Raw genomic sequence first — 208717 nt, forward strand, 5'->3', positions numbered from 1 at the left:
AAAACTAAAAAACATACGAAAAGCAATTGTTCTAATCAAATAAACAGAACTTCGAATGCTGTGAAATGTCTCCTCAAAAATTGTGATGTAGGACACATGGATAAAAAATATTGATTCTATTTGAGTTCATTTCTTTTGCACTAACTAAGTGTAGAAATGTAAAGTTGAAAAGAAAGTAAGATCTTATAGTCCCATGAAGAGAAACACGTGAAATGACGAGCAACAAGAATTGATTAAGAGAAATCAATGCGTAATCAGACTTGTGATGGTCAATAATCTCTGTTTTCTAAGGCACTGAACATATCAGTGAGAAGATGTACTATTGGAATGACGCCTTGCTTTCATCCAAGTACGCAATTCTTCAATAAGGATGGCAATAACACCGAGAGTGATAAAACTATCTGCAAGGTTGAAAATAGCAAAATAAAAAATATCATCAATATGAAAAAGTATATAATCAGTGACATGATGAAAGCGAATACGATCAATGAGATTGCCGATGGCTCCCCCAATAATAAGAATAAGGCCAAAGCGCATTAAAGACTTATTATATTCAGTATTTTTCCATAACCATAGAAGAAAGATAATCACAATGATCGTGATGGCGATGATTCCCCACTGAGAAAAGGAAGAAAAAAACGAAAATGCAATGCCAGAATTGCGCACATGATAAAGGGAAAGAAAAGGAATAAGCGAAATTTCTGTTCCTAAAGGCATATTGTGCATAACCCAGTATTTGACAGCTTGATCAAGTACTACTGTAAAAGCCAAGCCCAAGAGAAGAAAAGGGAGTGATTTACGAATCATGTTTTTCCTCACATGGTTCAAGTATTAAATAGGGGCGACGGATTTCATAAAGCATAACAGCTGTTGCTACAGCTAGATTAAGCGAGTCTGCTCGTCCGCTTTGTGGAATACGCGTAAGTTTATCACACCGATTCGTAAGAAGATCTGATAATCCCTGTTTTTCATTCCCCATTAAAAGGATAATAGGGCCATTTTTGAAGTCAAGTGTGCGATAATCCAGAGAACCTTTGAGGTGTGTTCCAACAATCATACCTTTAAAGTGAGAAGACCAGTTTAAAAAGCCGTTTTCATCAAAACGATAAAGTGGTACAGAGAAAATAGATCCCATGGTTGCGCGGACTGTTTCAGGCGAGAAAGGGTCTGTTGTCTCGCCAATTAAAATAACACCTTTAGCACCTACAGCATCAGCGGTTCGAATAATGGTACCAAGGTTTCCAGGATCACGTACACGATCAAGCGCGATGTAAACATCTTTAATCTGCCCTTTTATCATTTCAAAAGAGTGCCATTTTTGCTTGAAAATACCAATAACTGTTTGTGGATTATCGCGTCGGGTAAGTGATTCCATAACCTTTTGTGAGGCTTTAATAACAAAACCACCGTTGGCTACAGCACGTGCGGCAGTATTTTCGATAGTAGCATTACCGATTTCACTTTTAGAAAAAATAAGCGTCTGTATTGTCCAGCCAAGATTGAGAGCATCAATGACCAATTTCAATCCTTCTGCCATGAAAAGACCTTCTCTATTACGGTTTTTCTTTTGGCTAAGTGCTTTAAGATTTTTTATGATGGGGTTGCTAAGAGAGGTAATTTCTTTCACTCTACCAGTTTTGGGTCTACACATATTCAAGCAATCCAACGGCTAAAAAGAGAAGTAGAAAGAGCACGTCCTGCAACTTCTTCACGCAAAATGAGTTCTCCTGATTCGACCGTACCACCAAGATTTACAAATGCATCACGCATTAAAGCATGAAGTGCAAAGAAGGAAGCACGAATAGAATAAGCTGTAAGGACAACAGAGAGCGGTTTATCAGAGAGAAGTTTACGACAATTTGTGATCATGGCGGGTAAATGATCAAACAGTTGCCAAATTTCACCATGGGGTCCACGCCCATAAGCAGGGGGATCAAGAAGAATCATATCATAGCTTTTTTTACGACGCAGTTCACGCTCGACAAATTTCATAGCATCATCGCAAATCCAGCGAATAGAATGATCTGGTAATCCTGCTCTTTCTTGATTAGCTTTTGCCCACGCAATGGCTTTTTTAGAAGCATCAACATGGGTAACATTCGCACCCGCTCGTGCTCCAATCAAAGAGGCAATACCTGTATAGCCAAAAAGATTCAACAATTTTATAGGGCGTTCGGCTTTAACAATTTGTTCTTCCATAGAGCGCCAATGGGCATCTTGTTCAGGAAAAACCCCCACATGACGAAAGGAAGTAAAACGGCCTAGAAAAGACAATCCATTCCAAGCAAGAACCCATGTTTCATCAAGTGGCTTTTTAGGAAAATGCCAACGCCCAACCCCTTCTTCATCAAGGTTTCCTGTGAAAATAGCATCAACATCAGCCCATTGTTTTTGTGGTAAAGCGGGTTTCCATAGTGCTTGACCTTCTGGTCGAATAATGCGGTAAGCTCCATAACGTTCTAATTTTTGTCCATGACCAGAATCAATGAGAGCATAGTTTTCGCTTATACCCGTTTCTAAAATAAGGGGCAGCTTTTCCTGCGGATATCTATTGTTATGGGAGAATTGAAAGCATTGTGCAGGCATGTTTTGTATCACGGTATATGAGGTATAAAAATATATTATAAAGCTCTTAAATGTTTCGTAAAAGTGCAAAAAAGCTAAAGTCAATTAAAACAATGTATAAAAAAAAAGAAAAAGAGCACTTTTAACTCTGTACTGAATATAGAATACAGAGAGAAAAGATTTCATTTAAATACCATTACACCAAATTTGTGATAGATGTTTTCAATTTTTCAATCTCGGCTTTACTTTTTTTGAGAGCTTTTTTGTATTTGTGATAGGAAAACCAACTGATCAGATTTCCTAATAAAATACCAAAACCAAAGAAGATAAAGAGCCATATAAAGAGGGGAGCATGATAAGTAAAACTTTCAGGATTTGCTCGAAAAGGATCAAGGGTTAACGGAACCATTTGACGATTAGCCACGATAAAAACAATCAAAACCGCTGCGAGAATCACACCGATACTTGTTAGAAGAATACGTTTAATTATCATAAGTTTCTCACTGATTAAGACGGTCGCGTAAATCCTTGCCAGTTTTAAAAAAAGGAATCCACTTTTCTTCAACAGAAACGGCTTCACCTGTTCGTGGATTACGTCCATTACGGGCTGAACGGCTTTTTACAGAAAAAGCTCCAAATCCACGAAGTTCAACGCGATTGCCATTTGCAAGTGCTGTTGCAATTTCCTCAAAAATAGCGTTTACAATATTCTCCACATCCCGTTGAAAAAGATGCGGGTTATGACGAGCGATAATTTGCACAAGCTCTGATTTTACCACAATAGCCTCACTTTCACACAAAAAAATTTTGTAATTGTGCACTCCATGCATATTACAATATATAAACGGATAAAAGCAAAATAAAATCAAGAAAAAACAAATTGCAAGAAACAAAATTTGAAAATACCTTCTATAAAGGGTATACAGATTAAAAATGCGGAGGATTTAAGAGATCAGGAGAGTATGTCCGTACACAATCATTATAAAGCCTTTTCAACGCAATCATCTTTTGGAGATGTTTTAAAAAAAGCATCCCGTCATTCGCGTCGCATTAGCATATTAAAAATTTTTTTACCTATCTTAGCGTTGATTTCAGCGCTGGTTTTTTGCTGGTTTACGTTTTTCTTGGTTCCCGTTACTTCTGATTCTATGCCTTTGAATAATGGAGAAAGTGGCGTGATGAATTTGACGATGCTCAATCCAAAATTAGAAGGGTATACGCGTGCTCATGAACCTTATTGGCTTAAAGCAGAAAAGGCATTTCAAGATCATACCCACGCTGGAATGATTGGGTTGCAAAACATTACAGCTAGAGCATTTATGGGCCAACAAAGACAGATTTTTCTCGCAGCACAAGGGGGGGTTTACGATAACATTAATGGTTTTTTACAGTTGGACAAGCCATTCACCATTATGACGAATGATGGGATGATGGTACAATTTATGTCAGCTAGTATTAACTTATCCGAGGGACAGTTAAAAACAGATCAACGTGTTAATATTCAGCAAGCCGGTTTTCATCTTGCCGCAAACGCCTTACAAATTCGAGAAAAAGGAAAAAACATGTATTTCCATGGTGGTGTGCATTTAGTGCTTCAAAAGCAATAACGCAATATCAATACAAATCTTTAAAGGATATTTATAAAGAGAAGTATGTGTATATACAAACAAAAGAATTGAAATAATGAAATCGTACAAAAGATGGATAGGTGTGATGTTGGCTTTTAGCATGGGAATGTTAGGAGAAGGAGCAGTTTTAGGATATGCTGAAGTGGCCCATTTTGGAATAAGTCTATCAAGCGATAAAGAACCGGTAGAACTTCATGCAGATTCTTTGGAAATACGTGATAAAGAAGGGATAGCGCTTTTTAAGGGTGATGTTTCAGTGGTACAAGGTGAACGTCTTTTAAAAACGGCAGAATTAGTTGTTTACTACGATAAAGCATATAAAGAAATTGATAAAAACAAGGAAGATACAAAGGCATCATCTGTTTCTTTATTTGGTTCGTCGAGTATACAAAAAATGGAAGCTTTGGGAAAAGTTTATATAAAAATTGCTACTCAAGTTGCTACGGGTGATAAAGGCGTTTTTGATGGAAAGTCAAAAATGATGAGTTTGACAGGGAATCATGTTGTGTTAACTGATGGTGACAATGTGGCAACGGGGTGCAAACTAACGGCAAATATGGAAAGCGGAAAGGCTTTTTTAGAAGGTTGTGAGACGCCTAAGAAAAAAGGTCGTGTTTCTATTATTTTAAAACAAAATCAAAAGAATGGCCATTAAGATTTCATGTTTGGAATCAAAAGAAAAAAACAGACCGATAGGTATAATCTTGAAAGTGAAGCTTCAAAAAATCCCTTAAAAGGGACCTTGATTGCCAGTAATTTGATTAAAGTTTATCGAGGAAGACGAACTGTTAATGGTGTTTCTTTTGGCATTCGTACGGGAGAAGCCGTTGGCATTTTAGGGCCCAATGGGGCAGGTAAAACAACTTGTTTTTATATGGTGACAGGGCTTATAAAATCTGATGGAGGATCCATTAAAATTGATGGATTTGATATTACGCATCTTCCGATGTATCGACGTGCGCGTTTAGGTATTGGATATCTTCCACAGGAAGCGTCTATTTTTCGTGGTCTTTCAGTAGAAAATAACATTAAAGCTGTTTTAGAGGTCGTTGAAAAAGATCGCCTTAAACAACGTGAAGAGTTAGATAGCCTTTTACATGAATTTAAAATTGATCATTTACGTAAAATGTCTGCACTTTCGTTATCTGGAGGTGAACGTCGGCGACTTGAAATTGCGCGCGCTTTAGCTTCTCGTCCCCATTTTATGTTACTTGATGAACCATTTGCAGGAATTGATCCTATCGCTATTTTCGATATTCAACAACTTATTCGTCATTTAACGAGGCGTGGCATTGGTGTTTTAATAACGGATCATAATGTGCGTGAGACATTAGGGCTTGTCGATCGCGCTTATATTATTCATACAGGGCGGGTGTTAGTTCACGGTTGTCCTAACGATATTATCAACAACGTTGATGTACGCAGAATTTATTTGGGAAATCAGTTTTCTCTTTGATTTTACAGCTTTCACGAGTTTCCATTTAAGTTTAACCAAACATTATTACTGAAAATTTCCTTATTTATGCCAAAACTTCTTTTATGACTATAACCTTAATGTTGTTATTGAGTGGTGAAAAAGGCTTCATCATTAGAGGTTAGTTTGTTGTTTTATAAGTTTAGCTTACTCATAATTGTATCATAGATAAAGATATCACTAGATTAACGTGATAATGAGTGATAAACGAAGCTCTCAATAAATGCGTGTGTTATTGAAAGGTAAGAGATATTTATCATATTTTTCTCTGTCGAATCAAAAAATATATCGATGATGCTGTTTTAGGTATTTTAATGGGAGCACCGGTTTATATATTGCGGTTATTCAATAGGAGTTGTCGTATTTTATTGGTTTATATCGCCTATTTGAAAATAGGAGCTTGGCTACAGATATCAGGCTAAATCTATAAATCTTTTAAAATAATCATTAAATTTCTAAAAATCTTTATATTCTTGTTATAAGTCGATGTTCAAGCTATACAGTAATTTTCAAAGTAAAGGTCCATTTTGCTCAGTATGCTTTTCATCTTAATTTAAGGGCTCATTTTTAAAGAAAGAAAAACTTTGATGGCGGATTATACATCAAACTCTTATGACAAGTTTAATAAATTTATGAATAATGGCCTTTTCTAGAGTCGTAAGGAAATTAACTTTATGAACAACTTCATTTCCTTGGTTTCTCATGCCGTTAATGATGATCCGAATACTATTTATTATTGTTTTAGAAGTGATATGAGATGTATTGAGCCATCACCTATTATAAATTGAAAAGTAAAAACACATGCGATGTTGCGAAAAGTGAAAGAACATTAAGTATCTATAGCGTTTATAGGTTTATTGATGAGCATTTTAGCGTGTAAGAGGAAAATTAAAGTATGAATTTGAGTGAGTTAATAGCACCGGAAGCGATCATTCCGGCTCTTAAGGCTAATTCGAAAAAACAGGTTCTGCAAATTTTAGCCGAAAAAGCTTCCAAGCTAACAGGTCTTAGTGAGCATGTGATTTTTGATGTTGTTTTACAACGCGAGAAGCTTGGTTCAACGGGTTTGGGTGGAGGTATTGCGATTCCTCATGGAAAATTACCTGATATTAATCGGATCATTGGTATATTTGCACGTCTTGAAAGTCCTGTTGATTTTGAAGCTCTTGACGACGAACCTATAGATCTCGTTTTTCTCCTTTTAGCACCTGAAAATGCTGGTGCAGATCACTTAAAAGCTTTATCACAGATCGCACGTGTTTTGCGTCACACTGATGTTGTACAAAAGTTGCGCAGTACGCATAATGCCAATGCGCTTTATGCTTTATTGATTCAAACTTCAGAATCAAATGCAGCTTAAAAGTTATTATGAGCGTATAAATTGCGAGGTATGCACTACAGAGCGTAGGAAATAATATAATTTGCATCTTAAGACTAATAACAAAAGGTTATGTCATGAGATTTAAGAAAATTACTTCTAATTGAACCTTCTTTTTAAAGAGCAACCAACAAAAACGAAGGGCTTTTCCTTTCTTGTTCTCGTATATTAAAGCATCTAATTATTATGTTCGTGGATTCTTTTATCCTGTTATACTGTAAAAACACTATCATTTGAGATATGGTGAGATAAATTCTGTAAGTCTTCTTAATATATTAAGTGCTTTTAGAGTGCGTGGTAAATATTTTTAAACAGGACTTGTCTGTAGAGCCTTTAGTTAAGTGAATCACATGAGTGGGAAGAAAAGAGGAGATTGCTCGACAAGAATCCAAACTTTTTCAGTCCAGATTGGATTAAGAATCTTCGTCCTTTGAAAGCGGGAAAGAAATCAACAGAAAAGTTTATTTGTGCATTGAATTTTTTTGTAAGTTGAGTTTGAGTGTTTAGGGATAATATTTTAATGCTCAAGAAGAAATAAGAGATATATTGTATCTTCAGTATAGCAAGATATTGATTTTAAATATAATTCACTATTTCGCATGTTAGATGAGAGATCCGAATATTGTAAAATTCTCTCATTCCAAACTTGCTTATGTTGAATCAATCAAAACCATTTCCTTGCACGTTGTAAACGGAATTAGCGTGTGGATAAAAACTGTACAAGAAAGGGGTAAAAATGCTTCCTATGAATCGTCTCAAGTATCGAGAGTTGTAGCAAAACATTGGGAGCTGGAAAATAGTGTTATGGTGCCAGCTTTCTTCTTCACAAGTGGAGAGATCAACTATTTTATAGATATGATTTAGATGTCTGCTGTTGTATAGAGCTCATGCTAAAGAACAATTTTGTACGGTAAGAATGAAAATTATACCTTTAGGTTGGGTGAAAGAGTTTTTATGCATAGGAAGATTTATTTAAGTGTCTTTAATTGATTAAAATATTTCTTAAAAAACGGTAATGTTAGAACTGCTATAGAAAAAAGTTTTATATTTCTTTTTATAAATTACTTAGAAATAAGATAAGGAGACTTTCCCAAAGAATTCTTAAGAAGTTTTTTATAACAGAAAGAAAAATATCGTCTAATACATTAAAATAATACGATTAAGCTATTATAAGCTACTAAAATCATTTTAGAAATTAATAATTGGAGATGAAATATATAGGGAAATAAGATCAAAAGAAACAAAATTGTATGTGATTATTGAGATAGAATCTAAATTCTTTATGTTTTATTATTAATATCTTGATAATATTTTATTATTTTTACAAGGTCTTTTGAAGATTGAGAAAAAGTGTTATCGGGACGATATTGAATACGAAATATGAATGCACTATAATGAGTAAAAGATGGAGTATTCTGCGAACATAAATGTATTGAATGCATAAAGTCGAGAAGTGATATTCGTAAGGCGATTAAGCTTTTTTGCGGGGAGTCTGGGGTGTATTTTCAAAATTTTGCATCAGATTGCTTGTGATATAAAGAGTATGGTTTATTTCTTAACAGAGTGATGGTATATTTTCATCTCGTTTTGAAGTTCTATAGCTTAAAGAAATCGTTTTTTATACAAAAACGAAATAAGTAGCGCAAAATGAAGATATTATTTTTTAATGTGGTTATTGAATAAGAAGTTTATGTTTTGGTAACGATTAAAAGGTCACAATGAAACGTAGAAATCTATTTTGATTAGTGTGAAAATATTTCGCTTATTGAAGGAATTAGGACAATAACACATGAATATCGAGGAGTTTTTGTTGAATTTTTCCAATGAAGAAAATCTTGTTAGAGACTAAAGAAGTGAGCTAAATGAAGATGTTTGAAAAGACTGTTATTGCTGCATCTGTAATGGTTCTTGTTACAGCGGGAGTGGCATATGCACAAACGCCAAGCCGTTTAAATCAATTTGAAGCGTGGGGAGCCTATTCTTATAAATCGCCCAAAAATACGATTTGCTATGTGTTATCGGTACCTTTGAAGGCTCTTCCAACGACAGTTAATCATGGTGATAACTTTTTCTTGGTTACCAAGCGTTCTCATTCACCTATTTCGTTTGAACCGCAGTTTATGGCTGGTTATACCCTTCAAGAAGGGTCGAGAGTGACAGTGACCATTGGAGGTAAGGACTTTGATTTTTTCACGAAAGATTCCTCAGCTTGGCTGGCGTCATCAGAGCTAGAAAAGCAGCTTGTTTCTGCTATGCGTGCTGGAAGCAATATGACAGTGCAAGCGATATCAAAACGAGGAACGCATACCACTTATACTTATTCCTTAAAAGGGGTCACTGCTGCATTAAATGCAGCTCAAAAGTGCCATTAAGGTTTCGATAACTCTAAAATAGTGATGTGAATTGGAAAGCAATGGCCATTTCCTATGACCTTAGACCAGTTAGTTCATGTTTTGCACGAAAAACAGATAATGTGGTCGTGAAGGAGAGTTCTAAGCTCTCTTTAATTGGTTTGTCGCAAGATGAAATGATGCAAGCTTTAAAGACAGTTGGTGTACCAGAGCATCAAACGCGTATGCGTGTGCGTCAGCTTTGGCATTGGCTTTATGTGCGTGGTGTTTCAAATTTTGATGAGATGCTGAATATTTCTAAAGCAATGCAAGAAACACTTAAGTGTCATTTCTCCATTGCGCGCCCAGAAATTGTTGGAGAACAAATATCAAAAGATGGTACGCGTAAATGGCTCTTACGTTTTCCTGCACGTGGAGCTGGAAGGCCTGTTGAAATTGAAACGGTTTATATCCCTGAAGAAGGACGTGGTACTTTATGTCTTTCATCGCAAGTAGGGTGTACGTTAACCTGCTCTTTTTGTCATACGGGAACGCAGATACTTGTTCGTAATCTGACCGCAGAAGAAATTTTGGCACAATTATTGGTTGCACGTGATTGTTTGGGTGATTTTCCTGATAAGAATACCCCTGATGGAGCAATTGTTCCCATTGAAGGACGAAAAATTACCAATATTGTTATGATGGGAATGGGAGAACCTCTTTATAATTTTGAAGCTGTTAAAAAAGCTTTATTGATTGCCTCTGATGGCGATGGACTTTCTTTATCAAAACGTCGAATTACGCTTTCAACTAGTGGAGTTGTTCCTGGAATTATCCGAACTGGAGAAGAAATTGGTGTTATGTTAGCAATTTCACTCCACGCAGTACACGATACACTAAGGGATATGCTTGTTCCCATTAATAAAAAATATCCGCTTGCTTTACTAATAGAGGCTTGCCGTAATTATCCTGGTCTTTCCAATGCAAAACGAATCACATTTGAATATGTTATGCTGAAAGATATCAATGATAGTTTAGATGATGCTAAGCGATTGATTCAGTTATTGAAAGGGATTCCTGCTAAGATTAATTTAATCCCTTTTAATCCGTGGCTAGGGAGTAATTATCAATGTTCTGATTGGGAGCAAATCGAGCGTTTTGCTGATGTCGTTAATCAAGCGGGCTATGCTTCTCCTATTCGGATACCGCGTGGACGCGATATTTTAGCTGCATGTGGACAGCTTAAATCAGCTTCAGAGCGCTTACGTAAATCTGAACGTTTACGACTTGAAAATGCCATTGGTCATTAGGTAACGCAATTTTCAGCGATATCGAGGCCTATACTTTTTTGTTTGTAATTTAATATCCAAACTTCATGCGATGGCATATGTGAGACAGAGATTAAGATGGATAAGTGCTAGACGAACAGTTTCAGCGTTTATATGCTAAATGGGGTAAGAGATTGTCTATAGTCTGTTTACATAATCTCTGAAATAAGAAGGAAACCTAATTTAGAGGGAATATGAGGTCTTAAGGATTATAACTAATTTCTACCTTATTATCATACTCGTTAATTCGGTTTTATGTCTTTTAAAAGCATCTACGGTAATATCTTTTAAAAAGTGGAGATTGTGCAGTGCCTCATGCTTTTGTTTATTATTTTCTTAAATAAGATCACGCTTCACAAGCAAAACAGAGGATCTAAAATATAAATACCATTGAGTTATCCATTGATATGTTTTTTAAGTATCCCTTAGTGCACTCTTCATATCACGATAATGCTTGAGGAGTATAACAAAAAGCTTCTGTAAATGTATTGTACTCCTACACCTTTATGTTTAATAAAGGTGTAAATTGGTACCACCATTCTATTTTTCAGCTCCCAATGTTGTAACAGCTTTTAGTACTTGAGATGGTTTATAAGAGGTGTTTTTATTCTTTTCTTAGATAGTTTTTATCCATACGAAAACTCCAGCTTCTCTTGTGATGTACAAAGTAAAGGTATTGTTTTATTCAAAATAAACAGGTTTGAAATGAAAAAATCTTATAATATTTGTTTTGTTATTTAAATTAAAAGCGATACATTACACTTATAAATCAATGTTTTGTAATGATAAGGAGATGGAGGGCAAAGCTGGTAAAAGTACCAGCAATAAGCCAGTCGAGAAAGCGAATATAAAGAGGGTTCTTTTTGAGAGTTTTGGTAAGTTTATGCGCTGTAAAAACGATTGCAATTGTAATGGGGAAAGAAATAGGGATATAAGAGAGTCCTAAAAAGAGCAATTTTTGTGTTGCCATAGGATCATTCGCATTGATAAATTGTGGTAAGAATGTCGCGTTAAAGAGTATAACTTTAGGATTGAGAAGATTAATCCCAATACCAGCAAGATAGTTACGTTTAGCGCTTTGAGATTTAGAAGATGTCTGTTCAAAGGAAAAAGTGGGGTTTCTCCGTAAAGCTTGAAAGGAAAACCATAAAAGATAAAAGGCGCCAACAATTTTCAGAAGAACAAAAGTATGTGGTGCAGCAAAAATAAGCGCTGATAAGCCAAGTGCTACAGCGGTAACCTGAATGGCAAACCCTGTTGCACTACCCAAGGCGCACATAATTCCAGCTTTTTTGCTTTGTGTAATGGTTCGTCCTACAGAAAGCATCATATCTGGTCCTGGAATAAGTGCTAAAATCAACGATGCTAAAGCAAATTGTACAACAATAGACCACTCCGGTAGAAATGACACGTAAATCTCCTTTTATTTTTAAGCAGTGTTCACTATTTATACTTTGAGGCACCTTTATTTACGCTTTTTGCGTCTTTTTAATGTTGCTTAAAAAGAATTTATTTTTATATTTCTTGCATCGTTTTGATTTTTGGGTAGAAATAAAAAAGTAGCTCATATAGAACGTTAAAATGAAAAAGTGGCAAAATATTAGAAAAGTTGTTTTGGCTTATTCAGGTGGATTGGATACGTCAATTATTCTTAAATGGTTGCAAAGTGCGCTAGGTGTTGAAGTTGTAACTTTTACAGCAGATTTGGGGCAGGGGGAAGAGCTAGAACTTGCTCGTCGTAAAGCTGAAATGCTAGGTGTTAAAGAGATCTACATTGAAGATTTGCGCGAAGAATTTGTGCGTGATTTTGTGTTTCCGATGTTTCGAGCCAATACCGTTTATGAGGGGACTTATCTTTTAGGAACATCAATTGCACGTCCACTTATTTCAAAACGCCTTATTGAAATTGCTGAGGAAACAGGGGCAGATGCCATTGCTCATGGAGCAACAGGAAAAGGCAATGATCAGGTACGCTTTGAGCTTTCCGCTTATGCGCTTAATCCTGATATAAAGATTATTGCTCCATGGCGTGATTGGGATTTTAAGAGTCGGACAGATCTCTTTGAATTTGCTCGTATTCATCAAATTCCTGTAGAAAAGGATAAGCAAGGTGAAGCGCCTTTTTCAGTGGATGCAAATTTATTGCATTCTTCATCAGAAGGAAAGATTTTAGAAGATCCAGCACTTCCTGCTCCTGAATATGTCCATATGCGTACTCTTTCGCCGGAAGATGCTCCAGATCAAGCAACCAGAATTACTCTTGGCTTTAAAAAAGGCGATGCTGTTTCAATCAATGGAAAAAATTTATCACCTGCAACTTTACTTGCAGAGTTAAATCATTATGGGCGCGATAATGGTATTGGTCGGTTAGATTTGGTAGAAAATCGCTTTGTGGGTATGAAATCACGGGGTATTTATGAAACACCAGGTGGAACCATTCTTTTGACGGCTCACAGAGCTATAGAATCTTTAACGTTAGATCGTGGCGCAGCTCATTTAAAAGATGAATTGATGCCACGTTATGCAGAACTCATTTATTATGGATTTTGGTTTTCGCCGGAACGTAAGATGTTGCAGGCAGCTATTGATTTATCTCAAGAACATGTTGAAGGTGAAGTCACGTTAAAGCTTTATAAGGGGAATGTAATTATTGAAGGGCGCCAAAGTAAAAAATCACTTTATTCCAGTGAGTTAGTAACTTTCGAGGATGATCAAGGTGTTTATGATCAAAGAGATGCAACTGGTTTTATTAAATTAAATGCTCTACGTTTGCGTACATTAGCAATGCGTCATCAAGGTGATAAAGAAAAGAAATAGAAAATTACGGTGACAAGTGTAATATGGATTAGTGCTTTTGTATGAAATGCCTAGTTTAAGCATTTTTCTGTTGGTTTTTACCGTTCTTTCGTTCAATACTAGAAGCTTATCTTCTGCGCTAATAAATATAATAAGCAAAACCCATGATAATAATAGCAATGAAGGCTTCGATAATCAAAACAGGTCAATTTTGCTTTATAATATTGAATGTTTTTGATTTTTATCAGAACAAAATATATTTATAACGAGGGCGGTTTTTGTATAGTGACTTAAGAGTATAAAGAAATTTTCATCTTTTTGCTTGCTATTATTGACGAATAAATTCAAGAACCATACACCCTATTTTGAAAGAGTGTAATTTTTAGGATAAATAATGATGCGTGATCAGTGTGATACCCTCAACCTTACGCCTGAATTAAAAGATGCAGCTTCTCAATCGAGAACTTGGCCATTTGAAGAAGCACGTAAGATTATCAAACGGTATGAAAAAACGGGTTATCCAGACAGTGTGATATTTGAAACAGGTTATGGCCCTTCTGGTTTACCGCATATTGGAACTTTTGGGGAAGTTGCACGTACAACCATGGTGCGTCATGCATTTCATATTCTCACGGAGAATAAAGTAAAAACAAAATTACTTTGTTTTTCTGATGATATGGATGGTTTGCGCAAGGTTCCTGAGAATGTGCCTGATCGCGAGAGGATGGAACATTATCTTGGTCAACCGTTGAGCCGTGTACCCGACCCTTTTGGAGATGATTATCCTTCTTTTGGAGCGGCAAATAATGCGCGGTTACGGGCTTTCCTTGATCGTTTTGGTTTTGATTATGAATTTGCAAGTGCTACGGATTATTACAATTCCGGTCGTTTTGATGAAACACTTTTGAAAATCCTTGCCTGTTATGACAAGGTTATGGCAATTATTTTACCAACATTAGGTGAAGAACGGCAAGCGACCTATTCACTCTTTCTACCGATTTCTCCCTTTTCTGGAAAAGTATTACAGGTACCGATGATTGCGCGTAATGTTGAAAAAGGGACTGTCACTTATATTGAACCTGAAACAGGAGAAACCATAGAAACAGAGGTTACGGGGGGCAAAGTTAAGTGTCAGTGGAAGGTAGATTGGGCAATGCGTTGGACAGCACTTAGCATTGATTATGAAATGGCCGGAAAAGACCTTATCGATTCCACAAATCTTTCTTCTAAAATTTGTAAAGTATTAGGTGGAACCCCCCCAGAAGGATTCAACTATGAGCTCTTTTTAGATGAGAAAGGGCAGAAAATTTCCAAATCCAAGGGAAATGGCTTAACCATTGATGAATGGCTTACTTATGCCCCAACAGAGAGTTTAGGGCTTTATATGTTTTCAAAACCTAAAACAGCAAAAAGGCTTTATTTTGATGTTATTCCTAAAGCTGTAGATGAATATTATGCTCATCTTTCTGCTTATGGTCGTCAAAAATGGCAAGAACGGCTCAGTAATCCTGTATGGCATATTCATAATGGTTGTCCACCGCAGGTTGATTTGCCTGTATCCTTTGCGATGCTTTTAAATTTGGTAAGTGCTTCAAATGCAGAGAATGCAGAAGTTCTTTGGGGTTTTATTTCTCGTTACGCTAAAGAAGCAAATGCACAAACTTATCCAGAACTTGATCAATTGGTGAAGTTTGCCATTAAATATTTTGATGTTTTTGTTAAACCAAACAAGAAATTTCGTATACCAGATGATAGCGAACGAGCAACATTAGCACAAATTGATGAAAAATTAGCTCATTTACCTGAAACTGTTGATGGCAACATATTACAAAATATGCTTCTTGATGTTGCAAGGTTAACGGAACGCTATCAAGATCATAGCAAAAAAAGCCCTGAAGGTGGGCCTGGTGTTTCTAATGTTTTTTTTCAAATGTTGTATGAAGTCCTTCTTGGACAAGAGCGAGGTCCACGATGGGGATCATTTATAGCGCTTTATGGGATTAATGAAATGCGTGCACTGATTGCTGAAACACTTGCACGTCCTGTGGAGGAATAATGGAACGAAGAGTGCAGGAAGTAAAGCGACGCCGTACATTTGCAATTATTGCTCACCCAGATGCGGGGAAAACAACATTAACAGAAAAGCTTTTATTGTTTGGTGGTGCTATTCAACTTGCAGGAGAAGTAAAAGCCAAAAAAGATCGTATTCAAACCCGTTCTGATTGGATGAATATTGAGCGTGATCGTGGTATTTCCGTTGTGACTTCGGTGATGACGTTTGAATATGAAAATCATATTTTTAATCTCCTAGATACTCCAGGACATGAGGACTTTGCGGATGATACGTATCGCACTCTCACAGCTGTTGATAGTGCTATCATGGTATTGGATGGGGCACGCGGAATTGAGCCAAGAACACTGAAATTGTTTGAAGTATGTCGGATGCGGGATATTCCTATTGTTACTTTTATCAATAAAATGGATCGTGAGGCACGTGATCCTATAGAGCTTTTAGATGAAATTGAAGAAAAGCTTGCTCTTGATACCGCCCCCATAACATGGCCCATTGGGTCGGGTAAAGATTTTGTCGGGACCTATGACCTTCATCATAACCGTTTTCGCCAAAAAGATGATGAGATAACACAGCGGATCGTTTCAAATCCCAGTGAGGTTGTCCATTTACTTCCCCAATATCAACGTTCCACTTTTCTTGAAGGAGTAGAACTCGCTCAAAGTGTTTGCAAGAATTTTGATCTTCAAGCTTTCCGTGAAGGTCATATGACACCGGTTTATTTTGGTTCAGCTTTGCGAAATTTTGGTGTTCGTGATTTGATCAATGCGCTTATAGATTTTGGTCAAAGTCCTCGTGATCAAAGTGCAGATCAGCGCAATGTCATAGCAACTGAACCTAAAATGACGGGATTTGTTTTTAAAATTCAAGCGAATATGGACCCTAATCATCGTGATCGTATTGCATTTTTTCGGGTATGTTCTGGAACACTTGAACGTGGTATGAAAACAAAGTTGGTTCGAACAGGAAAACCGATGACACTTTCGGCTCCACAATTTTTCTTTGCGCGTTCGCGCCAAATTGCTGATCAAGCCTATGCTGGTGATATCGTAGGGATCCCTAATCATGGAACATTGCGTATCGGCGATACTTTGACTGAAGGAGAAGATATCCTCTTTAAGGGAGTACCAAATTTTGCACCAGAGATTTTGCGTCGTGTTTGTTTAGGCGATCCAATGAAAGCAAAAAAGCTCAAAGAAGCTTTGCAACAAATGGCTGAAGAAGGGGTTGTACAATTGTTTATTCCTGATGATGGGTCGCCTTCTCTCATTGGTGTTATTGGTGCTTTGCAAATTGATGTCTTAAAAGAACGATTAAAAATAGAATATTCTTTGCCAGTGAATTTTGAGTCTGCGCGCTTTAATTTATGCCGTTGGATTTCAGCGCAGAGCAAAGATGAGTTGCAAAAGTTTCTCAGCAATCACCGCTCTGCTATTGCGTATGATTTAGAAGGTGATCCAGTTTTTTTAGCGGAGAACCATTTTTCATTGAATTATGAGGCAGAAAGAGCGCCTAAAATAAAATTTTCTGCTTTTAAAGATTATCAAGTACGCTCTTAAAATAAAGAAAAATCTTTTCTACAATAATTTGATTTATAATGATAATTTATCGTTTTTTATATGGGAACAATCAAAATCATTTGTTTAAAAATCATAAGTAGGATTGGTGTTTGCGTAAAACACTTGAAGCAAGAAATACAATACCTCTTATAGATCTTCTCTATAGCCAAGAGCTTTCAAAATATTGGGTGAGGGTAAAAATGATGATGGTGGTTATAGCGTTATGATGTAATGATGGTGGTGTGTGATGTATCTCATCCCATTCACGGAAGTTTACGTTATACTATTCATTTATATTATTTACGGGATGACATGACGAGGTAAGATCAAGTACAATGAAAAATGTCCCTTTAAAAACAAACATATAAAATTGCAACATAATGATATTTTTGGGCATTCTATTTTGCATAAGGGATGTAATTCTAGCAAGATAGAGGCTTGCACGATAAACTTTCGCAAAACTCTCTCCCTCAAAGTAATCTGTTTGCGCTGTGAAATGTGGAAATATTTTTTTTCCAAGCTTTTTATGGGATTCTAAAATATTATTTATGAAACTGATTTTTTAAGTTTTGCAATATCATGATATCTATTTTTTTCTGAAAGTGATGGAGTATGTAAAGGATATTTTTAGATTGAACTGTATAAAAAATACGGTAAATTTATTTATTATTAAAAGAGTTACAGCGCACTGGTACCTCTAGAACCTTTTAAAACTTTAATATTTATTTTTATATTACCTATTTGAGTTAGAGAATAAACTGTAGCCAATTCTACGTTGAAAAATATCAGAAAAATTTTATATATTTTTTCGCGATGACTTAAGACATATGATTTATTTTGATATTTTTTAAATCTAAACTAAAAAATCTGCTTTATAAACATAGCTTTTCAGTTTTTCCTTGTATAAATATTGTATACAGTCAAAATAATACAAATAATCAATAAGCTGAAATTTGTTATCCCAAATATGAGATCATATGACCTATAAACCGCATGTCTTTTCTATTTCTCCGGGAACTGCTTTTTTGCCTCACTTTGTTGATGCACTACTTTCTGGTAGCCTTATTGATAATTTCGCTCCCAATGGAGATATTCAAACAGCCCTTGCCGATAGCCTTATTTATGTTCCGACACGTCGTGCTGCTCGCGCTTTGCGTTTAGCCTTTGTTGAAAGAAGTGATACACAATCAACATTTTTGCCAACCATTCGTGCTCTAGGAGATGTCGATGAAGACAGTTTTCTTTTTGTTGAAAATCATACCAGCGCTCTCGATCCACCTATTGGAGAAAGCGAACGTCTTTTACTTTTAGCGCGCCTTATCCGTCCATGGCGTGAAAATTTGCCTGCGCATCTGCGTGCCATGTTTGGTACAGAAGATGTACTTATTCCGGCTCATAGTGCTGATGCGATTTGGCTTGCGCAAGATTTAGCACATTTGATGGATGAAATTGAAGCAGAAGGAGCAGATTGGTCAGAACTTAAAAATATTGCACCTGATATGGTCGCTGAATGGTGGCAAATAACGCTCGATTTCTTGACTATTGTTACGCAAAATTGGCCAAAAATCTTGAAAGAAAGACAACGAAGTAATCCCGCTGAATGGCGTAATCAAGCACTCACAATGCATGCAGAGACTTTGCGATGCATGCAGCCTGATAAACCGATCATTGCTGCTGGTGTATCAGGTTCTATGCCCGCAGTTTCTCATCTTTTAAAGGTTATATCTTCTCTGCCCAAAGGAGCTGTTGTTCTTCCTGGTCTTGATCTTCATATGGATGAAGAACAATGGAATGCACTAAGTACAAGCAATAAAGAAAAAACAGCTTGTGATTTTTTTGATCCTGCAGAAAATGTTTTTAGCCATCCTCAATATCATTTAAAAAAACTTCTAACTCTCATGGAGTGTCAACGTCATCATGTTTGCGAAATTGGCCAACAGAGTAGCACAAAGAAAAAACGAATGGCTCTTTTATCAGAAGCACTCCGACCTGCTTCTACAACAGACAAATGGGTACAAATTGTCCGTGATGATTATGAAAATCTTTGTGCAGATTGGTCATTTATTGAAGCTATAAATGAACGTGAAGAAGCTCTTGCGATAGCTGTTACCTTACGCAAAGCTATTGAAGAACCTCAAAAAACTGCAGCCCTTATTACAAATGACCGTAATTTAGCACGCCGTGTTGCTGTGGAATTACAGCGATTTGGAATTGAAGCAAATGATTCAGGCGGAATACCACTTGCACAAACATTGCCTGTAACTCTCTTACGACTTATTTTAGAAAATGTATTGCAAGATGATGATCCCATAGCTTTTCTTTCTCTTCTTAAACATCCCCTTACAACACTCCAACAAAACCGTCATCGTTTACGGGAAATGGCAGAAAATTTTGAACTTTTTGTTCTTCGAGGGAATACAGGGCGCATCAATCTTTGCGAGTGTGATCAATTTCTTGAAAAATGGATTGATACATCCTTTCATAATAGTTCTGAAATCAACACCCTTGATCAGCAGAAATGTGAAGAAGCACGTCTCCTTTGTCATCTTTTGAAAAAAGCTGTTGAACCTTTAACATCTCTTATGAAACAAGAGAAAGAATGCACCATCAATGAGGCTGCAATAGCAACTGTTGAGGTTTTTGAAAATTTTGGTCGCAATGAGGATAATTCTCTTGCACATCTTTATCAACACGAAGCAGGACAAGCCCTATCAAATTTTTTGCGTGAATTGGTCAGTGATCAATCGGGATTAACATTTCATCTTTGTGAATGGCCCGCTATGTTTTCTGCCATAATAGCAACCCGTTCCGTCGCACCTTCGCCTGGAGGACATCCACGTTTATTCATCTGGGGTACTTTGGAATCGCGTTTGCAAACGGTTGATACAGTGGTCATCGGCGGTCTTAATGAAGGGTCATGGCCGATATCAACCCGAAATGATGCTTTTTTATCGCGACCGATGAAAATGATGTTAACTCTGGAACCACCAGAGCAGCGTATTGGTATTTCTGCGCATGATTTTCAATGGGCGATGGGAATGGAAAAAGTGGTGATGAGTCGCGCATTGCGCGTTAATCATACGCCTTCCATTCCTTCACGCTGGCTACAACGCATGGAAACAGTTGTAGGAAAACAGGTTTGGGAACAAATCCGTGAACGAGGTGAAATACTACGCCATTGGGCAAAGATGCTTGATCATACAAGCATAACTTCTGAGGTGGAACGACCTTGCCCTGCTCCGCCTCTTGATATACGCCCGCGTCATTTTTCAGTTACTGAAATAGAAACATTGCGATATGATCCCTATGCTATTTATGCTAAAAAAATCTTAAGGCTCAAACCACTTAAAGAACTTATTCATGATCCTAGCGCTTCAGAACGAGGAACACTTTATCACGCTATTCTTGCAGCTTTTTGCACACAAATGAAAAATCCAAATGCTGCAAATGCACTCAATGTACTGCTTGCTATTGGGCGTAAAGAGTTTGATAAATTCAATTTTCCACCCGATATTGAAGTAATTTGGTGGAATAGTTTTGAAAACCTTGCTCCACGCTTTATTCAATGGGAACAAAATTTAGGACTGCGAGAGCGATATTCGGAAGTGGTATCACAAAAAATTCCTATAGGAACAACAGGAGTAACCCTTTCAGGACGTGCTGATCGTCTTGATGTTTTGCCAGATAAAACGGTTGAAATTCTAGATTTCAAAACCGGAACCCATCCTTCATCAAAACAAGTTCGTGAATTATTATTTCCGCAATTGGCTTTAGAAACAGCTTTACTCATACAAGGGGGCTTCCCAGATTTTCAAGATTTTACCCCCTCAAATTTATTTTACATTCCTCTTAACAAAAAAGGTGAAATTAAATCCCAATCAATTCTTTTAAAGAAAAAAGACGGAAAAACTCATCTAAGTGCTGTTGATCTTGCTGACAATGCATGGGAAAATCTTATCGCACTCATAACTTATTATCAAAATCCACAACAAGGCTATCTCTCACATGCTGTCCCCATGTCAAAACGATATGAAGGTGACTACGACCATTTGGCTCGGTTGTGGGAATGGTCAAGTGGTTTTCATAAAGAAGAGTAATCATGACGTTTTTTTCTATTCCTGAAGCCGCTCTTGATGCACAAGCAACAGCAACACATCCCCAAAAAAACGTGTGGGTTTCTGCAAATGCTGGATCTGGAAAAACCCACGTTTTAAGCGAACGTGTTATCCGTTTGCTTTTAAACGGCACGCCTCCAGCACGTATTTTATGCCTTACTTATACAAGAGCTGCTGCTGCTGTTATGCAATCACGAATTTTTCGCACGCTTTCCAGTTGGAATGAGCTCGATGATGCACAGCTGCAAGAAACCTTAACACGGTTTGAAAAAAAGCCTGTTAATGCGCAAAAACTAACTTATGCACGACAACTCTTTGCGCGTGCCCTCGAAACGCCTGGTGGCTTAAAAATTCAAACGATTCATGCTTTTTGTGAAGCTCTCTTACATCAATTTATGTTAGAAGCCAATATTGCAGGGCATTTTGAATTTCCCGATGATATCGGTCGAAAAAAATTACAACAAGAATCCCGTCGCGAACTTTTAGCCCGTCGTGATGTACAACCTGCTTTGCAACAGTTACTTCAAGTTATTAGCGAACATACTTTTAACCAATTGCTCTATGAAGCAGTTGAAAAGCAACATAAATTGTCTGATTTTTTATCTTCTCTTTTATCTGAAAATGGAGAAGAAAAATTGCGCGCGCTTTTTAACTTAGCGCCCAATGAAACAAATCAATATCTGCTGGAACAAATTAAACAAACAGCGCGCCTTCCTCTTTATGCTCTTAAGCATTGTGAAACCAATGGTAATCAAAGCTTTAAGGATATGGTGGCAAAACTTTCCCAATTAGAAAAGGTGCATGATGAGAAAAATATTCTCAATATTATTTCTGATATTTATTTTACAATCAAAGGTGAGCCGCGTAATTTTTCAAATTTATCTCGTAAAAAATCAGACGAAATTTGGCCTTTTATTCAACAAATGCTTGAAGATAAACAAAACAAGCTTTCTGTTTTTTTAGAAAAATATCAATGCGCAAAGGTTGCCACTCTCAATATGGCTGCTTTTCAGCTCTGTGCTATTTATCTCAAAATTTATAAGAATCTAAAAAAGTCCAATGGCTTCTTAGACTTTGATGATCTTATTGAGCGTACACTTCATTTGTTACAGCGCAAAGGTGCAAGCCAATGGGTGCACTATAAACTTGATCAGGGACTTGATCATATTCTACTTGATGAAGCACAAGACACCAACCCTGAGCAATGGCAAATTATTCAACTGTTGGCACAGGAATTTTTTTCAGGGTATAGCCAACGAACAAACATACGCACTCTTTTTGCTGTTGGAGATGAAAAGCAATCTATTTATTCTTTTCAAGGCGCTGCTCCAGAAAATTTTGCTGCAAATGGACGAATTATTCAAAAAAAAGTGCAACAAACAAATCAGCAATTTGAAAAAATACAACTGCATTATTCTTTTCGCTCTACAGCAGATGTTCTTAAAAGCGTTGATCTTGTTTTTGAAACACCAGAAAACTATAAAGGCCTTTCGGCAGAAAATACAAAAACGGTGCATGAAGCTATCCGTGTTCATAGTCCGGGTGAAGTTATTATATGGGATGCCATTTCAAAAGAAACGAGTGAGTTTCCTCAAGATTGGCATGCAACTGTTAATCATTTAGATACACCTGAAGTCCGTTTAGCAGAAAAAATTGCTGAAACGATTGCCGACTGGTTACAAAAAGGCGAAATGCTTCCAGCAAAAGGACGCTTAATACGTGCAAGTGATATTATGATCTTGGTCCGTAAACGTGATCAATTTGTCTCAGCTCTTTCCCGTGCTCTTAAACACCGTAATATTCCCGTAGCAGGGGCTGATCGTTTACAGCTTACCAAACATATTAGTATCCGTGATTTAATGGCGCTTGCGCGTTTTGTTTTGCAGCCACAAGATGATCTTTCTCTTGCTTGTGTTTTAAAAAGCCCACTTTTTGCTCTTAGTGAAGAGGAACTCTATCAGCTTGCTGTACACCGCACCGGCTCTCTTTGGCAAAGTCTGTGTGCGCATACATCATCGCAGGTATCTGTTAAAGATGCTTTTGAGAAGCTAAACCATTATCGCGCTTTAGTGGATAAAATACCGGTTTTCGAGTTTTATAGCCATATTTTGAACAATGATAAGGGACGACAAAAAATTCTGTCTCGTTTAGGATCTGAAGCAAATGATGTGCTCGATGCTTTTATGGATTATACGCTCACTATTCAAAAAACAGGATTACCAGGATTACAAGCTTTTTTAGAAACATTAAGTGTCAGTGAACCAGAAATTAAACGTGAGTTTGACCAAAATCATGAAGAAATTCGCATCATGACTGTTCACGCCGCAAAAGGACTGGAGGCTGCTGTTGTATTTTTAGTTGATCCCGGTAGTGCGATTTGGCATCCCCAGCATTCACCTCACTTGCTTGAAGTTCCCTTGAACAATGCATATTTGAGTGACCAACAAGCTTTTATCTGGCGCCCTAATGCAGAATTCGATACAATGCCTTCTAAACAAGCAATTTTGCGTTTAAAAGAGCGTGCTGAAGAGGAGTATAGGCGCCTTCTTTATGTAGGAATGACACGCGCTGAAGATCGCTTGTTTGTTTGCGGGTATAAAGGTCCGAAAACGCCATCTCATACATGGTTACAACTGGTAAAGAGAGCTCTCGAACCACATGCGGTAGCTATAAAAGGTCCTGCGGAAGATATTGCAGCTTGGCGTTATTGCATTACACCGCCTTCTTCTACTTCTATAAACCAAAAAATTTCTTCCGTTGAGTGCCAAACACTTCCACCTCTACCAGACTTTTTCTCCCATAAAGTCCCAGCAGAACCGGTGCTCCCAAAACCGTTAAAACCGTCAGTGGCGAGCCTTTCCATTGAAGCTGATACAGAGCTATTCTCAAATCCAAAACAGTTTACCACTTCACCTGTTTTAGGAGCCATGAACACAAACAGAGCTTTTTCCATTGAATATGGTAATCTCGTTCACCGATTGTTACAGTATTTGCCCGATTGTCCCCCACAAAAACGTCGAGATTATGCTCGAAACTATCTCAATATCAAAGCCTCTCATTGGCATGAGAGCCAAAGAGAAGATGCTCTTTGCCATATTTGGAAAATATTAGATCATGTTTATCTCAAACCCCTTTTCTCTGAGCATTCACGTGCTGAGGTCTCCTTAATGGGTATTGTGAAAATTCGTGGAAAAGAACAAGCAATCTCTGGTCAAATTGACCGTCTCTACATCACGCAAAACAGCGTTATCTTTGCAGATTTTAAAACAGGAACCCCGCCAGAAAATGAAGCTGCTATTGCTTCCCATCATTGGTTGCAAATGGCTCTTTATCGAAAATTATTGCAAGCTATTCATCCCAATAAAGATATACAGGCTCTGCTTATCTACAGTAAAGAAGCCAAAATTTTTAAACTTCCTCCAGAAAAACTTGAGGCATTTCTTAGTGAAGTTGCCTTATAAGTTAGTCTTTTCCCTGCAAAGCATTTTTACACTTTATTTACTTTCATAAAATCGCTCAAACAAACACAACGCACAATCCCTGGTATAAAAAAGTCCTTTAATAATTTATCTTTGCAATAACTTGATATGAATTGTTATTATACCAATCTATAAAAGGTGAATATAAAGGATAAATCAATGACGTGTATAAAAGTTGATAAGGACAATTTCGAAAGTGAAGTTCTAACCTCTTCCACCCCTGTTGTGGTTGATTTTTGGGCAGAATGGTGTGGCCCTTGCAAAGTGATTGCTCCAATTTTGGATGAAATTTCAATAGAAATGCAAAATCAAGTTAAAATTGCTAAGGTAAATATTGATGAAAATCCGGAACTGGCTACCCAATACGGAGTACGTTCTATCCCTACATTACTAATGTTTAAAAATGGAAATATTTCATCGAATATGGTTGGCGCTACCTCTAAAGGACGTCTTTCTGAATGGATAAAAGATGGGCTTAGTTAATTCCACATATAATCACTATAAAGGAGAGAAATTTTGTCTCTCCTTTTGACTTTTTTAAAATATTCTTTTTTGCATTATATTATAATGAAAAGACAATAAAAATCAAAATTTTAAATGAATTTAAGAATTCGTGCTTTTATGCATGATTCAATTGACCATTTTTTATAAAAAATTGCTTTGTATGAAGAATATATGCAATTCTTTCCTTATAGGCGCGTTAAAAATATTGGGTGAATGATAATTTCATTAAAGGTATTTCTTCTTAGATAAGACTATTGAGATAGATAGTATTTTCAACACATAAAGGGAGATTTTAAGCAAAAACTTTGCAAATTACTTTTCTGAAGCTCACAATTTTTAAGCAGAAAGAGACAAGCAATTCACTACAGGTTATATAATGCTCTTATAAAGGGTTATCACTTCAATTTAAAATTCTCTTATACTATTCTCTAAAATCAAAATTGTAGGTATCAGATTCTCTAAAATAAATTGATGAATTTCTATAAATTAACGGCTGTCCTTTGCAATTTATGTCATTGTTATATAAAAGAGTCAGCATTTCGTTTCATCTTCCATGGTTGGTGCCTCCATGAAGCCTTCTTTATGTTGTCCATCATCTCAGATTTCATAGGTAGTACTGAGGTATTATCAAATTAAAAAATGATGATGTTCATGTTTTTTTAAAATGTACGAATTGTAAAAGACTGTTGCAAACATTCAATGGAATGTTGCGCTGATCTAACTGTTACATGACGCCCATGTTCTTTATAGTGTAAGGTGAGTGCAAAAGTGGCGAGTTCTAAAAGAGCTGTATTTCTTTCTGGCCATTCAACAAGTAAAATATTTTTCTCACGAGCTTCATGAAGCCCTAATTCATCAATTTCTTCTGCCATAGAAAGGCGATAAAGATCAGCATGAATAATTTCAAACTTTGGAAGTTGATAGCTTTGCACAAGAGTAAAAGTAGGGCTTGGAACATCTATAGTGTTATCGTTCGCAAGTGTTTGAATGATTGTACGTGCAATGGTTGATTTTCCAGTTCCAAGATCTCCTTGCAGCGTTACAAGATCTCCTGGCTTTAAAGAAAGAGCTAAATTTTGTGCAAAAAGCTTTGTTGCCTCTTCATTTTCAAGAAAAAAACTAAAATTCATTAAAAGTTCCATGAAATGGATGAAAAATTTTTGTTATCATAAAGGTTAAAATTAAAAAATCGTATCTCCTTTGGAGAGTGGGAAAAAACATTTAACTGTTGTTCCTTTTCCAGAACCGGTAAGAATTTCAACATGTCCACCGTGTAGTTCAACGAAACTTTTTACAAGGGAAAGGCCAAGACCCGCTCCCGCACGCCCACCATGGTGTGAATGGGAAGAAAAACGTTTAAAAATACGATCAAGAACGTCTTCTGGGATGTCAGAGCCCTGATTGTGAACGCTAAAGACAATGTTATCATCTTGTTCATCGACGCAAAATTCAATAGTACTCGCCTCCGTTGCAAAATTAATAGCATTACTCAGTACATTCACAAAAATTTGATGCAAGCGCTTTTCATCAGCAGAAATAGAATTTAAGGAAGGAGAAATTTGTTGTAAAAGCGTAATATGCCGTCCATTAAGGCGATCTTCTACACGTGCTACTGCTTGTATCATAGCATCGGCAATGTTAACCGATTTTATGTCCAACTCCATAATGCCTGCATCAAGGGTAGCAAGATCAAGAATATCGTTAACAATATTTAAAAGAGTTCCTGATTCTGAATGAATGTGTTCAAGATATTCTTGTTGACGTTCATTGATAGAGCCGAAAATTTGATCACGTAAAATATCCGAAAATCCAATAATATTGGTGAGAGGTGTGCGTAATTCATAAGAAACATGTTGGACAAATTCATTACGCAAACGATCAGCACTTTCTAATGCTTCATTTTTTTCTTGAAGAGCACGCGCAACATGGACAGTGTCCGTAACATTCACAAAAGTAAGCATCGTTTGTCCATTAGGAAGAGGGACCAGAGTATAGTCAATAATCATATCATTTTTAAGATCTATACGACCTGAAAATGTTTCACGTTTTTCAGCAAAACCGGTAATGAACTTGGTAAATTGATCCCATTCTTGCCCCAAGGTTAAGGCTGAACAATGGCTTTGTAACTGTGTAATATGGGTTCCTTCTACCAGTAAATTATAAGGAAGAGACCACAATTTCGACAAGGCAGGATTCGATAAGCGAAGGCGTCCATCAGTACCAAAAACGACCACACCTTCAGAAAGTTTATCAAGTGTTTCACCTTGTATTTTAATAAGTGTATTATAACGGCGCTCAAGATCAATTTTTTCAGTAAGGTTTTCGTAAAGCCAAGTGACACCTCCTTGTGGATGAGGGTTCGAGACAACACGCACTGTACGCCCATCTGGAAGATTCCAAATTTGTTGGTTCGATTCTGTTTGCCAATAGGCTTTTAAAAGTTCTTCTTTCCATGCGCGCCAATCAGGGTGTTCAGCAATGAGCCCCTTTTCACGTAAACGTTCAAGAAACAATGTATGGCTTGGTTCACTTTCTAAAAAAGAACTCTCCAACGGCCATAAAATTTTGAAAGCGTGATTACAGAATTTTAATTTTTGGTTTGTATCAAAAATGGCTACAGCTGTTGAAATTTGGTCAAGTGTTTCACAATGACTTTGAAGAACATATCTTAATTCATGAGCAAGATTTTCATAGGCGCTGTCATCACGTGCAAAAGCTGCCATCCCTTCAGCTGTTGTAATACGTGTGAGATGAAAACGGTGCCGTTCTCCACCAATAACCGTATGAACATGTTCTTGAAAAATTGTTTCTGTTTCATCTGTTTTGCGTTGTGTATTTTCATTGAAAAGATCCCCCACGTCATCACTGTCTTCACGAAAGTCTGTCATTTCTCTAAAGGCGCGATTGATAAAACAAACTTTTCCTTCACAATCTTTTATCCATACGGGCTCTTGAATAAGATCAAGAAGATTACGCTGCATTCTCAGTTCAGTAAGAAGGCGGGCGATATCTTTCTGTAAACGAGCATTTTCACTCTGTTGTTTTGAGATATCTTGAAAACGAGCAATGGCGACTGTTCCTGCGATGACTCCTGTAACTTGTAGCAGTACATTGTTTGTGGTGGTGATAGAAAGATCAAAAGGGTGACATTTACAACGGAGTTGAGTCAATGCATAATCAAGTTCTCGCAGAGAATTTTCTTCAACCCAGAGCTCAAAACGCTGAAAATCTTTCTGATCGATTCCTATTTTTTGCAATGCGGAAAGAGCACCAACAACATGGGGTAAGGTTGTTGGATTTTCCCAAATAAGAAGGAATTGCTCGGTTTCTTCCAGAAGCCATTCATAATATTTAAGTTTTTCAGAAAAATTTGCCTGAATTATCTTCAAAGGCTTCTGTGCAGTTTTTTTTGCACGCACGGTAACAGCTAGGCACGTGAGAAGTGAAGCACAAGAAATTCCTCCACACAGCGCTAAAAGCAGCCATGGACCATTCGGCAAAGTGAAGAAAAATGGTAAATAACCTTCCAATGACTGAGAAAAAGCGCATGTTGGAGAAAAAAAGAAAAAAAGGCAAAGTATATACGTATAGATTCGGATCTCTTTTTGAGTTTTTTCTTTGGGGTTATAGTCACCAAAGCTGAGCACGACATCTTTCCCTTTTTTAACCCAAGGAAACGTATTAGTAACGGTAATGGTTTGGTTTATAAGGTCCTTGTGGTGAGACTCCAATATAAGCGGCTTGTTCTTCTGATAAAACACTTAATTTTATTCCTAACCGATCCAGATGTAGACGTGCAACCTTTTCATCAAGATGTTTAGGCAAAACAGTGACTTCATTTGTATAGTGTTCTGTACGGGTAAAAAGTTCAATTTGCGCTAAAACTTGATTGGTAAACGAAGCTGACATGACAAAAGAAGGATGCCCCGTCGCATTGCCGAGGTTTAACAATCGTCCTTCAGAGAGCAAAATGATGCGTTTTCCATCGGGAAAGGTGATCATATCAACTTGTGGTTTAATATTCGTCCATGGCAAATTTCTAAGGGCAGCGACTTGGATTTCGTTATCAAAATGACCAATATTTCCAAGAATACACATATCCTTTACTTGTCGCATATGATCTAAACGAACAACATCTTTATTGCCTGTTGTCGTGATGATAATATCAGCACTGGAAGCAGCATCATCCAAATTAACAACTTCATAGCCATCCATAGCGGCTTGAAGAGCGCAGATAGGATCAATTTCTGTTACTTTAACACGAGCCCCAGCACCAGAAAGAGATGCTGCTGAACCTTTTCCTACATCACCATAACCACAGACAATGGCAGTTTTACCAGCGATCATCACATCTGTTCCACGTCGAATACCATCGACCAATGATTCTTTACATCCATATTTATTATCAAACTTTGATTTAGTGACGCTATCATTAACATTAATAGCAGGAAAAGGTAGAAGTCCTTCTTTTTGTAACTGATAAAGACGGTTTACACCTGTTGTGGTTTCTTCGCTTACACCTTTAATTGCTGCGCGCTGTTGTGTAAAAAAACCTGGCGTTGCATCCATACGCTTTTGTATTTGTTTGAAAAAAATTTCTTCTTCTTCTGTTTTGGGATGCGATAAAATATCTTTATTTTGTTCTGCACGACTTCCCATTAAAATATAGTTTGTGGCGTCAGCTCCATCATCTAAAATAAGATTGGAAGGATTACCATCTGGCCATTGGAAGATTGCATCTATATAAGTCCAATATTCTTCCAATGTTTCACCCTTAACGGCAAATACAGGAATGCCAGTTGCGGCGATAGCTGCTGCTGCATGGTCTTGCGTAGAAAAAATATTGCTAGAGCTCCACCGTATATCGGCGCCAATTGCTTTTAATGTTTCAATTAAAACAGCTGTTTGAATTGTCATATGCAATGAGCCAGAAATACGCGCTCCGCGCAAAGGTTGGCTGGAAGAAAACTCCTTACGACAAGCCATCAAACCAGGCATTTCAGTTTCAGCAATATCAAGTTCTTTACGACCATAAGCGGCAAGTGCAATATCTTTGACAACAAAATCTTGAGCTGCCATTCTTCATTCCTTTAAAATAATTTTTTCCAAGACGGTAGGAGAAATTAAAAAAAAATGCAAGACAAGAAGAGGACTTCTTTATGTGAAAAAGCTCTTTTAAAATCTCCATAAATTTGTGCAACAAATATGCATTTATGGATCTGAGTAGTGATGTTACTGACGGAGTAGGAGATCTTCATGATAAGTTTTATTATATAAACAAAATTCTATCCTTTTCACGTAACTTTAAAGCTTTTAAAAGTCTCCAGAGGGAATACCTTTTAAATAATAAAAATGGTGCATTGCTTTACAGTTTTTATATTGATTTTTATGGGATAATATCGAAAGTAGTATACTCGTATTCTACTCACTTATGCGGTTGTTGAAAAAGGAAGAATTACTTTAATCTCATTATTAAGCTTTTTAGCAAAATAATATAAATGCAAAGCCATAGGCTATCATGTTTATGAATAGGCAATTCAGAATCGGTTCTTTAGGATTCCAATGTTGCATCTGCTCTTGGATAAAGACAGTTTATAAGAAGTGCTTTTCTCTTGTTTTCAACGATTTTTATCAAAAGATTATAGATATACGATTAAACATTTTTTGTGATACTGAATAGAGTATTTAAAATGTAAAAACATCACTCTATTGAACACTCTGATTTTAAAACTGCTAACAACGAGCGATGAATTATAAATCAAATAATTAACTCAGTTTTAGAAGAATTTATTCTAAACGAATAGGTTTTGGGAAAATTGACCATGTGGACGAAATCGCCAAAGATAACTTGGCAAGAATGCTGCCATTGCTCTGGGGGTAATTCCCACACCTTCTAGAGTATATCCATTCTCTATAGCTTCTTTAGAAACAATGTTATCCATTTGCAAAAAACGTATCTGATTGGCTGTTACGAGTGTTGGTACAAAAGGCAATTTACCGACTGTTCCCAAAACTCCTCCAATCAATAGACCAGCAGAAAGGGGCATGGATAGGATTGTTTTTTTACGGTGAATAATTTTGAGTATATTTTCAAGAGTATTTTGGAAGGTGATAATCTGGGGACCACCAAGATCATAATTTTTTCCCCAAGCAACTTGTCCATCTAAAGCGCGCGCGATAAACTCAGCAACATCACCAACATACACGGGTTGCAATTTGCTTTTCCCACCTCCAAAAAGAGGCATAATTGGTAAAAAACGTGACAAATCTGCCAAGGTGTTAAAGAAACAGTCCTCTGGTCCAAAGATAACGGATGGACGGATAATAATTGCTTGAGGATGCTTGTTATGAATGATTTGTTCACCCATAAACTTAACACGTGCATAAAGACATGAAGCATTCTCGTTAGCCACAAGTGTTGACATATAGATTAGCGGAATACCAGTTTCTGCTGTTAATTCAGCAACATTGTAAACACCATCAATTTGTGTTTTTTTAAAATTCGATTGATTTGCTTGTTTTAAGCTACCAGGCAAAAACACTGCCGCATCAGCTCCAAGCAATGCGCGTGCAACAGAAGCACGATGCTTGATATCTGTTTTAAGCATTTGGGTTTGTCCTACTTCTCCTATTTGGAGCATGTAATAAGCTTTTTGTGGACAACGAACAGCGATACGAACGCGATATCCCCGCTTAGTCAAAGTTTCAACGACATGTCGTCCTACAAAACCGGATCCGCCAAAAACAGTAATGAGTTTAGGATGTTGATAAAGTGCACAATCAAGTTGCATGATTAAAAAGTCTATCTTTCAAAGCTTTAAAAATAGCTAATTATCTAGCACGGTGGTGTTTTATTGTCACGCAAAATATCACCCGCAAGATAAAGAGAACCACTAATAAGGACAATAGCCTCTTTATATTCCATTTTAATTTTATGCAAAGCATCTTGTAGGTGCGCTTTTGGGGCAGCAGGGATTCCTACTTTTTGGGCTGATTCAGCTAAGTCTGTTGGAGAGATACTGGCATTATTGTCAAGCAGCGGTATCGTATATACTTTATCGACAAGGTTAGCTAAAGGACGAAAATAACCGACAGCATCTTTGGTATTAAGCATGCCAGCAATCATAATAATGGGGCGATCTGTTTTTTTTCTCCATTGTGTAAGTTCTGCCGCAATAACTTTTCCTGCAGCAGGATTGTGACCACCATCTAACCATAAATCAATATCAGGAGATAGTTGATCAACCAAAAGTCCTTGGGTAAGATGCTGCATTCGTGCGGGCCAATAAATATTTTTTAAAGCGTCATTTATGGTTTGTTCTGAAAGTTGAAAACCCGCTTGATAAACTGCTTCAAGAGATGCACCAGCATTGGCAACTTGGTGGTCTCCAATAAGGTTAGGAAGGGGAAGATCCATGAGACCTTGATTGTTTTGAAAAACCATACGTCCATGTTCTTTATAACTTTGATAATCTTGATCAAAGAGAGCATAAAATGCTTTATTTTTATTAGCAAGGGGTATTAAAGTAGCAAGAGTTTCTTCATAATTTTGCTTCCCAATGACTACAGGAACGTTTGGTTTGATAATCCCTCCTTTTTGAAAAGCGATTTGAGCAATTGTATTTCCAAGAAAGCTCTCATGATCATAATCAATGGGCATAATAAGCGATACAGCTGGTTTGTTAACGACATTGGTAGCATCAAAACGTCCTCCCAATCCAACTTCTAAAATGACAACATCAGCTGGATGTATACTAAACAACATAAAGGCAGCGGCTGTAAAAATTTCAAAAATAGTAATCGGCTCTTGACGATTTACTTTTATAATTTCACGGATTGTCTCAGCCAATTGGTTTTCTGTAACAAGTTGACCACCTCCTTTTTGACCTAACCGGCAGCGTTCATTCCAGTTGACGAGATGAGGTGAGCTATAAACATGAACGCGGTATCCTGCATTTTCCAAAAGAGCACGGCAAATTGCTGAAGCAGATCCTTTGCCATTTGTTCCAGCGATGTGAATAACAGGGGCAAGTTTTAAATGTGGGTTACCAAGACGCTCTAAAAGGTGAACAATACGCTCTAAGGAAAGATCAAATTTTTTCGGATAATTTTTTAGTAAATCATCCACCACCCTTTGTATTTGACTTTGTTGCATAAACTTAAGCTGCTTTTGTCCTAGAAAGCGATGTTTGAGAGTCTGTTGGGGATGGATCGGAAGGGTTAAAAACAGCAGGGCGTTTCATCATCAAGCGTAAAATACGCGCAATTGTTGTTTTCATTTCTAAACGCGATACAACCATATCAATCATACCATGTTCAAGCAGATATTCACTACTTTGAAAACCTTCTGGTAGAGTTTCGCGTATAGTTTGTTGAATCACACGTGGACCAGCAAAACCAATCATAGCGCCAGGCTCGGCAATGTGAATATCACCAAGCATGGCGTAAGAAGCAGTAACACCACCGGTGGTTGGATTAGTCAGCACAACAATATAGGGAAGCTTTGCTTCTTTCAACATTTCAATCGCTACTGTTGTACGGGGCATTTGCATCAACGAGAGTGTTCCTTCTTGCATGCGTGCACCACCAGAAGCAGCAAAAAGAACCAGCGGACGCCTTTCAGCAATGGCAGTATCAAAAGCTTTGATAATAGCTTCTCCTGAAGCCATACCAAGTGATCCACCCATAAAGGCGAAATCTTGAACAGTTGCAATAATTGGCAAACCCTCAATCGTACCACGTGCACTTAAAATATTGTCATCAACCCCAAGTTTAGAACGATAATCTTTTAACCGGTCAATATAGCGTTTTTCGTCACGAAATTTTAAAGGATCTGTTACAACTTTTGGATTTTCAAGAGCTGTATAAACACCATCATCAAAAAAATGCATGAGACGATTTTTAGCACTGATACGCATATGATGACCAGAATTGGGAGCTACAAATTGATTAGCTTCCAGATCTTTATGGAAGACCATTTCACCACTGGTAGGATCTTTAATCCATAGATTTTCTGGAATTTCACGGCGCCCCAATATAGAGTTAATTTTAGGACGAACATAATTTGTAATCCAGTTCATCTTTATAACCTTCCTTTAAATATTGTGCATCTTTTGCATGATTTGAAAGAATATAGAACTTAAGCAGTCACATTTGCTTTACCGGTTGAACAAAGGAGTCTATTTAATACTTTTATCAGTGTACGTATAGCTTGTTTTTTAATTTTTAATTTTTCCCATATTATAACAATCATATGCATCATGAAGAGTATTCCCTATAATAAATTTCTCATAAGTTTTAAGAACTTACATGTTTGTATTTTTTACTTTGGTGTTAAAATTTACTCCTTGCGATGGTTAACAAACGCCTTATTTTTTAATAAAAATGAATATCCAATTAATCATTCGTATCAACAGTTTTGAAGAAAAGAAACCTTATAATATAAGGCGCTAACAAGGCTAAAATAATCCATTAAAGATAATGAATACAATAACGCTATATTAGCGAAACGCTAACATCAGAGCAAGATTTTTTTCAAAAGGTTTCTTTAAAGCGCACGCTTTTTACAATTAAAATAGAATACGCTCAAAATACCATTATATTACTCATTTACGTGCTTGTTTTACACAGATATCTTTCAATAATTTCCAAAACTCTCTTATGAAGAATATACACTCTCCATGAATGGTATAAAAGACATTATGCTATCCGTTTTTACTGAAATAGAAGGTACAAAGCGGCACCATCATACTCTTTTTCAGTTTTCAATACGACGATAATGTTTGCATTAAGAGGATTCATATAAAGATATTTCACGCCTTTTTGAAAGTACTTTTATCCGCACACCACCTCCGTTTATGATATATTAACAAACGATTTCAATTGATCCAATATGAATAGGATTAAAATGAGAAACCCTCATAATATTTAGGTTTTTCACTCATGTTGTGAAACGATAAGTTATCATTATAAATCAATATATTGCTTTAATAAAAGATAAAGCATAAAATTTTATATTATGCTTTCTTTGGCTGGCAAGTTTTATTAACCTTAAAGTCAAGGAACACTATTTTTGTGTAATGCGTGCTATGGTCTTTTGGGAAAGCATTTTGTGTAAATGTGTCATAAAGGCGGCGGCAAAAAGCGGTGTTGCTAGATTAATAATAGGAATCGAAACAAAAAGCGCTATCAATAATCCTGCGCCAAAAACTGTTGTGTAATGAGTATGTAAAAAAGCACGCGCATTTTGCTCTGTTCGAAAACGGTAAGCCGCAAACAAGAAATATTCATGACCGAGCAAATAACCATTAATAAGATAAAAAGCAATTAAATTAATACCTGGTATGAAGAATAAAATAAAAGCAATTCCATTACCAAGAAGGCTTAAAATAACAAATTTAAAGGAAATGATAAGAGAACGCTGAAACGGCAAGGCTTGTCCAATAGGCTCGTTTGGGTAATCCTCCTTTTCAATGATTTCAGCAGCAGAGTCAATGAAAAAACCACCAATCATAGCTGTGATGGGTGCAATCAAAAAAGCCAACAAAAGAGCCAACCCAAGATTAAAGATGATAAGCATGCTAAAACCAATCCATCCCGCCCAACTAGGGAGTCCAGGAAGAAATTGAGCAATCCAGGGCCAAAAGTAAGACACAAAAAGTTGGTGCACACATAACCATAAAATGGTGAGAATGAAAAAAGTAACCCCCAATGCTTTCAGTATCATAATACGATATTGCGAGGTCAGAAGACGTTGTAAAGCACGATAAGCAGCAGTAAAAATCATAGATTAATAAACTAAGGAAAGAAGCAAAAAAAACAAGAAATATATTTAAAGTATGTACAGTGTAATTTTTTCTTTCTTTGAATTACAAGATTTTTTTCAAGAACATTATAAAAAACGGTTAAGGTTTCTTTGTTAAAAATAAAGTTTGAATAAATAGAAATTTTGATTTTTAAAAACAAAGAAGAATTTAAAAAGTAGCTGTTGTAGAAGAAATTTTTAGTATTTTTGTACATAGTGTAGATTATTGCGTTTATATGATATATGTAAAAAATTAAGGAATAAGAACTATTTGGGAGAAAAGTTGTTTATTTCTATTTATTCAGTAGAGTTATCTAACTTCGTTTATCTAAATGTTTAATTGTTTTGCACAATTCCTAAAATTCTGTACTTTTCTACTATTTGGCGGCATGCTTTTGCCTCTCGCTTTCAAAAAAATATTGAGTTCAATGGAATAGGGGTAACGTAGTAGCTCCGTAGATATTCTAATTTTGGGCAACAGAATGATTAATATGATAGAAGTGGAAAAAATAAGCTTAGGCGATTGACTGTCAGATCCCATAGAAGAGCAGTTTTTTGAGAAGAAGCAAAGAAAGGGAGAAACCACGGATGCTTAAAAATGATGAGATTTTGAATTTTAAAAGCCATAAGTGCAATGAAGTAAGCATTCATTGAAGCACTTTTCATACAAGTGGTGCACTGTATCAAATAATTTTTAGATAATAACACCACTAATTTATCGAAGAGAATTGATCATTTTCAACTTGAATAAAATCCCAAATATAGAAATATTCTTTAATTTCAAAGACTCTATTCAACATCAAAAAATTATTTACGTACACATTATAGGCGAGACCAATGTATGGATACAAAGCTTTCGATAAAGGAATAAAAATGCTTCTCATGAAACATCACAATGTGAAGATATCATGGATAAAATTCTAGTCTTTGTGGTCTTGGTATTCTGGAGAGAGGACACAGACATTTAATCTTAAAGACCGATCACTGAGGAAAATAATAAAGGCTTCAGTTTCATAAACTTATAGACAGTGGTACAATGAATTTTGTCTACATTCTTTATGAGCGTCAGCATGAAGTATGCTTAAAATTGCATTGAGATGTTATAATATTATTGATTTATACATTATTTTTCATAGCGAATAAGAGCTCAAAATAAAGTTGTCATATTTTCTCATTAGCTGCTCTCATCATGAAACAATCAAAATCATTTATTTGCATATCATAAATATGACCAATATGTGGATAAAAACATTGAAGAAAGAAAATGCTTTTTATAAATTTTATCCATTACAAGAGCTTTGTCAAAATTGATGGTAGCCAAAGTGAATGATAGCTTGTTTTTTTATAAGCTGGCGAGACAGTGGTGCAATAGATCCTGCTTTTATGAAGGCTAGGGTGAGATAGGATTTTTTAAAAAACATTTCCCAACGCTCATCACACCCATTTCGCAACAGCGTTTGTGAATGGTATATGGGTAAAGCTCTCGTGAATAATATAAAACTTATAGGGCATCACTAACTTTACGCTTAATAAAAAGAGCACGCTGGCACCATCATCCTCAGTGTTGTCCGAGACAAGCCCTTGGTTCTTGAGACGGTCCATTATAAGCGCTTTTAGTTCTTTCTGAAACGTTTTGTATTCATACAGTTATCCTTGTTTACAACGTGCAAGAAAATGATTTTTATTGATTCAACATGAGAGAGATTAGGAATGAGAGAATCTTATGATATCTGGGATTCTAATTTAATATGAACAATGCGATATTATCATTATAAACCAGAAATATTATATACTAATTGAGATGGATAGACACATATTGTCAGTTCTATTTTATAAGGTGTTTTAATATCAACGCGTTTGAAGAGTTCTTATTTGCAAAGGGGTATATTTTCCTCATGAGGAGTAGGTGTTTGGGGGGCAAAAAATGATACAATCACGTTTGCTAATTTTTGCGCTACGTGTTGTTTACTCATATGGGGCCATTGTTCAACTTTTTTTCTACTTACGAGATAAACTTGATTTGTATCAGCACCCATGACACTTGTACCATCTAGTTGAAGAGAAATATCATTAGCAAGAATGAAATCAGCTCCTTTTTCAACACATTTTTTTTGCGCATTGGCAATGATATCACATGTTTCAGCAGCAAAACCAATGACCAATGAGGGGCGGTTTGGAGCGTGTCCAATCGTTGCTAAAATATCAGGATTTTCAACCATATGAAGGGATGGTGGTGTTTTATGAGCATCCTTTTTAATTTTGTGTAAAGATTGGGTTTGACTGCGCCAGTCACAAACAGCGGCAACAAAAATGGCACCATCAGCAGGCAATGCGGTTTGAACGGCTTGTAACATCTGTTGTGCTGTTTCAACATGAATGGTTTTTACTTCTTGTGGGTCTGCAAGATTAACAGGTCCACAAATAAGTGTTACTTTTGCACCCAAATGTGCAAGAGCGGTTGCGATGGCATGACCTTGTTTACCTGAAGACCGATTAGCAATATAACGCACTGGATCAATAGGTTCATGGGTAGGGCCAGAGGTAACGATGAAATGGCGGTCAGAGAGAGGTTTTTCATGCCCATTCAAAAGATTCTCTATGGCAGCGACAATGGTTAAAGGTTCGCTCATACGTCCATGTCCTATCTCGTCACGTTCAGCCATATTTCCGATTTCTGGTCCAATAATATGAACGCCATCTGCATGCAATTGTGCAACATTACGAATAGTTGCTGGATGCACCCACATGGCTGGATTCATGGCGGGTGCAATCAAGAGTGGGCAGCGTGCTGCTAAAAGAATGCAATCAGCCAGATCATCTCCTATGCCATTGACTATTTTTGCAATGCGGTTGGCTGTAGCAGGGGCTAAAATAATCAGGTCAGCATCACGTGCTAATCGGATATGTCCAATATCGTGTTCTTCTTCACGTGAAAATAAATCAGTATATACAGTACCACCGCTTAAAGCTTCAGCGGCTAAAGGCGTAATAAATTTTTGCGCTGCTTTTGTCATCACGACTTTTAAGTGTGCTCCACGTTCTTGTAAGCGGCGAATCAAATCAAGTGCTTTATAGGATGCAATACTTCCACCAATAATAAGAAGAAGTGATTTTGATTTCAATGATTGCGCTTCAACAGCGCTAGTATGAAGGGGTTGTGTGGTGAGAGGAGTGGGATTGCTTAAAAGGCGTCGAACTTCTTCTTCCATAGAAATACCATTTTGCGCGGCGCGTATGCGTAAAGCTTCTTTGGTTTCAGGAGACAGGTTACGAATGGTAATACTGGCCATAAAATACCTCCAAGAAATAAAATGATTGCAATGATTTCATTGTTGATATTTTTAGCATATTAAGGAGATTAGAAAAGGTGAAAAAAGTAAAAAGTAAGACAAGCGCAACAAAGTGCAATGATGAAAAGACTATAACGACCATAACGGTTTCTGTGACTTTGTTCTACAGCAAGTTGTTTGAGGGTAGCAGGAGAAAGATTAAAACCTGTTTTTCTCATTTGATTGAAATCTTCTTCTATTTGTTGGAAATTTTGAACCAATTGTGGTGTTTTGCGTGCCAGCGAAAGGAGAGCTTGTGCTCCTTCACTAAAGTCTTTTACAACGCCTACGGGTCCTAAATTTTTACTAATCCATTCTTTGACAATGGGTTCAGAAGCTTTCCACATATTAAAAGTGGGGTCTAATGTGCGGGCAACACCTTCCACGACAACCATCGTTTTTTGCAGCAATAAAAGTTCAGGTCGCGTTTGCATGTCAAATAATTCAGTGACTTCAAACAATAAAGTGAGCAATTTAGCCATGGAAATGCTTTGTGCTGATTGTCCGTGAATTGGTTCGCCAATAGCGCGGTTGGCTTGCGCAAAGCTTTCGATATTATGGTGTGAAGGAACATAGCCGGCCTCAAAATGGGCACGTGCAACTCGATGGTAATCGCGGGTAATAAAGCCGTAAAGAATTTCAGCAAGGAAATGCTTTTCTTTTTTGCCAAGCCTTCCTGTAATGCCTAGATCAACAGCAACAATACATCCTTTTTCATCTACAAATAAATTACCAGGATGCATATCGGCGTGAAAAAAACCATCACGCAGTGTATGACGAAGAAAAGATTGAATAAGCGTAATAGCAAGCGCCTTCAAATCAAATCCTGCTTCTTTGAGTTTGGAAGTTTCGGATATTCTTATACCATCAATCCATTCCATTGTAAGAACATTACGTCCTGTCCGTTCCCAGTCAATACGTGGAACCCGAAAGCCTGTATCATGTTGAATATTTTCAGCCATTTCAGATATAGCTGCTGCTTCTAAGCGTAAATCCATTTCAAGTCGTGTTGTTTGTGCTAAAGTATCCACCACACAAACAGGACGAAGCCTTCGAGAGGCAGGGATATAGCGCTCTTGTAAATGAGCAATGAGATAGAATCCTCTAAGATCTTTAGAAAAACGTGCTCTGATATTGGGACGAATAACTTTTACAGCGCATTTTTTCTTATGGCCAGTTTCATCACTGTATTCAGCTGGATGAACTTGAGCAATAGAAGCGGCGGCAATGGGGGGATAAAAATTTACGAATAAATCATCAATAGAGCGACCAAGAGAACTTTCAATTTGAGCAATAGCGGCAGTGCAAGAAAATGTTTGGACACGATCTTGTAGCTGTGACAAATCTTCCGCAATATCACGCCCAACAATATCAGGTCTTGTGGCAAGAAATTGACCAAGTTTTATGTAAGAGGGTCCAAGCTTATTAATGGCATATGAAATATTTTCAGATCGCTGTTTCTTTTTTGTTTTGCGTCGTGCTAATGCACTCGCTATACGATGACATAGCGCTGGAAATCCTTGAAGATCATCATGAGGAAGAGCACTTAAAACACCTTCACGTGTTAAAACCCATCCTGCACGCATCAATTGAAAGTAAGGGGAAATTTGCACCATTTTTAAATTTTCCAACCTGAATGCAGCGCTGCAATCGCACCGGTGAGATTGCGGTACGATACCCGCGAAAACCCCGCATGCTTGATCATATGGGAAAAATCATCTTGCTTAGGAAATTTGCGGATAGATTCAACCAAATAACGATAAGCATCGCCATCATTTGCGATAAATTGACCTAGCTTAGGGATAGCATGGAAAGACCAAAGATCATAAATTTTATCGAGCCAAGGCATCTCGACATTTGAAAATTCTAAACATAAGAAACGTCCACCGAGCTTTAAAACACGAAAAGCTTCTCTAAGAGCTTGATCAATATGAGGAACATTGCGAATTCCAAAAGCAATCGTGTAAGCGTCAAAGCTTTGATCTTCAAAAGGTAGATTTTCTGCATTGGCTTCAACAAAATCAATCAGAGGGGCAAGACCATTTTTTTGTGCGCGTTTTTTGCCAACGCTGAGCATTGAGCCATTAATATCAAGCACTGTAGCATGGGCTTTTTGGCGTGAAGCATTAAGAATACGAAAAGCAATATCACCTGTACCGCCAGCGACATCAAGAACTTTCCAATGAGAAAGTGCTGGTGGGGAAAGCCAAGCAATCATGGAATTTTTCCACACACGGTGTAGCCCTAAGGATAAGATATCATTCATCTTGTCATAATTTTCAGCAACAGAATGAAACACACCATCCACCATGGATTGTTTTTGTGTTTCATCTACTATTGTAAAACCAAAAGAGTGCTCCATGCCACCCTTGGTTCCTACACGTTCTGTTTCAATTGCCATGTATATGATCTTCCTTATTTTTCTTTTATCGTAAATGAAATAGAGAGGGAATGTTCAACTACGAAAAAACAACGTATAAAACTACGACGTTTACACAGCCAAAAACAGAAGAGTACCTTTAGATATCAAGATTGGCAACGCTTAAGGCATTGTCTTGAATAAAAATACGTCTAGGTTCAACTTCATCACCCATGAGACGAGAAAAGAGTGAATCTGCATCGGTTGCATCATTAATCTTTACTTGTAAAAGAGAACGTGCATTGGGATCAAGCGTTGTTTCCCAAAGTTGTTCAGCATTCATTTCCCCAAGACCTTTATAACGTTGAAGAGTAACACCTTTTTTACCGTTTGTAAAAATGCTCTCTAAAAGGCTCATAGGACCAAAAATACGCTCTGTTTTATCTTTGCGACGTAAAAGAACAGGAGGATGATATATGTCGATAAAATTTTGAGAAATGCGATCAATTTGGCGTGCGTCAGTTGAATTTATAAGTCCCACATCAAGCGTAACAACATCTTTAACACCACGCAAAATACGCTCAAAACATAAACTTCCATCTGCTGTATATTGTCCACTCCAACCTTGTTCCATATCATCAGCAATCAGATTAAGGCGGTGTGCTGTAGTATCTGCTATTTTTTGCGCTTTTTCTTGTGTTGCAAAGACTTCAAGATTAAAAGCGCCAGCAATTGCTGCTTGTTCAACAATATTACGGTCATAACGGGTATGAAGACCATTTAAAAGTTGACGTAATATACGAGCATCTTTAGCGAGTTGATACAAATCAGCCCCTGCACGAACTTCTCCCGTTGAAAGCTCAAGCGTTGTTTCTTCTAATCCAGTATCGATCAAGAATTCTTCAAACGCTGCTTCATTTTTAATATATTGGGAAGATTTTCCACGCGATACTTTATAAAGAGGAGGCTGAGCAATATAAAGATGTCCACGTTCAATCAACTCGGGCATTTGTCTAAAAAAGAAAGTGAGCAGCAGAGTACGAATATGGGCTCCATCAACGTCCGCATCCGTCATGATAATAATCTTATGATAACGTAATTTATCCGGCGAAAATTCATCCTTACCGATAGACGTTCCAAGAGCTGTAATAAGTGTTCCAATCATATCAGATGAGAGCATGCGGTCGAAACGTGCTCGTTCAACATTGAGGATTTTACCACGAAGGGGTAAAATTGCTTGATTTTGACGTGAGCGCCCACTTTTTGCTGAACCGCCAGCCGAATCCCCCTCGACAATAAAGATTTCTGATTTTGCGGGATCTCGTTCTTGGCAATCGGCAAGCTTTCCTGGTAGAGAAGTGATATCAAGTGCCCCTTTTCGTCTTGTAAGTTCACGTGCTTTGCGTGCTGCTTCACGTGCTGTTGCAGCTTCTACCACTTTACTAATGAGAAGTTTTGCTTCATGAGGATGTTCTTCCAGCCATATTGAAAGACCTTCATTGACCAAACTTTCAACAATAGGGCGCACTTCAGAAGAGACTAACTTATCCTTTGTTTGTGAAGAAAATTTTGGATCAGGAACTTTGACAGAAAGAATAGCTGTTAATCCTTCACGGCAGTCATCACCGGTTAAGTTCACTTTTTCTTTTTTAGCAATACCTGAAGATTCAGCATAGCCATTAATTTGGCGTGTAAGGGCACTTCTGAAACCTATCAAATGCGTTCCACCGTCACGCTGAGGGATATTATTGGTAAAACACAAGACCTTCTCATGATAGGAATCATTCCACCACAGGGCAACATCAACGCTCATACCATCCTTTTCACTTGCAATATAAATAGGAGTATCAAGCAGAGCTTTTTTTGATTGGTCAATATATTTCACAAACTCTATTAATCCACCTTCATAATGCAATTCAACGGATTTAATATCAGCATGACGCTCGTCAACAAGAAGAATATAAACCCCAGAATTTAGAAAAGCTAATTCCCGTAAACGACGCTCTAAAGTTTCAAAATCAAACTCAACCATAGTAAAGGTTTCAGAGCTTGGTAAAAATCTAATTTCTGTTCCACTTTCTTGATCGCAATCGCCAACAACTTTTAATGGAGCATCAGCTACCCCGTGGGTAAATGATATTTCATGAATTTTACCATTGCGTTTGATTTGCAATTTAAGCCAAACGGATAATGCATTCACAACAGAAACACCAACACCGTGTAATCCGCCTGAAACTTTATAAGAGTTTTGATCAAACTTTCCACCGGCATGAAGCTGTGTCATAATAACTTCAGCGGCAGAAATACCTTCTGTTGGATGGATATCTGTCGGAATTCCACGTCCATTATCACGAACAGAACAAGAACCATCAGCATGGAGTGTGACGTTTACAAGAGTTGCATGACCGGCTAAAGCTTCATCGATAGCATTGTCTACAACTTCATAGACCATATGGTGTAACCCCGATCCATCATCAGTGTCACCGATATACATACCAGGACGTTTGCGTACAGCATCAAGACCTTTGAGAACTTTGATAGAAGCGGCATCATAGTTATTGCTTTGTGCTGGTGAGGTTATTTCATCACTCATAAGTTAGTCCATTCCTGTGTTCAATTTACAATATTTTATCCGCTTTCTTTAAAGCTCAATGTTCTGATCAGTTATCTATGGAATAACCACATTAAATATTTACCGTATATCAGATCTAGATTCAATATCTGTCGATATATAATGGAGAGAATGATAAAATGATAGTGTACTGTTATGCTGTAAAACACTAGGGCGTGATATAAGGCGAATAAACACTTATGACTTATACAAAAAGCTGTTTCATAAACGATGCTATTTACTTTGTTTATTTTTGCATATGCGTAATGTTTCAGAATTAGTTATGCATTTTTGTGTTACACTAATAAAGGTCTCACTTGTTTTATCCATAAATCAATTTTTCAATTCTAATTCTACCATATATTTAAAACAAAGGTTGCGAGCTCTCTAAGCAGTTCAAACTTTTGTATGTTAGATTGAGGCGAAAATATTGTGTATATTGGTTTGTGTCATCTTTAAAATGTGAAAAAAGCTTCATTTGAGGAAAATATAAATGCGTAAATGTAAAAACACGTTTCCACGATCATCTTTTATATTCAACTTTACAATTTAAAAAAACGTCTACGGTGATATTTTTGAATAATGAGGGTAATGACGAATTATCTTACGCTTTTGTTTCTTGCATTCTCGTGAGGTTGCATCGCTCATTCAAAACAAAACGCCATTGTACTGTTTATTCACGCGCTTTTTTAAGGAGCATCTCTCAATGTTCCCAAACTCATTTTACAACGATGTTTGAATAGTATAACGCAAAATACCCTGTGAATACTACAAGATTTATGTCCCCCATCTTTCCCATCGTGACAATAAAGTGCAAATCAGAATCATCATTTTATTTTTCAGCTCTTAAATGTTGATGCAACCTTAATGTTGAGAAAACCCTCGGCATTTGAGGGGTATTTTTACTCTTTTCTTCAATAGTATCTATATGCTTCCTAGGTTGTGATACGCAAGGAAATGGTCTTAATATTTTAATATACGCAATAAAGTATATACAGCTTATTTCTTATATTAAAAAATTAAATCGCTTTTCTCTAAAATTACTTTTTATATATTCATTTTGGAAAATTAACATCAGAAATCTAAGCATTTTCAATGGTTTCAAAAATAGCAAGAATTTTATTTATTAAACGCCAGATATTTTGGTGAAGTGCGTTAGATAATAGTTAAGAAGTGTTGCATCTTAGTTTTGAAAAATGGGGGAGAGATTTTGAAAATAAAAAAATCTATATATGTGAAACATCTTCAATTGCGTTTACAGTACTTTTTATTCAATAATCCATACAATATTTTTATTCGTATTTTATTTGTAGCGGGGGGGGTTCTATTTTCCTCTTACGCAGAAGCTGAAAGGTTGCCTTCTTTTTTTGATTCGCATGAACATTTGGTACAACCTGATACAACGGATATCTTTCGTTTGCGTTTTGTAACAACTTTTGATTTTTCTCCTTTTAATTTTATTGATCAATCGGGGTATCTTGCAGGTTATAATATCGATTTATTGCGTGCTATTTGCTCAAAATTAAAATTAGAGAAGCTTTGTGAAATAGAAGTGATTCCTTGGAAAGAGCTTGTAGAACATGTTAAAAATGGTGGTGCAGAAGTCATTATTGCGGGTTTAAAAGAAACAAGTAAAACCCAGCAAGATCTTGTTTTTACAAAGTCATATTTGCGCTTTCCAGCGCGATTTGTTGCTTCTCGACGTTTAAATCTCGATGAGCCAATAAGCGATCAATTGATACATTTAACCAGTGGTGTTTTGTCTAAAAGTGTTCACGAAAAACTCTTTCAATATTATTTTCCTAAAGCCAAATGGCAAGGGTTTAAAAAGAGAGAAGAGCTCTATAAAGCATTACAAGAGCGTAAAATTGACCTTATTTTTGATGATGGATTTGCTTTATCATTATGGTTCAAAAAACAAAAATCTGTTGATTGCTGCCATTTTGTTGGGGGGGCATATATGGCGCCACAGTTATTGGGGCAAGGAATGCAGCTTGCTGTTGCAAAAAAGAATGAAAAATTGGTTGATATACTCAATTATGCGCTGAAATCTCTAGAAGAGGATGGTAAACTTACAGAACTTTATTTGCGTTATTTTCCAATAAGTTTTTTTTGATGAGTAGTTTTTTAATTAAGGGCTGTTAATCTTTCTGCGCCTAGTCGATAGGAAATAGCTTCTGCGAGATGATAGCGTGAAAGAGTATCTGATCCGTCAAGATCAGCAATTGTGCGTGCAACTTTGAGAATGCGATGATAAGCGCGTGCGGAGAGGTGCATTTTTTCACTCACATCTCGTAAGAGTATGGTCGCACTTTTATCAGGAATGGCAATCTGTTCTATAATTTTGGCAGGGCAATCGCCATTGGTACGAATATGATCAAACCCCATTGTTGAAAAACGTTTAGCTTGAATGGTACGGCACCGTGCGACGCGTTTGGCAACGTCGCAGCTTTTTTCTGATTGTTCTGGTTGCATAAGGTCCATAGCCGTCAAAGCAGGGACATCAATCCGTAAATCAATTCGGTCAAGCAGAGGACCAGAAATACGGGACTGATAATCGATTTGACAGCGTATCCCTTTAGGGCAAACATGGTCTTTTTCGCCTGCCATACCACAACGGCAAGGATTCATTGCGGCAATAAGTTGGAAGCGAGCAGGATAGCTAATATGGTGATTAGCGCGGGCAATAACTGACTCCCCACTTTCTAAAGGTTGACGAAGAGAATCAAGAACCTGTGGAGAAAATTCAGGCAATTCATCAAGGAATAACACACCATTATGAGCAAGGGAGACCTCTCCCGGTCGTCCTTTAAGCCCTCCACCAATCATTGCGGCCATGGAAGCAGAATGATGTGGGGAACGAAAGGGACAATGAAGTGAAATGGTATTATGAACCGTTTCTCCTGTAATAGAAGCAATCAGAGAGACATCTAAAAGCTCACGGCTATCAAGAGGTGGCAAAATGGAAGGTAAGCGTTGCGCTAGCATAGATTTTCCAGCACCAGGGGGACCTACAAACAAAAGGTTATGGCGTCCAGCAGCACAAACTTCTAAGGCACGTTTGGCTGTTTTTTGTCCTTTTATTTCGCAAAGATCTGGAAGTTCAGTTTCGATAGTATATTGGCGCGGTTGTGGACGTTTTTGAATTTGGGTTCCTTTGAAATGGTTGACTATAGTGAGCAGAGTTTCTGGGGCAAGAATATTTATTTCTGCATTTGCCCATGCTGCTTCAGGTCCACATTGGAAGGGACAAATCAGTCCTTTATCGAGTGATAAAGCTGTCATGGCAGCTGGTAAAACACCATTAACGGCGGTAAGTGAACCATCCAGTGATAATTCTCCTAAAATGACATAGTCTTGAGCTACTTCGGGAGGGAGGATTCCCATAGCAAGCATTAAGCCTACGGCGATTGGCAAATCATAATGCGATCCCTCTTTAGGCAAATCAGCTGGTGCAAGATTAATCGTAATTCGTTTAGTAGGCATAGAAAGTCCACAAGCGTGGAGGGCTGCTTGTACACGTTCACGGCTTTCTGCAACTGCTTTATCAGCTAATCCAACAATAGCCATTCCTATTTTACCAGACGAAATCATAACCTGTACATCGACAGGGACTGCCTCTAGACCGCGAAAAGCAACAGTTGTAATACGTGCGATCATTTATTTATTTTCCCCCTTTAGACTTGGTAGAGACAATCATATCTATTTATAAAAATCAAGAAGCATCTCTATAGCTTTTTTTATAGAGAGAACTATATACGTGGGCAGTTTTTTAGCATTCCCATGGAAAGTCATTTGTACAAATTTAACCATGATGATATGGGACGCAATAAAACATTTATAATAAGCTAAATAAATATGTTAAGAAAAAAAGAATGAGACTGTTCGTGTTATACAACAGTGCAAAATTTTATGAAAATATAAGGGGAGGATAACGTTATGTATCGCAGAGTGTTATTTGATGTGATAAAACGTGTAAAATGTGCAAAGTAATTATATTTACCTTTCTTATTTTTATATTATTTAAAGCGTAGTAGATGCAAAGTGTATTATAAGGTATCTGATTTTATGGTATACCAGACAAGAATTTTGTTAAAATCAGGGACTGTGCGCTGTGTATTTATAGGCTTGTGTTTTACTTTTTCTTTTCCACAGCCACTTGCTGCATTTGATTTTTTCGGCATCCCTCTTTTTGGTCAAAAGAAAACAAATTCTTCTTCACATTATGCCAAAAGTACAGAGAAATTTTATAAAGTTGATGTTGTTGCACCGCCAGGTGCACCATTAGAAGGTATAAAAATAGTTAAAACTGTTTCTTCTCTTGTTGCTGATAAAGAGAAAGCATCCGCCAGTTCTTCTGGTTTGCTCGCCAAGGCGCGTTCAGATTATCGAGCAATTCTTTCTGCTCTTTATGCTGATGGACGCTATGGTGGTGTTATTAGTATTAAAATTAATGGCTTAGAAGTCGCTGATTTAAGTCCGGTAACTCAACTTCCAGCACAATCGAATATCGTTATTACAATTAATGCTGGTCCACAATATGTTTTTAGTATTGCCAATATTGATAAAGTAGCTCCGTTTGAAAAACGTAAAGCGCATAAAATGCCCACAATTGAAGAATTGGGCTATAAATTTGGGGCTATTGCTAAATCTGAAACCATTTTGAAAGCAGAAAAATGGGCGATAGAAGGATGGCGGCAACAAGGTTATGCTAAAGCTAAAATTATGAAGAGTGAAGTCGTGGCTGACCATGCTGCGTTGCGTGTTGAAGGACGGATTGTTGTTGCTCCTGGACAAAAGGCTTATTATGGTCCTTTAAGTGTGCGTAATATAAGTAAGAAACCACGTGTAGATTCAGCTTATATCGCGTGGATGACCGGATTGAAACCAGGGCAGATATACGATTCTGATGCGTTAGCTAAGGCAAATGAACGTCTTGCGCGCCTTGGTGTTTTTCGTGCTATCAATATACGTGAGGCTGATACTATTAATCTAGATGGTAGTTTACCGCTTGCACTTGTTGTACAAGAACGTAAACCGCGTCGTTTTGGTGTAGGCGGTAGCTATTCAACTTTAGACGGTGCTGGTTTTGAGACTTATTGGATGCATAACAATCTTTTGGGTCATGCAGAGACTCTTAAAATTGAAACAAAAATAAGTGGTGTTGGTAGCAATAAAAAGCAATCATATAATTTTAAAAATTTTGATTATCTTTTCGGTGCTACATTTGTAAAGCCCGGTGTACTCACGCCAGATACAGATTTCAGATCAGAATTAAAAATACAACAAGATGTTTTAGAAAATTATACGACAAAAGCCATCAAAGGAAAATTAGGTATTACGCATATTTTTAATGGTAATCTATCGGGACAGGCTGCTGTAGAAGTTTCAAATGGTTATTCACGTGATATCTATTTTGGGAGCCGTAATTTTACAACAATCGGTTTCCCTAGCGGCTTGATTTACGATAGTCGTAATAATAAGTTTAATGCAACAAAAGGTTTATATGGTGAAGTTTTCATTGAGCCTTTTTATGAGATGCGTTTTAGCAACTTTGTTGCAAAAGTAACAGCAGAAGGTCGTTCTTATTGGGCGTTGGATGAAGGGGATCGTTTTGTTGTTGCTGCGCGGGCAAAGCTTGGTACAATTCTTGGGAATGATACAGCACAAGTACCCGCAAATACGCTTTTTTTTGCTGGTGGTGGGGGCTCTGTTCGTGGTTATGCTTACCGTAATATTGGTATCAAAACAGAAAATGATGGGGTTGTTGGTGGACGGGCGCTTATTGAGGGGTCAGCAGAATTGCGTGTTTCTTTAAATGATAAAATAGGGTTTGTCAGTTTTCTTGATGGAGGTTTAGTAGGGAAAAAGGCGAATTTTGATTTTTCTCAAAAAATTAAATGGGGAGCCGGTATAGGAGGTCGTTATATGACGGGTCTTGGTCCTTTACGCGTTGATTTAGCCTTTCCTTTAAAGAGAGAGAAGGGTGACCCTCGCATTGGTTTTTATGTGGGTATAGGGCAAGCATTTTAATGAAAAAAGGTGTACGTTTATCAGCTTTCTTCTTTGTATTTTTGTTTTTTGGGGTGGGTGGTTTTGTTTTTGCGCAAAGAGGAGACATTCTTCCCTCTAGCGAAATGAAAACAGATGATCGCTCATGGTTTGTTTCTTTAATTGAACGAAAGCTTTCAGCGCCTAATCGTCAAGTTCGTTTACACAATATGCAAGGGACACTGTCTTCTCAAACATCAATTGATACTATTACTGTCAGTGATAAAAAAGGGGTTTGGCTTAAAATTACCAATGCTAAAATGGATTGGAATCGTCTAGCGTTGCTGAGAGGGCGGATGGATATTAACCAGCTTTCGGCAGAACAGGTTACATTTTTACGCAAACCGCAAGGCAATTCTTCTTTTGTTTCTTCCCTTGAGACTGGTAAATTCTCTTTACCAAAATTACCGCTTGCTCTTTCTATCAATACGCTTACAGCTCAACATGTGACATTTGAACAGAATCTTTTTGGTTTTTCTGCTGATATGTCCTTAAAAGGCAATTTCACCTTGGCTGGTGGTAATTTTGATGTCGATATAGCGGCGCATCGTTTAGATGCACCGGGTTCTTTTTCTGTTCTCACCAAGATATCTGATAGTAATCGTACAGCTCAAATTGATATTTCTGCTAACGAACCACAAAATGGTATTTTGGCGAATATTTTTAACATTGAACAACGTCCAGCATTAAGTCTCGTCGTGAAAGGTGATGGTACTTTTGATGATTTGGTTATCAAACTTTCTTTAGAGTCCGATCATCATTCTATTTTAGATGGTAATGTTATTCTTGCAAGTGTTCCAGAAGGACAGAGTTTTTCTACGAAATTAGAGGGAACACTGAGCCCTTTAATACCTGTTCAATATCGTAGTCTCTTCGAATCTGATATAACATTAAAAGCAAAGGCAAGAAGAACAAAAGAAGGTGTGACACACCTTGATCAGATGGTTATTCAGAACAAAGCAATGAATGTTATAGCCAATGCTGAAATAACCGCTGATGGATTCTTGCGACGGCTTTTTGTTGATGGCAAAATGGCTCTTGATAACGAAAAGGAGTCTATTCATTTACCTATATCAGAAGTGCCAAAACCTGCGAATACTCTTGCTTTGAACATTGACTATGGTCGCGAAGGTCAACAATCTTGGAATGGGCGGTTGGTTGTAAATCATTTAAGCAATAAAAATATTTATATTCGCGATGCAATTTTTGATATGGGAGGAGTAAGCGAAAATCTTGATAATGCAGCTTCTCGTCATGTTGGTGTTCAGGTTAAAGGGACGCTTCAAGGGGTTAAAAAGATTAAGGGAGCGTTAGTAGAAAATTTAAGCCAAGCGGTTCATGTGCATTTAGATACGGATATTGTTTCGAACAAACCAATTTTGATTCATGATCTGAGTGTTACGGCTCAGGGTTTTTCTTCTTGGTTAAAAGGGACAATGGAGAATTTTGTTTTTAAAGGCGATCTCGGTTTAAAAGCTCAAACATTAACTCCTTTGGAAGTGTTCAGTAAACAATCACTTTCTGGTAATGCAGATATTAAAGCCAAAGGAACGATCAGTTTATTGAGTGGCATTTTTGATCTCCAATTATCAGGAATGGCTGACGATATGAAAATAGGCGTGCAGTCTTTTGATCGTTTATTCAAAGGAAATACTACTCTTTCAGGTGGCACTGCTCGAAATACAAAGGGCTTCACTTTACGTCATTTTAATTTGAAAAATCAATATACAAATATAGAGGCTAATGGTTATTTTTCAGATGAAAGCGCTAAAATGGATCTATCTGCTCAAATATCTGATTTGTCCAAATTAGACTCAAAGATAAGCGGTGCACTTACAATTCAAAGTACGGCGAGAGGGCGCAATAGCCATATAAAACTAAATACGCGTGCCCATATTTCTGAAGCATTAATTGTAGGGAAGAAACTTCAAAACACAACATTTAACATAGATGCATTTGTAGATAATACAGCACCAGTTACTTCTTTAACAGGGGTGGTAAAGGGTGAAGGAATTTTTGCTAAGAAACCTTTGCATTTATCGGCCTCTTTTGAAGATTCTCATAAAATTCGAAAACTTGAAAATATCGATATTAGAGGGGGAAGTGCAAAAATAACGGGTGATCTTTCTCAACAACTTGGCGGTTTTTTGAAAGGAGCGCTGCATATTGATGCCGATGATATTTCCGTACTTTCAGCGTTATTTTTGCAGGATGGTAGTGGAAAAGTAAAAGGAGATTTTATTTTTGATGAACAAAATGGCAGACAAAAAACCAATGTGAAGGCGCATGTTAACCATTTGAATTTTTCCAAGAATAAAATAAAAAAATTGGCAATAGATGCTGACATATTCGATCCTTTTGGCATGACTCAGTTTGAAGGAGTTATCAATGCAGAACATATTCAAACACCTTTGGTAATGGTCAATCGTTTAAATGCTCACGCTGATAGGAATAATGGACAAACGGTTTTTACTGTCCAGGCGATGTTGCATGATACTCTCAATGCAAGGCTTTCTGGTCGTTTAATGGTTGAGGAACTTCCAGAAAGTATAAAACGAGAAGTGCAAATTGAAGCTGTGGACTTAAAACAACATACTTTTCATGCAACATTGCCGAAGCCATCTATAATTTCTTTTGATAAAGATGGAATGACAATCAATGAATTAGGAATTGCAATAAATGGAGGCAACATCATTTTAGCAGGAAATATTCAAGATACCCTGAATTTACAACTTACAATGAATGCGCTTCCTGCTGCTTTAGTCAATCTGTGGAAATCCGATCTTGGAGCAGCAGGGAGTGTAACAGGGCAGGTTATGATTCGTGGTCATTTAAAAAAACCTGATATAACTTACGATATAAAAGGTGAGGGACTGACAACCGTTGCTTTTCAAGATAAAAAAATTATGCCTTTTTCTCTTTCTGCTACGGGAAATACTGTAGATCAAAATCTTACTTTGAATGCAAATTTAACAGGAGAAGGAGTACAAGCACAAGCTCAGGGGCGTGTATCTCTAGAGAAAAATGCGCTTGATCTTCATATTAATTTGCAAAATTTATCTGCACGTTTGGCGAATGGTTTTATTGCAGGACAAGCGCTTGATGGGACAGTGATAGGTAAAGTTGATATTGGTGGAACAATGAAGGATCCATCTGCTCATTTTGAGCTTTCTAGTCAAAATTTAACCGCTATGACGCATAAAGGACCGATGTCAATCAATATAAATGCTCGTGGTTCTTATAAAAAATCGACATTTCATATTGAAAATATGATAGCTACTGGAGATAAAGGATTAGATCTTTCCATCCATGGGCCTGTATCTCTTAATGGTTCAGAGGCAAAATTAAACGTTAAAGGGATAATGCCTCTTGATTTTGTTAATCTCTTATTAGCTAAGCGTGGTGCACATATAACGGGTACAGCAAGAATTGATACAGCTCTTAATGGGTCATTATCAAAGCCACAATTGATAGGAAATATTTCTATAGGCGACGGTAGCTTTTTTGATTCACAAACAAATGTAGGATTAAATAATATAACAATTGAAGGCAAATTGAAAGGTGATCATATCCTTATAGAAAAAGCTTCAGCTTCTTCGTTTGAGGGGGGAGGAATTTCTGCTTCAGGTCGTATCTCTAATGGTCTAGAGACAGATTTGATATTTCATCTTGATAATGCCAATTATAATGATGGTTCTATGATTCTGGCAACATTATCAGGTGAGATGACAATGACAGGTCATTTTTTAAATAGTCTTGTTCTTGGTGGTGATATCATCGTTGAAAAAGCTGAAGTTTTTGTTCCTGATCATTTTAAAAGTGCCAAGTTTCTTGATGTTAGAAATAAGAATTTAACTAAATCGATTCAAACAACACTTGAACGTGCTGATGTTAAGAACACGAACAAAAGCAAAAGCCGTATAGTTACACAAGAATCTTCATCTGTCGTGCTATCAAACATGCGTATTACAGCACGCAATCAATTTTTTGTACGCGGAAAAGGCTTAGATGCTGAACTGGGAGGACGCATTAATCTAGCAGGTCCATTGAATGATGTGCATCCAGTTGGTGAATTTAGAATGATTCGTGGACGTTTTGATATCCTGTCGCAACGTCTTAATTTTGATCAAGGACAAGCGAGTTTTAGTGGTAATCTTAATCCTACGGTTTATTTTGTAACCAACAATAACAGTGGTGATATTCGTGTCACTGTAACTGTAAGTGGGACGGTTGATAATCTTGATATTAATTTTTCATCACAACCAAATTTGCCTCAGGATGAGATTTTGGCGCGTTTGATTTTTAATCGCTCTCTTAATGAATTATCACCATTTCAGATTGCTCAACTTGCAGCAGCAGCGGCTGATCTTGCAGGTAGTTCTAATACATCTTTGTTGAATACTTTACGAACTAAAATTGGACTTGATGATCTTGATGTTATCGTTAATGAGAAGGGGAATACAGGCTTACGTATTGGACGCTACATACACAATAATATTTATTTGGGTTTTGAAGCAGGGTCTGATGGAACGACGAAAGGGACAATTAATTTAGATATTTCGCGTCATCTCAAAGCTAAAGGTGCCATAGGAAATGAACAAAATTCTAGTATAGGTCTCTTTTATGAAAGAGATTATTAAAGATTGAATTTTAAAAAAACAATTTCTTCGTTTTGTCTCTCATTTCTAAATCTGAGGAAGGAGGCATAGACTAGAAATCCTATAAAAGAAGAAGCTTTTTGTTGAGGCGTGAAGAGATATATCTGAAATATTCGATTTTTGTTATGCTATTCTCTAAAGGGACAAAATCTTCACGAAAGATAGTATGTTATTTTGCTGCTATATATTTATTTTAGAGAAATACCTTACCTTGTTTTCAAGCCCATATCGTGCTGTTGCCTAAAGAATGTAGTGTGTGCAATATATTGATTTATAAAGATAATTTATTGTTATTCAACTTGAATTAGAACTTTGAATATCGTACGAATCTCTTTCGTATTGAATCAATCAAAATCATTCGGCTTGTATGCTACAAGCGGAGAATCCTGTGTGGATAAAACTATTAAGAAATAACTAAAAATGCCTCTTATGAATCATCTCGAGAGCTAAGAGCTGTCGCAACATTAGGGACTGGCAGAATAGTGTGAGTGGTGTCGGCTTGTTACTCCATAAGCGTAAAGATAGAGGGGGTTAATGGATTTATCGTTATACAATTCACGAATGTTATTGCGAATGGGCTTAGGGAAGACTTTGAGAGAGGTCTCTTTAAAACAAGTACGTGAATTTGCAACACAATGGCATTCTGTTTTTACGTGAAGGACATGATTCCATTAAAGACCGTCAAAAACGTGAGGCAAGCAGAGAATTCATAAGATATCGATTTTATTGTCAAACGCATTTAAAGCAATATTTTTTAATAATAAAAATTACCTATTATTTTAGATTTTGTTTATTGTGTCTGGAATAAGATCACTTTTCTTATAACGAATAGCTCCCAAAACAGAATACTCCAAAATATAACATTATTGTGTTGCAAGTTTATGTACTTGTTTTAAAGGAACATTTCTCAGTGTGCGCTTGAGTCTATTTCATAAGATTGCTTGTGAAATGGTATAAAGTATCTCTTATGAATGGTATAAAATCTACACTACCGTTATTAATAAAGGTATAAGTATTTACTAAAGCTATAAGCCGGCATTATCATTCTATTTTCCAGCTTTTCATGTTGCTGACAATCTTTTCACTTGAAAGTGTAAAGGTATTTTTATTGCTTATCTTAAGAGTTTTTATGCATATACCAATATCTCTTATGACGTACAACAAGCGCTTTTAATTGATTCATCATAAATATAAAGAAAATTTGCAATAAGCAAATTACATCTTATCTTTTGTATTCAACAAAATAGCGAGTAAAGTTTTCATCTAAATCCAAGAATTTTATTTTCAATAAACCATAAATTCTTTACCACTTCTTGATTGAAGTAATGCTTTTTCTTGATAACAAGTCTTTTTTTATAAATGGAGCATTACCTTCTATCCATTTTTTATTTCAAATCTTATTTAAGGATCTAGAAATTAGGGGGTATGTTTTTTGAACTGGATATTATGAAGTTTTTTATAAAACCCATGTTCTTTTGCGAGCAATTCTTTTTGAGTACCTTGTTCAATCAGTTGTCCATTTTGTATGACCACAATTTTATGAGCACGAGCAATCGTTGAAAGGCGATGAGCAATAATGATTGTTGTGCGTCCTTTAGTAAGGTGGTGAATGGCTTCATTAATTTGTGCTTCGGTGTGTGAATCGAGCGCACTTGTTGCTTCATCAAGAATCAGAATTTCACTATCGTGAATCATTGCTCTAGCGATAGCGAGTCGTTGTTTTTGCCCCCCTGAAAGATTACAGCCATTATCACCTATCTGTGTATCATAACCATTTGGCAAACGCATAATAAAGTCATGAGCATTTGCTGCTTTTGCTGCTTCGATAATTTCGTCATCACTAGCCCCTTCTTTTCCAAGCCCGATATTATATTTAACAGTTCCTTGAAAGAGAAAAGTATCCTGTCCTACATAGGCCATCAGGTTTCTCAGAGAGCGAAATGTTGTGTAGCGGATGTCTTGATCATTAATTAATATGCGTCCTTTTGTGGGATCATAGAGTCGCATAATAAGGTTAATAAAGGTAGACTTTCCCGAACCTGATGGTCCCACCAATGCTGTCATTTTCCCAGCTTCTATTTCTAGGTTGATGTCTTTCAATACCATTTTGTTCTCAGTGTATGCAAAAGAAACGTGTTCGAAGCGAATAGCTCCTTGCGTTTTATTCAGATCTTTAGCTTCTTTATGTTCTATAACTGTAAGAGGATGGTCGAGTATTTCAAACATCGTGCGGATATTGACCAATCCAGATTCAATTTTTACACGTACATTTGCTAGTCTTTTTGCGGGCTCATAAGCTAAAAGTAAAGCAACAATAAAAGACATAAATTCACCTTGAACACCTGCGCGTTGGGTTGCAAGGTAACCGGAAAAACAGATAATACCAGCAATGGCAACACCTGTGAGTGTTTCCATAATCGGATTGGTAATAGCTTCGAGTGTTGCAATACTGTTTGTTTGTTTTTCAACATCACAAATGGCTTTGTCCATCCGTTTTTTCATGACTTCTTCTAGTGAAAAGGCCTTGATGATTCGAATGCCAACAGCCGTTTCCTGTACGATTTTGATAATTTCACCAAGTGAAAGGAGCTCTTTTTCCATCAAGCTGCGAACGCGTTTTAAAGCCATTCGAACGCCTAAAAAAGCTAGTGGTCCTACGATTAAAGTAATGGAGATTAACACAAAGTTTTGAATGAACATGACAAGCAACAGACCACTAACGGAAAGCAAATCACGTACAAAAGTTGTGATAATAGTATCAATTATATTACGTACGGCTGTCGCGTTATGAGTTACACGAACAAGAAGATCAGATGAAGTGTTATTATGATAAAAAGAGACTCCTTGTTCCATAAGTCGTGCAAAAATTTTACGCTGTTGTTCAGCAATGATACTATTGCCTGCTTTGTTTAGAAAGTAAGTTTGGAAAAAAGTTGCAACTCCTTTGAGAATAAAGATAAAAGCAATGAAGCTAGAAATCAAAACAATCATAGGAAAATTTTGTGCATCAATAATCTGATTAACAACATCCCGCATAATCCATGCACTGGTTGCTGTGGTACAAGAAATGATGATCATTGAGAAGATAGCCGCACTGTACCAACGCATATGTTTACGAAAATTTTCTCGCAAAAGGCGGATAATAAGATGTTTGTCAAAAGAGGAAATTTGTTTTTTAGCCATGAAGAGCTTCTATATTCTCTCATTATTTTATGCAAGATTGAAACACTCTTAATTAAAAAGCCCCTTAATCTTTTTTACAAAAATAGCTTTTTCTTTCAAGGTTCATCACATCAATTTCACGACGGTGAGAGTGAAGAATGTAGTGCAAAGTTTCTGTGAAAGGTATAACGAAAATTCGTTGTTCATCATTATTTTTAGTTTTCAATAAAAGGTACCGGCGAGTTTCTCTATTGTATTTACCAATTTCCATATTGTGATAGTCTTTGGCACTTGAAATGGTTCACAAAAAACATTTCTGCTTTTTTAATAATTTTATGTATCATCTCCATTTGTGATGTGTAAGCAAACAATTTTGCCGCATTGCATGATAAGAGAGATTGAAATAAGAAGACCTTACAATGTTTGAGCTTTCTCATTAATATGCAAAATAACGAATTCTTCTTATAAATTGATAAAGCATTATTAAACTCTTAAAAGGATTTATACACATTTATAAAACCTTAAAAGCACCACAAAAATTCTATGTGGTGCTTCTAAATTATAGCTATACGCTCATTTGATGAATTGCATGCGAATATTATTCCAATGCAAAACTATTTAGGTGCTATCACCATCATCATTTGCCGGCCTTCAAGCTTTGGCTCCAATTCGATTTTGGCAATTTCACTTGTATCTTCTTTTACACGCTGAAGAAGCTTTAATCCAAGATCTTGGTGAGCCATCTCACGACCACGAAAACGCAAAGTAATCTTTACTTTATCACCATGATCAATAAAGCGATGAACAGCCTTGAGTTTAACTCCATAATCATGGACATCAACATTTGGGCGCATCTTAATCTCTTTGATTTCGATGACTTTTTGCTTCTTACGTGTTTCAGCAGCTTTTTTTTGGGTTTGATATTTTAATTTTCCCAAATCGATGATTTTACATACAGGTGGCTCCGCATTTGGTACAATTTCAACCAAATCAAGTCCCGCATCTGCAGCCATAGCAAGAGCTTCTTGTATCGCAACAACTCCCTGATGTTGTCCCTCATCATTGATAAGCTGAACATGAGGTACCCGAATATCCTGATTTGAACGTGGTCCGTCTTTTTGGGTAGGTGTCATTTTAAACGGTTTACGAATGGTTTATGCTCCTTAAATTTTGATTCAACTACAGTTAATTTAATATACAATTATGTACCTAAAAACAACTATAATTCGTGTTATTTTCATTATTTGATTTATTACTTTTTGGAATGATTTAGATTATAAAAGTTTTTCTCTTAATTTAAAGAAATTGTTTTATAGAGGATAAAAAATCATGGATCAAAATATTCCTTGTCAGTTTTTTTCATTTGAGAACACCGCACTTGCAGTACGCTATCGCAAGGGGCGCCAATCTCCAGGTTTGGTTTGGCTTCCTGGCTATCAATCCGATATGTTAGGAAGTAAGGCAACGTTAGTTGATCAGTTTGCTCAGAAGAATGATTTGTCTTGTTTACGTTTTGATTATTCTGGACATGGAGAATCTGAAGGTGATTTTTTTCAAGGAACAATTTCGCGTTGGGTTAAGGAAAGTTTAGCGACTTTTGAAACCTATTGTGAGGGTCCACAAATTTTGATTGGTTCCTCTATGGGGGGGTGGATTGCGCTAAGGCTTGCAATGATGCTAGCACAGAAAAATAAGAAGCTTGCTGGCATGATATTGATTGCTCCAGCACCTGATTTTACACAAACATTGGTGGAACCAAAATTAGGCCCAGAAGAATGGAAGATTTTGGAGGAGAAAGGCTATATTGAACGACCTGCAGTTGATGATACAGAGCCAATGCCCTTTACAAAAACATTGATTGAAGATGGGCGCGAAAATTGTGTTATGAAAGGATGCATTGATGTTGGATGTCCAGTCCATATTCTACAAGGGATGGAAGATGAAGATATCCCCTATCAGCATACATTGACTTTACTTGATCATTTACCTCTCCATGATGTAACATTGACACTTGTTCGTGATGCGGATCATCGCTTTTCTCGTCCACAAGATTTAGATTGCCTTGAAACAGTATTGAGATCTTTTATTAATCAGATTAATGCAAAGTAAGGGGTACATTTATTGATGAAGATAAAAATATATGAGCATTTCTAAACAGCATTTTATTTTTTCTGAGCGCTCTGTACCTGTACGGGTGCGGGAAAATAAGTATGCGCGCCGTCTTACCTTACGTATTGATGCCAGAAGTCAGGAGATTTGTGTAACAACACCACCAGCAATAAATCTCTATGCGGTTGAAAATTTTATTGAAAAGCATCGATCTTGGATTGAGGCACGTCTTGCTCATGTACAAATCTCTCATAAAAATGCTTATCTCAAAGAGGGGGCGACAATTCCCTTATTGGGTGTTTCTCATACCATAAAGCATAGAGAGGGACGTGGGGTAACAGAAATCATTACAGCAGATGCGGAGCAAGGGCCTGAAATTATTGTTTATGGTCAATTAGAATATCTCCCAAGACGCATTGCTGACGTTTTGAAAAAACAAGCGGCGCTTATTATAACGCCTTTGGTGGCACATTATGCTCATCAGGTAGAGCGTAAAGTCAAATCCATTTGTTATAAAGATACGAGAAGTCGTTGGGGCTCTTGTTCAATCGATAAGCGTCTTTCTTTTTCTTGGCGCCTTATTATGGCACCAAAAGAAGTTGTTGAGTATGTTGTTGCCCATGAAGTTGCTCATCTTGTTGAAATGAATCATGGGCCAAGATTTTGGGCTCTTTGTGAAGAGCTATGTCCTGATAGTAAAACATATCGTGCTTGGTTGAAAGAAAATGCTCCTAGACTGCATGCAATTAATTTTGATTCATATAATTTAGAGGCGTAAAAAACTTTCAAATGAAGGCAATATTTAACGGAACTTTTTGTTGAGTGTTTTGTTGAGTGTGTGCTTGCTCATGTATAATGAGGAAGCCATTGAAGCTCTCAGCACGATTGTTCTCCCCTGCTTGGTTTGCTGAGTGTCTTCAATGTTTTGCTTTATCTTTTTTGTAATTCAGCGTAATAACCCTAAGTTCCGATGACTTATAAAAAATGGGAAGGTTTTTTATGTCTGTTCTTACAGATCCACTTCAGCTATTACAGGCACTTATTCGTTGTCCTTCTGTTACACCTCATGAAGCAGGGGCTTTATCAACTTTGGAACAATTTTTGAAAAAAATGGGATTTCACGTCGATCGCCCTGTTTTTACGGATAAAAATACAGATAATGTTGAAAATCTTTATGCAAAAATGGGGAGTGAAGGACCCCATCTTATGTTTGCGGGTCATACGGATGTCGTACCGCCAGGTGCATTGGAAGATTGGACTTACCCACCTTTTGAAGCTGTTATAGATCAGGGGAAATTATATGGGCGGGGTGCTGTTGATATGAAGGGTGGTATCGCTTGTTTTATTGCGGCTCTAGCGCGAGTTCTTGAGAAACGACCCATTAAAGGAAGGGTAAGCCTTTTAATTACTGGTGACGAAGAGGGGCCTGCTGTTAATGGTACGGTAAAACTTCTCAAATGGGCAGAAAAAAAAGGCGAAAAATGGACTGCGGCTCTTGTGGGAGAACCAACAAGCGTAAAGACTGTTGGTGATATTATCAAAATTGGTCGCCGCGGATCGATTTCTGGTGTCATTACCGTGAAGGGTCGTCAAGGTCATGTTGCTTTTCCAGAGAGGGCTGCCAATCCCTTGCCTTTGGCAAGTAAGCTTATTCAAGCATTGACACAAATCGTCTTAGATAAAGGGACAGAAAATTTTCAACCCAGTAATTTAGAGCTAACAAGCATCGATACCGGTAATTTAGCGGTCAATGTTATCCCAGCGCAGACAACAGTTCATTTTAATATACGCTACAATGATCTTTGGACAAAAGAAACACTGATGAAGGAAATTGAAAAGCGTCTTGCTTTGGTGCAATCAAAAAACAATGGTGATCAATATCCCTCTTATCAGCTTGAATGGATTCCAAGTTTAGGAGATGTTTTTTTGACCAAAAATGATAAACTCATTCAAACTTTATCCAATGCTATTAAAAGTGTAACAGGGAATATACCAGAATGTTCCACTTCTGGTGGTACTTCAGATGCGCGATTTATTAAGGATTATTGCCCAGTGGTTGAATTTGGCTTACCAGGGCAAACGATGCATATGGTAGATGAGTGTGTAGCCCTTGATGCAATGGAAACACTTACTACTATTTATGAGCGTTTTATTATTGAATTTTTTGCATAAAGAAAAGGTTGCTGGTTCAAAAATACCTTTATCTTGTTGTGCCATAAGATATTGCCATTTATGGTGTGGTGATACGAGACTCGTAAAACTTAATATATTAAGTAGTCTTAGAGTAAGTAATGAATATTCTTAAGTTGGGATTCTTGCCTGTAGAGTCTTTAAGTTAAGTGAATTACATAATTAAAAAGCCAAAAGAGACCTGCTTGAAGAAGCAGAACTGTTTAGACCATATTGGATTGAAAATATTCGTTCTTTAAGGTGTAGAAAGGCGGTGCAATCATATATGGAAAACAATGAATATTATATCATCATTGTGTAGTGACAGGTTGAAGCCATGAAGACACACAAAAACATGCTGCTATTGTAAAAAGTTCGTACAACATAAATGCGCTCATTCACAGCTCATGTTTTAATATGGTTTCTGAGCTCTCACAAAAGGCACTTCTTGTTCCAATTAGACTCTCTTAGAATAAAGACTATAGGAAAAGCGCTTTAAGTTTATTTTATTTCATATATTTTGCTCTGCTTTTTTTGTCCCCAAGAACTTCCGTTGCAATATCATTACGAGATAGAAGGTGAGGTTATTTAATCAGCTTTAATATTGGTTATGATAAAGGTACACAGAAATTCTTTTGTAGCATCACGTTGACTTCTTTAGCCAAGGATTGTCCTAGTATTATTCTCAATTTTTTAATTAAATAACTTTAAAGGACGCGTATAGACACTTATAAGCATATACGCATACAAGTAAGATCATATGAGATTAACATCGTTTCACTCGCTAACAAAGCAATACCGATTCATATTTAGTATATTTGTCATTTGAGTGCATTATTTGTTTAGTAAAGCTCATGATGTTGCTGTTACCTATAAATTAATACCGATCATACGGCTGCGTATCTCAAATAAATATTGGTTCAGTATTTTTTGCGATAACAGCTTTTACATGCCAGAATAGGATAAAAGCATTGTGTATATCTATTTTTTATAATCTCTGAAACAGACATACAACCACAACCTGATTGAGGGGAAATATAAAGGTATAAAGGTGAAAATCAGCGTTCTTTTTTACTTTCTCTTTTATTCAGCTTTACGGTTTTCAAAATTATCTAGAGTAATATCTTTTTAAATAATCAGAAATTGATGCATGGTTTCATGTTTATTTCTCTGGTTCTTTTAATGGTGGCACGATTTCATAAAGAAAAAATACATTATCGTATTATGCATTCACGTACTTGTTTTAAAGAAATTTTCTCAATGTTTGTCACATTTGTGCTACTACGGTGCTTATGAATGTTGTAATATAAAATCTATAATGCCTCCCCATCTTTATGTTTATGAAAAATAAAGTTAGAGCACCATACACTTTCTAGCTCAAAATATTGCAATAGCTTTTAGCACTTAAGAGTGTTCATAAGAGGCCTTTTTACTCCTTTTTTATGGTTTTTATCCACATGCTTCTCTATTTTTAAGGTGTAAGCAAATGGCGATAACTAACTTGCTATAAATAGTTTTGAAATGAGAGAATCTCACAATATTCTAGTCTCACCTTGCTATGAAAAATGATAATTATGATTAAAATAAGTATGTTGTTATAAAAACTTTAATTTGCGAGTTGGCTGATGATGTGATCAAGAACAATACGTCCTTTGGCTGTTGCTTTTAAGCGTTGGTTATCGACCATTTCTATCAATTCTTGGTGTTGTAACTCGATCAGTTTTTCCATAGGGATGCGTTTGGGACTTAAGGTTTCATAGCGTATAAGTTCTAAGCCTTCGCAAAGGCGTAATCCCATAAGGAGCATTTCATTTGCCTGTTGTTCAGTGGTTAAATGTTCCGTTTCAATACAGCCATGTCCTGTTGTTTCTACCAAATTAAGCCACTGTTCGGGATGCTTTTCATTTATTGTGACATAACGTTCGCGGTTTTCAAGGTGTGATGACAATGTTTTTGAACAGAAAGAGGAATGATTCGGTGTATGCTCAATGAAACGTCCATGTGCTCCTGGACCAAAGCCTGCATATTGGTGATAACGCCAATAAAGAAGATTGTGTGCTGATTCGGCACCGGGCATTGCATGGTTTGAGATTTCATAGGCAGGAAGTCCATGTAGTGCCGTTATTTCTTGAGTAAGATGATACAGATCTGCTGCTAGCTCTGATGGGGGAAGGATAAGTCTTCCTGCATCATGAAGGCGTTTAAAGGCGGTTCCTTCTTCGATCGTCAATTGATAAAGAGAAAGATGGTCCGCTGCTAAATCAATTGCTTGTACAAGTTCAGATTTCCATTGTTCAAGGGTTTGTTCGGGGCGGGCATAAATGAGATCAAAAGATAAACGTGGAAAAATTTGCCGTGCTAAAGTAATAGCGCAAAGAGCTTGTTCCACATTATGGAGTCGGCCAAGTTTGCGCAATACTTTATCATTGAGCGCTTGTATCCCTAGAGATAAGCGATTAACACCTGCCGCACGGTATCCACGAAAGCGTTCTGCTTCCACACTGGATGGATTAGCTTCTAATGTAATTTCAACTTTATCATCGACTACCCATTTTTTTGCAAGTGCTTGCAATAGGGCATCGACAGTTTGCGGCTCCATAAGGGAAGGGGTTCCTCCACCAATAAAAATACTTGTAATATGGCGTGGGCCTATTTTGTGGTATTGCGTTTCTATTTCGCGCTTAAAGGCGGTGACAAAACGTGGTTGATCAACACCATGGATGCGAACATGCGAATTAAAGTCACAATAAGGACATTTAGCTACACAAAAGGGCCAATGAATGTAAATGCCAAAAGGTTCATTCATGAGAATGCTAAAAGGTTTTCTGCCAAAAGTTTGAAAGCACGTGCGCGATGTGAAAGAGGGGGAATATCATTACGTTTCCAGTTGTGTTTTTGCTCTGTTGACATTTCTCCAAAGGTAGTTTCACATCCATCGGGTAAAAAAATAGGATCAAAACCAAAGCCTTTATCTCCCCGTGGAGGCCAAATGAACGTTCCTTCAACGCATCCGCGGAAGTAATCTGCATGAGCATCAGGCCATGCAATGCAAATGACGGATATAAAACGGCATTTCCGTTGACTTTTTTCTCGTGCTCCGACTTTTTGGAGTTCATTTTCTATTTTTTTCATAGCTTTTGGAAAATTACGTGTACCATCGGCTTGAATTGCCCAATCAGCGGTATAAACGCCTGGCGCACCCTCCAATGCATCTACTTCTAAGCCTGAATCATCAGAGAGGGCAGGAAGTCCTGTTTTTTTTGCTGCTGAAAAAGCTTTAATATAAGCATTTTCTTCAAATGTTTTTCCCGTTTCTTTTGGTTCTGGCAAGCCCAGTTCTTTTGCCGATTGTATTATTAAACCGAAAGGCGTAATTAAAGTAGTGATTTCATGCAATTTTCCGGTGTTATGTGTAGCAATGACAAGTTTTTTATCTGCTATGCTTCTCATATAGATTTCTCCAAAAATGAAAGGGGAATTATTTTTGTGCTAAAAAACGGTTTAAATGCTCATACACACACATTCTGCTTGCTCTAAAGGGTGAAATTTTCTATTTACAGCGGTTTTTAATCAAGCTAGATTTTCTTGACAAGTCCCTACAGCAGACCACTTTACAGATCAATTCTTAATCTTAAATATTTCTCACACACTCTAACAAAAATATTTCCTGCGTAATTTATCAAGCATTACTCTGAAAGGTAGCATTTTACAGCTCAATAGGATAATATGTTTTTATACTACTTTAGACTATTTGACCAAACCTTGGCAAAACTTATATAAGAGATGAGGATTTTAAAAGTAGTGAAACAATTGTGATGAAGCACAAAACTATTGATAATGAACTAAAATATCTTGATGAACGTTCGCGTGATATTTTTCGCCATATTGTTGAAGCTTATCTTAATGATGGTGAACCTGTAGGATCACGTAATCTTTCGCGGCTTTTACAACAGACATTATCGCCTGCGACGATTCGCAATGTGATGAGTGATCTTGAACATCTCGGTTTGATTTATGCACCACATGTTTCTGCGGGTCGAATGCCAACACAATCAGGTTTACGCTTTTTTGTTGATGCATTTATGGAAGCGGGTGATTTGCCAAACGAAGAGCGAGAAAATATTGAAATGCAAGTCAAAGAGGCTGGTCATGCACAATCGATTGAACATTTTCTTGTTCAAGCAAGCCGAGTTCTTTCAGATCTTTCACGTGGGGCAGGGCTTGTTTTAGCAACAAAACAAGAAGGAACATTGAAACATATTGAATTTGTGCGCCTTGATAGGGAGCATGCTCTTGCCGTTTTGGTGACTCAACAAGGTGAAGTTGAAAATCGTATTGTTCATTTACCGGAAGGGGTTACTCATGCACAATTGACGGAAGCAACGAATTTTCTCAATGCCCATATCCAAGGGCGTACATTGAGTGAAGCTAAAGGGGAAATTGCCCGCTTATGCGCAGAAACACGGGCTGCACTTGATGATTTATCGCATCATCTTGTTGAAACGGGATTAGCTCTTTGGGGAGGAGAAGGTGCTGATCATAAAATACACCTCATTGTTCGCGGGCGTAGCAATTTACTTGAAGATGTGAAAGCAGAAGAAGATTTAGAACGATTACGCCATTTGTTTGATGATCTTGAAACGCGTGAAAGTATGGCACAACTTCTCGATTTAACGGATGAAGGTTCTGGGGTTAGAATTTTTATTGGTTCAGAAAATAAGTTATTTTCACTTTCTGGTTCTTCTTTAGTTGTAGCACCTTATCGTGATTCACAACAAAGAGTCATTGGTGCTTTAGGTGTTATTGGTCCTACACGGCTTAATTATGCAAGGATCGTGCCCATGGTTGATTATACAGCTCAACTTGTGTCACAGTTATTGCGTTAAAACGATGCAAGTAAGTATTTGTACTATAAAAGCTCATTGTATTATATACATCGATACCCCTTGATTTTTGTCTGTAGAATTTCGATATCGAGAATAACGAATCTTATGAAGGAATAAAATTTTTATGTCTGATGAAAAAAACAAATTTACTGACGCTTCATTTGAAAATTGTGATTTAAAAAATCCAGCTGATCGTAATACACTTAAACAGGCAGCCGATGAATTTTTAAAAACACATAAAACAGAGGAACACGAAGTCGTTGAAACAGAAAGCAATGAGGTTAGTGATCTTTTAGCGTCTTTGCAGGATGAAAATAAAGAACTGAAAGATCAGCTTTTACGTCTTGTTGCAGATATGGAAAATCTTCGACGCCGTACTATGCGAGATGTGGCGGATGCAAGAGCTTATTCCATTGCTAATTTTGCACGGGATATGTTATCGGTTTCTGACAATCTCAATCGTGCTTTGGAAGCTATTCCAGAAGGTGCACGGGAGAGTGATGCTGGTTTGAAATCATTGGCAGAAGGCGTTGAAATGACTGAACGTGCCATGATGGCAGCATTAGAACGTCATGGGGTGCAAAAAATTCATCCAGAGGGGCAAAAATTTGATCCTCACTTTCATCAAGCGATGTTTGAAATTCCCAATGCTGATGTTCCAGATAATACTGTTCAACAAGTGGTTCAGGCAGGTTATATTATCGGGGAAAGGGTGTTACGTCCAGCTATAGTGGGTGTAGCCAAAGGAGGAGCAAAAGAAACTTCTGTTGAAGATGATTCGGCTTAAAACACATCAATAACAAACCTCTATCGTAAAATGCAGTATTCCCTGCAGTTTCATATATATAGGGTCTTTTCTCAAAGAGTTTTTAAAGGGTGTGACAAACACCCTTTTATTTTTGAAGTGGCCAATTTCCTTTTACAACATACACGGCATCGCTTGAGGGAAATGGCGATGAAAATAAAACAAAATGATCAACCTCAAAAGGAGGAAATGAAAAATTCCTTCGAAAGAACAGATAAGGAACAAGGTCTTCAGGTTTAGTATCAAGCAGTCGCGCAATAGTAATATGTGGAGTAAATTCTCTTTCATCAGGTGTTAGACCTAAATGGCTACGGATAGATTGCATCTTTTCGTGTAGAAGATTGAGAGCTTTACAAGGTTTAATGCGAATAACAAGAGAGGGGGCAGTATTTTCTGAACCAAAAATATCAAAACCATCTATTTGTAGCATAAAAGGAGAGAGCTTTATTGTGTCAAAGGCGTGCATAAGTATATCTGCGGTAGAACTTTCAACTTTGCCAAAAAAAGATAAGGTGACATGAAAATTTTGCGAATTAATCCACTGCGTATTTGGTAAGCCACTTTGCAACGACACAAGTTGTTGTGTTGTTTGTTGAGGAATTTGAAGGGCACTAAATAGACGACCCACAATATTACCTCTTTACAATGAAAAGATGCCACTCCAAGCACAATGATAGATAACGAGAGTGAGTTGTCTACCACAGAACATAAGGCAATAGTATAGAAAAATAATGTTTAAAAAATGCTTACCATAATTATGAATATACACAGCTTATTTGTTTTAAGAAAATGGTTATGATATTGATAAGAATTGCGTTTTCAGGATCTGTATCACAATGATGTGCAATGGAAGATTACTTGTGTATTATAAAGGCTACAAAGTTAGCAGAAAATAAGAAAAGTTGATAGATTTTTGATGTGCGAAATTATTTTGACATTTATCTTTAGCCTAAAATAAAGCATACTTTAATACAAGGTAAAGAGTTCTCTTTTCTGTAAAAATTTAATTATATGATTAAGTCGGGGAATAGCCATAATACGCAAAACTATTCAAATTGGTCAAATAATGTTAGGAAAGGAAGAAAAAAATCGAGCATAACAAAATTACTATAAGCTTTTACATTTATGATAATTATGCCAATCTATAATGGATATGAATATTGGTATAAAAGCGGGAAGAGAAATTAAAATTCAAAATAATGATGGAAAGTTCCTATTTTCTAAGAATTATCATCTTTGTTTATGATGAAAAAGCACTAGTTTTCCTCTCCAAAGTTGTTATTGATGAGCTTTTCAAGAGCATTAAGAGCATCTGTTGCTTCTGGTCCTGAAACACGAATGGTGAGGTTGCAACCGGATGAAGCCGCTAGCATCATAAGTCCCATAATTGATGATCCGCCAACAATTTTCCCGTCCTTTTCAACTTCAACAGTAACATTAAAATTGTCAACAGTTTGTACAAATTTTGCAGAAGCACGTGCATGCAACCCACGTTTATTACAGATATTGAAATGACGACTTATACATGGGAGGGTATCTTTGGAAAACATTGGTATTTTATTATCCGCTATAAAATCATACTTGGTACATTAATATATTTACGCCCTGCTTCTTGTGCTATTCTTAACGCGTCTGATAATGAAATATCAGGACATTTGCGAATAGAAATCAGTTTAATAAGCATGGGCAAATTAACACCCGCAATCATTTCAACGCGTCCTTTTTCAATAGCAGGAATAGCTATATTTGATGGTGTTCCACCGAACACATCTGTTAATATGATGACGCCATGATCCGTATCTGTATCGGTTACTGCGGCTATAATATCACCTCGGCGCTGATCTATATCGTCATCGGGATAAACGCATATTGTTGCGAACTTTTCTTGTACTCCAACAACATGTTCCACGGCATGTAAAAATTCGACAGCCAGCTCACCGTGCGTTACAAGCACGAGTCCAATCATTTACGCAAACTCCTGTTAACTAATAAGACCCAACCATAGTTGGTGGGAAAGACATTGTACAAGGCTTTATCTTGCTGCCAAGAAAAATTTGCAAAAAAAAGGCAAAAATTGTGATTTTTTTATCTTTAGAAAAAATTAGACAGATTTTTGCCATATTTTTCTAAACAAAAATGCTTCAATAGCTTGACAAATGGCTGTACAATCGGCTTCACGAAGAGAGGGAAGTTTTAAAAGAGGAATGTGCAAATTTTCAAATTGAAAAGTTTTATTTGTGGAAAAACGTTCATATTCCGGACCGAGAAAAATAACACAATCGATAGTTGTGTGCTTTTCAAATTCTATCATATAAAGACCAACGCCACGAATCTCGATGCCGCCCTCTAAATTATCAGGAGTGTATCCGTGAAGCTTTCCATTTTCCGCACGCAACATTGTATAATCATCACTGATAAGCTTCGCTTCACGTTTTGACCACTCAGCGCGGTCAAGCAAAGAAAGGGTGATGGTTGATTTTCCTGATCCGGATGGACCTATAATTAACAGCCCCTTGCCGCCTAGTTGAAGGCAATTTGCGTGGAGTATTTCACATTTTGTTTTCATGTTTTTTACTTTGGATAAAAGATTTATTTAGCAAGCGGAAGCATAATAGTAAAACGTGCACCAGTTTTACACTTCCCAAGTGTAGGATCAATAATATTTTCGGCTGTAATTGTCCCATTATGAGCCTCTATGATTTGCCGACTAATAGAAAGGCCAAGTCCAGAGTTTTGTCCAAAAGCATCTTCATTTGGTCGATCTGTGTAAAAACGTTCAAAAATGCGTTCAATATTTTCTGAACGAATACCTGGGCCATTATCTTCAATGGTTAAAATAAGGGTTGAAGCATGGCTTTTCATAGTAATGCAAATTTTGCCACGATTCCGAGGAATAAAAGAACGCGCATTTTCAAGAAGATTTGAAATCACTTGTCCTAAACGAAGTTCATGTCCCAATACAAGATAAGCTTTTCCATGAGGACGTGGGACAATATTAAGGCTTATATCAATAGTTTGCGTATTACGATACACTTCCTGAACAGCATGAACAAGACTTTCCAAAAGCGGTGTCATATCAACAATCTCTGCGGTTTCTCGTGCAAGCTCTGCATCGAGTCGCGATGCATCAGAAATATCTGTAATCAACCGATCAAGGCGGCGCACATCATGTTGAATAATTTCCAGCAATTTTTCTTGTGCTTCTTCATTTTTAGCCAGAGGGAGCGTTTCAACAGCACTGCGTAGGGAGGTGAGAGGATTTTTTAATTCGTGGCTTACATCAGCAGCAAAACGTTCAATGGCTTCAATACGCATATAAAGGGCATTGGTCATATCACGAATAGAAGTTGAAAGGTGACCAATTTCATCTTCACGCATTGAAAAATCAGGAATTTCTACACGCTGATTATTGCCATTACGCACTCGATTAGCCGAGGCAGATAATTTACTTAATGGATGGGCAATCGTATGGGCCAAAAAGAGAGAAAGAACCAAAAGTACGCTACCTACAACGGCAAAAACTTTAAAGATAACCAGTCTTTCGCCTTTTACAATGTTATCAATATCGGAACCAGTGGTTGAAAGAAGAAGAGCTCCAACCACTGCGCGATAGCGTTGAACAGGAACGGCAACAGAAACAATTAATTGCCCTTGTCTGTTGCGTCTTTTAGCCGTAGCAAGAGATCCGTTTAATGCGCGGTACACTTCTGGATAAGCAATACCACTGGTTTTTGTTTGTTCTCTGTCAAGAGCAATACCTTTGCCATAAAATGCGCTTGAATACCATGAAGTAAGGCGATCCCACATGTTTTGTTCTGTTTTAAGTGGGGGTAAATCATAACTAAAAACTTCTCCACTAGAATAAAGAACGCGCGAATCAAGAAGGAGAGTAGCATCACGATCATAGATACGTGCTCTTGTCGTTTTAGGTGTAATAAGACGCCGTAAAAGAGGGGCAACTTGCTCAGGGTTAATAGGAAAATCCCAAGAATCGGTTGATTGAGGAGCGGGTGTAACGCTTTCACCAGTCTGTAACTCTAAGAGTTTTTGAGGGTCAATGAGGATAGAATTTGTATCTACTGTTGCAGAAGCAGCAATAGCCCCAGCAATAATTTTTCCTTGGGTACATAAACTTTTGATTTTTGCTTCAATTAAACCATCGCGAAATTGGTTAAGGTATAAAATGCCTGTAACTAAAACGGCAAGAGCAGCAATGTTTAATATAACAATGCGACGTGTGAGGCTGGAAAAAAGCAATTGTCTAAAGAGACGTTGTGTTCGAAGATGCAAACGAGCGAACATAAGAAATGGCGTTGAGGATGTACCATTAATGGTTGTTTTTTGTAAAGTTTCCAGTTGAGAATTGTCTGTCATCGATTTGATTGCCATTCAAATTTTTGCGACAAAGTAGTTTTATACCTCGTGGAAACGATAACCTACACCATAAAGTGTTTCAATCATTGCAAAATCATCATCCACTTGTTTAAACTTTTTACGCAGACGTTTAATGTGACTATCAATGGTGCGATCATCTACGTAGACTTGATCACTATAAGCAGCATCCATTAAAGCATCACGACTTTTTACAACTCCTGGTCTTTGTGCTAAGGTTTGCAGAATCAAAAATTCCGTAACGGTTAAAATAACAGGTTTATCTTTCCATGTACAGGTGTGGCGTTCTTGATCCATCACAAGATCTCCACGTTTGAGAGAAGAGGTGGAAGAAGTTCCTGTAGAAAGCGGTTGGTTACGTGCATTAGAACGGCGTAAAATAGCTTTCACGCGTTCAATAAGAAGACGTTGGGAGAAAGGTTTAGTAATAAAATCATCAGCTCCCATTTTGAGACCAAATAATTCATCAATTTCATCATCTTTAGAGGTAAGAAAAATAACTGGAAGATCAGATTTTTGACGCAAACGACGCAAAAGTTCCATCCCATCCATTCGGGGCATTTTAATATCAAAAATAGCTAAGTGTGGAGGGTGAAGTGTGAGACCCTTGAGTGCAGATGCTCCATCTGTATAGCTTTCAACCCGATATCCTTCTGTCTCAAGCGCAAAAGATAAAGATGTCAAAATATTGCGATCATCATCAACAAGTACAATCGTTTGTGTGATTGTTGGTGTATCTTTCATGGTTTCTTAGACCTTTCTATTGCTGTGGTAGCAAATTACCCACACTTATTTATATGGGAGTTCATATTTTTTTTGCAAAACAAATATGATACAAATTGTAGCAAAGTAAAAAACCTTTTGTCATTACTGTAAAATCTTGTTTTGCTTTCATAATTTATAATGTTTCTACGTCTATTAAGATCCCTTCATTTGAGAGAAAATTTTTATAAAGGCTTTTTTTATCAAGGTTTATTACAAAGTTTATTATTGTATTTGTCTCATAATTGAACAGATGTAGTTTTGATTGTTGAAGTTTAGAAAATCTGCCTATGTGTTTTAAGAGCAAAGAAAAGAATGTGGCAATATATGCACAAAAATTTGTTTCTGCTACACGAAAGGAGGTCGTAATGGGATTTTTTAATTTTATTAAAACTGTAGGGGAAAAGTTAGGTATTGGGGACCATGAACCAAAAGAAAAGGATTTTAAGAGAGCATTTGATCATTTTCAACTCGGTACAGAAAAAGTCAATATTCAAGTTGAAGACGGTAAAGCTATTTTAAGCGGTGAAGTTCCAGATAGGGAAACACTTGAAAAAGCACTGCTGGTTGTTGGCAATTCACAAGGTATCTCTTCTGTAGATGTTAATCAATTAAAGGTTATAGATACAACGCCTAGAAAAACTTCTCGCTTTTATGAGGTTAAATCTGGTGATAATCTTTGGAAAATTGCTGAAGAGGTTTATGGAAAAGGGCAAGGTAATAAAAACACATTTATTTTTGAAGCCAATAAGCCAATGCTAAAATCTCCCGATAAAATTTATCCTGGACAAGTTTTACGTATTCCTGAAATTGACCATAGTTAATTCATCAAAGGGGATAATTTTTTACTGATGGCATTAAACAAAAAATAAAGAAGCGTAAAAAATTTCACGCTTCTTCATTTTATAAAGTGTGTATTTATAATAAAAGGAGCTTAGTGAACAGGAGAGGATTTAGAAGGTGATGGTACTTTCATAGCGTTTACAGAGAAATCAACATCAATGGTTCCTGCTTTCTCAAATGTTAATTTTGCGCTAATTTTATCACCTAACTTAAATGGTTGTGAAAGCCCCATGAACATAATATGATCACCGCCAGGCTTAAGCGTGATTTCGCCATTTCCCGGAATTTCAATGCCATTGTGCATTTTTTCCATTTTCATAATATCATTAACGACAGCCATAGAGTGTATCTCTGTTGTTTTTACTCCGTTTGTGGAAATAGAAACCAAACGGTCTGGGGTATTACTGTGATTAATAATGTAGAGATAACCGCTACCAACTCTTATACCTCTAGGTGTTTCGCGTGTCCAAGGATTGAGAATTTCTATGTCGCCAAGTTTATATTGCTGAGCACCTGCTGGCAAGGTTATACCAGCAAAGAGAAGAGCACACACGATATTTATGATAACCTTTTTGTATGGATATTGTGTATGTATTATATTCTTAAAGATGAGATTTGTTATTTTTTTAATAATAGATGTCATCATTGATTTACCCTCCTTCATAAGATTCACACTTTGAATATTTTTATTTTAGCAGAGCTTTTATTTAAAATAAAAGAAAGAAATGCTAAAATGAAATTGATTTGAATATAAAAATCATAGAATTCTTGAAATTTAAAAGAAGACAGTAAGATTTACAATGACAACACACCTCTTAACGCTTCCGTGTTCATCTCATAAATAGTATTTGCAAATGGTATAAAATCTATGATGCACTACTATTTTACTTAATGAAGATATAATACAGAACAATCATCAACTACTTTACCAATTTTAATATTATGACAGCTCTTGGCATTTTAAAGCGTTTATACAGAGGTATTTTTATATATTTTCAAAGTTCAAAATTATACAGTTAAGAAAAAACGCTTTAGATGAATTTAAAGCACAGATTTCAAATAGCCGCAAACAATGAGACCGTTAGAAGGAGAATTTTTGAAAGGAGATCGATAGATAATACCTTTACTGATATGAGCATTAGATATGATGACTATTTTAGTCCAAGGAAAATTTATAATATTTGTGATATAAATTATTCGCCTTTTAAAAAGCTTTTACGTGAGTATGATTTTATCAATGATGAGAAGATCAAGAGCGAGAGTGCAATCATTCTTTTATTTTTTAATTTTTATAGAAAGATATATTTTTTGAGAATTGCAAGAAAAATATATTATGCTCTCAAGTCTCTCATAAATATGGTATTTATGGGTCATTAGAGTGCCTATTTTAAAATAAATTTTTTATTTTGGAGATGTTTCTCTCATTATTCTCTTGTAGCAATAAAAGCCTGTTCTTATATACGAGGCAGCAAGGCTTGTTGCGACTTGCAGTTTATTATTATTTATGTTGCTTGAAGCAATATACGGGCTTTAGGTGTTATGAGGAGCTATCTTAAAAAGATGCTTTATGAAGGTTGAGGTAGCTTGCTGAATGGAGATTATAATATGGCAAAAGTAATTGGTATTGATTTGGGGACAACGAACTCTTGTGTGGCTGTTATGGATGGCAAAAACGCAAAAGTTATTGAAAACTCAGAAGGAGCGCGAACAACACCTTCCGTTGTTGCCTTTACTGATGGGGGGGAGCGGCTTGTTGGGCAGCCTGCTAAACGGCAAGCGGTGACAAATCCTGAAGGGACAGTTTTTGCAGTTAAACGTTTGATAGGGCGCCGTTTTGATGACCCTATGGTTGAAAAAGATAAAGCACTTGTGCCTTATAAAATTGTTAAAGGTGACAATGGTGATGCATGGGTTGAAGAAGCGGGAAAGAAATATTCTCCGTCGCAAATTTCAGCTATGATTTTGCAAAAGATGAAGGAAACAGCAGAATCTTATCTTGGTGAAAAAGTTGAACAAGCCGTTATTACGGTTCCTGCTTATTTTAATGATGCGCAACGTCAAGCCACGAAAGACGCAGGTAAAATTGCTGGACTTGAAGTTTTACGGATTATTAATGAGCCAACTGCTGCTGCTTTAGCTTATGGTTTGGACAAAAAGGACGGAAAAACAATTGCTGTTTACGACCTTGGTGGTGGTACATTTGATATTTCAGTCCTTGAAATTGGAGATGGCGTTTTTGAAGTTAAGTCAACCAATGGGGATACGTTTTTAGGGGGTGAAGACTTTGACATGCGCTTGGTCGGTTATTTTGCCGATGAATTCAAAAAAGAACAAGGAATTGATCTGAAAAATGATAAACTCGCTTTACAGCGCTTAAAAGAAGCGGCAGAAAAAGCAAAAATTGAGCTTTCTTCGTCACAGCAAACAGAAATCAATTTACCATTTATCACGGCAGATCAATCAGGTCCCAAGCACTTAACAATGAAATTGACTCGGGCAAAATTTGAATCTCTCGTTGACGATTTAGTGCAGCGTACCATTGAACCTTGTAAAGCTGCGTTGAAAGATGCTGGATTAAAGGCCGGTGAGATTGACGAAGTTGTTTTAGTGGGTGGAATGACACGTATGCCCAAGATTCAGCAAGTTGTGCAGAGCTTCTTTGGTAAGGATCCACACAAAGGCGTTAATCCTGATGAAGTGGTTGCAATGGGTGCTGCCATCCAAGGAGGTGTATTGCAAGGCGATGTCAAAGATGTGTTGTTGCTAGATGTAACACCTTTATCTTTGGGTATTGAAACCTTGGGTGGGGTTTTCACACGCCTTATTGAGCGCAATACCACTATCCCGACGAAAAAATCGCAAGTTTTTTCGACAGCTGATGATAACCAGAGTGCTGTGACGATTCGTGTTTTCCAAGGTGAACGGGAAATGGCAAGTGATAATAAGTTATTGGCTCAATTTGATCTTGTTGGTATTCCTCCAGCCCCACGTGGTATACCTCAAATTGAAGTTACTTTTGATATTGATGCGAATGGTATTGTTAATGTTTCGGCCAAAGATAAGGGAACAGGTAAAGAGCATCAAATTCGTATTCAGGCATCAGGTGGTTTAAGTGATGCTGATATTGAAAAAATGGTAAAGGATGCAGAAGAGCACGCGGCTGAGGATAAAAAACGCCGTGAAGGTGTTGAAGCTAGAAATCAAGCGGAGGCTCTTATTCATTCAACTGAAAAGTCGCTCAATGAATATGGCGATAAAGTATCAGCTGAAGAAAAGGGACAGATTGAAACAGCAATATCTGATTTGAAATCTGCGCTTGAAGGCAGTGATACGGAAGAAGTAACAACAAAGATGCAAAAATTAGCAGAAGTCAGTATGAAACTTGGACAGGCTATGTACGAAGCCTCACAAGCAGCGAGCGCTGACACTGAAACAGAGGCAAAGAATGATGATGTTGTTGATGCTGATTTTGAAGAAGTTAATGATAAGAAGAAATAGTGTCAGCATATGTGTTGATTAATTTATAAACCCGGCCTTTGAAATATAAGGCTGGGCTTTATTATTTGAGATAAGTTGCAACTTTGTTGCTAAAAATATAAATTAAAAGCAATATTATCCATAAAGATGGATGACAGAAAAATTATCAGGAATACATGATGAAGGTTGACTATTATGAAATTCTTGGCGTGACTCGCGAATGTGATGATAAAAAGTTGAAATCTGCTTTTCGTAAGTTGGCAATGCAATATCATCCTGATCGCAACGCGGGGGATAAAGAGGCAGAGCGAAAATTCAAAGAAATTGGCGAAGCCTATGAAGTTCTTAAAGATCCTCAGAAGCGTGCTGCTTATGATCGATTTGGCCATGCGGCCTTTGAAAATAGCGGTGGTCAAGGGGGAGCAAATCCCTTTGGCGGTTTTGCTGCTGGTGGTGGATTTGCGGATATTTTCGAAGACTTTTTTGGTGAGATTATGGGAGGGACACACCGTAAGCGTGGTGATAGTCGCGAACGTGGTGCAGATTTGAGTTATAATATGGAAGTGACTTTAGAAGAGGCATTTTCAGGAAAAACTGCAGAAATTAATATTCCCAGTTCCGTCACGTGTGATGTTTGTGAAGGATCAGGAGCGAGAAAAGGCTCTAAGCCGCAAGTTTGTGGAACATGTCATGGATCTGGTCGTGTGCGTGCTGCACAGGGTTTCTTTTCTATTGAGCGGACATGTCCTACATGTCATGGACGTGGTGAAACTATTACGGATCCATGCCCCAAATGTCAGGGGACACGGCGTATAGAGAAAAAACGTTCATTAAGCGTAAATGTTCCAGCTGGTATTGAAGATGGAACGCGTATTCGCCTTTCTGGTGAGGGTGATGCTGGTATTCGTGGTGGCCCCAATGGTGATCTTTATATTTTCCTTTCCATTAAACCGCATGAGTTTTTTCAGCGAGAAGGAGCAGATCTTCACTGTCGCGTTCCTATTTCAATGGTAACAGCTGCTTTAGGAGGAGAGTTTGAAGTTTCCGACCTTGATGGTGTTAAAGCACGCGTTAAGATTCCAGAAGGGACACAAAATGGACGTCAATTCCGCCTTAGAGGCAAAGGTATGCCCATATTGCGCCGTCAGCAAGCAAGGGGTGATCTTTACATCCATATCACGATTGAGACACCGCAGAAATTAACGCAAGAACAACGTGAATTGTTGCAAAAATTTGAAAAGCTCTCAAATCATGAAAATTCACCGCAATCACATGGTTTTTTTTCACGTATGAAAGAATTTTTTGAAAATATTTCTGGTTAAAATTATGTGAATGTTCTCAGAATAATTAGAGAGAACTGTGGGAAAGTTATTTTCATTAAGCTTTCTATTGTCTCATTATCTTTGAAAAGCATTTTTTCTTGAAAAGAAAAGAGAGAGACAGCTAATTTAGGATAAACTCCTGCTGCTGATAGTTTTTATATTTCATGAGTTTTATGGATAAGTCTTATTTTTGAGTGTCTATGACATTTTAAAAAGGGCTTATCCATATAAGAACGCAATTGAGTGATTGATAATAAATATTGCCAGTGTGATGATAACTGCCTTTATGCATTCAGTATTTTTGGTGTTTATTTTTCACTCAAAATTTCTTTTTAAAGGCTCTATAATAAAACTGTAAAATAGGTAGCAGCTTGCCAAGAAACGCTAAATAAGCTGTTAGGCAATCCATCTTTTTCAAATAAAGTATCAACTTCTTATAACCGATTTTATTTTTGGCATTTTTCATAGTTTTAATCACTGCTTCCTTTAAAATAAGGGTTATTTTATTTGGAATAGCTTTTACATGCCTCATCTTAGCTTTTAGCCGTAATCATGTCTTTTTAGATGCGGATTTAGTTTTGTATTTCTGATGTCATAAATACTTCTTCCAGATAATAAAAAACGCTATAATCAAGTTTATTTTGTTCCAAAGAAATTGTGGAATGAGATAATGTGTGTTTAATGCTAAAGAAGACATAACAAAACACTTTTTGAGGTATTCGATGTATCTCTCTTGTGGGGAAACAGATTCGATGGAATTCACTTAATTGAATTTATTGGCATAATAAAAAGTTGGTGGGAAGATAGAGGAAGTTACCTTTAAAAAGAAAAAATAAATACAATAAAAAAATAGCACAATATGCTTAGAAAACAGCACGACATATTATTGAAATTGTTAGTGATATGGAAAGAGAAGTATACGAAATGAATCTTTTTTCATAAAATAACATAATTAAAATAATACATTAAAAGAATTAACAATTCTAAAAAACATTGAATAATTCAAGCATGTATTGCTATGCAAAAAGAAAAACTTAATGACAGATCATGAAAATGAGAAATTTTATCAAATCTTACGAAGAGAGTAATCTAAACAATTAAATGCTTTTACGAAGATGCTTTTGAAGAGCTATCACAATATATGGATAATGTTGCAAAGCCTTTTTTCGATTTTACGATATAAAAAGATAAATTATTATTATAAATCAACTTATTATGATTCTCCATAAGGAGCGTTCAGTTGACATTTCCTCATGTTTTATGATTGAGAAAAAGTCAAATTTTTAAAACCAAAGTTATAGTTTATTGAGATAAGCTATAAAGCGGTTGAGTGATTTCTTAATCTTGGGAATATGTTAATTTTATTATTATAAGAAACTTTATTTTTATCTTATAAAATCAATGGTTGTATATATTCCCATTCATTGTTAAGTATCCGTAGGGATAAACTAATGAGTTGAATGTACGGCTTAGCTTCAAAATTTTGCTTTTCAATTTTATATATAAGATCATAAAATAATGACATTTTTTTACGTCTATTTTGTTTAATTTTTCGCTGTCAATTTTTAAAGGAAGTTTTTTGTATTTCATTTTGCTATTCCTTTTTCGTAATTTAGAGGAAAATTGACGGTTTTCAGGGGAGGGGGTGGATAGAGTAAAGTTTGGTTTTATTGTTTTCACTTTTCCTAAATTTCATTAAGAGATGGTAAAAAGTGATGAGGAGGCTCTATTGATGGATGATGCTAAAAACGGTGATGTAGATGTTTTGGAAAAACAAGCAGCATTTTTATCGTCTGCTTTACCTTATATGCAAAAATATGAAAATGAAACGGTCGTGGTAAAATATGGCGGCCATGCTATGGGTGATCCTGCTTTGGGGCGAGCATTTGCGCGTGATATTGCTCTATTAAAGCAATCGGGGATTAATCCTGTTGTTGTTCATGGTGGTGGTCCTCAAATTGCTGAAATTTTAATGAAAATGGGGATTGAATCACGATTTGAAAACGGACTACGGGTAACCGATGAGCGGATCGTTGAAGTGGTTGAAATGGTTTTAGCGGGTTCCATAAATAAAGAAATTGTTGCTCTCATCAATGCTGAGGGTGAATGGGCAATAGGATTATGCGGCAAGGATGGCAATATGGTTTTTGCCGAAAAGGCTTATAAAACTGTCATTGATCCTGATTCGCATATTGAACGTGTTTTAGATTTGGGGTTTGTTGGTGAGCCTGTTGAAGTTGACCGCACATTGCTAGATCTTTTAGCATCTTCTGAAATGATACCAGTTCTTGCTCCTGTAGCTCCAGGACGCGATGGTAAAACTTATAATATCAATGCTGATATTTTTGCTGGAGCTATTGCTGGTGCATTAGAGGCTAAACGCCTTTTATTTCTCACTGATGTTCCTGGTGTTTTGGATAAACAGGGTAAACTTTTAAAAGAATTGACAGTTGCTGAAGCTGAGAAATTTATTAAAAATGGGACAATTTCAGGAGGCATGATTCCAAAAGTAGAGACTTGTATAAAAGCCCTTCAAAATGGCGTGGAAGGTGTTGTCATTTTAAATGGTAAAACTCCTCATTCTGTTTTACTAGAGCTGTTTACCGAACAGGGAGTTGGAACGCTTATTGTTTCATAAATTGTGGGGAAAATTGGAAGAGAAAGTTTTTCATGGTGAATCTAAAACAGTTTAAATATCCTTTATTAAGTAAGCCAGAATTGGCAATATTTACTGCGACAATATTGTGGGGCGTTACATTTTTAGTCATTCACATTGCGGTACGCTATAGTGGTCCTCTGTTTTTTGTTGGATTTCGTTTTATTGTTGCATCTCTTATATGTGGGGTAATTTTTTGGCGCTCTATAAAAGGTATAACTGTTTATGAAGTTTTCGCTGGGATGGCGATAGGTTTAGCCATGTTTTTTGGTTATGCTTTTCAAGCAGCTGGACTTCAAACAATTATTAGTAGTCAGTCAGCTTTTATCACAGCGCTTTATGTACCGATGGTTCCAATCTTGCAATGGATTGTTTTTAAAAAACCTCCCCGTTTAGCTTGTTGGATTGGTATTATTTTCGCTTTTATTGGGCTTGTATTTATTTCAGGACAAAAGCCGGGAAATTTTGATTTTTCAAAAGGCGAAATTTTAACTTTGTTAGGCGCTTTAGCGATTGCTGGAGAAGTCATACTCATCGGAATTTTTGCGAACAAGGTTGATAGTCGGCGTGTAACCATTATTCAGTTATTTTTTAGTGGTTTTTTTTCATTTGCTTGTATGCCTTTGATGGGTGAAAGCATCCCTGAATTTTCGTGGGTGTGGTTTAATATTGGTATAGGATTGGCATTAATGAGTGCCATCATTCAATTAGCTATGAATTGGGCACAAAAGTCTATTTCCCCTACGCGTGCGACACTCATTTACGCAGGTGAACCGGTATGGGCTGGTATTGTTGGGCGTTTGGCTGGCGAACATTTATCTCCCTTAGCTTTATTGGGCGGTTTGCTTATTCTGATTGGGATAATTGTGGCTGAATTACAACCTTCACAATGGCGTAAAAAAAATAAAGCAATTAAAAAAATTGATTAGCTATACATTTTTTTATTATGATTTTATTACATGAGATTTTTGCTTGTAGAGTTTTCATTTTTGGAGCTTTTTTAATACTAAGATGATTAAGAAGTTCTATAAATTATTCCAGCTTTTGCATGCCAAAGTGGAGAAATAGTATGCTTCTATCTGTTTGTCAGATTTCTGAACCGGGCAGACAACCTTCATTGAGCCAAAGCATGAGGTGATATAAAGGTAAAAATTAACGCTCATCTTTAAATTCGGCTTTAACAACTTTCAAAAACATCTACGGTAATGTTTTTGAATAATGAAAATTACGCACTGTCGCACGTTATTTCTTTTGTCCTTTAATAGAGTTACGCTTCTCACGCAAAATAGAACGCCCAAAGTATCCCCATAACGTTGTACATTAAAGCGTTTTTTAAAAGATAATTTTCTCAATATACATCATATTCATTGACGGTTTGCATGAAGTATAGAAAAACCACAGAGCATCATCATTTTACTTAAAATAAAAGGCACGAGCATTTTCTTTATCTGTTCTCAATATTACGATAGCTTTTGGCATTTGAAAGAGAGAGGTATTTTTACTCATTTCTTAAACGTTTTTATCCATACACTAGCTCTGTTTTATAATGGGGGAGCAAAAAATTTATTGATTCATTATGAGAAGATTTAAAATGAGAGAAGCTCGCGATATTCAGAGCTTTAATTTAAATTGCAAAACAATAAACGATCATTATAAATCAATGCGTTATCCAATGAATCGAAGAGGATTTGTGTGTTTTATATTTAATGAAGGAAGGGAGGAGTTGTATAAAAAGGACATAAAAACTTTGTTCAATAAAGCCTATTTCTAAAGTTTTAAAAATTAAGAAGAAACTCCCTCGATATTCATGTTATCTTATATAAGATTGCTAAAAAAGAAGATTATTGCGTACAAATAAAAAAGCATTTCTTGCGAATTTATTGCAAGCCTAAATGATATACACGCCCATCATATAAATATGATAATACATTGATTTATAATTATAATATATCATTATTCACATTGAGTTAGAACCCTGAATACTGTAAAACTTTCTCACTTCAAATCATTTTCATGTTAAATCAATCCAAATCACTTTCTTACACATCACAAGTGGGTGGGGGCATGTGGGTAAAGACTGTACAAGAAAGGCATATCCCTTATAAACTTTTTCAAGTGTAAAGGATCGTCGCAATATTGGAGATTGGCAAAGTGTGTGATGGTGCTAGCTTACTACAGCATATGAGTTATCAAATAAGATGTGAAAGGATCATTTTAGCACCCTTGGATTTAATTTAGCAAACAAAAGCCTCATTTTTTAGGCTATAAAAAGTTGTGTTTTGAGAAGCTTTTTAGGTTTATATTCTTTTGATAGAAGCCGGAGCATAATTGGTCTTTGCGTTTTGTATTATTCTTTGCTAAATCGCCTTATATGACAATAGATCGTAATTATATTCGTAATTTTTCCATAGTGGCGCATATTGATCACGGCAAATCCACTTTAGCTGATCGTTTGATTCAAATAACAGGTGGGCTTGATACACGTGAGATGAAAGAACAAGTACTCGATTCCATGGATATTGAGCGTGAACGTGGAATTACTATTAAAGCACAGACGGTACGTTTACACTATAAGGCAAAGAATGGTGAAACCTATATTTTAAATCTTATGGATACACCAGGTCATGTGGATTTTGCTTATGAGGTTTCGCGTTCACTGGCAGCTTGTGAAGGTTCTCTGTTGGTGGTGGATGCAAGCCAAGGCGTAGAGGCGCAGACGTTAGCAAATGTTTATCAAGCCATTGATAATTCCCATGAGTTGGTTGTTGTTCTCAATAAAGTTGATCTTCCAGCAGCAGAACCTGAGCGTGTTAAAGAACAAATTGAAGATGTGATAGGCATTGATACATCTCAAGCAGTAGAAATATCAGCAAAAACAGGTTTGGGTGTTCCTGATGTTCTGGAGGCAATTGTTGCACAATTACCACCTCCACATACAGGCGATGTTGCAAATCCCTTGAAAGCAATGTTGGTTGATAGCTGGTATGACGCATATCTTGGTGTCATTGTTTTGGTACGGGTGATAGATGGTATTTTAAAAAAAGGCCAAACCATTCGTATGATGGGTACAGGTGCAAAATATCCAGTTGAGCGCGTTGGGGTTTTTACACCTAAAATGGTACAGGTTGATGAATTAGGACCAGGCGAGATTGGTTTTATCACTGCTTCTATCAAAGAGGTAGCAGATACACGGGTTGGGGATACGATTACTGAAGAGCGTCGTCCTTGTGAAAATGCTTTGCCTGGTTTTAAGCCGGCGCAACCGGTTGTCTTTTGTGGACTTTTTCCAATTGATGCTGCTGATTTTGATGATTTGCGTGCAGCCATGGGCAAATTACGCTTAAATGATGCGAGTTTTTCTTTTGAAATGGAAACGTCTGCGGCTTTGGGATTTGGTTTTCGCTGTGGTTTTTTGGGACTTCTGCATCTTGAAATTATTCAAGAGCGATTAGAGCGTGAGTTTAATTTGGATTTAATTGCGACAGCACCTTCAGTTGTTTATCGCATGAATATGAATGATGGTTCTGTTAAAGAGTTGCACAATCCAGCGGATATGCCTGATGTGGTTAAAATTTCTTCCATAGAAGAACCATGGATTCGAGCGACAATCATGACTCCTGATAATTATCTTGGTTCAATTTTAGAGCTATGCCAAGAGCGGCGTGGGGTACAGGTTGGTTTGTCCTATGTTGGAACCCGTGCTATGGTAACGTATGATTTACCACTGAATGAAGTTGTTTTTGATTTTTATGATCGGCTAAAATCGATTTCAAAGGGTTATGCTTCTTTTGATTATCAAATGACAGATTATGCAGAAGGTGATTTAGTTAAAATGTCTATTTTGGTGAATGGAGAGCCTATTGATGCATTATCGATGCTTGTTCACCGCACGATTGCAGAAAAGCGCGGGCGTTCAATGTGTGAAAAACTGAAAGATCTTATTCCTCAGCATATGTTTCAGATTCCAGTTCAAGCGGCTATTGGTGGTAAAGTTATAGCGCGCGAAACGATTCGTGCTTTGCGTAAAGATGTAACAGCGAAATGTTACGGGGGTGATGTTACGCGTAAGCGCAAACTTTTGGAAAAGCAAAAAGAAGGCAAAAAGCGGATGCGCCAATTTGGAAAAGTAGAAATTCCACAATCGGCATTTATTCAAGCGCTCAAAATGAACAAATAATGAAAAAAGGGGTATTTTCTCTCATTGATTGCGCTTTTGCTTTTGTCGATTGGTTCAGGTGTTTAAAGAACACTTTTAAATAGAATTGCGTCGTGCTTCATGTTCTTGTGTATTGCATAATGGTATCACTTTCTCACGTAAAACAGAATGCTTTAAACAAAATACATTTATGTTGCATATTGGCGTGCTCGTTTTCGTAAATCATCACTCAATACATCAAACTCCATTTCACAACGGGGGCTATGAAAAATATAACGTAAAATACACTGTGAATGATATAAAATCCATTTGGCATTACCGCTTTTACGCGTCAGAAAGGTGCAAAGCGCACCTATCATACTCTTTTTCAGCTCAAAATATTATGACAGTCCTTATCACTTGAGAGAATTCATTAAAGGTATTTCACTCTTTTCTTGAAGTGTTTCTTACCCACATACCAACTGCGTTTGTAACGAGCAAGGAAATGATAGTGATTGATTCACTATGAAAGGATTTGAAATGAGAGAATCCTTGTATTCGAGGTCATTATTCAAGTTAAAAAACGATGAAATATTATTATGAATTAATCTTGTGTCTAAGAACGTAAAAGATCATTAATAGATGTTTTTTCTCGTGTTTTTTGATCAACGCGTTTTACAATAACAGCACAATAAAGGTTTGGGCCTGCTTCACCATTTGGTAAAGGTTTTCCGGGGAGAGAACCTGGTACAACCACTGAATAGGCTGGTACTTCACCAATAAAAATTTCACCTGTTGTACGGTCAATAATCTTTGTTGATTTTCCAATAAAGACTCCCATTCCCAAAACAGCACCTTCACGGATAATACAGCCTTCAACAATTTCAGAGCGAGCACCGATAAAGCAATGATCTTCAATGATTGTTGGATTTGCTTGCAGTGGTTCTAAAACACCTCCAATACCAACACCGCCAGAAAGATGGACATGTTTACCAATTTGTGCACAAGAACCAACGGTGGTCCATGTATCAACCATTGTGCCCTCATCGATAAAAGCACCAAGATTGACAAAGGATGGCATCAATATAACATTGGGTGCAATGTAAGCAGAATGACGTACAATGGCTCCAGGAACGGAACGGAAATCAGCACTTTTAAAATCTGCCTCTTGCCAACCAGAGAATTTTGAAGGAACTTTATCCCACCAATGTGTCCCATTGATTCCACCAGTAATAATTTGCATAGGATTAAGCCGAAAAGAGAGTAAAACCGCTTTTTTCAACCATTGATGAACATGCCATTGTCCATTTTTTTGTCGTTCTGCAACACGGATTTCACCTTTATCAAGAAGGTTCAATGCATGTTCAACACTCTCACGTATTTCGCCTTTTGTGGTAGTATCGATAGAATCGCGATCGTCAAAAGCTTGTTCGATAATAATTTCAAGTTGTGTGATATGGGTCATGACGAGAGTTCCGTTAAACAAGTTGAAAGCTTCAAGATTTATTCTCTATGAACTACGCGAAGAAATGTGTTCAGTCAATAAAACGATGAGGAAGTAGGACAGGTGCATGAAAAAAAGCTGTAAAGAAAAAAGAAAAAGGGAGCAAGAAAACTGGACGCCACTTCTCCATACGAAGGATGCTCTACAACAGATCCATAAAGTCTCTAATTCAGCACAGGTGCGTTCGTCTACTTATCGTTTAGCCTATATCGATCAAGATTTTATGATGCGTCCAGAGCTGCGTTCACAACGTATTAGTCTTGAATTTTTAAAGCCGGAAATAACCCTTAAAGAATATGATATTCAATCAACAGTTGTTTTATTTGGTGGTGCGCGTATTCCTGAACCTGGGCAAGCAGCGTGGGCTGCAAAAAATGAAATACAAAAGAAAAATTTGCATGCTATGTCACATTATTACGATGAAGCAAGAGAGTTTGCGCGTTTGTGCTCACTCTATTCTGCTACGACACAATATCGTGAATTTGTGGTTGTTACGGGGGGCGGACCAGGAATCATGGAGGCGGGAAATCGTGGTGCTTGTGATGTTGGTGCCCCAACGATTGGCTTGAATATTATTTTACCACATGAGCAAGAGCCTAATTCGTATGTGTCGCCGCATTTATGTTTCAATTTTCATTATTTGGGGATGCGCAAAATGCATTTTTTAGTACGAGCGAAAGCCCTAGCCATTTTTCCAGGAGGATTTGGGACTCTGGATGAACTGTTTGAGACATTAACTTTAGTACAGACGGGGCGTATGAAACAGGTACCGATTTTATTGTTTGGCAAAGAATTTTGGAGCAATACTGTCAATTTTGAGTATCTGTCTGCACAAGGTACAATTTCTCCTACTGATATTAATTTTGTGAAATTTGTTAATACAGCAGCAGAAGCTTTTGAAGAAATTCGTTCTTTTTATAAATTGCCTTAACGACTTTTGAGATGCTCACTCTTGAAGGATCATTAATACTCTACTTTGGTTAAATAAAGTCCTGAGGGGGGGGCAACAACACCACAACGTTTACGATCTTTAGCATGAAGAGCTGTTTCGAGATCTTGAGCTGTCCAACGTCCAATACCCACTTCCATGAGGCTTCCTGCGAATGAACGGATTTGATGATGAAGAAAAGAACGAGCTTGTGCATAAAGGAAAATTTCTTCACCTTCTCTTTGAATATCGAGACGTTCAAGGGTGCGAATAGGGCTTTTGGCTTGGCAATGTGCTGAACGGAAAGTTGTAAAATCATGTTGTCCTACAAGCTTTTGCGCAGCTTCATGCATGGCTTCAGCATTAAGAGGCTTTGGCAACCACCATACGCGTTTGGCATTTAAAGCTGGTGGAGAGCGACGATTAAGTATTTTAAAAAGATAATGACGTTTGGTTGCGGAAAATCGTGCATCAAAGTCATCAGGGGCATTTTCTACATTTAAGATTGAAATCGCTTCTCCCTGTTTACGTAAAAGAGCATTGAGCGCGTCACGCACAGTATGGGGGGGCCAGTTTTTTATGAAATCAACATGGGCAACTTGTCCCGTAGCATGTACGCCCGCATCGGTTCTTCCTGCTGTTGTTATGGTCAATTGTTGTCCACTAAAGCAAAAAATTGCTTGTTCAAGAGCTCCTTGTATCGTGTGAAGTTTTGCTTGACGCTGCCAACCAGCATAATTTGAACCATCATATTCAAGAGTGAGTTTAAAACGTGGCATCTTAAAAAACAGCAGAAATATGAGCACCTCGCAAAAAGGTTGCGCACTCAAGAATTTTACCGCCAGATCTTTGGAGAGAGGTTATTTCTATCCGTCCTTGCCCACAATGGATAATCAAAGAATCTGGTTCTATCCGTCCAATTTCAAGAGAAGGACCTGTCGTTAAGCGACTATCAAGAATTTTTACACGTTCTTCTCGTCCACCGATATTCATGTTGCACCAGCAACTAGGAGAGGGAGAGAGCGCGCGAATATGCCTATGAATAAACTCTGCAGGTTTTGTCCAATCAATGCGGGTTTCTTCTTTCTTAATTTTGGCTGCATAGGTGATGCCTTCCTCTGATTGTGGGGTCAGTTTAAGTTGTCCTTTTTCAAGAGTTGATAAAGTCTCTACCATAAGTTCTGCGCCAATATGTGAAAGTCTGTTTGAAAGCTCAGCAGTGGTGGTGTTATCAGTAATGGGGATGGAGCGAGAAAGAGCGATAGGCCCCGTATCAAGTCCTTCATCCATTTTCATGATCATGATACCTGTTTCTTTATCACCAGCCATAATTGCTCGTTGAATAGGCGCAGCACCACGCCAACGTGGTAAGAGTGAAGCGTGGGCATTAAAACAACCAAAACGCGGTGCTTCGAGAATAGCTTTAGGTAAAAGGAGTCCATAAGCCACCACAATAGCAGCATCAACAGAAAGTGCTGCAAATTGCTCCTGTTGTTCGATTGTTTTGAGTGTTTGAGGCGTGAAGACAGGAATGGATTTTTCTTTTGCTACGGTGTGAACAGCGGAGGGGATTAATTTCAGCCCTCGACGTCCTGCTGGACGAGGGGGTTGACTATAAACAGCAACAACATCATGACCTGCATCCAATAAAGCATGTAAAATAGGAACAGCAAAATCTGGTGTTCCCATAAAACTTAATCGTAAAGCCATTACAAAACTGCTTCCTGCATGTTTTTTTCTTTTGCACGTTTTTTAAATTTTCGTATCACCATATCGCGTTTGATCTTTGAAATGTAATCAATAAAAAGGCGCCCATCTAAATGATCAATTTCATGCTGTAAGCAAGTTGCTAAGAGATCGTCTGCTTCAATTTCTGTTTGTTTTCCTTCACGGTTCTGATAGCGAACACGAAGGCGTTTAGGACGTTCAACCTCTGCAAAATAATCAGGAATAGAAAGACAGCCTTCTTTGTAAATATTACGCTCATCTGAAAGCCATAAAATTTCAGGGTTGATAATAACAAGTGGTTTTTTCTGCTCATCTTCAGAATTTCCAGAGACATCTATAACCAACATACGTAGCGGTATACCAATTTGAATAGCAGCAAGACCAACGCCCTTAGAATTATACATGGTTTCCAACATGTCATCCGCAAGTTTTTGGAGAGCTGAATCGACCTGCTCAACAGGTTTGGACACTTCCCGTAAAATCGGATCAGGTAAAGTAACTAAAGATCTCATTGGCATAAGTAGAGATTAATCAATGGTTTGTTATTGGTCAATATTGAATAACGGATTCTTGCGTTTTTTTACAATAAGAGCGTTATATTACAATTTATGTTTGATTCGTTTTTTTCCATATTCGCTGGTGATTTTTTTTCTAAACTAATGCTTTTGCTTTTATTTATACTTGTCTGTTTGGCATTTTTTATGTTGATACATTCTCATCGAAAAAAAGCATTTTTGGAAAATGAAATTGCTGAACGCGCACGTGAGGCACAAATGCAGATGGCTACCTTGTTGAAAACACAAGCTGAAATGCAAGGACGAATGCAAACGATGGCGGAAATTTTTGGTCAACGGCAGGCTGAATTGAATAAATCACTCAGTGAGCAACTCAATGGGATGACAACAAGCTTAGGCCAAACACTTCAGGTACAAACCAAATCCACTTATGAAAATTTGAATCGTTTGCAAGAGCGTTTAGCAGTGATTGATGCAGCACAAAATAATATTCAATCGCTTACGGGACAAGTTGTTCAGTTGCAGTCCATTTTAAGTAATAAGCAGACGCGTGGTACTTTCGGTCAAGGGCGGATGGAAGCAATTATTGCCGATGCCTTACCAACAAACGCTTATGCTTTTCAGGCTGTTCTTTCCAATGGAAAGCGCCCAGATTGTCTCATTCATATGCCCAATAAAGCTCCTTCTCTTGTTGTTGATGCTAAATTTCCTCTGGAAGCTTGGAATGCTATGCGTAAGGCAGAATCAGCGCAAGAGCGTCAAGAGGCAGAACGCCAATTTCGTACCGATATGGAAGTCCATATTCGTGATATTGCACAAAAATATTTGATTCCTGGAGAAACCCATGACACTGCTTTCCTTTTTGTGCCATCTGAATCGATTTTCGCAACAATTTATGAGGATTTTGAGGCATTGGTACAAAAATCCAATAGAGCCCATGTGATTATTGTTTCACCATCTTTGTTGATGCTCTCTGTCCAAGTGGTACAAACCATTATGAAAGATGCGCGGATGCGTGAACAAGCGCATTTAATTCAATCAGAAGTAGCAAAATTGATGGAAGATTTTGGACGAATGGATACGCGTGTTCGCGCACTACAGAAGCACTTTCATAAAGCAAGTGAAGATATAGAGGGAATTTTGATATCGTCTTCCAAAATCATGAAACGGGCAAATCGCATTGAAACTGTCGAATTAAAAGAAAATTACTCTGAACCAACAAAAATGACAACATTGGCTCAGTCGCAAACATTGCGTTTTGCTGATGAGGAATAAAGCAAAGCAAGCTTCTTAAATATTACAAGTTAGATCATGTTCTTTATTGATTGGTAATCATTTTTTAGTATCTCTATCTTGTTTTATTTCTTAAACGAGAGGAATAGGAATATGCGACACCTTTTGTTTTTAGGGGCACTGGTGTTTTTGCTAGGGGGCTGTGCAACAACCACTCCCACTCACACAAACAATGCTTGCGCTATTTTAGCACAAAAAAATGGTTTTTTTGACAATTGGGGTAAGGTGTCTCAAAGAGCGGAAATGCGCTATGGAATTCCTATGCCTATTATTCTTGCAACCATTAAGATGGAATCGAGCTTTCGTCACAATGCACGTCCTCCACGCAAAAAACTACTTGGTTTTATTCCATGGAAGCGTCGGTCGACAGCTTATGGTTATGCTCAAGCGCTTGATAGTACATGGGCAATGTATCTTCGCTCTACAGGAAAGTCTTTTGCATGGCGTACGAATTTCGCAGATGCTGCTGATTTTGTTGCTTGGTATCATCGCCAAAGTGTTCAACGCAATGGGGTGAGGTTTGATGATGCATATAGCCTTTATTTAAATTATCATATGGGGCATGGTGCTTATGCACGTAGTGGTGGGCATGTCAGTGCTGCGCTTTCACAGACAGCACAGCGCATGGCAAGGATATCGAGGCTCTATGAACAGCAATTAAAAAGATGTGGATGGCATTAGGGAAGATTTTTGAAAATCTCAATCAGGGAATTGATGGGATAAAATTATTCGAAAGCAAAATTCGGCATAATATGATAAAATAGTGTCGTTTTCCGATCGTTCAATGAAATAAATTGTTATTTTTTAGAATAAACTCAAGCAACAGAAAGTTTTTGCAATACACAATATATTTGAAGATACTCTCGACATTTTTACCTCCTTTGTTAAAAAATTTATAATAGAAACCATCTTCTATTTAGTGTTGGCATTTCGCATTGGGCTAAGTACTAGAGGTTATTGAAGAAAAATTTTAAAATATAATATCATTTTTTATTTTCATTATGCGTATTACTGGCTGATTATTATATGAATATTTTCTTTGTTAAGCGTATAAAATAGCAATTAAAACAAATGCAATTCGGGCATCATAAAAAGGGTAAAATATTCAATATAAAAAAACGAGAAATGCATTAAACGAAAAAACGTTGTTTTGTATAAAGAGGGCGCTACAGTCTTCAAAAAAACTAAGTGTATTTAGTATTGTATGAAATAAAACATAGTCGTCCATCCAGTTCATCTTAATTGAAAGAAGTTATCTTATTGTATTGTAAAAACACTCCCGTTTATAGGATGATAAGGTATATGCAACTTTATACACAATGAATATTCAGGGTAGGGAATATTCAGAGAAAGATTTGTAACGCCTATGAAGTAACAAGTCAGTCTCCAATGTTGTGATAGCTTTTGCATTTGAGAATATTTATGAGAAGCATTTTTATTCTTTTTCTTAAATGGTTTAAGATATTGATTTATAAAGATAATATATCGTTATTCATATTAAAGTAAGAATCTCGAATGGCGTAGGGTTTTATCGTTTCAGATCTCTTGAGGTTGAATCAATAAAACCATTGGCTTGCACATAACAAGCACAATGGGTATGTGGATAAAAACTGTGAAAGAAAAGACTAAAAATGTTTTTTTATGAACATACATTCTCAAATGTAAGAATTATCCGTAACATTGGGAATTAGCACATATAATGATAGCACCACTTTGCTCTTACACCTCGACCTTGTTTATGACGTGCAAGGAAAAAAATTAATTGATTCAATATATTATTTAAGTGTTAATATACCTTAGTATTGAGCAGGTATACGCTACTCAAGGTGGATAATTTTTAATTGGCAGAACATCTGATCAGGCTAAAAATACTCGAAAAAAGTTCTGATTCGCAATAATTGAGAAGTATATTTTAATATTTTATTCTCTACTCTTTGTTTAAGTACTTCATATCTTTAAAAAAGATACCGGTAACCAACATATTATGATATTTGTGGAAATATTGTGGTAAAGGAAATTCAAATTTTGTCCTTTAAGACAAGGCGCAGGTTAAACAGCTCATTTTCTATTTCTGTGCAAAGCATAAAAAATTATCTACTTTCACGGTTGCGACAGTAAATTTTATAATCCAACAAATGATTAAAAATGTATTATAATATCATTAAGATGCAAGGAACAGGCGCTATTGGAATGATAATTAAATAGCACATAAACCTTTTAAATTGATGCACACATCTTTTATTATAATTGATTCCCTTGATAGAACAGTTGGTCTTTTTGGTGGAGCTAAGCGGGATCGAACCGCTGACCTCTTGCATGCCATGCAAGCGCTCTCCCAGCTGAGCTATAGCCCCTATAAAAACAAATTGTCCCAAAAAGACAGTATACAATTCCAGCTTTTCTAGAACGATCAAAATTGAAGATCAAGAAGAATTTACATTCAATAGAAAAGATGTCCTCTTTTACTTCTTTTAAGCATCGTCATCATTAGAAACACCGCCTCCGAGAATATCAGTAACGTCATCATCTTCATCGTCACCATCATGAGACAAAAATGTATCATCATCATCACCAAGATCTACATCACTATCTTCTAAATCAGGAAGATCGTCATCTTTAGAATCCACATCATCATCTTCAAGAAGCATAAAAGCAGATTTTTCAAGTGCTGTATCAAGCTCTTCAGTATCAACTTCTTCTTCATTATTTGCTTCCGCTGCTGCAACTTCAAAGTAAGAACGCGGATAAGAAATCCCTGTATAGGGCGACACAATAGGATCGCGATTTAGATCGTAAAATTTTTTTCCTGTTTCTGGATCAACACGTTTAGTTCCAAGTTCTTGTTTTGCCATAAACCGTGCCTCTTTGATTAACTATTATTCCATTAAAAGATAAATTTTATGGTGCTTAATCGAAAAATAATACCTTTGTCAAAGATAAATACACTGTTCCACAGTGATTTTTTCATGACGTCTTTTAAAGCATGTGCTAAAGGATGCACAATTTCATAAAAGTTAGATAGAATTAAATAGAATTTCCATGCAAAAAGCAATCCCTATAACCACCTATAAATCGAGTAGTCTCTCTGGAAAAATTCAAATACCAGGAGATAAATCAATCTCTCATCGCTCTCTTATATTGGGAGGATTAGCAAGTGGTGAGACATATATTCATGGATTACTTGAAAGCGCTGATGTACTCAATACAGCTGCTGCTATGCAAGCTATGGGTGCCTGTATTATTAAAAAAGAAGACTTCTGGATCATACGAGGAACAGGGAATGGTTGCCTTTTAGCTGCACAAAAACCTTTAGACTTTGGAAACGCTGGAACAGGTGCTCGTTTGGTTATGGGAATGGTTGGTCCATATCATATGAAAACAACCTTTATTGGTGATGCTTCTCTCTCTAAACGTCCAATGGGACGTATCCTTGATCCACTGCGTCTCATGGGGGTTGAAATTGAGGCAACGCGCGACGATCACCTTCCTTTAACGCTTTATGGTCCGAAAATGGCTAATCCGATTCGTTACCGTGTTCCAATAGCTTCCTCCCAAATTAAATCAGCAATCCTGCTTGCTGGACTCAATACCGCCGGCACTACAACTGTTATTGAACCAGTTCTGACACGAGATCATACGGAAAAAATGTTAAAAGCATTCGGTGCGCAACTTGAAATAGAAAAAGATAACGAAGGTGCGCGTTTGATTCATCTTAATGGTCAACCCCATCTTACTGGACAAACGATTCATATTCCGGGTGATCCTTCTTCTGCTGCTTTTCCAATTATCGCAGCCCTTCTTATAGAAGACTCTGATATCACCATTGAAAATGTTTTGATAAATAACTCTCGAATAGGACTTATCGAAACATTGTGGGAAATGGGTGCTCAAATTGAATTTTTGAACCGACGTCAAACAGGTGGAGAGGATGTTGCTGATCTACGGATAAAATCATCGGTCCTTAGAGGCGTTACGGTGCCCAAAGAACGTGCTCCATCGATGATAGATGAATATCCTGCTTTGGCAGTAGCAGCAGCCTTTGCAGAAGGCAAAACAGTTATGCTAGGAATTGAAGAATTGCGTGTAAAAGAATCAGATCGATTGTCTGCTGTTGCTCAAGGATTAAAAATTAATTGCGTAGACTGTGAAGAAGGTCAAGATTTTCTTATTGTTTATGGAAAAGGTTCTGCCAAAGGTTTGGGGGGTGGGTATGTTGCCACACATCTTGATCATCGAATTGCTATGTGTTTTCTCATTTTTGGGCTTGTGTCAGAAAAACCTGTTACCATTGATGATAAACGAATGATCGCTACGAGCTTTCCAGAATTTATTCCTTTTATAAAACAACTTGGGGGAAAAATCGTTTGAAGCCTTTTGTTATCGCCATTGATGGACCTGCTGCCTCAGGCAAAGGAACCTTAGCACGTAAAATTGCTGCACATTATCGCCTTCGTCATCTCGATACTGGTCTTACTTATCGTAGTGTTGCTCATACGCTTTTACAACAAAATTTAGCTCTTAATGATGAAAAAAATGCTATTATTTATGCTAAAGAACTTGATTTTAATACCTTAAATCCTTCTCTTCTTTCTTCTCATGAACTTGGTGAAGCGGCTTCAAAAATAGCAATTAACCCTGCTGTACGCAAAATTCTTGTCGAAAAACAACGCAACTTTGCTAAAGTTTTGCCCGGCTGTGTGCTTGATGGGCGTGATATCGGAACGATTGTTTGTCCTGATGCCGATATCAAGTTTTATATTCTAGCCAATGTTCAAACACGCGCCAAACGCCGCTACCAAGAGATTTTAAAAAAAGGTGTTCAAGCAAATTATCATGAAATCCTAGCTCAACTTGAACAGCGCGACAGTCGCGATATAACGCGCAAACAAAGTCCACTAAAACCAGCAAAAAACGCCCACTTGCTTGATACGTCAGAATTGAGTATAGAAGCAACATTTGAAATTGCATGCAGTTTTGTTGATCCAATCATAAAAATGCATATAATTGGATAAATTCGTTAAGGTAACTTCCAGCCTAGCGCTAACTTTTTTCCTTTATTCAAGGAAAAGGCTAGGGAGTTACTCATGTTAACACTAACCTAGCGCTCATACCTTATAATACAAGGTATATATTAGGAGTTCTTATGTCACAATACAATCCCACAACAGCGGATTTTGAAGCCCTTTTAACAGAATCTTTTCAAACTAATGATCTTAATGAAGGATCTGTTGTTAAAGGTCGTGTTATTGCAATCGAAAAAGACATGGCCATTATTGATGCTGGTCTTAAAGTCGAAGGACGTATTCCTCTCAAAGAATTTGGAGCTAAAGCAAAAGATGGTTCTTTGCAAGTTGGCGATGAAGTTGAGGTTTACATTGAACGCATTGAAAATGCGATGGGTGAAGCTGTTTTATCGCGTGAAAAAGCACGGCGCGAAGAAAGTTGGGTCCGTTTGGAGGAAAAATTCAATGCTGGTGCACGCGTTGATGGAGTGATCTTTAGCCAAGTAAAAGGTGGTTTTACAGTTGATCTTGATGGTGCCGTTGCTTTCTTGCCTCGCAGCCAAGTTGATATTCGTCCCATTCGTGATGTTTCACCCCTCATGCATAATTCACAGTCCTTTGAAATTTTGAAGATGGATCGTCGTCGTGGCAATATTGTGGTCTCACGCCGCACTGTTTTAGAAGAAAGTCGCGCTGAGCAACGTTCAGAAATCGTACAAAATCTTGAAGAAAATCAAATCGTTGAAGGTGTGGTGAAAAATATTACAGATTATGGTGCCTTTGTTGATCTTGGTGGGATTGATGGTCTCTTGCACGTTACAGATATGGCATGGCGGCGTGTTAATCACCCATCTGAAGTGCTCACAATTGGCCAAACGATTAAAGTGCAGATTATTCGCATTAATCAAGATACGCACCGTATTTCTCTTGGAATGAAACAGCTTGAAAGTGATCCTTGGGAAAGCATCAGTGTCCGGTATCCGATTGGTAAAAAAATTACGGGTGCTGTTACCAACATTACTGATTACGGTGGTTTTGTTGAAATTGAACCAGGAATCGAAGGGCTGATCCATGTTTCTGAAATGAGCTGGACAAAGAAAAATGTTCATCCTGGAAAAATTCTGTCTACATCACAAGAAGTAGAAGTGGTTGTTCTTGAGATTGATCCTTCTAAACGGCGTATTTCTCTTGGCTTAAAACAAACATTTGAAAATCCATGGGAAGCTTTTGCCAATAAATTTCCTGTCAATTCGCAAATTGAAGGAGAGGTTAAAAATAAAACAGAATTTGGTCTGTTTATTGGGCTTGAAGGCGATGTTGACGGTATGGTTCATTTGTCTGATCTTGATTGGAACCGTCCTGGTGAACAAGTTATTGATACTTATAATAAAGGCGATATCGTTAAGGCTGTGGTCCTTGATGTTGACATTGAAAAAGAGCGCATTTCTCTTGGAATTAAGCAGCTTTCCAGCGATAAAGTTGGAGAAGCAGCTGCTTCTGGCGAATTGCGAAAAGGTGCAGTTGTAACATGCGAAGTGATTGCTGTTAACGACAATGACATTGGTGTGAAATTGATTGACCACAACCTTGAGACAACCATTCGGCGTGCTGATCTTGCGCGTGATCGTGATGAGCAACGTCCTGAGCGTTTCGCAATTGGGCAAAAGGTTGATGCTCGCATCACAGCATTTGATAAAAAAACACGTAAAATTTCAGTATCGATTAAAGCTTTAGAAATTGCAGAGGAAAAAGAAGCTGTTGCACAATATGGTTCTACAGATTCAGGTGCTTCTCTTGGTGATATTCTGGGTGCAGCTTTGAAAAAACAAGAACAAGATTAATCATCAATCATTAAAGTTGGTTTTATTATTAAGGTCACTCATTAGGAGTGACCTTTTTATTTTATAAAAAAATTGTCTGCTTATTTTTAAATTATTGAAACAAAAATTATAAATGCTTGCAAATAAAAACAAAAAGTTTGTTTTTTGTCTAACAACGGTTCACTATTCAGATAAAATGCTTAAAATTTAAATAAAAAACAATGTAATTGAATAACAATGGGACACTATGACGTGCATAATACCTTTCATAAAGTGCTTTTTTTCTCAAAAAGAGAAAAAAGATCATTTTATTAATACGGATTTTCCTCTTCGTGCAATTTATAAGGTACAGGAAGATCTTTATAACTTAGGGCATGATATAGCTTCTGGTAAAGAAATTTTACTCCCTGAATATGAAGGAGTAGGAGATTTTCGCAAGAGATTGAATGAAAATGCTAAACTTATTCTTCATGCCTTTCATACCAGTGATTTTGCTGCTCGAAATGATGAAACCATCGCACCATCTGCTCAATGGCTCATTGATAATCATTACACCATTGATAAAACCATACAAAAGCTACGTCGTAATCTACCCAAGTCCTTCATAAAGCAACTTCCTCTTTCTACACACAAAGCCGGAATACCACGAATTTTTGCTTTAACTTGGCTTTATATTGCGCATACCGATAGCAGCTTTTCACAAGAAACACTCATGGCTATGACCAACGGATTTCAAGAAGTTTGTGCGCTCACAATTGGTGAATTGTGGGCTCTTCCTTCAGTTATGCAAATGCTGCTCATTGAAAATGTCCGTCGTCTTTCAGTACGTATCGAAAAAGCGCGACATATGCGCCATCTTGCTAGTCAAGTAGCTGATAAAATTTCTCTTGTAGAAAATAAAACAAATCTACACTCTCTTTTTACGCAGTATAAACCATTTACTGTTGATCCAACTTTTTCAGCACATTTATTCTATCGCCTGCGCAGTGCATCTGTCGATTCAACCGTAGCATTAACTTGGCTTGAAAAGCAATTGAAAAGCCAAGGCAGTAGTTTAGAGATTGCAACAGCTGATGAACATACCCGACAAGCAGCAGATGGTGTGACCATGGGAAATATTATCTGTTCTCTTAAAGCTATAGATGATGTTGATTGGACAGCATGGTTTGAAACAGTGAGTTGTGTCGATTCTATTTTGCGTAAAAATAGTGATTTTTCTGAAATTGATGCTCACTCACGCAATATTTATCGACAAGTCATTGAAAAAGTTTCTCGCTTTTCGCCTCTTAGTGAACTGGAAGTTGCACATAAAGTTGTAGAAATGGCAAATTCCACTTCTAAAGATATGCCTCATCATTCTTGTGTGGGGTGGTACCTTGTTGATGATGGTCGTGGCATATTTGAAAAGGCTTGTGGGTATATTCCGCCCTTTCTCATAAAATGGACACGCGCTTCCTGTTGCTCAAAATTGAGAGTCATCGCCGTTCCTGTCTCTTTTCTGACGCTTGCTCTTTTGCTGGTAATTTACGCCCTTTTACAAATATCTGGCATGACACAATGGATATCTTTTTGCTTTACTGTATTGGCGCTTTTTCCTGCTATGGATGCTGCTTTTGCTTTATTTAACACTGTTGTTTCGTGGTTTGTCCCATCAAAACAACTCATTGGTTATGAATATAAAGAAGGTATTCCAAAACATGCACGGACAATGGTTATTGTACCTACTTTGATGACATCACGCGATGATATTGATGAACAAGTGCGCAATCTTGAAGTGCACTATCTTTCCAATCCTAAAGGTGCCATTCATTTTGCACTCATTACAGATTGGGTGGATGCTCCATTGAGAGAAACGCAAGATGATCTTGATTTATTGCACTATGCGCAAAAGAGTATTGATAAACTCAATAGTCGTTATCATCGTGATGAACTTCCGCTTTTTTTCCTTTTACATCGCCGACGCCTTTATAATACAAGCGAAAAATGTTGGATGGGATGGGAACGAAAGCGAGGAAAACTTCATGAACTTAATCGGCTCTTAAGAGGCGATAAAAATACAAGCTTTTATCCTCCCAATCCACATCTTCCTATGGATTGCCGTTTTGTTATGACGCTGGATTGTGATACACGTCTTACTCCAGAGAGCGTCGTGAAACTTGTTGGAAAGCTTAACCATCCACTCAATTATCCCGTTTTTGATCCACAAAGTGGAAAGGTTGTAAAGGGCTATAGCATTTTACAACCACGCATTATTCCTTCTCTTACAACAGGAAAAAAAACATCAATTCTCCAACGGGTTTTTTCTATAAACCGTGGCATTGATCCTTATGTTTTTGCTGTTTCTGATACTTATCAAGATCTTTTAGGAGAAGGCACCTTTATCGGTAAAGGTCTTTATAATATTGATGCATTTGAACAAGCGCTTGATGGCAAAATTAAAGAAAATACTATTCTTAGCCATGATCTCTTAGAGGGAGGTTATGCTCGTACTGCTCTGGTAAGTAGCATAGAAGTCATTGAAGACTATCCAACCGCTTACAATATTGATGTTATGCGTTATCATCGTTGGGTCCGCGGTGATTGGCAGCTTTTGCCTTATCTTTTTCCCCACCGTCAAATAAGTTCCGTGACGCGTTGGAAAATGCAGGATAATTTACGTCGTTCTCTCACGCCACTTATGTGGTTAATCGCAGCATTTGCAGGATGGGCTTTTTTGTCTTTAAAGAGTGCAATCGTCTGGCAACTATTCTTGTTGTTTAGCTCCTTCATTTCACCCATTCTATGTGTATTAAAAACGCTTGTCTCATCCAATATAGATCATTCTTTGCGTGGACATTTTCAATTAATTTGGAACAAAATTGCTCTTACAAGCGCTGATATATTTCTTAAAACGACGTTTCTTGCTCATTCGGCGTATTTTATGACCGATGCGATTATTCGTACACTCTATCGTATGACGATTTCAAAACAGCATCTTCTTGAATGGAAAACTTCTGCCGCAACAAAATCAATACCCAATAGTTTGCGTTTCTATGTTTTTACAATGGCACCAGCATCGCTTATTGGTATTCTTACTATAGCACTCCCTCTTTTTTCTGATAGTTTTGCAAGCTTGGTTGCTTTGCCTTTTGGGATAGCATGGTTTTTTTCACCCTTCATTGCTTGGATTGTGAGTCAACCTTCAACCTTTCAAGATAGCCTTGATCTTTCTTCAAAAGATGAAAAAAAACTCCGTTCTATTGCACGGCGGACATGGCTTTATTATGCAACCTTTGTCAATGCACAAAACAACCATTTGCCTCCCGATAATTTTCAAGAAGATCCTGAACCTCTTGTTGCTCAACGTACATCGCCTACGAATATTGGGGTTTATCTCCTTTCTATTATTGCTGCACGTGATTTTGGTTGGATTGGTTTTGAAGAGACCATTACCCGTATTGAATGTACATTACGCTCTCTTGCAAAAATGGAAAAGTTCCGCGGTCATCTCTATAATTGGTATGAAACGGATACACTCAGGCCTCTTTTGCCTACTTATGTATCAACCGTTGATTCAGGAAATCTTGCCGGTCATTTGGTAACACTCTCTTCTGCCTTAAGTGAATGGGCTGAAAAACCTCATGTTTTTTTTCAAAGTGATCGAGAAGGCTTATCGGATGTTCTTGCTATTCTTGAAGAAACTGTCAGAGAAATTCCAGATCATCAACCCAGTTTACGCTCTTTACGCCAAAAAATCGAAGAAAACATCACTCGTTTTCATGACTCTGTCTTCACTTTTTTAGAACAAGAAAATACGGTCCCTTCTCACATCATAGATCTTTCACTTGCAGCCCACGATATTGTGCACTTAGTCGGTGAACTTGACCACAAAATTCAAACGATAGAATCTGCTGGTGCGCTTTCTTGGGCTAAATGCCTTATCGACACCTGTAACGCTCATCATAATGATGCGACTGCTCATTGTGATACTGAAAAATTAAGTAAAAAACTAAACAGGCTGGCTATAATGGCACGGCAAATAGCCTTTGATATGAAATTTGACTTTTTAGAACAGCCTAAACGGCATCTCTTATCCATAGGATATCGTGTTCAAGAAAACAAACTCGATGAAAATTGTTATGACCTACTTGCTTCAGAAGCACGTCTTGCAAGCTTTTTTGCCATCGCAAAAGGAGATATAAAACTTAAACATTGGTTTCGTCTTGGTCGACTTCTCGTACCCATAGGTGGGAAAGGTGCACTCCTATCATGGTCTGGATCAATGTTTGAATATCTTATGCCATCTCTCGTAATGCATGAACCTTTAGGATCTCTCCTAGATCAAACAAATCGATTGATTATTCGTTGTCAAATACAATATGCCCATAAACGGGAATTGCCATGGGGTATTTCAGAAGCCGCATTTAATGCTCGCGATCATTTAATGAATTACCAATACGCTCATTTTGGTGTTCCAAACCTCGGACTCCAACGTGGTCTTTCACGCAATGCTGTCATTGCTCCCTATGCCAGCCTTCTAGCGGCACAATATGCTCCTGCTTGCGCTGTCGCTAATTTAAAACGACTCCGTGATCTTGGAGCTTTAGGAACATATGGTTATTATGACTCTGTTGATTTTACTCCAACACGTGTGAAAACAGGGGAAAAATACGCCATTGTATGCAATTATTATGCGCATCATCATGGCATGTCTATTCTTGCTCTTAACAATGTTATTTTTCAAGGGCGAATGCGTGATCGTTTTCACCGTGATCCCGTTATTGAAGCAACACAATTGCTCTTACAGGAAAGAGCGCCTCATCTCATTCCTATTATTCATACCAAAGCTGTTAATCGTATGCGCAATAAGTCTCAAGCATTTGACGCAGCCCCTTTGCGCATTATTACAAACCCGTTACTCAAACCACGAGCAACTTTACTTTTGTCTAATGGCTTTTATTCTACCATGTTAACAGCGAACGGTTCTGGTTACAGTCGTTGGCACGATTATGCGATTACGCGCTTTATTCCTGATGCAACAGAAGATCAACAAGGTACTTTATTCTTCTTACGTGATACGCATAGTGGACGGTGGTGGTCTGTTACTGGTGAGCCAACACGTGTTATTGAAGAAGACGCTGTCAGCATTTTTACAGATGAAAAGGCTGAATATACAAAAATGGTTGATGGTATTAAATCAACACTTGAATGTCTTATTACATCTGAAGGATGTGGCGAAGGGAGACGTATTCAACTGATGAATACGACAAATAAAGACCGACTCATTGAAGTGACTTCTTATGGTGAATTAGCACTTGCCACGATGGATACAGACCAAGTTCATCCTGTTTTTTCCCGTATGTTTATAGAGACAGAAATTACTGAAGAAGGTAAAACAATTTTTGCCAAAAGGCGCAAACGCTCGCCTAGTGACCCTGAAATCTATGTTGCTCATTTTGTTTCTAGTACAACAGATATTCTCCAAGAGACAGAAGCTGAAACAGATCGCTCTCTGTTTATTGGTCGGGGGCGATCCATTCATCGTCCTGCTGCATTTGACCAAAATGCTCGTTTCAGTAACAGTCAAGGTTGTGTTCTTGACCCTGTTATGTCATTGCGATGCCGTATAAAAATTCCAGCCCATGAAAAAGCAGAACTTATTTTTTGGACTTTTGCTGCTCATACAAAAGAAGCGCTAAATAATCATATTAAACATTATCGACAACCTGATATGTTTCAAAAAGAACTTTCAATGGCATGGACGCGCTCACAAGTCGCACTGTATCAGAGCGGAACCCAGCTTAAAGAAGCTATTGTCTATCAAAAATATGCAACACCACTTATTTATCCAGAAAGAACGTGGCGTCTTCCTTCTGAAATATTAGCAAAAACGCTAGGAAAACAGTCTAATCTTTGGCCCATGTCTATCTCAGGAGACAATCCACTCTGTCTTCTTAGATTAAATAACGAGGGAAATATAACTGTACTGCGCGAGCTCCTTAAAGCACATGAATATTGGCGTATGCGTGGACTCATTGTTGATTTGGTCATTCTTAATGAACAAACATTTTCTTATATACAAAGTACACAACGCGCTCTTGAGTGGGTCTGTGAATCTTATTATCACCACACGCAAAAAGCAGATGAACGCCAACATATTTTCATGCTTCGACGCGATCAAATGAGTGAACAGAGTTTTAAAACGCTTCTTGCATCAGCGCGTATCGTTCTTGATGCCCAAAATGGCTCTTTATCTGAACAACTTAAACGACTTGATGAGAATGATTTTAATCTCACAGTTCGTAAAAATTATCAAGAACCTTATGATCAATTAGACTTGCCAAGATATAACGAAGGACAGCAATTTACAACACAAACTGAACAAAATCTTTTTTCTTCCATTGGTCTTATTAGCCAACAAAAACCATCCTCTTTTCTCCCAAATGGAGAAGATCTAAGATATTGGAATGGTTACGGTGGTTTTAATCAGCACAATCATTATGTAATACGTCTTCATGGACGTACCACTACACCGCATCCGTGGATTAATGTCATTGCTAATCACAGATTTGGTTTTCATGTCTCTGCTGAAGGTGCAATTTTTACTTGGGCTAACAATAGCCGCGATTATCAACTAACTCCTTGGGCGAATGATCCAACGTCTAACCGACCAGGAGAAGCTCTTTATCTGGTTGATCGCCAGTCTTTAAAACGTTTCTCACCCGTTTCTACTGTTGAATGTGACGAAAATATTGTCTATGAGGCGTGTCATGGGTTTGGATTCTCAACTTTTAAATCAACACATTCAGAAATCGCATTAGAATTGACTCATACACTTGATCCCGAAAAACCTATTCGCTTTTCACGTCTTATCCTTACGAATGAAGGGAAAAAACCACGCAGTTTACGCCTTTATAATTATGTTGAATGGGTTTTGGGAAATGTCCGTACAAAATATGCCCCCTTTATTGTTTCCTCTTATGAGACCAGATGGGGTGCACATTTTATTCAAAATCCCTATCACATCGAGAAATCTCAACAAGTTACATTTTTATCAGCGTCCGAAAGGCCAACCAGCACTACGACCAATCGCGCTGAATTTATTGGTGCAACGGGAACCGTAACACGTCCAAATGCGATCCGTAAAGCCGCTGCTCTTTCGAATACCATTGAAGCAGGATGTGATCCTTGTTCAGCATTCGCCTATGATATTGATCTTCAACCAGGGCAAACAAAAGAAATCATCTTCTATCTTGGCAGTGCTGAAAATAGGCAAGAAGCTGAAAAATTACTCAATCAAGTACGTGCAAGTGATTTTGAAATTCAGCTCACAAAACAAAAACAGCAATGGAGTGATTTTGTTTCTCCTTTCCAAGTCAAAACACCTGATGCTTCTTTTAATCTTATGGTCAACCATTGGCTTCCTTATCAAATCTACGCATGCCGCATCATGGCACGCGCAGGCTTTTACCAAGCGAGTGGTGCATTTGGTTTTCGTGACCAGTTACAAGATAGCTTGTCTTTGTTATTGCTGGAACCACAATTAGCACGTGAACAATTGTTAAATGCAGCAGCGCACCAATTTCTTGAAGGTGATGTGCAACATTGGTGGTTGCCTGACACAAATGCTGGTGTTCGTACATACATTTCTGATGATATCGTTTGGCTTGCATATGCAACAGCTCTTTATGTCACTACCACTGGTGATGACGCTTTTCTTGATACGCTCATTCCTTTTATTGAAGGTGATGTTCTCAAAAGTGGGCAACAGGATGCTTATTTTCAACCCACCCAATCCCCAAAGGTTGCAACAGTTTATGAACATTGTGTTTTAGCTTTAGACCTTGCCATTAAACGCTGCGGACCACATGGTCTCCCTCTTATTTTAGGTGGGGATTGGAATGATGGCATGAATTTGGTCGGTGTGGAAGGAAAAGGCGAAAGCATTTGGTTAGGATGGTTTCTTGGGTACACATTACAAGCATTTATCTCTTTAGCCAAAAAACGTGCTGACAATAGCCATATGCAAATATGGAGTACGTACCTTGAACATTTAACAAAATGCCTAGAGAAAAATGGTTGGGATGGTGCTTGGTATCGACGTGGTTATTTTGATGATGGAACACCTCTTGGCTCTAAAATCAATGATGAATGTCAAATTGATACCATTGCTCAATCTTGGGCTATCATTTCTCAAATGGCATCGCCTGAACGTCAAAAACAAGCAATGACATCAATGTTGGAACATCTCTATGATAAAAAAGGCGGACTCATTCGCCTTTTTTGGCCGCCTTTTGATAAAAGTACGCTCGAGCCTGGTTATATAAAAGGTTATCCTCCAGGAATTCGAGAAAATGGTGGTCAATACACGCATGGTGCCATTTGGAGTATTTTTGCGTTGGCTGAAATGGAACAAAACGATAAAGCTTATGCTTTATTTTCTATGATAAACCCAATTACCCATGGACAAGATCCTGAAATTTATCGTGTTGAACCTTATGTAATGGTCGCAGATATTTATGCTGTTGAACCACGATGTGGTCAAGGCGGTTGGACTTGGTATACAGGTTCAGCCGGTTGGTTTTATCGCGCCGCAACACAAGCTATTCTTGGAATACAGCGTCAGGGAGACCTATTGTTTTTGCAGCCACATTTACCCTCTATTTGGCCAAAATATGAAGCAACAATGAAGTTTTATGATGCCGTTTATTGCATTAAAGTAAAATGGGGACCTAAAAATATGCTCTATATTAATAGCAAAGAATATACCGAAGTTCATATAGGGATAAAGTTACAAAAAACAGGTCAGCATGAAATTATACGTATTGTCAAATCTTAAAGATTAAAGATGAAAAAAGAGAGCAGACTTTTTATTCTTGTCCAAAACTGTAGAGTTGTTATATTGCACCGCCTATATTAGCCGTGTTGGTGCATAATATTTTAGATTTTATGAAAATGAAAGAAAAAGGTTATGAATCATCCGGATATTGCTAGACGTGTTTACAATCACACTTGGAAACTTGATCCCATTATTCGGTCACTTCTTGATACGGATTTTTATAAGCTTCTAATGGTGCAGATGATTTGGGGGTTATATCCTAATGTTAATGTTACTTTTTCCCTCATAAATCGCTCTAAAACAATACGTCTTGCCGACGATATTGATGAGAGTGAATTGCGTGCCCAACTTGATCATGCTCTTAGTTTGCGCTTTACAAAAAAAGAAATGATTTGGCTTGCTGGTAATACATTTTATGGACGCAAACAAATTTTTGAACCGGATTTTCTTCAGTGGCTTGAGAATTTTCAACTTCCAGAATATGAACTCACCCGCAAAGATGGCCAATATATCCTTCATTTTCATGGACCCTGGGCCCATAGTTCCATGTGGGAAATTCCTGCCCTTGCTATTATTAGTGAATTACGTTCACGTGCTGCTCTCAAAAAACTAGATCGTTTTGCTCTTGATGTACTTTATGCGCGTGCTAAAGCAAAAATGTGGAGTAAAGTTGAACGTCTCAAAAAATTGCCTGATATTAAAATATCTGACTTTGGGACAAGGCGTCGCCATTCTTTTTTATGGCAGCGCTGGTGTGTGGAAGCATTAAAAGAAGGCATTGGTCATTCTTTTACTGGAACTTCTAATGTTCTTCTTGCCATGGATACGGATTTAGAAGCTCTTGGAACCAATGCACACGAATTGCCTATGGTTATTGCGGCTCTCAGCAACAACGATGATGAATTACGCAGAGCTCCGTATCAAGTTTTGCAAGATTGGAATCGTTATTATGGTGGAAATCTTCTCATTGTATTACCTGATACCTTTGGTACAGAAGAATTTTTACGCAATGCACCAGATTGGGTCGCTGATTGGACGGGTTTCAGACCCGATAGTGCGCCTCCTATTGAAGGTGGTGAACGTATTATTCAATGGTGGAAAGAAAAAGGAAAAGATCCACGCAAAAAACTTTTAATTTTTTCTGATGCTCTTGATGTCAATACAATTGAAAAAACCTATCATCATTTCCATGGTAAAGTGCGCATGAGTTTTGGATGGGGCACGGATCTTACCAATGATTTTACAGGCTGTGCACCTCAGGAAATCGAAACTCTTGATGCTCTTTCCCTTGTTTGTAAGGTGACCTATGCCAATGGTCGACCAGCCGTAAAACTTTCAGATAATCCTGAAAAAACGATCGGTGATTCAAAAGAAGTACAACGTTATCTCAATTTTTTTGGTAATAAAAAGCGAATTGCTAGACCTATAAAGACATAGTTTCCGGTTCTTTAAAACAAGTATATTGATCCATCATATTGTTTATAAGATTGATTTTTGTCCTACCCTAAGGACGAGGATTCTTAACCTTTGCTGGTCTGTAAACAGTTCGGCTGTTTTTGAGCAGATTCTACTTGGCCTACCACGCATACGCTTCACTTACATAAGGCGCGATAGATAAGACTTAAAAATATTTACGACGCATTAAAAAAATACTTAACGTGCCAAGGAAGTTTAGCCAAGGAGATTTTCTCATTTTAACCCTGTTAAATCAAGCACACTCATCTCCTTGCATGTATGAAGGTTTTCAAGTTCTAAGGGTTATTGTTGTAGTTTGACAGTAGGTTTTATACTAAGTGGGAAGAGGTTGGATTAAGTAGGAATACGTGGTAATTTGTTGTTTTTATGTACAATTTTGACCATTCAATGCGCGTTTTATCAAAATAGATTTTGACACCTAAAATTGCAAAAATTACCGAAAATCAGGAAAAAGTGCGTTTCCATAAGTAAAAATGAGAAAAGGCTTTCAAAACCCTTTGAGAACATCTTTAAACTCTTTGAAAAAAATAAATTGGTACAAAATCTAGTGTCAAAATATACAAAACCAGATGACAAGCTATAATTGTAGCATTAGGAATTACTAAGGCAAAATTGGAGGATGACAAATAGCATGGTGACTATTGGTGTGCATTTTGAAAGGCAAGGATGATGGTGCTCAAATAGATTTTATACATGTTACAGGAGATTTTACTTTATCCATGTATAGTCTGCTATTATGAAATGAGTAAAGCGTTGAGAAATGTTTCATTAAAAATAAATGTGTAAATAACATGATTTGGGAGACCTTTTGTTTTACGTGAGGGGCATGACTTCATTAAAAAACAGAGAATGCAATAATATTTTTATTTCGAATAAGCTTTATACAAAGACAGAGAAATTATTTATTCGCATATTATAATAAGAATGCGTGTATATATAAAACCATTTGAAAAACTCTGTTGTTTCTTATGAATTATTCTTAAGTTAATAACAGATGTAACATTAAAGATTGATATAATAGACCGGCTTCTTAACTGTATAAGTATAAAAATGATGGTGTTTAGTAAGCTTTGTATTATATCCTCATTAAGAGATATGAAAACAAACGAAATGTCTTTTAGAAAGAAATGACTATCATATCAATGACTTTTTAATGATGTATATGTAGAGATTCATACAAACATGCTTTACAAAAATAATGACTCTCTTCCATGAATGTGATTTATCATTGTTTACCAAGTGAGAACATTTTGAGTGTTCATAAAAATTATTTCACAAACATATTATTAATTAATTGCGTTCAAAAAGCTTGCTATTTCATATGCATTTTGGAAATGGAGAGCTTATATTCAAAACTTAAAAGTTCTCATAGTTTTTACAAATAAGTTGAAGCTAAAAAGAGTATCCCATAAAGCCTTTTTTATCATTAGGAAGATGGACGTGTTACAATATAAATGGCAATCAGCAATAATATAACCGCAACAAGTAAAGAAATCCACAAAGGAGGGTGTAGCATTACAAAAAAGGATAAAAATCCTCCTGTCATACTCATCATTGCAAAAACTTTAACGAATGGAGAGATTGCTTTTTTTTCTTCCCATCGCTTAATAGGGGGACCAAAAATACGATGATTATTCAACCATTGATGAAAACGTGGAGAAGAACGCGTAAAACACCATGAGGCAACCAATAAAAAAGGCACAGTTGGCATAATAGGTAATACGACACCGATAATACCTAATATAACCATCGCCCACCCTGCTATATAATAACAGATACGTAAAGGGTGCGATATCTTCAAATCTTTTTTCATTTTCTCGTACTATTTTCCTCTACGCAAAACCCTATACAAAAACATTGTATCTGTTTTTTTTCTGTTTACATGTCTGAGTGTACAATTACGCTCTATCCCTTCATGCGTAAGTGTCTTTGCTGTTATAAGTTCCTTGAAAATACCGAATAGCTTACACAATATTATAATCATTTTAAATGATTTCAAGAAATGAGAAAAAGTTTTAGAAAAAAATAAAAAGGCTGCAGAATAAATCAATGCAGCCTCTTAATTAAAATGCAGTGTTGGGGGGGAGAAAATCTACTGCATTCACCTGCTAGATATTAGGAGGAAAAATAATCTAGCACCCCAGACTCTAATTAAAATAAAAATGAGAAACAATATATAAAAATGCATGGCTGATATGCATGAATTTTAACACTTTCAAGTCTCTTGAACTGTGTTTCGACGAAAGAAAATCATCATGAAAATAGCCATAAAAATCAACGTCAAGATCAACACAATTGTGGAAGCAGAATCAGAGCCGATAAATAAGCTGAGATAAATCCCTAAAAAACCAGAAAAAGCTGCAACAAGTATCGCGATCATTAACATAAAAGAAAACCGCTTTGTGACAAGATAGGCAATTGCTCCTGGTGCTATCAGTAAAGAAATAACGAGCACGATGCCGACAGCTTTCAAAGCTGCAACAATTGTAAGAGAAATCATCGTTAGAAGGGTATAGTGGAGTAGAGATATTGGTAACCCCATTGCACGTCCTTGAACTGTGTCAAAAATATACAGCATAAAGTCGCGCCATTTTGCTGCTAAAATAAAAGTGACAACAGCAGAAATGATTGCCGTCTGCGTTATATCAAGCCAGTTAACACCCAAGAGATTACCAAATAGAATATGATTCAAATCTAAGCTACTATAAATAGACGTGGCTAAAACAAGCCCCAAACCAAACATTGAAGAAAAGACCACACCCATCACCGTGTCCTGTTTGATACGGCTATTGCTCCCTAAAAAACCCGTTAATAGTGCACACACCATTCCTGCAACAAAAGCACCGCAAGTAATCAAAGTCATTGTAATATTCTCTGGACGCATATGCTGAAACCAAGCAAATGGCAAAGAAGTTAAAAATGCGATTACCCATGGTGTTGTCATATAACCAACAACAACACCTGGAAAAACTGCATGAGAAATGGCATCGCCTAACAGCGCCCATCCTTTCAAAATAAGAAAACAGGAAAGCATCGCCATGGGAATAGAAAGAATCATGACAATAAGCATACCCTTAAGCATAAAAGAAAACTGAAATGGAAGCAGTAATTGATCAATCATGATAATATTACACCCTTTTTTGCCGCATTTATGCGTAAGCGCGCAGCAATAAACCCATGTTTAGGAGCAAAAATAAAAGCCAAAACAAATAAAGATGCTTGAAAAAGCACTACAACCCCCCCCGTTTGTGCATTCAAAAAATAACTCACATAAACACCCAAGACACTTGTGAAGGTTCCAATTACAACTGCAATAACCAAGATGTTCACGAAACGATCACTTAAAAGATAGGCCGTTGCCCCAGGTGTCACAACAAGACAAATGACTAAGAATGCTCCAACGGTTTGCATCGCAGCAACAGTACAAGCGGCAAGCAATGTGAAAAAGAGAATCTTTAAAAATTTTACGTTTAATCCAATGGCATGCGCATGCGTTTCATCAAATAATGACACAAGAAGATCTTTCCATTTCAAAAGCAATATAAGCAACGAAACAAAGCCGATAAAAGCCAATTGTAGAATATCTGTTGAACTCACTGCTAAAATATTTCCCAAAACAATCGTATCAATATTAACAGCCATTGGTTTTAATGATTTGAGAAACAACCCAAAGGCAAAAAAGGAAGAAAAAATGAGCCCAATAATGGTATCTTCTTTAAGCTTTGTCCGGTGGTTAAAAAAGAGCATTGCTGCTGCTGCAAGACCACCAGAAAAAAAAGCGCCGAGTGAAAAAGGTAACCCTAAAAGGTAAGCTCCTGCTACACCAGGAACAATCGAATGGGAAAGTGCATCACCAATCAATGACCAACCTTTTAACATCAAAAAAGCTGAAAGAAAGGCACAAACACACCCAACTAACCCAGAAACCCACATTGCATTCACCATATATTGATAGCTCAGTGGCTCAAGCAACCAAGAAATCATGCAACGTGCTCCACTCTTTCAATATCTTCACAAACGCTAGACTGCTTTCTTCCCATGAAAACATCATTTTTTTTTGTGGTTTGAAGATCAAAAATATGGTGATGCAAAGACCCTCCAAAAGTTTTCTCCAGATTTTCCTTTGTAAAGATTTTTTCTGTTAACCCAGAAGCTAAAACAGTCCCTTTTATTAAAACTGTATGATCACAAAATTCGCGAACAGAACCCAAATTGTGAGTTGAAACCAAGATCACTGCTCCTTCTTTACGGAGATCTTGTAACAAAGCAATGATTTTATCTTCTGTTGTAACGTCAACCCCTGTAAACGGCTCATCTAATAAAATAGCTTTTGCTTTCTGTGCAAGCGCGCGCGCTAGGAAAACACGCTTTTTCTGTCCACCAGAAAGTTCTCCAATTTGGCGCTTGGCAAAAGCCAACATATCAACGCGTTCTAAGGCAATACGAACGGCCTCATAATCTTGTGTACGGGCATAGCGAAAGAAATTCATATGACCGTACCGCCCCATCAATACAACATCTTCAACCAAGACAGGAAAATTCCAATCAACATCTTCACTTTGAGGAACATAAGCAATAAGATTTTTTTTCAAAGCTACATCAACGGGCAAATCAAACATACGAATTTTTCCCTTTGAGGGGCGTACAAACCCCATAATCGCTTTAAATAACGTTGACTTACCGGATCCATTAACACCAACCAATGCCGTAATAGAACCCTTTGGACTTTCAAAATTCACTTCGCGTAAAGCTGTATGTCCATTACGATATGTTACCGTTACTCCTTGGGCAAAAATTCCACATTCCGTCATTGGTTTTTTACTCCCTCTACTAAAGCATTGCTAATACGCCCACTCGTGACACGTAATAAATCAATATAAGTGGGTACCTCACCATTTTTCTCACTTAAAGAATCAACATAAAGAACACCACCGTATTTAGCTCCTGTTTCTCTGGCAACCTGCTTAGCAGGCGCAGGGGAAATAGTGCTTTCAGAAAAAACTGCATGAATATTGTATTTGCGAACCATATCAATAACATGCTTGACCTGCTGTGGTGTTCCTTGTTGGTCAGCATTGATGGGCCATAAATAAAGTTCTTTTAGATCAAAATCACGCGCCAAATAGCTAAAAGCCCCCTCACTAGTCACAAGCCAACGTTTATCTTGCGGTACAGCTTCTAATTCAGCCCTAATTGGATCAATCGTTGCACGAATTTTCTGTTTATAAATTTCAGCATTCTGTTTATAAATTTCAGCATGTTCAGGATCATATTTTACAAAAGCATCGCGAATATTATCAACGTAAATCAAAGCAGAGGTCGGTGACATCCACGCATGAGGATTGGGTTTACCGCTAAAGGGGCCCTCACCAATTTTAATGGGTACAATACCTTTTGAAACAACAACACTTGGAACATCCTTGATATTTTGAAAAAACTTTTCAAACCAAAGCTCTAACTCTAAACCATTCCACAATACAAGGTTAGCTCCCTGAGCACGCATAAGATCGCGTGGGGTGGGTTGGTATTCATGAATTTCCGCACCTGGTTTTGTAATGGATTCAACATCAGCGGCATCACCTGCTACATTGCGTGCCATATCAGCAATGATAGTGAATGTCGTAACAGCTTTAAATTTACCAGCACACAAAGCAAAATTGGGTGTAAAAAAAATAACACTTCCAAAAACTATGGTGAAAAACGTTCTTACGTTCATTGATTCTCTCTTTCCTTTATATGCCTTCTTTTTATTGCAAATAATTTGCATTATCATTTAGCAATAGCAGTTATCTTTTACATTTGCAATGAAGGATTAAGAGAAAAAATAACTTTTCAAGATGTTTAAAAACAGTTTTTTCATATCGAAAAAACTGATGATTTAAGCAGCTTGTTTTGGTAATAAGATCCCCTTTCAAGAAGCTCTATAGCTCTTGAGTGCTAAACAAAAAGGGAGTACTCAAACAAGCTCCCACTTCATGTAAAATATCTCATAAAAAATGAGAATACTCAGTAGCGCAAATATGCACCTGTCATTTTGGTAACATTATCCACGATTTTTGAGGCAAGCTTTTCTAAATCTTCATCTGTTAGAGTCCGTTCTATGGGCTGAATAGTTACTTCAATTGCGACAGATTTTTTATCTTCACCAAAGCTTAAATCTTCAAAAATATCAAAAACCTGCACTGAATGAATAAGTTTTTTATCAGCTCCACCTGCCGCACGAATAATAAGAGAAGAGGCAACAGTTTTATCCGCTATAAAGGCAAAATCACGCCGCACCATTTGAAAAGGTGAGAGTTTCAAAGGAGGACGGCTTTTGGTCGTTTTTTTCTTTGATTCTGGAATTCGATCTAGAAAAATTTCAAAGCCGCATAAAGGGCCACTGACATCTAACTTTTCTAATGTAGCAGGATGAAAAACACCAAAAAAACCAAGAATAATCTTTGATCCAAGTTTTATGACACCTGAACGACCAGGATGATACCAATCCGGTGCTCCAACTTCAATCTGCACTTTCCCAACATCCATATCGCATGCTTCTAAAATAGCTAAAGCATCTGCTTTGGCATCAAAAACATCAACGACGGTTGCATTTCCATTCCAAAAACGCCCAGCCCCTTTAAATTGCTCTGTTCCGCGACGAATTCCACTAACAACACGGTGTTGTTTATCAGGGGTGTCGCCCTCATAAATACTTGAAACTTCAAACAAAGCAAGATCGGAAAAACCACGATCAGCATTTCTTTGTGCCGCCATAATCAAGCCAGGTAAAAGGGAAGGACGCATCATTGACATATCAGCAGCAATAGGATTAACTAATTTAAGCTCTTCTTGACCTCCTCCAAAAGCAAGAGCTTGATTTTCAGAAATAAAAGACCATGTCACCGCTTCTTTCATACCACGTTGCACTAGAGCCAAACGTGTAGCACGTGAACGAATTTGTGCGCATGTTAAAATTTGATCTTTTCCTTCTGCAAAGTTTTCCAAAGGAATAGGTTTAATTTTATCTAACCCATAAATTCTCATAACCTCTTCCACCAAATCGGCTTTACCCATAATATCAGGGCGCCATGATGGTACTTTTACCGTAACGACTTCTCCTTTTCCTTCAACAAAAAATCCAAGTTTTGTTAAAATAGAGATGACTTTTTCAGGTTCTATTTCCAAATTTGTTAAACGTTTAATTTCAGAAAAAGGAAAAGCGATCTGTTTGATTTCTTGTTGCTGATAGCCAACGATCTTCTTTTTAGATACTTCACCACCACAAAGACGTAAGACCAATTCTGTTGCAATCTCAAGTCCTGTTTCTATAAAAGCCGGGTCAACACCTCGTTCAAATCGATAACGTGCATCACTAATAAGACCTAATGCTCTTCCTGTTTGTGCAATGCTTCGCGCATCCCAAAGCGCCGATTCAATAATAATGCGATGTGTTGTTTCATCACAACTCGTTCTTTCACCGCCCATGATACCGGCAATCGAAACAACCCCCTCGTCATCTGCAATGACACAATTCTTAGGGCCCAGATGATAGATTTTTCCGTTCAGTGCTTGAAGCTGCTCTCCTTCACGCGCGCAACGTACACACAAATTACCTTTAATTTTATCTGCATCAAAAACATGGAGCGGACGACCAAGGTCAAAACTGATGTAATTGGTCATATCAACAAGCGCATTAATCGGTCTCAGACCAATTGCATTCAAACGCTGTTGCATCCACTGTGGTGATGCACCATTTTGAACATTGCGCACTTCACGCCAAGCAAAACCTAAACATAATGATGAATCTTGCGAAAAATCTAATGAAACATCGAGAGGTGTTTCAAAGGAAGGATCAAATTTTGACAAGGATAATTCTTTTAATTTTCCCATTCCAGCGGCAGCAAGATCACGTGCAATACCACGAACACCTGTGCAATCGGAACGATTAGGGGTCAAACCAATATCAATAACCGGATCATCTAAACCAGCATAAGCTGCAAATGAACCTCCAATAGGTGCATCTTCTGGAAGTTCAATAATCCCATCATGCTCATTTGATAATTCAAGCTCCGCTTGTGAACACATCATCCCAAAACTTTCAACACCTCGGATTTTTCCTACAGATAATGTTACATCAAGTCCTAGAATATAAGTGCCTGGTAGTGCCAGCACACCAACAAGACCTGCGCGTGCATTTGGTGCTCCACAGACAACTTGAACAGGTGTGGAAGTCCCTGTATCGACTGATAAAATTTGAAGTTTATCTGCATCAGGATGCTTTATTGCTGTTAAAACTTTTGCAATCACAAAACCTTTTAAAGAAGACCGATCATCAACGTAATCAACCTCAAGACCTATAGCGGTTAATTTTTCACAAATTTCATTCAAAGATGCATTTGTTTCTAAGTGATCTTTTAACCAGGACAATGTAAACTTCATTTTAAAACCTCACATGAAAGCGATGACTAAGATCACACATTTCTATTAGGAAAAAAAGCAGGCATATCAAAGCAACGAAAGCCATAATGGTCTAACCAACGCAGGTCAGCATCAAAAAAAGCCCGCAAATCAGGCATACCGTATTTCAACATGGCAATACGATCAATGCCCATGCCCCATGCAAAACCTTGATATTCATCTGGATCTAAACCAACATTTTTCAACACCTGGGGATGCACCATTCCGCATCCTAAAATTTCCAACCAATCCTGCCCTTCTCCGAACTTTACTTCTGAACCAGAACGATCACATTGAATATCTACCTCCATAGATGGTTCGGTAAAAGGGAAAAAAGAGGGACGAAAACGCATTTTTACAGAGGGAACTTCAAAAAATGCTTTACAAAAAGTTTCATGCAGCCACATCATATGTGCAATGGTGGAGGTTTTATCAATGACAAGACCCTCGACCTGATGGAACATGGGAGAATGTGTTGCATCCGAATCCATGCGGTAAGTTTTTCCAGGAATAATGATTCGTATCGGTGCTTTTTGTTTTTCTAGTGTGCGAATTTGTACGGGTGATGTATGGGTTCGCAATAATTTTCGTTCTCCCATTTTATCAACATCAAAAAAGAAGGTATCATGCATTTCACGCGCTGGATGCCCTTCAGGAAAATTCAATGCTGTAAAATTATAATAATCTGTTTCAATATCAGGTCCCTCTGCAAGAGAAAAACCCAACTTTGTATAAATGGCAATAATTTCCTCAATCACTTGTGAAATAGGATGAATGCGTCCCCGTTCTATAGGTGAAGAGCGAACAGGCAAGGTAACATCAACTGTTTCACGAGAAAGACGGACATCCATTGCCTGTCTTTTCAGAAGATCACGCTTTTGTGCCCATAATTCTAAAATGCGATTTTTTAATCCATTAAGAACTGGTCCAACTTTATGGCGCTCGCCAGCATCCATTTTTCCTAATTCTTTTAATTTTTCAGAGATACTACCTTTTTTACCCAATGCTGCAATACGCACTTCTTCAAGTGCTTGTTCATCACCTGCTGCCTCTAAGGCTAAACAAATTTCTTGTTCCAGACGCTCAATATCATTCATATTTTTGCCTATTTTTTAATAAAGAAAAACCCGCACTCGCAATAGCCAGCACGGGACCTCGAATAAATGAATGCTTTAAGAGAACACGACTGGCTTATTTGACAGCGCCTTCGAAAGCATTAGGTGTCGTATCTTTTAAATATTCTAAAGCTTTTTTTGCCGAAGCAACTAAAGCAGAAAATGCTTCTGCCTCATGGATTGCTATATCTGAAAGAACCTTACGATCAACCTCAATACCGGCTTTTGATAAGCCATCAATAAAACGTCCATAAGTTAAACCTTCTGCGCGAACAGCCGCATTAATTCTCTGAATCCACAAAGCACGGAAAGTACGTTTCCTATTTTTGCGGTCACGATAAGCGTATTGCTTTGAACGATCAACCGCTGCTTTAGCTGCACGAATGGTATTTTTACGACGACCGTAAAAACCTTCAGCCTGTTTAAGAACTTTTTTGTGCTTAGCGTGTGCTGTCACACCTCTTTTCACACGAGCCATATTATAATCTCCTCAAAATCAAAAGCGTAAGGTTTAAATACCATTCGGCAAATAATGCTGAATGACTTTTTTAGCATCTTGTTCACACAAAACCATTGTTCCACGTGCATCGCGAATAAATTTATTCGAACGCTTAATCATGCCGTGGCGCTTACCGGCAGCTGCTACTTTAATTTTGCCTGACGCAGTGATTTTAAACCGCTTTTTAGCGGATGATTTGGTCTTCATCTTGGGCATTTTGCTACTCCGTACATTAATTTATTCAATCAAACATTTTATTCACTCAAGCGGACCAACGCTTGAACAAGCATTTAAACAGCCACGGCATGCCCTGCCGGGCGGCTCTTAAAGACGTTTTCATAAGCTAGTATACACAAAATAGCAAGACCGTATTACAAAAAAATCGGCGCTCCATTGCCGTGAAGCTCAACCAAAGGTGCTGGAATTGCATTTGTTTTGATGGCTGCTTTACATAAATCGGCAATAATGCATTGCGTACATTGTGGTTTACGTGCTTGACAAATATAGCGACCATGTAAAATCAGCCAATGATGCGCATGGCGAATATAATGAACCGGTATAATCTTTAATAATTTTTTCTCAACAATTTCTGGTGTTTTTCCAGGCGCCAAACCAAGACGATTGCTTAAGCGAAAAATATGTGTATCTACTGCCAATGTAGGCTGACCAAAAGCAACATTCAAGACCACATTAGCCGTTTTGCGCCCCACTCCAGGAAGGGCCATGAGTGCTTCACGCGTATCGGGTACTTGACCGCCATAATAATCAATTAAACAGTTGCAAAGCGCATAAACATTACGTGCTTTTGCACGCCAAAGGCCAATTGAACGGATATGATTTGCTATTTCTTCTTCCCCTAATGCAACCATTTTTTCCGGTTGATCAGCAAGGCAAAATAATTCTTTTGTCGCTTTATTAACGCTTACATCTGTCGCTTGAGCCGAAAGCACAACGGCAACTAAAAGTGTAAAAGTATTTATGTAGTTAAGATCACTCTTAGGTGTTGGGCGTTGCACAGAAAAACGGCGAAATATTTCCGCAATTTCATCTTTATTATACAATATACTAGATAAATTTCGCACCTTTGATAATTTTATGTTACTTTGAGGCATTGAACTCTCTTAAATCTTCTCTCTTGAAGTTATCATTCACGCTCGCCATATGAGAGGAGTGCAGCGAACACTTTTATAGAGTTTGGTCCAGTAAAGCCGTTTTAAAGAGGATACTCATGAATGACACATGTGACGCCTTTCTCCAATCCTTTTCTTTTAGGGTTTGAAACCGTAGAAAAAATATTGCAACGTATCGGTAAAGCTGATGAGGCTTACCCAGCCTATAATATTGAACGTTTGCATAAAAGTGATGATGCAAATCATATCCGGATAACTTTGGCTGTTGCTGGATTTAAGATTAACCATCTTAATATTTTACTCGATGATAATCAATTGGTTATTCATGGTAAACAAACAGACAACCAAAATCATCAATATTTATATCGCGGTATAGCTGCGCGACAATTCCAGCGAACCTTTATTCTCGCGGAAGGGATGCATGTTACAAATGCAGAGTTGAAAAATGGTCTTTTATCGATTAATCTACATCAACCGAAATTAAAAAAAGAAATAAAACAGATTCCAATTGAAGTCAGTAGTAGTGAGTCATAAAAGTTAAGGCGTAAAGGAACAGTGAAATGGGAGAACACAAACAAAACTTGTCGTTTCAGAACACATCCTACTCTGATGCGGGACAGATTGCCTATTTAAAAAAGGTTTGTACAGATGATCTGGCTAAAAACTTTCCAGATCTTCCCCCTATGACTCCAGGCATTACCATATGGGCTCTCTTTGGTGAAACAGGTTATCCTATCATTTTATCCGATGAGCGTTCTATCGCCCTTGCTGGAGCCAATGAGCATGAACTACAAATTGTAACTCTGCACTAGATTACCTTACGAGAAAAAGCTGTACTCTTTATAAATTCTATCTGTTTTTTCGTAAAGGGTGTAATGTGAGTTATAATGAGATTAAGTATTGATTTATATTCATAATTAATTTTTTACAACTGGAATGAGAGTCCCAAATATCATAAGGTTCTCTCATTTGAGATCTTCTTATATTGAAACAATTAAAGTCACTTGCTTGATGTCATAAGCAGGGAGAGCCATGTGGATAAAAACACTTGAAGAAAGGAATAAAAATATCTCTTTTTAATTGTCTCAATTACCAAGGACGTTCACGATATGGGGATAAAAAAATGTATGATGGTGTCAGTTTTCTTCTTCATAAGTGTGAAGATGTCCCTTATAGATTTATATTATTCACGGGGGCTGTTATACCATTCATAGGCGCTATCGTGAAATGGGCTCGAGTGCAATGAGTATAAAGGCTATACAAGTGTATTTTGTTTGGTGTGTTTTGTTCTTCCTGAGGGGAGTAGCTCTATTGAAGAGTGTAAAAACAAAAGCATGAGATAATGCGTCATCATTATTTAAAAGATATTTTTATGAATGCGTTTGAAAGGTGTAAAGCTGAATTATAAGGAGATGATAGATTTTTATCACGATTTCTTTATATTCTTTCCAATTCCAGAAATTACGCAAACAGATAGATGCAATATACTAACCAAATCTGGCATACAAAAATCTGGAACAGTTCGTGTCATACTGAAGCGTTTTGATATTTGTCTCAAACGTGGACTCGCACAGGGATTAGATGTTGATTAACAGGTAATAAAAAACAAAGGCTTTATGAAAAAGTTTATGCAGAGCTTTTAATTTTGTGCTTCAAATGCCGCAGTACAAGGTATTTTTCTCTTTTGAATATTAAAGCTCTTGTTTTTATAATGAAGTTACAGCACAACAAGCAAAATGGAATTATTTGAGGGGAAAAAAATAATGCCTTCTTACCGTTCAAGAATATCAACCCACGGGCGTAATATGGCAGGAGCCCGCGGACTTTGGCGTGCAACAGGGATGAAAGATACTGATTTTGGTAAACCCATTATTGCGATTGCGAATTCTTTTACACAATTTGTACCAGGGCATGTCCATTTAAAAGATCTTGGGCAATTAGTCGCACAACAGATAGCAGTTGCCGGTGGTGTTGCGAAAGAATTTAATACCATTGCTGTAGATGATGGAATTGCGATGGGGCACGATGGAATGCTCTATTCTTTGCCCTCACGTGAAATCATTGCTGATTCTGTAGAGTATATGGTTAATGCACACTGTGCAGATGCACTTGTTTGTATTTCTAATTGTGACAAAATTACGCCTGGTATGTTAATGGCTGCTTTACGGTTGAATATTCCGACAATCTTTGTTTCAGGCGGTCCTATGGAAGCAGGTAAGATTAAATGGAAGGATCAAGATCTAACGGTTGATTTGGTCGATGCCATGGTTGCAGCAGCTTCAGAACAAAATTCAGAAGAAGAAGTTGCTGAAATGGAGCGTGCTGCTTGTCCTACATGTGGTTCTTGTTCAGGAATGTTTACGGCCAATTCTATGAATTGCTTAACGGAAGCATTGGGGCTTTCTCTTCCCGGAAATGGATCAATGTTAGCAACACATGCAGATCGACGAATGCTTTTTGAAGAAGCTGGAAAACAGATTGTTGCATTGGTTAAACGTTATTATGAAGAAGATGATGAAACAGTTTTGCCGCGCTCTATTGCTTCACGCAAGGCTTTTGAAAATGCAATGACCGTTGATATTGCCATGGGGGGATCAACCAATACAGTACTGCATCTTTTAGCTGCAGCGCAAGAAGGTGAGGTGGATTTTACCATGACGGATATTGATCATCTTTCACGTTGTGTTCCTGTTTTATGTAAGGTTGCTCCTGCTGTTGCAAATGTACATATGGAAGATGTTCATCGCGCTGGTGGTATTATGGGGCTTTTAGGTGAACTGGATGCGGCAGGACTCATTGATACATCAACTTATACGGTTCACGCAAAAACAATGAAAGAAGCTCTTTACCGCTGGGATGTAAAGCAAACTAATGAGCCAACAGTTCATGCATTTTATCGTGCCGCTCCAGGTGGTATTCCAACACAGACAGCTTTTAGTCAATCTTGTCGCTATGAGACCCTTGACCTTGATCGTGAAAAAGGTGTGATTCGCGATAGGGAACACGCATATTCACAAGATGGAGGATTGGCAGTTCTTTATGGGAATCTTGCAAAAGATGGCTGCATTGTAAAAACAGCAGGCGTTGATCAATCAATTTTAACTTTTAAAGGTCCGGTAAGAATTTTTGAAAGCCAAGATTCAGCTGTTTCAGCTATATTAACTGATAAGATTAAAACAGGTGAAATTGTTTTAATCCGTTATGAAGGCCCACGTGGTGGACCTGGAATGCAAGAAATGCTTTATCCAACGAGTTATCTCAAATCTAAAGGATTAGGCAAGGTTTGTGCACTTGTTACAGATGGACGTTTTTCAGGTGGAAGTTCAGGGCTCTCAATAGGACATATTTCACCAGAAGCTGCTGAAGGAGGAGAAATTGCGTTGGTGGAAGAGGGGGATATCATAGAAATTGATATTCCAAATCGTAGAATTCATATGTTGGTGGATGACGTTGAGATGAAGCAGCGCCGTTCTAAGATGGAAGCAAAAGGAAAAGGCGCTTGGCAACCGATTGAGAAGCGTCAGCGTAAAGTTTCAAAGGCTCTCAAAGCCTATGCAGCGATGACCACATCTGCTGCAAAGGGTGCAGTACGTAATATTTGATGAGTTGAATAGAGATAGTGCTCTGATTTTTTGCATCTTTTGCACGATATTCTAAGCTAATTATTTTATGAGTTTATGAACTTATCAGAATATTTCGAGTCATGATGAGTATGATTAAAAAGCTATCAATACAACTAAAAACTGCGGTAGATTGCTTATTTTAGCAGCTATGTAAAACAGATACAGTATAATTACTTTTCATATCATATTCCAATCTTATATGAGATTATGATTTCTTATTACTCATATTTATGAAAGATATTTATTGTACTGGTGGCATTATCTTGTTGTACCGTAAAACACTGTCATTTAGGACTGTGATATACGGCATCTTCCTTAAATATTAAGTGTGTTTTTAGTGTGTGGTGAATATTCTTAGACTTGTTTGTAAAGCTTTGAGTTTAAGAGAAGCACATGATTAGGAAGTCAAGGAAAATCCGTTAGAAGCTGGACTATTTGCAGACTTGATTCGAATGAAAATTCTTATCCATTAAGGTGTGGGAAGGAGTTGAAGGATGTTTATGAAAATAAAGTACAGCTGTGATATATCTGATTATATGTTTCATATGAAAACAGTAAAAGAGCTCTTTATAACTTAAAATGTGAAGAAAATACGAGACCCATTATCCATGAATTTATTATGCAAAATGGGATGGTATTCCAACACTGACAGTTTTAAACTAAAAATATTGCTATGATAACAATAATATCGATCGTGAAAAAGCACAATTCATTAAATATGGCGTATTTGCAAGGTGGAGGAGATTTCATGACAATCTTTACAAAAAACGACTATCTTGTAAAAATAGTCGATCTTGACCAATTTTTTGTATAAGAGCCAATATTAATCTAAGGGAATATGAAATATAATGCATAGGGTTTTGCCTATAGGCAATTACACTTATCAAAATATATTATGTAGAAAAGCGATGGGAATACGATAAATAACTGTTTATGCTGTGGTATATCAAAAATGGTTACGTTATCTCCTATTAAGAAGGTTTTTTAATAAAAAATAACATCTGTTTTCTATAAAGGGTTACTCTTTTCAAGCTGTTTGAGGTGGTAAATTGCTTCTAAAGCTTGTTTAGGAGAGAGTTCATCGGGATGAATATTTTTTAAAGCTTCGTGAAGTATACAATGTTTGTTTTTTGCTTCATTGACGGGAGATGTTGCTTTAAGAGAAAAGAGAGGTAAATCATCAATGAGTTTATGTCCTTTTCCAGCCATTTCGCCTTGTTCTAATTGATGGAGTACATCTGTTGCTCGTGTAATAACGGCTGGGGGAAGTCCAGCAAGCTTTGCGACTTGTACACCATAGGAACGGTCAGCGGCTCCTGGTGTGACCTCATGAAGAAAAACTACATCACCATCCCAATTTTTGACTTTCATGGTTACATTATGCAGTCTGTCAAGTTTTTCGGTAAGTGCAGTCATTTCATGAAAATGGGTAGCAAGAATAGCACGACAATGGTTAACTTCATGGAGATATTCAACAGCAGCCCAAGCAATAGAAAGTCCATCAAAGGTTGATGTTCCACGTCCTATTTCATCAAGAATAACAAGGGAATGGTGGCTAGCATGATTGAGAATCGTTGCTGTTTCAACCATTTCCATCATAAAGGTTGAGCGCCCTCGTGCAAGATCATCGGAAGCCCCAACGCGACTAAATAGGCGATCAACGACACCAATATGTGCTGAAGTTGCTGGAACGAAGGACCCCATTTGCGCCATAATAGCAATAAGAGCATTTTGCCGCAAAAAAGTTGATTTTCCTCCCATATTAGGCCCTGTCAACAGCCAGATTGCTGCATATTGCTGATTTTCTTGCACAGAGAGATCACAATTATTGGCAATAAAAGGTTCTGTTGCTTGTTTGCGGAGTGCTTGCTCGACGACAGGATGGCGTCCTGCTGTAATGCGAAAGGTAAGTGAAAGATCAATTTTAGGGCGGCAATATCCTTGTTCTTCAGCAAGATATGCTAAAGCGACAGAGACATCTAAAATAGCAAGTGCTTCAGAGGCTTTACGAATAAAATCAACTTGTTCGGTAATTTCATGAACGAGAATATCAAAAATCTCTAGTTCAAGTGTCAATGCGTGATTGGCAGCATGGGCAATACGGCTTTCAAGGTCAGCAAGCTCTGTTGTCGTAAAACGCATAGCGTTTGCCATTGTTTGCCGATGAATAAAACTTGCTTTAGCTTCTGGATTATTTGTAAGAGCAGATGCTTGTGTACTGGTTACTTCAATGAAATAACCTAGAATATTATTATGCTTTATTTTAAGCGTCTTAATATCTGTTTTTTGGGCATATTGCGCTTGAAGTTCAGCAATGACACGGCGAGATTCATCACGTAAAGCACGCATTTCATCGAGCTCTTTATGATAATTGGAACGAATAAAACCACCATCACGTTTAAGGAGTGGGAGATCATCAGCTAATGCTTGTTCTAAATGAAAGTATAACGCTGTGGGTAAGTTTGAGAACACCTGTTGTACATCACTTATTTCTTGAGGCAGAAGCTCATTATCAAGAAGTTGATGCAATTCACGAATGATTTCAAAGCCACGCTGGATTGTCGCCATATCACGGGGACCTCCTCGTCCAAGAGCCAAACGTGAAACGGCGCGGGGCATATCTGGTCCCCCCTTTAAAATAAGCTTTATCGCTTCTGCAAGAGAAGGATTACGTAGAAAAAAATCGATAGAATCCAAACGCGTATCAATAGCTGAAGGAGTGGTGAGGGGAGCAATAAGGCGGTCAATAAGAAGGCGTGATCCTCCTCCTGTTACAGTGCGATCAATAGCTTTTAATAAACTTCCATCCCGTTGACCTGATGTCGTACGAATAAGTTCAAGGCTTAGTCTGGTTGCGGCATCAATAAAAAGAGTCGCACTTTCATTTTGGCGCTCAGGCTGCATGAGGGGAGGGCGATGCGTGATTTGTGTTTTTTCGATATAACGAATAGCAGCTACAATTGCAGAGAGTTCACAGCGTGAATAATCGGCAACGCCTTCAAGAGTTGAGAGTTTAAAATAATTGCAAATATCGCGTTCAGCGGTGAGTGCATCAAAGAGACAAGCAGGTTGAGGTGAAACGATACGATCAAGAACACTAAAAAGTGACTTGTGAGATTTATCATGAAAAAATGAATCAGAAACAATGATTTCTTGTGGATCCACACGCATAATATCTGCTAAAAGTTTTTCTTGGCGGCTCTCTGTTACACGAAATATGCCTGTTGAGATATCAATCCAAGAAAGAGCAAATTCCTCTCCATCGCTAGTTTTTATACGGGAAAGTGTCATCAAATAATTTGCGCGTGTTGGATCAAGGAGTTTTTCTTCTGTTATTGTTCCAGGTGTTACAAGACGAACAACATCACGCCGAACAACAGATTTTGAGCCACGTTTTTTTGCTTCAGCAGGATCTTCTATTTGTTCACAAACAGCAACTCGGTAACCACAAGCAATCAGTTTTTGTAAATAATCATCTGCAGCATGAACGGGAACACCACACATAGGAATATCTTGTCCTAAATGTTTTCCGCGTGCTGTGAGTGTGATTCCTAAAGCCTGAGCAGCTTCAATCGCATCATTAAAAAATAATTCATAAAAATCCCCCATTCGGTAAAAGAGAAGGGAATCATGATGGACGGCTTTGATTTCTATGTACTGCTCCATCATAGGTGTAAGACGTTCTTGAGAGGAAGCAGATGGGGAGGCAGGCTGTGGAATTAAATTATTTTTATGATTGTTTTTTTTATCCATTTGTACGAGGCCTGTTTCCTTTAAGTGAAGTTTTTACTCTTTTTTGTTTACTTCAATATCTATTTATCTCTAAATTGCAACGCATCATCAGATTTGCTAAGGCAAGAATAGCGATTTCTAATATATGAATCAAATTTAATGACTATACGCATTATCAAGCAAAATTTACACTGTTTTTGGAGAAAATAAAGTGAGATGAAAAAGAGCGAGCAGGATCAGAAAATGTCTCAAACTGTTTACAGTGCGAGCGAAAGAGAAGCTCTAGATTTTCATAGTCGTGGTCGACCAGGAAAGCTTGAGATTATTGCAACAAAGTCTATGGCAACACAGCATGATTTAGCACTTGCTTATTCACCAGGTGTTGCCGTTCCAGTTAAGGCAATTGCTCAAAATCCAGCGCTAGCTTATGATTATACAGCAAAAGGTAATCTTGTTGCTGTTATTTCAAATGGAACCGCTATTTTAGGGTTAGGCAATTTAGGTGCACTTGCCTCTAAGCCGGTCATGGAAGGCAAAGCAGTGCTGTTTAAGCGTTTTGCGGATATTGATTCCATTGATTTAGAAATTGATATAAATGATACGGAAAGTTTTATCAATTTGGTGCGTCATTTAGAACCTTCTTTTGGTGGAATCAATCTTGAAGACATTAAGGCACCTGAGTGCTTTATGATTGAAAGCCGCCTACGCGAGGTGATGAATATTCCTGTTTTTCACGATGATCAACATGGTACAGCGATTATTGTTGCTGCGGGTGTTCTCAATGCTTTGACTTTAACAGGGCGCGATATGCAAAATACGCGGTTAGTCTGTAATGGTGCTGGTTCTGCTGGGATTGCTTGTATTGAACTGATTAAAGCAATGGGCTTTCGTTCTGAAAATATCATATTATGTGATACAAAGGGTGTGGTCTATGAAGGTCGTAAAGAGGGAATGAATCAGTGGAAATCTGCGCATGCTATTCAAACGGATAAACGTACGCTTATGGAAGCAATGGAAGGAGCAGATATATTTTTCGGGGTTTCTGCTAAAGGTGCTCTTACCCCTGAAATGGTAAAATCCATGGCGCCGCAGCCGATCATTTTTGCTATGGCCAATCCCGATCCAGAAATTACACCGGAAGAGGTTATGCAAGTGCGTCATGATGCTATTGTTGCAACAGGGCGTTCCGATTATCCAAATCAGATTAATAATGTTCTCTGTTTTCCTTATATATTTCGTGGTGCGCTTGATGTGCGTGCAACAGTTATTAATGAAGACATGAAGATTGCTGCGGCAAGGGCTCTTGCCGATTTAGCGCATGAGGAAGTACCTGACAGCGTTGCAGAAGCTTATCGTGGAAAGCGATTAAAATTTGGTCCTAATTATATCATTCCCGTTCCTTTTGATCCGCGTTTGTTCACAGTTGTTTCAATAGCGGTAGCAAAAGCAGCAATGGAAAGCGGTGTTGCACAAAAGAACATAGATGATTTAGAGGCCTATGAGCGTGATTTAAATGCGAGGCGTGATCCTACTTCTTCGATAATGCGTGGGGTTTATAACCACGTTCGTCAAGCGCCAAAACAAATTGTTTTTGCAGAAGGTGAAGAAGAACAAGTTATGCGGGCAGCCGTTTCTTATGTTCATCAAAAATTAGGACAAGCGATTTTGGTTGGTCGGGAAGAGCAAATAAGAGAAGCAGCTGTTATCGCTGGAATTGATTTGGAGCGTGAAGGTATTTCTATTATAAATGCCAAGCTTTCTTGCCGTACAGATGCTTATGCGAATTATCTTTATAAAAAGATGCAGCGTCAAGGCTGGCTGTTGCGTGACTGTCATCGTCGTATCAATAATGATCGCAATTATTTTGCTGCGTGTATGGTGGCACTAGGAGATGCTGATGCAATGGTTACAGGGGTGACACGCAATTATGAAACAGCGTTGATCGATATACGTCGGGCAATTGATGAAAAACCAAAAGAACGATTGATTGGTATTTCAATGGCCATTTGCCGTGGCCGAACTGTGTTTATTGCCGATACAGCTGTTTATGAAAATCCTAATGCTGAAGAATTTGCTGATATAGCGGAACAAACAGCTTCGTTTGTACGTGGATTTGGGTATCAACCACGGGTAGCATTTTTAGCATTTTCTACGTTTGGCTACATGAAAGGGCAGACGACGCAGCAAATTCAGGATGCAATTAATATTTTGCACGAACGCAAGGTTGATTTTGAGTTTGATGGAGAAATAAGCGCTGATGTGGCGCTCAATTCCAAATTGATGCAGCAATATCCATTTATGGGATTAACGGAGCCTGCTAACATTTTGGTTATGCCTGGATATCACGCATCTTCCATTGCAAGCAAAATGTTACAAGAACTCGGTGAAGCAACTATCATTGGTCCTATTTTAATTGGATTGGAAAAATCTGTCCAAATTGTACCGTTTAGTGGGAGCGATACAGATGTTGTCAATATTGCAATGCTTGCGGCTTATCATGCCGCAAAAGTCGTCTAAAGGAAAAAAGCCCCTAATATACCAATAATATATCAAGGGGCTTTTTGATAGCAAAAAAATAAATTTTTTAAGAGGGCTGTATTTGATTGTCTTTTTGCTCTTCAGAAAGACGCTTTTGGAAGAGTGCTGCAAAATCAATAGGATCAATCCACAAAGGTGGAAAACCACCACTTTGAGTAGCATCAGATATAATTTGGCGAGCAAATGGAAATAAAAGACGGGGACATTCAATAAAGACCAGTGGCATAACATGTTCTTGTGGAATGTTTTTAAGGTGGAAAACACCACCGTAAATAAGTTCTACATGAAATAAGGTTTCAGTTTCATCATTGGCTTTGACGGAGAGAGACAAAACGACATCATAATTGTCATCACCAATTGGGTTAGCATTGACGTTAATATTGATATCAATTTGTGGTGATTTTTCACGTGCACGTAATGAACGAGGAGCACCAGGGTTTTCGAATGATAAATCTTTTAAATATTGAGTTAATACAGCAAAAACCGGCTCTCCACCACTGTTATTCATTTCATCTTCGGCCATACGACAAACCTCTTCCATTATAATATGTATATTTATTTTAGATCTAAAGACCAGATTGGTTATCACGCCTTGCAAAAGGTTGCAAGAAATGCGCTCTTTATCTTGAATATTTTTTTAGTTTGTTACAGATTTTTTAGGTATTTCAATGGTTATCATCATTTTTGCGCCATGGAGATTCTGTCGTATCATGAATTGTGTAATCTTCTGCTTTTAGATCAATTATTTTTTCAGAGTCATTTTTTCTTTTAGTATTGGGATTCATTTTGTTTTTTAATGATGCAAAGAAATGCCAAGCAACAGAGCGAATTGGTTTAATAAGAAGTAATATTCCCAAGAGGTCAGTTACAAAGCCGGGAAGAATAAGTAAAATTGCACTAAACATGATGAAAGCATCATTAATAATATTATTCTCTAATGTGCGTCCTTGGATAAGTTCATTTTGTATATTTTTTAAGAGGCTAATCCCTTGAATTCGCAATAAAACAACCCCAACTATGGTTGTGAGAATAACCAAGCTCAAGGTTGCCAAAATACCAATTTCTTGACCAACAAAGATAAAACCAGCAATCTCGATTAAAAGAATGCAAAGAAAGATAACAACAAAAAAACGAGGATTTATAGAATAAAGTTTTATCACATGAAAGTTTCCTTCTAGATGAGTAGGGGGAGAAATTCTTAAGAGAACTCCGTTTAAATACAAAATCTATAAAAATATTTGAATGATAAGATTCCTTATTTTACATATTTATTGATAAATGGTATTGACTGCAATGTTTATTAGAGACTTAAGCTTTGGAGATTGACAGCGCCTATGGAATTTGACGTTATACTTGTCATAGCTCTTGTTGTTATGGTTGTTATTTTTGTGCAACTCCGTAATATATTAGGGAAACGAATTGGGTTTGAAAAGCCACCCTTTGATCCTTATTCACGACGTTCTAAAAAACAAGTTGAAGCAGAAACGGCTGATAATATTGTTTCGTTCCCTCATCAGAAAAATTCACAAAAAGACGACTTTAGTGAAATTGATAAAATTTCACCGGAGGGGAGTGTTTTGAATAAAAATTTGCGGGAATTTCATAGAATTGATCCTCATTTTTCTCCTCAACTTTTTATAAAAGGTGCACAAATTGCGTATGAAATGATTGTAACAGCTTTTGCCAAAGGTGATCGCAATCAACTTAAAAGCTTGCTTTGTCAGGATGTTTTTGAGAGCTTTTGTATAGCTATTGAGCAACGAGAAAAAAATAAAGAAAGAATAGAATTCACTTTTGTTGGAATTAATAAGGCCGAATTTGTTGCGGCGGCAATACAAGAAAAAGATGAACTTTTAACGATACGTATTGTCAGTGAGATGATTTCTGTTACTTATAATGAACAGGGCGAGCGTATAGACGGTGATCCTGATGCTATTGTAGAAATCAGGGATATTTGGACTTTTGTTCGCAATAGTTTATCGTCAGATCCCAACTGGAAGCTTTTTGCTACAGAAAATGAAAATTAAAATACTTTTTGTTTTTCTTCCATAAGCATTCAATGATTTATGAGAAATTAAAATGTCCTCAAGTAAATGGAGACAAAAAAGAGATTTATTGGCTTCACAAGATCGTCTTTTATGGGAGATGGTTTGTCGTACGATAACACCGCTTCACGGTAAGATGCTCTCTTCTGCTTCAGAAACTATTGCAAATATTAATGATAAAAAACAGCCTGTAACTCAAATCTCCTCATTGTCTCAGGAAAATCAACAACCCTCGACAATTATTAAAAGAGAAAAGAGGTCAGTTACACAAGCACAAAAGATTCATTTTTTTGATCATGTTGCATATCGTAAAATTTCCCAAGGTCGTTGTCCTCTTGAGGCGCGTCTTGATCTCCATGGTTATATGCAGGAAGAAGCTTATTTTTTCTTAAAAAAATTTCTACAGTCCTCTCAGCAGAGAGGATTGCGTTATGTCCTTGTGATTACAGGAAAAGGACGATCCGTTGGGAGCGATGGAGCTTTGTATAGATTTGTTCCGTATTGGTTATCAACACCAGCTTTTCGATATTATGTCCACGCGTTTGAGCAAGCAGCGCGTCAGCATGGCGGAGAAGGTGCGCTTTATGTTTGGTTGCGCCGTTTTGTGTCGGGAGAAGGAAAGTGATGTTATTGTGGTCGCTCTAGATTTTATATTTATTTATACTTATAATTTATTGTTTTTGTATATTTCGTAAGAGCCTTGAATACAATATTCCCTTCTTTATAATTTTTTATAAAAAATTATAAAGATATTATTTTACATTCTACGTATTGCTTCACGCTTTTGTTTATCGCATTCTTTAACGGGGCACATCCCTCACGCAAAACAGAATGACATTGAATTGCATGTATTCACAGGCTTGTTTTAAAGAAACATCTCTCAACGCTCCCAAGCCTATTTTGCGACGGCATCCGTGAAGAGTATAATGATAAATCCATGAAGCACCCCCTATCTTTATACTTAATAAAAGGGCAATCTGGCATCATTGTACACTTTGCCATCTCCCAATGTTGCAACAACCCTTTAAGTCCTTGGCACTTGAAAGCATTTATAAGAGGCATGCCTTTCTTTAAGTGTTTTTAACTCTCCACAGTTCTCATCTCGCTCGTGACGCCCAAACAAAAGATTTTGATTGATTCAATATAAGAGGACTTAAAATGAGAGAGATATAAATGGATCTCATTCAGGTTGCAAAGCGATAAATTATTTTTATAAACCACAGCATTACTCTATTAAATACACGAAGCATAAAAACATGAGAAATTGAGAAACTAGCTTATTCAAAAGATGTCGCTATGGATAGTGTTAAAAGCAGTACAACTAAATTAAAGAAAATTGTGAAAATAAACAGGAATATAACTTTACAACACACAGCTGCGCAATAGCACCAAAAGATACAGTTTCGTTGAATAGTTTCATGAAGAAATTTTTTCATTCATTAAAAGCTCCATTAAATTTCTTTCTCATAATAATTCGATAATTAAAATTTAATAGCGAAGCGCAGAAGGCGTAGAATACGAGATTCAATTGAGGATATTACACTCTTATCCGACGTCTTTCAGATATTGGTTGAAATGCTAGCTTAGCATGAAAGGCACAATAGGGGCTATTTTCATCAGAATCTGCACCACAAAAATGAAAATCTGCTGATAATGGATCGCCAACCGGCCATCTACATGTATTTTCACTCAATTGTAGAAGATTAAGTTGACGTGATATAGGCACAACTACATTGGATTTTGTGGACATATCAACTTCTTTTACATCTTCCACTACAAATTCTGTCTTTAAAGCGGTTTCTTCAATACTTACAGATGATGTGTTTATTGGCGATACCGTGGATGTGTTGCGACGCACACGTGGAGATGATGGGCTGCTACTTCCCACGGGAGTTTTTTGCGCACGCGTGGTGCTTCCTTGTACTGTCTTACCACGTCCTGGTAACTTTAATCGATGTACTTTGCCGATGACTGCATTTCTGCTGACCCCACCCAATTGAGCAGCAATTTGACTTGCACTTAACCCTTCACTCCAAAGCTTTTTAAGAAGCTCAACGCGTTCACATGTCCAACCCATACCAGCACTCCATTCCGATTACGTCACTAAGATGCTCTCCCCCGTTGCATCTTCAAATGTTTAAATAATGTTTTCATTACGCTGAATGAAAGAACTTTACACTCTACGTGAGCATAAAAAAATCATCCAACCTGTGGATTTACAAATCAAAACACATCATCTTGCTTATTATATTGTAAATTACAATATGCACTCACTCTATGACAAGAGTCTTTACCTCTTAAAGAGTTTATTTAGAATGTTTTCCCCAACTTGCAAATCAATCATAGGTTAAACTTTCACTTTTGTTTAAGGCTTTTTCCCAAAATGCTTATTTGTAGAACCTTCATTGACTTTTTTTCAATTGGTGTAATGATCTATTCTATAGGTGTAATCACTAATCGTAATGAAATGTTGAAAGCACCGTAACGAAATATACCATGCTGTTTTATTTGTAGTGTTGCTTTGTATATATATATATATTGAAAAGACTAAAATATAAAGGGAATTATGATGGATGCCGTCTCTATACAACCACTTTATGAATGCTTCGCAAGACGAAATTTGCATTTTGAACAAGGGCATGGTGTATGGCTTATTTCCGATAAAGGAGAACATTATCTTGATTTCACATCTGGTATTGCTGTTAACGCATTAGGGTATTCACATCCAAAATTGGTTGATACGCTCAAAATACAAGCTGAAAAACTTTGGCATATTTCTAATATTTTTCAATCTCCTGAACAGGCATCTTTTGCCACGCGGCTTTGTGCAAATAGTTTTGCGGATAAGGTTTTTTTCTGCAATTCAGGTACTGAAGCATTGGAGTGCGCATTCAAAACGGCACGCCATTATTACTATGCTGCTGGTCATTCAGAACGCATTGAAATAATTACTTTTGAAGGGGCATTTCATGGACGTACACTTGCTGCACTTGCTGCGACTGGGCATGAAAAATATCTTGAAGGCTTTGGACCTAAAGCTGGTGGATTTATTCAAGTACCTTTTTGTGATGAAGTCGCTTTGCGTAACGCTATTAATAAAAATACCGCCGCTATTCTTATTGAACCTATTCAAGGAGAAGGAGGAATACGAACGGTCCCTCATGAATATTTAAGATTTTTGCGCAAAATATGCGATGATAATGGTCTGTTATTGATTTTAGATGAAGTCCAAACGGGTATAGGACGAACAGGAAAGCTTTTTGCTTATGAATGGAGTGATATCACGCCTGATATTCTTACCCTCGCAAAAGGATTAGGAGGGGGATTTCCATTAGGTGCTTGCCTTGCAACGGATAAAGTTGCAAAAAGCATGACACTTGGGACACATGGCTCAACCTTTGGAGGAAATCTTCTTGGAATGGCTGTAGGAAATAGTGTTCTTGATGTTTTGTTAGAGCCAAGTTTTCTTAACCATGTTCAGCGTATGGGGGATAAACTAAAAAGTGGACTTTTGCACATTCTCAATATCTATCCTGATATTATCTGCGCAGTTCAGGGGATGGGGCTTATGTTGGGTATTCAGTGTATTGTACCTTCAAATCTTGTCGTTAATGCTTTGGAAAATGAATATCTCTTAAGCGTTGCAGCCAACAACAACGTTGTGCGCTTATTGCCTCCTCTTATCATTAGGGAAGAAGAAATAGATGAAAGTTTACATCGTATTGAAAAAGCAATAGCGTATCTTTCACAAGTAAACAAAGAAAGACAAATATCACACACATGACAAATGCTCTTCGTCATTTCACGGACTTATCCATTTTAACGCCAGCAATAGCACGTGCACTGATCGATTATGCAAAGATCCTTAAAGCATCTTTTAAAGCAGGAAAAGGTTCAAAACCTTTTATAGGTAAAACACTTGCGATGATTTTTGAAAAACCATCCACACGAACCCGTATTTCATTCGATATCAGTATGCGCCAGCTTGGCGGAGATACAATCATGCTCACGGGTTCAGAGATGCAACTTGGTCATAGTGAAACCATAGCTGATACGGCGCGCGTTTTATCCCGTTTTGTGGATATCGTGATATTGCGAACAACGAAACACCAACGTATGCTCGAATTGGCACAATATGCACAAATTCCTGTCATTAATGCCCTTACAGATGATACACATCCTTGCCAAATTCTAGCAGATATCTTAACCTATGAGGAGCATCGGGGGCCAATTGCTAGCAAAATATTTGCGTGGATGGGGGATGGTAATAATGTGCTTCATTCCTTAATTGAAGCTGCAGCTCTTTTTGGTTTTCATTTGCGTATTGCCACACCAAAGGGCAGTGAACCACAGGAACAATTTGTACATTGGGCACGTGAGCGGGGAGCACATCTTATGCTAACCCATGATCCCCAAAAAGCGGCTCAAGATGCTGATTGTATTATGACCGATACATGGGTCTCCATGGGACAAGAATTTCGTGCTCGCAGTCATTCTATTTTTCAGCCTTATCAAGTCAATGAATCTCTCATGAAATTAGCAAAATCTGATGCTCTTTTTATGCATTGTCTTCCTGCTCATCGTGGTGAAGAAGTGGTTGATTCTGTGATTGATGGACCGCACTCCGTTGTTTTCGATGAGGCTGAAAATCGTCTTCATGCTCAAAAAGCAATTCTTTCTTGGTGTTTACAAGATGCGTTTTTCTCTCCACAATAGCCTCCCTACAACAAATTATATAAAAAAGGCAAAGCTATGAGTGAACAAGCTAAAGATGAAGCCTCTCTCAACAACAACTTCTTGCATGAAGATGATAGTGTTATTCCCTTTCAAGTTGAAGAACTTGATATCCGTGGACGTGCCGTACAACTTGGGGAAACTTTAAATTCTATTCTTAACAGACATCAATACCCTGAACCGGTTTCTTATCTTCTAGCAGAAGCTTTACTTTTAACGGTTCTGTTTGGAACTTCTCTAAAACTTACGGGAAAATTTATTTTACAAACTCATTCCGATGGACCAGTTAATATGTTGGTGTGCGATTTTTTGCCTCCTTCAAGTTTACGTGGATACGCTCGTTTTGATAAAGAACAGCTTAAACAAGCCATAGACAATGGTCAAACCTCTTCAGAAACACTTTTAGGAAAAGGCACTTTAGCTTTCACAATTGATCAAGGTCCCCATATGCAACCCTATCAAGGGATAGTTGCATTAGATGGATCAAATTTACAAGAAGCTTCTCGTATTTATTTTGATCAATCAGAACAAATTCCTACCGATATCCGTCTGGCTGTTGCTATATTAATTAATCGTGACCAACAAGGAAAACAGCAGAAAAGCTGGCGAGCTGGAGGTATTTTGATCCAACTTTTACCCCAAGAATCGTCTCATCATAAAATAGATGCCCCTCATCAAAAGCGAGAAGAAACGAAAACTCATACCCAATTGGATAACCAATGGCAGGAAGCTAAAATACTCATGGCAACGATTGAAAGTTCAGAATTAACAGATCCCCAAGTCGGTAGTAAACAGCTCTTGTTCCGTCTTTTTCATGAACAAGGTATTAGAGTTTTTAACCCTTTTTCTCTTGTCGATCAATGTTCTTGTTCACACGAAAAAATTAAAGGAATCCTAGAAGGCTTTTCTATTGATGAACGCAATAAAATGGTTAAAAATAAATATATTTCAGTCACATGTGAATTTTGCTCAAAAACATATTGTTTTACACCGCAAGAATTTTTAGAAGAAAAAACATAATCAAATATTTTTCATAAAAAATGATGATTGCAACAAAAGCCTATTTTATTTGCGTCATAAAAGTTTACGCATAAGCTCATATGAACTTCTAGAATATTTCTTTCTTTAGCTTTTTTCGATGTATGCCAATGATCTTTCTTTTGCAATCAGTATTAATATCATACAGTACCTTCAATATATTGATTTATAATAGTAATTTATCGTTTTGCATGTTGAATGAGAGTCCAGAATATTGTAAAGTTCTCTCATGGCAAATCTCTTTTATATTGCATCAATTAAAATCACTTGCTTGCACGTTACAAGCAGAGCTGGCGTGGGGGTAAAACACGAAAAAAGGTGTAAAAATCCTTCTGAATCGTCTCAAGTGCCAAGGCTATGTCGTAATACCCCAGAGCTGGCAAAATGTGTGGTGATAATAGCTTGCTATTTATATTAAGCGTAAAAATGGTGGTGCTCTATAAAACGGCATACATAGCGTGGTAAAACTGGATGTTTTTACTTACAAGTCTGCATTATTATATTTTTCAACTTAAAATATTGCCAATTATTTTCATATTTAGATGATTCATAAAAAGTATTTTTAGCCTTTTCTTAAACATTTTTTTAATTCAACATAAAGAAATTTGAAAAAATCTCATAGTATTCGGTGTTTTCATTTAATAGATAAAAATGGTAAAAATTATTTAAAATCAATATGTCGATATTTTATTTGTCTTCTGTCATAATCGCTTGTTCAATTTTTGGTAGAATTTTTTTTTGATAAATTTGCCATGTTAAGGGACCAGCATGTTTGGCAATAATAATACTCTCTTTATTCAAGAGAAAGGTTTCTGGTGGTCCATACACCCCCCAGTCAATAGCTGTATATCCTGAAACATCAAAGCCAATAAATTTAAAAGGATTACCAAAACTGTTTAAAAAGCGCAGGGCGTTTGTTTTATTGTCTTTGTAATTAATACCAATCAGATCAAAACGTTTATCTTGTGCAATTTGCATAAGAATAGGATGCTCTTCGCGACAGGGCAAACACCAAGAGCCCCAAAAATTGACCAATGTAACACGTCCTTTAAACTGTTTTGAATTGAGATAACTTTCTTTATCAAGAAGAGGAAGATGAATATTGGGAGCAGGTTTTTCAGCTAATGCGTTTGGGAGAAGAGAAGAATCTTGAAGGTGTTTTTTATCCATAAAGTTGAAAAAAAACATCATGAGAAGAAGAAAAAGCACAAATGGTCCAAAAAAAACAAGCAGAACAGGCAAAGATATATTTTTTTTAAGTTTTGGAGGGATGTTTTTCATTATACTTTTCTTTTTGTGACAGCTCTTTTTTGTTTAGCTGTTGGAGAATTTTTTTTTGGTAGAGGGCTTTGCAAAGAATATATCCAATAAGACATAAGAGGGATATTGCAGAAAGCACATAGCTTAAAACAACAATTTGCTCGTGTTTAAGGGTGCTCAGGAAAAAATCAATTTTCTGAGATAGATTTCCTAAAAGTCCGCCGTGGATGCCATTTAGGTCGAGCATGATGAAGCGTCCTGTTGTTGTGCACGACGGGATTTTTTAATCTGAAGTATTCGGATATAATGACGATTGATTTCATTTCGCATAGCCATCAAATAAAGAGCAATAAACATAAAGATGAAACAAAAGAGCATTGTTATAAGGGGCCATAACATAGCATTGTCGATTGTTGATCCTCCAGCACGTAACAATGATGCTGGTTGATGCAATGTATTCCACCAATTAACGGAAAATTTAATAACAGGGATATTAACAAATCCAACAAGTGTAAGAATTGCAGTAGCACGAGCGGCTTTTACTTGGTTGTCAAAAGCACGCCCAAGCAGGATAATGGAGAGATAGATAAAAAGCAGAATTAAAACTGATGTTAATCGTGCATCCCAGACCCACCATGTTCCCCATGTAGGTCGCCCCCAAAGCGCTCCTGTCATGAGAGCCAAGGCGGTAAAAATTGCCCCAATAGGCGCTCCACATTTAAGTGCTACATCAGCAAGATGATATTTCCAAATCAGATTTCCTAAAGCCGCTGCACTCATCGTTACATAGCAGAATGTAGACAACCACGCAAAGGGTACATGAAGGTACATAATCTTAACAGTAATGCCTTGTTGATAGTCATCAGGGGAATGCATCACTAGAATAAGCCCTAAGATAAGGAAACACAATGTTATGCCGGCCAACCAAGGTAAGACGACTCTGCTTATTTTCATGAAAAGGGTGAAACTTGCAGGGAGTAACCTGATTTTATATGTACGAGATAGTTTATTCATAAAATTCATAATAGGCAGAGTTTTGCTATGCGGCAATCATCTTTTATTATTCTGATAAAAGTTTAAGCGTTATCGCAGCAACAAAAGAGCTAAAGAGACTCAAAAGAAGTGAAAAAGCGCTGAGAAGAGCTAGAGAAGTGAGAAAAGAGGTATTTGGGTTTATTGGGGCTGTAGCAGCGGAAACACCAAAAATCATAATTGGAATGATCCACGGCAAGATAATGATAAAAATAAGCAAAGTACTGTGCAACAATGAGGTTGCGAGTGCAGCGCCTATAGCACCAATAAAAATAATAGCTGGTGTTCCGCATAAAAGGGTAAGTATTGTTGTAAAAGTTATTACTACATCTAAATGGAGCATGAGGGCTAAAATAGGTGTGGCAAAAATAAGAGGAAGCATTGTTCCTACCCAATGGGCAAGACATTTTGTAAAGACAATTAGTGTAAAACTTTGTCTTTTTCCTGAAAGGATAAATTGGTCGAGATTACCATCATCGCGATCGATTTGGAAAAGTTTGTTCAGATTGAGGAGTCCTGCAAGAAGGGCTCCAAACCACAATATACCTGGTCCTATTTGTGCAAGAGTTTTGGGATCTGGTCCAATGGCAAAGGGGATTATGACAACAACAGCGATAAAAAACAATAATCCTGTTAGTGAAGTGGCTTGTAGCGCTAATAATAGTTTAAGATCACGCCAGAACAGTGCTTTCATTTTATTCTCTCCTAGAGAGGTAAAAATTTTTCCAGAGCGATTTTATGGTTTTCTGGAATGCCTATGGAATTATGAGTTGCAGCGATAATCATACCACCTTGATTGAGATGACGCTGGAAAATACGAGCGAGGAGTTTTTGAGCATGGTTATCAAGCCCAGATATTGGTTCATCTAAAATCCAAAGAGGACGATAGGAGAGCAAAAGGCGAGCAATAGCTACGCGTCTTTGTTGTCCAGTTGACAGAGCGTTAAAGGGTAAATGTTCAAGGTTAGAAAGACCAATATCGGCAAGAGCTTCATGCGCAAAACGTAAATGTTGACCGTAAAAATCTGCCCAAAATTGCAAATTATCAATGACAGATAAGAGAGGTTTCATAGCATTTTGAGGACCAAGATAATGACAAGCAGTTGCAACAGGGTATATTTGATCATGGTCTTTAAGTATTATATGACCTTCAGCAGCCTCAAGAAGACCGACAATGATTCGGAGTAATGTAGACTTTCCGATACCATTAGGACCGGTGATTGTCATAAGTTGCTGTGAAAATAAACAAAAAGAAAGACCTTGAAACAGAATTTCCTCGTTTCTGTAAGCGGCTAAATCTTTGCCTGATAACACCATGTGATTGCCTATTTTGTTTTTATTTTCATATTCTTTATTGCATTATAGAATAAAAAACACATTTTTTATGCAATTGTACCTAGAATAGTTCTAGAAATAGTTCTATAAGGGATACCTTACATCAATATCTGGTGTAAAATGGTTTCTGGCGCTGATTTCCGCATTATGCCTAGAGGGTGGAGGGGGAAATGGATGGCGGAGGTAATTGCGTCTGCGCTCAAGCTGCGACCTTGACTCGTAGTTTGTGTTGTTCATTCCTGGAAATTGGGTGGTTATAGTATGAGGGTGGACAGTCATGACTCAAATTGATAGCTTTAATTGTCGTAGAGTATTAAATGTTGGTGGCAAAGAATATACTTATTATAGCTTGATTGAAGCGGAGAAGAACGGACTTGAAGGTGTTTCTCGTTTACCGTTTTCGATGAAAGTTATTCTCGAAAATTTATTGCGATTCGAAGATGGTCGCACAGTTAAAAAAGAGGATATCTTCAACGTTGCTAAGTGGTTAAACGACAAAGGGAGCGCTGGGGCAGAAATTGCTTACCGTCCTGCACGTGTTCTTATGCAGGATTTTACAGGTGTTCCAGCAGTTGTTGATCTTTCTGCAATGCGTGATGCTATGGTTAAACTTGGCGGTAACGCTGAAAAAATTAATCCTCTCATTCCCGTTGATCTCATCATTGATCACTCAGTTATTGTTGATGCTTTTGGCAATTCCATGGCTTTTAAGGAAAACGTTGAGCATGAATATGAACGCAATGGTGAACGCTATCGTTTCCTTAAATGGGGGCAACAAGCCTTTCAAAATTTTCGCGTTGTTCCTCCAGGAACAGGGATTTGTCATCAGGTTAACTTAGAATATTTAGCACAATGTGTATGGATGAAGAATGAAGAGGGCTGTGAGACGATTTATCCTGACACCTGTGTGGGAACTGATTCGCATACGACTATGGTAAATGGTTTAGGGGTTTTAGGTTGGGGTGTTGGTGGTATTGAAGCAGAAGCAGCAATGTTAGGCCAACCTGTTTCTATGTTGTTACCTGAAGTGATTGGTTTTCGTCTAACAGGTAAACTTAAGGAAGGTGTAACAGCCACCGATCTCGTATTAACGGTGACCCAAATGCTACGTCGGAAGGGTGTTGTCGGTAAATTTGTTGAGTTTTTTGGTCCTGGTTTGGAGCATATGACGCTTGCTGATCGGGCAACGATTGGAAATATGGCACCTGAATATGGAGCAACGTGTGGTTTTTTCCCAATTGATAAGGAGACAGTGCGTTATCTCAATATGACAGGGCGTGATGAAAGTCGGATTGCCTTAGTGGAGGCTTACACCAAAGCACAAGGGATGTGGCATGATGAAATGGTGGCTCATCCCATTTTTAGTGATACAATTGAATTAGATATGGGAACCGTTGTCCCTTCTATGGCTGGTCCTAAACGTCCTGAAGGACGTATTGCATTGGAAAATGTTGGGCAGGGTTTTGAGAAGGCATTGGTCGAAGACTATAAGAAGACTTCTGGACAAGATAAGCGTTATCAGGTTGAGGGTGAAGAATATACGCTTGGTCACGGTGATGTGGTGATCGCTGCGATTACGTCGTGTACGAATACATCGAATCCAAGTGTTCTTATTGCAGCGGGCCTTTTGGCACGAAATGCTGTGGCAAAGGGTCTCAAGAGCAAACCATGGGTAAAAACTTCTCTTGCACCTGGTTCACAAGTCGTTGAAGCTTACCTTCAAAATTCGGGTCTGCAAAAAGATTTAGATGCATTAGGATTTAACTTAGTAGGATTTGGGTGCACAACATGTATTGGGAATTCTGGTCCTTTGCATCCAGCTATTTCCAAAACGATTAATGACAATGGTATAATTGCATCTGCAGTTCTTTCAGGAAATCGTAATTTTGAAGGGCGTGTTTCCCCTGATGTGCAAGCGAATTATTTAGCGTCACCACCGTTAGTTGTTGCACATGCGCTCATCGGGACGGTGTGTAAAGATTTAACTAAGGAGCCTCTTGGTGAAGATACAAATGGCCACCCCATTTATTTGAGAGATATTTGGCCAACTTCTCAAGAAATACAGGAATTTATCGAAAAAAATGTCACGCGTAAGGTTTTTGCCGAAAAGTATGCAGATGTTTTTAAGGGAGATGAAAATTGGCAAAAAGTTCAGATTCCTACGGGTTCTACCTATTCTTGGGATGAGCAATCCACCTATGTACGCAATCCACCTTATTTCGATGATATGCAGAAAACACCTGATATCTTACCAGATATTAGAGATGCACGGATTTTAGGTTTATTTGGTGATAAAATCACAACGGATCATATTTCTCCTGCTGGTTCTATTAAAGCAGCTTCTCCTGCCGGAAAATATTTAATGAATCATGGTGTTAAAGTGGCTGATTTTAATCAGTATGGAACGCGTCGTGGGAATCATGAAGTTATGGTACGTGGGACCTTTGCCAATATTCGCATTCGTAATTTCATGTTAGGGGAAAATGGTCGAGAAGGAGGTTATACGGTTCATTATCCGTCAGCGGTAGAACAAACCATTTACGATGCAGCAATGGCGTATAAACAAGAAGGTATTCCACTCGTTGTTTTTGCAGGTATTGAATATGGTAATGGATCATCCCGCGATTGGGCTGCCAAGGGGACCAATCTTCTTGGTGTCAAAGCAGTGATTGTGCAGTCTTTTGAAAGGATTCATCGCTCTAATCTTGTTGGTATGGGCGTTGTCCCTTTTGTCTTTGAGGAGGGGCTAAGTTGGAAATCTTTAGGCTTAAAGGGAGATGAACAGGTGACAATTGAAGGGATTCATAACTTGAAACCTCGTCAAAAGACTGTAGCGAAAATTACTTTTTCTGATGGTACGGTAAAAACTGTTCCATTATTATGCCGTGTTGATACTGAAGATGAGCTAGATTATTTGCATCATGGTGGAATTTTGCAATATGTCTTGCGTAAGTTAGCCGTTTAAATTCTTTTGTTTGTTAAGGAATATCTATTATTAAGCTATAAAGTTGCGGATCAAAGAGTTTGGCTTCGTTTTTTTATGGCTATCTTTGAAAATCTAATTGACGTTAGCTTTAGGATTGCGCTATAACCCACACGGTTATAGGCAGCTTTATAGTTTTGCTTGAGTTGGATTTATTTATATTGGTAGAGTTGTTATTGAGACTCATTTTGCCAAGGTGTTGAAAGAGAGATTATATTTATGGCGAATACACCTTCTGCTCGAAAAGCGGTGCGCAAGGTTGCGGCGCGCACACAGGTTAATAAGGCCCGCCGTTCACGCGTTCGTACTTTTATACGTAAGTTTGATGACGCTTTAGCGGGTGGCGATAAGGCATCTGCAGAGATTGCTTTTAAGAATTTTGAGCCTGAAATTATGCGTGCAGTTTCTAAAGGGGTTTTTCATAAAAATGCTGCTGCGAGGAAAGTATCACGTTTAGCTAAACGTTTGAAGGCTCTCAGCGTTTAAGCTTTTCTCCTTTAATTGAGAACAAAGCCAGTATCCATGAGGATGCTGGCTTTTTGTTTATTATTTCAAAAAGTTTCTATTAAAAATAAGAATCGATAATGATTCTCCACTTGAAAAAGGAGAGAAAGTTTATAAGGGGAGGTATGGTTATCCACAAGCTTTGTGGATTTGTACAGAGTCTTTTTTGTCAAGCATTTTATTTTTTTTTTTAAATCTGAAGAGATTCTTTAATTATTGGTAAATTTAGAGAAAAAAAATGAATTGAATCAATATTTTTTTCAGTCCTCATTAATATAAGCATTTTTTTTGGGTTTTTTGATTTTATTTTGACCTCTTGCATTTTACCTCTGCTGTTTTGTATGGTTCTTATGAAGACTAAGAAGCATGAAGGGGTCACATCAGCGCATTATTCTGTATTTTGTTGAATACAAGATGTTTTGATTTAGGCTTTTCGAAATTTTTGTGTTGGAGAGGTTTTCTGACGGTTTTTTAGTTTTCTTAATGGATATGTTTACCATTTTAGAAGGGTGGGTCATATCATGAGTGCAAGTAAATCTTATTGGTCATCTTTGTTAGTAGGGTTGTGATGAGGCTATCCTAGGGGAGGGTGAGTAATCTTATTTGGGGTAGGGCGTTTTGCCTTCGCTAGATTTATTTTAGTTGTTTGGCAGGACAAAATTTTATTTTTATCAGGATGGAAGATGGTGGATAAATTGAACTCTAAAGCTAGTTCCTTTAAAAGGGTTTCGGTAAATATCCTGTCGGCAGAGAACATAATAAAGAATAGGATGACGGAAAGTGATGAGAACGTTTGTAGAAATGCTTCTATAGGGCATTCTATTGTTTCAGAGGAGGAAAGTGCGGCGGCTTTTATACGTGTTATGGCGCAATTAAAGGTGCAGGTTGGTGTTGAGGCTTATACCAGTTGGTTTGGACGTGTGAAGCTTGCTGAATATAGTCATACTCTTGTAAAGCTTTCTGTTCCTACTGCTTTTTTACGTTCATGGATTAATAATCACTATGGTTCTCTTTTGACTCATTTATGGAAACAAGAGAATTCAGCAATTCTTCGTGTTGAAGTTATTGTTCGTGGTATGGAACGCGTTTCAAGAGATGTCGTTTGTAAAAGAAGTGTTCCTCCTGTTGTGCTAGAGGAGCAGGCGACTTCATCTTTTGTTGAAAGTTGCGCAGAGCATTCAGTTAAGAATTCTCAAACGGGAGTTTTTGGATCTCCACTTGATTCTCGCTATACTTTTGAAAGTTTTGTTGAGGGGGCTTCTAATCGTGTTGCTTTAGCAGCTGCGCGTTCCATTGCAGAGGGGCATAAAAGTGCCTTACGTTTTAATCCTCTTTTTATTCACGCATCTGTTGGTTTAGGAAAAACACATTTGCTTCAAGCGATTGCTGCTTCTGCATTGAAGCGTTTAACGTCTGCGCGCGTTATTTATTTAACTGCTGAATATTTTATGTGGCGTTTTGCAACAGCTATTCGTGATAATGATGCTCTTTCTTTTAAAGAACAGCTTCGTGATATCGACCTTTTGATTATTGATGATATGCAGTTTTTGCAGGGTAAGTCGATACAACATGAGTTTTGCCATTTGCTTAATATGTTACTTGATAGTGCAAAACAGGTTGTTGTCGCTGCAGATCGTCCACCAGCAGAATTAGAATCGCTTGATCTTCGCGTTCGCTCTCGTCTTCAGGGAGGGGTAGCTCTTGAAATTGAAGCGCCAGATTATGAAATGCGTTTGCAAATGTTGCGCCAGCGGTTGAAGGTGGCACAACAAGATGATGGCATGGTATCAATTTCTGATGATATCTTGGAATATATTGCGAAAACGGTTTTAGGGTCGGGGCGTGATATTGAAGGTGCGTTTAATCAGCTCTTGTTTCGTCAATCTTTTGAGTCTGATTTATCTTTAGAGCGGATTGATGAATTATTAGGTCATTTGACACGTCCTGGTGAACCTAAGCGTATTCGGATTGAAGAAATTCAGCGTACGGTAGCACGCCATTATAATGTTTCTAAACAGGACTTGTTATCTAATCGTCGAACACGTACGGTTGTGAAGCCACGGCAAGTTGCAATGTATTTAGCAAAAGTATTAACTCCTCGCTCATTACCAGAAATTGGGCGCCGTTTTGGTGGGCGTGATCATACAACAGTTTTACACGCTGTGCGTAAAATTGAAGATTTGGTTTGTGGTGATCAGACCTTGGCTAAGGAACTTGAGTTGCTTAAGCGGTTGATTGGAGAACAGGCTGTATAGTGTTTATCGTTTCTTTCTTTGGAGAGACTTTAAAGAATTTAATGAAAAGATTTATTTTTTCTTATGCAGGAGTGACTTGCCATTTTAAGAGAGGTTTAATAAACTCTAGCATGCGATTCTCTAAAGGGATCTATTCTTTAGTTCTAAGGAATTCTTATAGTTTTTAGTAAATCATACGGGGCTTTTATGCGTATTACAGTTGATCGCAGTCAATTTCTCAAGTCTCTTGGTCGGGTTCACCGTGTGGTAGAGCGCCGTAATACTGTTCCTATTTTATCGAATGTGTTGATTGATGCAGAAAATGGCCGTGTACAGTTAAAAGCAACAGACCTTGATTTAGAGGTTATGGAATCTTTTGCAGTTAATGTTAAACAAGCTGGAGCAACAACTGTTCCGGCACATTTGCTCTATGATATCATTCGAAAACTTCCTGATAGCAATGAAGTTGTATTATCCCTCGATGAGAATCAAGCAGGTACAATGTCCGTTGTTTCGGGTTGTGCACATTTTCAGCTTCAATGTCTTCCGAAGGCAGACTTTCCAGAGTCGCTTCCTGGGCAATTTGGTTATCGTTTTTCTTTATCGGCATCAGGCTTAAAACATTTACTTGATTGTACACAATTTGCCATTTCTACTGAAGAAACCCGTTATTATCTTAATGGTATTTATTTCCATATTATTAATGATGGTGTTTTGAAATTGCGTTTGGTTGCAACTGATGGTCATCGTTTGGCACAAGTTGAGATGGAAGCTCCTTCGGGAGTTGAGGGAATGCCTGGTGTTATTGTTCCCCGTAAAGCTGTAGGAGAATTGCAAAAACTTCTTTCAGAAGAAAATGATAGCGATGTATGTATAGAGCTTTCGGAGACAAAAATTCGTTTTTCTATAGGCTCTGTGATTTTTACATCAAAATTAATTGATGGAACATTTCCAGATTATCAACGTGTTATCCCTCTTGGAAATGATAAAGAATTAATTGTTAATAGGCAGGACTTTTCTTCTGCAGTTGATCGTGTTTCAACGATTTCAAGTGATCGGGGGCGTGCAGTTAAATTAACGATTGAGCATGGACAGTTAAGGCTTGTTGTTAATAGCCCAGATTCGGGCAGTGCAGAAGATCAATTATCAGTAACTTATGCATCTGAACCGCTTGAGATAGGATTTAATTCACGTTATCTTTTGGATATTGCTGGGCAGCTTTCAAGTGATGAGATGGTTTTTATGTTGGCTGAGGCTGGAGCACCAGCTCTGATTCGTGATAATGATGATGCGGATGTGCTCTATGTACTGATGCCTATTCGCGTTTAGGGGCCGTTGTTTTGCAATGCATGGCCAGTCATGTGCACAAAGTGGCAGTGAGGCAGCTGAAGCTTTTACGTTATCGCAATTATTCTTTTTTCAATATTCATTTTTCTGGTCAGCATGTGGTTTTTACTGGCCATAATGGTGCTGGTAAGACGAATCTTTTAGAGGCGTTATCTTTTCTTTCTCCTGGTCGTGGTTTGCGGCGTGCTGTTTATTCTGACGTTAGTTTTGTAGATGGTGGTGGTGGAGGATTTGTTGTATTTGCGCGTCTTGAATGCGCTCTTTATGGTGAAGTAAAGATTGGTACAGCTTTTGAGGTTAGCGATAACAGTCGAAAGGTCCATATTAATGGTGTGAATGAGTCGAGTGATTGCCTAACAGATTATTGTCATATTAGTGTCCTAACACCGTCTATGGATGGTCTTTTTACAGGTCCTTCACTTGAGCGCCGTAGTTTTTTGGACCGTATGGTTTTGGCGATTGATCCCTTGCATAGGCGCCGCATAGCCGATTATGATAGAGCTATGCGCGCACGTAATCGTTTGTTTTTAGATGGAAATGAAGATTGTGCTTGGTTTGATGCTTTAGAAAAGCAAATGGCAGAATTGGCGACAGCTATTTCTGCGGCGCGTGTTGATGTTATTCGTCTTTTAAATGACATGTTTACACAAATGCCCTCACAGATACCTTTTCCACGAGCTTTTTTGCAAATTGATGGTTTTTTAGAAACAGCTCTTAGTGAAATATCAGCAACTGAAGTTGAAGAACAATTTTGTGATCGATTGCGGCATAATCGCGCAATGGATCGTGCTGCTGGTCGGACGTTAGAAGGACCACATCGTGCAGATTTGCAGGTTTTTTATGCTGATAAAAATAGAGCAGCAACATCTTGTTCAACAGGTGAACAAAAAGCGCTGCTAACAGGTTTAGTTTTGTGTCATGCACGTCTAACAGGTATGATGTCGGAAAGATCTCCTATTCTTCTTCTTGATGAAATGGCTGCCCATCTTGATTCGCATCGACGTGCTGCTCTATTTGATATTCTTGATGATTTAGCTGTACAAACATTTATGACAGGAACAGATCGTCTTTTATTTGATGACTTAAAAGGACGCGCAGAATTCTTTGAGATTAAGGATGGAGCTTTATTGCCGTAAAAACATGCTAAATATTTTTTTAATAAGTGATAGGTCTGAAAGAAAAGGCTTGCTATGTCAGAGATAATAACGATTTTAAATGGTCCTAATTTAAATTTTCTAGGTCAACGTGAGCCAGAAATTTATGGAACTGAAACTCTAGAAGATATTGAAAAAAGATGCAGAGAATGGGCAAAAAAAAATGATATTATAATAAATTTTTATCAAAGTAACTATGAAGGGCAATTAGTGGCATGGATACAAGAAGCAATAGAGGCAAGTTCTGGATTGATCATTAACCCAGCGGCTTACAGTCATACATCTGTTGCACTTCTTGATGCCCTAAAAATGTTTTCAGGGCCGAAAGTAGAAGTTCATTTATCTCATATTTATCAGCGTGAAGCTTTTCGTCACCATTCTTATACATCTGCAGGTGTAGACGCTATTATAACTGGGTGTGGAGGTGATGGATATCGGTTTGCACTTGAGTATATTGCAAAACAATTAAGCAAAACAATTAAATTGTGATAGGTAAAGAGTAAGCGTTTAATAAGAGTAATATAGGCATTTTATTCTCTTGATAATTATTTTCAAATCTGTACAATGTGAGGTATATATTTATGACAGTTTTTAGTGCGTATGACGGGGGTAAATAGAGATGAAAAGCTTTGTTAGACAATTAGAAATGCTTGTGATTTTAGGGGGAGCACTGCTTTTGTCTGGTTGTAAAATTGATGTTATGCAGCCATCAGGTTATGTTGCACGTCAACAGCTCATTTTGATCGTTGTTTGTGTGGTGGTGATGCTTTGTATTGTTATCCCAGTTATGGTGAGTGTGGTATTTTTAGCTATAAAATATCGTGCATCGAATATGAAAGCGGACTATTCTCCTGATTGGGCACATTCAAATAAAATTGAAGCATTGATGTGGGGTATTCCAGTTGTAATTGTAATGGTTTTAGGTTCATTAACAGCTTATTATACCTATAAGCTTGAACCTACAAATCCTCTTCCAGTGGAAGTTGTAGGTGAAGGAAAGCCATTACAGATTGATGCTGTTGCTCTTGATTGGAAATGGCTTTTTATTTATCCTGAATACGGTGTTGCATCGATTAATGAGATTTATGCGCCTGAAGGACGTCAAGTTTTATTGCAATTGACGTCAGAGAATTCTGTCAATGCTTTTTGGGTTCCCAAATTGGGTACAGTTCTTTACGCTATGCCGCAGATGAATGCTAAGTTGCATTTGGTCGCTGAAGAGCAAGGAGTATTCAAAGGAGCCTCAGCAAATTATAGTGGTGATGGTTTTTCGGGTATGCGGTTTAAGTGGCATTCTGTGTCTTTGCAGGATTTTGAGGATTGGATTGTAAAAGCTCGGGCTAATGGTCGAGTACTTGATCGTTCATCTTATCGTCAACTTTCTATTGCGCCTCGTATGGGTGATATTGCTGCGAAGGAAAAAGATGCTGAAGTTCGTTATTTTGCACCTGTTGAGAAGCGGCTTTACTATCGTGTTGTGAATCGATGTGTCGATGAAAAGACGGTATGTAATGAAGATTTAATGAAACGTGCTGCTGCTCAGACGCTATGGGGTGCACTATGTTCAGTATTTGATCCTGATGTTATTTAACAGAGTCAATAAAGTAAAGAGCCCTTTTAACAAAGGTTTCTTTTAAACTTGAATTTCATTTGAAATGGGTTGAGAAATGTTTGGAAGACTTACAGATCCTACGGCAGGTGCTTTTCATGCGCTTGCACATGAACCGATCGTTTTGTATACATGTATTGCGATTGTTTTGGTTGGTTTAATTGCTGTTATTGCTCTAACAGTACTTGGGTGGTGGGGGATTCTATGGCGAAATTGGATTACAACGGTTGACCATAAACGCATAGGTATTATGTACATCGTTCTTGGAATTATTATGCTTGTTCGCGGTTTTGCGGACGCACTTATGATGCGAACGCATCAAGCTTTAGCTCTTGGGAGTGAAACAGCAGGTTATTTGCCCCCTGAGCATTTTGATCAAATTTTTTCGGCGCATGGTACGATCATGATTTTTTTCATGGCCACGCCTATTTTATTTGGTCTTTTTAATTATCTTATACCACTTCAAATTGGTGCACGTGATGTTGCTTTTCCCTTTGCAAATAATCTAGGTTTTTGGATTACGGCTGCAGGGGCGATATTGATTAACATATCCCTAGGTGTTGGGAATTTTGGTCGTGGTGGTTGGTTGATGTATCCACCTTTTACAGAATTGCAAACGAGTCCAGATACAGGGGTAGATTATTATTTATGGTCACTTCAGCTTTCTGGTATTGCAACAACAATGGGATCAGTGAATTTTATTGCAACGATGATTAAAATGCGTGCTCCTGGAATGACAATGATGAGAATGCCTATTTTTTGTTGGAGTGCTTTTGTCAGCAATGTTCTTATTGTAGTCATTTATCCTGTTTTGGCTGTAGCATTTGCACTCTTGGCATGTGATCGTTATTTGAACATGAATTTCTTTACCAATGTTGGTGGCGGAAATCCGATGGTATGGATTAACTATGTTTGGGTTTTTGGTCATCCTGAGGTTTATGTTTTGGTTGTTCCTGCTTTTGGAATTGTTTCTGAAGTTGTATCAACTTTTTCTTCAAAACGCCTCTTTGGTTATACTTCAATGATATGGGCCATGTTGGTTATTTTGATTCTTTCGCTTCTTGTTTGGGGCCATCATTTCTTCACAATGGGTGGGGGTGAAGCTGTAAATACCTTCTTTAGTATTGCTACGATGATTATTGCAGTTCCAACCGGTGTAAAAGTTTTTAATTGGCTGCTTACGATGTATAGAGGTCGGATTCGCTTTGAGCCTCCTATGCTTTGGTGCATGGGTATGATCTTTACATTTGTTGGTGGTGGATTAACAGGTGTTTTATTATCTATTGTTCCTGCTGATTGGCAGTTTCATAATTCGCTCTTTTTGATAGCACATTTCCATCATACAATTATTGGAGGTGTGGTTTTTGCGTACTTAGCAGGGATTGCATTTTGGTTTCCAAAAGTTTTTGGTTATAAACCAAATCGCATACTAGGTATTACATCTTTTTGGTGTTGGTTTATTGGTTTTTACCTTGCCTTTTTCCCCGTTTATGCGCTTGGTTTAATGGGGGCGACGCGTCGTTTGCAGCATTACATGGAACCTAGTTGGCAGCCGATGTTTATTATTGCTGCATTGGGTGCTTGTATTATCTTACTTGGTATCCTTTGTTTTGTGCTACAGGTTGTTTTGGCGATTTGGTACGGTATTAAGCATAAAGGGCACTTACCGGTAACATTAAATGATTCTTGGGGTGATGCACGTACACTTGAATGGTTTACCTCTTCACCGCCTCCTTCTTATAATTTTGCCCTCCTTCCAAAGATACAGTCTGATGATGCTTATTGGAATATGAAGAAAAGTGGTTATCAACGGCCGACAAGTGGATTTACAAAAATTCATATGCCATCGAATACATCGGCTGGAATTATTGCTGGCTTCTTCTCATTAGTTGTTGGTTTTGCGCTTGTTTGGCATATTTGGTGGCTTGTTGCGGTTGGACTGGTTGGTTTTATTGCAACGCTTGTGTGTCATTCATTAACAGGTGATCATCATGGTTACTATATTCCAGCTGAAGAAGTGCAAAAAACTGAAGATGCCTTTACGGCTGTTCTTAAAGAACAAGGAGTGACAGTATGAGTGCTGTAACAATGAATAACGCGAGTACTATAGATGAACTTCACCACGATAGTAGCTCGGTAATGACGTTTGGTTTTTGGGTCTATATTCTTTCAGACTTAATCCTGTTTTCGACACTGTTTTCAAGTTTTGCTGTATTTTCTGCTTCTTATGGTGGTGGTAAAGCGGGCAGTGAGTTTATAGATTTAAAGTTTGTTTTGGTTGAGACTGCTTTCTTGTTGTTTTCATCCGTCACTTATGGCTTTGCAATGGTACAAGCACATAAAAATAACATCAGTGGTGTGCGTTTATGGATGGCTGTTACCTTTGTATTGGGGTGTTGCTTCATTGGTATGGAACTTTACGAATTTCATGAACTTTTGAGTGAGGTTTTTTATTTCGATCCAAATGCTTATGCGGGTATTGATCCTGCAACAGGTTTACAGCTTTTTGGACGGGAAATTCTCTCTGCTTATTGGTCAGCATTTTTTGCTTTGGTTGGCACCCATGGACTTCACGTAAGTGTTGGCCTTCTTTGGATGGTTGTGATGTTTTTTCATCTTCGTCGTAATGGCTTGGATCAGAACAATAAAACACGTTTAGCATGTCTTTCCATTTTTTGGCATTTACTTGATATTGTATGGATTGGTGTTTTCACCATGGTTTATCTATTAGGAGCGTTGTGATGAGCGTGCAAAATGAAACACATGGTCCCAGTACTGGTTCCTATTTGGTTGGTTTTATTCTGGCTGTATTTTTCACTTTGGGTTCTTTTATTCCTGTGATGTATGGAATGATGGAAAGTTGGGCAGTTAGTACAAAGGTTGCGTATCTTATTGGGATGGCGATTATTCAGATTATAGTACAAATTGTTTTCTTTTTGCACTTGAATTCTGGTCCAGACGCCAAGTGGAATTTAAGCGCGTTGTGGTTTGCTGCTATTTGCGTTTTTGTTATTATTGGGGGAACTTGGTGGGCTATTTCTCATTTGAATTATAATATGATGGGTGGTTCAGGACGTGTTATTGAACCGGAAATATCAAGTAGAGATGATTCTTCAGTGTCTGAGCAGTTATCAAACAAAGATATATCCGTAAGAAAACAGCCAGAAAAGATACAGGGCTCAGAGGTTTCGATGGAGCAAGGTGCAAGTACGCAAACTCCTGTAGATCAAGCACCTGGTTCAGAAATGCCTATGGGGCAGGGTCTAAGTACGCAAACTCCTGTAGATCAAGCACCTGGTTCAGAAATGCCTATGGGGCAGGGTCTAAGTACGCAAACTCCTGTAGATCAAGCACCTGGTTCAGAAATGCCTATGGGGCAGGGTCTAAGTACGCAAACTCCTGTAGATCAAGCACCTGGTTCAGAAATGCCTATGGGGCAGGGTCTAAGTACGCAAACTCCTGTAGATCAAGCACCTGGTTCAGAAATGCCCATGGGGCAGGGTCTAGGTACGCAAACTCCTGTAGATCAAGCACCTGGTTCAGAAATGCCCATGGGGCAGGGTCTAGGTACGCAAACTCCTGTAGATCAAGCACCTGTTTCAGAAATGCCTATGGGGCAGGGTCTAGGTACACAAACTCCTGTAGATCAAGCACCTGGTTCAGAAATGCCTATGGGGCAGGGTCTAAGTACGCAAACTCCTGTAGATCAAGCACCTGGTTCAGAAATGCCCATGGAGCAAGGTCCAAATACGCAGTTTCCTGTGGAGTAGTTGTTAGAAATATCTACGGAGCTGATGCGGCATGTATCAGCTTCGTAGAAGAAATTTGTAGGATATAAAGCAGGAGATAAGTACAAGATATCAGTGGAATGAGTATCATTATTTTGAATATACTTTTAATTTAAAAGAGAAAGTCCGTGGGGTATTTAGCCAATCTTTAATTTTTGAGACAAATAGCTATTTGTAGAATATACAAAAAGTGATGTTTGTAAAATTTACTACAAAGAAAGAGAATGTGCGAAACAAATTTTTATATTGTGTGAGATAAAAAAGCTACGAAGCAGTAATATTTTTAGATTTAAAGAATTTATATTAAAGATAGCATTAAAATTATTGTAATAATAATATGCAATTGAAATCAAAAATTTAGAGAATAATCAGAAAATTTAATGAAAACCGTTGCAATGACAGTTATAGGTGCTGGTTCTTTTGGTACTGCATTAGCGATAGCTCTTGCCCGTAATGGTCATAATGTTTTACTTTGGGGGTATAGTCCTCAACATATCAAAGAATTACAGGAACAACGTTGTAATCAAGTATATTTACCCGATGTTCGATTTCCTGAAAATTTATTACTTGAAGCTTCCCTTGAAACTGCAATAACGGCAAGTCACAATATATTAATCGCTGTTCCAAGCCATGTATTTCATCAAGTTTTGTATAATATTCAGCCTTATTTAGATCAGCATTCACGCGTTATTTGGGCTACAAAAGGTTTAGAACATGGTACTGGACGTTTCTTACAAGAGGTTGCTCGTGAGATTTTAGGTGAAAAAATTCCTTTAGCTGTTTTTTCTGGACCAACTTTTGCTCAAGAACTAGCTATTGGTTGGCCTACTGCAATGACGATAGCAGCTTCTGATGTTGAGTTTGGTAAAGAATTGCAGCAACTTTTTCATTGTGACAAAAGTTTTAGAGTTTATAAAAGTTCAGATATGATTGGTGTTCAATTAGGGGGGGCAGTCAAAAATGTTATTGCTATTGGTGCAGGAATATCAGATGGCATAGGTTTTGGGGCAAATGCACGAATAGCTCTTATCACACGAGGACTAGCTGAAATCAGTCGTTTAGGGGAGGCTATGGGTGCTGAGCTTTCCACATTTATGGGAATGACAGGCTTAGGTGATCTGGTTTTGACATGTACTGATAATCAGTCGCGTAATCGCCGTTTTGGAATACTTCTTGGTAAAGGAATAGATATAAAAGAAGCAGAAAAACAAATTGGTCAGGTTGTGGAAGGATACTTAAATACCAAGGAAGTATATACGTTGGCGCAGCGTATTGAGGTAGAAATGCCCATTGTAGAACAAATTTATCAAATTCTCTATTGTGGTAAAAATATAACTGAAGCGGCAAACACATTACTAAGCCGCGCCCTCAAGGACGAAATTCAATAATATCCTGTTTTTTAATAATTCCAATCGTAAAAAATAGAAACATGCTATGATAGACATATAAAATAGATTTTATTGATGGTTGTATAAGGCAGTCATATTCCAGAAAATTATAGATTCATATCATTCGATTCTTTATGAAACATGGCTGAAATATAAAAGTTTTGGCTTTTGTCTAAGAGCTATCTCTTTTAAGATAAATTATCGTTTCCACTTACACATGTTTATGTAATGTAATGAACAAGATATTTTTATTGTCTCTTAAATTCATCTCACAATGATATTTGCAAACAGAATAGTACAAGACTCATTAGGTAGAAGCATCTTATTTATGTAACGTATAAGCTAAGAATATCGGGGCAGGGATATTGTGAATCTCTGTTTTTGTAATTCTTTAAAACAAGAAGACAATCTAATTTGGGAAGAAGATGAAATTTTAAAGCTGAAAATCTGTTCCCATTTCTACAATCATTTTTAAATTCAGTTTTACGCTATCTAAAGCAATATCTTTTAAATAATGGAGATTATCTCACACCTTTATTTTTCTCATTTTCTAATGAAAGCATTTTTCTGATGTGTCAGGTAAAATAGAACGTCCAAAAAAACACGATTGCTGTTATATATTCACGTGCTTGTTTTAAAGAGACCTCTCTTAAAAATCCTAAGTCCAATTTGCGACGGTGACTGTGAATAGTGTAACCGATAAAGCTATTGTGCACATCCCCATCTTTATGTTTATGAAGGAGGAAGCCGAGCATCATTACTCCCCAATGTTGAAACAGCTCTTGGCACTTGAAGCTGTTCAGTAGAGATATTTAAGCCTTTTATTTTCTCACATGTCAATTCTGTTTTTTATATGCAAGAAATGATTTTTGGAATTATAACTTTGAAAGTCTAAGATTGAAAAAATGTTATTGTACTTGTTTGTGACTGTCAGTTAAACTGAAAAATAATGTGATTATAAAGATAAAAAATTGATTTATATAAATAATTCATTTTATTTTTGTATTGAGTTAATTAAAAATATATGTTTGCTTGTCACAAGCGGGTTAGTATGTGGATAAAAATTATTAAAGATACTTCTAATGAATCATCTCAAGTGTCAAGGGTTGTTTCAATATTAGAACATGGCAAGTAAAATGACGGTGTCGGTTTGTCATCTGTATAAACATTAAAATGGTGGTAAAAAAAGGATTTTATGTACTTCACAAGGATTTTTTATATGTTCTACAGGTACCATTGTGAAATGGAATGGCGTGCATTGAGAGATATCTTTAAAAAATGCATGAAGGAGAAACAGCTATAGTGTTTTTGGGTGTTCTATTTTACCTGACACATCAGAGCAATGCTTTCATTAAAGAACAATAGTAAGATTAATGATTGATTTCTTTACGCCTTCATATTCATCCTAAATTAGATTGTATTTGCGTTTCAAGAATAAATCAAACGGTAGGAATATTTTTTTCAATTTGCTACACAAAAGCTGAAACTAAGGGTTTTAATAATTCTCTAATCTCTGTTTCAAACTGCGGTGGCATGAGGGTTGGATATTGATTTATAAGCAATGGCAAAAGCGTATGCTTTAGTAAGGTAAATAACGTCATAAAATACACACTTTATCAACCATGGATTGAAGAAATATTCCGGCTTTTATAAAATATTTTGCGAAACAAGGCATCGTACATCTGGTTTTGTATTGACTTATTCTTACAAACATTTGCACATATTCCTTACGTCATATTATTATAAGTCAATACACTATTATATAGCTGAGAAAGTACTCAATACCCGATTAAAGCACTATGTACATGATTGATTTTCTTTTTTAGTGCAATGAAATAAATTTTATTCTTCTTGGGAATCGTCACTTTTTTTCAGTTCTTCAAGTATTGGCATAGACATGATGTTATAGCCTGAATCAACATAATGGATTTCACCTGTAACACCTGATGATAAGTCAGAGAGTAGATAAAGAGCAGATTTTCCAATTTCATGAATATCTACGGTACGCCGTAATGGGGCATTACGGCGTTGATGTGAAAATATTGCCCGTGCAGCTGCAATACCATTACCTGCTAAAGTTCTAACAGGACCAGCGGAAATCGCATTGACACGAATATTTTGAGGACCAAAGTCCGCTGCTAAATAACGTACCATAGCTTCTAAAGCTGCTTTAGCAACACCCATGATGTTATAATTAGGCACAACTTGCTGTGAAGCACCATAGGTAAGAGTTAAAAGTGCTCCTCCATTCGGCATAAGCTTACCCGCGCGCTGGGCAATTTCAGTAAAGGAATAAGCTGAAATAACCATCGTGCGTTGAAAGTTTTCACGTGTTGTAACATCAACGTAACGCCCTTTTAGTTGAGTTTTATCTGAAAAACCAATGGCATGGACAATAAAATCAATTGTTTTCCATTCTTTTTCAAGTTGCTCAAAGACGTAATCAATATTTTCACTTTTTTCAACGTCACACTCTAGCACTAATTTGCAGCCAAGTTTATCTGCTAGGGGATGAACACGTTTTCCAAAAGCATTTCCTTGATAAGTCAACGCTAATTCCGCTCCTGCTTGTGCGAGCTGACAGGCAATGCCCCAAGCAATTGAATGGTCATTCGCAATTCCCATAATAAGGCCGCGTTTGCCCTCCATCAAACCTTTCATATTATTCTCCGTAAGACCGTACTTTTTTCAATTACTAAGAGCTTTTGTTTATACATAACGTTGGAAAACAAGCGTTGCATTGGTACCGCCAAAGCCAAAAGTATTCGACAATACGGTATTCAGTTGTTGATGATCACGTCGTTCACGAACGATTGGCATATCAGCAAAAGCTGGATCAAGTTCTTCAATATGGGCACTTTCACAAATAAAATTATGATTCATCATTAACAATGTATAGATTGCTTCGTGAACACCTGCTGCTCCCAAGGAATGTCCTGTTAGAGACTTGGTAGCGGAAATGGGGGGGCATTGATCACCTGCTCCAAAGACACGACGGATAGCTTCTATCTCAGGAGGATCACCAACAGGAGTTGCTGTCGCATGGGGATTGATATAATCAATTTTATTATTGATTGTTGCAAGAGCCATGCGCATGCACCGCTCTGCTCCCTCTCCTGATGGGGCAACCATATCATGTCCATCGGATGTCGCACCGTATCCAACGATTTCTCCGTAGATTTTTGCACCACGTGCTTTAGCAAGTTCTAAATCTTCAAGGACTAAAACGCCAGCCCCTCCAGCAATGACAAAACCATCACGATTAACATCATAAGCACGTGAAGCTTTGTGAGGGGTGTCATTATATCTGCTGGACATAGCACCCATGGCATCGAATAAAACAGATAGTGTCCAATCCAAATCTTCACAGCCTCCGGCAAAGATGCGCTTCTGTTTACCATATTGAATCATTTCGTAAGCATTACCAATACAATGATTGGAGGTAGCACAAGCTGAAGAGATTGAATAATTGATCCCCTTTATTTTAAAGAAAGTTGCTAATGTTGCAGATGCTGTAGAACTCATCGCTTTAGGGACAACAAAAGGTCCAACACGTTTTGGGCCTTTTTGGCGTGTAATGTCAGCAGCTTCTACGATTGAATGTGTTGAAGCACCTCCAGAACCCATAATAATACCCGTGTGTTCGTTCGATACTTCATGCGGTTCTAGACCCGCATCAGCAATTGCTTGATCCATGGCGATATGATTCCATGCTGTTCCACGCCCATGAAAACGTAGAGCACGTCGATCTACGAGTTCTTCTATATTAATATCGGGCTTGCCATAAACTCTGCTACGAAAGCCTAATTCAGCATATTGAGGTGCGTAAGAAATTCCGGATTTTGCTTCACGTAAACTGGTTAAAACAGCTCCAGGGTTATTTCCAATTGCGGAGACAATTCCCATTCCGGTTACAACAACTCGACGCATTCATACCTCCTCGTTCCATACAGAATAGTGAAAAGTTCTTTCTGACGGAAATAACGTTCAATCTTCTTTGAATAAAGCAACGCGTAAATCGTTCGCCTTATAAATAGTCTCTCCATCTGCTTTTAGCCACCCATCAGCTATTCCTAAGACTAAATTTCCACGTCGAATACGCTTAAAATCTATTTCATATTCAAGAATTTTGGTTTGTGGAGTTACCATCCCTGATAACTTTACTTCACCTGTTGATATTGCTCTTCCTTTACCTGGTTCGCCTAGCCAACCAAGAAAAAAACCTGTTAATTGCCACATACCATCCAGTCCGAGACATCCTGGCATGACGGGATCGCCTATAAAGTGACAATTAAAGAACCACATGTCTGGTGTAATGTCAAATTCGGCGCGAACCATTCCTTTATCGTATTTACCATCAGTTTCACTAATTTGAGTGATTCGATGAATCATCAACATTGGCGGTGCTGGCAATTGCGCATTACCTCTACCAAACATTTCGCCGCGAGCGCAGCTTAGAAGCTCTTCATATGTGTAGCGAGACTTTTGTTCAGCCATTGTTACTCCATTTATTTGCATATATCTTTAATTTCTGCGCTTTTCCCAACCTACTTTTAGAGCAAATTTTAAAGAGAGGGAAATGATTTTATATCATTTTTAATGACAAAAGCCTTTTTTTATGTATTCTACATAGGTAATTATTTAAAAATGGAATACAAGATTACACCATACTATTCCCATTTTTTTGTATTTTGATCTTATTTAGCAGGAATGTATTTGGGTTTGTAATTATGTCAGTGAGTGCAGACAATTTAGATATGAATGAAGAGCAGCAGTTCACAAAAGAGTGTGGAAAAATTGTGCAATATTATTCCATTTCTATGTTAGAAAAACGTTTGCGTCAAAATGGTCTGCGTCCAACACGTCAGCGGTTGGAACTTGCACATATGATTTTTTCTCAAGGAAATCGTCATATTACTGCTGAAGAGCTCTATGAGGAAGCGATGAAGGCAGGTGTACCTGTATCTTTAGCAACGGTTTATAATACGCTTCATCAATTTACGGAAGCGGGATTATTACGGATTATTGCCGTAGAAGGCTCAAAAACTTGGTTTGATACAAATACCTCTGATCACTACCATTTTTATATAGAAGGTGAAAATCGTATTCTTGATATTCCTTACAATTTGGAAGAATCTCCCATTATTAGAAATTTGCCTAAGCCACCAGAAGGTATGGAAATTTCACATGTTGATTTAATCGTGCGATTGAAACCAAAAAATCAATCTTGTGATAGGCAGTGAGGATATTCAATGAGGAATAAAAATTAAACTTGTTGAGTTTGATTATTCACCAGCCTTTTACTTTTACTTTTTCATCAGGATAGATTCCCCATAACTGGGGTTGTTGAAGCCATCCGCGTGTATTATTAATGTTTAATTCGCACCATTGTCCATCACATTGGCGGATATTACCAATGACATTAGGTTCTACTTCTGCCACAAGTTCTGCGTTGTCGGTGGGATTTTTTCGTAGCATTAGTCTTTTAGTTTTATCTTTTTGCCATGGAATAGTTATAGCAGTTCGCTTTCCCGATAAAAGCGATTGATACACCCACCCCTCATCGCCTTCGGCATCACGAATTTTGCGCCATTGATCATATTCTTGAATGATTTCAATAGGTAAGCCCTTCTTTTTGTAGGTAAAAATGATAGAATAGTTGCTTCCTGGTCCGACGCGTACATTAACGCTGGTGGGTTTAATCGAAGCAAATCGCGGAAGTGGTAAACCACTGGGCCCTAAATTTTGATTAAATGTTTGTGCATGCAACAAATGAGGTGAAACTAATACAATGACTGTTGCTATTAAGATACATGATGCGAGTATTGAAACGCGAAACAAACGAGAATTTTGCACACCGAACTCCTTTATTTCATCATATATTGGAAATTTAAAATCTGAAAGATAAGACTGGAAACTGATAAAAAGTATGACACACTGCTCGTTAAAGAGATCTAAACGATGAGAAAATTGCTACAAAAATATCAAAATAAGGAAAACAAAAGCTTGTATCTCTTTTCTGGGTTTATTTTTCGAAATAAAAATATAGGTATACATATTATGAACAAAAAACTGTTCAGTGAAGGGGTTATTGTATAGCTTGAAAAGAAATTTTAAATGAACCAAATAATACGATGAATGAAACATTTAAGCGTAAAAATATGAGCAACATTATAGAGTAGATTGATATATGAAGGGCTAACAGAACACTTTTTCGTGATAATCCATTTTATAAAATTTGCTATAATCTTATGCCATGATAATGCTTATCCGTATTAGTAGATAAGCTGGCTCCATTGTTCTATTTACCAGCTTTCAATGTTATGCAGTTCCTATTATTTATGGTGTTCATAGGAAGCCTTTTTGTTTTTTCTTAAATAGCTTTTATTCTATTTGCGTACGAATCCCGCTTATGATGTACAAGAAAATAATCTTCATTGATTCAATATGAGAAGGTGTTGAGAAATTTTATGTTATTAAGAATTATTACTTAATATGAAAAATGATTACTTATAATAAAAAATCTCCGCGTTAAAAACTTTAACTCGTTATTTAAATTTTAAAAACATTTCCATCAAAAATGGTAATAAAAGGCACATTCATCCATATTAAAAAACAGTGTTTTCTCTGTTTATTATCAATTTTCTTTTCTCTAACTCAGTATAGAAGAAAGTTGAATGAAATAGAAAGGCTTATTCGATACACTGATGAGGGTAATTACATAAGTGATGAATAGAAGAATTTTATCAAGAAAAAAGAATCTGTAGTGCAGTGGTTGAAATTCGTCATCCTTTAGAGAGACAGAATCAAGGGATATAAAAGTTATGGAATTATATCGTTTTGTTACATAACTGAAGGTAAAGAGGATTATGCATTTAATATCATATACTTACACACAATCGCATATGGCGATAGTTGTTTTTGTTTTGTAAAAAGACCTAGGATGATCGAAAGATGTAGAATATTTAATGACAAAAAAGAAATTCATCATGAAATTTATACATAAGAAGCGGTTATTTAAGAGATATCCAGAAGGAAAAAATTATAGCGAGAAGTGATAATAAAACATCCCGCACTCAATTTACATAGGAAAAAGTCGCTTAAATATCTAAAGTGTAGTTTGTTATCTATTTTTTGAAATATAAGAGTGAAATAAAAACCACCTCTATGATAGAAACCTTATTATTTTCAAATAACTAACATATTAGATAACATTGTATATAAAAAAATACACACACGCAATTCATCGCAATCGCCTATGAAGATAAAATTTTCTAGTAGCTTACTATCTATTGCTTATGCAATTATATAATATCATAAAGTATATTACTTTACCGCAACAGTTCGTCCGTTACTAACAAAACCTTCTCTTTGTGCACGCTTACGAGCAAGCTTGCGTGTACGACGAATAGCTTCAGCTTTTTCACGAGCACGCTTCTCAGATGGCTTCTCATAATAACTACGCATTTTCATTTCACGGAAGATACCTTCACGCTGCATCTTTTTTTTCAACGCGCGGAGCGCTTGATCAACATTATTATCACGAACGAGTACTTGCACTATTTATCCTGCTTTTTTCAGTGTCACAAATAATAGGAAAACCTACGTCCTTTTAAAGGCATATCCAAAAGGACAGAAACTTATACCATATAAATAAGACATTTGTCTATATCGCTTTTAAAAATTCTATTTTTTTTGTAATAAAATGCTTTTTATAATGAATGATAGATTTCATGATTATAAACTTATGAAAGTCCTTGTATTTGATCATTTTCGTCAAGATGAATTTTTTCAGCCGTGGGATAATGGGGTAGTCCCGGCATGGTCATAACATCTCCACAAATGACAACAATAAAGCCGGCTCCCGCACAGAGACGAACTTCTCGTATGGGAATTTCAAAATCAACAGGAGCTCCGTATTGCTTGGGATCAGAAGAAAAAGAATAAGGTGTTTTGGCCATACAAATAGGGTAGACGCCAAAACCTTCTTTTTCCCAAGTTTCAAGTTGTTTGAGAATAGGGGCTGAGATGATGGCGCCACGTCCACCGTATAGCTTTGTTATAATACAATTAATTTTTTGAACGAGTGGAATATCATCTTGATAGAGAACTTTAAAATCAGAATCGTGCTTTTCAATCAAGGTAACGAGTTCTTGTGCAAGTTCTATAGCGCCTTTTCCACCTTGTTCCCAATGCTTACAGATAATAGCTTTGTGTCCAGTTGTTGCAACTATTTTTTGTAATGTTTTTATTTCAGCATCGCTATCGCTGTCAAAATGATTGATAGCCACAACACAAGGAATACCGTAGTGCTTCATATTTTTTATGTGTCGTAAAAGATTGGCAGCTCCTTTTTCTAAAGCGGTGATATTTTCTTCTGTCAGGTTATTTTTATCCAGACCACCATTCATTTTTAATGCACGAATAGTTGCGACGATCACTGTAGCATTTGGTACAATACCTGCTTGCCTACATTTGATATTGAAGAACTTTTCTGCTCCAAGATCTGCTCCAAACCCTGCTTCTGTGACAACATAATCAGCAAGTTTTAAAGCAGTTTTTGTTGCTATAACTGAATTGCAACCATGAGCAATGTTGGCAAAAGGTCCTCCATGAACGAGAACAGGATTATTTTCAATTGTCTGTACGAGATTGGGTTGTATAGCATCTTTGAGAAGAACTGCCATTGCACCTTCCGCATTGAGATCAGCAACGGTGATGGGCGTTTTATCATAACGATAAGCAACAATAATTTTTTTGAGTCTTTGTGTAAGGTTTTCTAAATTTTCAGAGAGACAAAGAAGCGCCATAATTTCTGATGCAACAGTAATATCAAAACCTGTTTGGCGTGGAAAACCATTTGTTATGCCCCCCAATGAAATGACAATATCGCGCAATACACGGTCATTCATATCAAGAACGCGTTTCCAAACAATGCGACGTGGATCAATGTTTAGAGTATTTCCCCAATAAAGATGATTATCTATCATTGCGGCAAGAAGATTATGAGCAGATGTAATAGCATGAAAATCACCGGTAAAATGTAAATTAAGGTCATCCATTGGAATGACTTGTGCATAACCACCACCAGCAGCACCACCTTTTACACCAAAACAGGGACCTAAAGATGGTTCTCTCAAGGTAGCTATTGTTTTTTTACCAATAAGATTAAGAGCATCACTTAGTCCAACAGTTGTTGTTGTTTTGCCTTCTCCGGCAGGTGTGGGATTGATAGCTGTGACAAGGATAAGTTTACCATCTGGATTTTTATTAAGCGATTTTATGTATTCAGAAGAAATTTTAGCTTTATCATGACCATAGGGAATGAGATTTTCATGTGAGATACCAATTTTTTGTGCAATTTCAATAATATGTTGCTTTTTAGCAGTGCGAGCAATTTCAATATCAGTTTTAGGCATGGAAAAATTCTTTAAATTCAGCTTTTATTAATGTTTGGGATCTGTACCCCATGGATTAATTAGAAAAATTCATAAAGAACAGAAAAATATTAAGATATCATAGAAATCGTTGATATGCCATGCAAGAGATAATGCTAAAGAAGCACAAGAAGAGTTTTATTGTTTTTTAGGAAAAAGAATCACTTTGCTTTTAAGCAGTAAAAATACGTTTAATTCAATTAAAAATATTACAAAAAGAAGCTGTGGTTTGCAACAAATGCTGATGATATTAATGGATACCATAAGTGTTTCATAGTAGTACGTTTGAGAAGTAGTTTATTTATTCTTTCCAACAACACACTGAAAAAGTTTCACATGGTGGTAAACCGGAATTTATGGCGGCACATCTGAAGTCCCTCTTAAGATGGGACTGCTAGGAATAAAATATCCAGAAACATCCAGTTATGAAACAATTAGAAATAAGCACGTAAAAAATTACCTAACTGAGTAGAGAGTATAATCCGGAAGAGACCAAAAACAAGCGCATAGATTGAAAAAAGAAAACAACAACATACGCTACTCATGCAATCGCTACGATTATAAGCTAATAAAAGCACCTTAGAGCTGAATTGAAGGACTCATAACATCTTATTCTAGCAAAATGGCTAAAGAAACGACTCACAACAGAATGAAATAACAAAATACAAAGATAGGTAAAAATAAATCACAAAATAAAGAATTTAAAAAGTCTGACTTTATAAGTAAGATATTGATAGATGGCGCACCCGAAGAGATTCGAACTCCTGACCCCCAGATTCGTAGTCTGGTGCTCTATCCAGCTGAGCTACGGGTGCATACATTTCAATTTTTTACATTGTCTAAGACAAAGGGTTCCTAATCGTTTCATTAAAGAAATGCAAGTGAAACTTGAGTCGTCATAAAAAAAATCTCTCTTTTTTTATGATATATTTTAAAAAAGGATATAATATATTATGGCTTCAGTTGGTTTTGATATGAACATTTTTTTGTCATGACCATACAAAGCAATATGAACGATAGTTAACTTGACGTTTTAATCTATGAAAGATAGTCAAGCAGAGATGAGATGTGTTTTTTGCGGTGGGGATAAGATATACACACCCGCTGTTGGGTTTTTGTGTAAAACGCCGGTATTACTGTTGAAAACTATTTCAGATGAACATGACACAGCAAGGGCGGATGTATGGCGTTATTAAAAAAGAGCTTTCCATTAGTGTTTTTAATCGTTGTTTTAACGGTTACTTATTGGGCTGGAAAAAAGAGTGCAGACCAACCCATTTCTATGGTGGATAAAACAAGAGTATCGGATAAAGCTTCAAATGAAAAAATGGGAAGGCCACCGGTAAAGGTTGTCGTTGATCTTGTAAAAATTCAAGATTTTTATGAACAACTTAACGTTCTTGGGAGTGGACAAGCACTTGCAGAAGTCGAGCTTACCCCTTTATCTCCAGGTGTTATTGATAAGCTTTTTGTGTCAGCGGGTACAAAAGTACAAGTAGGTGATGTGATTGCAAAGCTTGATTCTAAAAAAGAGGAAATAGCGGCTGCAAAAGCAAAAGTACAACGTGATAATAATGCGTTAACGCTTTCGCGTATTCTTAAGTTACGTGCCAGCAATACAGCAACGGAAGTTCAAGAAATTACAGCACGCTTAGAGTTGGATAACGCAAATTTAGTTTTGCGTAATGCTGAATTAGATCTCGATCGGCGAACAATTCGTGCACCGATTCCTGGAGTTGTTGGTATTTTGCCCGTTGATGCAGGGAATAACGTGACCCTTAATACTGTAATAGGCCGTATTGAGAATAGAGAACGTATTTTGGTCGATATATGGGCCCCTGAACGGTATGTGTCGCGCATCCATAAAGGAGATGAGGTAACGGCAACGTTAATCGCGCAGCCAGATAGATCTTTTGTTGGTCATATTTATGCGATTGATAATATCGTTGATCCAGAAAGTCGCACACTTCATGCTCAGGTTGAAATCAATAATGAAAAAGATACGCTCATGTCTGGTATGTCTTTTTCTGTTGCCTTGCAATTTCATGGTGGTTCTTTTCCTGTCGTTAATCCTCTTGCAGTTCAATGGAATAGTAAAGGGTCATTCGTTTGGCGTGTGAGAGAAGGGAAAGTAGAGGCTATACCCGTATCAATTATTCAGCATAAAGCAGATCAAGTTTTCGTAAAAGCACCCCTAGAAAATGGTGATCAAGTTGTCATTCAAGGAGTACAAATGCTTTATCCAGGAAGTAAAGTAATGATTGATGACCCAAAGTCTCATCAACAGCAATTACCAGTAGTTTACGGAACGGATATACAATGAGCCAAGAATTGAGCACAAAACAGCCGATGTCACAGGTCGAGCAAGGTGGTCTCATTACCTTATTTATTCGCAGACCGGTTTTTACTTTTGTTTTAAATGCTATGATCATCATTGCAGGATTTGCAGCATGGTTAAATGTTGATGTAAGAGAATTACCCGATGTTGATACTCCCGTAACAACGATTGTGACGGTGTTTTCAGGTGCGTCGGCAGAAACAATTGATCGTGAAGTTACAAAAATTATAGAAGATGCTGTTTCTCGTGTTTCAGGTGTTAAGACGATTTCTTCAACGTCTTCTTTTGGGCGCTCCCGTGTGCAGATTAATTTTAATGTTGGTGTTGATTTGAATGTTGCAGCATCTGATATTCGTGATGCTCTCTCCCGTATTACCTATTCTTTACCGAAAGATGCGGATTCGCCTTTGATTATTAAAGCAGATTCGAATGCTGCTGCCATGATGTATTTGGTTGTGACGTCACCAACAATGAGTGTTGATGATTTAACCACGATTGTAAACGATCAGATTGTTGATGCAATTTCTGCTGTTGATGGTGTTGGTGATGTACAGGTCGATAGTGCTCGCACAAAGATTTTTCAGATTGATATAGATCAAGCAAAACTTGCCAGTTATGGATTAACTGTAGCAGATATTTCACGTGTTCTTGCTGATATGACAACGGATGTGCCAGTAGGATCATTACGCAATTCTAAACAAACTTTAGTTGTGCGTGCTACTGCACGTTTAACAACACCAGAATCTTTTGAACAAGTTGTTTTAAAGCCTCGTGTGCATCTTGGTGATGTTGCGCATGTTACTTTATCGCCGGATATAGAAACGGTTATTCTTCGTATTAATGGAAAGACAGGTATTGGATTAGGGATTGTGCGTAAAGCACAATCCAACACTCTTAATATTTCTGAAGGTGTGAGAGCCGTTGTTGATAATCTCAAAAGTATTGTTCCTTCTTCTGTACATATAGACGTTATTAATGACGATGCAATTTTTATTAAAAGCGCTCTTCATGAGGTTGAAGTTGCGTTGGTTATTGCTATTTTGAGTGTTATCTTAGTCATTTTTCTTTTTCTCAGAGACATTCGTGCAACACTGATACCTGCTGTATCTCTTCCTGTCGCTTTGATTGGTACCATTGCAGCTATTTATCTTGTAGGATTTTCATTGAATATTCTCACATTTTTAGGACTTGTTTTAGCAACAGGGCTTGTTGTGGATGATGCTATTGTTGTTCTTGAGAATATTGTTCGGTGGCGCAACATGGGTTTAGGGTCTAGGGCTGCGGCGGTGATAGGAACACGTGAAGTATTTTTTGCTGTTTTAGCAACAACATTGACTTTAGTGGCTGTGTTTGTTCCTATTTCCTTTCTTCCTGGGCAAGTTGGAGGTCTTTTTAGAGAATTTGGTTTTGTTTTGGCAATTTCTATTTTGCTTTCTTCAGTTGTTGCCTTAACGCTTTGTCCCATGTTGGCTTCGCGTTTTCTCAAAGAACATATTGAGGAGAAAGAGGAAGAGTCCCATCATTTTGCTTTTTTATATAAATTAGGTACTTTTTTTCATAAGGCATATACTTACAGTTTGCATAAGTGTTTAGAAAAGCCTTGGGCTGTTGTTTTTGCTTCACTTATTTTTGCGGGTCTTTGTGTTGGAGGCTATACGAAGCTACAACAGGAATTAACGCCAGCAGAAGACAGAGCTGTGATCTTTTTGGTTATTAATGGACCACAAGGTATTTCAACACAATATTTGAACGAGCAAATAGAGCAAATTGAAGCAAGTCTACAGCCATTACGTGATGCAGGGGAGATTGCTAACAGTTACTCTATTGCGGGTGCTGGCGGTTCACCCAATACTGCTTTTTTAATTTTATTGCTTTCATCTTGGGATAAACGTTTACGGAGTCAGCAAGAAATCGTGAAAGATATTAATGAAAAAGTTAAACAGTTTCCCGCAGTTTTTGTGTTTGCTGCGCAGGGAAATTCTTTGGGTGTGAGAGGAACTGGGCAAGGATTACAGTTTGCAATTCTTGGCAATGATTATGCAACATTACAACCCATTGCTGATAAGCTGGTGAGTACTTTACAAGATGATCCGCGTTTTATTCGCCCACGCCTTACTGTTGATGCAACACAACCGCAATTTTTCATTGAAATCAACCGAAAAAAAGCCTCCGATTTAGGGATTGATATCACCAATTTGGGCGATACATTACAAGCAATGTTGGATGGTAAAAAGATTGGTTCTATTAACGTGGATGATCATTCTTACGATGTTAAATTGATGTCGCGTAAAAATTCTATGAAGAGTCCTAATGATTTAGAAAACATTTTTTTAAAGACCAAAGACAATCGATATGTTCCTTTATCGGTTATTGCGCGTTTACATGAAAAAGCTATCTCTCCCCAATTAAAACGGGAAAAACGCATGAGTGCTGTTATTTTAAGCGCAAATCTTGCTCCGGGTATTGCTTTAGGGGAAGCTTACCAAACGGTACAGAAAATTGCTTCTCCTTTGTTATCGAAAGGGACCTATGTAGTTCCCTTAGGGGAAGCTGAAACACTTAATGAAACATCCTCCAGTTTTATGATTGTTTTTGGCATTGCCTTTTTGATTATTTTATTGATTTTGGCTGCTCAGTTTGAAAGCTTTATTTCAGGATTTATTATCATGGCCACTGTCCCATTAGGGATTGGTTGTGCTGTAATTGCTATGCTATTGAGTGGTGTGAGTCTGAATATTTACAGCCAAATTGGATTAATTTTGTTAATTGGTGTTATGGCAAAAAATGGTATTCTTATTGTTGAATTTGCAGATCAATTACGTGATCAGGGAAGAAGCGTGCGTGAAGCCGTAGAAGAAGCAGCAAACATTCGCCTTCGTCCAGTTTGTATGACAATGATTTGTGCCATTTTAGGAGGTATTCCTTTGGTTTTAGCCAAAGGTGCTGGCGCAGAGGCGCGTATAGCTTTAGGTTGGGTTATCGTGGGTGGCTTAGGTTTAGCAACTATTTTTACGCTTTATGTCACACCGGTTGTTTATCTTTTTTTAGGGCGTTTTATAAGACCAAAAGCAGAAGAAGATTTACGTTTAACAAAAGAACTCAATCAAGTTAAATGACGTATATGATAGAAAAGATTTGAAAGTTTATTCTTGTAAAAATATCATTTTCGGATCTTATCCTTTTATTTTGTATATTCTTTCATTTTTATGTGAGCAGTAAAAATAGCGAGCAATAAAGGAGGTGTTTTCTGCTTTGTTATTGTTTGGGCATAGATTTCATTATCAATAACCGTATAGGATAAGCTTATGGGAGATAGCTTTTCGATTCGAAATGAAATGGCTTTTGAAGCCACATTAAAAGCTTTAAGAAACCATGCTGCAAAGGATGGGGTCTATGATATTCGTCGGCATTTTGTAGAAGATGAACAGCGTTTTTCCCATTTTTCTCTCAGACTTGATGATCTTCTTTTCGATTTTTCAAAATGTGGTGTGACATTTAAAACATTGCAACTTCTAGATGATTTAGCGGTCGCAGCAGATGTGTTAGGCCGGCGTGATGCAATGTTTTCTGGTAAGGCGATTAATACAACTGAAAAACGCTCAGTTCTTCATATTGCATTACGTTTACCTGCTGATGAAATTTTCATGTTGGATGGTCATAATCTTATTCGCGATATTCAAGACGTCCTTGACGATATGGAAAGATTTTCTGAAAAGGTGCGTGATGGAAGCTATAAGGGAAGCAGTGGCGAGAGAATAAGTGATATTGTCAATATTGGTATTGGTGGTTCTGATCTTGGTCCTGCAATGGTCACGTATGCTTTAAAACCTTATCATGATGGTCCACAGTGTCATTTTGTTTCGAATGCTGACAGTGCCCATATTTCTGATACTCTCTCTATTTTGAATCCAGCAACAACGCTGTTTGTCATTGCTTCTAAAACTTTTACAACGGCTGAAACAATGGTCAATGCTCAAGTTGCACGTCAGTGGATTTGTTCACATTTAGGAGAAGAAGCCGTTTGTACGCATTTTGTTGCTGTTTCAAGTGCGCTTGATAAAGTGGCAGAATTTGGCATAGATTCCACAAGAGTTTTTAAATTTTGGAATTGGGTTGGAGGACGTTATTCAATTTGGTCAGCCATTGGACTTGTTGTTATGTTTGCAGTAGGTGGTGGAAATTTTCGCCAATTTCTCAATGGTGCTTTGCAAATGGATCAACATTTTAAAACTATGTCTTTGCATAAAAATATTCCTATTCGTTTTGCTCTTTTAGGATTCTGGCATCGTGTTATTTGTGGTTATTCATCACGTTCGATCATTCCTTATGCACAGCGTTTAATACATTTTCCAGCTTATTTACAACAGCTTGATATGGAATCAAATGGTAAGCAAGTCTCGCTGGATGGAAAACCATTAAGTTTTTCAAGTGGTCCAATTGTTTGGGGGGATTCAGGAACAAATAGTCAACATGCTTTTTTTCAGCTTCTGCATCAAGGAACAGATATTATTCCTGTAGAATTTATTTTATTTATAAAAGGGCATGAGAAAAAATTACATTCTATGTATGAGATGTTGCTAGCAAACGGTTTAGCACAATCAAAAGCCTTGATGAAGGGGCGTAGTCTTGAAGATGCTCGGCATATCTTGATAAAAAATGGAGTTGATGAGGGTGAAGCAGACCATTTAGCACGTCATAGAAGTTTTAAAGGAAACCGTCCCAGCATTACGCTGGTTCAAGATTCATTAACACCTTTTGCACTCGGTCGTCTTATTGCGCTTTATGAACATCGCACTTTTGTTGAAGGGATTTTAATGAATATTAATTCATTTGATCAATGGGGTGTTGAACTTGGTAAAGAATTAGCAAACGAGTTACTACCAATTCTTCGTGGAGAAAGTAAAGCGGATAATCGTGATAGTTCAACATTAGGGTTGCTAGCACATATTCAAGCAAGACGTGCAAAATAAATATAATTTTACAGTAGGTTTTGTACTAACTAAGCAAAAGTAGAATGAGAGAGAAATATGAGATAATTCTTTAATTTTACTATGCCTTCTCTTATTATCTGGATTAGATTTATGTAACAGAAAATCAAAAAAGTGCAAAAATTGTAAAAATGAGAATTTATTCGCAAAAACGATAAAGACCTTTGAGAGGTCTTTGAAGACCCTTTGAGAACCCCTTAAAAACTCTTTGAAAAAAATAAATTGGTACAAAACCTAGTGTCAAAATATACAAAACCCGCTGGCAAGCTACAGCTACAACCGGAAAGCTAGGATTAAAGACAGTTTTAATAATATCGCTTTATAAACTGTGGCGGAGAGAGAGGGATTTGAACCCCCGATAGAGTTGCCCCTATGCCGCATTTCGAGTGCGGTGCTTTCAACCACTCAGCCATCTCTCCATAATAAAGTGAAACAAAAATCGGCACTATTTGAGTGTATAAGGGGTAGATAACCTTCAATTGTTTTTGGTACAACCTTTTTTTCTTTTTTATGGGACTTTATTGACAGAGAATAGAAATTCCTTCATATATACAAAATATAAGCGTGGGGAAATCTGCGCATATTTGTGTTGAAGAAGGTTTTATCCTTCTTTGGGATCTATTACGACTGATAAAAAGCAGCCTATTTTCCCTTATTTCAAGGCAGAAATTAAATAAGAGCTGGAGTGAACGGAAGGATAAAAAATGTTCGCAGTCATTAAAACTGGTGGTAAGCAATACCGCATTGTTGCTAATCAAGTGGTAAAAGTTGAAAAAGTTAGTGGAAATGCGGGTGATGTGGTTGAATTCAATGACATATTAATGGTTGGGCAAGAAGGTAATGCGGTTATTGGTACCCCTGTCGTTGCTGATGCATTGGTGACAGCTGAGATTTTAGAACAGGCACGTGGGCGCAAGGTTATCGCATTTAAGAAGCGCCGTCGTCAAAATTCTAAACGCACGCGTGGCCATCGTCAAGAATTTACGAGGCTTCGTGTTTTAGAAATTTTAATGGGTGGTTCAAAACCTAAAAAAGTTGCTGCGAAACCTATAAAAGAAGAAGAAACTACACCAAAAGAAACAAAAGCTGCTGCTTCTGTTGAGAAGACGGCTAAAAAAACGGTTGAAAAAAAGACTGCGTCGCAGAAGAAAGCATCTGTAGCATCAAAGAGTAAGAAAGATTAAAGGAGAGCGTCTATGGCACATAAAAAAGCTGGTGGTTCCTCGCGTAATGGTCGTGATTCAGAATCGAAACGTCTAGGCGTTAAAAAATTTGGTGGTGAAACCGTTATTGCCGGAAATATTATTATTCGCCAGCGTGGTACACGTTGGCATCCTGGAAACAATGTCGGCATTGGAAAAGACCATACGCTTTTTGCATTATCAAATGGAAAGGTTTCTTTTCAACGCAAAGCGGGTAATCGTTCCTATGTTTCAGTCATTCCTATGGTGGAGGCAGCAGAGTAATCTGTAACACTCTCTAGCCATCAACGGGATTTCATTGAATTGTAGTTGTGGTTTTATAAGTATTCAAAGGGAAAGATGAATCTCATCTTTCCCTTTTTGCGTTGGTACTATAATAAATGTAGAAGATAAAAAGGTAGAATCGGGGAAATGGCTTTTCTCAATGAGGGAAAAAGTTTGTGCGCTGTTATGTTAGTATTTAAGTACTGAACATATTGATATTATGATAGAGTTTGTTGATAAGTTTCTGTATAATAATCAGTGAGGAGAGACTTTCTTTTTATGTATGAAGAAGCGTCGAGTAATTTCTTATAAGAGAAGCAGTTTGTTTTCAGAAAATTATGAGAAATTTAATGAGAGCATTATTGATGTAATCATTTTGATAAAGATGGATCTTTTTATCGGCATTGTGGTATTGATGAGTTGTCATACTGTTTTTAGGTGGTAGTGTGGGTAGGTGGGGCTATTCATTTAAAAAGACATAGGGATAAAAAATCCATAAGAAGGTAGTCAAAACTACTTTGAAAGTGACGTGCATTAAGGAATTTTCGGTAAATCGAGAGTGAAATTATATTTTTAAGGAGTACGGTGTTTAAAGATATAAAAATAACCAACTTGCAATCAGCGCCCTTCAAGAATATTTTTTCTGATTTCACTATTATTGTGTATTGTTGAAAATAGACAAGCATAAGAGCTAGGGTTAAGGCAATAATTGCTTTTCATTTTTTACTTTATTTATCTTATTTGTAGAGTTTTTCTTGATTTTAGTAGTTGGTGATGGTGCTTGGGGGGGGGATGTCGTACTTTGCAAATGTGCGACAGAGGGCATTGTGTATTTGCGATATTGATTGAAGTAAAGGTGTAGCTTAAAATATATAAATATTATATATCGAGAGTTTGATATCATAAGATGGGTAGCACGGAATTTTAAAGATGATAAGTTGCATGGAGCAATTTGTAATTATGTAATGAACTTATAAAGAGGGATAATAGGTTAAATAAACTTTGAGGAATCAATTAAAATATTAGCTGAAGTTACGGATGATTGGGAAGGATGCTTTCTTGTAGGGAGAATAGTGAAAAGTTATGTTGGATAACTTAGGATAATGAGAGCATTTTGAAAGCATAGTTTTTCAGGTGATTAGTGCTGTAAAAAACGGGGTTTTGTCTTTGTAAAGTAAAAGAGTAAGAGGCGGACTTGTTTATGATGGTTTTAAGCACTTAGGTGGATAATAATATCTAATTGTTTTATCGGTTATATTGAGGTATTTAAGCACCTCACTTAGCTATATTCTGTAAATATAAAGAGAGCTGTGGTGGTATTTATAGCTTGTATTTTGGGAAATGCAGCTTTGAAAAGGAATGTATCAGAGATATTGGTGTTCAAATGTGAGGCAATTTGAATTCATGATGAGATATGAGAAAGCAGAAGCAATGAATGTAGATTTTACTGATGGTGAAATCTTGTCTATAAGATCTGTACAACTTGCAGCTGCTTTTGATCATAAAAATGATGCAATTTATGCTGCTGCTGAATTGCTTGTGCAGGTTGGTGCAGTTGATAAGTGTTATCTGGCAAGTATGCTTGCACGTGAAGAAACAACCAATACTTGGCTTGGAAATGGTATAGCCATTCCTCATGGTATGGCTGAAAATCGTGATTTAATTATCAAGGATGCTGTTGCTGTTATACAGGTGCCTGCTGGTGTTGAGTGGCAGGATGGCAAGAAAGCATATTTGGTTATTGCCATTGCAGCGTGTCCAGATCGCTATAGAGAAATTTGTAAAAAATTGACGTCTCTTTTATTTGATAAAAAACAGCTTGAAGTACTTGCAACAACTATGGACAAACAGCAAATTGTTACAACTTTGTTTGACCAAGAGATGAAGATAGAAAAAACTTTTATTGGTGACCTTTCGGTGTGTCAGGAATGGACTTTAGATTATCCAAGTGGTCTTCATGCACGACCAGCTTCTCTATGGGTTGATTTTGCGAAAAAGGCTCAAAACTCTATCAGAGTTCGCCATGGTCAATATACCGTTGAAATGAAAAATTTGGTTGGTTTATTGCAATTAGGAGCAAAAAACGGTGATGTTCTGATTTTTTCTACAGATGCTACAGAAGGAGCACAACTTCTCAATGATGCCATTGCTATTGCAAAAAAAGTGAGTATTAGTGAAAAATGTCTGATGAGAGCAATGGAATCTCAAACAAAGGCTTTTCATGGTTGGTATCCACGCTCTATGCAAAAAGGCATTTCTGGTGTTGGAGCGAGTTCAGGATTAGCATTTGGTAAGATTTTTGTTTTAAGGCAAAATGATATTTCCATAATAGATCAGCCAATTGATTTTGCAGCTGGTGCAGCATGTCTTGAAAATGCTCTTACAAAAACAAAACATAAAATGGCATCTGTGATTTCTGATATTACAGTGCGTATGGGAGCAGATTCTGCTGCGATTTTTTCTGCGCAAATGGTTTTGCTTGAAGATGAAAATTTAATAGCTCAAGCTTGTCGTTTTATAGCGGAAGGTCATGGTGTCGCTTGGTCTTGGGATAGAGCGGTTCGTCAATTTTCAGATATGTTTTTTAAGGTAGATAATCCTTTGTTAGCAGCACGTGCTGTTAATTTAGTTGATGTTGGTCGACGTGTTTTAGGTGAAATCAATCCATCCTATAGATCGTTCTTTTTAAATGATATTCCACATGGTGTAATTCTGGTTACAAATGACCTTTCTCCTTCTGATGTAGCACAACTTGATTGTACAAGGGTAAAAGGATTAGCAACAGCATGGGGAGGTCCATTATCTCATACAGCTATTTTGGCGCGTACTCTTGGTATTCCAATGGTTGTTGCTGCAGGTGATGATATTTTAGCAATTCAGTCTGATATTCAGGCTATTATTGATGGCGATAACGGGTTTATTTACCTTAATCCTACGCTTGAAGACGTTGAAGATGCTCAAAGGCATATTGATACTGTTGCGCAAAAACGTGTCAGTGAAATAAATGCATGTAGATTACCAGCGCAAACGACAGATGGTCAAAGAATTCGTATCATGGCTAATGTCAACTACGCAAATCAGGTTCCTGTTGCGCTTGATTTAGGGGCTGAAGGTGTTGGACTCATGCGCACGGAATTTTTGTTTTTAGAGAATCCATATATTCCAGATGAAGAGCTACAATTTAATATATATCGGGCGATGATTACAGCTGTAGGAGATAAGCCATTAATTATTCGTGCACTTGATATTGGTGGAGATAAACAGGTTACGCATTTACATTTATCTAAAGAGGACAATCCTTTTTTAGGTGTTCGAGGAACGCGGCTTTTGTTACGTCGACGTGATCTTTTGGTGCCTCAATTACGTGCTTTATATCGAGCGGCAAAAGAGGGTGGAGATCTATGGATTGTGTTTCCGATGGTCATGTCTGTTTCAGAGATTGTCGCTATAAAAAAGATTGCAGAGGAAATCCGCAACGATGTTGATGCACCAAAATTAAAACTTGGTATTATGATCGAAGTTCCAGCAGCGGCCATTATGGCAGATGTATTAAGCGCCCATGTTGATTTTTTTTCAATTGGAACCAATGACCTAACACAGTATACAATGGCTGTTGATCGGCAAAATCCGTACCTTGTGTCTGAAGCTGATAGCCTTGATCCAGCAGTTTTGCGTATGATTTATCAGACTATTCAGGGAGCTGCACAACATAAGTGTTGGGTGAGTGTATGTGGTGGTATGGCTGGAGATCCTTTTGGTGCAATGATTTTGACTGGATTGGGAATTAATGAGCTTTCTATGATATCTTGCGATATTTCTCCAGTAAAGGCGTGTTTACAGACTCATAGTTTTGAAGATATGAAAATTTTAGCACAAAAAGCATTACAATGTGAAACTGCACGAGCTGTACGTGCTCTAAGCAAGGATATAAGGTAATAAAGAACATTAAGGGGAAAGAACGAGCTGCATTTTGCAGACTAATCAGATCTTTAGTGTTGTAAAACATTAATACAGTATATTAATTTATAATGGTAATTTATCGTTTTACATAATGAGAAACCTGAATATTGTAGGGTTTTTTCGTTTTAAATTTCTCTATATTTAATTAATAAAAATTACTCTTTTATACATTACAAGGAGGAGTAATGTATGGATAAAAACACTCTAAGAAAGAATAAATTCCTTTTATGCATTCTCTCAAATAGCAATAGATATTGTAACATTAGGCGACAAATAGCGTGATAGTACTTGGCTTTTACTTTTTATTTAAGGAAAGATGATGTTATCCAATAGATTTTATACCATTCATAGATACCGTATGAGGTAGATGTGGCAAGCTTTAAGAGATGTTTTTTTACAAACGTGTGGATGAGAAAGAAAATAGTATTTTTAGAGTATTCTGTTTTGTGATGAGACCATATCACGCTTAAAGAATGCGATAATCAAAAGTATAAAGTAATACGTAATTTTTTTAAATAATGGAGACTACTTTAGATATTTTGAAAACTGTAAAGCTGAATTTAAAAATATATGGTAAAAATGAAAACAGGTTTGCATTTTTATGATTTTGTATTTGATCAAAATGAGACTATTTTTTCATTTTAGAAAATAAAATATATTCATACATATTAAATTAAAAATGCAAAGTTTTTTTCTGAATTTTATTTTCTTTAGTATCAACTAAATATAGAAGCGTGAAATTGAATAGAGGATTTAGAATAGGGCTTATTATGTAATCCTATGAAAGAGAAAACTGATACCATCACGCTATTTTACAGCTCTCAATGTTGCAAAAATTCGTGCTATTTAAGAAAATGCATAAGAGCCGCTTATCCTCTCTTAAAATGTTCTTCCCCCACATACCATCCCTTCCTATGACGTATAAGTAAGTGATTTTAATTATTTGGTTGTGTAAAACTATGGTCTGTATGCTAATTTTAAGAGAAGTATTTTTTTGTGAAGCAGAAAGTGCGTAAATGAGCATGAAAGTTTATAACTGGTGACAATCTTTTTATTCTCATTATTGTATTCTACAAACCTATCCACGAAAAAAGTTTTTTCTTAAAAAGAAGGGATGTGCTTGTTATTCAACAGATAAAAGCTCTTACTTTAATAAATGAATTTGTTTTTTGGGTTTTGAATGTATAGTTTAGACTTGCACGTTATTTCTTTCTGGGTATAGTGCGAACTTCTGGAGAGGTGGCCGAGTGGTTGAAGGCGCACGCCTGGAACGCGTGTATATGGGAAACCATATCGAGGGTTCGAATCCCTCTCTCTCCGCCATTAATTTAAAACGAACTTTCATATGCTTGATATGACATAGTTTAAAAAGCTCAGCATTTGCAGGATTTTTTATTGTTTGCAATTCACCAGTTCGCGTCGATCTATGCTTATCATTATGTACACCTAGAAATTGCTGTTGAATTTCCATGAATTTTATACTTTTTAAGCTCCTCTCCTCTCGATCTTGAGATAACCTGATCTAGTATAAACGATCTTTTCAAATATCATCACAGGATTTTTGCCATTATCACTAACTTCTGGTAGAGCTTTTAGAATTAATGGTGATCATAGTGCTATTTGCAATTTCGTTGATTAACGCGCTAAATGCGTTTTATCCCACATGAGAGGTAACGAATACCTCAGCTTTTCTCACGCAATGTGTTTATTTAAAATTAATGTCATGAATATTTGTACAAAATTTTTATCTATACGATAATCAAAAAAAGGCTGACGTAATATAATAATTGAACATCATTCATGCGGCGCTTTCTTTTATCTCTAAGCTTTGTATGTAAATAGATAGTCCGTGCAAAATAAATAAAGGGGCGCAAAAGCCTATAAATACACACAGGACGTATAATATAGAAAATGAAAAAAATTTTCCTGCATATAAAAGTACAATAGAGAATAAAGCTGTTATGATGCGTACACTGGCATCGCCTGCCAAAATCACCTCGGCTAAATTTTCACTAGGTGTGATAGCTTGTCCAATTGTTATTCCCGATACCCTAAAATAAAATTGCCCAATACCTAATAAAAATCCCATAATATAAAGGGAATATTGAGTAAAATTTAAATATAAAACAAAAGAGATTGCGATCACGGCAAAAGCCGGTGCCCCCATACAAAAAAACGAATTAAAGATGGAAATTTCCGTAAATAATAAGATGAGATAAGACCATTGATCACAAAACCCAGTGCTGACAAAGCAAAAATAGAATTTTGAATGGCTGTAAATTTTATATTATCTGATGTTATAGAAGCAAGAACAAGTGGCAATAAAACAATAGGCCCCGTATAGAGAGAATTATTCAAAATACGATTAATCGTTAAAAAACGCAACGCAGAAATCCGCCAAAGGCACCTGAACCCAACTCCATAAGCTTTTTGAGATGGCTTTTTTAATAGCTCTTTTGCTCTGTTTAGTTGTTGTATAGACTTTATACGAAACCATAAGCAGGCATTCAAAAGATAGATAAATACAATAAAGGCTATGGCTATTTTGTGCCCCAAATGCGCAATTATAAAATATATAAGCAATGGGGATATAATAACAAAAAACTGACAGCAACTAGTGTAAAATGCAAAAATTCCAGCTTTTTGTTTGGGAGCTGGAATCAGCTGATTCAAGGCACTATTGTTATTTGGGTTATCAGCCCCCATCAAGAGAGAAAGTAAAAAAAATACAAATAAAATAAGTACTGGATTGTTCATAAATAATAAGAAAGACAATAAACAAGCGCCAATAATTTGACTATAAAACCCAATTATAAAGCCTTGATAGTGCGCCAACACGTTTCCCAAACATAAGCCAGAAATTCCAATTGCGATTAAATTAACGACATTTAAAGTAGCAGACGCTTCTCCCGTTGTATCTTGGAATTGTAACAAAGAAAGGCCAATAGATAATACACCACTAGCACAAAAACTCGTCAAACAACCAATCACAATCATAAGAAAAACAGAATTATGCAATAGCCTCCTCCCTCTTAAACAGAGACTCAAGCCATTTTATGATTTTCTCCATTGTCGAATATGGTTCGGTACTAAATTCCAGTTTTTCATAAAAGTTTAGTTCAAATGCGTTATAGGCACTTATTTTTTGAAAGTCATCTGTCAGCATGAATTCTATACTTGGCAACGTTGTACCCATAGATTGAGACAAATAATAGGAAATTACTTTCCAATACATATAGGTACACTCTCTTGCCAAATAATTTTCCAAGGCATATTTCAAGTGACAACCACTTAAAATATATTTCGGACAATGGTGCAACGGATAATAAATACAAATAGCACCGGCTTCATGTCCCAGACAAGAAGAAATATTAATATTTTTATCATTTCATAATATTATAAAAACGCTCAGTGAGCAGATCTTCCAAATTTAGTCTAGTCACAACAAGATTGGTTGCTAATTTTTGAGAAACATGAGACCAAGCCAATCTTACTACTAAAGTTCCAATAACCTTTAAGTCAGATTCTGGATAAGCTTTTTTTAAATTTTCCACCCATATGTCTCTGTGACATATAATAATTGGCTCATCTCGTCTGAATGAACAAGATGTAATTCTAAACCAATATTATCACAAAGTTTTGAGCTCTTGAATTCTCCGTATCCTAATCTGGTATTCTTAAATCATCATAGGAACTAAGAATTTTTAAGTATTCCAACTTTTATTAAACTTTGTAACAATCTATTAGAATCTCCCCTTCACTGACTTCGACAATTATTTTCTCACCACTACAAGAACAAAAAATTATCTTTGAATTTGCTTACTTTTAGAAAGAAAAATGAGCAATACTTTTCCTTAACTAAAAGAAACACGCTCTATACCTTTTTCTTTATGATTATCAAAAAACTATCCCGTTACAATTAACCATCAATTATTAGAATAATATTCTGCGTTTAGCCTAATAAACTGTTATAATCAATGTTTTTCTCTGTTCTAAAAATCAGTGCTTTTCATTCTAGAGATACTCGTAATTGCTGTAAAATCTTTCCCAAATAACACGATCACCCTGAGAAGTTTTATACATACACACTACATTATACGGAATGCTATGTATTTTTTAACTTACTCAACTAACAAACATCTTTTAATGGACAAAATAAATCACGAAATTTCTGTGCTGTCACAATTCGAAAAACAATCATATATCTCCCTCCAATGATAGACGATGTCATTAGAAGAAAGCTTTAATGATATTGGTAGAATAAATTAACCAGAAAAAATTGCAGCGTTGATGGAATAAATTCTATTTTATACCTTGTAATTCTATCTAAATTTTAATCATTTTTGTTAAAGGTTCTTATGCAATTTTTTCTACATTCAGCATCATTTTACCACTTGTTGGCAACAAAAGATTAATAGCTAAATTCACCTATGTCATAATAGTTCTTTTTTGGGTAAAATAGGACATCTTCAATTTCGATATATAAATATTTTAATTCTTTAATATATTCTCTTCACATGCTTTAGATTAACAACACAACAAAACCCAAAATAAAAATATTTATTTTACTTAAGTTATTGAATATTATTTAAAAAGTATGGAAATAAAGTGATGCAAGAGTTAAAAATTATTTAAAAATTCAAATCCATCTACATTTTAGAGCCATCACGCATGGTAATAGCAGTTTTCATTAGGTATACTAAATATGCTTGATAACTTTTCTGCTTCATGCTTGTAGGGAATTTCAGATAGAGATAATACCAGAATCCATTCGTGAATGCTCGACAATAAAGCTGTAAACAAAATTATTTCCTTTTTGTTTAATCCGTTAAGCTTGATCCATTTTTTATTCCTAAAGAATAACGTTCTATTTTGTACTGTAAAATGCGGTTTCTGAAAAGTTTCTACGTTGGTTTGGGTAGAGGACGTAAATTTCATAGCCTTATTTTCCGCAGAATCTATGGGCGCATTATGGGAAGCAGGAGTAAAAGAATAAAATCCTGTATGAGAAAGAATCCATTAAAGAGCGTGCGGTTACCCATCTCTAATATCTCCAATAGTGAGATTTTCTGTAGCAATTGCATATATGCATCCTACATCTGCCGCAATTGATTTGTGCCTTGTATTGGCAGGTAGATGTATAATATCTCCTAGTGTACAGGTTATATGTTTTTCGCTATAGAAAAAATCTAACTCTCCCTCTATAATTAAGAGAGTTTCATCGACCTGGTGAATATGCCAATCGTGTATTTTTTTTGGAAAATCTCTTTGTATCTCTATTGATCCTTGCTCTGGAAGCATCATTTTGAATATATCATGGATATTTTTATTTAATTTAATTTTAGAAAATTTAGTCATTATCGTGCTCCATTATATGATATGGGCAAGGTGGGGATTCAATATTATTATCTTGCAGGAAGTATTGCGTCCATTCTCTATTTTGGGGGGCGCCATATTTTCCTAAAAAAGGAGATTTTGTGATAATATCAAAAGGTTCAAGCTTTTTTCCTACAACGAGAATGCATTTTTTGCTTTTTGTTCTGTAGAGAGAAGATCAGAAAAAACCCACCTAGGCTGGAAAGTTAACATAAATATAGAACTTACTTAATTCTGTTTATATAAGACGGGGTATTGTAAACTATGAATATAGGTTCGCTATGAAAGCAGAACTCCCATAGACGATTGTACATATTTTTTGTATATACTTAGGTCATTCTCGGTTGTCAAAATCTCGCAAGTTTTTAAGCATAGATCAGAATTTTTCTCTATAAACTTCGATACTTTGTATGGGGCCGGCTCCTCGAATGTAACAAAAGATGTGTTTTTTCCAAAACTTTTATAATTATCGCAATAAGTTATCAGGTCTTCCATCATATTTTTTGCGGTCAACTTATTGTAGAACCCAAATCTAAGCATATTTTTTGAGTATCCATTTACACCGAATAGGCAGAAAAGGCCTAATTGTGTTATTCATGGTTGCATTGAATTCTTTAAAAATGACTTGCTTCCATTTTTAATACTTGTCTATATTTTCAATTGACTGCGCTTCTGAATTCATGTTTTCCTCCCAATTGCTGTATTTTATAAGAAATTGCTACGAATAATCCTCTCCAAAGCTGATAATTCATCATCACTGTGTGCCCAAATTGCTATAATAGCTGGGCAGGTATTTAAATCGATGGTTAGGGGGAGGGGCTCGTTTTCTTTAAAAAAGAGCATAAAATGAACCACATTTTCCCAAGAATGAAGCTTTTGCCGCCATACATTAACATCTTTTATAATATGACCGTCGATCTCGTTGATAAGGAAGATAATACGCCCTTTTTTCTTAAAGCGACTTGGTGTTTGCGAAAACACGCCTGCAATAAGGTTAACGGAGCTTTCAAGTAAATCATCTTCATAGCAATGTGCGAACAAGGTGGGTGCAATTCCTCCGTGGAGGCGGGCTCCTACTTCAATCATCACTGGACCACGAGCGGTTTGCATGATTTCCATATGCGCAGGTCCATATTCAATTCCCAGCACGCGAATGCATTGTTTTGCATAAGAGATAAGAGGGGCATAAGAGGGATCTTGAGCATCAAGCACATCAAGCGTTTCATAAACAAAAGTACTTCCATTATGAATACCTTTTTTATATCGTGACAAACTACATATTTTTATAGCCTCTCCCTTTACAACGGCATCGACGATGTATTCCTCTCCCTCCAATCTTTCTTGGAGCAAATAAGCCTCGTTAGGTGCGTCAAAAATATTTTTTTTCTTCCAGTCGATTTCAGAGGTCCACGTTACTACTTCCTCAAGATTAGAGAAAAATAAAACACCATCACTCCCTGCAGAATCATTTGGCTTTACCACATAGCCGCTGTGGCTTTCAAAACCATCGAAAGTACAATCGTTTTTTGTAAGAATCTTTGATCGGATGTAAGATAAACCATTTTCACAAAGGCGTTTTTGCATCGCTGCTTTTTTCCGTCGCCAATCGGTAGTCAAGGGGTTATTCCCAAGACAACCATAATAAGCCGCCAATTGCTCTGCACAATAGATACCTCTTTCGGCACCCGCTATTACAGCCTCTATCGTGCCGATAGGAAAACGTTTCTTTATCTCATCTACACTATGAAGCTTCGCTTCTGCCATGCCCTTTCCCTGATAAGAAAGCATAAAGTGTGAAAAAGGAGCTGCTTGAGAGACAAGACTATAACAAGCATAGCCTAATTTTTGCAAAGCAGGGCCATAGAGGGCACCCGTGGAGAAAGGGTCGACAATAAGAATAGGTTTTCTCATACTTTGTTCCGCTGTAATAAAAGGAAAAGAACATAAATAAAGATTATCAACCCTATAAGGGGCAGAAGATAAACAGCTGCTTGAGGACCCATAAGGGCAGAGCTTGTAAGAAGACCAAGAATGACATAACCTGCCGACTGGGAGAGAGTATAAAGCATGCCGCTATAGCTTCCCACCAGCTCTGCTTGAGCCTCTGTTTTGGTCGCTTCAATCGTATGTTTGCGGGCATTAATTCGCATGGTATTCATTGAAAAGCCAATAAAAAAGCAAAAGACCACAGCCAAATAGGGCGATTGTGTGGTGCTAAAAATAAGATCAGCTACGCTCAACATAAGGGCTGGGAGAATAAATTCAAAACGAGGGATTTTGATAAAAGCAGCCAAAAAAGCGCCCACGCCCGCAACCGCACTGCAAAGCCCATAATATTCAGAGCCAAAATTTTTCACACTCTGAAAAAGAATAGTTGCCAGCGTATTATAAGCGCAAATATGAAAGCCAATAAGTCCTATGCAGACGCATAAAAGTTTAAGCTCATGGGAGAGCTCATCCACTTGCGGTGTAGGTGCTGGCTTCTTACCAGTTGCAAGTGCTGTGGTATCTGTAGCGTTGTATTCATCGCAAAAGATAATATATCCGGCTATAAGGCTTATAATGATGTCAAACATACAAAGTGTCACAATCAAACCATTATAACCAATTTCAGCCGCTGCCCCTCGAGGGCTGGTCGCTTCTAAGAGATAACCACTTAGTGCTGCTCCCAAAAATGCGCCAATTTGCACCACTGTTTGCATAATGCGGGAAGCCTTTTGGGCGCTAATATAACCACTAAGTGCTAGTTTAGTATTATAAGTCTCGAGTGTGCTTAAGGTAATCAAAGAGAGATAGCCGATAGAGATAGAGACAGCGATAAAACCAAAGGGGGAATCAGCGTAATGGAAAAGAGCAATCAATAAAAGAAGGCTATAGATAATGATCCGCCTTTTGTATAAATCGACCAACCGCAATGAGGCTTTAATGCGCACAAGACCGCTTTTTTTCAAAAGGTAGGGCATAAGGGTGCCCAAAGCCATGGTTACGCCCAGGAAAACCGATGAGGATGTTATGCGATAAGCATTCCAAAGATTACTTAAAAATAAAACCATATCAGAAAGATACAGCAGGACAACAAGCCCATAAAACCGAAACATCAGTTGTTTGTGCACATTATCCCCCCATGTTAAATAGACATGCTATAAATTATACATTTTTACAAAAAGCTAATATATATGTTGTTAGGCATGTCAAGTTTTTTCGATAGAAGCATGGTACAGATTTGAACGATAACGTTTATCATAGCGATAGCTAATTTTGGAGAAACTGAGAGCGGAGGCGGTTGGTATTTTTACTGTATCTCTTGTGAGGTGCTTTTCCAATGAGGAGTTTCTTCGCTAAATGACCAGTATAGCTATGTTCTTGGGAGGGCTGTGTTTGCACTCTTAAGATTTCCTCCATTTATACTCAAGGTTGAGGTTTTTCTATTGACCGTTGTTAGATGTTGTTGTGACAATAAACTTCGTTATCTATCAGAAACATTTATGGCATTAGCGCTAAGGTATTGTATTAAAGCCTTTACATAGTAGTCTTTTTATAGGGAGAAGGTATTATTGGTTCAGTTTTAGGAGGCTTTATTACGGCTGATTTGGGCGTCGTCGTTGTTTGAGGTCTTATTATAATATTCTTAGTTTCAGTTTATGAATATACCGAAAAATATAGTGAAACATTTGATTTAAACGCTTTTGCAAGGCATATTTCAATATCTCAGCGATGTTTTCCAAGAATTGCTCTGCTGCTTTTTGACGGAATTGAATATCAAATGCTTATAGCGAGGGCAGTGGTTTGAGAAAAGATAGAGTTGATTTCATTAGATTTCTATGTAGTGCAATCCAGTACCAGCTCTTAAGGGACAATAATATACTGAGATCGAACTCATTTCTATACACTTACACGACGCTATAGGAGTAATCTTCAGAAACTCTACTAGAATTCGTTAAAAAATGGCAGGTTATGGAGTGTGAACAAAAAAATATATTTTTTACAAATACTTAATCTCATTTTAAGTTGTCTAAAATATAACCTTATCTTAAAACTAAGTCTATATACCGCCATTTATCATAAAGTTAATAAGTTATACAAAATGCGGGAGTATTGTGTTTTTCTGTTTAGAGACGAGTAAAAAACACCTTATTAAACATTAAGAGATTTCAGACATAAAACAATTTAACTTATGGAAAGTATATAGACAAAATGATCTTGATAAAAAAGTTTATAACTCCATGTGGTCTTCAAAGAAATTTTCTGGTTCTTTTATTGTCTTATGCGGGTTTGATGGGAGTGGTAAGACAACACAAACAAAAGAAATTGCTCGCCATTACTCAACAGAAAAACATATAATACAAACTTTTAACACAGTTCTTAGTATAGAAATAATCCAGAAATTAGAGATTACTTAGATAATGGAAAAGCAATTGATCCGTTGCTTTTAGCACTCTTATCAGCGACAGATAGACGCAAATATACGCTTGAAATTATTGAACCTTCCTTAACGTCATCGCAAAATTTATTAATTAGCGATCGATATGTTTATTCTAGTCTTGCTTATTTTTATGCTCAAGAGCTTTCTGTTGAAAGTGTCGTTAAATTAAATCAATCTATTCCAAGACCTCATATTACATTTTATCTTCATTTACCGCCCATTACTATACTGGAACGGTTGCAGAAAAGGGATGGTTTAAACTTAAAATACGAAGAAAAACTCTCTTTTATTGAAAAAATTTACAAAGTATACAAAGTTTTATCGGAAATAGATGAGCGGTTTATAACAATTAATGGAACTACTCCTGTTTCTTTAATTCATCATCAAATACGACATCATATAGATAAGTTTTTTTGATTATGAATAAAATCATTTATTAATCAATTTATCTACGATAAATCCTCCTTTATGTATTCTTACTCTAAATCTGAAACTTTAGAGATGTGATTGCAATAATTTAACTGCTCAGGAAAAATATCACGTTATATATTTTAATTAGAAAACTAACTGTAATGGGCTTGTTTTAAAAGATTTAGAGAAGGGGAGTAGAAAAGTTAGCAATATTTATTGTGAGGATAATAGTATGTTTATTCTTTTAGAGACGAAGTGTGGTGATAGAAGAACGACATGGAGGAATATACTCGAGCATATTTTAGTGCACAGAATAATAAGGACAATAATGTGAGTGAAGCTTCCATACCGTAAAATTGTTTCACAGATGTATAAAGGTGTAGCTTCTGAATAAAACGCACATAAAATATTAATTTTGTTTTTGTCCATAAATGTTCCGTTTTCATAGAAGAATTAATCATAAAACAGCACAAAGATTGTAAAAGCCTCAAAAAAGAAATTTTGCTTTCTTAAATTTAATGATCTAAAATAAAAATTGTAAGAATGCCTGTTTTTAAACAGGATGTATCATGCATATCGACTGGTATTCATTTTAGAGGATAATTTATGTTCACTTCAAATTTGAAGGAACGCATTGCTTTATTTGAAAATAGAACTTTTCTCTATTTTACTTTGAGCGGCTTATTTGCTACATTTGGAAGTGGACTAAATTATATTACATTGTCATGGCTCGCTTACAATCAGACGGGCTCAATCCGTGGTGTAGCGTTGATGATGCTTTTTCTTTGGACGCCTGGCATTATTTTTGCGCCTATTTTTGGCATATTGGCAGATAAATATAATCGTAAAACGCAGATTATTATTTCAAATCTTGTGAGAGGTTTGGTAATTGTAAGCTGGGTAATGCTTTGGCATTTTGGTATAGAAATTGAATTGATGGTCTTATCTGCTCTTTTGGGTATTTTTATCCCTTTTTATATGCCATCAGCTATTTCTTTAATTCAAAGTATTGTGCTGAAGGAACAGCTCATCAATGCAAATGCAACCATCGATATGGTTTATGAACTTGGCACTATCGTAGGTATGGGCTTAAGTGGATTTATACTGTCCTATGCAGGAACAAAAGGAACTCTTCTAATAGGTGGTATATTCTTTATCATTGCTGGTTTATTTAATTTTGCAATGAAGGTACCTAAAAACCGAAGATCTAAAAATCAAAACCAGCAAAATTGGTGGGAAAATTATACAGCATCCCTTCATTATTTTAAACAGAATCCGGCTCTTTTTGTACCTTATATAAGCCAGATGATTATTATGACTCTTTTGATGACCATTCCTGTTATTCTCGTTCCTTATATACAAGAGGTTTTACATGCGGATAGCAGGATCTTTGCAATATTTGAGGTGCTTTATTCTATGGGTGTATTGACAGGTGCGTTTTTTTCACCACTTCTTTGTAAAGTTTTATCTATCAGGAAAACATTAGCCATTTTATTAGCTTTTATGGCTATTGGCCTCGCTATTTTATCTGTTAATACACACAATTTTGTTGTTTTTCCTGTTTACTTTATGATTGGATTTGGACTTTCGAGTTGGGCTCTTTCGATTTCTTTATCACAACTCTCTTGTGATCCTGAATACCAAGGAAGATTGCAGGCAAGTTTTAATGGTATCTCTGGATGCTTGATCCTCGGAGTCTATCTCATCATGGCAAGCGATAACAGTAACATATCACCTCAATCGATATATTTTTTTCAAAGCATTGTTGCGTTTGTTGGAATACTCATAGTGCTGTTTTATAAACATGAAAAACAATAAATTACATTTAAGTGTGGACAACATACGCTATTTTATAAATATTTACGCTGCAGTACATTTCACATTTTGCTTTTAAAGGAGAGTTGAGAAAATGTAAAAGTTGGTGCTTAATGAACAAAGCATAAATTGATGTATGCTAGAGAATACTCTCTATTTTTTGATAATGATCTAAAAGAATTGATGCGTTTCTTTAATTCATCTCACTGTTGTTAAGAAGACGAAAACGTAACACTTTAAATCTTCTTGAAAGTTTTTTGTCTAAGCGTAGCAGAAAGTAAAGCGATGAGGTAATATCGTATCATATGGGGAGAGTATTGTATTATTTTTGTTTTTCAAAATCCATATGAAAAATTGTATCAATTTCATCTTCATTGGAATGAGTATTTCTACGACGATGCAAGGTTTGCACAATCTCTTTTTTTAAAACAGCATCTGTTTCACTTAAACGGTGAATACTGAGTTCCAATTCAAGAGATAACGCCAAATCCACGCACAGTTTAAGCTCTTCTCCAATGTCGAAACCGCGTTGATAGTCGTCATAAAGACCAACCAGTGTATCAGATAATTCTTTATCGCATAAAGAGGTCATGCTTAATTCCTCAACGTTGCGGGTTTCCATGCAGCTTTTTTAAGTATCACTCCACTATCATCACTTAAAATTGCCATGTATACGAACCTCATGGTTTTGTCAATTTTCTGCAAAATACGCGCTTTTAAATCAAAGCCTATTAAAGATTTTATTACTCCAAGATTTTGAAGCGCCCAATTGTAAATATGGATGGCAATGTGTTTGCTATAGAATTTATAGCATTTAAAATACATTGCCAAAAGGCTTTTAATATGCGTAGAGGAAGAGTATTCTGACGATAAACCAAACACCCTGAAATCTCTATTGCCAGTTACAGCTAAATCAGTGCTATTAATATATAAAATAAGCAAACAGGGTTTGTAAACGTCTAACTTTTTAATAACGAGTGATAATCTCATTTTTTGTAGAATACCAATTATTTCGCCTATTTTATATTGATTTTTAGACATTGATAAACTTTTTACCTTATAAAAACCTATGGGAAATACATTAGCATATTTTTGTAATAAGATTTCAGTGGTATATTACACAGCATGAAATGAAGAGAATCGTATTAGGCTTTTTGCTTTTGAAAGAATATGACTGCAACTTTTGAGAAAGCAGTTGGCAAGAATTGGCTTGGCATGCAAACTGATAGAGTTGGCAGTGGCGCATTTAGTTTTTTCATTGGCCTGTGTCCAAATGTTTTTGACTCTGGAAAATAGCCTCTGATAGGCTTGAGTTTTTCCAAGGTTATATTACAGGGGCGCAGCTCAGAAAAATACCACGGCGATTGCATTTTTTGTAATTGTCATAATTTTCGCTCCTGCTTAAATGGATGCTGTAACATCCGTTTTTGTGGGGTTATGTATGTGATAACTGCTCTTCTTAAGGGGCAGTAATGATAGATATAAATCAATATAATTATTTAGTCAACAATTATATTGATTTTGGAGTGTTTTTTTTGGCTCGTCCGGAAGCAAAACCTAAAACTGAGTTGGCAAAACGTTTTCGTAAAGTGCGTCACGCTCTTGGTTTTACAGAGCGTAAGCAGTTTGCTGAACATCTTGGTATCACTGCTGGCTCTATAGGAACTTATGAAACTGGTATAAGTGAGCCTACAGCCTCTGCGCTCTCCAAATATCAAGAAATTTGTGGTGTTTCATTAGATTGGCTAGTAACGGGAAATGGCGAGATGTTTTCAGATATGGCAAAGGCGAAAGCAGCTGGTTTTAAACCGCAGGCGATTCCTACTGGGCTGATGAAAAAGCTGGGACATTTAGTTTATACGACCTATCATGATGCAAAAATAACACTTTCTCCTGAAGATGTTGCGGAATTAGCAGCAGAGCTTTATGGAAGATTGCAAGAGCTTATTCAAAACCTCAATGATATAGAAGAAGTCGAAGCCACTTTGCCACTTTTAAAATTACATTTAAAGCGTAAAATCGAAACTGAAAAGCACATCTAGAAATTTCATAAGATACGAATGAACAGCCTTTAAAAAAAATAAAACTTTTTTGATTTTCTGCTGTATAACCAAGTTTGGAATGTGAAGATCTCACAATTTTTGAGTCTTTTATTCAACCTGAATAATAATAAATTATCATTATAAATCAATGCATTGCTCTAATACAGATAAAAAGAACGACGGGTAGCAATACAAACAAAATTTCTTCAAAAAGAAGCTAATATAGTGCCATTCCTGAAATATTTGTTGGTTGAAGAAAAGATACGGACAACAGTGAAAATACAGTGGGTTCTGTGAGAGGAAAGAGTTTAGAAAACAGCTTCTTTTCGGTTTGTGATATTAAAAAATTTATACAATAGTGAAAATACAATGACGATGTTTTGTTCCTATAGAAGGGTAACAGATATATAAGAGAGAAGAACGAAAGACTATTTATAGGCGCGCTTTTGTCTTTTTATGAAGATGATAAGATGAGCACGTTAAAACTTTTTACAGAGCGTGCATCATTATATTTAAGACAGATTTCTTTCAAAGAGATGTATAATATATTGAAACAGTTTACCTCGCAACAAAAAGTGAGATTATCATGATAATCGTCATTATTACATTATGCTATAAGTTAAAAAATCATAAATTTGTGCTTATAAGAACAGCTAATTTATTGAGAAGTATTTTTATAAATTTATAAAAAATAATTTTTACACTCTTGCCATTCTTCTGATGCGCTTTATTTGAAAAGTAGAATTGCTCTTTAGTGAAACTATTTTTGTTAAGAGATAAATCGCAGTATTTTTGAATGGAGATAACAGTATATTTTCAAAGTTTTGTGTTTTTATTTATTTTTTAGCTTGAATCCCTCTAGCTAAAAGGGTTGGGGACTTTTCTAGATTCGATGTTGTTGCAGAGATTTTAGGTCGATGCCGGATAAGTATCGGTATCGTAGGGGGGAGTTTTGTCTTGATTTATTGGTTTTTGAAGTGCGCAAACTAAGGGTTTTGCCATGTGTGTTTTCGCGCGTTGTGATGATGTTGAACTCTGTAGGAGGAGATTCTTATGAAAAAAAAATATTCCACACCAAATTTAATTAAAGTTGTCTCTCTTAGTACGGTAATGGCCACACTCTTATCGAGTGTTTCTCCTGTTTTTGCTGCTAATCTTGCGATAGTAGGAGGGACGAGTCAAAGTACACCTGGTACTGGTGTTGTATATCCACACGGTAGTCATGGGAGTGTTGTTTTTGCTGGTGATGATGACTACTGTGGTGCAGACAATGTTATTGGTCGTGGCGGCAAACAACAGCAGGGAATTTCCGATAATCAACGAATAACCGCACAAGAACAATATGAGCGATTTATTGGTGAGAAAGTTTTTAATGGTCGTAAACCTTATGGCACGACCACTGAAAAGGTTACTTGGCAAGGCGCTGGGATTCTAACCAACAATGCTACTTATATGGGAACAAACACTAGTGGTATCATTAATGCTATGCCTGAGGCTTACGGTGTTTATTCTTTTGCAACGGGTTGTGGATCTGCAGCGACGGGTAATTATTCAACCGTATTTGGTGCAGGTGCGACAGCAAAGGCAGGGGGTGCACAAGCTTTTGGTGTTTCCGCACTTGCAAGTGGTATAGCAAGTGTTGCTATGGGTGTAGGCTCAGAAGCATCGGGCAAATCTTCAGTTTCTATTGGAGGGCTTGCAACTGCATTAGGTACAAATAGCATTGCTTTAGGTACAAAGGTAAAGGCAGAAAAGAGTTATACGATTGCTATAGGTACAGATGCTGAAGCTAAAGCTTCAGGTGCTATTGCAATAGGGGGCAGGCGCTCTGACAGAACCGAAGAAAATGATCCTAACAGAAAAGTAATCGCGAATGCTGAAAATGCGATTGCTATAGGTACGCAAGCTTATGCTGAAAAGGAAGATTCGGTTGCCATTGGTGTAAATTCGCAAGTGCTTGTTAGAGATGGTGTTGCTGTAGGTGGTGGGGCTATCTCTGATAGAGAGAAGGGGGTTGCTGGTTATGATCCTGCAACAGGTAAAGGGACAACAAAAACCAGTATAGCATGGAAGAGCACCACAGGCGCTTTTAGCGTTGGTGAAGTTGGCGGTCGTGGTAATGGTACGTTAACACGACAAATTACAGGGGTTGCAGCTGGAAGTGAAGATACCGATGCGGTAAACGTGGCGCAACTAAAAGCTATGAAAGATATCATAGCAGGGGGAGGGGGGTGGAAACTTTCTGCTAACGATACCGATCCGACAGATGTGAATTCAGGCAATACTGTAGATTTTTCAGTGAAAAGTGAAAAAGAAGCGGGAAAAGACAACTTAAAGATTGCAAAAAACACTGCAGATAATAAGCATAAAATTGAATTTACTTTAAATGATCATCTTAAATTGACGCAAGTCACCACAGGCCAAAGCACGATGAGTGATGATGGCTTTTTTGTTAACGGTGAAAGCGGTTCACGCATGACTGTAGACGGCTTTTTTATTAATGGTAATGATGGTCCAAGCATGACTATTGATGGTATTGATGCAGCCAAGCAAAAGATCACAAACGTAGCAGATGGGTCTGAACCTAACGATGCAGTGAATTATAAACAGTTGCAAGAGGTGAAAAACGCGAACAAAACGAGTTGGCAGCTTGCTGTTAACGGTGGAAATGCTACGGCTATTGGTCCAAATGGTACAGTAAATTTTCAGTCAGTTGACAATAAAGGTACAAAAAATATCAAGATCGAAAAAGATAATGATCACAATGTCACATTTGATCTAGCTGATGATATTCAGGTAATGACTGTCACAGCAGGAGACAGCATTATGGATGCTGCTGGCTTTAGATTTGACGGTGATGAGGGGCCGAGCATAACTGTTAATGGCATTCATGCTGGTAATAAAACGATTAAAGGGGTAGCGGCAGGGGAAGAAGATACTGATGCTGTAAATTATAAGCAGTTGACGGAGGTAAGAACACTTGCTGAAGCAGGCTGGAAACTTTCTGTTGATGGGAACAATGCTACAGATGTTAAAGCTGGGAGTACAGTAGATCTTGTTGCGGATGCGGGTGAGGACGGAAGCAAAAATATAAAGATTGCAAAAGACAGTAATAAAGTTACATTTTCTTTGAATGATAACCTTAAGCTTACGAGTGTCACGACAGGCAACAGCATTATGAGTGATGAGGGCTTTAAGTTTATTGATGGTAATGGACCAAGCATAACTTTGAATGGTATTAATGCTGGTGATAAAAAAATTACAGGAGTAGCTAAGGCAGAAGGCAATACTGATGCTGTAAATTATGAACAGCTGAAAGAGGTAAGGACACTTGCAGAAAATGGCTGGAAACTTTCTGTTGATGGTAACAATGCTACAGATGTTAAAGCTGGGAGTACAGTAGATTTTGTTGCTGGTGAAAATGAAGATGGTAGCAAAAATATAAAAATTGCAAAAGACAGTAATAAAGTTACATTTTCTTTGAATGATACTCTTAAGCTCACGAGTGTCACGACAGGCAACAGCATTATGAGCAACGATGGCTTTAAGTTTGTTGATGGTGGTCCAAGCATAACTATGAAAGGTATTGATGCTGGTGGCAAAAAGATTACAAAAGTGAAAGCTGGTACTGATGATACTGATGCAGTAAATTATAAACAGCTGAAAGACTTTACAGCGGGGATGGAAACGGGCTGGAAACTTGCTGTTGAAGATGAAGAAGCTACAGATGTTGAAGCAGGAAGTACAGTAAAGTTTGTTGCAGTTAAGCATAAAGACGATGATAATAATGAGAGTGAGAACACAAATATAAAAATTACCAAAGGTGATAACAATGAAGTAAAGTTTGATTTAAGCGAATATATTAAAGTTGGTCGTGTAGAAACAGGGGACAGCAGAATGAGTAATGCCGGTTTCATGATCAAAGATGGCCCAAGAATGACCAAGGGTGGTATTCATGCCGCCAATACAAAAATTACAGGAGTCGCAGATGGTAGCAATGAGCATGATGCTGTTAATCTTTCACAATTATATAAAATGAAGTTTGAGATAGAAGACAATAGTCTTGTTAAATGGAGTAAAAGTAAAAAAAATATTACCATTGGTGCTGAAAAAGAAGGTATCGAAATCAATATTGCGAACTCTGAAGGCAAGGATCGAATTATTTCTGGCGTTGCAGTTGGAAAAGTCAGTTCCGATTCAACAGAAGCAATAAATGGCCATCAACTGTTTAATTATATTACTAATATAGTGGATTTTTTTGGTGGTGAGGAGACAGATATACTTAATGGTATCAAACCAACTTTTATGGTTCAGAATACAAAACACGACAATGTAACGGATGCTTTCGCTGCTGTTGATACTTCTATCACAGATATTTATAGTCAGATTAATAATGTAACAGAAAATAGTCTTGTTAAATGGAAAGAAGATCAGAAGCTTATCACTATTGGTGCTGAAAAAGGCGGTACGAAAATTGATATTACAGGTACTGAGGGAGAGCGAACCATTGCAGGTGTAAAAAATGGTGAAATTTCCAAAGACTCCATGGAAGCTGTAAATGGTAGTCAAATTAATACAATCTCTGGAGATATTGCAAAATTCTTTGGTGGTGGTACTTCATTTGAAAATGGTGTTTTTGTTGGACCACAGTATAATTTATCTACCGTTTCTGCAGATGGTAAGGTAGAACAGAAAACATTTGACAATGTTGGTGAGGCTCTTGAAGGACTTGATGTAAATGTCAAGAATGTGAATAAACATATACAATATGTAGACAAGAAATTTGATGATAAATTTGATAAATTTTCTCAAGACGCGTTACTTTGGAGTGAAGAGGAAAAAGCGTTTGTCGCACTGCGTGGACCAAATGGACAGAAGACAGATAGTAAGATTAAGTTCCTTGCGGATGGCGATATTTCAGGAGATTCAACAGATGCAATAAATGGTTCTCAACTTTATAAGATGGGCGATAAGATTGCGAATTATTTTGGCGGTGGTGCTCGCTATGAGAATGGAGAGTGGATAGATCCTACTTTCAAAGTTTCTCAGCGTAATGAGGATGGCACTATTGTTGAGAAAAAGCATCATAATGTCGCTGATGCTTTTGAAGGTGTCAATAATTCTATTACGGATATCTATAATCAGATTAACAATGTAACAGAAAATAGCCTTGTAAAGCAGGAGGGAGAAGATGGTCTTATTACTGTGGGTAAAGCAACCGGTGGTACTGAAATCAGCCTTGTAAATAAAGATAAGCAAGAAAGAACACTTTCCGGTGTAAAAGATGGAGAACTTTCTCGAACATCTACTGAAGCAGTAAATGGTTCACAACTTTTTGCTACGAATGAGAAGGTTACAACTGTTACTGATAATCTTAAAACAGTCGCTCAAAATACATCGAAATATTTTGGGGGTAGTACAGATGTACTGAATGGTGTAGAACCAGCTTTCCTTATTCAGGGGAAGACCTATCATAATGTTACGGAAGCGTTTACAGGTGTTAATACTTCTATCACAAATATTGATAATAAGATTTCCGATGTGGTAAAAAATAGTCTTGTTAAGCAAGATGGAGGTGCATCAGGTATTATTACTATTGGTAAGGATACCGCTGGTACTGAGATCAATATTGCAGGTGTTGGTGGTTCAGGACGTAAAATTTCTGGCGTGCGGGAGGCAGAAAATGGTGATGAAGCTGTTAACAAAGACCAACTTGATAAAAGCATAGATAAGATTTCTAAAGATATTGAGACAGTAACTGCTGCTGCGGTTCTCTATGATAAGAATGACGATAATAGTGTTAATTATGGTAGTGTAACTTTGGGCGGCGATAAGAACAACGGACCAGTTGCTCTTCATAACGTAAAAGATGGTAGCATTTCTGAAAATTCCAACGATGCAATCAATGGTAGTCAGATTAATAAAATATCAGCAGATATTGCAAAGTTTTTTGGTGGTGGTGCAAAGTTCATTAACGGTGCTTTTGAAGGGCTGAAATATACTTTATCCGCTATTGTAGGTGGTGAAGTAGGGAAGGCTAATTTTTACAATGTTGGTGATGCTTTAACAGGTCTTGATAAAAATGTTCAAGATGTGAATCAACGCTTAACGAATGTATCCAATGAGTTTAACCAGAAAATTGAAGATTTCTCTAAAGATGCTTTACTGTGGGATGATGAGGAAGAAGCATTTGTGGCACGTCATGAAAAAGATGGTAAGAAAACAAACAGCAAATTGAAGTATCTTTTAGATGGTGAGATTGCTCAAGGTTCAACAGATGCCATTACGGGCAACCAACTTTATTCCATGAATAACCAACTTGCGAATTATTTCGGTGGTGGTGCCAAATATGAGAATGGCAAATGGACAGATCCTACTTTTAAGATTGTTCAAGTCAATGCTGATGGTACGACTGTTGAGACAGAGCATCATAATGTCGCTGATGCTTTTGGTGACGTCAATAAAAATATGTCAAATATTAATAACCGTATTGATGATGTCATCAACAAGGTCGATTCAGATGCTTTAAAGTGGAATGATAAAGAAAAAGCCTATGATGCTGGTCGCGATGGAAAGCCGAATAAAATTATCAATGTAGCTGATGGTAAAGTTGAAAAAGGCTCGAAAGATGCCGTCAATGGTGGGCAACTTTGGGAAACCAATGAACGTGTCACTGGTGTCGAAAAAGATGTGAAACATCTTACCAACAGAGTTGATACCATTTCCAATACGATTGCTGATATTGGTGATACAGTTATCAATATTGATGCCAAAGTTGATAACATCAATAATAGAGTTGACGGCATTGAAGAGGATGCTGTTCGTTATGATAGAGATGAAAACGGCAAAAAAACCAATAAAATCACATTAGCGGGGGGGGATGCCAGTGAACCTGTTCTGATTGATAATGTAGCTGATGGTAAAATTGAAAAAGGCTCGAAAGAGGCTGTAAATGGTGGTCAACTTCATGATTATACTAAAGAACAGATGAAGATTATTCTTGATGAATCCAAGCAGTATACAGATCAACGGGTTAATAATATTGTGATTGATGCGATTGATGATGCTGTTGATCGGGCTAAGCAATATACAGATATGAAGTTTGATATTTTAAACTATAGTATTGAGAGTGTGAAAAAAGAGGCAAGACAAGCAGCGGCTATTGGTCTTGCAGTGTCTAACTTACGCTACAATGATACACCTGGAAAATTAAGCGTTGGATTTGGTACTGGTTTATGGCGTAGTCAGTCTGCATTTGCCTTTGGTGCAGGTTACACCTCAGAAAATGGAAAATACCGCTCTAACATATCCGCAACAACTTCTGGAGGTCACTGGGGTGTAGGTGCGGGATTCAATATGACATTGAATTGATAATAAACAAAATACATAAAAATTCCTTTTCACCCCTGTCTCATGAGGCAGGGGTGAATTGTTGTTACGTATGTAAAAAAATATATATAAATTGATAAGCGCTAACGATAAATACAGGTTTAAAAAACAGAAAAACCGGACGCTTTCAAAAAAATGAACTTCTTATTTCAAAATAAGATAATAAGTTTTTCCATAAATTATAAGTTCATTATTTTTTCTTTAATTTTTAAATCTGAAAAATCTGTAGCACTCTACAGATAGAAAAAAACCTTTTGCTCTCTACAAATCTATTAAAAAGCTTTCTACTAAGATAAAAGTACACATTCAAATGTATTTCAACTTTACTGGAAGAAGTTATAAAACAATCCACTAAATCAACTCTACCCCTTGCAAAAAACAAACAATAAGTTTAAAAGTTAAAAAAACTAATCACCACAAAGAAATTTACTTTCTTAGGAAATGTAAAAGAGCAAAACACATTAACCATAAAAGCTAAAAACACAACTTCTCTCTCTTTGCAGTCCGGTACTAAATTTTTGAATACGCTTAGAAAAACCAAATTTAGGAAACTTTATAGCGTTTAAATGTGTCTTTTTTGTGTTTATAGTTATTTCTTTCATTGGGGAGTTCATTATGAAAAAATTATATACAAAATTAGCAGGGAGCAATTTAAAATTTTCCCGTTTTCCTTTTATTAAAGTCCTATCCTTGACTTCAATAGCTGCACTTTTAGCCAGTATTTCCCCTGTTTTTTCGAATGATCTTGATTCAGGAGAAGAGATTTCTGCAAACATAAGGAACACTGCTGAGATATATCCACAAAGTATTGTCTCTGTTTATGATAGCTATAACAGTGATTTGGATTCTTCTAGTGCATCACAGGAAAATTATTTAACAGCGCTGAATGTTTCTTTGACATCCAAGGTAAGTGCTGCTGATGACTATGCAAATTTTTTAACCAAAACTCTTACTGGTGTGAGCGATTATAGTCCTATAGTGAATGTTTTGGCAGAAGCCAGCGATTCAATACGTTCAATTGATATGAATGCTGGAAGTAAAAAAATAACAAGAGCAGCTTTAACTCCAAGAGTTGTAACGGGCGGTCAAATGACTAGGGATGGGAATTTGGGTAATCCTCTTGTCCATGGTGAACGAGCTCAGGGAGAAGCTCATGATGCTATTGTTTACGGGCAGGTAGCGCAGACGAAGGCTGACCAAGGGATTGCAATCGGCTTAACTGCTTTAGCCGGTAGGAGTAGAGATACTAAAAATAGCATTGCAATCGGCTCTTCTCTAACCGATAGTTATGATGAAAAAGAGAGAACAGTTTCATTAGGTGATTTTTCAATAGCCTTCGGTAGTAAAGCACATAGTTATGCAAATGAAGCGATTGCTATGGGGTACAATGCATATGCACAGGAGCAGGCGCTGCAGGGAATTGCTATAGGCGCTAGCTCTAATGTGACGGTTGCGGCAGGTGTTGCTCTAGGAAGCGATTCTATATCCGATAGGGCTGCTGGTGAGCTTGGCTACACTTCTTTGTTGCAGGGGCCTGCAACAAACGTTGAGGCGCAATGGAAAAGTACGCGGGGCTCAGTTAGTGTTGGTGATTATAGTAAGGGTATAACCAGACAAATTACAGGCGTAGCAGCTGGTTCTAATGTTACCGATGCAGTGAACCTTAGACAGTTGCAGGACTTAGAACAAGTTGTAAGACAAAACGGTTGGAAATTCTCTGTTGGAGATAAAAATGCTACAACTGTTCTTATGGATAGCGCGGTAGATTTTTCCGCTGGAAGTAGCAACCTAAATATTACAAAGGGCAAAGAGGACAATAAAGTAAAGTTTGATCTGGCTCAAGACATTGCACTGGAGAGCGTAAAGGCAGGTAAAAATACCTTCGATGCTACGGGCTTAGTAATTACTGATGGTCCGAAAATAACCACCGGTGGTATTGATGCTGGAAATAAAAAGGTAACGGGTGTTACATCTGGTGATCTTAGTGCAGATTCACAAGAGGCGGTAAATGGTAGTCAGTTGAATGTTGTAGCTACCCATATAGCTGGATATTTAGGCGGTGGTGTTAAATTTACGAATGGTCAATGGGATAATCCAGAGTTCAAAATTAAAACTTTAAATCCTGAGACGAATGAGATTGAAGAAGAAAGTTTTCCAAATGTAGCCAAAGCCTTTGAAGGTGTGGGTAAGTCTTATGTAAATCTTCACAATGAGATTAAAAAAGCTGCCGATGATAGTGTTTTTAAATGGCATGCCGAAACGGAGAGCATTACAATTGCTGCCAGTGAGGGAAAAGGTGGGCAAGAAAGTATTGCTATAGGTAAGCTTTCAAGTGCAACTGCCGATAATGGTATTGCATTAGGTGGTTCTGCAAATGTATCTGGTGAAAATAGTATCGCATTAGGTGGTTTTGCAAATGCATCTGGTGAAAATAGTATTGCATTAGGTGGACTTTCAGCTGCAACAGCTAAAAATAGTATGGCATTAGGATCAAATGTACAAGTACTTCCTGAGGGTGGTGTTGCTGTGGGTTATAAATCTGTTTCTCGTAACTCAGTGTCCACAGTTGGCTATGATCCTTCCATAGGGAGCCAGTCAACGGATGATGGTGTGATATGGAAGAGCACTCAAGGAGCTTTTAGTATTGGTGATACTCCGAATAAGATAACACGACAGCTTACAGGTGTGGCAGCGGGTTATGCAGACACTGATGCCGTCAACATTGCGCAGCTGAAAAAATTAAGGGAATTTGTAGCACAAGGGTGGACACTTTCTCTTAATGATAAGGCTGTTTCAAACTTTCAGCCGGGTGATATATTAAATTTGGTTTCTGGAAGCAAAAACTTTGAGATTAAAAATAGTGATACAACAGACAGTAAAGACAAAAAAATAACATTTGATTTGGCACAAGATGTCACATTGAACAGTGTAAAATTAAAAGACGTCACTTTAGATAAAACGGGCTTAACGATTGAAAATGGCCCCAAAGTAATAGCGGATGGTATTGATGCTGCAGGTAAAAAAATAACAGGTCTTGCGGGTGGAGATCTTAGCTCAAATTCGACAGATGCCGTTAATGGTGGTCAGCTTCATACAATCACTGGGGATTTATCAAAAATTTTAGGAGGAGATGTATCCTTTGATGGAAAAAACTTTAAAGTACCAGGGTATAAATTATCGAATATTGATAAAAAAGGTGAAGTAACAGATAAATCTCATACCGATGTTGGTTCTGCCTTTAAAGGACTTGATGATAATATCAAGAATGTGAATGCTCGTATAAAGGAATTTGAAAATGACCTCTCTTCGAATAGTTTAAATTGGGATGGCAGTGTAGGTGATGGTGGTGCCTACAATGCTGCTCATGGTGAGAAGGGTGCGAGCAAGATTGTTAATGTCGCTGATGGTAAGGTAGAGAAAGATTCGCACGAAACTATAACAGGTTCCCAGCTTTATGCACTGGGCAACAAAGTTGCAGAATATTTTGGCGGCGATGCTACGTATGAGAATGGCGTATTGAACAAACCAACCTTCAAACTCAAAGTTTTCAACTTAGAGAGCAATGAAATTGAAGTTGAAGAAAAAACCTACAATAATGTAGCGGAAGCCTTTGACGGAATTGATAAGAATTTCCAGAGTGTGAATAAGAATGTGCAGAACATCGTTAATGATTTTAATGACAAAGTCACGAATATCAAAGAATCTGTCCAAGGCGATGCTCTGTTGTGGGATGGTAAAGAACAATCCTTTGTAGCCAAGCATGGGGAAAAAGATGGAGAAAAGGAAAACAGCAAGATCACATCACTTGCCGCTGGTTCTATAATATCAGCTTCGAGTGATGCGATTAATGGCGATCAGCTTCATGCAATCACTGAGGATTTATCAAAAATTTTAGGTGGAGATGTATCCTTTGATGGCAAAAACTTTAAAGTACCAGAGTATAAATTATCGAATATTGATGAAAAAGGTGTTGTAACAGATAAACCGCATACCGATGTTGGTTCTGCCTTTAAAGGGCTTGATGACAATATCAAGAATGTGAACGCTCGCATTAAGGAGGTCTCAGAGGGAGTTGCACAAGATTCTTTATCTTGGAGCGATGGTGACAAAGCTTTTGTCGCTCTGCATGGGAAAGGTGAAGACAGAAAAGCAAGCAAGATCACATCACTTGCGGCTGGCTCTATAGTATCAGGCTCGAGTGATGCGGTTAATGGTGGACAGATTTATGATCTGAATCAGTCGCTAGCAAAGTATTTTGGTGGTGATGCTAAGTATGATGGTGATGGCTGGGTCCTTCCAGGTTTCAAGATAATGACTTTCCAAGAAGATGGAAGCTTTGTAGAGGAGGATTATGATAGCATTGCAGCCGCGTTTGCCGGTGTAAATAAGGTTTTCAAGAATCTTCATAATGAGATTTCAGACAACATTGAGCAAAATGCGTTGTTGTGGAGTGATGATGCAGGTGCGTTTGTAGCACAGCATGAGGAAGAAGGTAAAAAGGAAAACAGCAAGATCACGTTCCTTGCGAAAGGAAAGATATCAGAAGATTCGACTGATGCGATTAATGGTGGTCAGATTTATACTCTTCAACAGACATTTGCCTCATATTTTGGTGGAGGAGCTGGTTATGATAAGGAAGGAAACTGGCAAGGACCAAAATTCACCGTTCAGGTCTTTAATAAGGATGGTACGAAAGGTGATAAAGAGGAGCGTAATAATGTCTCTGAAGCATTTGATGTTGTTAATGACAGCATGAGCACTATCAACGATCGTATAAAAGAAGTTGAAAAAGGTACCTCTTCGAATAGTCTGAATTGGAATGAAGAAAAAGGAAGCTATGATGCATCTCATGTTGATGCTCAGGGTGTTAAGAGTCCAAGTAAGATTATCAATGTAGAGGATGGCAAGGTAGACAGAGATTCAAAAGAAGCTGTGAATGGAGGACAGCTTTGGGAAACTCAGCAAATGATTACAGATCAGGTCAAGGATATTGAAAATAAAGTTACGGAGGGATCTGTACAATACGATAAAGATAAAAAAACGGGCAAAAAGACCAATAAAGTTACATTAGTTGGTGGAGATGAAAGTTCTCCAGTATTAATAGCCAATGTAGCCGATGGAAAGATTGAAAAGGATTCGAAAGAAGCGATTAATGGCGGTCAATTAAAAGATAAGATGGATTTTGTGCTTGAAAATGCCAATAAGTATACGGATGAGCAAGTTTCTCATCTTGTAAAAGATGGAGTTAGTGAGGCTAATTCGTATACGGATATGAAGTTTTCGACATTAAGTTATGCTGTTGAGGATGTTCGAAAAGAGGCAAGACAAGCAGCAGCTGTTGGTTTAGCAGTAGCTGGTTTACGCTATAGTGATATTCCTGGAAAATTAACAATCGCATTTGGTAGTGGTTTATGGCGTAGTCAATCTGCTTTTGCTTTTGGTGCAGGTTATACTTCAGAGAACGGTTATATTGGTTCCAACTTGTCAATTACCACTTCTGGAGGTCACTGGGGTATAAGTACAGGGGTTAATGTGATACTCAACTAATAAACGACTAAATCCATAAAATTGATTTGCCTTTTTCTTAATTGAAGAAAAGGGCAAATTTTTTACTTTCTTCCAGAGTTCTCTAAAGCTATTCTAAATGTATAAAACACCCGTAATTATATAAAATCCGAATATAAAAAGCCTATGACAACTTTTTTTGAGAATAAAAGACCTTAATGGTAAAGATTTAAAAAATTGATTGCTATTATTTTGATTTATTAAAATGCTTCAAGAAATGTAAATACGAATATACCCTTTATTAAAAGAAGACAGTTTTAGCTTTTATTTTCGTATAGTTTTAAACGTATGCTTTATAATGCAACGATCTACAGATATGCAACGTACTCCAAACACAAGTATTGCTTTAGGGTAGTGGAGCGCAAACGGAAAAAGAATGAAGCGTTTCTGTAGGCAATATGGCTTACGCTTTAGAGAAAAGCAGTATCGCAATAGGTAGTGAATATAATAAGAAGAGCGAATACGGGGAAAATGATTATACAACTTGCGAAGAGTGATTATTCAACAGTAGTGGGAGCTATTTCTAAAGCTTTAGAATATGGTTCGATTTCACTTGGTCATTCCGTGCTATATGCATTTGCTCAAGAAGCTATTTCTATGGGCTTCTATTCAAAAGCAAATGGGGTTGGAAGTATCGCTTTAGGTTCTTATTCTAAAGTGACGGTTGATGGGGGCTATTGAGAACAACTCTGTGTCCGGTAGGGCTGATGGCGTTTTTGGGTATACGTCTCTTCTGAAAGGACCGGCTAAAAACACTGAATTTCAATGGAAAAGTACGAAATTTGCAGTAAGTATTGGTGTTCCTAGTAAAAACATAACGCGACAAATTATAGGTGTAGCAGCTGGTAGCAAACCTGCCGATGCAGTGAACCTTAGACAGTTGCAGGATTTAGAAGAAGTCGTAAGAAAAAAAGGTTGGAAACTGTCTATTTCTGGTGAGGCAGCTAAAGATATGGGTGCTAGATAGTACAATAAATTTTTCATCTGGAGGAAGTAACTTCAGGGTTAAAAGAGATAAGGACGATGAAAATAAGCTCATATTTGGTTTGGCTAATGATATAGCATTGAAAAGCATAACATTAGGAGAGAAAAGAAAAGTCGATGCAACAGGCTTAGTAATTACTGATGTCCCGCAAATAACCACCGGTAATATTAATGCGGCAAGTAAAAAAGTAACAAATGTTGCAGAAGGAACTAGCAATACTGATGCAGTGAATTTTTCACAACTGAAGGGAATAAAAGAACAAGTAGCAGTGAGTATTTTTGTAAAATAGGATACAGCAACGAGACACATTACCATGAGTAAGGATATAGATGGGGCATTTTAGTAAAAAGCTTTCATAAATCCTCTAATGAAATAAAAGATCTTACTCACGAAAAATAAACTGATGCCTAAGCGGATGATCAATAGGCACAAAAATTATACCTTTTTCAAAGAGATCAAAGCTAAAAACGATACACAACCTTTGATAGAAAAATGAAATCCATTCTAATATTAAGTATTTTTTTACCTTCCTCAAATTGACTTTCACGAACCTACCCCTAGTTACCCTCTAAAGGCGTTGCAGAAACAACAGCTTACGTCTTAATTTTATTTATGTACTAAAACGCGCTGTAAAAGCAGGAACACGCAAGGGAAATAAGAAAGCTCTAGAACACACCTTTTTTGTGTTTTTAATCTATTGTTATGAGGGGGTATTATGAAAAAATATTCAACACCAAATTTGATTAAAGCTGTTTCATTGGGAACAGTTATAGCGGCGCTCTTGTCGAGTGTTTCTCCTGTGGTTGCTGCAAATCTTGCGATAACAAGTGATAAAGTTCAAAGTACAAGTGGTCCTAGCGTGTCTTATCAATACGCTAGCCATGGCAGTATTGTATTAGCTGGCGATAAGGATTACTGTGGTGTGTTTAATGTTGTTGATCGTGGTGGAAGCAATCAAGGTACTAATAACCAAATCACTGCAGAGGAACTATATGAAAGAGTTTCTATGAATAAAGAGATTAATGGCAAGCGTCCTTTTAACTGGGCGAAGGTTCAGCTTAATTGGGTTGATGATGGTCTGACCGGTAAGGGGGGATATATGGGAAAAGCAACCGGTGGTCTTTCAAATGTTCTGCCTGAAGCTTATGGTGTGTATTCTTTTGCAACTGGGTGTGGATCTTCCGCAACGGGGCATTATTCAACAGCATTTGGAGCGGCTGCAACTGCAAAGTTTGGGGGATCACAAGCTTTTGGTATTGCTGCACTTGCAGGTGGACAAGCAAGTATTGCTATAGGGGTTGCGTCTGAAGCAGTAGCAAGCAATACGATTGCTATTGGTGGGCGTGCAAAAGCAAAAGGCGTTGATAGTATTGCATTCGGTAACAAATCACTTGCAGGTGGACAAAAAGCAATTGCTATAGGTTATGGTGCTCAAGCTCAAACAGATCTTTCGATAGCGATTGGTTCAGATGCAAGAGCGACTGAGCATAAGGGTGTTGCTCTTGGGAGCGAGTCTGTGGCTGATGTTGCTGCTGGCGCTATCGGGTATAATTCTTTAACTAAAGGCCCTTCAGATTCTGACGACATGATATGGGCGAGTACGCTAGGTGCAGTGAGTGTTGGTGATGCTAAATCAAAAAAAACGCGCCAGATTGTAGGAGTGGCAGCTGGTAGTGGCGACACTGATGCCGTTAATGTTGCACAGTTAAAATCATTACAAAAATACGTAGACCAAGGTTGGACACTATCTGTTGGAGGTAAAAATGCTAAAGCTGTTGGTGTACAAGATACTGTAGATTTGTCGGCTGCAAGCGACAACCTTAAGATTACAAAAGGTGAGGAAAACAATAATGTAACATTTGATCTAGCTAATAATATTACAGTGGAACGAGTTACCGCTGGGAGAAGCTCTATCAGTGATGATGGCATTTTGTTTGCTGATGGGGCTAAAATAACTGTGGATGGTATTGATGCTGGCAATAAGCAGATTACAGGAGTGGCAGCTGGGGAAGAACCTGATGATGCAGTGAATTTTGCGCAGTTGGAGCAGGTTAATCGGGACGTTGCAAGTGTAAGTCAAAATACATCACAATATTTTGGTGGTGGTGCAGATGTATCTAATGGTAAAGCACCAACTTACACAATTCAGGGTA

The 208717-nt window shown here is 37.3% G+C and carries 140 protein-coding genes, 4 tRNA genes and 3 pseudogenes; 72 read left to right on the forward strand and 75 right to left on the reverse strand.

The window, feature by feature from the left end; genetic code table 11:
- Positions 1 to 303 precede the first annotated feature (303 nt).
- From lspA to ihfB, 5 genes are all read right to left on the reverse strand, one after another.
- A complete protein-coding gene (gene lspA, locus ACFINY_RS01430; RefSeq protein WP_375611348.1) occupies positions 304 to 807 on the reverse strand; it encodes a signal peptidase II in 504 nt (167 codons plus the stop codon).
- Complete coding sequence (locus tag ACFINY_RS01435; RefSeq protein WP_375611349.1) at positions 797 to 1651, reverse strand: TrmH family RNA methyltransferase; 855 nt, start codon at positions 1649 to 1651, stop codon at positions 797 to 799. The genes lspA and ACFINY_RS01435 overlap by 11 nt, the downstream gene beginning before the upstream one ends.
- Before the next feature lie 2 nt (positions 1652 to 1653).
- A complete protein-coding gene (locus ACFINY_RS01440; RefSeq protein WP_375611350.1) occupies positions 1654 to 2586 on the reverse strand; it encodes a class I SAM-dependent methyltransferase in 933 nt (310 codons plus the stop codon).
- 175 nt (positions 2587 to 2761) lie between these two features.
- On the reverse strand, positions 2762 to 3058 hold the full coding sequence (locus ACFINY_RS01445) for a lipopolysaccharide assembly protein LapA domain-containing protein (protein WP_273790185.1): 297 nt from the start codon (positions 3056 to 3058) through the stop codon (positions 2762 to 2764).
- Between the two features lie 7 nt (positions 3059 to 3065).
- A complete protein-coding gene (gene ihfB / locus ACFINY_RS01450; RefSeq protein WP_273790186.1) occupies positions 3066 to 3344 on the reverse strand; it encodes an integration host factor subunit beta in 279 nt (92 codons plus the stop codon).
- A gap of 183 nt (positions 3345 to 3527) precedes the next feature.
- Here ihfB and lptC point away from each other — a divergent pair, with 183 nt between their 5' ends.
- The 6 genes from lptC to rlmN all read left to right on the forward strand — a co-directional run bounded on the left by lptC (position 3528) and on the right by rlmN (position 10685).
- Complete coding sequence (gene lptC / locus ACFINY_RS01455) at positions 3528 to 4172, forward strand: LPS export ABC transporter periplasmic protein LptC (RefSeq protein WP_375648967.1); 645 nt, start codon at positions 3528 to 3530, stop codon at positions 4170 to 4172.
- A gap of 76 nt (positions 4173 to 4248) precedes the next feature.
- Positions 4249 to 4848 carry an LptA/OstA family protein gene (locus tag ACFINY_RS01460; RefSeq protein WP_375612778.1) on the forward strand — a complete coding sequence of 200 codons (600 nt, stop codon included), beginning with the start codon at positions 4249 to 4251 and terminating at the stop codon, positions 4846 to 4848.
- A 6-nt stretch (positions 4849 to 4854) separates the two neighbouring features.
- On the forward strand, positions 4855 to 5649 hold the full coding sequence (lptB, locus tag ACFINY_RS01465) for an LPS export ABC transporter ATP-binding protein (RefSeq protein WP_012754448.1): 795 nt from the start codon (positions 4855 to 4857) through the stop codon (positions 5647 to 5649).
- A 913-nt stretch (positions 5650 to 6562) separates the two neighbouring features.
- Positions 6563 to 7027: a PTS IIA-like nitrogen regulatory protein PtsN gene (gene ptsN / locus ACFINY_RS01470; RefSeq protein WP_375611353.1), complete on the forward strand. Its 465-nt coding sequence runs from the start codon at positions 6563 to 6565 to the stop codon at positions 7025 to 7027.
- Positions 7028 to 8913: 1886 nt separating this feature from the next.
- The gene (locus tag ACFINY_RS01475) at positions 8914 to 9417 is read left to right on the forward strand and encodes an invasion associated locus B family protein (RefSeq protein ID WP_375611465.1); all 504 of its coding nucleotides are present in this window, start codon (positions 8914 to 8916) and stop codon (positions 9415 to 9417) included.
- 41 nt (positions 9418 to 9458) lie between these two features.
- Positions 9459 to 10685, forward strand: coding sequence for a 23S rRNA (adenine(2503)-C(2))-methyltransferase RlmN (rlmN, locus tag ACFINY_RS01480; protein WP_375648971.1), 1227 nt, complete (start codon positions 9459 to 9461; stop codon positions 10683 to 10685).
- A gap of 787 nt (positions 10686 to 11472) precedes the next feature.
- Here rlmN and ACFINY_RS01485 read toward each other — a convergent pair.
- Positions 11473 to 12114 carry a LysE family translocator gene (locus ACFINY_RS01485; protein WP_375645381.1) on the reverse strand — a complete coding sequence of 214 codons (642 nt, stop codon included), beginning with the start codon at positions 12112 to 12114 and terminating at the stop codon, positions 11473 to 11475.
- 170 nt (positions 12115 to 12284) lie between these two features.
- Here ACFINY_RS01485 and ACFINY_RS01490 point away from each other — a divergent pair, with 170 nt between their 5' ends.
- The 3 genes from ACFINY_RS01490 to ACFINY_RS01500 all read left to right on the forward strand — a co-directional run bounded on the left by ACFINY_RS01490 (position 12285) and on the right by ACFINY_RS01500 (position 17129).
- Positions 12285 to 13520 carry an argininosuccinate synthase gene (locus tag ACFINY_RS01490; RefSeq protein WP_375612782.1) on the forward strand — a complete coding sequence of 412 codons (1236 nt, stop codon included), beginning with the start codon at positions 12285 to 12287 and terminating at the stop codon, positions 13518 to 13520.
- A gap of 373 nt (positions 13521 to 13893) precedes the next feature.
- Entirely contained in the window at positions 13894 to 15555 is a 1662-nt protein-coding gene (locus ACFINY_RS01495; protein ID WP_375620882.1) for a lysine--tRNA ligase, read from the forward strand.
- Positions 15555 to 17129, forward strand: a complete 1575-nt coding sequence (locus tag ACFINY_RS01500) for a peptide chain release factor 3 (RefSeq protein ID WP_375638149.1) — start codon at positions 15555 to 15557, stop codon at positions 17127 to 17129. The genes ACFINY_RS01495 and ACFINY_RS01500 overlap by 1 nt, the downstream gene beginning before the upstream one ends.
- Before the next feature lie 542 nt (positions 17130 to 17671).
- Here the strand turns inward: ACFINY_RS01500 and ACFINY_RS01505 are convergent.
- The gene (locus ACFINY_RS01505) at positions 17672 to 17788 is read right to left on the reverse strand and encodes a type II toxin-antitoxin system RelE/ParE family toxin (RefSeq protein WP_375645451.1); all 117 of its coding nucleotides are present in this window, start codon (positions 17786 to 17788) and stop codon (positions 17672 to 17674) included.
- Positions 17789 to 18106: 318 nt separating this feature from the next.
- Between ACFINY_RS01505 and addB the strand changes: the two genes are divergently transcribed.
- From addB to trxA, 3 genes are all read left to right on the forward strand, one after another.
- A complete protein-coding gene (gene addB / locus ACFINY_RS01510) occupies positions 18107 to 21226 on the forward strand; it encodes a double-strand break repair protein AddB (RefSeq protein ID WP_375700767.1) in 3120 nt (1039 codons plus the stop codon).
- Positions 21227 to 21228: 2 nt separating this feature from the next.
- Positions 21229 to 24705 carry a double-strand break repair helicase AddA gene (addA, locus tag ACFINY_RS01515; RefSeq protein WP_375611360.1) on the forward strand — a complete coding sequence of 1159 codons (3477 nt, stop codon included), beginning with the start codon at positions 21229 to 21231 and terminating at the stop codon, positions 24703 to 24705.
- A gap of 177 nt (positions 24706 to 24882) precedes the next feature.
- Positions 24883 to 25206, forward strand: coding sequence for a thioredoxin (gene trxA / locus ACFINY_RS01520; RefSeq protein WP_375611361.1), 324 nt, complete (start codon positions 24883 to 24885; stop codon positions 25204 to 25206).
- Positions 25207 to 25886: 680 nt separating this feature from the next.
- On the opposite strand, the gene tsaE is transcribed toward trxA, so the two are convergent.
- The 11 genes from tsaE to gyrB form a co-directional block, all read right to left on the reverse strand.
- Positions 25887 to 26357: a tRNA (adenosine(37)-N6)-threonylcarbamoyltransferase complex ATPase subunit type 1 TsaE gene (gene tsaE, locus ACFINY_RS01525; protein ID WP_375611362.1), complete on the reverse strand. Its 471-nt coding sequence runs from the start codon at positions 26355 to 26357 to the stop codon at positions 25887 to 25889.
- Between the two features lie 51 nt (positions 26358 to 26408).
- Positions 26409 to 28874 carry an ATP-binding protein gene (locus ACFINY_RS01530; protein ID WP_375611363.1) on the reverse strand — a complete coding sequence of 822 codons (2466 nt, stop codon included), beginning with the start codon at positions 28872 to 28874 and terminating at the stop codon, positions 26409 to 26411.
- A 34-nt stretch (positions 28875 to 28908) separates the two neighbouring features.
- Positions 28909 to 30306 carry an adenosylhomocysteinase gene (ahcY, locus tag ACFINY_RS01535; protein ID WP_375606120.1) on the reverse strand — a complete coding sequence of 466 codons (1398 nt, stop codon included), beginning with the start codon at positions 30304 to 30306 and terminating at the stop codon, positions 28909 to 28911.
- A gap of 713 nt (positions 30307 to 31019) precedes the next feature.
- A complete protein-coding gene (locus tag ACFINY_RS01540; RefSeq protein ID WP_375611364.1) occupies positions 31020 to 32018 on the reverse strand; it encodes a complex I NDUFA9 subunit family protein in 999 nt (332 codons plus the stop codon).
- 44 nt (positions 32019 to 32062) lie between these two features.
- Positions 32063 to 33382 (reverse strand): bifunctional folylpolyglutamate synthase/dihydrofolate synthase, encoded by a 1320-nt coding sequence (locus ACFINY_RS01545; protein WP_375611365.1) that lies wholly within the window; start codon positions 33380 to 33382, stop codon positions 32063 to 32065.
- 4 nt (positions 33383 to 33386) lie between these two features.
- Entirely contained in the window at positions 33387 to 34307 is a 921-nt protein-coding gene (gene accD / locus ACFINY_RS01550) for an acetyl-CoA carboxylase, carboxyltransferase subunit beta (protein WP_375611366.1), read from the reverse strand.
- Between the two features lie 986 nt (positions 34308 to 35293).
- Entirely contained in the window at positions 35294 to 36013 is a 720-nt protein-coding gene (locus ACFINY_RS01555) for a sulfate transporter family protein (RefSeq protein WP_375611367.1), read from the reverse strand.
- Between the two features lie 1886 nt (positions 36014 to 37899).
- Positions 37900 to 39321, reverse strand: coding sequence for a bifunctional phosphopantothenoylcysteine decarboxylase/phosphopantothenate--cysteine ligase CoaBC (gene coaBC, locus ACFINY_RS01560; RefSeq protein ID WP_375700768.1), 1422 nt, complete (start codon positions 39319 to 39321; stop codon positions 37900 to 37902).
- 68 nt (positions 39322 to 39389) lie between these two features.
- The gene (ubiB, locus tag ACFINY_RS01565) at positions 39390 to 40976 is read right to left on the reverse strand and encodes a 2-polyprenylphenol 6-hydroxylase (RefSeq protein WP_375611369.1); all 1587 of its coding nucleotides are present in this window, start codon (positions 40974 to 40976) and stop codon (positions 39390 to 39392) included.
- 2 nt (positions 40977 to 40978) lie between these two features.
- The gene (gene ubiE, locus ACFINY_RS01570; RefSeq protein ID WP_375612796.1) at positions 40979 to 41761 is read right to left on the reverse strand and encodes a bifunctional demethylmenaquinone methyltransferase/2-methoxy-6-polyprenyl-1,4-benzoquinol methylase UbiE; all 783 of its coding nucleotides are present in this window, start codon (positions 41759 to 41761) and stop codon (positions 40979 to 40981) included.
- A gap of 118 nt (positions 41762 to 41879) precedes the next feature.
- Positions 41880 to 44312, reverse strand: a complete 2433-nt coding sequence (gene gyrB, locus ACFINY_RS01575) for a DNA topoisomerase (ATP-hydrolyzing) subunit B (protein WP_375611371.1) — start codon at positions 44310 to 44312, stop codon at positions 41880 to 41882.
- Between the two features lie 1228 nt (positions 44313 to 45540).
- Here gyrB and ACFINY_RS01580 point away from each other — a divergent pair.
- Positions 45541 to 46446, forward strand: a complete 906-nt coding sequence (locus ACFINY_RS01580) for a transporter substrate-binding domain-containing protein (RefSeq protein WP_375700769.1) — start codon at positions 45541 to 45543, stop codon at positions 46444 to 46446.
- 11 nt (positions 46447 to 46457) lie between these two features.
- Here the strand turns inward: ACFINY_RS01580 and ACFINY_RS01585 are convergent, their stop codons facing one another.
- On the reverse strand, positions 46458 to 47990 hold the full coding sequence (locus ACFINY_RS01585) for a YifB family Mg chelatase-like AAA ATPase (protein WP_375611373.1): 1533 nt from the start codon (positions 47988 to 47990) through the stop codon (positions 46458 to 46460).
- 408 nt (positions 47991 to 48398) lie between these two features.
- Between ACFINY_RS01585 and ACFINY_RS01590 the strand changes: the two genes are divergently transcribed.
- Together ACFINY_RS01590 and ACFINY_RS01595 are read left to right on the forward strand one after the other, a co-directional pair.
- Positions 48399 to 50363, forward strand: a complete 1965-nt coding sequence (locus ACFINY_RS01590) for an autotransporter assembly complex family protein (protein WP_375700770.1) — start codon at positions 48399 to 48401, stop codon at positions 50361 to 50363.
- Positions 50363 to 55021, forward strand: a complete 4659-nt coding sequence (locus ACFINY_RS01595; protein WP_375700771.1) for a translocation/assembly module TamB domain-containing protein — start codon at positions 50363 to 50365, stop codon at positions 55019 to 55021. The genes ACFINY_RS01590 and ACFINY_RS01595 overlap by 1 nt, the downstream gene beginning before the upstream one ends.
- Positions 55022 to 56455: 1434 nt before the next feature.
- Here the strand turns inward: ACFINY_RS01595 and ACFINY_RS01600 are convergent.
- Complete coding sequence (locus ACFINY_RS01600) at positions 56456 to 58222, reverse strand: ABC transporter ATP-binding protein (RefSeq protein ID WP_375681787.1); 1767 nt, start codon at positions 58220 to 58222, stop codon at positions 56456 to 56458.
- Between the two features lie 593 nt (positions 58223 to 58815).
- Entirely contained in the window at positions 58816 to 59334 is a 519-nt protein-coding gene (gene infC, locus ACFINY_RS01605) for a translation initiation factor IF-3 (protein ID WP_026500140.1), read from the reverse strand.
- Positions 59335 to 59530: 196 nt separating this feature from the next.
- On the opposite strand from infC, the gene ACFINY_RS01610 reads away from it, so the two are divergent.
- The 3 genes from ACFINY_RS01610 (at position 59531) to dapE (ending at position 62482) form a co-directional block, all read left to right on the forward strand.
- A complete protein-coding gene (locus ACFINY_RS01610) occupies positions 59531 to 60310 on the forward strand; it encodes an alpha/beta hydrolase (RefSeq protein ID WP_375612802.1) in 780 nt (259 codons plus the stop codon).
- 31 nt (positions 60311 to 60341) lie between these two features.
- Positions 60342 to 61088 (forward strand): M48 family metallopeptidase, encoded by a 747-nt coding sequence (locus tag ACFINY_RS01615; protein ID WP_375611379.1) that lies wholly within the window; start codon positions 60342 to 60344, stop codon positions 61086 to 61088.
- Between the two features lie 221 nt (positions 61089 to 61309).
- Positions 61310 to 62482, forward strand: coding sequence for a succinyl-diaminopimelate desuccinylase (gene dapE / locus ACFINY_RS01620; protein ID WP_375611380.1), 1173 nt, complete (start codon positions 61310 to 61312; stop codon positions 62480 to 62482).
- Positions 62483 to 64085: 1603 nt separating this feature from the next.
- Here dapE and hemW read toward each other — a convergent pair.
- Entirely contained in the window at positions 64086 to 65285 is a 1200-nt protein-coding gene (hemW, locus tag ACFINY_RS01625) for a radical SAM family heme chaperone HemW (RefSeq protein WP_375700772.1), read from the reverse strand.
- Complete coding sequence (gene rdgB / locus ACFINY_RS01630; protein ID WP_375700773.1) at positions 65282 to 65929, reverse strand: RdgB/HAM1 family non-canonical purine NTP pyrophosphatase; 648 nt, start codon at positions 65927 to 65929, stop codon at positions 65282 to 65284. The genes hemW and rdgB overlap by 4 nt, the downstream gene beginning before the upstream one ends.
- Before the next feature lie 365 nt (positions 65930 to 66294).
- Here rdgB and hrcA point away from each other — a divergent pair, with 365 nt between their 5' ends.
- Together hrcA and grpE are read left to right on the forward strand one after the other, a co-directional pair.
- Positions 66295 to 67365, forward strand: a complete 1071-nt coding sequence (gene hrcA / locus ACFINY_RS01635) for a heat-inducible transcriptional repressor HrcA (RefSeq protein WP_375700774.1) — start codon at positions 66295 to 66297, stop codon at positions 67363 to 67365.
- A gap of 124 nt (positions 67366 to 67489) precedes the next feature.
- A complete protein-coding gene (gene grpE, locus ACFINY_RS01640; RefSeq protein WP_375620861.1) occupies positions 67490 to 68152 on the forward strand; it encodes a nucleotide exchange factor GrpE in 663 nt (220 codons plus the stop codon).
- A 106-nt stretch (positions 68153 to 68258) separates the two neighbouring features.
- On the opposite strand, the gene thpR is transcribed toward grpE, so the two are convergent.
- The 6 genes from thpR to ACFINY_RS01670 form a co-directional block, all read right to left on the reverse strand.
- On the reverse strand, positions 68259 to 68798 hold the full coding sequence (gene thpR / locus ACFINY_RS01645) for an RNA 2',3'-cyclic phosphodiesterase (protein ID WP_375620860.1): 540 nt from the start codon (positions 68796 to 68798) through the stop codon (positions 68259 to 68261).
- 628 nt (positions 68799 to 69426) lie between these two features.
- Complete coding sequence (locus ACFINY_RS01650; RefSeq protein ID WP_012754483.1) at positions 69427 to 69720, reverse strand: HPr family phosphocarrier protein; 294 nt, start codon at positions 69718 to 69720, stop codon at positions 69427 to 69429.
- A gap of 17 nt (positions 69721 to 69737) precedes the next feature.
- Complete coding sequence (locus ACFINY_RS01655; RefSeq protein WP_375611386.1) at positions 69738 to 70136, reverse strand: PTS sugar transporter subunit IIA; 399 nt, start codon at positions 70134 to 70136, stop codon at positions 69738 to 69740.
- Positions 70137 to 70271: 135 nt separating this feature from the next.
- Positions 70272 to 70736, reverse strand: coding sequence for an HPr kinase/phosphatase C-terminal domain-containing protein (locus ACFINY_RS01660; protein ID WP_375611387.1), 465 nt, complete (start codon positions 70734 to 70736; stop codon positions 70272 to 70274).
- Positions 70737 to 70759: 23 nt separating this feature from the next.
- The gene (locus ACFINY_RS01665) at positions 70760 to 72544 is read right to left on the reverse strand and encodes a stimulus-sensing domain-containing protein (RefSeq protein WP_375700775.1); all 1785 of its coding nucleotides are present in this window, start codon (positions 72542 to 72544) and stop codon (positions 70760 to 70762) included.
- 39 nt (positions 72545 to 72583) lie between these two features.
- A complete protein-coding gene (locus ACFINY_RS01670) occupies positions 72584 to 73306 on the reverse strand; it encodes a response regulator transcription factor (protein ID WP_005774392.1) in 723 nt (240 codons plus the stop codon).
- 386 nt (positions 73307 to 73692) lie between these two features.
- Here ACFINY_RS01670 and lysM point away from each other — a divergent pair, with 386 nt between their 5' ends.
- A complete protein-coding gene (lysM, locus tag ACFINY_RS01675) occupies positions 73693 to 74148 on the forward strand; it encodes a peptidoglycan-binding protein LysM (protein ID WP_375611389.1) in 456 nt (151 codons plus the stop codon).
- A 110-nt stretch (positions 74149 to 74258) separates the two neighbouring features.
- On the opposite strand, the gene ACFINY_RS01680 is transcribed toward lysM, so the two are convergent.
- Complete coding sequence (locus ACFINY_RS01680) at positions 74259 to 74813, reverse strand: copper chaperone PCu(A)C (RefSeq protein ID WP_375611390.1); 555 nt, start codon at positions 74811 to 74813, stop codon at positions 74259 to 74261.
- Between the two features lie 959 nt (positions 74814 to 75772).
- Between ACFINY_RS01680 and dnaK the strand changes: the two genes are divergently transcribed.
- The 5 genes from dnaK to lepA all read left to right on the forward strand — a co-directional run bounded on the left by dnaK (position 75773) and on the right by lepA (position 85799).
- Positions 75773 to 77665 (forward strand): molecular chaperone DnaK, encoded by a 1893-nt coding sequence (dnaK, locus tag ACFINY_RS01685; RefSeq protein WP_273790233.1) that lies wholly within the window; start codon positions 75773 to 75775, stop codon positions 77663 to 77665.
- A gap of 158 nt (positions 77666 to 77823) precedes the next feature.
- Positions 77824 to 78966 carry a molecular chaperone DnaJ gene (dnaJ, locus tag ACFINY_RS01690; protein ID WP_375700776.1) on the forward strand — a complete coding sequence of 381 codons (1143 nt, stop codon included), beginning with the start codon at positions 77824 to 77826 and terminating at the stop codon, positions 78964 to 78966.
- 1732 nt (positions 78967 to 80698) lie between these two features.
- Positions 80699 to 81604, forward strand: coding sequence for an acetylglutamate kinase (gene argB, locus ACFINY_RS01695; protein ID WP_375612884.1), 906 nt, complete (start codon positions 80699 to 80701; stop codon positions 81602 to 81604).
- A gap of 32 nt (positions 81605 to 81636) precedes the next feature.
- Entirely contained in the window at positions 81637 to 82551 is a 915-nt protein-coding gene (locus ACFINY_RS01700) for a DMT family transporter (RefSeq protein WP_273790236.1), read from the forward strand.
- A 1442-nt stretch (positions 82552 to 83993) separates the two neighbouring features.
- Positions 83994 to 85799 (forward strand): translation elongation factor 4, encoded by a 1806-nt coding sequence (gene lepA, locus ACFINY_RS01705; protein ID WP_375611467.1) that lies wholly within the window; start codon positions 83994 to 83996, stop codon positions 85797 to 85799.
- Positions 85800 to 86373: 574 nt separating this feature from the next.
- Here lepA and dapD read toward each other — a convergent pair.
- Positions 86374 to 87222 carry a 2,3,4,5-tetrahydropyridine-2,6-dicarboxylate N-succinyltransferase gene (gene dapD, locus ACFINY_RS01710; protein ID WP_375611393.1) on the reverse strand — a complete coding sequence of 283 codons (849 nt, stop codon included), beginning with the start codon at positions 87220 to 87222 and terminating at the stop codon, positions 86374 to 86376.
- Between the two features lie 106 nt (positions 87223 to 87328).
- On the opposite strand from dapD, the gene ACFINY_RS01715 reads away from it, so the two are divergent.
- Entirely contained in the window at positions 87329 to 88192 is an 864-nt protein-coding gene (locus tag ACFINY_RS01715) for an LOG family protein (RefSeq protein WP_375611394.1), read from the forward strand.
- A gap of 32 nt (positions 88193 to 88224) precedes the next feature.
- Here the strand turns inward: ACFINY_RS01715 and truA are convergent, their stop codons facing one another.
- Genes truA through def form a run of 3 tightly spaced genes read right to left on the reverse strand, consistent with a single transcriptional unit; the run spans position 88225 to position 90435 of the window.
- Positions 88225 to 88968 carry a tRNA pseudouridine(38-40) synthase TruA gene (gene truA / locus ACFINY_RS01720; RefSeq protein ID WP_375611395.1) on the reverse strand — a complete coding sequence of 248 codons (744 nt, stop codon included), beginning with the start codon at positions 88966 to 88968 and terminating at the stop codon, positions 88225 to 88227.
- A gap of 1 nt (position 88969) precedes the next feature.
- Positions 88970 to 89899: a methionyl-tRNA formyltransferase gene (gene fmt / locus ACFINY_RS01725; RefSeq protein ID WP_375611396.1), complete on the reverse strand. Its 930-nt coding sequence runs from the start codon at positions 89897 to 89899 to the stop codon at positions 88970 to 88972.
- Positions 89899 to 90435, reverse strand: a complete 537-nt coding sequence (def, locus tag ACFINY_RS01730) for a peptide deformylase (RefSeq protein WP_375649083.1) — start codon at positions 90433 to 90435, stop codon at positions 89899 to 89901. Before def ends, fmt begins: the two co-directional genes overlap by 1 nt.
- A 90-nt stretch (positions 90436 to 90525) precedes the next feature.
- Here def and ACFINY_RS01735 point away from each other — a divergent pair, with 90 nt between their 5' ends.
- Positions 90526 to 91707 carry a DNA recombination protein RmuC gene (locus tag ACFINY_RS01735; protein ID WP_375649091.1) on the forward strand — a complete coding sequence of 394 codons (1182 nt, stop codon included), beginning with the start codon at positions 90526 to 90528 and terminating at the stop codon, positions 91705 to 91707.
- A 111-nt stretch (positions 91708 to 91818) separates the two neighbouring features.
- A complete protein-coding gene (locus ACFINY_RS01740) occupies positions 91819 to 92406 on the forward strand; it encodes a hypothetical protein (RefSeq protein WP_375700777.1) in 588 nt (195 codons plus the stop codon).
- 1597 nt (positions 92407 to 94003) lie between these two features.
- Here the strand turns inward: ACFINY_RS01740 and ACFINY_RS01745 are convergent.
- A tRNA-Ala gene (locus ACFINY_RS01745) sits at positions 94004 to 94079 on the reverse strand.
- Between the two features lie 117 nt (positions 94080 to 94196).
- Entirely contained in the window at positions 94197 to 94577 is a 381-nt protein-coding gene (locus tag ACFINY_RS01750; RefSeq protein WP_375611400.1) for a TIGR02300 family protein, read from the reverse strand.
- Between the two features lie 187 nt (positions 94578 to 94764).
- Here ACFINY_RS01750 and aroA point away from each other — a divergent pair, with 187 nt between their 5' ends.
- The 5 genes from aroA (at position 94765) to pncB (ending at position 108803) form a co-directional block, all read left to right on the forward strand.
- Positions 94765 to 96093 carry a 3-phosphoshikimate 1-carboxyvinyltransferase gene (aroA, locus tag ACFINY_RS01755; protein ID WP_375700778.1) on the forward strand — a complete coding sequence of 443 codons (1329 nt, stop codon included), beginning with the start codon at positions 94765 to 94767 and terminating at the stop codon, positions 96091 to 96093.
- Positions 96090 to 96737, forward strand: a complete 648-nt coding sequence (gene cmk / locus ACFINY_RS01760; protein ID WP_375611402.1) for a (d)CMP kinase — start codon at positions 96090 to 96092, stop codon at positions 96735 to 96737. Before aroA ends, cmk begins: the two co-directional genes overlap by 4 nt.
- A gap of 131 nt (positions 96738 to 96868) precedes the next feature.
- Positions 96869 to 98569 carry a 30S ribosomal protein S1 gene (gene rpsA, locus ACFINY_RS01765; RefSeq protein WP_026500132.1) on the forward strand — a complete coding sequence of 567 codons (1701 nt, stop codon included), beginning with the start codon at positions 96869 to 96871 and terminating at the stop codon, positions 98567 to 98569.
- Positions 98570 to 98795: 226 nt separating this feature from the next.
- Positions 98796 to 107366, forward strand: a complete 8571-nt coding sequence (locus tag ACFINY_RS01770; protein ID WP_375700779.1) for a GH36-type glycosyl hydrolase domain-containing protein — start codon at positions 98796 to 98798, stop codon at positions 107364 to 107366.
- 132 nt (positions 107367 to 107498) lie between these two features.
- Positions 107499 to 108803, forward strand: coding sequence for a nicotinate phosphoribosyltransferase (pncB, locus tag ACFINY_RS01775; protein ID WP_375611404.1), 1305 nt, complete (start codon positions 107499 to 107501; stop codon positions 108801 to 108803).
- Positions 108804 to 110268: 1465 nt separating this feature from the next.
- On the opposite strand, the gene ACFINY_RS01780 is transcribed toward pncB, so the two are convergent.
- From ACFINY_RS01780 to nth, 10 genes are all read right to left on the reverse strand, one after another.
- Positions 110269 to 110655 (reverse strand): YbaN family protein, encoded by a 387-nt coding sequence (locus tag ACFINY_RS01780; protein WP_375611405.1) that lies wholly within the window; start codon positions 110653 to 110655, stop codon positions 110269 to 110271.
- Between the two features lie 402 nt (positions 110656 to 111057).
- Complete coding sequence (locus ACFINY_RS01785; RefSeq protein ID WP_273790250.1) at positions 111058 to 111963, reverse strand: metal ABC transporter permease; 906 nt, start codon at positions 111961 to 111963, stop codon at positions 111058 to 111060.
- The gene (locus ACFINY_RS01790; protein ID WP_375611406.1) at positions 111960 to 112826 is read right to left on the reverse strand and encodes a metal ABC transporter permease; all 867 of its coding nucleotides are present in this window, start codon (positions 112824 to 112826) and stop codon (positions 111960 to 111962) included. The genes ACFINY_RS01785 and ACFINY_RS01790 overlap by 4 nt, the downstream gene beginning before the upstream one ends.
- Positions 112823 to 113653: a manganese/iron ABC transporter ATP-binding protein gene (locus ACFINY_RS01795; RefSeq protein WP_375611407.1), complete on the reverse strand. Its 831-nt coding sequence runs from the start codon at positions 113651 to 113653 to the stop codon at positions 112823 to 112825. Before ACFINY_RS01795 ends, ACFINY_RS01790 begins: the two co-directional genes overlap by 4 nt.
- A complete protein-coding gene (locus ACFINY_RS01800) occupies positions 113650 to 114558 on the reverse strand; it encodes a metal ABC transporter substrate-binding protein (protein WP_375611408.1) in 909 nt (302 codons plus the stop codon). The genes ACFINY_RS01795 and ACFINY_RS01800 overlap by 4 nt, the downstream gene beginning before the upstream one ends.
- A gap of 290 nt (positions 114559 to 114848) precedes the next feature.
- Positions 114849 to 117263, reverse strand: coding sequence for a phenylalanine--tRNA ligase subunit beta (pheT, locus tag ACFINY_RS01805; RefSeq protein ID WP_375611409.1), 2415 nt, complete (start codon positions 117261 to 117263; stop codon positions 114849 to 114851).
- Positions 117264 to 117295: 32 nt separating this feature from the next.
- Positions 117296 to 118378, reverse strand: a complete 1083-nt coding sequence (pheS, locus tag ACFINY_RS01810; RefSeq protein ID WP_375611410.1) for a phenylalanine--tRNA ligase subunit alpha — start codon at positions 118376 to 118378, stop codon at positions 117296 to 117298.
- Between the two features lie 94 nt (positions 118379 to 118472).
- Positions 118473 to 118874, reverse strand: a complete 402-nt coding sequence (gene rplT, locus ACFINY_RS01815) for a 50S ribosomal protein L20 (RefSeq protein WP_012754515.1) — start codon at positions 118872 to 118874, stop codon at positions 118473 to 118475.
- Positions 118875 to 118907: 33 nt separating this feature from the next.
- Entirely contained in the window at positions 118908 to 119111 is a 204-nt protein-coding gene (gene rpmI / locus ACFINY_RS01820; RefSeq protein ID WP_183193590.1) for a 50S ribosomal protein L35, read from the reverse strand.
- 155 nt (positions 119112 to 119266) lie between these two features.
- A complete protein-coding gene (nth, locus tag ACFINY_RS01825) occupies positions 119267 to 120007 on the reverse strand; it encodes an endonuclease III (RefSeq protein WP_375611411.1) in 741 nt (246 codons plus the stop codon).
- 120 nt (positions 120008 to 120127) lie between these two features.
- Between nth and ACFINY_RS01830 the strand changes: the two genes are divergently transcribed.
- From ACFINY_RS01830 to ilvD, 4 genes are all read left to right on the forward strand, one after another.
- On the forward strand, positions 120128 to 120559 hold the full coding sequence (locus tag ACFINY_RS01830; protein WP_375611412.1) for an Hsp20 family protein: 432 nt from the start codon (positions 120128 to 120130) through the stop codon (positions 120557 to 120559).
- A 26-nt stretch (positions 120560 to 120585) separates the two neighbouring features.
- A complete protein-coding gene (locus tag ACFINY_RS01835) occupies positions 120586 to 120837 on the forward strand; it encodes a DUF1150 domain-containing protein (RefSeq protein ID WP_012754519.1) in 252 nt (83 codons plus the stop codon).
- 600 nt (positions 120838 to 121437) lie between these two features.
- Complete coding sequence (locus ACFINY_RS01840; protein WP_375611413.1) at positions 121438 to 121617, forward strand: hypothetical protein; 180 nt, start codon at positions 121438 to 121440, stop codon at positions 121615 to 121617.
- 171 nt (positions 121618 to 121788) lie between these two features.
- Entirely contained in the window at positions 121789 to 123627 is a 1839-nt protein-coding gene (ilvD, locus tag ACFINY_RS01845; RefSeq protein ID WP_375700780.1) for a dihydroxy-acid dehydratase, read from the forward strand.
- A gap of 1029 nt (positions 123628 to 124656) precedes the next feature.
- On the opposite strand, the gene mutS is transcribed toward ilvD, so the two are convergent.
- Complete coding sequence (gene mutS / locus ACFINY_RS01850) at positions 124657 to 127401, reverse strand: DNA mismatch repair protein MutS (protein ID WP_375700781.1); 2745 nt, start codon at positions 127399 to 127401, stop codon at positions 124657 to 124659.
- A gap of 195 nt (positions 127402 to 127596) precedes the next feature.
- Here mutS and ACFINY_RS01855 point away from each other — a divergent pair, with 195 nt between their 5' ends.
- Positions 127597 to 129897, forward strand: a complete 2301-nt coding sequence (locus ACFINY_RS01855; protein ID WP_375611416.1) for an NADP-dependent malic enzyme — start codon at positions 127597 to 127599, stop codon at positions 129895 to 129897.
- Between the two features lie 67 nt (positions 129898 to 129964).
- On the opposite strand, the gene secB is transcribed toward ACFINY_RS01855, so the two are convergent.
- Positions 129965 to 130441, reverse strand: a complete 477-nt coding sequence (gene secB / locus ACFINY_RS01860; RefSeq protein WP_375611417.1) for a protein-export chaperone SecB — start codon at positions 130439 to 130441, stop codon at positions 129965 to 129967.
- A gap of 142 nt (positions 130442 to 130583) precedes the next feature.
- A complete protein-coding gene (locus tag ACFINY_RS01865) occupies positions 130584 to 131078 on the reverse strand; it encodes an FxsA family protein (protein WP_375612822.1) in 495 nt (164 codons plus the stop codon).
- 174 nt (positions 131079 to 131252) lie between these two features.
- Between ACFINY_RS01865 and ACFINY_RS01870 the strand changes: the two genes are divergently transcribed.
- Together ACFINY_RS01870 and ACFINY_RS01875 are read left to right on the forward strand one after the other, a co-directional pair.
- Positions 131253 to 131945 carry a Tim44/TimA family putative adaptor protein gene (locus ACFINY_RS01870; RefSeq protein WP_375700782.1) on the forward strand — a complete coding sequence of 231 codons (693 nt, stop codon included), beginning with the start codon at positions 131253 to 131255 and terminating at the stop codon, positions 131943 to 131945.
- Positions 131946 to 131997: 52 nt separating this feature from the next.
- A complete protein-coding gene (locus ACFINY_RS01875) occupies positions 131998 to 132588 on the forward strand; it encodes a Smr/MutS family protein (protein WP_375611420.1) in 591 nt (196 codons plus the stop codon).
- Positions 132589 to 132723: 135 nt separating this feature from the next.
- Here ACFINY_RS01875 and ACFINY_RS01880 read toward each other — a convergent pair.
- Positions 132724 to 132972, reverse strand: a pseudogene (locus ACFINY_RS01880) (Arm DNA-binding domain-containing protein); the annotation flags it as partial.
- Between the two features lie 528 nt (positions 132973 to 133500).
- A complete protein-coding gene (locus ACFINY_RS01885; protein WP_375611421.1) occupies positions 133501 to 134040 on the reverse strand; it encodes a GcrA family cell cycle regulator in 540 nt (179 codons plus the stop codon).
- Positions 134041 to 134532: 492 nt separating this feature from the next.
- On the opposite strand from ACFINY_RS01885, the gene ACFINY_RS01890 reads away from it, so the two are divergent.
- The 3 genes from ACFINY_RS01890 to ACFINY_RS01900 are packed head-to-tail and all read left to right on the forward strand — an operon-like array spanning position 134533 to position 137717.
- On the forward strand, positions 134533 to 135747 hold the full coding sequence (locus ACFINY_RS01890) for an aspartate aminotransferase family protein (protein ID WP_375611468.1): 1215 nt from the start codon (positions 134533 to 134535) through the stop codon (positions 135745 to 135747).
- Positions 135744 to 136679 carry an ornithine carbamoyltransferase gene (argF, locus tag ACFINY_RS01895; protein ID WP_375611422.1) on the forward strand — a complete coding sequence of 312 codons (936 nt, stop codon included), beginning with the start codon at positions 135744 to 135746 and terminating at the stop codon, positions 136677 to 136679. Before ACFINY_RS01890 ends, argF begins: the two co-directional genes overlap by 4 nt.
- 36 nt (positions 136680 to 136715) lie before the next feature.
- Complete coding sequence (locus ACFINY_RS01900; RefSeq protein ID WP_375611423.1) at positions 136716 to 137717, forward strand: Hsp33 family molecular chaperone; 1002 nt, start codon at positions 136716 to 136718, stop codon at positions 137715 to 137717.
- 705 nt (positions 137718 to 138422) lie between these two features.
- Here ACFINY_RS01900 and ACFINY_RS01905 read toward each other — a convergent pair.
- Genes ACFINY_RS01905 through ccmA form a run of 5 tightly spaced genes read right to left on the reverse strand, consistent with a single transcriptional unit; the run spans position 138423 to position 141344 of the window.
- Positions 138423 to 139016 (reverse strand): DsbE family thiol:disulfide interchange protein, encoded by a 594-nt coding sequence (locus tag ACFINY_RS01905; protein WP_375668148.1) that lies wholly within the window; start codon positions 139014 to 139016, stop codon positions 138423 to 138425.
- On the reverse strand, positions 138991 to 139242 hold the full coding sequence (locus ACFINY_RS01910; protein WP_375612828.1) for a hypothetical protein: 252 nt from the start codon (positions 139240 to 139242) through the stop codon (positions 138991 to 138993). Before ACFINY_RS01910 ends, ACFINY_RS01905 begins: the two co-directional genes overlap by 26 nt.
- A complete protein-coding gene (locus ACFINY_RS01915; RefSeq protein WP_375611426.1) occupies positions 139230 to 140009 on the reverse strand; it encodes a heme ABC transporter permease in 780 nt (259 codons plus the stop codon). Before ACFINY_RS01915 ends, ACFINY_RS01910 begins: the two co-directional genes overlap by 13 nt.
- A gap of 46 nt (positions 140010 to 140055) precedes the next feature.
- On the reverse strand, positions 140056 to 140721 hold the full coding sequence (gene ccmB / locus ACFINY_RS01920) for a heme exporter protein CcmB (protein ID WP_375668147.1): 666 nt from the start codon (positions 140719 to 140721) through the stop codon (positions 140056 to 140058).
- A gap of 11 nt (positions 140722 to 140732) precedes the next feature.
- A complete protein-coding gene (gene ccmA, locus ACFINY_RS01925; RefSeq protein ID WP_375611428.1) occupies positions 140733 to 141344 on the reverse strand; it encodes a heme ABC exporter ATP-binding protein CcmA in 612 nt (203 codons plus the stop codon).
- A gap of 295 nt (positions 141345 to 141639) precedes the next feature.
- Between ccmA and acnA the strand changes: the two genes are divergently transcribed.
- From acnA to gpsA, 11 genes are all read left to right on the forward strand, one after another.
- The gene (gene acnA, locus ACFINY_RS01930) at positions 141640 to 144327 is read left to right on the forward strand and encodes an aconitate hydratase AcnA (RefSeq protein WP_375611429.1); all 2688 of its coding nucleotides are present in this window, start codon (positions 141640 to 141642) and stop codon (positions 144325 to 144327) included.
- 237 nt (positions 144328 to 144564) lie between these two features.
- The gene (gene rpsT / locus ACFINY_RS01935) at positions 144565 to 144831 is read left to right on the forward strand and encodes a 30S ribosomal protein S20 (RefSeq protein WP_273790272.1); all 267 of its coding nucleotides are present in this window, start codon (positions 144565 to 144567) and stop codon (positions 144829 to 144831) included.
- A 701-nt stretch (positions 144832 to 145532) separates the two neighbouring features.
- Positions 145533 to 147104 (forward strand): chromosomal replication initiator protein DnaA, encoded by a 1572-nt coding sequence (gene dnaA / locus ACFINY_RS01940; protein ID WP_375611430.1) that lies wholly within the window; start codon positions 145533 to 145535, stop codon positions 147102 to 147104.
- Positions 147105 to 147290: 186 nt separating this feature from the next.
- Entirely contained in the window at positions 147291 to 148412 is a 1122-nt protein-coding gene (dnaN, locus tag ACFINY_RS01945) for a DNA polymerase III subunit beta (protein ID WP_375606188.1), read from the forward strand.
- A gap of 20 nt (positions 148413 to 148432) precedes the next feature.
- Positions 148433 to 149566 (forward strand): DNA replication/repair protein RecF, encoded by a 1134-nt coding sequence (gene recF / locus ACFINY_RS01950; RefSeq protein WP_375611469.1) that lies wholly within the window; start codon positions 148433 to 148435, stop codon positions 149564 to 149566.
- A 54-nt stretch (positions 149567 to 149620) separates the two neighbouring features.
- Entirely contained in the window at positions 149621 to 150073 is a 453-nt protein-coding gene (aroQ, locus tag ACFINY_RS01955; RefSeq protein ID WP_375611431.1) for a type II 3-dehydroquinate dehydratase, read from the forward strand.
- Positions 150074 to 150203: 130 nt separating this feature from the next.
- Positions 150204 to 151175: a ubiquinol oxidase subunit II gene (gene cyoA / locus ACFINY_RS01960; protein ID WP_375611432.1), complete on the forward strand. Its 972-nt coding sequence runs from the start codon at positions 150204 to 150206 to the stop codon at positions 151173 to 151175.
- Positions 151176 to 151251: 76 nt separating this feature from the next.
- Positions 151252 to 153270 (forward strand): cytochrome o ubiquinol oxidase subunit I, encoded by a 2019-nt coding sequence (gene cyoB / locus ACFINY_RS01965; RefSeq protein ID WP_375611433.1) that lies wholly within the window; start codon positions 151252 to 151254, stop codon positions 153268 to 153270.
- Positions 153267 to 153935 carry a cytochrome (ubi)quinol oxidase subunit III gene (locus tag ACFINY_RS01970; protein WP_375611434.1) on the forward strand — a complete coding sequence of 223 codons (669 nt, stop codon included), beginning with the start codon at positions 153267 to 153269 and terminating at the stop codon, positions 153933 to 153935. Before cyoB ends, ACFINY_RS01970 begins: the two co-directional genes overlap by 4 nt.
- The gene (cyoD, locus tag ACFINY_RS01975) at positions 153935 to 154963 is read left to right on the forward strand and encodes a cytochrome o ubiquinol oxidase subunit IV (protein WP_375700783.1); all 1029 of its coding nucleotides are present in this window, start codon (positions 153935 to 153937) and stop codon (positions 154961 to 154963) included. The genes ACFINY_RS01970 and cyoD overlap by 1 nt, the downstream gene beginning before the upstream one ends.
- Positions 154964 to 155361: 398 nt before the next feature.
- The gene (gene gpsA, locus ACFINY_RS01980) at positions 155362 to 156369 is read left to right on the forward strand and encodes an NAD(P)H-dependent glycerol-3-phosphate dehydrogenase (RefSeq protein WP_375611436.1); all 1008 of its coding nucleotides are present in this window, start codon (positions 155362 to 155364) and stop codon (positions 156367 to 156369) included.
- 1842 nt (positions 156370 to 158211) lie between these two features.
- Here gpsA and fabI read toward each other — a convergent pair.
- The 3 genes from fabI to fabA are packed head-to-tail and all read right to left on the reverse strand — an operon-like array spanning position 158212 to position 160866.
- Positions 158212 to 159030: an enoyl-ACP reductase FabI gene (fabI, locus tag ACFINY_RS01985; protein WP_375611437.1), complete on the reverse strand. Its 819-nt coding sequence runs from the start codon at positions 159028 to 159030 to the stop codon at positions 158212 to 158214.
- 48 nt (positions 159031 to 159078) lie between these two features.
- Entirely contained in the window at positions 159079 to 160299 is a 1221-nt protein-coding gene (fabB, locus tag ACFINY_RS01990; protein WP_375611438.1) for a beta-ketoacyl-ACP synthase I, read from the reverse strand.
- Positions 160300 to 160356: 57 nt separating this feature from the next.
- Entirely contained in the window at positions 160357 to 160866 is a 510-nt protein-coding gene (fabA, locus tag ACFINY_RS01995; protein ID WP_273722474.1) for a 3-hydroxyacyl-[acyl-carrier-protein] dehydratase FabA, read from the reverse strand.
- A gap of 233 nt (positions 160867 to 161099) precedes the next feature.
- Between fabA and irrA the strand changes: the two genes are divergently transcribed.
- Complete coding sequence (irrA, locus tag ACFINY_RS02000) at positions 161100 to 161612, forward strand: iron response transcriptional regulator IrrA (protein ID WP_375611439.1); 513 nt, start codon at positions 161100 to 161102, stop codon at positions 161610 to 161612.
- A 46-nt stretch (positions 161613 to 161658) separates the two neighbouring features.
- Here the strand turns inward: irrA and ACFINY_RS02005 are convergent, their stop codons facing one another.
- The 4 genes from ACFINY_RS02005 to ACFINY_RS02020 form a co-directional block, all read right to left on the reverse strand.
- A complete protein-coding gene (locus tag ACFINY_RS02005) occupies positions 161659 to 162225 on the reverse strand; it encodes an SH3 domain-containing protein (RefSeq protein ID WP_375611440.1) in 567 nt (188 codons plus the stop codon).
- 1470 nt (positions 162226 to 163695) lie between these two features.
- Positions 163696 to 163929, reverse strand: coding sequence for a 30S ribosomal protein S21 (rpsU, locus tag ACFINY_RS02010; protein WP_012754552.1), 234 nt, complete (start codon positions 163927 to 163929; stop codon positions 163696 to 163698).
- A gap of 185 nt (positions 163930 to 164114) precedes the next feature.
- A complete protein-coding gene (locus ACFINY_RS02015) occupies positions 164115 to 165788 on the reverse strand; it encodes a formate--tetrahydrofolate ligase (protein WP_375611441.1) in 1674 nt (557 codons plus the stop codon).
- 756 nt (positions 165789 to 166544) lie between these two features.
- Positions 166545 to 166621: transfer RNA gene (locus ACFINY_RS02020), tRNA-Arg, on the reverse strand.
- A gap of 368 nt (positions 166622 to 166989) precedes the next feature.
- On the opposite strand from ACFINY_RS02020, the gene ACFINY_RS02025 reads away from it, so the two are divergent.
- The 3 genes from ACFINY_RS02025 (at position 166990) to pgi (ending at position 173114) form a co-directional block, all read left to right on the forward strand.
- On the forward strand, positions 166990 to 168129 hold the full coding sequence (locus tag ACFINY_RS02025) for an efflux RND transporter periplasmic adaptor subunit (RefSeq protein WP_375611442.1): 1140 nt from the start codon (positions 166990 to 166992) through the stop codon (positions 168127 to 168129).
- Positions 168126 to 171260: an efflux RND transporter permease subunit gene (locus ACFINY_RS02030; RefSeq protein WP_375611443.1), complete on the forward strand. Its 3135-nt coding sequence runs from the start codon at positions 168126 to 168128 to the stop codon at positions 171258 to 171260. Before ACFINY_RS02025 ends, ACFINY_RS02030 begins: the two co-directional genes overlap by 4 nt.
- 189 nt (positions 171261 to 171449) lie before the next feature.
- Entirely contained in the window at positions 171450 to 173114 is a 1665-nt protein-coding gene (gene pgi, locus ACFINY_RS02035) for a glucose-6-phosphate isomerase (protein WP_375611444.1), read from the forward strand.
- Positions 173115 to 173461: 347 nt separating this feature from the next.
- Here the strand turns inward: pgi and ACFINY_RS02040 are convergent.
- Positions 173462 to 173551 (reverse strand) — tRNA-Ser (locus ACFINY_RS02040).
- A gap of 285 nt (positions 173552 to 173836) precedes the next feature.
- Between ACFINY_RS02040 and rplU the strand changes: the two genes are divergently transcribed.
- The 4 genes from rplU to ACFINY_RS02060 all read left to right on the forward strand — a co-directional run bounded on the left by rplU (position 173837) and on the right by ACFINY_RS02060 (position 179881).
- Positions 173837 to 174316 carry a 50S ribosomal protein L21 gene (gene rplU / locus ACFINY_RS02045; protein WP_375611445.1) on the forward strand — a complete coding sequence of 160 codons (480 nt, stop codon included), beginning with the start codon at positions 173837 to 173839 and terminating at the stop codon, positions 174314 to 174316.
- A 12-nt stretch (positions 174317 to 174328) separates the two neighbouring features.
- Positions 174329 to 174598, forward strand: a complete 270-nt coding sequence (gene rpmA / locus ACFINY_RS02050; protein WP_273723965.1) for a 50S ribosomal protein L27 — start codon at positions 174329 to 174331, stop codon at positions 174596 to 174598.
- 1404 nt (positions 174599 to 176002) lie between these two features.
- Positions 176003 to 178534, forward strand: coding sequence for a phosphoenolpyruvate--protein phosphotransferase (gene ptsP / locus ACFINY_RS02055; RefSeq protein ID WP_375611446.1), 2532 nt, complete (start codon positions 176003 to 176005; stop codon positions 178532 to 178534).
- A gap of 1257 nt (positions 178535 to 179791) precedes the next feature.
- A tRNA-Ser gene (locus ACFINY_RS02060) sits at positions 179792 to 179881 on the forward strand.
- Between the two features lie 475 nt (positions 179882 to 180356).
- Here ACFINY_RS02060 and ACFINY_RS02065 read toward each other — a convergent pair.
- From ACFINY_RS02065 to ACFINY_RS02105, 9 genes and pseudogenes are all read right to left on the reverse strand, one after another.
- A complete protein-coding gene (locus tag ACFINY_RS02065) occupies positions 180357 to 180704 on the reverse strand; it encodes a hypothetical protein (protein ID WP_375611447.1) in 348 nt (115 codons plus the stop codon).
- The gene (locus tag ACFINY_RS02070; RefSeq protein ID WP_375611448.1) at positions 180701 to 181576 is read right to left on the reverse strand and encodes an MFS transporter; all 876 of its coding nucleotides are present in this window, start codon (positions 181574 to 181576) and stop codon (positions 180701 to 180703) included. The genes ACFINY_RS02065 and ACFINY_RS02070 overlap by 4 nt, the downstream gene beginning before the upstream one ends.
- A 365-nt stretch (positions 181577 to 181941) precedes the next feature.
- Positions 181942 to 182112, reverse strand: a complete 171-nt coding sequence (locus ACFINY_RS02075; RefSeq protein ID WP_375611449.1) for a hypothetical protein — start codon at positions 182110 to 182112, stop codon at positions 181942 to 181944.
- 1480 nt (positions 182113 to 183592) lie between these two features.
- Positions 183593 to 183916: a cupin domain-containing protein gene (locus ACFINY_RS02080; protein WP_375611450.1), complete on the reverse strand. Its 324-nt coding sequence runs from the start codon at positions 183914 to 183916 to the stop codon at positions 183593 to 183595.
- Positions 183909 to 184082, reverse strand: a pseudogene (locus ACFINY_RS02085) (YqcI/YcgG family protein); the annotation flags it as partial. The pseudogene ACFINY_RS02085 and the gene ACFINY_RS02080, both read right to left, overlap by 8 nt.
- 76 nt (positions 184083 to 184158) lie before the next feature.
- Positions 184159 to 184248 (reverse strand): YqcI/YcgG family protein, encoded by a 90-nt coding sequence (locus tag ACFINY_RS02090; protein WP_375611451.1) that lies wholly within the window; start codon positions 184246 to 184248, stop codon positions 184159 to 184161.
- Positions 184214 to 184474, reverse strand: coding sequence for a hypothetical protein (locus ACFINY_RS02095; RefSeq protein WP_375611452.1), 261 nt, complete (start codon positions 184472 to 184474; stop codon positions 184214 to 184216). Before ACFINY_RS02095 ends, ACFINY_RS02090 begins: the two co-directional genes overlap by 35 nt.
- A 165-nt stretch (positions 184475 to 184639) precedes the next feature.
- Positions 184640 to 185845 carry an ATP-grasp domain-containing protein gene (locus ACFINY_RS02100; protein WP_375700784.1) on the reverse strand — a complete coding sequence of 402 codons (1206 nt, stop codon included), beginning with the start codon at positions 185843 to 185845 and terminating at the stop codon, positions 184640 to 184642.
- On the reverse strand, positions 185842 to 187032 hold the full coding sequence (locus ACFINY_RS02105; RefSeq protein WP_375700788.1) for a hypothetical protein: 1191 nt from the start codon (positions 187030 to 187032) through the stop codon (positions 185842 to 185844). The genes ACFINY_RS02100 and ACFINY_RS02105 overlap by 4 nt, the downstream gene beginning before the upstream one ends.
- Positions 187033 to 188357: 1325 nt before the next feature.
- Here ACFINY_RS02105 and tmk point away from each other — a divergent pair.
- Positions 188358 to 188774 (forward strand): dTMP kinase, encoded by a 417-nt coding sequence (gene tmk, locus ACFINY_RS02110; protein ID WP_375700785.1) that lies wholly within the window; start codon positions 188358 to 188360, stop codon positions 188772 to 188774.
- Between the two features lie 600 nt (positions 188775 to 189374).
- Positions 189375 to 190586 carry an MFS transporter gene (locus ACFINY_RS02115; RefSeq protein ID WP_375675411.1) on the forward strand — a complete coding sequence of 404 codons (1212 nt, stop codon included), beginning with the start codon at positions 189375 to 189377 and terminating at the stop codon, positions 190584 to 190586.
- 319 nt (positions 190587 to 190905) lie between these two features.
- On the opposite strand, the gene ACFINY_RS02120 is transcribed toward ACFINY_RS02115, so the two are convergent.
- Together ACFINY_RS02120 and ACFINY_RS02125 are read right to left on the reverse strand one after the other, a co-directional pair.
- Positions 190906 to 191175, reverse strand: a complete 270-nt coding sequence (locus ACFINY_RS02120; RefSeq protein ID WP_012754562.1) for a hypothetical protein — start codon at positions 191173 to 191175, stop codon at positions 190906 to 190908.
- A 2-nt stretch (positions 191176 to 191177) separates the two neighbouring features.
- Complete coding sequence (locus ACFINY_RS02125) at positions 191178 to 191624, reverse strand: hypothetical protein (RefSeq protein WP_375638175.1); 447 nt, start codon at positions 191622 to 191624, stop codon at positions 191178 to 191180.
- Between the two features lie 494 nt (positions 191625 to 192118).
- On the opposite strand from ACFINY_RS02125, the gene ACFINY_RS02130 reads away from it, so the two are divergent.
- The 7 genes and pseudogenes from ACFINY_RS02130 to ACFINY_RS02160 all read left to right on the forward strand — a co-directional run.
- Positions 192119 to 192625 carry a helix-turn-helix domain-containing protein gene (locus ACFINY_RS02130; protein ID WP_375612888.1) on the forward strand — a complete coding sequence of 169 codons (507 nt, stop codon included), beginning with the start codon at positions 192119 to 192121 and terminating at the stop codon, positions 192623 to 192625.
- Positions 192626 to 193678: 1053 nt separating this feature from the next.
- Positions 193679 to 199996 (forward strand): Vomp family autotransporter, encoded by a 6318-nt coding sequence (locus ACFINY_RS02135; protein WP_375700786.1) that lies wholly within the window; start codon positions 193679 to 193681, stop codon positions 199994 to 199996.
- Between the two features lie 633 nt (positions 199997 to 200629).
- Positions 200630 to 205561 carry a YadA-like family protein gene (locus tag ACFINY_RS02140; protein WP_375700787.1) on the forward strand — a complete coding sequence of 1644 codons (4932 nt, stop codon included), beginning with the start codon at positions 200630 to 200632 and terminating at the stop codon, positions 205559 to 205561.
- 489 nt (positions 205562 to 206050) lie between these two features.
- Positions 206051 to 206260 carry a hypothetical protein gene (locus tag ACFINY_RS02145; protein WP_375649240.1) on the forward strand — a complete coding sequence of 70 codons (210 nt, stop codon included), beginning with the start codon at positions 206051 to 206053 and terminating at the stop codon, positions 206258 to 206260.
- Entirely contained in the window at positions 206247 to 206546 is a 300-nt protein-coding gene (locus ACFINY_RS02150) for a hypothetical protein (RefSeq protein WP_375649243.1), read from the forward strand. Before ACFINY_RS02145 ends, ACFINY_RS02150 begins: the two co-directional genes overlap by 14 nt.
- Positions 206536 to 206853 carry a hypothetical protein gene (locus ACFINY_RS02155; protein ID WP_375620819.1) on the forward strand — a complete coding sequence of 106 codons (318 nt, stop codon included), beginning with the start codon at positions 206536 to 206538 and terminating at the stop codon, positions 206851 to 206853. The genes ACFINY_RS02150 and ACFINY_RS02155 overlap by 11 nt, the downstream gene beginning before the upstream one ends.
- Positions 206854 to 207279: 426 nt before the next feature.
- A pseudogene (locus ACFINY_RS02160) lies at positions 207280 to 208717 on the forward strand (hypothetical protein); the annotation flags it as partial.

Origin of the sequence: Bartonella sp. AA23NXGY (genome assembly GCF_042197165.1) — a bacterium.
In the GTDB taxonomy this organism is placed as follows: domain Bacteria; phylum Pseudomonadota; class Alphaproteobacteria; order Rhizobiales; family Rhizobiaceae; genus Bartonella.

Bases quoted from the DNA above. Each gene is read 5' to 3' on its own strand.
- ACFINY_RS02015 (WP_375611441.1), bottom strand. From the start codon at position 165,788: ATGCCTAAAACTGATATTGAAATTGCTCGCACTGCTAAAAAGCAACAT.
- ACFINY_RS01800 (WP_375611408.1), bottom strand. From the start codon at position 114,558: ATGAACGTAAGAACGTTTTTCACCATAGTTTTTGGAAGTGTTATTTTT.
- pncB (WP_375611404.1), top strand. From the start codon at position 107,499: ATGAATCATCCGGATATTGCTAGACGTGTTTACAATCACACTTGGAAA.
- ACFINY_RS01785 (WP_273790250.1), bottom strand. From the start codon at position 111,963: ATGATTGATCAATTACTGCTTCCATTTCAGTTTTCTTTTATGCTTAAG.
- coaBC (WP_375700768.1), bottom strand. From the start codon at position 39,321: ATGGCCAGTATTACCATTCGTAACCTGTCTCCTGAAACCAAAGAAGCT.
- tsaE (WP_375611362.1), bottom strand. From the start codon at position 26,357: ATGAATTTTAGTTTTTTTCTTGAAAATGAAGAGGCAACAAAGCTTTTT.
- ilvD (WP_375700780.1), top strand. From the start codon at position 121,789: ATGCCTTCTTACCGTTCAAGAATATCAACCCACGGGCGTAATATGGCA.
- gyrB (WP_375611371.1), bottom strand. From the start codon at position 44,312: ATGAGTGATGAAATAACCTCACCAGCACAAAGCAATAACTATGATGCC.
- ACFINY_RS02120 (WP_012754562.1), bottom strand. From the start codon at position 191,175: ATGACCTCTTTATGCGATAAAGAATTATCTGATACACTGGTTGGTCTT.
- ACFINY_RS01700 (WP_273790236.1), top strand. From the start codon at position 81,637: ATGGTGAATCTAAAACAGTTTAAATATCCTTTATTAAGTAAGCCAGAA.
- ACFINY_RS01890 (WP_375611468.1), top strand. From the start codon at position 134,533: ATGGATGCCGTCTCTATACAACCACTTTATGAATGCTTCGCAAGACGA.
- ACFINY_RS02095 (WP_375611452.1), bottom strand. From the start codon at position 184,474: ATGCTTAGATTTGGGTTCTACAATAAGTTGACCGCAAAAAATATGATG.
- ACFINY_RS01910 (WP_375612828.1), bottom strand. From the start codon at position 139,242: ATGCTCGACCTAAATGGCATCCACGGCGGACTTTTAGGAAATCTATCT.
- dnaA (WP_375611430.1), top strand. From the start codon at position 145,533: ATGGTGGATAAATTGAACTCTAAAGCTAGTTCCTTTAAAAGGGTTTCG.
- addA (WP_375611360.1), top strand. From the start codon at position 21,229: ATGACGTTTTTTTCTATTCCTGAAGCCGCTCTTGATGCACAAGCAACA.
- ACFINY_RS02140 (WP_375700787.1), top strand. From the start codon at position 200,630: ATGAAAAAATTATATACAAAATTAGCAGGGAGCAATTTAAAATTTTCC.
- def (WP_375649083.1), bottom strand. From the start codon at position 90,435: ATGCCAATGAGATCTTTAGTTACTTTACCTGATCCGATTTTACGGGAA.
- ACFINY_RS01435 (WP_375611349.1), bottom strand. From the start codon at position 1,651: ATGTGTAGACCCAAAACTGGTAGAGTGAAAGAAATTACCTCTCTTAGC.
- ACFINY_RS01490 (WP_375612782.1), top strand. From the start codon at position 12,285: ATGAAAAAGTGGCAAAATATTAGAAAAGTTGTTTTGGCTTATTCAGGT.
- ACFINY_RS01500 (WP_375638149.1), top strand. From the start codon at position 15,555: ATGGAACGAAGAGTGCAGGAAGTAAAGCGACGCCGTACATTTGCAATT.
- grpE (WP_375620861.1), top strand. From the start codon at position 67,490: ATGTCTGATGAAAAAAACAAATTTACTGACGCTTCATTTGAAAATTGT.
- ACFINY_RS01735 (WP_375649091.1), top strand. From the start codon at position 90,526: ATGTTTGATTCGTTTTTTTCCATATTCGCTGGTGATTTTTTTTCTAAA.
- ACFINY_RS01610 (WP_375612802.1), top strand. From the start codon at position 59,531: ATGGATCAAAATATTCCTTGTCAGTTTTTTTCATTTGAGAACACCGCA.
- ACFINY_RS01540 (WP_375611364.1), bottom strand. From the start codon at position 32,018: ATGCAACTTGATTGTGCACTTTATCAACATCCTAAACTCATTACTGTT.
- ACFINY_RS02135 (WP_375700786.1), top strand. From the start codon at position 193,679: ATGAAAAAAAAATATTCCACACCAAATTTAATTAAAGTTGTCTCTCTT.
- pheS (WP_375611410.1), bottom strand. From the start codon at position 118,378: ATGAATGATATTGAGCGTCTGGAACAAGAAATTTGTTTAGCCTTAGAG.
- ACFINY_RS02080 (WP_375611450.1), bottom strand. From the start codon at position 183,916: ATGACTAAATTTTCTAAAATTAAATTAAATAAAAATATCCATGATATA.
- ACFINY_RS01715 (WP_375611394.1), top strand. From the start codon at position 87,329: ATGAAAAAAAGCTGTAAAGAAAAAAGAAAAAGGGAGCAAGAAAACTGG.
- ACFINY_RS01855 (WP_375611416.1), top strand. From the start codon at position 127,597: ATGAAAAAGAGCGAGCAGGATCAGAAAATGTCTCAAACTGTTTACAGT.
- ACFINY_RS02025 (WP_375611442.1), top strand. From the start codon at position 166,990: ATGGCGTTATTAAAAAAGAGCTTTCCATTAGTGTTTTTAATCGTTGTT.
- accD (WP_375611366.1), bottom strand. From the start codon at position 34,307: ATGAACTGGATTACAAATTATGTTCGTCCTAAAATTAACTCTATATTG.
- ACFINY_RS01545 (WP_375611365.1), bottom strand. From the start codon at position 33,382: ATGCAACAAAGTCAAATACAAAGGGTGGTGGATGATTTACTAAAAAAT.
- ACFINY_RS01650 (WP_012754483.1), bottom strand. From the start codon at position 69,720: ATGTTTTCCAAAGATACCCTCCCATGTATAAGTCGTCATTTCAATATC.
- ACFINY_RS01970 (WP_375611434.1), top strand. From the start codon at position 153,267: ATGAGTGCTGTAACAATGAATAACGCGAGTACTATAGATGAACTTCAC.
- rlmN (WP_375648971.1), top strand. From the start codon at position 9,459: ATGGCCATTTCCTATGACCTTAGACCAGTTAGTTCATGTTTTGCACGA.
- ACFINY_RS01795 (WP_375611407.1), bottom strand. From the start codon at position 113,653: ATGACGGAATGTGGAATTTTTGCCCAAGGAGTAACGGTAACATATCGT.
- cyoD (WP_375700783.1), top strand. From the start codon at position 153,935: ATGAGCGTGCAAAATGAAACACATGGTCCCAGTACTGGTTCCTATTTG.
- ahcY (WP_375606120.1), bottom strand. From the start codon at position 30,306: ATGGCAGCTCAAGATTTTGTTGTCAAAGATATTGCACTTGCCGCTTAT.
- infC (WP_026500140.1), bottom strand. From the start codon at position 59,334: ATGACACCTACCCAAAAAGACGGACCACGTTCAAATCAGGATATTCGG.
- lptB (WP_012754448.1), top strand. From the start codon at position 4,855: ATGTTTGGAATCAAAAGAAAAAAACAGACCGATAGGTATAATCTTGAA.
- ACFINY_RS02090 (WP_375611451.1), bottom strand. From the start codon at position 184,248: ATGTACAATCGTCTATGGGAGTTCTGCTTTCATAGCGAACCTATATTC.
- dapD (WP_375611393.1), bottom strand. From the start codon at position 87,222: ATGACCCATATCACACAACTTGAAATTATTATCGAACAAGCTTTTGAC.
- irrA (WP_375611439.1), top strand. From the start codon at position 161,100: ATGTCAGTGAGTGCAGACAATTTAGATATGAATGAAGAGCAGCAGTTC.
- rdgB (WP_375700773.1), bottom strand. From the start codon at position 65,929: ATGAGAAGCATAGCAGATAAAAAACTTGTCATTGCTACACATAACACC.
- rplT (WP_012754515.1), bottom strand. From the start codon at position 118,874: ATGGCTCGTGTGAAAAGAGGTGTGACAGCACACGCTAAGCACAAAAAA.
- ACFINY_RS02145 (WP_375649240.1), top strand. From the start codon at position 206,051: ATGATTATACAACTTGCGAAGAGTGATTATTCAACAGTAGTGGGAGCT.
- ACFINY_RS01885 (WP_375611421.1), bottom strand. From the start codon at position 134,040: ATGGGTTGGACATGTGAACGCGTTGAGCTTCTTAAAAAGCTTTGGAGT.
- secB (WP_375611417.1), bottom strand. From the start codon at position 130,441: ATGGCCGAAGATGAAATGAATAACAGTGGTGGAGAGCCGGTTTTTGCT.
- aroQ (WP_375611431.1), top strand. From the start codon at position 149,621: ATGTCAGAGATAATAACGATTTTAAATGGTCCTAATTTAAATTTTCTA.
- mutS (WP_375700781.1), bottom strand. From the start codon at position 127,401: ATGGATAAAAAAAACAATCATAAAAATAATTTAATTCCACAGCCTGCC.
- ACFINY_RS01905 (WP_375668148.1), bottom strand. From the start codon at position 139,016: ATGAAAAACATCCCTCCAAAACTTAAAAAAAATATATCTTTGCCTGTT.
- ACFINY_RS01460 (WP_375612778.1), top strand. From the start codon at position 4,249: ATGAAATCGTACAAAAGATGGATAGGTGTGATGTTGGCTTTTAGCATG.
- fabB (WP_375611438.1), bottom strand. From the start codon at position 160,299: ATGCGTCGAGTTGTTGTAACCGGAATGGGAATTGTCTCCGCAATTGGA.
- ACFINY_RS01870 (WP_375700782.1), top strand. From the start codon at position 131,253: ATGGAATTTGACGTTATACTTGTCATAGCTCTTGTTGTTATGGTTGTT.
- acnA (WP_375611429.1), top strand. From the start codon at position 141,640: ATGACTCAAATTGATAGCTTTAATTGTCGTAGAGTATTAAATGTTGGT.
- addB (WP_375700767.1), top strand. From the start codon at position 18,107: ATGACCTATAAACCGCATGTCTTTTCTATTTCTCCGGGAACTGCTTTT.
- ACFINY_RS01595 (WP_375700771.1), top strand. From the start codon at position 50,363: ATGAAAAAAGGTGTACGTTTATCAGCTTTCTTCTTTGTATTTTTGTTT.
- cyoA (WP_375611432.1), top strand. From the start codon at position 150,204: ATGAAAAGCTTTGTTAGACAATTAGAAATGCTTGTGATTTTAGGGGGA.
- ACFINY_RS01915 (WP_375611426.1), bottom strand. From the start codon at position 140,009: ATGAATAAACTATCTCGTACATATAAAATCAGGTTACTCCCTGCAAGT.
- argF (WP_375611422.1), top strand. From the start codon at position 135,744: ATGACAAATGCTCTTCGTCATTTCACGGACTTATCCATTTTAACGCCA.
- lptC (WP_375648967.1), top strand. From the start codon at position 3,528: ATGTCCGTACACAATCATTATAAAGCCTTTTCAACGCAATCATCTTTT.
- ACFINY_RS01440 (WP_375611350.1), bottom strand. From the start codon at position 2,586: ATGCCTGCACAATGCTTTCAATTCTCCCATAACAATAGATATCCGCAG.
- ACFINY_RS01670 (WP_005774392.1), bottom strand. From the start codon at position 73,306: ATGAAAGATACACCAACAATCACACAAACGATTGTACTTGTTGATGAT.
- cyoB (WP_375611433.1), top strand. From the start codon at position 151,252: ATGTTTGGAAGACTTACAGATCCTACGGCAGGTGCTTTTCATGCGCTT.
- lepA (WP_375611467.1), top strand. From the start codon at position 83,994: ATGACAATAGATCGTAATTATATTCGTAATTTTTCCATAGTGGCGCAT.
- ACFINY_RS02030 (WP_375611443.1), top strand. From the start codon at position 168,126: ATGAGCCAAGAATTGAGCACAAAACAGCCGATGTCACAGGTCGAGCAA.
- ACFINY_RS02125 (WP_375638175.1), bottom strand. From the start codon at position 191,624: ATGTCTAAAAATCAATATAAAATAGGCGAAATAATTGGTATTCTACAA.
- ACFINY_RS01660 (WP_375611387.1), bottom strand. From the start codon at position 70,736: ATGAAAACAAAATGTGAAATACTCCACGCAAATTGCCTTCAACTAGGC.
- ACFINY_RS01780 (WP_375611405.1), bottom strand. From the start codon at position 110,655: ATGAAAAAAGATTTGAAGATATCGCACCCTTTACGTATCTGTTATTAT.
- recF (WP_375611469.1), top strand. From the start codon at position 148,433: ATGGCCAGTCATGTGCACAAAGTGGCAGTGAGGCAGCTGAAGCTTTTA.
- rpmI (WP_183193590.1), bottom strand. From the start codon at position 119,111: ATGCCCAAGATGAAGACCAAATCATCCGCTAAAAAGCGGTTTAAAATC.
- trxA (WP_375611361.1), top strand. From the start codon at position 24,883: ATGACGTGTATAAAAGTTGATAAGGACAATTTCGAAAGTGAAGTTCTA.
- ACFINY_RS01655 (WP_375611386.1), bottom strand. From the start codon at position 70,136: ATGATTGGACTCGTGCTTGTAACGCACGGTGAGCTGGCTGTCGAATTT.
- ACFINY_RS01770 (WP_375700779.1), top strand. From the start codon at position 98,796: ATGACGTGCATAATACCTTTCATAAAGTGCTTTTTTTCTCAAAAAGAG.
- aroA (WP_375700778.1), top strand. From the start codon at position 94,765: ATGCAAAAAGCAATCCCTATAACCACCTATAAATCGAGTAGTCTCTCT.
- ACFINY_RS01665 (WP_375700775.1), bottom strand. From the start codon at position 72,544: ATGACAGACAATTCTCAACTGGAAACTTTACAAAAAACAACCATTAAT.
- ccmA (WP_375611428.1), bottom strand. From the start codon at position 141,344: ATGGTGTTATCAGGCAAAGATTTAGCCGCTTACAGAAACGAGGAAATT.
- dnaN (WP_375606188.1), top strand. From the start codon at position 147,291: ATGCGTATTACAGTTGATCGCAGTCAATTTCTCAAGTCTCTTGGTCGG.
- dnaK (WP_273790233.1), top strand. From the start codon at position 75,773: ATGGCAAAAGTAATTGGTATTGATTTGGGGACAACGAACTCTTGTGTG.
- ACFINY_RS01600 (WP_375681787.1), bottom strand. From the start codon at position 58,222: ATGGCTAAAAAACAAATTTCCTCTTTTGACAAACATCTTATTATCCGC.
- pgi (WP_375611444.1), top strand. From the start codon at position 171,450: ATGGGAGATAGCTTTTCGATTCGAAATGAAATGGCTTTTGAAGCCACA.
- ACFINY_RS01555 (WP_375611367.1), bottom strand. From the start codon at position 36,013: ATGATTTTTACTGCTGCTTATCGTGCTTTACAACGTCTTCTGACCTCG.
- hrcA (WP_375700774.1), top strand. From the start codon at position 66,295: ATGAAGCACAAAACTATTGATAATGAACTAAAATATCTTGATGAACGT.
- dapE (WP_375611380.1), top strand. From the start codon at position 61,310: ATGTCTGTTCTTACAGATCCACTTCAGCTATTACAGGCACTTATTCGT.
- gpsA (WP_375611436.1), top strand. From the start codon at position 155,362: ATGAAAACCGTTGCAATGACAGTTATAGGTGCTGGTTCTTTTGGTACT.
- ptsP (WP_375611446.1), top strand. From the start codon at position 176,003: ATGATGAGATATGAGAAAGCAGAAGCAATGAATGTAGATTTTACTGAT.
- lspA (WP_375611348.1), bottom strand. From the start codon at position 807: ATGATTCGTAAATCACTCCCTTTTCTTCTCTTGGGCTTGGCTTTTACA.
- nth (WP_375611411.1), bottom strand. From the start codon at position 120,007: ATGCCTCAAAGTAACATAAAATTATCAAAGGTGCGAAATTTATCTAGT.
- ACFINY_RS01900 (WP_375611423.1), top strand. From the start codon at position 136,716: ATGAGTGAACAAGCTAAAGATGAAGCCTCTCTCAACAACAACTTCTTG.
- ACFINY_RS02115 (WP_375675411.1), top strand. From the start codon at position 189,375: ATGTTCACTTCAAATTTGAAGGAACGCATTGCTTTATTTGAAAATAGA.
- rpsA (WP_026500132.1), top strand. From the start codon at position 96,869: ATGTCACAATACAATCCCACAACAGCGGATTTTGAAGCCCTTTTAACA.
- fabI (WP_375611437.1), bottom strand. From the start codon at position 159,030: ATGAAAGGTTTGATGGAGGGCAAACGCGGCCTTATTATGGGAATTGCG.
- ACFINY_RS02105 (WP_375700788.1), bottom strand. From the start codon at position 187,032: ATGTTTCGGTTTTATGGGCTTGTTGTCCTGCTGTATCTTTCTGATATG.
- fabA (WP_273722474.1), bottom strand. From the start codon at position 160,866: ATGGCTGAACAAAAGTCTCGCTACACATATGAAGAGCTTCTAAGCTGC.
- ACFINY_RS01790 (WP_375611406.1), bottom strand. From the start codon at position 112,826: ATGATTTCTTGGTTGCTTGAGCCACTGAGCTATCAATATATGGTGAAT.
- argB (WP_375612884.1), top strand. From the start codon at position 80,699: ATGGATGATGCTAAAAACGGTGATGTAGATGTTTTGGAAAAACAAGCA.
- ptsN (WP_375611353.1), top strand. From the start codon at position 6,563: ATGAATTTGAGTGAGTTAATAGCACCGGAAGCGATCATTCCGGCTCTT.
- fmt (WP_375611396.1), bottom strand. From the start codon at position 89,899: ATGGCTTTACGATTAAGTTTTATGGGAACACCAGATTTTGCTGTTCCT.
- ubiB (WP_375611369.1), bottom strand. From the start codon at position 40,976: ATGGTGCAAATTTCCCCTTACTTTCAATTGATGCGTGCAGGATGGGTT.
- truA (WP_375611395.1), bottom strand. From the start codon at position 88,968: ATGCCACGTTTTAAACTCACTCTTGAATATGATGGTTCAAATTATGCT.
- ACFINY_RS01445 (WP_273790185.1), bottom strand. From the start codon at position 3,058: ATGATAATTAAACGTATTCTTCTAACAAGTATCGGTGTGATTCTCGCA.
- ACFINY_RS01585 (WP_375611373.1), bottom strand. From the start codon at position 47,990: ATGATCGCACGTATTACAACTGTTGCTTTTCGCGGTCTAGAGGCAGTC.
- ACFINY_RS02150 (WP_375649243.1), top strand. From the start codon at position 206,247: ATGGGGGCTATTGAGAACAACTCTGTGTCCGGTAGGGCTGATGGCGTT.
- ubiE (WP_375612796.1), bottom strand. From the start codon at position 41,761: ATGGCAATTGAAACAGAACGTGTAGGAACCAAGGGTGGCATGGAGCAC.
- ACFINY_RS01830 (WP_375611412.1), top strand. From the start codon at position 120,128: ATGACACATGTGACGCCTTTCTCCAATCCTTTTCTTTTAGGGTTTGAA.
- rpmA (WP_273723965.1), top strand. From the start codon at position 174,329: ATGGCACATAAAAAAGCTGGTGGTTCCTCGCGTAATGGTCGTGATTCA.
- lysM (WP_375611389.1), top strand. From the start codon at position 73,693: ATGGGATTTTTTAATTTTATTAAAACTGTAGGGGAAAAGTTAGGTATT.
- rpsT (WP_273790272.1), top strand. From the start codon at position 144,565: ATGGCGAATACACCTTCTGCTCGAAAAGCGGTGCGCAAGGTTGCGGCG.
- ACFINY_RS01615 (WP_375611379.1), top strand. From the start codon at position 60,342: ATGAGCATTTCTAAACAGCATTTTATTTTTTCTGAGCGCTCTGTACCT.
- ACFINY_RS01840 (WP_375611413.1), top strand. From the start codon at position 121,438: ATGATAGATTTTTATCACGATTTCTTTATATTCTTTCCAATTCCAGAA.
- ACFINY_RS01740 (WP_375700777.1), top strand. From the start codon at position 91,819: ATGCGACACCTTTTGTTTTTAGGGGCACTGGTGTTTTTGCTAGGGGGC.
- ACFINY_RS01680 (WP_375611390.1), bottom strand. From the start codon at position 74,813: ATGATGACATCTATTATTAAAAAAATAACAAATCTCATCTTTAAGAAT.
- ACFINY_RS01495 (WP_375620882.1), top strand. From the start codon at position 13,894: ATGATGCGTGATCAGTGTGATACCCTCAACCTTACGCCTGAATTAAAA.
- ccmB (WP_375668147.1), bottom strand. From the start codon at position 140,721: ATGAAAGCACTGTTCTGGCGTGATCTTAAACTATTATTAGCGCTACAA.
- dnaJ (WP_375700776.1), top strand. From the start codon at position 77,824: ATGAAGGTTGACTATTATGAAATTCTTGGCGTGACTCGCGAATGTGAT.
- ACFINY_RS01875 (WP_375611420.1), top strand. From the start codon at position 131,998: ATGTCCTCAAGTAAATGGAGACAAAAAAGAGATTTATTGGCTTCACAA.
- rplU (WP_375611445.1), top strand. From the start codon at position 173,837: ATGTTCGCAGTCATTAAAACTGGTGGTAAGCAATACCGCATTGTTGCT.
- ACFINY_RS01475 (WP_375611465.1), top strand. From the start codon at position 8,914: ATGTTTGAAAAGACTGTTATTGCTGCATCTGTAATGGTTCTTGTTACA.
- pheT (WP_375611409.1), bottom strand. From the start codon at position 117,263: ATGAAGTTTACATTGTCCTGGTTAAAAGATCACTTAGAAACAAATGCA.
- ACFINY_RS01590 (WP_375700770.1), top strand. From the start codon at position 48,399: ATGGTATACCAGACAAGAATTTTGTTAAAATCAGGGACTGTGCGCTGT.
- ACFINY_RS01835 (WP_012754519.1), top strand. From the start codon at position 120,586: ATGGGAGAACACAAACAAAACTTGTCGTTTCAGAACACATCCTACTCT.
- ACFINY_RS02100 (WP_375700784.1), bottom strand. From the start codon at position 185,845: ATGAGAAAACCTATTCTTATTGTCGACCCTTTCTCCACGGGTGCCCTC.
- hemW (WP_375700772.1), bottom strand. From the start codon at position 65,285: ATGAATGAACCTTTTGGCATTTACATTCATTGGCCCTTTTGTGTAGCT.
- ACFINY_RS01750 (WP_375611400.1), bottom strand. From the start codon at position 94,577: ATGGCAAAACAAGAACTTGGAACTAAACGTGTTGATCCAGAAACAGGA.